Below are 225,772 nucleotides of genomic sequence, written 5' to 3' on the forward strand. Positions count from 1 at the left end.
GCCGAGGCCCACGACGGGCACGGCTACCTCATCGAATGCGTGCAGCACCTGCCGGGCCTGTTCACCGCCACCGTGCCGTGGCTGTCCGGGGCTCAGCACAAGGAACTCGCCCGGCAGTACCAGAACCGCGCCGACTGGGTCGTGCTGGTCAAGGACCGCGGCGACGGCAGCGTCACCATCGACGCCGACGGTGAGGCGGTGCACTGGTACCCGTTCACCGACGAACTCGACCGCCGCCACTTCCGGGAGGGCATCGAGACGTCCATCCGCATGCACGCCGCCGCGGGCGCGCAGCAGATTTACGCGGCGGGCCAGCCGTTCGCACCCTGGCAGCGCGGCGAGGACCTGGAGGCGTTCATCGAGAAGGTCAACCAGCTGCCGATCGGGCCCGGTGGCACCCCGGTGTTCAGCGCGCACCAGATGAGCAGCGCGCGGATGGGTGCCGACCCGCAGACGTCGGTCGCCAAGCCGTCGGGGGAGCTGCACGACACCCCGGGTGTCTGGATCGCCGACGCCAGCGCCATGCCGACCTGTTGCGGCGTGAACCCCATGATCACCGTCATGGCCGTCGCCCGCCGGACCGCCACCAACATGCTCTGACCCATCTCCCGCGCCCAGCACGGGCGCACCACCTCCCGCGAGCGGGCGTGTCTGCACGCCGACACACCGTGTCAGGCGTGCATTCCGCGCCCGCTCGCGGGCGTCGAGCGTCCCCAAAATGCCCAGCTCGGACCACCGGACGGAGGACGTCCGAAGCGACGGTGTAAGGATGGAGGGCGTGCGTGTCGCCGTCCTGTCGGTCCATACCTCGCCGCTGGCCCAACCGGGCACCGGCGATGCCGGCGGTATGAACGTGTACGTCCTGCAGAGTGCCCTCGAATTGGCGCGCCGCGGTGTCGAGGTGGAGATCTTCACCCGGGCCACGTCGTCGACCGACGCGCCGGTCGTCCGGGTGGCCCCCGGCGTCCTGGTGCGCAACATCGTCGCCGGCCCGTTCGAGGGCCTGGACAAGTACGACCTGCCGACGCAGCTGTGCGCCTTCACCGCGGGTGTCCTGCGCGTCGAGGCCAATCACGAGCCCGGCTACTACGACATCGTGCACTCGCACTACTGGCTGTCCGGCCAGGTGGGTTGGCTGGCCTCGGACCGGTGGGCGGTGCCGCTGGTGCACACCGCGCACACCTGGGCCGCGGTGAAGAACCTGTCGCTGGCCGAAGGCGATACGCCGGAGCCGGCGCTGCGCGCGGTCGGCGAGCAGCAGGTGGTCGACGCCGCCGACCGGTTCATCGTCAACACCGAAGACGAAGCGCAGCAACTGGTTTCGCTGCACCACGCGGACCCGGCCCGCATCGACGTGGCCTATCCGGGTGTCGACCTGACGACGTTCACGCCCGGAGACAAGGCCGAAGCCCGTGCGGCACTGGGGCTTTCGCCCGACGAACAGGTGGTCGCCTTCGTCGGCCGCATCCAGCCACTGAAGGCACCTGACGTGCTGTTGCGCGCGGCGGCCAAGCTGCCCGACGTGCGCGTCGTGGTCGCCGGCGGTCCGTCGGGCAGTGGCCTGGCCGTACCCGACGGCCTGGTTTCCCTCGCCGACGAGCTGGGTATCACCGACCGTGTGACATTCCTGCCGCCGCAGTCCCGTGACCAGCTGGTGAACGTGTTCCGTGCCGCGGATCTCGTTGCGGTACCGAGCTATTCGGAGTCGTTCGGCCTCGTCGCCGTCGAGGCGCAGGCCTGCGGAACGCCGGTGGTGGCCGCCGCGGTCGGCGGGCTGCCCGTCGCGGTGCGCGACGGCGTCAGCGGCGTCCTCGTGCAAGGCCACGATCCGGTCGATTGGGCCAACGCCATCGGGCGCACGCTGGAAATGGGTCCGGAATCCCTGCGCGAGGGTGCTCTGCAGCACGCTGCAACGTTCTCGTGGGCGCACACCGTGGACGCGCTGCTGGCCGGCTACACGCGCGCGATCGCCGACTACCGCGGCCGTCGTCCCCGCCGTGATGCCGCGGCCCGCCGCAGCCGCCGGTTCCTGATCCGCCGGGGCGTGCGCGCATGACGACCTCCGCCACGGTCACCCAGTTGATCGAAGAGACCCTGCGCGCACACGAACTCGACTTCTCCCACCACGACGGGGGAGTGCACGGCCGGCCCGGCATCGTCGTCGCGCTGCCCGGCGAGCGCCGGCTGACCACCAACACTCTGCTCAGCGTCGGTGAGCACGGCGTGCGCCTGGAGGCGTTCGTCTGCCGCAAGCCCGACGAGAACTTCGAGGGCGTCTACAAGTACCTGCTGCGCCGCAACCGGCGGTTGTACGGCATGGCCTACACGCTGGACAACATCGGCGACATCTACCTGGTGGGCCGGATGGCGTTGCACGCGGTGACCCCCGACGAGATCGACCGGCTGATGGGCCAGGTCATCGAGGCCGTCGACTTCGACTTCAACACGTTGCTCGAGTTGGGGTTCCGCTCGTCGATCGAGAAAGAGTGGAAGTGGCGGCTGGCCCGCGGGGAGTCGCTGAAGAACCTCAAGGCATTCGAGCACCTGCGGCCGGAGTAGGGCCGCGCGGGTCCGGCGCGTCGGGGTTGGGCGTGTCGCGCTTCTGGGGACATGTTCGATCTGAACCCGTCAACTTTCCTTGACGGTCAAGGAAAGTTGACGGGTTCCAGCGAAACATCAGCGGAGACAGAGCCCGCGGCCGCGCGTCGTACTCGTTGAGGCTGCGTCGAGGGCTCGGCTCCCTCGGCTTTTCCGCCGCCGCCGCAGTGTCAGCGCGCCTCAGCATTGGCTCCCGGGTGCGGCGAGAGCCAAAGACCCGCACGTGAGAAGATGCAGGCCATGCCGACCTTGATCCTGCTGCGTCACGGCGAGAGCCAGTGGAACGAGAAGAACCTGTTCACCGGTTGGGTCGACGTCGACCTCACCGACAAGGGCCGGGCCGAGGCCGTCCGAGGCGGAAAGCTGCTGGTCGAGCAGGGCGTGCTGCCGGACGTGCTGTACACGTCGCTGCTGCGCCGGGCGATCACCACCGCGAACCTGGCGCTGGACGCCGCCGACCGGCACTGGATTCCCGTACATCGCGACTGGCGCCTCAACGAGCGGCACTACGGCGCGCTGCAGGGCCTCGACAAGGCCGAGACGCTGGCCAAGTACGGCCAGGACCAGTTCATGTCGTGGCGCCGCAGCTACGACACCCCGCCGCCCCCGATCGAGAAGGGCAGCACCTACAGCCAGGACGGCGACCCGCGGTACGCCGGCATCGACGCACCGCTGACCGAATGCCTCGCCGACGTCGTCAAGCGGTTCGTGCCGTACTTCGAGGAGACCATCGCGCCCGACCTCAAGGCCGGTAAGACCGTCCTGATCGCCGCGCACGGCAACTCGCTGCGGGCGCTGGTGAAGTACCTCGACGGCATGTCGGACGACGAGATCACCGGTCTGAACATCCCCACGGGCATCCCGCTGAAGTACGAACTGGACGAAAATCTGAAGCCGACGGTGCCCGGCGGCGAATACCTCGACCCCGAGGCGGCCGCGGCGGGGGCTGCCGCCGTCGCCGCGCAGGGCGCCAAACAGCACTGACGCCGCGAACAGCCGGTGAACTGCGGTTAACGCCAGTGAAACACCTGGATTTGTACGTGTGACTTGTACCGATCTGGCCGCTCGCTGCTGGGATGACGTTCACCTGATGCGTACGATTTGCCCGTGAGCTTGTCGTACGTGCTGCCTCTGGTGGCCGCCACGGCGCTGCTCGCGTTGGCTCTGGGCATCGCGATCGGCATGCGGTGGGTGCCGCGGCTGAACGAGCGCCGCGAGCGCCGCACTGCCGAGCAGTCCGGGCTTACGGTGTCGGAGATGTTCGCGCACATCGTGTCCATGTCCCCGCTGGGGATGGCGGTCGTCGACACCTACCGCGACGTCGTCTACACCAACGGCCTGGCCAAGGACCTCGGCCTGGTGCGGGACCGGCTGCTCGACGACCGGGCTTGGGAGGCCGCGCAGCAGACCCTGGCCACCGGCGAGGACGTCGAGTTCGATCTCTCGCCGGCCAAACGGGCCACACCGGGCCGCTCGCGGCTGGCGGTGCGGGGCCTGGCGCGTCAGCTGACGGAAGAGGACGGCCGGTTCGCGGTGGTCTACGTCAACGACCAGTCCGAACAGGCCCGCATGGAGGCCAGCCGCCGCGACTTCGTCGCCAACGTCAGCCACGAACTCAAGACGCCCGTCGGCGCCATGGGTCTGCTGGCCGAGGCGCTGCTGGCGTCCTCGGAGGACCAGGACATGGTCAACCGGTTCGCCGAGAAGATCGTCACCGAGTCGAACCGGCTGGCCAACATGGTCGGTGAACTGATCGAGCTGTCCCGGCTGCAGGGCGCAGAGCCGCTGCCGCACCTGGACGCCGTGGACGTGGATTCTGTTGTCGCCGAGGTCGTTTCGCGCCACAAGGTGGCCGCCGACAACGCCGATATCGCGATCACCACGGACGCGCCGCGTGGTTATCAGGTGCTGGGCAGTGAGACCCTGCTGGCGACGGCGCTCGCGAACCTGGTGTCCAACGCAATCTCCTACTCGCCCAAGGGTTCCCAGGTGTCGATCAGTCGGCGCCGGTACGGCGACAATGTCGAGATCGCGGTGACCGACCGCGGCATCGGTATCGAAAAAGCCGATCAGGAACGGGTTTTCGAACGATTCTTCCGCGTCGACAAGGCGCGGTCCCGGGCCACCGGCGGCACCGGGCTTGGGTTGGCCATCGTCAAACACGTTGCGGCCAACCACAACGGAACCATCCGGCTGTGGAGTCAGCCGGGAACCGGATCGACGTTCACCTTGTCGATTCCGGCCTATCTCGACTCGGACGACGTGGATGTCGACGAGGGAGACGACCACTCATTGCCATCACAAGGAGGGCGACCAAACCAATGACCAGTGTGCTGATCGTGGAGGACGAGGAGTCCCTGGCCGATCCCTTGGCGTTCCTGTTGCGCAAAGAGGGTTTCGAGGCCACCGTCGTGACCGATGGTCCGTCGGCGTTGGCCGAATTCGACCGGGCCGGGGCCGACATCGTGCTCCTGGACCTGATGCTGCCCGGTATGAGCGGCACCGACGTCTGTAAGCAGCTGCGTTCGCGGTCCGGCGTACCGGTCATCATGGTGACCGCGCGCGACAGCGAGATCGACAAGGTCGTCGGCCTGGAACTCGGCGCCGACGATTACGTCACCAAGCCGTACTCGGCCCGCGAGCTCATCGCCCGCATCCGCGCCGTGCTGCGCCGTGGTGGCGAGTCCGACGACAACGTCGGCGCCGACGGCGTGCTGGAGGCCGGGCCGGTCCGCATGGACGTCGAGCGGCACATCGTGTCGGTCAACGGCGACGCCATCACGCTGCCGCTCAAGGAGTTCGACCTGCTCGAGTACCTGATGCGCAACAGCGGGCGGGTGCTGACGCGTGGCCAGTTGATCGACCGGGTCTGGGGTGCCGACTACGTCGGTGACACCAAGACCCTCGACGTCCACGTCAAACGGCTGCGGTCCAAGATCGAGGCCGACCCGGCCAACCCGGTGCACCTCGTCACCGTTCGCGGGCTGGGTTACAAGCTCGAGGGCTAGTTCCCCTCGCGGCTATTTCTTGGCGGCCTTCGGCGCTTTCGGGGCCTCTGCCGCCGCGGTGGCCGGGTGGACGGCGATGAGCCCCAGCCCGGTCCGCCGCTTGCACAGGGCCGCCAGCTCGGCGTAGACCTTCGCGCCGAGCAGTTCGGTCAGCTCGGGCCCGTAGGACTCCCACACGGCCCGGGCGCCGACGTGCGCTGCCGGGTCGCCCGTGCAGTACCAGACCAGGTCGTGGCCGCCCTCGCCCCAGCCGCGCCGGTCGTATTCGGTGACGACGGTCCGCAGAATCTCGGTGCCGTCCGGCCGCGTCACCCAGTCCTGCGTGCGACGGATCGGCAGCTGCCAGCAGACCTCGGGCTTCATGGTCAGCGGCTCGACCCCGAGTTTGAGGGCCTTGCTGTGCAGTGCGCAGCCGATCCCGCCGGCGAAACCCGGCCGGTTCAGGAAGATGCACGAGCCCTTGTACTTGCGAGTCCGCAGGTTGGGCTTGTCGTCGTATTCGTCCATCTCGAGGTAGCCCTTGCGGCCCAGGCCCTTCTCCCGGAACTGCCAGTCCTCGTCGGTCAGCAGCTTGACCGACTCCTCGAGCTGCGCGACGTCGTCGTCATCGGCCATGAAGGCGCCGTGGCTGCAGCAGCCGTCGTCGGGCCGTCCTTCGACGGTGCCCTGGCACGCCGGCGTCCCGAAGACACATGTCCACTTCGACAGCAGCCACGTCAGATCCGCGGCGATCAGGTGCTCCGGATTGTCAGGGTCGAAGAACTCCACCCACTCGCGGGCAAAGTCCAGTCCCACCTCGTGGGAACCGGGCTTCGAAGGCTCGCCGGCACTGTTCTGCGATGCGGTCACAGCACGCAACCGTAGACCCGTTACCGTGGTTTCCGTGCGATTGGGCGTCCTCGACGTGGGCAGTAACACCGTTCATCTGTTGGTAGTCGACGCGCGCCGTGGCGGGCACCCGACACCGATGAGTTCCACCAAGGCCTCACTGCGCCTTGCCGAGGCGATCGACGACACCGGCAAATTGACCCGCAAGGGCGCCGACAGCCTGGTCGCGACCGTCGACGAGTTCGCCAAGATCGCCACCAGCTCGGGGTGCGCGGAGTTTATGGCGTTCGCCACATCTGCGGTCCGGGATGCCACCAACTCCGAGGCGGTGCTGGCGCGGGTGCGGGCCGAGACCGGCGTCCAGCTGCAGGTCCTGTCCGGGGTCGACGAATCGCGGCTCACCTTTCTGGCCGTGCGCCGCTGGTACGGCTGGAGCGCGGGCCGCATCATCAACCTCGACATCGGCGGCGGATCGCTCGAGCTCTCGGGCGGTATCGACGAAGAACCCGACGTCGCGCTGTCGATGCCGCTGGGTGCGGGCCGTTTGACGCGCGAATGGCTGCAGGAGGATCCGCCCGGGCGGCGGCGCGTGGCGGTGCTGCGCGACTGGCTCGACAACGAGATTTCCGCCTCGGCGGCCAAGGTGCTGGCGGCCGGTACGCCGGAGCTCGCGGTCGCGACGTCGAAGACCTTCCGGTCGCTGGCCCGGCTCACCGGTGCGGCGCCGTCGGGCGCGGGACCGCGCGTGAAGCGCACGTTGACCGCCGCCGGCCTCAGACAGCTCATATCTTTCATCTCTAGGATGACCACGGCCGACAGAGCCGAACTGGAGGGGGTGAGTGCCGACCGCGCGCCACAGATCGTGGCCGGTGCGTTGGTGGCCGAGGCGACCATGCGAGCGCTGTCGCTCGACTCCGTGGACATCTGCCCGTGGGCGTTGCGGGAGGGTGTGATCCTGCGGAAACTCGACAGTGAAGCCGATGGAACCGACTTGGTGGAAACGTTCGCGGGATTGGCTCCCGCCAAAGGCGAGACACGATGACAGATTCAGACGACTTCTCGGCGACGCGACCGATCTCGGTCGCCGAGCTGCTGGCCAAGAACGGCACCATCGGTGCGCCGCCGGTCGGCGGCCGCCGGCGCCGCCGGCGGGGGAACAGCGACGCGGTGACCGTCGCCGAACTGACGGGCGAAATCCCGATCATCCGGCCGGAGACGCTGCACGCAGAGCCGGCGCAGGCCCCTGAGGCCCCGGCTCCGGAGGAAGCCGCTCCCGAGCCCGTCGCCGAACCCGAGCCCGTCGCCGAGCCGGAAGCGGAAGCCGCCGTCGAAGAGCCGCCTACCGCCGTCGAGGACGAGACGCCGTCCGCGGCCGACGAGATGGAGCCCGACGACACCGGGGTCCAGTACGTCGTCGACGAGGAGATGCTGCACACCGACATCGTCGAACCCGTGCCCGCGGACACCGCGGTGGTCGACGACTACGAGGACCACCTGCGCCGTCGTGACGCCGAGGCCGATCCGGTGGAGTTCGTGGCGCCGTCGCGCAAGCCCGCCTTCCGCTGGTCGTTCAAGCCGGTCCGCGGCGCCGAGGAGATGAGCCCCGACCCGGTCGACGAGGACCTGCCGGCCGACGCGGACATCGACGACGACCTGCTGTCGCTCACGGACGCGGAGCCCGTCGCCAAGCTCGACACCGGGGCCGTTCCCGTCGTCGAGGACGACGAGGACGTCCACGACACGGAGGCGCCGCAAGCCGCTCCCGAGGCGCCGCGGGAGCCGTCGCGTAATGGCCGCGCCGAGCGCTACGACGCCCTGTTCGGCGGCTTCGCGGCGGACGAGGACACCCGGCGCGAAGAGCTCGTCGCGGACCACGACGTGCCCGCTGCGGACGTCGACCACGACGAAGCCGACCACGAGGACGACGAGAAGTCCGGTTCCGGCCTGAAACGCGGCGCGTGGGTCGTCGGGCAGAGCCTGCTGGCGGTCGTCTTCGGCGCCGGCATGTTCTTCGCGTTCGACCAGCTGTGGCGCTGGAACCAGATCGTGGCGCTGATGCTCTCGATGCTGGTGATCCTCGGCCTGGTCGCCGGGATTCGCGTGATCCGGAAGGATCACGACCTGGCCAGTACGCTGATCGCGATTCTGGTCGGCGGTCTTGTCACGTTCGGACCCTTGGCACTGCTCTACTCAGCCTGAACCGGAGGCCTGTGCGTCCCGCCATCAAGGTAGGTCTGTCCACCGCGTCGGTCTATCCCTTGCGGACCGAGGCTGCCTTCGAGTACGCCGCCCGCCTCGGCTACGACGGTGTCGAGCTGATGGTGTGGGCCGAGCCCGTCAGCCAGGACATCGACGCCATCGAGCGGATGTCACAGCGCTGGGGGGTTCCGGTGCTCAGCGTCCACGCGCCGTGCCTGCTGATCTCGCAGCGCGTGTGGGGCTCCAACCCGATCCCGAAGCTCGAACGCAGCGTGCGGGCCGCCGAGCAGCTGGGTGCGCAGACGGTCGTCGTGCATCCGCCGTTCCGGTGGCAGCGCCGTTATGCCGAAGGTTTCTCCGACCAGGTCGCCGAGCTCGAGGCGTCGAGCGACGTCCTGGTCGCGGTCGAGAACATGTTCCCGTTCCGCACCGACCGGTTCTTCGGCACCGGCCAGCCGTCCATCGAGCGGATGCGTAAACGCGGCGGGACCCCGGGACCGGGGATCTCGGCGTTCGCGCCGTCCTACGACCCGCTGGACGGCAATCACGCCCACTACACCCTGGACCTGTCGCATTCGGCGACGGCGGGCACCGATGCCGTCGACATGGCGCGGCGCATGGGCAAGGGGCTGGTGCACCTGCATCTGTGCGACGGCAACGGCGCGTCCACCGACGAGCATCTGGTTCCCGGGCGCGGCAGCCAGCCGACGGTGCAGATCTGCCAGATGCTGGCCGCCAGTGAGTTCTCCGGACACGTCATCCTGGAGGTCACCACGTCGGCGGCACGCAACAACGCCGAGCGCGAGGCGCTGCTCGTCGAGTCGCTCGAATTCGCGCGGCGGCACCTGCTGCGCTGACCCCGCGCCGTCCTGGCATGCTGTCTCCCGTGGCGAGAATTGCGATCATCGGTGGCGGAAATATCGGCGAGGCCCTGCTGGCGGGGCTGTTGCAGTCAGGGCGGCAGGTCAAGGATCTCGTAGTCGCCGAGGCCAATTCGGCTCGTGCCGCGCAGCTCGCCGAGAAGTACTCCGTCCGGGTCACCGATGTCGCGGACGCCGCCGAGAACGCGGCCTACGTGATCGTGGCCGTCAAGCCCGACGCCGTCGAGGGCGTCGTCGAGACGCTGGCCGACGCGGCCGCGGACGCCGACAGCAGCAGCGTCGAGCAGGTCGTCGTGTCGGTGGCCGCGGGCGTCCCCACGGCCTTCTACGAAGCCAAGCTGCCGGCCGGTTCGCCGGTGGTCCGGGTCATGCCGAACACGCCGATGCTGGTCGGTGCGGGCATCACCGCGCTGTCGCGGGGCCGGTACGCGAACGACGCGCAGCTGGCCGAGGTGTCGGAGATCTTCTCCGCCGTCGGCGCGGTGCTGACGGTGCCCGAGAAGCAGATGGACGCGGTCACCGCGGTGTCCGGTTCGGGCCCTGCGTACTTCTTCCTGATGGTCGAGGCGGTCGTCGATGCGGGTGTCGCAGCGGGCCTCCCACGGCCCGTAGCAACCGAGCTGGCGGCCCAGACGATGGCCGGTGCGGCCGCCATGTTGCTCGATCGGATGACGGAATCCGGCCCTGGTTCCGCGGTCGGTCCGCTGGACACCAGCGCCGCACAATTGCGGGCTTCGGTGACCTCTCCGGGGGGCACTACCGCCGCTGGTCTGCGGGAACTCGAACGCGGTGGCCTGCGGTCTGCCGTCGCGAGTGCGGTCGAAGCCGCAAAAACACGGTCTGAGCAGCTAAGAATTACATCTGAGTAGTTCTAAGATTTCAGATTGATTACCCCACACCCGTCGCAATAACCACATTGGCCACGCTATTCTCCTTCTCGTAAGCACGCGTTGGTGCCAGCGGAGGGGAAGCCGCTGGAGCTGGCCGTGCCTGATTGATTGGGTTGCGATGACGTCTATGAACGGGCCATCGGCGCGTGACGGTGGCGATCAGCCACGAACGCAGTTCCTGACTGTTGCCGAGGTTGCGAGCCTTATGCGGGTCAGCAAGATGACGGTATACCGGCTGGTGCACAACGGAGAGCTGCCCGCGGTGCGTGTCGGCCGCTCATTTCGGGTGCACGCCAAGGCCGTGCACGACCTCCTCGAGTCGTCGTACCACGACGCGGGCTAGTCTCCGCGCGCCCGGCTGAGTGCTGCGTACCTCGGGTGCGCAGCACCGTATCCGCGACTTCGGCGTGATTTGCATCGATCAGCGCTGCAGGGCACGCCGAAATCGCTGATAGGCGGGCGTATCCAGCAGGCGTTTTCGTGGCGGGAAACCCGGCCGGGTAAAGTGGCGGGGTTGGTTTCACACCGATCTTCACGGATCGACGTCTAGTAGCGGAGACTTCAAAGTCTATGGGTTCAGTCATCAAGAAGCGGCGTAAGCGCATGTCGAAGAAGAAGCACCGCAAGCTGCTTCGTCGCACCCGGGTTCAGCGCAGAAAACTCGGTAAGTAGTTCTCAGCGCTCGTTTGCGTCGCCCACTAGGCTGACCAAATGGATGCCGACGGACGCCCCGGAAGCCGGCCCACAGCGCCGGGCGGAAGCGATTCCGGCCCGGACATCCCCGAGACCCTGCACCACCCCAAGGTGGTGCTGGTAACGGGTGCGTGCCGGTTCCTGGGCGGATATCTGACAGCCAGACTCGCTCAGAACCAGCTCATCGAGCATGTGATCGCGGTCGACGCGATCACGCCGAGCAAGGACATGTTGCGGCGTATGGGCCGCGCGGAGTTCGTCCGCGCGGACATCCGCAACCCGTTCATCGCCAAGGTGATCCGGAACGGCAACGTCGACACCGTCGTCCACGCGGCGGCGGCGTCCTACGTGCCGCAGTCCGGTCGCGCTGCGCTCAAAGAGCTCAACGTCATGGGCGCGATGCAGTTGTTCGCGGCCTGTCAGAAGGCGCCTTCGGTCCGCCGGGTGATCCTCAAGTCGACATCGGAGATCTACGGGTCCAGCCCGCGTGATCCGGTGATGTTCACCGAGGACAGCAGTGCCCGTCGCCCACCGGGGGAGGGCTTCGCCCGGGACAGCATCGACATCGAGGGCTACGCACGCGGTCTCGCGCGGCGCCGGCCCGACATCGCGGTCACGATCCTGCGGCTGGCCAACATGATCGGTCCGGCCATGGACACCGCGCTGTCGCGGTACCTGGCGGGCCCGTTGGTGCCGACCGCGTTCGGGCACGACGCCCGGTTGCAATTGCTGCACGAGCAGGACGCCCTCGGGGCGCTGGAGCGCGCCACCCTGGTGGGGCGGGCCGGCACCTTCAACATCGGGGCGTCGGGCATCATCCTGATGAGCCAGGCCATTCGCCGGTCCGGCCGCATCGGGTTGCCGCTCGCCGGCCCCACGATGTGGGTGCTCGACGCCTGGCGACGAGCGACCGCGGGCGTCGAACTGGACCGCGAACAGTCCGACTACATGCGCTATGGCCGGGTCATGGACACCACACGGATGACGAGGGAACTCGGCTATACCCCAAAGTGGACGACCATGGAGGCTTTTGACGATTACGTTTCAGGCCGCGCGCTGACGCCCATTATCGACCCAGGGTGGGTAGGCTCAGTGGAGCGTCGTGCAGTGGCCGCAGCGCAGCGGTGGGGACGCTGATTTCGCAAGTTTTTGATGGTGGGAGATATTGACGTGGCGGGCGAATCTAAAGCCAAAGTCATTCCGCTCCATTCGAATTCGACACGCGCTGCTGCGCAACGTCGGGCATCGAAGCGGGATGCAACGCTGCGACATCCTTCGCTGTTGACCGACCCCGGGACCCGCGCATCGGCTGAGCAGATTGCTGCCGTGGTCCGGGAGATCGACCAGCACCGGTTTGCCGCGGCCGGCGCTGCGGCCGACGAGGGGCCCAATGAACTGGCCCAACGCATAAGTGCCGCTTCGGATTTCATCCGTAAGCGACTGACCGGCGACTACCGTGTCGACGAATTCGGTTTTGACCAGCATCTCAACAATGCGGTCTTTCTTCCTTTGCTGCGAACACTTTTCAATTCGTGGTTCCGTGTCGAGGTATCCGGCATCGAGAATTTGCCGGACGACGGCGCAGCATTGGTCGTGGCAAACCATGCGGGCGTATTGCCGTTCGACGGATTGATGACGTCGGTCGCCGTGCACGACAAGCACCCGAAGCACCGGGACCTGCGGCTGCTGGCCGCCGACCTCGTTTTCGACCTGCCGGTGGTGGGCCAGGCCGCGCGCAAGGCCGGCCACACCATGGCCTGCACCGCCGACGCCCACCGGCTGCTCGAGGCCGGCGAGCTGACCGCCGTGTTCCCCGAGGGGTACAAGGGTCTCGGCAAGCCGTTCAAGGACCGGTACAAGCTGCAGCGGTTCGGCCGCGGCGGCTTCGTCTCGGCGGCGCTGCGCTCGGGTGCGCCCATCGTGCCGTGCTCGATCGTCGGCTCCGAGGAGATCTACCCCAAGATCGGCGACGTGAAGCTGCTGGCCCGCCTGCTCGGACTGCCGTACTTCCCGCTGACGCCGCTGTTCCCGCTCGCCGGGCCCATCGGACTCCTGCCGCTGCCGTCGAAGTGGTACATCCAGTTCGGCGAGCCCATCTCGACGGCCGACTACGACGAGTCCGCCGCCGACGATCCGATGATCACTTTCGAGCTGACCGACCAGGTGCGCGCGACCATTCAGCAGACGCTGTACCAGCTGCTCGCCAATCGCCGCGGCACGTTCCTGTAGGCGCCAGTTGTTGAGTGTGCGCTGGCGCTGATGTTTTTCGAGTGCCGCTCGGCATGGAGGCACGGTCAACTCGCTCTGCGGTGAGGGTGCGCGCCACTCGGGGCATTTCCGCCGTGTGTACAGGATCAACATCGCGGGCGTGGTCTGCCATGCTGACCCTGTAGTCAGGGTGCCGGTTACTCGACCTTTTCCGCCGTTTGTACAGGATCAACGGCAGCCGGGGTTCGGGTCTGCGGTGAGGGTGCGCGTTACTCGAGCTTTTCCGGCCTGGAAACAGGGTGAACTCACGCTGCGGTGACGGCAGTGGCTACTCCGGCGATCGGCGCAGACGCACAGTCAACTCGCCAGACAACTCGCGCGAAGGTTCAACCCTTTTGCGCGGCAACCATTTTCGCGATGGCGGCGTCGCGGGCCGCGGCGATCTGCGCGCTGACCTCGCCGGCTTCGTCGTCGTTCTGGGCCTCGCCCAGCATGGTGACGATGCTCGTCATGATCGGCTCACCGGCGTCGTCGGTGACCTCGGCGCGAATCTCGGCGATCACCGTGCCGTGCGACTCGATCACCGAGTCCAGGTACGAGTCGAACCACAGCCGGTCGCCGACCCGGATCGGGCGGTGGAAGATCAGCTTCTGGTCGCGGTGCAACACCCGCTCCAGGTTGATCGGCACGTCGAACTGGTTGAAGAGCTCGAGCTGGACCCGCCGGCCCGCGACGGCGATGAACGTCAGCGACGCGATCAGGGTGTCCGAGCCGCACTCAGCGGCCGCTTCCTCGGAGAAATGGGCCGGGTGATCGTCCTGGACCGCCTGCGCGAACTCCTTGACCTTCTCGCGGCCGACCTCGAAGTAATCCGGGTACCGGAAGTGGGTTCCGATGATGTCGTCCGCAATGCCCATGGCGCGTGAGCCTATCAGCGTTCGCGGGGCTGACCTGCGCGCTACGCCTGGGGTGTGGTGGCAGCGCGGTCCCTAGTTGCTCTTGCGCGACGCCATGGCCGCCAGCGCTCCGCCGACCGCGCCCAGGGCCAGCGCCGAGGGCACCCCGATGCGGGCGGCCTTGCGGGCGGTCCGGAAATCGCGGATCTCCCAGCCGCGTTCGCGCGCGACGTCGCGCAGCGCGGCGTCGGGGTTGATCGCGACGGCGGTGCCGACCAGCGACAGCATCGGCACGTCGTTGAAGCTGTCCGAGTAGGCGGTGCAGCGGCGCAGGTTCAGGCCCTCGCGAATGGCGAGCTGACGCACGGCGTGCGCCTTGCCGACCCCGTGCAGGATGTCGCCGACCAGCCGGCCGGTGAAGACGCCGTCGACCGACTCGGCGACGGTGCCCAGTGCGCCCGTCAGCCCCAGCTTGCGGGCGATGGTCTGCGCCAGCTCCATCGGCGTCGCGGTGACGAGCCAGACCTGCTGGCCGGCGTCGAGGTGCATCTGCGCCAGCGCCCGGGTGCCCTGCCAGATCTTGTCGGCGATGATCTCGTCGTAGATCTCGTCGCCGAGGGCTTCCAGTTCCGCGGTCTGCCGGCCCTCGATGAAGGACAGCGCCTTGCGTCGACCGGCGGCGACGTCGTCGCTGTTCTCCTTGCCGGTGACCTGAAACTTGGCCTGCGCGTAGGCGAAGCGGGCCAGGTCCGAGTATTTGAAGTAGTCGCGGGCGGCCAGGCCGCGGGCGAAGTGCACCAGCGACGAGCCGTGCACCAGCGTGTTGTCGACGTCGAAGAACGCCGCCGCGGTGAGGTCGGGCGGTGGCGGGAGCACCGGGGCGGCGGGTTCGTCGGCTCCGGAATCACGCTCGGCGGCATCGAGTTCAGCGGCGTCATCAGCTCCGGAGGGCACGGGCGTGCCCGTGGGCTCGTCGGCAGTCACGGGGCTGGATTCGGACACGGTTCAACAGTAGGTCACGCCATACTGTTGCGCGTGGATCGATCAGGGAACAGCCACCGCGTGACGTTGCTCACCCGGGCCGGCTGCAGCATGTGCGAGCGCGCGGCGGCTCAGCTGGTGGAGTTGTCCGACGAGCTCGGATTCGTCCTGACGAGCACGGACGTCGATGTCCTGGCCGCGGCGGGGGACACGGCCCTGCGCGCGGAATTCGGCGATCGGCTGCCCGTGGTGCTCCTCGATGACGTTGAGCACAGCTACTGGGAGGTCGACGAGGAGCAGCTGCGGGCCGACCTGGCAGGTTGACCGGGCGAAGCAGTCCGCTCGGCACGTGTGCCCCGGGGCCGGGCGTGCGTATAGCAAATTTGGTCGGCGGGCTGGTGAGCGGCTAGCTTTGATGGCGTTCCTGCGGCCAGAAGAGGCCCGGGAAACCTTCTTGCCCAACGGAGGTGCTACGAGGTGATGAGGCCGTGAGCGTCCTGCTGTTCGGGGTTTCACACCGCAGCGCGCCGGTTTCCGTGATCGAGCAGCTCAGCACCGACGAGGCCGAACAGGCCAAGATCATCGAGTTGCTGCTGCAGTCCTCTCTGGTCACCGAGGCCATGGTGCTCTCCACCTGTAACCGGGTCGAGGTGTACGCGGTGGTCGACGCCTTCCACGGCGGGCTCTCGGTGATCGGCTCGGTGCTCTCCGAGCGGTCCGGCATGTCGCTGCAGGATCTCACCAGGTACGCCTACGTGCGGTACGCCGAGGCGGCCGTCGAGCATCTGTTCGCCGTCGCCAGTGGCCTGGACTCGGCCGTCATCGGTGAGGCGCAGGTGCTGGGCCAGGTGCGCCGCGCCTACACGTCGGCCGAGGCGCACCAGACCGTAGGCCGGACCCTGCACGAGCTGTCGCAGCGGGCGCTGTCGGTCGGCAAGCGCGTGCATTCCGAGACCGGGATCGACGCCGCCGGTGCCTCGGTGGTGTCGGTGGCGCTCGACATGGCCAAGTCCAAGCTCACCTCGCTGACCGGGCTGAACGCCGCCGTGATCGGCGCCGGCTCCATGGGCGCCCTGGCCGCCGCGCATCTGACGCGCGCCGGGATCGCCCGCGTCGAGGTCGTGAACCGCTCGCTGCCGCGGGCCGAGCGCATGGTCGAGAACTTGAAGGCCCACGGCGTCGAAGCCGCCGCGCACACCCTGGACGACATCGCCGTCGCGCTGGGTAATGCCGACGTCGTCGTCGCGTGTACCGGCGCGGTGCGTCCGGTGGTGTCGTTGGCCGACGCGCACCGCGGACTGATGAACCGCCCGGAGCACCGCCAGCTGGTGATCTGCGACCTGGGCATGCCCCGCGACGTCGACGGCGCGATTGCTGGCCTGCCGGGCGTGCACATGATCGACATGGACCGCATCCAGCGGGAACCGTCGGCCCGGGCTGCTGCCTCGGACGCCGAAGCGGCCCGTTCGATCGTCGCCGCGGAGGTCGCCAGCTACCTGGCCGGCCAGCGGATGGCCGAGGTCACCCCGACCGTCACCGCCCTGCGCCAGCGGGCCGCGGACGTCGTCGAGGCGGAGTTGTTGCGGCTCGACAACCGGGTTCCGGGACTCGACGCCGCTCACCGGGACGAGGTCGCCAAGACCGTGCGTCGGGTGGTGGACAAGTTGCTGCACGCGCCGACGGTGCGGGTCAAGCAGCTGGCCAGCGCGCCCGGCGGTGACACCTACGCCGAGGCGCTACGGGAGCTGTTCGAGCTCGACCCGCAGGCCATCGACGCGGTGTCGGCTGGCGAACTGCCTTTGATGGCACCAGATTTGGCGGCCGGCGAGCCGCATTCCCACCACGACAAGGCTGAGTAACCCGGTTTGGTATCCACCCTCGAAAACGTTGTCCGGATCGGCACCAGGGGCAGCCTTCTGGCGACCACACAGGCCGGCACCATCCGTGACGCCCTGGTAGCTCTGGGGCAGCCCGCGGAGCTGGTCATCATCAGCACCGACGGCGACCGGTCGCAGGCGCCCGTCGCCGAGATCGGCATCGGTGTGTTCACCGCCGAACTGCGGCACGCCATGGCCGACGGCCGCATCGACGTCGCGGTGCACTCGTACAAGGATTTGCCGACGGCGCCCGACGAGCGTTTCGTCATCGCCGCCGTGCCGCCGCGCGAAGACCCGCGGGACGCTCTTGTGGCGCGCGACGGATTGGTGCTCGGAGAGTTGCCGGCGGGCTCTGTGATCGGCACGTCGAGCCCGCGACGGGCCGCACAGCTTAGAGCACTGGGTCTCGGTTTGGAAATCCGCCCCCTACGAGGCAACCTAGATACCAGGTTGAACAGGGTAAGTAGTGGTGATCTCGACGCTGTTGTCGTCGCCCGAGCGGGTCTGGCCCGTATCGGACGGCTCGATGCCGTCACCGAGAGCCTCGAGCCGGTGCAGATGTTGCCAGCGCCGGCGCAGGGCGCCCTCGCGGTCGAGTGCCGAGTGGGTGACACCGAGCTGGCGACGCTGCTGGGAAAGCTGGACGATCCCGACACGCGTGCCGCGATCACTGCCGAACGAGTCCTGTTGGCCGAACTGGAGGCGGGTTGTTCCGCGCCGGTGGGTGCGATCGCTGAAGTGGTCGAGTCCATCGACGAGGACGGCCGAGTCTTCGAAGAGCTGTCGTTGCGCGGTTGCGTGGCGGCTCTGGACGGATCCGACGTGATCCGGGCGTCCGGGATCGGGACCCCCGAACGGGCACGGGAGCTGGGGCTCTCGTTGGCCGCGGAGTTGTTCGACCTGGGTGCGCGCGACGTGTTGGATCAGCGGACTGTAGAGCGGGAGTGAGAGATGACGACCCGAGTGCGTAAGCAGCACAAGCCTGGCCGCATCACCTTTGTCGGTTCCGGCCCCGGTGACCCGGGCCTGTTGACGACGCGTGCGCGGAACGTCTTGGCGCATGCGGCGTTGGTTTTCACCGACCCTGATGTGCCCGAGGCGGTGCTGGCGCTGATCGGTACCGATCTGCCGCCGACGTCCGGGCCGCACCCGGCCGACGCCGAGCCGGCCGCCGAACCGAAGGCTGACGAGGCCGCGGCCGACAAGGCCCCGGCCGCCGCGCCCACCATGACGTTCCCGCACGGTGTCGACGTCCGTCCCGCGCTGGGCGACCCCACCGAGGTGGCCAAGCTGCTCATCGCCGAGGCGAAGACCGGCGTCGATGTGGTGCGTCTGGTCGCCGGCGACCCGCTGTCGGTCGACTCCGTCATCACCGAGGTGAACGCGCTGGCCAAGACCGCGGCGCACTTCGAGCTGGTGCCCGGCCTGCCGTCGTCGACGGCGGTGCCGACCTACGCGGGTCTGCCCGTCGGTTCGTCGCACACCGTGGCCGACGTCCGTGGTGACGTCGACTGGGCCGCGCTGGCTGCGGCTCCCGGGCCGCTGATCCTGCACGCGACGGTGTCGCACCTGCCGGACGCCGCCCGCACCCTGATCGAATACGGCCTCACCGACAGCACCCCGTGCGTCGTGACCGCCAACGGCACCACCTGCCAGCAGCGGTCCATCGAGACCACGCTGGCCGGGCTGCTGGACAAGGCCGTGCTGGAGAAGCCCGTCGGCCCTGAGCCGGTCGGTCCGCTGGCGGGCCCGCTGGTCGTGACCATCGGCAAGACCGTGGCGCACCGGGCCAAGCTGAACTGGTGGGAGAGCCGCTCGCTGTACGGCTGGACCGTGCTGGTGCCGCGCACCAAGGACCAGGCCGGCGAGATGAGCGATCGACTGGTGGGCCACGGCGCCCTGCCGATCGAGGTGCCGACCATCGCGGTCGAGCCGCCGCGCAGCCCCGCCCAGATGGAGCGTGCGGTCAAGGGTCTGGTCGACGGCCGCTTCCAGTGGGTCGTGTTCACCTCCACCAACGCGGTGCGTGCGGTGTGGGAGAAGTTCAACGAGTTCGGTCTGGACGCCCGCGCGTTCTCCGGTGTGAAGATCGCGTGTGTCGGTCAGGCCACCGCGGACAAGGTGCGCGCGTTCGGCATCAACCCCGAGCTGGTGCCCGCCGGTGAGCAGTCGTCGCTGGGCCTGCTGGACGAATTCCCGGACTACGACGACATTTTCGACCCGGTGAACCGTGTGCTGCTGCCGCGTGCCGACATCGCCACCGAGACGCTGGCCGAGGGCCTGCGCGAGCGCGGCTGGGAGATCGAGGACGTCACGGCCTACCGCACCGTCCGGGCGGCACCGCCACCGGCGCACACCCGCGAGATGATCAAGACCGGTGGTTTCGACGCCGTGTGCTTCACCTCGAGCTCCACGGTGCGCAACCTGGTCGGTATCGCCGGAAAGCCGCACGCCCGGACCATCGTCGCCTGCATCGGCCCGAAAACCGCTGAAACCGCAGCCGAATTCGGCCTGCGCGTGGACGTGCAGCCGGAGACCGCCGCCGTCGGCCCGCTGGTCGAGGCGCTGGCCGAGCACGCCGCTCGCCTGCGCGCCGAGGGTGCGTTGCCGCCTCCGCGCAAGAAGAGCCGGCGCCGCTAAACTCGATCGAAACGGCATTCCAGCAGGCGGGTACTCGCACTCTGCCTGCCGGAATGCGGTTTCGGCGAACGAGGAGGCATTCCTGTGTCCTATCCACGGCATCGGCCGCGGCGACTGCGGACCACCCCGGCATTGCGCCGTCTGGTGTCCGAAACCTCGCTGGAGCCACGGCATCTGGTGCTGCCGCTGTTCGTCGCCGACGGGCTCGCCGAGCCGCGTCCGATCAGCGCGATGCCCGGTGTCGTGCAGCACACCCGGGAGTCGCTGCGCCGCGCCGCGGCCGAAGCCGTCGAGGCCGGTGTCGGTGGGCTGATGCTGTTCGGCATCCCGTGCGACGGTGACAAGGACGCCACCGGCTCCGAGGGCGTCAACCCCGACGGCATCCTGAATGTGGCGCTGCGCGACCTGAATTCGGACCTGGGCGACGCGACGGTGCTGATGGCCGACACCTGCCTGGACGAATTCACCGATCACGGGCATTGCGGCGTGCTGGACGTGCACGGCCGCGTCGACAACGACGCCACCAACGAGCAGTACATCAAACTCGCCGTGGCGCAAGCGCATTCGGGCGCACATGTCGTCAGTCCCAGCGGCATGATGGACGGTCAGGTCGCGGCGATCCGCGACGGGCTGGACCACGCCGGGCACAGCGATGTCGCGATCCTGGCCTACGCCGCCAAATTCGCGTCGGCGTTCTACGGCCCGTTCCGCGAGGCGGTCGGCTCGAGCCTGCAGGGCGATCGTCGTACCTACCAACAGGATCCGGGCAACGCCCGCGAAGCGGTGCGCGAAATCGAGCTGGACCTCGCCGAAGGCGCCGACATGGTGATGGTCAAGCCGGCGATGAGCTACCTGGATGTGGTGCGCGCCGCTGCCGAGATTTCGCCGGTACCCGTTGCGGCGTACCAGATTTCGGGTGAGTACGCGATGATCAGCGCAGCCGCCGCCAACGGCTGGATCGACCTGCGGTCCTCGGTCCTGGAGTCGCTGGTCGGCATTCGGCGCGCCGGCGCCGACATCGTCCTCACGTACTGGGCGACGGACGTCGCGGGCTGGCTGCGGTGAACCCACTCAACCCGCACGACCCGCAGAACCCCTACCACCCGCAGTACCCGCCGCAACAGGGTCCGGGGCCCGATGGGCCCGCACCCGAGCCGCACGAGATGCCGCAGGACGTCGTCACCGGTTTCTGGCTGTGGACGGCCGCGCTGCCGCTGTCGGTGATCGGCTACGTCATCAACCTGCTGACGACGCCCGAGCGGGAGGTGTCGGGCTACGCGTACGCGGTGTCCGGCCTGATGCTGTTCATCATCGTGGTCCTGGTGGCCACGTTCCTGGTGCTGCTGCGCCAGGGCTACCGGTGGGCGCGCAGCATCCTCACCGGCGGGTCGGCGGCCACGATCCTGTACCTGACCACCAACCTGTTCGCCAACTACCACGGTGCGGCCGCGGCGCTGGGCTACGCGGTGTGCGGCATCGGCGGCGCCGTGCTGATCGGCGGCGGCGTGTACCTGCTGCACCGCCCCGATTCGAACGCCTACTTCGTCCGCTAACTTCCCGCGAGCGGCCGTGTCTGTACGGCGGCGCGCCGCGCGAAGCGTGCATTTCGGGGCCGCTCGCGGGCGCCCAGGTCGACGTGAACGCACATGTGGCCCGCTAGGCTGGCCCGGATATGACTGAGCCCACGCCCTCCGCGCCCGCCCGTCCGCAGGCCGTCACGGTCGCTTTCTGGTGCTGGGTGGTGGCCGCGGTGCTGCTGATGGTCGGCGGCATGTTGACCGCCACCGCGGAGGTGCCCGCCGCCTACCGTGGCCTGGTTCTGGGCTTCGGCGCCATCACCGCCCTCGCCGGCGCCGCCATGGCTTTTTCCGCCGGCCGGGCCCGCTCGGGGGACAACCGGTTTCGTCGGGCCGCGGTCGCGTTGTCCATGGCGATCGTGATCGTCGTCGGCCTCCTCGCACTGCTGGGAGTGGCGCAGCTGCTGTCGTTGTTGGCGCTGCTGCCGCTGATCGGCGGCACGGTCTCGATCACCCGGCCGGCGGCGCAGACGTGGTTCGACGGAAAGGCCAACGCATGACGGACGCGCCGACTGACACCGACGCCGAGCAGATTCTCTTCCACGAGGTCGGTGCCAGCTGGTGGTGGTTGGCGCTCGGTCCGTTCTCCGGTGCCTCCATCGCGGCGACGCAGCTGTGGTCGGCGCACCGGGTGGACCCGCTGGTGCCGGTGGTGTTCCTCGTCCTGGTCACCGGGTTCCTGGGGTTGCAGGTCAAGGCGGCGCGGCTGCACACCTCGGTCGAGCTGACGCCCGAGTACCTGCGGCAAGGCACCGAGTCCGTGCGGGTCGCGGACATGATCGGGATGTTCCCGGAGGCCAGAGGCGCTGACGTGCCCCGCTGGCAGTCGTACCGGGCGTTCGGGGAGCTCACGGGCGTTCCGCGCGGCCGCACCGGGATCGGCGTCAAGCTGACCGGTGAGCGCAGCGGGCAGGCCTGGGCGCGGCGCCATCGCGGGTTGCGGGGCCAGCTGGAGGCGTTGGGTGTGCGCGAACTCGGCGAGGACGACGACGAATGAGCCGCGACAAGATCATCGCGGCCGGCGCACTCGTGGCGGCGGTGCTGGCCGCCGTCGGGTCGGTCGTGAGTTGGCTGGCCGCGTCGTCGATCGCCGACGTCGCGCCGGTGATCCCCGGCGAGCCGGTGAAGACGTCGGTGCTCTACGACCCGTCGTTCATCACGTTGTCATTGTTGCTGGCGACCCTGGCCGGGGTGCTCGCCGTAGTGGGGACGGCGAGGTGGCGGCGCGCCAAGTAGTGTGTCGCCCATGTCTTTTTCGCTAGAACTGTCTGCTGACGTCTGCCAGGTCCGCGACTGGGTTCACGAGTTCGCTGCCGACGTGATCCGTCCCGCCGCAGAGGAGTGGGACGAGCGCGAAGAGACGCCGTGGCCGATCCTGCAGGAGGCGGCCAAGGTCGGCCTGTACTCCATGGAGTTCTTTGCTGCTCAGACGGCCGAGGAGACCGGGCTCGGCATGCCCGTCGCTGTCGAAGAGTTGTTCTGGGGCGACGCCGGCATCTCGATGTCGATCATGGGAACCGGTCTGGCTGCCGCGTCGCTGGCGGCCAACGGCACCATGGAACAGCTGGGTGAGTGGCTGCCCCAGATGTACGGCGACATCAACGAGCCCAAGCTCGCCGCGTTCTGTTCGTCGGAACCCGGTGCGGGATCAGATGTTTCGTCGATCATCACCCGGGCGCGGTACGACGAGGCCACCGACGAATGGGTGCTCAACGGCACCAAGACCTGGGCCTCCAACGGCGGAATCGCCAACGTGCACATCGTCGTTGCCTCGGTTTACCCGGAATTGGGATCGCGTGGCCAGGCCAGCTTCATCATCCCGCCGGGCACCAAGGGCTTCAGTCAGGGACAGAAGTTCAAGAAGCACGGCATCCGGGCGTCGCACACCGCCGAGGTCGTGCTCGACGACGTCCGCTTGCCGGGCCGCCTGATCGTCGGCGGCCGAGAGAAGTTCGAGGAGCGGGTGGCCCGCACCCGTGAGGGCAAGAGCTCAGCGGGCCAGGTCGCGATGAAGACGTTCGAGCGGACGCGGCCGACCGTCGGGGCCATGGCGCTCGGGGTGTCCCGTGCGGCGTACGAGTACGCGCTGGGATACGCGCAGGAGCGCGAGCAGTTCGGTCGCAAGATCGGCGACTTTCAGGCCGTCGCTTTCAAGCTGGCCGACATGAAGTGCCGCATCGACGCGGCGCGACTGCTGGTGTGGCGGGCTGGCTGGATGGCGCGCAACAACCTGCCGTTCGAGAACGCCGAGGGCTCGATGGCCAAGCTCGTCGCCAGCGAGACCGCGGTCTACGTGACCGACGAGGCCATCCAGATTCTGGGTGGCAACGGCTACACCCGCGACTACCCGGTGGAGCGGTGGCACCGCGACGCCAAGATCTTCACGATCTTCGAGGGCACCAGCGAGATTCAGCGGCTCGTGATGTCCCGCGCGATCACGGGGCTGCCGCTCAAATAAGTCGGCGACCGTGCTGAGGCACCTCCCGCTTGCGGGGGAGTCTGCGCGCGACACGGCGCATCCGATGTACACGAACGTCCCGCTCAGCAGGCCTGAGCGGGACGTTTTTGCACGGAGGCCACGGCGTGTCGCGCGCAGACACGCACGCTCGCGGGAAATGAGAACATGGGGGTTGTTACAGAGTGCAAAATTTGTAACACTGTTCCGCATGACCGAACTTGCGGAGCAGTCTGAGCTGGTCGATGCCCTGCCGTTGGGGCCGGACTCATTGGTGTGGAAGTACTTCGGCGACAACCGGATGTACCTGATCGGCCCGCGGCCGGCGGTGCTGCAGAACATGCTCGCCCAGCTGGGCCAGGGCGTGCTGGACCATTCGGTGTTCTTCGCGGATACCTCGGCGCGGGTCAAGCGATCGCTGCCGCCGATCTTCCGCACCGTCTACGGCACCGACGACGCCAACACCGGCACCCAGGTCCGCGACTTCCACCGCGAGATCAAGGGCGATATGCCCGACGGCAGCCGCTACCACGCGCTCGACCCGGAGACCTACTACTGGGCGCATGCGACGTTCGTCGAGCAGGTGCTGTATTTCGCGGACACCTTCGTCAAGCGGCTCACCGACGCCGAGAAGGAACAGATCTACCTGGAGTCCAAGACCTGGTACCGCCGCTACGGCGTCAGTGACCGGCCCATGCCGGCCACCTACGCCGAATTCGAGGAGTACTGGAACCGGATGATCAACGAGGTCGCGGTGCCGCACAAGACGGCCCGGTACGGCGTCGGCTATGTGACCAAAGGCTTTCCGGCGCCCAAGGCCGTCAACCCGGCGGTGTGGCGCGTCATCGCGGTGGTGTTCAACCCCGTCGCGGCGTTCCTGACCACCGGTGGGCTCCCGCCGCGGGCGCGGGACCTGCTGGAGCTGCCCTGGTCCGACCGGCAGGAACGCGCCTACCAGCTGTTCGCCGCCGCCTGGCGCACCAAGCCGGTGAACTGGGTGTGGGACCGGTTGCCGATGTCGGTGCGGTACAACAGCTTTGCGCAGAAGGGCTATGCGCGTGCCCGCTGACGCGACGGCCGCGATCCTCGACGCCGCGCTCGTCGAGTTCGAGCAGCACGGCTTCCGCCGCGTCGCCCTCGACGACGTCGCGCGCCGGGCCGGCGTCAGCCGCACCACCATCTACCGACGGTTCGCGAACCGCGACGAGCTGGTCGCCGCGGTCGTCGAGCGCGAGAACGTCGTGCTGTTCGACGACATCGCGAGTGAACTGAAAAATGCTGGGCCACAGTCGGATCTGTATGTCGAGGCATTCACGCTCTCGATCCTGCGATTCCGGCGGCACCGGGTGCTGAACCGGATGATGCTCGACGAACCCGCACTGGTCATCGAACTCATGCAGCGGCATTACGGTGCCGCGGTCGGCCGGATGGCGGCCGCGCTGCGCGTCATCTTCCCGGAGGGCTTCGCCGACCGGATCGGTGAACAGGCCGTCAACGACCTGGCCGACACCATCCTGCGCTACGCCGCGATGGTGCTGCTGTTGCCGAGCGTCGAGGCGCTCGACAGCGCCGACGAGATCCGTGCTTTCGCCGCACGGCATTTCGTGCCGAGCCTGCCGGCCGCGTTGCAAGGTCAGGCGGGCAAGCCGGTCGCGGGGTCGATGCGGTAGATCTGCACGGGTAGAGGTCCGCGCATACGTCGCCCGTCCTGGCGACAGCGTTGACAACGCCGCGGCAGCGGGCGTGTACTGGACATCGGGGGATTGATGAGGTTGGACCATGACCGTCCACGATCTCGATGATGTGATCGGCGTTTCGGCTGCCGCACGTGCGAGGCTCTGATGTCCGCGATGGTGCTGTGCTCGGCGATAAAACAGTTCCTGACCAACGGAGAGCCCGCGGCGAGTCGGGCTGCCGACGGCCGCCGGGTGACCGAAAGGATTCGCCGCCGCGCACGATTCGCCGACTGCTGCCGGGACAACCGACTAGCACACCAACGCCGGTGCGATCACGCCGAATGCGATCTGCATCGCACCGACCCTTTGGCGAGTTAGCGCGGCGCGACGGCGTACGCGCAATCGCGTCCGGACGCAACGCGATCCGGCAGCGCGAGTGTGACGATGGTGCGCAGGGTGCGCAGATACTGGCGCGCGAGCGGACCGGTCGTGTACGGCAGGCCGAAGCGGACGCATACGGCCTGGACCTGTACCGCGATCTGGGCGTAGCGGTTACTCGGCAAGTCGGGGAACAGGTGGTGCTCGATCTGGTAGCAGAGGTTTCCGCTGAGAAACGCCAGCACAGGCCCGGCGTGGAAGTTCGCGGTGCCCAACATCTGTCGTAGATACCATTCGGATTTGGTCTCGCCGTCCAAGGCGGCAGGGGTGAATTTCTGTGTGCCGTCGGCGAAATGACCGCAACAGATCACCACATAGGCCCAGACGTTGCGGGCCAGGTTGGCGACCGCATTCGCGGTGAGGGTGCGGCGCCATCGGCGAACGCTCAGCGCGGGGAAGAACAGATAGTCCTTGCCAGCCTGCCGGGCGATCTTGCGGACCAGTGCCCGGGTGAGGGCGGATTTCTCGGCGCGCGTCGCCGCGCCCCGCTGCTCGGACTCCCAGCCCTGCAGTGCGATGCCCCATTCGAACATGATGCCCAGCAAGGCATTTCGTAGCGGCTGCAGCAGATTGCCGGCGCCCCACAGCTGGTCCGGAGTGACCCGCATGATGCCGTATCCGAGGTCGTCGTCCATACCGATCACGTTGGTGAACATGTGGTGGCGGTAGTTGTGGGCGTATCGCCATTGTGAGGAGACGCCGGCCATGTCCCACTCCCAGGTGCTGGAGTGGATTTCCGGGTCGTTCATCCAATCCCATTGCCCGTGACTGATGTTGTGGCCGAGCTCCATGTTCTCGATGGTCTTGGCGGTGGCCAGTGCAACGATGCCGAGCGCACAAGCAAAGTTGCCTCGGGTGGCCGCGATGAACAGCCGGGCGGTAACCTCCAGGCAGCGCTGAAACACGATGGTGCGCTGGATATATGCCCTGTCGGCCGCGCCACGCGAATTCTCGACGTCGCGGCGGATGGCCTCCAGGGCGGTCCCGAGTGCGTCCAGGTCTGATTCGCTGAGATGGGTGTATTCGGCTACTTCGGTGATCAACATAGGGATCACCTCCGTTCTGGTGATTTATGTGGCCTCGGCTGCAGGCACACCGAATCGGTCGCCCAGGCCGCCCAGCAGGATGTCGAGTCCGCGGTCGAGTTCGGCCCGCCCGTCGTAACTGGCCCAGGTGGGTGCGAGGTCACGCAAGTGCGGAAATTGGTCGATCGGCAGCCGGTACAGCCCGAGCCGCAGCACATGATCGGTTTCCTCGGGACGTTCGACGATCTCCTGCAGTTCGGTCAGGACGTGGCCGTACAGGAATCCGAACAACGTCCGGTACATGTGGAGTGCGTCGGCTCCGCTGAACCCGGCCCTGGTCAGGAGTGCGAGCACCTCTTCGAGGTGCCGCAGGATCCCGGGGGGGCGCATCCCGAGCGGTGTGGACAGGGGGCGGGTGACCAGCAGCGGCACCACGTTGGGATGCGCGCGCGCCAATTCGCGGAAATCGTGGCCGAGTTTGCGTAACGCACCAGCCCAGCCCGTTGCCGGGGCGTCGAGCGAAAGCTGATCGAAGATCAGCTCCACGACCCCGTCCAGCACGGCCGCTTTGTTCGGCACATGGCGGTAGAGCGCCATGGGGTCACGCCCCACCACCTCTCCGAGGCGGCGCATCGACAGCGCCTCCACGCCCTCGCGGTCGATGATTTCCAGGGCACTGGTCAGGACCGCCGCACGGGTGATCGGCCGGTTGGCGCTGTCTTCTGGGGTCACGGATGAAGCACCACCCTCCGGGTAAGTTTTTCGTTCGGATATCTTCACTGTAGCCCTATCCAGTAGGTCTACGCTGTTGACATCGGTGCCAATGGGGCGTGTACTGGACCTATAGCACCGAAATGAGGTGGCGTCATGATCGTCATCGCTGGATCGGTCGTTGTGCTCATCGCGCCGGCCGTGGAGTCCGACGCGACGCACGACCCATCGCCGGTGACGCCGGGACGCATTCACGTCCCGTCCACCAAACCCTAGGAGCCGAAATGGCTACCAGCAACGCAGTTTTCCTGGCCCTCGTGGTCGTCGTGGCGCTCGCGCTCAGCGCGGCTTTCGCGTGGACGGCGGGAACCAACCGCAACCTACGTCGTGCTGCGACGCCCCTGCCTCAGCCTGCGCCGCCTGAGGTCGGCGACCACCCGCCGACAACCACCACAACGAGGCGCCGGTCCGCGCTGGACAGCTCAACGACTCAGTGGGATCGCGCCGACACCAGAGATACACCCCGAAGGGAGCGTCGCCATGACGCCACAACTGACCCGCAAGAATGACCCGAACGGCACCGTGCCCGCGCACACACCGCGCCTGCGATTGAAGTCCAAAGCGCCGCATGGTGGATACGTCGACGGGGCGTGGTGGCCGCGCAGCGATGACCTGACCCACGAGCTGCCGGATTTGTTGGCGGTGCTGTCGGTGCGGCTGGGCCGCATTGACCGCGTGTCCTATCGCCTGAACTCCTGGGCGAATGCGCCTCGCAAGCTCACCACCGGTGGCCGCGCGGTACGTCTGGACGGGTACCGGCTTCAGCCGCGCAACACCATCGAAGTTCGCGGCCTCGACGACGACCGCGATCGGCTGATACTGCTGGTGATCCCGCCGCGCACCGACCCCGGCGACGCCCACGCCACCATGATGACCGCAGCCCAATCCGGCAACGCCGGCACGGTCGACGGGCTGCTCATGATCAGCCCACGAGACCGCGCCACGCGGACGCAGGCGTCCAACGCTCAAGAGCGTTGGGAGTCAGAAGGCGGAACGACGACATCTCCGCGGTCCCAGCGGGCCCTCGCCTGACACCTGAACCATCAGTCCGTGAGCGGCGGTCGAAGGTCAGTGCGCGACGGGCTTCTCCGCGCCCACCCCGGTCAGTGACCGCACTTCCATCTCGGCGGCCAGTTCGGGATCCCCGGTGTCCGACGACGTCAGCGTGCCGATGATGCCGAGCAGGAACGCCAGCGGGATGGACACGATGCCCGGGTTGGCCAGCGGGAAGAAATCGAAGTCGGCGCCGGGGATCATCGAGGTCTTCGTGCCGGACACGGCGGGGGAGAAGACGATCAGCACGATGGTCGAGATCAGGCCGCCGTACATGCTCCACAGCGCGCCGCGGGTGTTGAACCGCCTCCAGTACAGCGAGTACAGGATGGTCGGCAGGTTGGCCGCGGCCGCCACGGCGAACGCCAGGGCCACCAGGAACGCGACGTTCTGACCGTTGGCGAGGATGCCGAGCCCGATCGCGAACACGCCCAGCACCACTGCGGTGATCCGGGAGACCCGGACCTGCTCCTCCTCGGTCACCTTGTGGGACTTGAGAACTGACGCGTAGATGTCATGCGCGAAGGATGCCGAAGCCGTGATGGTCAGGCCCGCCACGACCGCGAGGATCGTCGCGAACGCCACCGCCGAGATGACGCCCAGCAGGATCACCCCGCCGAGTTCGAATGCCAGCAGCGGCGCCGCGGAGTTCACGCCGCCGGCTGCCTTGAGGATGCGGTCCGGGCCGACGAGGGCGGCGGCGCCATAGCCGAGCACCAACGTGAACAGGTAGAAGGCGCCGATCAGCGCGATGGCCCAAACGACCGACCGCCGCGCCTCTTTCGCGGTCGGCACGGTGTAGAAGCGCATCAGCACGTGCGGCAGGCCCGCGGTGCCCAGCACCAGCGCCAGCGCCAGTGAGACGAAGTTGATCTTCGAGGTGAGCGAACCGCCGTACTGCGCGCCGGGCGCCAGGACGTCGCGGCTGGAGACGCCTTTGGTGGTGGCGTGCGAGATGGCCGACTGCGCCGAACCGAGGATGTCGGAGAAATTGAACCCGAACTTGCCGAGCACCATGACCGTCATCAGGGCGGCGCCGGTGATCAGCAGCACGGCCTTGATGATCTGCACCCACGTGGTGCCCTTCATACCGCCGACCAGCACGTAGACGATCATCAGCACGCCGACGACGGCGATGACGATCGATTGGCCGCCCCGGCTCTTCACGTCGAGCAGCAGCGCGACCAGACCGCCCGCCCCCGCCATCTGGGCCAGCAGGTAGAACAGCGACACCGTCAGCGTCGAGGTGGCTGCGGCCAACCGGACCGGCCGCTGCTTGAGCCGGAAGCTCAGCACGTCGGCCATGGTGAATCTGCCGGTGTTGCGCAGCAATTCGGCGACCAGCAGCAGCGCGACGAGCCAGGCGACCAGGAAGCCGATGGAGTACAGGAAGCCGTCATAGCCGTAGACGGCGATGGCGCCGGCGATGCCGAGGAAGCTCGCGGCCGACAGGTAATCGCCGGCGATGGCGATGCCGTTCTGCGGGCCGGAGAAGCCGCGGCCGCCGGTGAAGAACTCGTCTGCGGTGGCGTTGCGCTTGCTGGCCTTGATGACCACGACCATCGTGACCACTACGAACACGCTGAAGATGCCGATGTTGGCGACGGGATTGCCGACGGTGGCGGCGGCGAGCACGGTGGTGTTCATCATGCGCCCTCGAGTTCTTCGCGGATGGCGGCAGCGCGCGGGTCGAGCTCCCGGTTGGCGAAGCGCACGTACAGCCCGGTGATCACGAACGTCGTCAGGAACTGGCCCAGACCGATCAGCAGCCCGACGTTGATGTTGCCGAATACCCGGATGGCCATGAAGTCATGGGCGAAGGCGCCGAGCGCGACGTAGAGGCCGTACCACACCAGGAAGAACGCGGTCATCGGAAACACGAAGCGGCGCAGTCTGGTTCGCAGTTCCTGGAACTCGGGGCTGGCCTGCATGGCGAGGAACTGTTCCCCGGTGGGGGCAACCCTCTCGGGACGGTCGGTTTCGGGCACCGAGGGCACTCCTGACAATTGACTGTGAGCAGATAGCGCAGAACCTAATTGAGAGCTGGGTCACTCGCGAGCGGTATCGCGTTCTGTTCACCGAATTCGGTCCCGGCGGCGCTGCGCTACGGTCTGCCGCAGCCATATCGAGAGAAAGGCCAGAGATGACCAGCGAGCCTGCTTCGGCATTCGACGCCGGAATCACCACCCGCCGTCAGGTGATGGGCGACGAGTTCGTCGACCGCGCCCTGGCCCGCACCAGTGGCACCGAGTCGGAGCCGATCCAGCGCTTCGTCACCGAGCATGTCTGGGATGCCGTGTGGAACCGGCCGGGCCTGAGCCGTCGCGACCGCAGCCTGCTCAACCTCGGCATGCTGACGGCCCTGCGCGCCCACGAGGAGCTGGCAGGCCACATCCGGGGCGGCCTCAACAACGGCCTCACCCGTGACGAGATCGTCGAGGCGATCATCCACGCCACGGGCTACTGCGGCGCGCCCGCGGCGCTGAGCGCGATGCGCGTGGTGCAGCAGGTGCTCGACGAGACGCGGCCGGACTAAGCCCGGCGCAACAGCACGGCCTGCTCAAAAGGCAAGCGCGGAAACACTTTACGCAGCGCTCCGGTGATGAGCGGGGCGGCTTCTTCCTTGCTCACCACGCGCGGGTCGACGACGTCGTACGTCTGGCCGCGCCGGATCAGTTTGCCGCCGCCGGCCTTGGTGATGTTCTTGAGCCAGTCGCGGTCGGGGCCGTAGGTCAGCAGGACGGCGAAGCCCTCGTCGGTGGTGAACACCGTCAGCGGCGTGCGGAACGGCTTGCCGGACTTACGTCCGACGTGCTCGAGGATGCCGAACGTCGGCGCGCGGCCGGCCCACAGCCGTTGGATGGGGTTCGTGACCCGGCGGTTGAAGCGCGCGACCGACTGCGGAATCTGCATGTCCCCATCGTGCGCCATCGTGGTTGGGGTGGCCAGGGGAGCGAGTAAAGTTACCGACCGGTAGCGGCGACGACGCGGTGTCGCACACCAGCCTGTAACCCGCTGATTCATCTTCGAGGAGGATGCATGCCTGCGCCCGCCAACGCTGACGCCCGCCGGATCTATGACCTGGAGCGCAGCCGCGTATTCCACTCGTGGTCGGCCCAGGGAAAGCTCGACCCGATGGTCTTCACCGGCGCCGAGGGCAGCTACCTCATCGACGGTGACGGCAACCGTCTCCTCGATTTCTCGAGCCAGCTCGTCTACACCAACATCGGCCACCAGCACCCCAAGGTCGTCGCCGCCATCGCCGAGCAGGCCGCCAAGCTGTGCACCATCGCGCCGCAGCACGCCAACGAGGCCCGCGCCACGGCTGCCGACCTGATCTGCCAGGTCGCGCCCGAGGGCTTCAACCGGGTGTTCTTCACCAACGGCGGCGCCGACGCCGTCGAGCACGCCATCCGTATGGCCCGCGTGTACACCGGCCGCTACAAGACGCTGTCGACGTACCGCAGCTACCACGGTGGCACGGCGCTGACGGTCAACCTGACCGGCGACGTCCGCCGCTGGGGCAACGACTACGGCACCGAGGGCACCACGCACTTCTTCGGGCCCTTCCTGTACCGCAGCCAGTTCAATTCGCTGACGCAGGAGGAAGAGTCCGAGCGCGCCCTGGCTCACCTGCGGTCGGTCATCGAGTTCGAGGGCCCGTCGGCGTTCGCCGCGATCATCCTCGAGTCGGTGCCCGGCACCGTCGGCATCATGCCGCCGCCGCCCGGCTACCTGCAGGGCGTGCGCGAGCTGTGCGACCAGTACGGCATCGTGATGATCCTTGACGAGGTCATGGCCGGCTTCGGCCGCACCGGCAAGTGGTTCGCGCTGGACAACTACGGCGTCACCCCCGACCTCATCACCTTCGCCAAGGGCGTCAACTCCGGCTACGTCCCGCTCGGCGGCGTCATCGTCAGCGACAAGATCCTCGAGCGCTTCCTGGACCAGCCGTACGGCGGCGGGCTCACCTACTCGGGCCACCCGCTGGCGTGTGCGGCATCCGTCGCGACCATCACCGCGATGCACGACGAGAAGATCGTCGAGAACGCCGAAATGATCGGCACCGATGTCTTCGGTCCGGGCCTGGCGGCGCTGGCCGAGAAGCACGACATCATCGGCGACGTGCGTGGTCTGGGTGTTTTCTGGGCGGTCGAGCTGGTCAAGGACCGCGCCACCAAGGAGCCGCTGGCTCCGTACGGTGGGTCGTCGCCCGAGATGGGCGCCATCAACGCGCGGGCCAAGCAGAACGGCCTGCTGCTGTTCATGAATTACAACCGCTTCCACCTGGTGCCGCCGTGCAACATCAGCATCGACGACGCCAAGCGCGGGCTGGACATTCTGGACGATGCGCTGAGCGCCGTATAGCCATACGCTTTGGCTCATGGCCTACCTCAAGCCGCCGTGGTTCGTCGTCCATGTCTTCAACCCGATTGCGCGGCTGACCGGCATCGGCGGGAGCCAGACCCTGACGGTCACCCGCAGCTCCAACCATGTGCCGCAGCGCATCCCGGTCGTCGTACCGGAGGTGGACGGGGTGAAGTACCTGGTGTCGACGCGCGGTGAGTCGGCCTGGGTGAAGAACGTCCGGGAGAACCCGGTGGTGGCGCTCGGCAAGGCGAATTACCTGGCCAGCGAGATTCCGGTCGCGGACCGGGCGCCGATCATCGCGGCGTACCGGCCGCTGGCCGGCAAGGTCGTCGAGCAGTACTGGCGCGAGCTGCCCGACGACGCCGACCACCCGGTCTTCAAGCTGACGCCGCAGAACTAGGGCGGGTGCTGGGCCTCTCCGGACATGTTCGATCCGAAGCCGTCAGCTTTCCTTGACGTCAAGGAAAGTTGACGACTCCTGGCGAAAGGTGTCGGGGGAGAGCCCCGCGGACGTGACGGATGTGGTTCGTGAGGTGTCGCGGGCCTACCCACGGCCGGGATTGGCGCGACCTCCCGCCGCCGCGTGAGCCAGCTCCTACACCCTGTAGTTGGTCCATTCGCGCGCGGCTGGGACACTGGTGGCCATGCGCTCTACCGACGTCTCCGCGAAACTGTTCGCCGATGCGTCGACCGTGATCCCCGGCGGGGTCAACTCGCCTGTGCGGGCCTTCAGCTCGGTCGGCGGTACCCCTCGCTTCATCACCTCGGCCAACGGCTACTGGCTCACCGACGCCGACGGCAACCGGTATGTCGACCTGGTGTGCTCGTGGGGCCCGATGATCCTGGGCCACGCCCACCCCGCCGTGGTCGAGGCCGTGCAGACCACCGCGGTCAACGGCTTGTCGTTCGGCGCCCCGACGCCCGCCGAGACGGAGCTGGCGCGCGAGATCATCGACCGCGTCGCGCCCGTCGAGCGCATCCGCTTCGTGAACTCCGGCACCGAAGCCACCATGAGCGCCATCAGGCTGGCCCGCGGCTTCACCGGCCGGCCCAAGATCATCAAGTTCTCCGGCTGCTACCACGGCCACAGCGACGCGCTGCTGGCCGACGCCGGCTCCGGCGTCGCGACGCTGGGCCTGCCGTCTTCGCCGGGCGTCACCGGGGCGGCCGCCGCCGACACCATCGTGCTGCCCTACAACGACCTCGACGCAGTCCGTGAGGCGTTCGCCGCGGCCGGCAATGAGATCGCCTGCGTGATCACCGAGGCCAGCCCCGGCAACATGGGCACCGTCCCGCCGGCCGCGGGCTACAACGCCGCGCTGCGGCAGATCACCGCCGAGCACGGCGCGCTGCTCATCATCGACGAGGTGATGACGGGCTTCCGCGTGAGCCGTGGCGGCTGGTACGGCCTCGATCCGGTCGATGCCGACCTGTTCACCTTCGGCAAGGTGATGAGCGGCGGCCTGCCCGCCGCCGCGTTCGGTGGTCGCGCCGAGGTGATGGAACGGCTGGCTCCGCTCGGCCCGGTGTACCAGGCCGGGACGCTGTCCGGGAACCCGGTCGCGATGGCCGCGGGTCTGGCCACGCTGCGCGCCGCCGATGACGCCGTCTACCGCGCCCTCGACGTCAACGCCGATCGGTTGTCCGGGCTGCTGACCGAAGCGCTCACCGAAGCCTCTGTCGCGCACCGGATTTCGCGCGCGGGGAACTTCCTGACGGTGTTCTTCGGCGATGCGCCCGTCACCGACTTCGTATCGGCCAAGGCCACCGAGACCTGGCGCTACCCGGCGTTCTTCCACGCCCTGCTGGACGCCGGGGTCTACCCGCCGTGCAGTGCCTTCGAAACCTGGTTCGTCTCGGCCGCGCTCGACGACGCTGCGTTCGACCGGATCGCCGACGCGCTGCCCGCCGCCGCGCAGGCCGCCGCCCAAGCTCAGGAGCCCGCATGACCGACAAGACGATCGTGCACGTGATGCGTCACGGCGAGGTCCACAACCCCGACAAGATCCTGTACGGCCGCAAGCCTGATTTCCACCTCTCCGAGCGTGGGCAGGCGCAGGCCGCGGCGGTCGCCGGTTGGCTGGCCGAGCGCGACATCGTCTACGTCGTCGCGTCGCCGCTGGAGCGCGCGCAGGAGACCGCGACGCCCATCGCGGCCCGGCACGGCCTGCCCATCGACACCGATCCCGAGCTCATCGAGTCGACGAATGTGTTTGAGGGACAGCGGGTCTCGCCGGGTGACGGCGCGCTGCGCGACCCGCGCAATTGGTGGCATCTGCGCGACCCGAAGACCCCGTCGTGGGGCGAGCCGTACAAGCACATCGCGGCGCGCATGACGGCCGCCGTGGACCGGGCGCGGGTCAAGGGCATGGGGCACGAGGCGGTGTGCGTCAGCCATCAGCTGCCGGTGGAGACGCTGCGCCGCGCCATGCTAGGCAAGAACCTGCACCACTTCCCGACCAAGCGCATGTGCAACCTGGCGTCGGTGACGTCGTTCTACTTCCATGGCGACCAGATGGTCGGCTGGGGATACTCGGAGCTGGCCGGACAGTGACTTCGCTGGTGGCCCGCGCCGGGGCAGTGATGGCGGCCGTCCTGACGACGGCCGTGCTGCTCGTCGGCTGCTCCACCGGTGACGACGCCGTCGCGCAGGGCGGCACCTTCGAGTTCGTGGCGCCGGGCGGCAAGACCGACATCTTCTACGACCCGCCGGCGAGCCGCGGCAAGCCGGGCGCGGTCCGCGGCCCGTCGCTCACGGATCCGTCGAAAACCCTGTCCCTGGATGACTTTTCAGACCAGGTCGTGGTGATCAACGTCTGGGGTCAGTGGTGTGGCCCGTGCCGCTCGGAGATCGCCGAGCTCGAGAAGGTGTACGAGCAGACCAAGGCGCAGGGCGTCGCGTTCCTCGGCATCGACGTGCGCGACAACAACCGACAGGCCGCCGTCGACTTCGTCGTCGACCACAAGGTGACGTTCCCGTCCATCTATGACCCGGCGATGCGCACCATGATCGCGTTCGGCGGCAAGTACCCGACGACGGTCATCCCGTCGACGCTGGTGCTGGACCGTCAGCACCGGGTGGCCGCCGTGTTCCTGCGGGAACTGCTGGCCGACGACCTCAAGCCTGTCGTCGAGCGGCTTGCCAAAGAGGGCAGGGCATGACCTCCTTCGCCGAAACCGCAGCGGCCGGACCGCTTTTGGTGGCCCTCGGGGTGAGCGTGCTGGCCGGGCTGGTGTCCTTCGCCTCGCCGTGCGTGGTGCCGCTGGTGCCCGGGTACCTGTCGTATCTGGCCGCGGTGGTCGGTGTCGACGATGCGGAGGGGACGACCAAGGTCCGCACCGCCCGCTGGCGGGTGGCCGGCGCGGCGGCGTTGTTCGTCGCTGGCTTCACCGTGGTGTTCCTTCTGGGGGCGGTCGCGGTGCTCGGTCTGACCACGACCCTCATCGCCAATCAGCTTCTGCTGCAACGCATCGGCGGCGTCATCACGGTGCTGATGGGCCTGGTGTTCATCGGGCTGGTGCCCGCCCTGCAGCGTCAGGTGCGGTTCACGCCGCGCCAGGTGTCGACGGTCGTCGGCGCCCCCTTGCTGGGTGCGGTGTTCGGGCTGGGCTGGACGCCGTGCCTCGGTCCGACGCTCACTGGTGTCATCGCGGTGGCCTCGGCCAGTGACGGCGCCAGCGTCGCCCGCGGCATCGCGCTGGTGATCGCGTACTGCCTGGGTCTCGGAATTCCGTTCGTGCTGTTGGCCTTCGGGTCGGCCCGCGCCGTGCAGGGCCTGGGCTGGCTGCGCCGGCACACCCGCGCCATCCAGGTCTTCGGTGGCCTGCTGCTGATCGTCGTCGGCACCGCGCTGGTCACCGGCGTGTGGAACGACTTCACGTCCTGGGTGCGCGACGCCTTCGTCAGCAACGTGAGGCTCCCGATATGACCGACGTTTCCGCGCCCGACGCCGTGTCGGGCGGCGAGACTCGCCGCCCCGGCCCGATCTCTCGGGTGGTCGCACTGTTCCGCAACACCTGGCGGACGCTGACGTCGATGGGCACCGCCCTGGTGCTGCTGTTCCTGCTGGCCCTCGGCGCCATCCCGGGCGCGCTGCTACCGCAGCGTTCGCTCAACGCCGGAAAGGTCGACGAATACCTGGCGCAGCACCCGACGATCGGGCCGTGGCTCGACAAGGTGCAGGCCTTCTCGGTGTTCTCGAGCTTCTGGTTCACCTCGATCTACGTGCTGCTGTTCATCTCGCTCGTGGGCTGCCTGACGCCGCGCATGATCGAGCACATCCGCAGCCTGCGTGCCGTGCCGGTGCCCGCGCCGCGGAACCTGGCGCGGCTGCCCAAGCACGCCGAAGCCACCGTGCCGGGTGAGCTGGACGCCGTCGCCGACCGGATGGCGGGGCGGCTCAAGGGCTGGCGCCAGACCACCCGAACGCTCGACGACGGCACTCGCGAGATTTCGGCCGAGAAGGGCTACCTGCGCGAGTTCGGCAACATCGTCTTTCACTTCTCGCTGCTGGGCCTGCTGGTGGCCATCGCGTTCGGCAAGATGTTCGGCTACGAGGGCAACGTCATCGTCATCGCCGACGGCGGGCCGGGGTTCTGCTCGGCCTCACCGGCCGCGTTCGACTCGTTCCGCGCCGGCAACGTCGTCGACGGCACCTCGCTGCACCCCAGCTGCCTGCGGGTCCACGACTTCGACGCCCGGTACCTGCCGAGCGGGCAGGCCACGGCGTTCGCCGCGAACATCGATTACCAGGACGGCGCCGACCTGGTCAGCGGCACCTGGCGGCCGTACCGGCTGGAGGTCAACCACCCGCTGCGGATCGGCGGTGAGCGCATCTACCTGCAGGGCCACGGCTACGCGCCCACCTTCACCGTCACGTTCCCGAACGGCCAGACCCGCACCTCGACGGTGCAGTGGAAGCCCGAGAACGCGCTGACGCTGCTGTCGTCGGGCGTCGCGCGCATCGACCCGCCGGGCGGCAGCTACCCCGACGACCGCGAGCGGCGCAAGCACCAGATCGCCATCCAGGGCCTTTTCGCACCGACCGCCGAACTCGACGGCAAGCTGCTGTCCTCGAGCTTCCCGGCGATGAACGCGCCCGCCGTCGCCATCGACATCTACCGCGGCGACACCGGGCTCGACAGCGGCCGCCCGCAGTCGCTGTTCTCGCTCGACCCCCGGCTGATCGACCAGAAGCGGCTCACCAAGCAGGCCCGTGTCAACCTCAAGGCCGGCGAGCAGACCAAGCTGGACGACGGCACCGCCATCAAGTTCGACGGCGCGGTGCCGTTCATCAACGTGCAGGTGTCGCACGACCCGGCGCAGGTGTGGGTGCTGGTGTTCGCGCTGACCATGATGGCCGGCCTGTTGGTGTCGCTGGTGGTGCGCCGGCGCCGCGTTTGGATTCGGATCGTGTCGGCCGGGCCGGGTACCGTCAACGTCGAGCTCGGCGGCCTGGCCCGCACGGACAACTCGGGGTGGGGCGACGAGTTCGAAAAGCTCACAGAGCGGTTGATTGAGGACAAGCGATGAATACAGAGCACATCGACATCGACCTGGCCCGGTACTCGGACTGGGCATTCACCACGTCGGTGGTCGTGCTGGTCGGTGCGCTGCTGCTGCTCGCGGTCGAGCTGGCGTACAGCCGCGGCCGCAAGGCCGATGAGCGCTCGCGCGAAGAGCAGATGGTGGGGGCAGCGGTCCGCAGTGCTGTGGGCGCCGACAGCATGACGCCGGGCGTCGTGGTCGAGGACCCCACGCGCACCACGGACGAGCGCATCGGCCGGGTCGGTCTGGCCCTCGTGTACGTCGGCATCGCGATGCTGTTCGCGTGCATCGTGCTGCGCGGCCTGGCCACCACGCGCGTGCCGTGGGGCAACATGTACGAGTTCATCAACCTGACCAGCTTCTGCGGGTTGATCGCGGCCGCGGTCGTGCTGCGCAGGCCGCAGTTCCGCGCGCTGTGGGTGTTCGTCCTGGTGCCCGAGCTGATCCTGCTGTCGGTGTCGGGGAAGTGGCTGTACACCAACGCCGCGCCGGTGATGCCCGCGTTGCAGTCGTACTGGCTGCCCATCCACGTCTCGGTGGTCAGCCTCGGTTCCGGCGTCTTCCTGGTCGCCGGTGTCGCCAGCATCCTGTTCCTGCTGAAGATGTCGCCGCTGGCGCATCAGGACAACGGTTTCGGCCGGATGATCGAGCGCCTGCCGGATGCCCAGACCCTGGACCGCATCGCCTACCGGACCACCATCTTCGCGTTCCCGATCTTCGGGTTCGGCGTCATCTTCGGGGCAATCTGGGCCGAGGAGGCGTGGGGCCGTTACTGGGGCTGGGACCCCAAGGAGACGGTGTCGTTCGTCGCGTGGGTCGTCTACGCCGCGTACCTGCACGCCCGGTCCACCGCCGGCTGGCGTGACAAGAAGGCCGCGTGGATCAACGTCGTCGGCTTCGTCGCGATGGTGTTCAACCTGTTCTTCATCAACCTGGTGACCGTCGGCCTGCACTCGTACGCAGGGGTCGGTTGAGTTTGACCTCGTTCCGCGCCCAGGGCCGGTTCAAGGACCCGGCTGATCCCGTCGCTGTCGCCACGCCCACCGCGGCGCCGGAGGCCCGCATCGTCATCGCACATGCGGTGACACCTGTTCTGGCGCCGACACCCGCGAAGCCGCGGAGCCTGGACCCCGCCACGGTCGCGCTGCTGAGTCGCCCGAGCCGCGCACCGTCGACCGGCTGGCGCAAGGCGCTGTACTACGCGACCGGAACCCTGCTCAATCCCGGCGACAGCCCCAAGACCCTGCACCGCAACCGGTTGACCGCACAGATCAACCGACCGCTGCGGGACTGCTACCGGATCGCGGTGCTGTCCCTCAAGGGCGGCGTCGGGAAGACGACCATCACCGCGACGCTGGGGGCGACGTTCGCGTCGATCCGCGGCGACCGCGTCATCGCGGTGGATGCCAACCCGGACCGCGGCACGCTCAGCCAGAAGGTGCCGCTGGAGACGCCGGCGACGGTCCGTCATCTCCTGCGGGACGCCGAGGGCATCTCCAGCTACAGCGACGTCCGCAACTACACCTCGCGCGGTGAGAGCCAGCTCGAGGTGCTGGCGTCGGAGAGTGATCCGGCGGTGTCGGAGGCGTTCAGCTCCGAGGATTACGCCCGCACGCTGGCGGTGCTGGAGCCGTACTACCGCCTGGTGCTGACGGACTGCGGCACCGGCATGCTGCATTCGGCGATGGGCGCGGTGCTCACGCATGCCGACGTGCTGGTCGTGATCAGCTCAGGCTCGGTGGACGGGGCACGCAGCGCCGCGGCGACCCTCGACTGGCTCGATGCCCACGGTCATCAGGAGCTGGTGCGCAACGCCGTCGCGGTGGTCAACGCGGTGCGTCCGCGCTCCGGCAAGGTCGATCTGCGCAAGGTGGTCGACCATTTCGGTCGTCGGTGCCGCGCCGTGCAGGTGGTGCCGTTCGATCCGCACCTGGAGGAGGGTGCCGAGATCAGTCTGGACCGGCTCCGGCCGGACACCAGGGATGCGTTGCTGGAATTGGCCGTGGCAGTCGCCGACGGATTTCCGCTGTCACTGTAGAGAGTCGCTACGAGCCGAGCCGGCGCAGGAATTCCGGATCGTCGTCCGGGCCGATGACACGCGTGGTCGGCCGCGCGGCCGTCGCGCGAGTGGCACGCCAGCCGACGTAGGCCAACAGTGCCAGCAGCGTGATCAGGAGCAGGAACTGCACGTAAAACCTCCTTTATTCGAATATACGCGTCCGTCGGTAAACTCGTGCGGTGTCTGATGCGCCAGCTACCCCGTCCATGCCACGTTTGCTGCTCGACGTCTTTCTCTACGCGCTCGCCCGGCTGCTGCTGGTAGCGGTGATTGCCGGCGCGATCTTCGGCGTCGTCGCGTTGCTGGGTATCCGTGATTTCCCGGCCATGGTGGCGCTGCTGTTCGCGCTGGTTCTCGGCATGCCGCTGGGCATCTGGCTGTTCGCTCCGCTGCGCCGCCGGGCCACCGCCGGGATCGCCGCCGTCGACGAGCGTCGCCGCGCCGAGCGCGAGCAGTTGCAGGCTCGGCTGCACGGCGAGGATTCCGCCGGCGACTGACGCCGCCCGGGCGCTAGGGCTTGATCGCCACCAGCACCGCGGTGATCAGGGCGGACCACACCAGCATCGTCAGCCCGGTGTCCTTGAGCACGGGGATCAGCTCGCGGCCGCCGAGGCCTGAGCGCACCGGCTTGGCCGCGCGGACCGCCAGCGGCGCCGCCGCGAAGCCGACGAGGCACCACGGGGTCGCGAGCGTCAGGACCGCGGTCAGCACGAACGGCAGCAACGTCAGCACCTGGAACAGCTTTCGGGTGCGGGCATCGCCGAGCCGCACCGCCAGCGTGATCTTGCCCGACACCTGATCGGTCGGGATGTCGCGAAGGTTGTTGGCCACCAATACCGCCGACGACAGCGCCCCGACTGCGATGGCGAGGACGAGCCCGATCCAGTCGACCCGCAGGGCCTGCGTGTACTGCGTGCCGAGCACAGCGACCAGCCCGAAGAACACGAACACCGCGACCTCGCCGAGCCCGCGATAGCCGTACGGGTTGGTGCCGCCGGTGTAGAGCCAGGCGCCGGCGATGCACGCCGCGCCGACGGCGATGAGCCACGGCTGGCTGACCAGGGCCAGCGCCAGGCCGGCACCGGCGCCGATCGACAGGCTGATCACGGCCGCCGCCAGCACCGCCTGTGGGGAGGCCAACTTGGCGCCGACCAGGCGGACCGGCCCGGACCGGTCGTCATCGGTGCCGCGGATGCCGTCGGAGTAGTCGTTGGCGTAGTTGACGCCGATGATCAGCGAGATCGAAACCACAAGGGCCAGAGCCGCTTTCCACCACACCTCACCGCCGACCCACGCGGCGGCGCCGGTGCCTGCCAGCACGGGAGCGACGGCATTCGGGAGGGTGCGCGGTCGGGCGCCCTCTATCCACTGCGAAAGACTGGCCACGCGCGCAATCGTCCCACGCCCCTACACTTATCGGCATGAAGGATCGGCTCAGCAAGAACGAGATTCGCAAAGATGTCGTGCAGGAATCCGTCGAAGCCGTCGCAGGCACCGTCGGCGAGGTCATGAACATCGTCGTCACCGCCGTCAAGGACGTGGCGAGCTCCATCGGTGCCCTGGCCACCGACGCATTCGAGATCCGTGACGGCGCCCGGCGGGCCCGCGCGCAGCTGGAACAGGACGAGGCCGAGGATATCGAGGACGACGACGTGGCGGCGCCCGCGCCGACGCCCGTCACGGCCGTGACGCCGGAGACGACGGAAGCTCCCAAGACCGACGCCGAATAGTCGTTGGATGCTGGGAGTCATCGGCGGTAGCGGTTTCTACACGTTCTTCGGGGACGACGCGCGCACCGTCACCGTCGACACGCCCTACGGCGCGCCGAGCGCGCCGGTGACCATCGGGGCCGTCGGCGGACACGAGGTGGCGTTCCTGCCACGGCACGGGCTCAAGCACGAGTACTCGCCGCACACGGTGCCGTACCGGGCCAACATGTGGGCGCTGCGCAAGCTCGGGGTGCGCCGGATTTTCGCCCCGTGCGCCGTCGGCAGCCTCACCGCGGACCTCGGACCCGGTGCCGTGGTCGTGCCGGACCAGCTGGTGGACCGCACCCGCAGCCGTGAGGACACCTACTTCGACGCCGGCGGCATCCACGTCGGCTTCGCCGATCCGTACTGCCCGACGCTGCGCGCCGTCGCGGCCGAGCAACCGGGCGTCATCGACGGCGGCACCATGGTGGTCATCCAGGGGCCCCGGTTCTCCACCCGCGCCGAGAGCCAGTGGTTCGCGACCCAGGGGTTCACGCTGGTGAACATGACCGGCTACCCCGAGGCCGTGCTGGCCCGGGAACTCGAGATGTGTTATGCGGCAATCGCTTTGGTGACCGATCTGGACGCGGGCATCGAGGCCGGGGCCGGCGTCACCACCGTCGACGTGTTCGCGGAGTTCGAGCGGAACACCCCGATGTTCAAGGCCCTGGTGCAGCAGGCCCTCGCGACCGTCCCGGCCGAACGGACCTGCACTCATTGTCTGGCCCACGCCGGGGTGAAGCTGCCGTTTGAGCTGCCCTGACCGGGTCGGCTATTGACACCCGTCAAGTCGGGGTGGCAAAACTGACGGGGTGACTTCCCGCATCTGCGAACAGCTCGGCATCGACTTTCCGCTCTTCGCCTTCAGCCATTGCCGCGACGTGGTCGCCGCCGTCACCAACGCCGGTGGTTTCGGCGTGCTGGGCGCGACGGCGTACACCCCCGAGCAGCTCGACCGGGAACTCGCCTGGATCGACGATCACGTCGGCGGCCGGCCCTACGGTGCGGACATCATCGTCCCGGCGAAATTCGAGGGCAAGGGCGAGAACCTGTCCGACGGCCAGCTGGCCGACCGAATCCCTTCGGAATACCGGGAATTCGTCACCCAACTGCTGATCGACCATGGCATCGAGCCCGAGGGACGGGTCCGTACCGGCGGGTCGGTGCTGTCCGGCAACACCGGGCACGACCTGCTCGACGTGGCGTTGAGCCACCCCATCAAACTGATCGCCAATGCCCTTGGGGTGCCGCCGGATTACATGATCGAGGCGGGCCGCGAGCGGGGGATTCCGGTGGCCGCGCTGGTCGGTGCCAAGGAGCACGCCGTCAAGCAGGTGGCAGCCGGGGTCGACCTCATCGTCGCGCAGGGCACCGAGGCCGGTGGGCACTGCGGTGAGGTCTCGACGCTTGTCGTGGTACCGGAAGTGATTGAGGCCATTGATGATTCGGTTCCCGTGCTGGCGGCGGGCGGCATCGTCACCGGTCGGCAGATGGCCGCGGCGGTCGCGCTGGGCGCCGCTGGGGCCTGGACCGGTTCGGTGTGGCTGACCACCGAGGAGGCCGAGACCGCGCCGGCCACCAAGCAGAAGATGCTGGCCGCCACGTCACGTGACACCGTGCGGTCGGCGGGCCGCACCGGAAAGCCCGCACGCCAGCTGGTTTCGGATTGGACGGATGCCTGGGCGCCGAAAGACGGTGGCCGCAAGCCACTTCCGCTGCCGCTGCAGAACATGCTGAGCGAGCCGGTGATCCGGCGCATCGACCGACTGGCCGCCCAAGGGCATCCGGGCGCCCAGCAGCTGGCGACCTACTTCGTCGGCCAGGGCGTCGGCCTGATGAACAAGGTCAAGCCCGCCCGCGAGGTCGTCCGCGAGTTCATCGAGGACTACCTCGCCGCCACCGAGCGCCTGAACCGCTCGCTGCCCTAGGGATTTGTGCACGATTTTCCGCGCGAGGCGCGGAAAATCGTGCACAAATCCCCGGGTTACGGCTCGATGGCGCGGCGGCCTTCCTTGAGCTGACGGCGCTCGTCGGCGGCGTCGATGATCGTGGTGTCGGTGCCGTCGAGCGCGGTGTACGGGTCGGCGCTCCGCAGCGGCGTGGTCGGTGCGAACGTCGCGTTCATCTGCGGTGCGGCCCACTGGGGTTCGACGCGCGGGTGGACGCCCTGGCCCGCTCCGAGCGCCTGGCCCTGGTCCGCGGCGCGCGGGCCCGACGACTGCTCGTGCTCGTTCTCGGTCACCGTCGTCCGGGACGTCCGGCGCAGCGTGAAGGTGATCTCCTCGAACTCTTCGATGACCTTCTGCGCCGAGCGCAGCTGCTGCACCGACGTGTCGATGACGCGGTCCACCACCGGTGCGACGGGCGCCATCAGCGGACGCAGCAGGCGAGCGGCGACCTTGGTGAGGTCGGGCAGTTGCGGCAGCGCCAGGCCGCCGGCGGGCTGGGAGGTCGCCTGCGCCGGCAGGTTGTCGGCCGGCTGGTCGCCGATCGGGACCAGTTCGGCCGTGGCGGCCGGTTCGGCCGGCGCGTCGGCCGGTTCGGGCTCCGGCGCGGGGGCGGCGTTCAAGGAACGTCGCTGCGGGTCCGGGAACGCCATGAGTTCGTCCCAGTCCGAGTACATGGGCTGCGGCTGCGAATCGGACGGCCGCAGCACCTCGGCGGTGGGGGCCGCGAGCGCGGGCTGCGCCGGCTCACCGGTGAGGGCCAGCGGATTGAGGCCGGCCACGCGCTGGCGGTGGTATTCGCGATTGATCTCGGCGTCGGTTTCGAGCGCGAGCTTCATGGCGGCCAACTGGTGTTCGGCCTTCAGAATCTCGGCTTCGGCCCGCACCTCGGCCTGCTTGACGGCTATGGCGGTCTCGGCGCGCAGCTCGGCCCGCAGCCGGGACTCGTCGTGGCGCTCACGCAGCGTCCGGTCCTGCCGGGCGTGCAGCAGCATCGGCAGCAGGTAGAGCAGTAAGCAGACGCCGACGACGGCGATGCGCGCCACCAGCGCGGCGGGCGTCTCGATGGTGTAGCCGTTCATCGCGACCCACCGTGCGCCGAAGCCACGGTCCGCGCCGGCGCCGGCCGCGTCGCGTGCTGCCGTGACGGCGTGCTCGGCGCCGGCGATCCGCGCGTCGAGAGTAGGGGCCTGCTCGCCCCGGGCCGCCAGCGCGGCATCGAGCTCACGCTGGTCGTGCTCGAGTATGTCCTGGGTGTTCTGGGTGATCTGGCCGTCGCCGGGCACCCCGGTGACCGGCTGCTGGGCGCACGACGGCGTCGGGTGGTATTCGCAGCGGGCCACGACCTGGGCGTCGTCACGACGCTGCCGGGCGGAGTCGACGGCCGCGTCGAGCGCGCCGCGGCCGGCACGCAGCGCGTCCAGCTGGCCCTGCGCGGTGGCCACCGCGGGCGTGGCCGCGGCGCGGGCTGCGGCCTGGGCGTCCATGCGCTGGGTGATGGCATTGCTGAACAGCGTCATCGCGGCCAGTTCGCCGACCAGGAGGCCGATCGCGACGGCCAAAGCAACCCGGACGGCGGTGCCGCGGGCGCTGGCGACGGTGCTGCGGATGGCCACGACCACCAGCGCACCGAAAATCAGGGTCACGGGCAGCACGACGGCGAGTGACAGACCGGTGGACGGGGTTGCGACGGCGGCGGCCACGAGCCAGGCCAGCACGCCTCCTGACCAGGTCAGGGCGGTCACCGCAGGATGGTTGTCAGACTGTCTGTGGGCAGGCATGGAAACTCCAACTCTTCCGGTCCGCGTTCCAGGGTCCCAGAGAGCCGGGCCCGCCACCGAATCAAGCGCCGATGCTGTGACCGGCATCACGGGCCGATCAGGCGTTTTTCTGGTACTGCAGCGTCAGCGCCCGCCGGTCCAGCTTGCCGATCCCGCGGCGCGGGAGTTCGGCGACCACGTGCACCTCACGTGGGGCGGCGGTGGCGGCCAGCGTGGCGCTGACGTGTTCCCGCAGGTCAGCGATGGTGGGCGCGGCTACACCCGGATGTAGCACGACGGCGACGGCCACCCGCTGGCCCAGCCGTTCGTCGGTCACGCCGAACACGGCGCATTCGGCGATGGCCGGATGGCCGGCCAGGGCCGCCTCGACGAGCGCGGGCAGCACCTTCAGGCCACCGGTGGCGATGGCGTCGTCGATGCGGCCCAGTACCCGCAGCACGCCCGAATCATCCACTGCGCCAATGTCATCGGTGACGAACCAGCCATCCACAAACGGCGACGGGTCGACGGGGTTTCGGTAACCCGACGCCAGCGTGGGACCGCCCAACGAGATTCGGCCGGTGTCGTCGATGCGCAGCCGGATGCCGTTCAGTGGTGTGCCGTCATAGACGCAGCCGCCGCTGGTTTCGCTCATCCCGTAGGTACGGACCACGGAAATGCCTGCGGCCGTGGCTTTTTCGCCGAGCCCGGGCGGCATGGGGCCGCCGCCGATGAGGACGGCGTCCAGTTCGGCCAGCGCCTCGGTCGCGGCGGGATCGGCCAGGATCTTCGCCAGCTGTACTGAAACCAGGGACGTGTAGCGCCGGCCCGGACCCAAAGCGCGTACGGCAGAAGGTAGTTCGCCGACGTCGAAACCCGGGTCCAGGGCGACGGGCGTGCTGCCGGCGCGCAGGCTCCGCACCAGGACCTGCACTCCGGCGACGTGGTAGGCGGGCAGCGCCAGCAGCCAGCGGCCGGGGCCGCCGAGCCGGTCGTGCGTGGCGTCGGCGCTGGCGTGCAACGCCGACGCGGAAAGCAAGGCGCCCTTGGGGATTCCGGTGGAACCCGACGTCGAGACCACCAGGGCCACGTCGTCGTCGACGGACTCTCCGGCCCGCAACGTTTCCGTCAGCAACGTGGCCTGACGGTCATCGTCGGCCGGCACCGGCAGCAGCGCGCCGCGGCCGTCGAGGGCCTGGGCCAGCGCGGGGATCAAGGCGAGGGCCGCGTCGCCGGATCCGACGGCGACCGGATGCAGAACAGCTATGCCACGCCTCCGTCGCCGGGCTCGCCTTCGGCCGGGTCGCGGGGGTCGTCGAGGGGCCAGCCCTTGGCGGCCAGCCGCGCACGCACGCGCTCGACGTCCTCGCCGCGGGGGAGTTCATCGGTGATGCGCGTGATCAGTACGCCGATGTCGATGTCATCGAATTCGCCACGATTCATCAGCCCGCGTGCGACAGACTTGACCTCGTCGTTGGTCAGGCGCCGCGACAGCAGCGCCAACAGTGGCACCCGGTCGGTGGCGGGGATGCCGTCGGGATATCCGGCCTGCAGCCACGCCACGATCTTGGTGAGAAAAATGTTCATGACGTCACCTCCTCCAGGTCCGGGACGTCCAGCGTCGTCCCTATCGATTGCCGCAATCCTGCGCCCCGAAACGGTAGACGCGGGCCGCGGGCACACCGACACGGTAGTCCTCACGTCCTTGAACAGCGCGTTGGCGGTGGAACCGCGCCTCACGAGCCGATGAACACTCAGTGAACACATTGAACAGAACTGGAAAGAGCCAGGTCGTCATCAGATTTCGGGGTGGCTGTAACTCGCAAAAAACGGCGCCGTTACACCAGAATGAGCGCCATGAGCGCAGAGCTAGTCATCCTGGTGCTGTTGATCGCAACAGCACTGGCATTTGACTTCACGAATGGATTTCACGATACCGGTAATGCCATGGCGACCTCGATCGCCACAGGCGCGCTGAAGCCCAAGACCGCCGTGCTGCTGGCCGGCGTCCTGAACTTGGTCGGCGCGTTCCTGTCAGTCGAGGTCGCCGTCACCGTCACCACCTCGGTGCTGAAGATTCAGGACAGTAAGTCCGGGCACCTACTGAAGTCCATCGACGCATCGACCGGACTCACCATCATCTTCGCCGGCCTCATCGGCGGCATCCTGTGGAACCTCCTCACCTGGCTGTTCGGCATCCCTTCCAGCTCGTCGCACGCGCTCTTCGGCGGACTGATCGGTGCCGGCCTGGCCGCGCTCGGCACCGCGGGCATCAACTGGACCGGTGTCATCCAGAAGGTGCTGATCCCCGCCGTCGCCGCCCCGTTCATCGCGGGCCTCGTGGCCGCCGTCGGAACCTGGCTGGTCTACCGGATCACGCGCAACGTCATCAAGAAGCGCCGGGAAGACGGCTTCCGTTGGGGCCAGATCGCGACCGCATCGCTCGTCGCGCTGTCCCACGGCACCAACGACGCGCAGAAGACCATGGGTGTCATCGCCCTGGCCCTCATCACCACCGGCCACCTGACCGGCGACGTGAAGAAGGACGGCCTGCCGTTCTGGATCATCGCCTCCTGCGCCCTGGCCATCGGTCTGGGCACCTACATCGGCGGCTGGCGCGTCATCCGCACCCTGGGCAAGGGCCTCGTCGAGATCGAGTCCCCGCAGGGCCTGGCCGCCGAGGCGTCCTCGGCCGCGATCATCCTGAGCTCCAGCGCCGCCGGCATGGCGCTGTCGACCACCCACGTCGCCACCGGTTCGATCCTGGGCAGTGGCGTCGGCAAGCCGGGAGCCTCGGTCCGCTGGGCCGTCGCCGGACGTATGGCCATGGCCTGGCTGATCACGCTGCCGGCCGCGGCGCTGGTTGGTGCGCTGTCGTACTGGCTGTCCTACGGCCTGAAGTCCGCCACCGGTTCCGCGCTGGTCGGCGACGGCACGATCTTCGTCATCCTGGTCGCGCTGTCGGGCTTCATGTACTGGCGTGCGCAGCAGCAGAAGGTCGACCACAACAACGTCAACGCCGACTGGGACGCGTCGACCAACTCCGTGGTGCCCGCCGACGTCCGTGACGCCGCTGCCAAGTCGCCCGAATCCGCCGGCGTCTGATTCCCCGCGAACCGAACCAGAAGGAATCACTGATGAATTACGTGGAAGCCATCTTCAAGGTGCTCGTCGTGGGGCTGGTCCTCGGCGCCGGCCTGCCCGCGATCTTCGCGACTGGTCTGGTCGCCTACTCCAACGGAGCCGGCGGCGAGCACTCCGACGGGACGGTCGCGGCGCCCAACCCGGTCCTCAAGTACCTCGGTCTGGCGCTGTTCGTGTTGGTCGGAGCAGTGGTCCTGGCCGCGATCCTGTGGATCACCCGGTCGACGATCATCCACCACACCGGCGTCGACCTGTTCCCCTTTCTGAAGAAGTGAGCTGACGGCCATGACTGAATCCAACGGATTGTTCGAGAACGTCCTGAAGTGGCTGCGGGCGGGATACCCCGACGGCGTGCCGCCGAAGGACTACTACCCGGTGCTCGCGCTGCTGAAGCGGTCGCTCACGGAGGACGAGGTCGTCGAGGCGGCGCGGTCCATCCTGCGCACCAACGACGGCGAGAGCCCCGTCACCGAGGCCGAGATTCAGGCCGCGATCGCGAACGTCACCAACCAGGAACCCAGCGCTGACGACATCCACCAGGTGTCCGCGCGGCTGGCCTCGGTCGGCTGGCCGCTGGCGACGCCGGCTCGCTGACGCGCCGCAGCACACCCCACCCGCGACACCCGGAGTGCTAACTCCGGGTGTCGCGTCGTAGTGGGTGGGTGTCGGGCACCTGGACGAAGATCAAGGTGACCTGGTCGGGGTCGGTGACATGCAGTTCGTGCAGGCCCCACGGCTCCTGTTGTGCCGCACGGGAAATCGGCACCCCGCGGGCCTCGAGCTCGGCCTGCGTCTGGTAGACGTCCCGCACCTGCAGCCACAGCGCCCCCGGGAACGGCACCGTCGGGCCGTCGTCGGGACGGCCGTGGCCGGCGAGCTCGATGAGCGACTGCCCGGCGTAAAACACTGTGCCGGCACCGTATTCGCGGGCGATGGCCAGGCCGATGGCGTCGCGGTAGAAGGCCACCGACTTCGCGTAGTCGACGGGCCGGATCAGGATGCGGCTGGCGAGGATCTCCATCGCGTCACCCGATCGACTGCGCGCGTCGGCGTTTCATCATCTGGTCGACCACGCCGGGCACGAAACTGTTGAGCGCGTGCGACGTCACCGCGATCCGGGGCGCGATCCGCACCGGACGGGTCTTGGCCGCCGTGATCATCCAGTCGGCGGCCTCGTCGGCCGACAGGCCGGGCATCCCGTCGAAGGCGCGGGTCGGCGCGATCATCGGCGTCTTCACCAATGGATAGAACAGCGTCGAGGAGTGCACTCCGCTTGCGCCCCACTCGGTTTCGATCACCCGGCTCACCGCGGTCAGCGCCGATTTGGAAGCGTTGTAGACCGCGAACAGCGGCGACGACTCGTTCATGACACCCCACGTGGACACGTTGATGATGTGCCCGTCGCCGCGCTCGATCATGCCGGGGGCGAAGCCGCGGATGAGGCGCAGCGGCGAGTAGTAGTTGAGCGTCATGGTGCGTTCGACGTCGTGCCAGCGGTCCAGGGACTCGGCGAGCGGGCGGCGGATCGACCGGCCGGCGTTGTTGATCAGGATGTCGACGCCGCCCAGTTCGGCTTTCACGTCGGTGACCAGTTTGTCGATGGCGTCCATGTCGGACAGGTCGCACGGCCGCGCGATGGCGTCGCCACCGCTGTGGGTGATCCGGGCGGCCACCTTGTCCAGCAGGTCGGCCCGGCGGGCGATGATGACGACCGTCGCTCCGAGGCGCGCGAACTTGGCGGCGGCCGCCTCCCCGATGCCCGACGACGCCCCCGTCAGCACGATGCGTTTCCCGGTCAGGTCGACCTCGCCGTGGCCCGACAACCGTTCGATCAGGGGCGGCCGCATGCCGGCGAGCAGCAGGCTCTCGGCGAAGCGCTGTAGTGGACTCTTGCTCACACCCTGAGCTTAGGGCCGGGGCGTCAGCTCGCTCCGGTGACAGGCCAGGCGTTGGTGTACACGAGTTCGTCGAGCGGGCGCGCCGTCGTCCAGCCGACGATCTCGAGTTCGGGACGGTCGGGGAACTCCGGTACCGGACCGACGCACAGCACCGCAATCGGGTCGGCACCCTCGGGCATACCCAGCAGGGCGGCCAGCTCGGCCGGGTCGAACAGCGAAACCCAGCCCAGTCCAAGGCCTTCCGCGCGGGCCGCCAGCCACATGTTCTGAATGGCGCAGGACACCGACGCCAGGTCCATGTAGGGCATGGTGCGGCGGCCGAAGATGTGGCGTTCGCGATCGTCACCGAGGGCCACCACGAAGAGCTCGGCGCAGTCGCCGATGCCCTCGACCTTCAGCGCCAGGAACTCCGCCTCGCGCGGTCCGAGGGCCTCGCCGGTCTGGATGCGCTCGGCATCGACGAGCTTCTTGATCGCCGTGCGGACGGCCGGGTCGGTGATGCGCAGGAAGCGCCACGGCTGCATCAGCCCGACACTCGGCGCCGTGTGCGCGGCCTCCAGGATGCGGCGCAGAACCTCTTCGGGCACTGTGGAATTCGGTGTGAAGTGCCGCATGTCCCGACGCTCGGACATGACGCGGTAGACGGCTGCGCGTTCGGCGTCGGAGTAACTCGGCTCGCTCACCCCGGGAGGCTAACAGGGATCAGCGGGATCCGATCGCGTCTGAGTGACGACGGTGGAACCGGCGCGGTGGCTGCTCGACGGGCTTGGTTCGTTTGGGGAAGGCGAACCACGCCGCGAGCGCCACGTTGTAGCCGGTGAGGATCGCGTACAGCACGGTGTCACGCGAGTCGAAACCCAGAGGTCCCGGGCTGTGACTCGAGGTTGCCACCACACACACCGCCGTCACGATGAACCAGCCGACGGCGGCGATGCGGTTGAACAGCGCCGCGCTGCGGCCGAACGCGGCGAAGACGGTCAGCACGCCGACGACGAGCAGCAGCGAGCAGTGCAGCGGCGTCACCCGCAGCCACATGATCGGCGCCCCGGCGGCACCGAAATGCGGGTTCGCCATGGACCAGGCCAGGCCGGCGCCGCCGAAGACGCCCAGCGCGAAACCCTCGACCCCCAGCGCCCACTGGCCGATTCGCGCTCGCGTCCCGACGTCCACGCCCCAAGTGTGACGCGCGGTGCCCGCCGTCGACGCGCGCCTAAGCGGATACACAGCGCACTCATGGGAAAGCACACAGCGGGCTGTCGTCCGTATGACGGACAGGACCGTGGCAGGACCGCGGCAGGACCCCGGCGAACCTCAGAAGTAGCGCGGGAACTCGCTCCAGTCCGGGTCGCGCTTCTGCAGGAACGCGTCCCGGCCCTCGACGGCTTCGTCGGTCATGTAGGCCAGCCGGGTGGCCTCGCCGGCGAAGATCTGCTGGCCCACCAGGCCGTCGTCGAGCAGGTTGAACGCGAACTTCAGCATGCGGATGGCCTGCGGCGACTTGCCGTTGATCTCGGTGGCCCATTGCAGCGCAACGGTTTCCAGGTCCTTGTGGTCCACGACCTCGTTGACGGCGCCCATCTTGTGCATGGTCTCGGCGTCGTAGGCGCGGCCCAGGAAGAAGATCTCGCGGGCGAATTTCTGCCCGGTCTGCCGCGCCAGGTACGCGCTGCCGTAGCCGCCGTCGAAGCTGCCGACGTCGGCGTCGGTCTGCTTGAAGCGGGCGTGTTCGCGGCTGGCCAGGGTCAGGTCGCAGACCACGTGCAGGCTGTGGCCGCCGCCGGCCGCCCAGCCGTTGACGAGGCAGATCACGGGCTTGGGCATGAACCGGATGAGCCGCTGCACCTCGAGGATGTGCAGCCGCCCGGCGCGGGCCGGGTCGACGGACTCGGCGGTCTCGCCGGACGCGTACTGGTAACCGCTGCGGCCGCGGATGCGCTGGTCGCCACCGGAGCAGAACGCCCAGCCGCCGTCCTTCGGCGACGGTCCGTTGCCGGTGAGCAGGATGACGCCGACGTCGGGGCTCATCCGGGCGTGGTCGAGGGCGCGGTACAGCTCGTCGACGGTGTGCGGCCGGAAGGCGTTGCGAACCTCGGGCCGGTCGAAGGCGATCCGGACCGTCGGCTGCGGCTTACCGTCGCGCACGTGGCGGTGGTAGGTGATGTCGGTGAGTTCACCGAGGTCGGTCACCGGCTGCCAGAGCTGCGGGTCAAACGGATTGTCTGCGTTCACGCCTCGACCTTAGAGCCGACGGTGTTTGGCCCGCGCCACCCCGGGGTACTAGATCGGACACAAACAGCGGCCGTTCGCGGCCCGAATACAGGAGGACCTTGATGAAGCGGTCAGCAGGCGTGGTGGTGTCGAGTGTCATTGCCGGACTGATGCTGGTCGGATGCTCGCCGGCCGTGCAGGGCGGCGACACCAAGTGCAAGGACTTCGTCGGCGCCGACGAGAAGACGCAGAACGAAGCGGTCAACAAGATGATCAAGGACCGCAAGGGCGCCGATCCGTCGTCGCTGGAGGTGTCGGGGACGCGCGCGTCGGCGCTGGCCTGGTGTCAGACGGTCGGCCAGCAGGACGCCCCGATCAAGAACGCGCCGCACATCTAGCCGGCTACCGAGCGTGGGGGCTGACGCGGAAATTCGTCCAGAATTTCGCGTCAGCCCCCACGCTCGTCGGTGTCTAGACGGGGTCGAACCGGAACACTGCGCAGCGGCCGGCGAGCGCTTCGAATTCGTCGGGGTTGGGCCCGGTCACGAGGCCGGCGTTCTTCATGAAGCCGACGCCCGTCGGCACCAGGATCGGGAACTGCCGCAACAGCGGGCGGGCCTCTTCGGCGGGTACCTCGAACAGCCGGACCTCTTCGTGGTGCCGGCCCTGAGTGACGGTCGCGGTGGCGGCGGCACGCGCGTTGCGTACCCAGTCGGCGTTCGGGAACCCGCCCACCACGTAGCGGCGGCCGTCGACCTCGAACGGGGTGATGGGCGTCGACCGCGGTTCACCGGACTTGCGGCCGGGCACGGTCAGCACCACGGGGCCCTTGATCGGGACCACCCGCATGACCGCCATCATCACCTTGTTCATGGGCTTGAGCCACCAGGGTGGCTTGAGATTCGCGTCGCTGTCCGGGGCCATGACCCGAGGCTAGACGAGGCGCCGAAACCGCGCTGGCGTGCTATGTTCGCCCAGCTGAAGGAGGGTTTCGATGTCGAATCAGTGGCCCCCCGGGCAATTCGGGCCTGGGCAGTTCGGACCCGGCCAACCACCGGGTCAACCGTATGGGCCCAACCCGTACGGCGCTCCCGGTGTGCCGCCGAACGTGCCCTATCCGCAGTACCCGCAGCCGCAGTACCCCCAGCCCGCGGGTTACGGCGCACCCATGCCCGCCGGACCCGCCGGCCCGTCCGGCGTCACGGCGATCATCGCCGCGGTGCTCAGCATGCTCGGCGCCGTGTCGACGGCGTTCCAGGCGTTCTCCAGCTGGTACGCGGTCGCGACGCTCGGCGCGTTGACCAGTTCCTACGCGAGCGAAGTGAAATCCAGCCTGATGAGCCTGACCACCGGCATGGCGTTCGTGCAGACGGTCGTGGCGATCGCGCTGCTCGTCGGCGGCGTGCTGCTGATTCTCGGGCGTGGGGTGGGCCGCTGGATCGTCATGGGCGGTTGCACCGTCGTGGTGCTGTCGAACGTCATCGGTGTGTTCGCCGCACTCACGATCCTCAAGCGGCTCGACACGACGCTCGGTGGTGGCTACGAAGGACTGCCGGGGATGGCGGGCGTATCGGTGTTGAGCGCCGCGATACCGATCGTGTTCGCGGTCGCCACCGGCGTGCTGGCCGCGCTGAATTCGACGCAGCAGTGGTGCCGGTGGAAGAGCGGGCAGGCGGCGCCCGTCGCTCCCACCGGCTACCCGGGCTATCCGCCGCAGTACTAGCTAGACGTAGCGGTTGCGTCCGGCGAACCAGCCGGCCGTCAACTGCACCGCGTAGACGGTGAAGAACAACACGAACGGGACGTGCCAGTCGCCGGACATGTCGTGCAGCAGCCCGAACAGGAACGGGCCGGTGCTGGCGAACAGGTAGCCGAAGCCCTGCGCCATCCCCGAGAGCTGTGCGGTGTCCTCGGCGTTGCGGGCGCGCAGCGCGATGATGGTCAGCGCCAGCGAGAACGCGCTCAACCCGATGCCGATCATCGTGCTCCACAGCACCGGAGCTGCCATCGGCGCGATCAGCAGGCCGATGGTGCCGGATACACCCAGTACACCGAGGCCGACGTTCCACAGGCTCTGGTGTGTCGTGCGGGCGGCCAGCGGCGAGATCAGGAGCGCGATCGGGACGCCGATCAGGGACATCACCCCGGACATCACGCCGGCACTGGTCTTGTCCATGCCGTTGTCGATGAAAATCTGTGGGAGCCAACCCATCATGACGTAGGCCAGGAACGACTGGCTGCCCATGTAGACCGTCACGGTCCATGCGAGCGGGTTGCGCAACAGCGAGCGGCGTCTGGTGGCCTGTGCCGCGGTGGCGGCCCAGTCGGTGCGGTGGCGCCGGGCCGCGGGGACCCACAGCAGCAGCGCGGCCAGCGCGAGGGCCGACCAGATGGCCAGCGACGGACGCCAGCCGCCGACGCTCTGTTCGACGGCCGGGGTGACCGCGGCACCGAAGGCGCCGCCGGCCTGCAGTGCGCTGGTGTAGATGCCCGTCATCAGGCCGACGCGGGCGGGGAACGAACTCTTGATGACCACCGGGATCAGCACGTTCGCCAGCGCGATGCCCGACGAGGCGAGCAGGGTGGCGCCGAGCATGAGGCCGCCGTCGCCGAACGGTCGCACCATCAGTCCGACGGCCAGTGCCAGCAGTGCGAGCGTGACGGTCCGGCCCAGGCCGAGTCGTTTGGACAGCAATGGCGCGGTGGCGCCGGCGGCCGAGAAGCACAGCACGGGCAGGGTGGTCAGGATGCCGGCCCAGACCGATGACACCCCGAGTGCGGTGCGCATCTCGCCGAGCAGGGGAGCGACGCTGGTGACCGACGGCCGCAGATTCAGCGCGGTGACGACGACGGCGAGGGCCAGCAGGACGCCGCTGGCGAGACGCGTGTTCGGGCTTGCCGGGATGTCGGTGATCTCGATGGCACCATCGAGCTCGAGTGCCAATTCATCTTCGTAACGGGCGTGTGGGGTTCCGTTCACGGCAGCACTCATCCTGCTAGGATGCCATACATCCTATGATTGGTTGAAAGGATGATTGCGTGGCGCTGAACACAGCCCGCCGGGCCGGCTTGGTCGAGCAGGTCATCGAACAGCTCCGGGGCTCGGTCGCGGACGGGGAATGGCCCGTTGGACATCGCATCCCGAACGAGACCGATCTCGTCGAAGCCCTCGGGGTCGGCCGCAACACCGTGCGCGAGGCCGTGCGGGCACTGGCACACGCCGGCTTGTTCGAGGTGCGGCAGGGCGACGGCACGTACGTCCGCGCCACCAGTGAGGTGTCAGGTGCGCTGCGTCGGCTGTGCAGCGACGAGCTGCGCGATGTGCTGCAGGTGCGCCGCGGGCTGGAAGTGGAAGGCGCGCGCCTCGCCGCCACCAACCGGACCGACGACGACCTCGCCACCCTGCGCCGGCTGCTGGACGGCCGCGACGATGAGCAGCGCGCGGGTCATCACGACGAATTCGTCCACGCCGACACCGAATTCCACTGTGCCGTCATGCGCGCGTCGGGCAACACTATGCTCATCGACCTGTACCTCGGGCTCATCGAGGTCATCACCGCGAGCGTGTCCGTCATGAACGAGACGCCGGTCGAGACCGAGTTCGAGGACCATCACCGGCTGCTCGACCGCATCGTCGCCGCCGACCCGGACGGCGCGGCCGCCGCGGCAGCGGTGCTCTTCGACCGCCTCCTGGCGGGATTGCCCACCTAGCGCGAGCAATCCCCGCAAGCGGGCGGAACCCCGTGGGTGGGTTGTGCTGAGGATTGGTGCCAGTCTCGGGGAGTAATCCTCAGCGTAGTTGCATGGGTGATGCCCTGTGGCCCTCGTGGCGCAAACCATCGGGTAAACGGCGCCCGCAGTTCAAGGATCAACTGCAACAGCCGCTTAACCCTCGGATCCCAGTCACCAGGTGACTGGGATCCGAGGGTTAAGCCAGTCGAGTTCGTTCAGGCGGACATCGGCGACGGGAAGCGCAGAATCGCCCGGCAGCCCATCCACCCATGGACGCGTCGTCGGCTGACAACCGACGCGACGGCCGGTAGGCGACCCACGGAAAACGTTGGTAGAGCGCCTTTTCCGCCGGAAACGACAGTTTTACGTCTCGGTAGGGGCTAGCCGACAGAGCGTTCCGAGCCCGCCCAGAACTGCGCCCGGACAGCCTTCTTGTCGGGCTTGCCGAGGGCCGTCACCGGCACGGCGTCGGCGATGACGACCTGCTTCGGCGACTGCACCGAGCCCTTGCGTTCCTTGACCGCGGCCTGAATCTCGGCCGTCATCTTCGCGATGGCCTCCTCGGAGCGGTCGGCGTCGGGACGCAGCACGACGACGGCCGTCACCGCCTCGCCCCACTTCTCGTCCGGGGTGCCGACGACGCAGACCTGAGCGATCGAAGGATGTTCGGCGACAACGTCTTCCACCTCGCGCGGGAAGACGTTGAAGCCGCCGGTGACGATCATGTCCTTGGTCCGGTCGACGATGAACCAGAACCCGTCCTCGTCCTCGCGGGCCAGGTCGCCGGTGTGCATCCAGCCGTCCTTGAACGTGTCGGCGGTGGCCTCCGGCAGGTTCCAGTAGCCACCCGACAGCAGCGGGCCCGACACGCAGATCTCGCCGACCTCGCCCTGCTTGACGGGTTGGCCGTCGTCGCCGAGGAGCGCGGTCCGCGCGAACAGCGTCGGCCGGCCGCAGGACGTCAGCCGCTTCTCGTCGTGCTCGCCCTTGGCCAGGTAGGTGATGACCATGGGGGCCTCGGACTGGCCGTAGTACTGCGCGAAGATCGGGCCGAACCGGCGGATGGCCTCGGCGAGGCGCACCGGGTTCATGGCGGAGGCGCCGTAGTAGACGGTCTCCAGTGACGACAGGTCGCGCGTGTGCGAATCGGGGTGATCCATCAGCGCGTAGATCATCGACGGCACGAGCATCGTCGCGGTGATCTTCTGCTCCTCGATGACCCGCAGTACCTCGGCGGGGTCGAACTTCTTGAGCACGATCAGCTCGCCGCCCTTGACGATGGTCGGGGTGAAGAACGCGGCGCCGGCATGCGACAGGGGAGTGCACATCAGGAAGCGGGGATGCTCGGGCCACTCCCATTCGGCCAGCTGGATGGTCGTCATGGTGCTGATGGACTGCGTCGTGCCGATGACGCCCTTGGGCTTGCCGGTGGTGCCACCGGTGTAGGTCAGTCCGCCGACGTGATCAGGCGCCAGGTCGGCGGCCTTCAGCGGCTGTGGCTCGTACTTCGCGGCTTCGGCGGCCAGGTCGATGGCCGAGCCGATCAGCTCGTCCGGCACCGGGCCGATGGTCAGGATCTGCTTGAGCGACGGGACCTTCTCGAGCAGGCCGATGGCCCGTTCCACGAACGCCTCGGTGGGGTCGATGATCAGGGTCGTGACGCCGGCGTCGGTCAGGACGTAGGCGTGATCGTCCAGCGAGCCGAGAGGGTGTAGTGCGGTGCGCCGGTAGCCCTGGGTCTGGCTGGCGCCGATGATCATCAGCACCTCGGGCCGGTTGAGGGACAGCAGGCCGCTGCTGGCGCCCGAGCCGGCGCCGAGCGCCTCGAAGGCCTGAATGTACTGGCTGATGCGGTCGGCGAGCTGGCCGCCGGTCAGTGTGGTGTCGCCGAGGAACAGGACCGGCTTGTCTTTGTTGCGCTTGAGGGCGCCCACCGTCAAGTGCCCGGAATGCAGGGGATGGCGCAGCAGCTCGTCACTCATAACCTAAGACTAGAACGTGTTCTAGTCCGTAGGTCAAGCCCTGCGGTCTAGCATCCACCTCATGGCCAGCCCTGCCGACCTCGTCATCGCCGGAAACATCGTGACCGTCGACCCCGGCCGACCCACCGCCGAGGCGCTCGCCGTCACCGACGGCCGGATCGTGGCCATCGGATCGCGCGACGACGTGCAGCCGTGGATCGGTGCCGACACCGAGGTCCGGGAGGTCGCCGGGTGCGTACTGCCCGGGTTCGTCGAGGCGCACGGCCACCCGCTGATGGAGGCCGTGGTGCTCGGCGGCCGCATCGTCGACATCCGGCCGGTGACGATGCCGAACGCCGACGACGTCGTCGCCGCGATCCATGCCGAGGTCGCCGCCCGCGGCGCCGATGGCGCCTACCTGAACGGCTGGGACCCGCTGCTGCAACAGGGGCTGCCCGAGCTGACCCTGGCCTGGCTGAACGCGGCGGCACCCGACACCCCGCTGGTGATCGTGCACAACTCCGGACACAAGGCGTACTTCAATTCTGCCGCCGCGGCGAAATCCGGCCTGACCCGCGACACCCCGGACCCGCACGGCGCCAAGTACGGCCGCGACGCCGACGGTGAGCTCGACGGCACCGCAGTGGAGACCGCCGCCGTCTTCCCGCTCGTGACGGGCGTGATGTCGCCGACCGACTATCCGGCGTTGCTGCTCGCCGAATGCGCGCGGCTGAACCAGGCCGGTCTGACGACGTGCTCGGAGATGGCGTTCGACCCGATGTTCCGGCCGGTCCTGGAGCAGATGCGCGACAAGCTCACGGTGCGGCTGCGCACCTACGAGATGTCCACCGCGGCGCTGCACACCGACGCGTCGCCCGACAACGGCGACGACATGGTCCGGCAGGCCGGCATCAAGATCTGGGTCGACGGGTCCCCGTGGGTCGGCAACATCGACCTGACGTTCCCGTACCTGGACACCGAGGCCACCCGCACCATCGGCGTCGTGCCCGGGTCATGCGGCCACGCCAACTACACCCGCGAGCAGCTCGCCGAGATCGTCGGCACCTTCTTCCCGCAGGGCTGGCAGATGGCCTGTCACGTGCACGGCGACCACGGCGTCGACACCATCCTCGATGTGTATGAAGAAGCGCTGCAACGCTGGCCGCGCGACGATCACCGGCTGCGGCTCGAGCACGTCGGCGCCATCACGCCGGCGCAGCTGCAGCGCGCCCATGATCTCGGCGTCACGTGCAGCGTGTTCGTCGACCAGCTCCATTACTGGGGCGACGTCATCGTCGACGGTCTCTTCGGCCCGGAAAAGGGCGACGTGTGGATGCCGGCCGGGTCCGCGGTCGCGACCGGCATGCGGATCTCGCTGCACAACGACCCGCCCGTGACGCCCGAGGAGCCGCTGCGCAACATCAGCGTCGCGGCCACCCGGACCGCCCCCAGCGGACGCGTGCTGGCGCCGCAGGAACGGCTGACCGTCGACCAGGCGATCCGGGCGCAGACCATCGACGCGGCCTGGCAGCTGTTCTCCGACGACGTCATCGGTTCGCTGGAAGTCGGCAAGTACGCAGACTTGGTGGTGCTGTCCGGCGATCCGCGCACGGTGCCACCGGAAGACGTCGCTGACCTGGAAGTCCTCGCGACTTACCTGGCAGGACAACAGGTTCACGCCAAAGCCGACTGAGCGCGCGGCAGACGTGGCAGGCTCAGCACATGACTGAACTGTCGGCACCCCGATTCCTCGATGAACGTGTTGCCCACTGGGCCGCGACCAAGCCAGACGACGAAGCGATCACCTACCTGGGCCGGACCTGGACGTGGTCGCAGTGGAACGACCGGATCCGCCGCCTCGCCGGTGCGCTGCAGGCCTGGGGCATCAAACGCGGGGACGTCGTGGCGTTCCTGGACAAGAACCACCCGGCGTGTGTCGAGCTGACGCTGGCCGCGGCGTCGCTGGGCGCCGCCAACGCCATCATCAACTTCCGGCTGGCCGCCGACGAGCTGGACTTCGTGCTGAACGACTGCGGCGCAAAGGTTCTCATCGTCGGCGCCGAACTGCGGCCGTCGGTCGATGCCATCACGGACAAGCTGACGGCCGTCGAGCACATCGTCAGCGTGACCCCCGAGGGCGGCGACGGCGACGAGTACGAGGCGCTGCTCGCCGGTGCGACCGCGGTGGACCGGTCGCCCGACGTCCAGCCCGACGACGTCAGCATCATCATGTACTCCTCGGGCACGACGGGCCGCCCGAAGGGCGTCGCGCTCACGCAGGCCAACATGATCGCGCACACCATCAACGCCTTCGAGGGCTGGACGGCGGAAGCCGGTGACAAGAACCTGGTGGCGATGCCGCTGTTCCACGTCGGCGGTTCGTCCTACGTGCAGTACGGGTTGCACAACGGCGTGCCGAGCTACATGACGCGCGACGCCGACGGTGCGTCGCTCGCCGGCGGCATCCTGAACGGTGCCAACCGCACGTTCCTCGTGCCGGCGGTGCTGGCCAAGGTGCTCGAGTCCGGTCCGGACGCGGTGAAGTTGTTCAGCGCGCTGAAGACGTACGCCTACGGCGCCTCGCCGATGCCGCTGCCGCTGCTGCGCCAGGCCTTGACGGCGTGGCCCGAGACCGAGTTCATCCAGGTGTACGGCCTGACCGAGGTCTGCGGCGTCGTCAGCCGGCTGATGCCCGAGGACCACCGCGCCGACAACGAGGAGCGACTGGTCAGCGCCGGCGTGCTGATTCCACAAGCCGAGGTCCGCGTGGTGAACCCGGAGACCCTGGACGACGCGCCCGCTGGTGAACAGGGCGAATTGTGGTTCCGCACACCGACATTGATGAAGGAATACCTGAACCGGCCCGACGCGACGGCCGAGGCCATCACGGCCGACGGCTGGTTCCGCACCGGCGACATCGGCCGCGTCGACGCCGACGGCTACATCTTCGTCGAGGACCGGCTCAAGGACATGATCATCTCCGGCGGCGAGAACATCTACTCCATCGAGGTGGAGCGGGTGCTCGCCGAGCACCCGGCGGTGTCCGAGGTCGCGATCATCGGCGTGCCCGACGAGAAGTGGGGCGAGTCGGTGAAAGCCGTTGTGACGCTCGAGGGTTCGGGAGACGGGGTGTCGGATGCCGACCTCATCGCCTTCGCCCGCGAACGCCTCGCCGCCTACAAGTGTCCGAAGACCATCGACTTCGTCGACGACATGCCGCGCAACCCCACCGGCAAGATCCTCAAGAAGGAACTCCGCAAGCCGTACTGGGACGGTCGGGACCGCGCCACCGTGTGAGGCACGATGGAGGGGTGCTACCCGCTCCGCCCACACTCGACGAACTGCTCGAGCGCCTGTACGTCGTCTCACTGCCGATGCGGGTCCGGTTCCGTGGCATCGACGTTCGTGAAGTCGCGCTGATCGAAGGGCCGTGTGGCTGGGGTGAATTCGGCGCGTTCGTCGAGTACGGCGCGGCGGAGGCGGCGCACTGGCTCGCGTCCGGCATCGAGGCGGCCTACCGGCCGTCACCGGCGCCGGTGCGCGACCGCATCCCGATCAACGCCACCGTGCCCGCCGTCGACGCGGCGCGGGTGCCCGAGGTGCTGGCCCGCTTCCCGGGTGCCCGGACCGCCAAGGTAAAGGTGGCCGAACCGGGGCAGACGCTGGCCGACGATGTGGCCCGCGTCGAGGCCGTCCGTGCCCTGGTGCCGGTGGTGCGGGTGGACGCCAACGGCGGCTGGACCGTCGAGGAAGCGGCGGCGGCGGCGCGGGCCCTGACCGCATCCGGACCCCTCGAGTACCTGGAGCAGCCGTGCGCGACGGTGCCCGAACTCGCCGAACTGCGGCGCCTCGTCGACGTGCCGGTGGCGGCCGACGAGTCCATCCGCAAGGCCTCCGACCCGTTGCGCGTCGTACGCGAGCGCGCGGCTGACATCGCGGTGGTCAAGGTGGCGCCGCTGGGCGGGGTCTCCCGGTTGCTGGACGTGGCCGCGCAGATCGACATCCCGATCGTGGTGTCGAGTGCCTTGGATTCCGCGGTCGGTATGACGCGCGGGCTACTCGCCGCCGGCTGCCTGCCGACACTGCGGCATGCCTGTGGGCTGGGCACCGGAGGGTTGTTCGTCGACGACGTCGCGGACGTGGCACCGCCGGTCGACGGGTTCCTGCCCGTCGGCCCGGTGGCGCCGGACCCGGCCCGGTTGGCCGGCCTGGCGGCCGACCCCGCGCGCCGGGACTGGTGGATCGAGCGCGTCCGCGCGTGCTACCCGCTGCTGGGGTCGTTGTCCGTCAACTGAATTCGACGAGCGTCACCGGTGCGCGGAATCGCGCCAGTGCCGGCAAGCGGTAGGACTGCCGGGTGACCCACGGCACGAGCGTGCCGCGGCCGGCCGGGTAGCGCAGTTCGCGTACCGCGCGGACTCCGGGGATGACCTGCAACCGTGGGTACTGGTCGGCGGTGAACCAGAAGGGCATCGCGGGTGCGGTGTAGTTCGCACTGAGCCGGAAGCCGCGGCGCTGTGAATACGCGCTCAGGAACCGCGGCACGCTGTCAAAGGCCAACTGCCCGTGGGGAAACCGTTCGGCACAGGCGGCGATGAGGCTGAAGACGACGTCCTCGGTCAGATACTGGAACAGGCCTTCGGCGGTGATCAGCACACCGTCGGTAGCGTCGACGGCGTCCAACCAGGAGTGGTCCAGCGCGGACTGCGCGCGATGGCCCAGCCGCTCGGACGCCGGGAGCAACTGCTGCCGGAGTGCGATGATCGGCGCCAAATCGACTGACAACCAGGTCATTTCACCGTTGTCCACGCGCCAGAAGCTGGTCTGCAGACCCTCCGCCAATGCCACGACGGTCGCGCGCGGGTGGACGGCCAGATAGTCGCGGGTGACATCGTCGAACACGAGGGCCCGCAGCGCGGTGGCCTGATGGGTGCGGCCGAAATCCTGGTAGTCGTAGTCGAGGCCGTCGCGCAGCGTGATCGCCATCGGGTCGTCGATGATGCCGTCGGGGCGGGCGGCCTCGGTGGCGCGCTGGTGCAAGGTGAGGAGCGCGGTTTCGGATACGCCGTCGAGATGACGGGCGTCGATGACTGACATGGCCCCACCGTACGTCCGGCGATCACGTGGGCAGCACCGGCCCCGGGAACGGCATTTCCGGAGCATTGCGATATCCGGCTGTGGCATAGGAGATTTCGATGTGCCGGGAACTTTCTCGAAGCGCCGCCCGACTAGCTGACAGTGACCGCACCGATTTGGCTGGCGCTACCGCCGGAAGTGCATTCGGCGCTCCTGGCAGCCGGCCCGGGGCCGGGTTCGCTGCTGGCTGCCGCCGCGCAATGGCACCAGCTCAGCGTGCAGTACGGCGAGGCGGCCGCCGAGTTGTCGGCCATCCTGGCCGACGTGCATGCGGGCAGCTGGGAGGGACCTAGCGCCGTTCAATACGTCGCGGCGCACGTGCCGTATCTGGCCTGGCTGGAGGAGTCTGCCGCGGCGTCGGCCGCGACGGCGGCGCAGCACGAGACCGTGGCCGCTGCCTACGTCACCGCCGTCGCGACCATGCCGACATTGGCCGAACTGGCGGCCAATCATGTGACCAACGCCGCACTGGTGGCGACGAACTTCTTCGGTATCAACACAATTCCCATCGCGATCAACGAAGCCGACTACGCGCGCATGTGGGTGCAGGCGGCCGACACCATGATCGTCTACCAGGCGGTCAGCGAATCGGCGACGGCCGCGGTGCCGCCTCCGCAGCCGGCGCCGTCGATCGTGGCGCCCGGTGGTGAGGCCCGGCAGCCGATGCCGAACACGCCCGCCGCACCCAGCCAACCGCTGAGCGACCTCTGGAAATTCCTGTCGCAATTGGGTACGGCCGGTCAGATTGACCAGATGCTCGAGAACTTCACGCGTTTCTTCGAGCAGCTGGGCTTCAATCCCGCCACGTCCGCGGTGCTGGCCCTCGTGGCGTTGACGCTCTATGACATGCTCTGGTACCCCTACTACGCCTCCTACGGGTTGCTGCTGGCCCCGTTCTTCGCGCCGGCACTCAGTGCGCTCGCGGCGCTGGCGCTGGTGAGATCGCCGCTGCCGCCGGCCATGGACGCGGCGCCGGTGCCTGCCGAACCTGCTGTCGCCCAGCCTGTGTCCGCCGCGCCGCGCGCCCAGGGTGTGCCCGTCGTCCCCGGTATTCACGTCGGTGTGCCGCAGGCTGCCGGCCCGTCCGCGCCGGCGCCGACCACCACCGGCACCGGCGGTGCCGTACCCGCGTCCAACCTGGTCTACGCCGTGCCCGGGCTGCCGCGGCAGGGGGTGGGCCCGGGGCCGGGGTCCGGCAGCGAATCGCCCGATGTCAGCACCGATACCTTCAGTGCCGCGGCGGCCGCTCGTGCCGTGGCCGGCGTCCGTGACCGGGCCAAACGGGTGGGTCGAGCCCGGCGCGCTGCACGTGGCTATCGCGATGAGCTTCCGCAGATGAAAGCCGATCTGCCTGGTGGCGGCGACAATTCGCCGAGCGCGCCCGTCGTCACCGCCAGCGCGCGCGGTGCCGGTCCGGTGGGGTTCACCGGTGCGGTGACGACAGCGAGCACCGTGCCCACCGGAATGGTGCATCGGATGCCGGCAGATGCGGGCCCGTCGGCGCCCCTGCTTCCGGCCACCTGGGGCTCCGGGGTCGAGGACGGGTCTCAACAGCGCCCGCGCGAATTGTGAAGCGGCGCGGAACTTTTCTCGATGCTCCGACGACTACATCAGTTGAAGGCAACAACCGAACGAACTTCTGCGTTGTGGGGCAATGGATTTCGATGCCACCGCGACGCGGTGCAGCAAACTTGGGGAGGCAGCGTCGATGACGCTCAATGTGCAGGGACGAGGACTCGGAGCGCAGGTCGTCGGAATCGATCCGAACGATCTGAGCAACATCTCGACCGACGAGCTCCGCGAAATCGTCTACGAGAACAAGCTTGTCGTCCTGAAGGGGGTCAAGCCTTCGCCCGCGCAGTTCATCGAGCTCGGCCGCATTCTCGGTGAGATCGTCACGTACTACGAGCCCGTGTACCACCACAACGAGCACCCGGAGATCTTCGTCTCCTCCACGGAGGAGGGGCAGGGCGTGCCGCGCACGGGTGCGTTCTGGCACATCGATTACATGTTCATGCCGGAGCCGTTCGCGTTCTCCATGGTGATGCCGCTGACGGTGCCTGGCGCCGACCGCGGAACGTACTTCATCGATCTCAACAAGGTGTGGGAATCCCTGCCGCCGGCGCAGCAGGAGCCGGTGCGGGGCACCTTCAGCACGCATGATCCGCGGCGCCACATCAAGATTCGCCCCAGCGACGTCTACAAGCCGATCGGCGAGGTGTGGGACGAGATCAACCGCGCCACGCCACCGATCAAGTGGCCCACGGTGATCCGGCACCCGCACACCGGCCAGGAAATCCTCTACATCTGCTCCACTGGCACCAGCAAGATCGAAGACGGCGACGGCGCGGTACTGGACCCCTCGGTACTGCGGGAACTCCTCACCGCCACCGGCCAGCTCGACGCCGACTTCGCGTCACCGTTCATCCACACGCAGCACTACGAGGTCGGCGACATCATCCTGTGGGACAACAGGGCCCTGATTCACCGGGCGAAGCACGGCACCGCGACGGGCACGCTGACGACGTATCGGCTGACCATGCTCGACGGTCTGACGACGCCGGGGTTTGCGGCATGAGCGCCACCGAGCTCACCGCACCCGTTGCCGAATGGGTTGATACCGAGCAGATTCCGGAGGACCTGCTGGCCCGGGTGCTGGAGCCCTACTCCTACAAGGGCTGCCGATATCTCACGGATGCGACGTACCGGGCCACCGGCGATTCGATGTTCGCGACGGGCAACTTCAGCATCCCGGAGTCGGTGTACATCCGTAGCACCGGGCATTTCAATGCCGTCGAACTGGTGTTGTGCTTCAACCAGCTCGCCTACTCCGCGTTCGCGCCGGCCGTCCGCCACGGCGAGATCGACGGGTTCCGGGGCTGGTCGCTCGACGACTATTTCGAGAACCAGTTGTCCAGCATGCTGATCCGGTCCACCGCATCGCGCTACAAGCGGCAGATCGATGCGCGCAAGTTCTCCGCCCGGCTGACGTGCGAAGGTATCGAGGTCGTCGAACGGAGCTGGCGGTACCTGAAAGTCCCGTGCGCCATCGAGTTCCACGACGACGACGGCGGATCCGCGTTCGGCGAGTTCGAGCTCGCGGTCCTCAACATCCCGTGAGCACCGTACTGGGGCGGCTGCTCACGCAGGCGCAGCTGCAGCCGCAGGCCGTCGCGTTGCGCCGCTGCGACGGAACCAGCAGTGTCACGTACGGCCGGCTGCCCGCCGTGGTGAATCATCTGGCCGGTGAGCTGCGGGAGCACGGGGTTTCTCGCGGCGACCGGGCATTCGTGATGTCCGACAACGGTCCCGAGACCTATGTCGCGGTGCTGGCGTGTGCGCAACTCGGTGCCATCGCGGTGCTGGTGGATCGTGCTGTCCCGACCGCGACGGTTGCGCGCTTCGGTGAGATCACCGGCCCCAGTGCGGTTCTCCTGACCCCGGGAGCCGACCCGGCGGCACTGCCGGGCACGCTGAGCGCCGTCCCGGTGATCGTCGTCGACGTCACCGACGGCATCGCGGAGCACCGTGAGGCCGCGCCCGCCGTCGCACCACCGGACTTGGGCGCCGACGATCCGCTCGCGATGATCTTCACCAGCGGGACCACCGGTGAGCCGAAAGCCGTACTGCTACCCAATCGAACGTTCTTCGCCGTGGCCGACATCCTGGCGCGCGAGAACCTGACCTGGATCAGCTGGGTGGCCGGCGAAGCCACGTACTCGCCGCTGCCGGCCAGCCACATCGGCGGACTGTGGTGGATCCTGAACTGCCTGCTGCACGGCAGCGAATGTGTGACCGGCGGTGAGAATTCCACGTCGCTGGCCGAGATTCTCAACGCCAACCAGATCGCCTCGACCTGCTTGGTCCCCACCCTGCTGACGCGCCTGGTGTCAGAGGTCAAGGCCGGCGCGGCGCTGCCGCCGCTGCGGATGATCGGCTACGGCGGATCGCGCGCCATCGCGGCCGACGTGCAATTCGTCGAGGCGGCAGGCGTGCACACCGCGCAGGTTTTCGGTCTGAGCGAAACCGGTTGTACGGCCTTGTGTCTGCCGACATCGGCGGGGTCAATCGCCCGGATCGAGGCGGGCGCTGTGGGGCGGCCCTACCCCGGAGTCGAGGTCTGTCTGGCAGGCGGCGACAACGCCGAGTCGGGCACCCTGTGGATCAAGTCACCGGCAAACATGTTGGGGTACTGGAACAATCCCGAGCGCACCGGCGAGGTCCTGGTCGACGGCTGGGTGAATACCGGTGACATCTTCGAGCGCGGCGCGGACGGGTTCTTCTACATCAAGGGCCGGTCGTCGGAGATGATCATCTCCGGCGGCGTCAACGTCGCACCCGACGAGGTGGACCGCATCGCCGAGAGTGTCCCCGGCGTTGGCGCGGCGGCCTGCTTCGAGATTCCCGATCCCGAATTCGGTGCCCTGATCGGCCTGGCGGTGATCCCGTCCGGAGAACTCGACGAAGGCCAGGCCCGCAGGCTCAAGCAGGCCATCGCGGCGCGCTACCGGGCGGAGTCGGAGTCGATGGCCCGGCCGTCGACCATCACGCTGGTGCCCGAGATACCGAGGACGCAGTCCGGCAAGGTCATTCGGGCCGCACTGGCAGCGACGGTCCATGGCTGACGGGCTCCGCGACCGTGTCCTGGCCGCCGTCGCCGACGTGCTCTACATCGATGAATCCGACCTTTTCGACGGCGACGCCACCGATCTGCGCGAACTCGGGCTTGACTCGGTGCGGTTCGTCCTGCTCATGAAACGTCTTGGGGTGGACCGGGAATCGGACCTGCTGAAGCGGCTGGCGCAGGAGTTGACGATCGACGGCTGGGTCCGGGAATTGGCGGGCGTCCGTGGTGGCGTCTGACGAGGGCCGGATTCCGCTGAGTGTCTCTCAGCAGAACATCTACCACGGCGTGCTGCAGGACCCTGATCCCGCGCTGTACCTGATCGGCAAGAGTTACCGGTTCCGGCCGGTGGCGCTCGCGACATTCCTGTCCGCGCTGGAAGCGACGGTACGGGACAACCCCATTCAGCTGTGCGTGCTGGATCCGTCGACAGCCGGTGACGGGTATCCGGATCTTGTTGCCCGCCTGCAGGTTCATGACATCGTCCGGGTGCGAGTGCCGGCCGACCCCGTCGGCGATGCGTTGGAAGCGTCATGGGCGGACGGCATTCTCGAAACCCCGCTGGTGCGCTATGTCGTGCACACCGACGTCGACGGCCGGGTGGTGGGCATGGACGCGCAGACCCACCACATCCTGCTCGACGGCGCGGCCACCGCAATCATCGAAGCCGACCTGGCGCGGCATCTGGGTGACGCCGAGCAGAAGCCCAGCACCACAGCAGGTTTGGCGGCGCTCGCCGCGGCGCACCGCAGCGAACGCGGGAAAGTGGCGGAGTCGACCGAACGCCACGTCGCCGCGGTGCGTCGCGAATTGACCGAAGGCGCCCTGCACGGCAGTTCCGTGCCGGGCACTGCCGAAGCGGGGCTCGGCACCGCCGGCCGCGGCGTGCTGCGCGAATCGCGTCGAGTCGCCGGCCGGGGCTATGACGAGATCGTGGCGCTCAGCGAGGCCAGACAGGTGCCGCTGAACATCCTGGTCGCCGCCGCCGCGACGGCGGTGCACGCCGGCCTGCGCCACAGCACCGAGGCTCTCCTCGTGCACCCGGTGGACAACCGCTTCGGTGCGCCGGAGCTGAATGTCGCCACCTGCCTGGTGAACTCGGTGGCCCACCCGGTTCGGTTCGCACCCTTCGCCGCGGTCCGGGATGTCGTCACCGCGATCGACCGCGGCTACGTCAAAGCACTGCGCCGCCGATGGTTTCGGGAAGAGCGCTACCGCCGCATGCATCTGGCGATCACCCGCGGTGCACCCGTCGACGCGCTGACCGTGAACTACATGCGCGGCCGGTCCGCCCCGGAGCTGGGCCCGTACCTGTCCGAACCCCCGGTGGTCACCGATATCGGCCCGGTGGAAGGGATGACGGTTGCTTGCGTCCACGATGAAGCGCGGCGCACCATCGACTTCGCCATCTGGGCACGGCACGATCACTCCGAACCCGCCGACGTCGCCGGTCGCATCGTCGCGGCACTGCGATCGATGGATGCGCACTGGGACCTGCCGATCGCATTGACCGTCGGCGAGTGGTCAGGGCTCGGCGCCGACGGTCGGCTCGAGGCCGGCGCCGAACTGCCCGCGCAGGTGCCGGACGGTGTGCGCGCCTGGTTCCTGGACGTCGATCTCGACCAGTGCCGCGGCCCCGGCGTCGACCAGTGGATCGCCGAGATCGTCCGCCGCGGTGTCGATCCCGGCGACGTCCTGGTCTTCGTCGACGACGACTCCCAGCGCGCGGTGGAGCTGCTGATCGCGTGCCACCTGGCAGGCTGCGGCTACAGCGTCTGCGCGACGTCCGGCGACGTGGCGTCGCGAGTCAGCGCCATTGCCGAGCATTGCGGCACCGGTGCGCACGCGGTCGACCTCACCGCGCCGGTCGCTGAGGATGACGGCGCGACAAGAGAACTCGTCGACGACCGCATCGGCCGGGCCCTGCTAGACCATGGGCTGGGCTCCCGGCTCGCGTATGTGATGCCCACGTCGGGTTCGACGGGGCAGCCCAAACTTGTTCCGGTGACGCACGGTTCGCTGGCGATCTTCTGCGCCGCGGTGCGGGACGCTTACGGCTGGGGGCCGGCCGACACCATCCTGCAGTGTGCCCCGCTGACGTCGGACATCAGCGTGGAGGAGGTGTTCGGCGCCCTGTCCTGCGGCGCGCGCGTGGTCCGGTCGGCCGCGATGCGCGCCGGTGACCTGCCCGCGCTGACCCGCGATGTCGCGGCGCACATCGCCACCGTTCTCGACCTGCCCACTGCGATCTGGCATCTGCTGTGCGAGGACGACGCGGCACTGACGGCGCTGGGTGGCTCGGCGCTGCGCCAGGTGATCATCGGCGGCGAGGCTGTCCGGCCTTCCGCCGTCGACAAGTGGCGGGGTGCGGTTGCGGGCCAGGGCATCTCGCTGGTCTCGACGTACGGCCCGACCGAGACGACGGTGGTCGTCACGCAATTGCCGATCGGTGCCGGTGAACCCGCGCCGGCCACGGCCAGGCTGGGCCGCCCGCTGGTGCCGGGCTCGGTGTGCGTCGCGTTCGGGGAAGTGGTCGTTGTCGGGGAGCTGGTGTCGGCCGGTTACCTCGGGCTGGACGGCCCGAGCTTCGGCACGGTACAGACGGCCGACGGCTCCCGACATCGGGTGTTCGCCACCGGCGACCGCGTGACGACAGACGCCGCCGGTTATCCCGTGCTGGCCGGACGTCGCGACGCCGTGGTGAAGATCGCCGGTAAGCGGTTCGACATCGCCGAACTGCTGCGCCTTTTGGCGGCGGTCCCCGAGATAGCCGATGTGGCGGTGGAACTGGCGGGCAACGGCCTGGGCATCTGGTTCCAAACTCGACAGACTTGTGCGGGGAACGACGATCCGGCCGCCCGCGTCAGGATTGGGGGCCTGGCGAAAGCGCAAGGGGCACCCGCATTTCACGTCGTCGGAGTCCCGCGTATCCCACGACAGCCCAACGGGAAAGTCGACCGCGCGAAACTGGCTGTGGGGAATGAGGTTCCGCGCGCCGGCACCGAGGTGGGCCCGCGGGCAGCCGCGCTCGCCGAGATGTGGAGCCGCCGGCTCGGTCGCCCGATCGGGCCGGAAGCGTCTCTGTTGGACGAGGGCATCGGGTCGCTGGACCTGATTCGTATCCTGCCAGAGACGCGACGGTTCCTCGATTGGCAGCTGTCGATTCTCGATCTGATCGGTGCGGACTCCGCCGCCGGCATTGTCGGCCGCAGACCTGACGTCGAGACCTGGATGGACGAGGAGACCGCGGCCCAGATCGCCGACGACCTGGCGGCAGCGGGCCGGGGCTGCGCGCCGGCGACCCGCGGGCCCGTTGGCGGCGCACCGACCGTCGTGATCCTGGGTGCGTCGGGCATTCTGGGCACCGGGTTCGCGCAGGCGATCCTCGACCGCAAAGACGCCGGGCTCGACTGCCCCAACGTGGTGTTCGCCGCGAGATCGCCACTGCCCGAGCATGACCCGTGGTCGAGACTGTGCGCAGTGGGTGGGGTCGACATCGTCCGGGTACCTGAGCGTCTGGGCCCCGCGGAACTCGGTGCCCTTTTCGACGGCGTCGGCGCCCACACCGTGGTGAACTGCATCGGCAACACCAACGTGTTGGTGCCATACCGGCGGCTGCGGGCGGCCAACGTATCCGCGGTGGCGTCGATCGCCGAGGCGTGTGCGGGGCGCGGCGTCGGGTTGGTCCAGCTGTCGACTTTCGTGGTGAACGCCGACGTGACGGCGCCCCGCGTGACCGACCCCCGCCATGCGCCGTACCCCTACGCCGCGTCGAAGTCGTTGGCGGAGATGGCTGTCTCGCGCGCCGCGAGCGACCTGGACTTCTCGGTGGTGCGGCTGCCCAGGGTGCTCGGTGACGCCCGCCAACTCGCGCGGTCGTCGGACATCCTGGTCGCGATGGTCGATGCCTGCGCCGCGCTGGGGGCCTGCCCGGTGCTGCCCGTCACCGAAGAGGTCACGACCGGCGTGGCCGCCGCACACAGCATTCTCGGGCTGCTTCCCGGGCTGTCGCCTGCGGTGGGGCTGGGTCGCGGCATGACGGTACTGCGCGGCGAAAAGCTGCCCTACACAGCGTTTCTCGGCAGCCTCGGAGCTGAGGTCATCGGACTCGCGGAGTGGAAGGACCGGCTGGATCACAGTGCGTGGGCCGCCCGGAATCCGCAGCGCTGGGCGGTGCTCGACGCGTGGGTCGGGTTGGGGGCGAGGTTGCGGGGCCGCACGTATGCCGAGTACCTCGCCGAATATCCCACTGTCGACATCGATTTCGAATCCATCGCGGAGTGCATCAGCACGCCGCAGTCGCTTGACGGTGTCTTCGGCGCCGATCAGATTGTGAGGACATGACTTTGACAGATGTGACCGAACCCCGCAGCGACGCTCCGGCCACCGGAGCGATCTATCTCGACATCACCGGAATGTCGTGCGGCATGTGTTCCCGGCGCGTGCAGAAAGTTCTCAACAAGATCGACGGTGTGCACGCATCGGTCAGCTTTGCCACCAAGACCGCCACCATCGAGACCGACCGTGACATCAGCCCGGCCGAGCTGTGCGACGCCGTGGTGGCAGCGGGCTACGGCGCCGCACCGCGCGCCGGCGCGCCCGTGGTGGACAGCTCGCCGCGCGGCCCGCTGCAGCGGCTCGTCGGAGGAATCCTCGGCCGGACCTGATGCCGCTGACCGGCGTGTCCTAATTTGTGGGGTCCGTGGCGTAGACGCCATGGACCACGGCGTCGCACGATAGAGGCGTGACGCGATCTGTGGTGCTGCTCGGCTTCCGTGGGGTGCAGGCCCTCGACGTGGTCGGCCCCTTCGACGTGTTCATGGGAGCGACACTGCAACTGGCCACGATGGGGCGGGCCGACGAGGGGTACGCGCCGGTCCTGGCCGCGGCCGACGGCGGTCCCGTCACCACCTTGACCGGGCTCGAGTTCGTCGCCAAGCCGCCGCCCGACCCCAACGAGCCGATCGACACCATCGTGCTGCCCGGCGGCATGGGGGTCGACGAGGCCCGGACCAACCCGGCCGTCATCGACTGGATTCGCACCGCCGCACCACGCGCGCGCCGGATCGTCAGCGTCTGCAACGGCGCGTTCCTCGCGGCGGAGGCCGGCCTGCTCGACGGCTGCTCGGCGACCACACACTGGGCCTCGGCGGACAAGCTCGCCCGCGAATTCCCCTGCATCGCCGTCGATCCCGACCCGATCTTCGTCCGCAGCTCCGAGCAGGTGTGGACGGCGGCCGGCGTCACCGCGGGCATCGATCTGGCGCTGGCGCTCGTCGAAGACGACTACGGCACCGACGTCGCGCAGGACGTGGCCCGCTGGCTGGTGCTGTACTTGCGCCGGCCCGGTGGGCAGACGCAGTTCGCGCCGCCGGTGTGGATGCCGCGCGCCAAGCGAGAACCGATCCGCGACGTGCAGGAGCTCATCGAAGCCGAACCCGCCGGGGCGCACAGTGTTCCGGAGCTGGCACGCGCCGCCGCGATGAGCCCGCGGCACTTCACCCGCACCTTCACCGCCGAGGTGGGGGAGCCGCCGGCGGCCTACGTCGAGCGCGTCCGTACCGACGCGGCCCGTCGGCAACTCACCGAGACCGACGACACCGTCACCGCCATCGCCGCCCGCTGCGGCTTCGGCAGCGCCGAGACGCTGCGCCGCAGTTTCGTTCGGCGCGTTGGGGTTTCACCAGACCAGTACCGCAAGACGTTCGCGTAGGGAGAGATCATGCAAGTTGCCATCGTCCTGTACCCGGGGTTCACGGCCCTCGACTTCATCGGGCCGTACGAGTCGTTGCGCTGGCTGCCCGACACCGAGGTCCGTTTCGTCTGGCACGAGCCGGGCCCCATCGTCGCCGACTCCGCGGTGCTGCTGGTGGGCGCCACCCACTCGTTCGACGAGACCCCGTCGCCCGACATCATCCTGATCCCGGGCGGGTTCAGCACCCTGGAGCACGCGCGCGACGAGAAGCTGCTGGAGTGGCTGCGGCGGGCCCATGAGACCACCACGTGGACGGCGTCGGTGTGCTCGGGCTCGGTGATCCTGGGCGCCTCCGGACTGCTGAAGGGCAAGCGCGCGACGTCGCACTGGGCGGCCGTGCAGCTGCTGCGCACGTTCGGCGTCGAACCCGTCACCGACGAGCGGATCGTGCAGTCAGCCGACCGCATCGTCACCTGCGCGGGCGTCTCGGCCGGCATCGACCTCGGCCTGTGGCTGGCCGCGCAGATCGGCGGCGAGGACAAGGCCAAGGCCATCCAGCTGTCCATGGAGTACGACCCGCAACCCCCGTTCGACTCCGGGCACATGTCGAAGGCCTCGGCCGCCACCAAGGCCAGTGCGACGGCCCTCATGTCCCGCGAGCTGCTCAAGCCGACGGCACTCAAGGCCACCACGGCGCTGCTGTGGGACCAGGCCGTCAAAAAGGTCCGATCCCGCCGCTGACCGAGGGATTTGTGCACGATTTTCCGCGCCGACCGCGGAAAATCGTGCACAAATCCCGGGTCCAGTAACCTCGGCCGGGTGAATCTGGCATATGACGAGCGCGGTAATGGCGAGCCGGTGCTGTTCATCGCGGGCCGCGGCGGCGCGGGTCGCACGTGGCACCTGCACCAGGTACCGGCGTTCCAGCGGGCCGGCTTCCGCTGCATCACGTTCGACAACCGCGGTATCGGCGCGACCGAGAACGCCATCGGCTTCTCCACCGACCAGGCGGTCGCGGACACGGCGTCGTTGATCAACAAGGTCGTCGGCGGCCCGGTGCGCGTCGTCGGGGTGTCGATGGGGTCGTTCATCGCCCAGGAGCTCATGGTCGCCCGGCCCGAGCTGGTGTCGTCGGCGGTGCTGATGGCCACGCGCGGTCGCGAGGACCGGGCCCGCAAATTCTTCCGCGAGGCCGAGCGCGCGCTGCTCGCCGCCGGCATCGAGCTGCCCGCTGAGGTGGACGCGAAAAACCGTCTGCTGGAGAACTTTTCACCCAAGACCCTGAACGACGATCGCGCCGTCCAGGACTGGATCGAGATGTTCACCATGTGGCCGACGAAGCCCACCCCGGGGCTGCGGGCGCAACTGGCCGTCGCGCCCGAGACGAACCGGCTGCCGGCCTACCAGCAGATCGCGGTGCCCGTGCAGGTGATCGGGTTCGCCGACGACGTCGTGCTGCCGCCGCACCTGTCGAAAGAGGTGGCCGATGCGATCCCGCTGGGCCGCTATCTGGAAATCCCCGACGCCGGGCATCTCGGCTTCATCGAGCGTCCCGATGCGGTGAACGCCGCGATGTTGGAATTCTTCGCTGCCAACCCGACGTCGGCGGGGCTGACCGGTTAGGCACTGTGACACGCTGTAGCAATGAACCCGTCGACGATTCAGGCGCGGGTCGTCGTCGACGAACTGATTCGCGGCGGCGTCCGCGATGTGGTGCTGTGCCCCGGTTCGCGTAACGCGCCGCTGGCGTTCGCGCTGGCCGACGCCGACCGTGCCGGCCTCTTGCGGCTGCATGTCCGTATCGACGAGCGCACCGCGGGCTACCTGGCGGTCGGCCTCGCGGTGTCGGCCGGCTCGCCGGTGTGCATCGCGATGACGTCGGGCACCGCGGTGGCGAACCTCGGTCCGGCGGTGATCGAGGCCAACTACGCCCGCGTGCCGCTGATCGTGCTGAGCGCCAACCGGCCCTACGAACTGCTGGGCACCGGCGCCAACCAGACCATGGAGCAGCTCGGCTACTTCGGCAACCAGGTGCGGGCCACCATCAGCCTCGGCCTGGCCGAGCCGACGGCCGACGTCGCCGCGGCCAATGCCCAGTGGCGGTCGGCGACGTGCCGGGTCCTGGTGGCCGCCAAGGGTTCTCGCTCGGCCAACGCCGGACCCGTGCAGTTCGACATCCCGCTGCGGGAGCCGCTGGTCCCTGACTCCGAAGACGGCACGGTCGACGGCCCCGCTTATTGCCCGGAGGGACGCCCCGACGGCCGGCCGTGGACGTATACCCCGCCCGTCACATTCGACCAGCCCCTCGAGATCGACCTGACGCCCGACACCGTCGTCATCGCCGGCCACGGCGCGGGCCGCCACGAGAACCTCGCGCACCTGCCGACCGTCGCCGAACCGACCGCGCCACCGGCCGACAACCCGCTGCACCCACTGGCGTTGTCGCTGGTCAGGCCGCACCAGGTGATCATGCTGGGCCGCCCGACGTTGCATCGGCCGGTGTCGGCGCTGCTCGCCGACCCCTCGGTGCCCGTCTACGCGCTGACCACCGGCCCGCGCTGGCCCGACGTCTCCGGCAATTCGCAGGCCACCGGCACGCGGGCCATCACGTCCGGCACGCCGGATCCCTCCTGGCTCGACAAGTGCGCCAACGCCAACGCCCGCGCCGAACATGCGGTGCGCGACCAGTTGGCCGCCTACGAACTGACCACGGGCCTGCACGTCGCGGCCGCCGTCGCCGACGGCCTGCAGCCCGGCGACCAGCTGGTGCTCGGCGCCTCCAACCCGGTGCGTGACGCCGCGCTCGTCGGGCTGAACGCGCACGGCATCTCGGTGCGCTCCAACCGCGGCGTCGCCGGTATCGACGGCACGGTGTCGACGGCGATCGGCGCCGCGCTCGCCCACACGTCGGGCCGGACCGTCGCGCTCATCGGTGACCTGACCTTCGTCCACGACAGCTCGGGCCTGCTGATCGGCCCCACCGAGCCGACGCCCAAGGCGTTGACCATCGTGGTCTCCAACGACAACGGCGGCGGCATCTTCGAGTTGCTGGAACAGGGCGATCCCCGGTTCTCCGATGTGTCGTCGCGCATCTTCGGCACGCCGCACGACGTCGACGTCGCCGCCCTGTGCCGGGCGTACCACGTCGAGTGCCGGCAGGTGGAGGCCGACGGACTGGCCGCCGCGCTGCGCGAGCCGTTCGAGGGCATGCGCGTCCTGGAGGTCAAGGCCGACCGGTCCACCCTGCGGGCGCTGCACGCATCGATACGGGCGGCGATCAAGGCCGCTCCGTGATCTCCGAATCCCTGCGCTGCAGGTTGAACACGTTGTGGGACAACCTGATTCTGCGTGTCTTCGGCGACGGCAAGGAGACCCGCGCGCAGCGCGTCATCCGCCGGATCCGGATCGGCATCGTCATCATGGGCTGCCTGGTGACCCTGCAGTCGGTGCTGCTGGTGCTCGGTGCGTGGCGCAACGATCAGCAGATCGAGCACAACATGGGTACGGCGGCCGCCGAGGTGCTCTCGGCCGGTCCGCGGCGCTCCACCATCGAGTTCGTGACCCCCGACCGCGTCACCTACCGGCCCGAGCTGGGCGTGCTGTATCCGTCCGAGCTCGAGACCGGCATGCGCATCTACGTCGAGTACGACCGCAGCAATCCGGACCTGGTGCGCGTACAGAACCGCAACGCGTCGCTGGCCGTCATCCCGGCCGGCTCGATCGCGGTGGTGGGCTGGTTGGTCGCGGGCGCGCTGCTCGGCATCGTGAATCTCGTGCAGCGCCGGCTGGGTTAGGTCTGGCGGCCGGCGGTCAGCTTCGCGAGCCACCCGGTTTCCTGGATGTCCACCACGGTGTTGCCGGTGAGGTCGTAGACCGTCGGGGTGCCGGCGTCGCCGTCGCGGATTTCCTGCAGCCGGGTCTCGTTGGTGATGGTCATCTCGTCGGTGTCGACGGCGTGTTCACCGGACTGGATGGTGGTCACGGCCTCGGCGCTGACGCCCGAGTCGGTGGCCCACCCCGCCAGCTGACCGTCCGACGGTGCCGACCCGCCCGGATTCTGGTGGCCCCACAGCGTCGCGACGTACGCCTGCAGCGCCGGCGCGGACGTGCCGTGCTCGGCGGCCAGGAACATCGCGTTGGCGACCTTGGCCGAATAGCCGTACGCGGTGTCCAGGAACGTCACCGGGCGGTAGGTGACGGTCAGCAGGCCGAGGGCGATCAGGCTCTTCAGCTCCGGCCCGTCGGTGTCCTGCAGGTGGGCGCAGTGGGTGCACTGCGGCTCGGTGTACACCTCGATCTGCGCGGGGGCGTCGGGCCGGCCGGCGATGATGCCGAAGCCGTCCGCGGTGAGGGCGACACCCGGTAGATCCGGGTCGCGCAGTGCCGATCCGGTGACGGTGCGGCCGCAGCCGGTTGACGCGGTGAGAAGCGCCAGCGCGGTGGCCAGAACAAGGATCAGCCGAGGTAGACGCATGCCGACCCCTTTCTCGCCGCGGTGCGACAGACGATACCGGTGGTACCCGAGTTGTGCGTGTCTTCGCGTCGCGGATCCCTGACGGTCACCTGACGGTCAGGCTGCGCTGCCAGCCTGCAGGTGTGCGAGTTGCGATCGTGGCGGAGTCCTTTCTCCCGAATGTCAACGGCGTCACCAATTCGGTGCTCCGGGTGCTGGAGCACCTCCACCGGAACGGCCACGAGGCGCTGGTCATCGCGCCCGACACGCCTCGGGGTGAAAAGCCCGCGGACACTTTCCACGGCGATGTGCCCGTGCACCGCATCCCGTCCCGGATGTTCCCGAAGGTGACGTCGTTGCCGCTGGGGGTGCCGCGGCCGCGAATGGTGCGGGTACTGCGCGACTTTCGGCCCGACGTCGTGCACCTGGCGTCGCCGGCCCTGCTGGGCTACGGCGGCCTGCACGCCGCGCGCTTCCTCGGCATCCCGACCGTCGCGGTGTTCCAGACCGACATCGCCGGGTTCGCGCAGAGCTACGGCGTCGGCATGATGACGAAGACCGCATGGGCCTGGAACCGGCACCTGCACTCGCGTGCCGACCGGACGCTGGCGCCCTCCAGCGCGACGATGGAAGACCTTGTCACCCATCGGATTCCGCGCGTGTACAAGTGGGGTCGGGGCGTCGACGTCACCGGTTTCGCGCCGTCGGCTCGCAGTGCCGCGCTGCGCGCGCAGTGGTCGCCCGAGGGCAAGCCGGTGGTGGGCTTCGTCGGCCGGCTGGCACCGGAGAAGCACGTCGAACGGCTGGCCGCGCTGGCGGGCCGCGACGATCTGCAGCTCGTGGTGGTCGGTGAGGGTATCGATCAACTCAAGCTCGAAAAGCTCTTGCCCACAGCCGTTTTCACCGGCGCGCTGTACGGCCGGGAACTGGCCACGGCATACGCCAGCATGGACGTGTTCGTGCACCCGGGGGAGCACGAGACGTTCTGTCAGGCGGTGCAGGAAGCCATGGCGTCGGGTCTGCCGGTCATCGCGCCGGATGCCGGCGGCCCGCGTGACCTGGTGACACCCATGCACACCGGATTGCTCTTGCCGGTAGCGGATTTCGAGGGGGCGCTGCCGGCCGCGGTCGACCACCTGCTCGCTGAGCGGTCCCGCTACTCGCTCGCCGCCCGCCGCAGCGTGCTCGGCCGCACCTGGCCCGCGGTATGCGACGAACTGCTAGGGCATTACGCCGCCGTCCTCGGCGAGCGCCGCGCCCTCGCCGCCTGACGCCCTCCCGAGCGCCGCGCCGTCGCTGCTCCACTCTCCCGCGAGCGTGCGTGTTTGCCTGTGACACGCCGTATTTGGTGTGCACTGACGTGCCGCTCGTGGCTGCCGAGCGTGACGAATCTGCACGTGTCGACCGGCGTGCCGTGCGCAGACACGCACGCTCTGCAGGACTTCAGCTCACGTGGACGAGGTCGTAGATGTACGACCGATCGTCCTTGCGACTCACCCACGTACCCTCGGGCGGCAGGTAGCCGAACCCCGCGTGGTCGAACGGGCGGCTCGACACCGCGCCCAATTCGGTGCACACCACCCACCCGAAGTGCGGCAGTCGCCGGCACCAGATGTCCAGGTCGACCCGCTTGTACGACGGAAACCCGTGCGCCTCGCCGTCTTCGGCGAACTCATAGGTCAACCCGTCGTCCCGTCGGACGAATTTCAGTCCCGCCATCGGAGTTCCTTCGGTCAGCCCTGCGCCAGCTCGGACACCGGCTGCCACTCTTCCCAGGTGCGCAAACGGTTTTCGTAGTCGGTCTTGGCTATCTGCAGCGGAGCGCTACCGAAAAAGACTCGCAGCGGCGGATTTTCGGCATCGACGATCTTGAGCACCGCGGCCGCTGACGCCTCCGGATTGCCCGGCACCGCGTTGCGCTCACTGCGCCAGCGGGCGACATCCGCCCTCAGCCCGTCGTACGCCTCGAGCTCGGTTGTCCGCTTGGCCGACGCGCCGCTCCAATCCGTCGAGAATCCGCCGGGCTCGATGAGCGTGACGTGAATCCCGAACCGTTCCACCTCGGCGGCCAGCGACTGTGAGAAACCCTCGAGCGCCCACTTCGACGCGTGGTAGGCGCCGAGGCCGGCGAACGCGCTGATGCCGCCGATCGAGGACACCTGGATGATGTGCCCGCTGCCCTGCGCACGCAGGTACGGCAGTGCGGCCTGTGTGATCCACAGCGCGCCGAAGACGTTGGTTTCGATCTGATCCCGCGCCTCGGCCTCCGACAACTCCTCGATGAAGCCGAACTGGCCGTAACCCGCGTTGTTGACGATGACGTCCAACCGGCCGAAGTGCTCGTGCGCCGTCTTCACCGCGGCGAAGTCGGCATCGCGGTCGGTGACGTCGAGCGCGATCGGCAGCAGCGCGTCGCCGTACTTGGCCAGCAGGTCGTCGAGCGTCGACACGTCCCGCGCCGTCGCGGCCACCTTGTCACCGCGCTCGAGCGCCGCAGCCGTCCACTCGCGCCCGAAACCGCGCGATGTACCCGTGATGAACCAGACTTTTGTCCCCATGCGGCTTACAGCTCCCGAAGCGCCCGTTCCATTCCCGCCCCGCCGCAGACGCGGGGCTCTGGAGCAGCCGGTAGCGTCATATCCGTGAGTCGCGCGTCATTGGAGAAGGATCCGCACGAGGTTGCGTCGATGTTCGACGGCGTCGCCCGTCGCTATGACATCACCAACACCGTGCTGTCCCTGGGGCAGGACCGGTTCTGGCGGCGGCAGACGCGCGCGGCGCTGGGTATCGGCCCAGGTGACAAGGTTCTGGACCTGGCTGCCGGCACCGCGGTGTCGACCGTCGAGCTCGCGACGTCGGGCGCCTGGTGCGTGGCCTGTGATTTCTCGGTCGGCATGCTGGCCGCGGGCGCGGCCCGCAAGGTGCCGAAGGTGGCCGGTGACGCCACCCGGCTCCCGTTCGACGACGGCGTCTTCGACGCGGTGACCATCAGCTTCGGGCTGCGCAACGTCGTCGATTTCAGCGCCGGCCTGCGCGAGATGGCCCGCGTGACCCGGCCCGGCGGCCGCCTGGTGGTGTGCGAGTTCTCCACGCCGACCAACCGCCTCTTCGCGACGGCCTACAAGGAGTACCTGATGAAGGCGCTCCCGACGATGGCCACCGCGGTGTCGTCCAACCCCGAGGCCTACGTCTACCTCGCCGAGTCCATCCGGGCCTGGCCCGACCAGGACGACCTGGCCCGCAAGATCGAGGCGGCCGGCTGGTCGCAGGTGCGCTGGCGCAACCTGACCGGAGGGATCGTCGCGCTGCACGCCGCCATCAAGCCGTGAGTATTCCCGTCCTCGCGGTCGCCGGCTTCCTCGGCGCGGGCAAGACCACGCTGCTGAACCACCTGCTGCGTAACGGCCGCGGCGCGCGAATCGGCGTGCTGGTCAACGACTTCGGGTCCGTCAACATCGACGCGATGCTGGTCGCCGGTCAGGTCGACGCCATGGCGTCACTGTCCAACGGGTGCATCTGCTGCGTCGCCGAGGACGGTGAGGTGGCCGAGATGCTGGGCAAGCTGGCCGCCGTCCGCCCGGCACTGGATCTGATCGTGGTGGAGGCCAGCGGTGTCGCCGAGCCGCCCGCGGTGGCGCGCACCATCATGACGGCCGACTCCGAGGACTTCCACTACGCCGGCCTCATCCTGGTGGTCAGCGCGACCGAGCCGGAGTTCGGACACGGCCTGCCGGTCGCCGACCTCGTGGTGCTCAACCGGGCCTCCGAGGCCACCGACATCGATGACGTGCTCGCCAGGATTCGCGCGCAGAATCCGCGAGTTCCGGTGCAGCCCACCGATTTCGCGCGGATCGACCCGACGCTGCTCATCGACATCCCCGAGCGTGCCCCGCAGGCCCAGTTGTCGTTCGACGAGCTGCTGCACGACGAGCACGACCACGACCATCCCGTCTACCAGTCCGTCGAATACACCACCGGTGACGTGCTGAACCCGCGCCGGTTGCTGGCGCTGCTGCGCGACCGGCCTGAAGGCCTTTACCGGGCAAAGGGTTTCGTCGACTTCGGTGCCGGACACCGGTACCTGCTGCAGCTGGTGGGCGGCTCCCTGCGGCTGCAGAAGCGCCGCGGCACCGGCACCCAACTGGTGTGCATCGGCACCGGCATGGACACCGACGAGGTGCGGGCGGCGCTGCACGAGTGCACCACCGAACCGGCCGACGAGAACGCGATCCTCGGCGTCCACAAGTACGTGGTATGAGCCGCCGGGATCGGCGTGTTCGGCCCTGGGCGTGTCGGCTCTTCGGTCACACATTCGATCTGGAGCCGTCAACTTTCCTTGACCGTCAAGGAAAGTTGCCGCCTCCCAACCGAACATGCCAAGGGAGGGCCCCCACGGCCGCCGGATATTCTGGCCCCTCACCTGAGTTCGAGGAGATGTGTTGTTCAAGGTCAATGAGTACTTCGATGGCAAGGTCGCATCGATCGCATTCGCGCCCGCCGAGGGCCCCGCGACCGTCGGCGTCATGGCCGTCGGCGAATACGAATTCGGCACCTCGAGCCTCGAGATCATGCACGTGGTGTCCGGCGCCCTGACCGTCAAACTGCCCGGCAGCGACGAGTGGGAAACCTTCGCCGCCGGAACGCAATTCACCGTGCCCGCCGACAGCAAGTTCGGCGTCCGGGTCGAGGTCGAGACCGCCTACCTCTGCGAATACCGGTAACTTTCCGCCCACGTTGAACTTGGTCGCGACTTTTTCGGAAAGTCGCGACCAAGTTCACTTTGTGCACCAAGATGAGGCCATGCCCTATGGACGCCTCGCTGACCCTGACTGCACCATCGGCACCGACCGGCGCTCTGACCCCCGCATGGTCAAGGCCCTCGCCGCGTTCGGCATGGACGGCGTACTGCCGGCACCACCACTGACGGTCGACGCGCCACTGGCGCAGCTCGTGGAGTTCTCGAACTTCGCCGAACAGGGGACCGGCGCCGTCCTGAAGATCTTGGGAGAGCAGGTCCCGGCGCCCGAGGGCGTCACCACCACGACGACGACCATCACCGGCGTCGACGGCAATGAGATCACCCTGTTCATCAGCCGGCCCACCGACGCGACCGGCCCGTTGCCTGCGCTCGTGCACCTGCACGGCGGCGGGATGGCGATCCTCAGCGCTGCGGACATCCAGTACGTCCGGCTGCGCGAAAGCCTCGCGGCGGCAGGCCTTGTCGTCATCGGCGTCGAGTTCCGCAACTCCGGCGGCGCCCTCGGCCCGTACCCGTTCCCGGCCGGCCTCAACGACTGCGCCGCGGCCGTGCGGTGGACGGCGGCGAACAAGGCCGAGCTCGGGATCAGCCACCTCATCGTGTCGGGAGAGTCCGGCGGCGGGAACCTGACGCTGACGGTCGCGCTGAAAGCCAAGCGAGAAGGCTGGATCGGCGAGATCGCCGGCGTCTACGCCCAGTGCCCGTACATCTCCAACCGGTGGCTGGAGGAGGCCGACGACCTGCCGTCGCTGCGGGAGAACGACGGGTACTTCATCAGCTGCCTGCAACTGGCTCTGCTGGGTTCGATCTACGACCCGGACCAGCAGCACGCGCAGGACGGCACCTGCTGGGCCGGGGTGGCCACCGATGTGGATCTGGAAGGCCTTCCGCCGCACATCATTTCGGTCAACGAGCTCGACCCGCTGCGCGACGAGGGCCTGATCTACTACCGCAGGCTGGCCGCCGCCGGCGTCAGCGTCGTCGGGCGCATCGTCGCGGGCACCTGCCACGCCGGTGACATCCTGCTCGCCGGCGCCATGCCCGACGTCTTCGCCGCCACCGTCCGCGACATCGTCGGGTTCGCGCGGTCGGTCAGCTGAACGGCTTGCGCTGATCCAACCGGCGCGAACCGCGCCCGGCGCGGCGCCAGAGGCGGGCGACCATGTCGGTGTCCTCCTCGGTCACCAGGTTGCCCATGGCCCGCACCGCGACCGTCATCAGGTACTGCGACCGCATCGCGACCGGCCCCGTCAGCGGCAGGAACTTCGGCACGGTCAGCAGGATCGCCAAACGGCGGGCCACGGAGAACCCGGCGGCGTAGTGCTGCTGCAGCAGTGCGGGCCAGGCCGCGCTCAGGTCACCCGAGCCGAGTAGGTCGGCGGCCAGCCGGCCGGTCTCCAGGCCGTAGTCGATGCCCTCTCCGTTGAGCGGGTTGACGCATGCCGCCGCGTCACCGACGAGCATCCAGTTCGGTCCCGCGACCCCGGACACGGCGCCGCCCATCGGCAGCAGGGCCGACTTGGCCAGCCGCGGCTGGCCCTCGAAGCCCCATTCGTCGCGGCGCAGGTTGGTGTAGTGGGCGAGCAGCGGGCGCAGCGCGGCGTCGGCCGGACGTTTCTCGGTCGCCAGCGCACCCACGCCGATGTTCACATCGCCGTTGCCCAGCGGGAAGATCCAGCCGTACCCGGGCAGCACCTCGCCTTCGGGGGAGCGCAGCTCAAGGTGCGACGTGATCCACGGCTCGGCATGCCGTGGCGTCTCGATGTAGGCACGGATCGCCACCCCGTACACGGTTTCCTGATGCCACTCACGCCCCAGGACCCGGCCCAGCGTCGAGCGGGCACCGTCGGCGACGATGAGTTCGGTGCAGCTCACCTCTTGGCCGTCGTCGAGCGTCAGCGTGCGGACGCGGCCGGTGGCGTCGTGCGTCACGCCGACGGCCTTGACGCCCAACAGCATCTTCGCGCCGGAATCGGCCGCGACCTGACGGATCCGGTCGTCGAGCTCGGTGCGCGGCACGGCGCTGCTGGTGGCCGGGAACGATGGCCCGGGCCAGCGCACCTCGCGCTGCGCGCCGAACCCGGCCAGCCGCAGCCCGTGATGGCTGACGCGGCCCTCGAGCCACTCGCCGAGCCCCAGCTCACGCAGCTCCGCGATGGCCCGCGGTGTCAGCCCGTCACCGCAGGCCTTGTCCCGGGGAAACTGCGCGGAGTCGATCACCAGGACGTCGCGGCCCCGGCGCGCTGCCCAGGCGGCAGCGGCGGAACCTGCCGGCCCGGCTCCGACCACGACCACATCTGCGTGCACGACCATGCCGCCCAGTATGTTGGACCCATGAAGACACCAGCGACAGTGGTCGCGGGCGTGGACTTTGGTGACGCCGCCTTCGCCGCGCAGGTTCGTGACGCGGTCGCGCGTATCGAAGACCTGATGTCGACCGAGCTGGGCAAAGCCGACGAGCTGATGGCCGAGGCGGTCCAGCACCTGTTCCAGGCCGGTGGCAAGCGGTTCCGCCCGCTGTTCACCGTGCTGTCGGCGTCGCTGGGGCCGGACCCCGACAACAACGACGTCGCGATCGCCGGCGCCGTGATCGAGCTGGTGCACCTGGCGACGCTGTACCACGACGACGTCATGGACGAGGCCCAGGTGCGACGCGGCGCGGACAGCGCCAATGCCCGCTGGGGCAACAACATCGCGATCCTGGCCGGCGACTACCTGTTCGCCACCGCGTCGCGGCTGGTGTCCCGGCTGGGGCCGGACGCGGTGCGCGTCATCGCCGACACCTTCGCCCAGTTGGTGACGGGCCAGATGCGCGAGACCCGCGGCGCCCTCGAAGGTGCCGACCCCGTCGAGCACTACCTGAAGGTCGTGTACGAGAAGACGTCATGCCTGATCGAGGCGTCCGGCCGGTTCGGTGCGACCTTCTCGGGCTCCGACGAAGAGCAGATCGAGCGGCTGAGCCGGCTCGGCGGCATCGTCGGCACCATCTTCCAGATCTCGGACGACATCATCGACATCGACAGCGATCCCGATGAGTCGGGCAAGGTGCCGGGCACCGACCTGCGCGAAGGCGTGCACACCCTGCCGGTGCTATACGCGCTGCAGGAGACCGGGCCCGACGCCGACCGGCTGCGGGTGTTGCTGGCCAAGCCCATCGACAACGACGACGATCTCGCCGAGGCGCTGGCGTTGCTGCGCGCGTCGCAGGGCATGGTCGAGGCCAAGCGCACCGTGCAGCGCTTCGCTGCGGACGCGCGCGCCGAACTGGACAATCTGCCGGATCTGCCCGGCCGGGTGGCGCTGCTCAACCTGGTCGAGTACACCGCTGACCGCCACGGCTGACCTCCCGCCGGGACACCCTGGAACCAGGCACCAGTTGCCGAGCGTTCAATTCAGTGAGTTTGACTGCGCTGGAGGAGGTAGCCGATGACGTGGAATTCCCATGCGAACACCGCGAAGACGTTCGCGCTGCTCGTGGGCTTCTCGACGCTCATCGTGCTGATCGGCTCGCTGTTCGGCAAGAACATCATGTACCTGGCGGTGTTGTTCGCCATCGGCATGAACGCCTACGTCTACTTCAACAGCGCCAAGATGGCGCTGCGGGCCATGCACGCGCAGCCCGTCAGCGAGATGCAGGCGCCGGCCATGTACCGCATCGTGCGCGAGCTGGCCACGACGGCGCGGCAGCCCATGCCGCAGCTGTACATCAGCGACACCGCCGCTCCCAACGCCTTCGCCACGGGGCGTAATCCCCGCAACGCCGCGGTGTGCTGCACCACGGGAATCCTGAACCTGCTCACCGAGCGCGAGCTGCGCGCCGTGCTGGGCCATGAGCTCTCGCACGTCTACAACCGAGACATCCTGATTTCGTGCGTCGCGGGCGCCATGGCGTCGGTGGTGACGGCGTTGGTCAACGTCGCCTATTTCATCGGCATGTTCGGTGGCGACCGCGACGACCGGCCCAATCCTTTTGTCCTGCTGGTGCTTTCGATCGTCGGCCCGCTGGCCGCGACGATCATCCGGCTGGCGGTGTCGCGCTCGCGCGAGTACCAGGCCGACCAGTCGGGCGCCGAGCTGACGGGCGACCCGCTGGCGCTGGCGAGCGCGCTGCGCAAGATCAGCGCCGGCGTCCAGCAGGCCCCGCTGCCCCCTGAGCCGCAGCTGGCCGACCAGGCCCACCTGATGATCGCCAACCCGTTCCGGGCCGGCGAGAAGATCGGCAAGCTGTTCTCGACCCATCCGCCCATCGAGGACCGCATCGCGCGCCTGGAGCGCATGGCGGGGCGGTAGTTCCGCGGAGTTGCCCGCGCTTCTGCGTTGACCCTGCGTTGAGGGTCTCGGCTACTCGCACTTTTGCGCCCTGGTTGCAGGGTCAACGGCATCCGCGGCTGATTCCCCATTGACCCTGCGGTGAGGGTCTTGGTTACTCGCACTTTTGCGCCGTGGCCGCAGGGTCGACGGCACCCGCGGCTGATTCCCCATTGACCCTGCGCTGCGGGTCGTCGACTCTCGCACTTTCGCGCCCTGGTTGCAGGGTCGACGCAGGAGCGCCGAGGCCGGCCCGCGAAACTCATAGAAAGATACCCCCTGGGGGTACTTGACCAACCGTTGTGTCGCTGCGTAACGTCGTCCACGTCAGGTACCCCCAGGGGGTATGCAAAAGAGAAGGGATTCAGCGATGGCGGTGGCGGCAACCCCGAAGGCCGATTGGCATCTGCGCGGCGAGTGGTTCGATGTGTGCAGCTGCAAACTGCCCTGCCCGTGCAGCTTCGCGCAGGAGCCCACGCACGGCGACTGCCTGTTCACCCTCGTCTGGCAGGTGCACGAAGGGCATTACGGCACAACCGATCTCAGTGGCCTCGGAGTCGTGGCCCTGGGCGAGTTCGCCGGCAACATGTGGATCGGCGACCCGGACGCCACCATGAAGCTGATGTTCTACATCGACGAGAAGGCCGACGCCGATCAGCGCGCGGCGCTCGAGCGGATTTTCCGCGGCGACGAGGGTGGTTGGCCGGGGGAGTTCGGCAGCCTGATCAGCGAGCTGCGTGGCATCGAGTACGCGCCGATCAACTTCGCCGCGGCTGACGACCTCGCCTACTGGCGGGCGGAGATTCCGGGCAAGGTCGACGTTCGCGTCGACGCGCTGACGGGGCCGACGGCCGATCCGAACCGTCGCGTCACGACCGTCAACGCCCCGGGCGCGGAAGTCGGGCCGGGGCAGGTGGCGACGTGGGGCGTGGTCAAGAAGGCCGACGCCGTCGGTTTCGACTTCTCCCACGAGTACCTCGGCGCCTCCAGCAAGCACTTCCCGTTCGACTGGCGGCCCGACGGCGAACTGCCGGACGTCGAGCTCCCCTCCGGCGCGCAGGCGGCCGGCGGATGCTGCTGCAACTGACCGCGACGGCCCGGGTGTGCGCTGCACACCCGGGCCGTCATCGGCAAGGCTACTCAGCCGACCCCTTCGAGGGTCTCCACCTCGCTGGTGCCGATGGCCGAGATCGCCTCGGGTGAGCGGCGGCTCAGAAACCAGTACCACGCCAACGCGGCGGCCACCGTCGCGATGAACAGCCACGGGATGACGTTGAGCGGGTACGCCGGAACCGGATACACGTTGGCGTAGAACACATATGCCATCGACACGATGGCCACGGCAGCAGCCGGCCACACCAGCGGAACCCGGGCACCGACCCGGCGCAGGAACACCACGGCGGCGAGCGCTGCCGCCGCGTACGCCACCATGTAGCCATAGGTCCCATAGGTGTCGACCCATGTCACGACGTTCATCGGGTCCACGCCGACCAGATACATCACCACCGGCACGGCGATCACGAGCGGACCGACCGAGATCAGTGCTCGGTGTGGCGTCAGGTGCGTGGGGTGGGTCCGCCCGATCGCCGAGCCGACGACGCCCTCCTTCCCCATCACGTACAGGATTCGGCCGACGACGTTCATGGGTGCGACCACGACGGCGAAAAACGATGCGGCGACGCCGAAGTTGAGGATCGGATTGAACCACGTCGGCATGCCGACCAGGGTGGCGATGTCGTCGAGCGGCTGTGCGGATTTGCCCAGTGCCGGTCCGAGGGCCGCCACCTGCGTGTAGGCCGCGAACACGTACAGCACGCCGACGCCGGCTGCGCTCCACATGATCGCGCGCGGCACCGCGCGGTAGGGGTCCTTGGCCTCGCGGGCCAGGGCGTCCGAGCTGGAGAAGCCGACGAAACCGAGGATCGCCAGCACCATGCCCACCACGACGCCCGATGGCTGCACGCCGGTGAGCTCGAACTGAGCGGCGTCAAAGGCGCGGCCGCCCAGGTGTACCAGGGTGACGACCAGCAGCAACGTGATGATGGATACCGAAACCAGTTCCAGCACAAGGGAAACCCGCGCCGACAGCCGAATGCCGCGAATGGTGAACAGGGTCGCCAGCGCGCCGAGCACCACTGCCAGCACGATCTGTGCCGCAGTGCCGTGTACCGGGATGCCGATCTGGTTGAGCAGAGTCGCGGTGTAGGCGACCGACCCACTCAACGAGCCGGCGGCGATACCGAAGCAGCCGATCAGCAGGCTGACCCCGGTCACGTAGGCGCCGAACGGGCCCAGTGCCGTGGCCGCGTAGCTGTAGAGGGAGCCCGCCGACGAGCGGCGCTTGGCGAACTGCGAGATGCAGTAGCCGACCGACAGGATGACAACGGTCGCCAGCGCGAAGGAGGCCCAGGTGCCGTTGCCTGCCGTCGTGTAGATCGCGGCCGCGGTGAAGGCGATGACCGCACTCGGCGCGATATTCGCGATGGCCTGTGCGGCGAGTTCGCCGCCACCCATGACGCCGCGCCGCAGCCCCGCATCGCCGGTCGCGACGTCGGGGCCCGTCTGAATGTCTTCGGACACTGGGGTTCTCGTTTCTTGTCAGACGGACGGGATGAGGAGCTGGCGCAGTGCGTGGCCCGCGGCGAGATCGGCGAGGGCGGCCGCGGCTTCGTCGAGCGGGCGGCGGCCGGAGATCATCGAAGCGAGGTCGAGATTGCCCGCCATCACCTCGTCGACCAGTGCGGGAATATCGCGCTCGGGTACCGCGGAACCGTAGTTGGAACCGAGGATGCGTTGATCGCCCTCGGCGAGGCTCAGCGGGTCGAAACTCGCGCGCTCGCCCTGTGGGGGCAGGCCGACGATGACGGCGGCGCCGCCGAGGCCGAGTGCGGCGATGGCCTGTTCGGTGGTGACGATCTTGCCGATCGCGTCGAACACGTAGTCGTATCCGTCCGCGACCACGTCTCGCAGCGCCGCCACCACATCGTCGGTGTTCGACGCGTCGACCACGTCGGTGGCGCCGAGCTTGCGTGCCAGATCGAGCTTTTCGGCGACGACGTCGACCGCGACGATGCGCGCGGCACCGGCCAGGCGGGCTCCCTGCACGCAGGCCAGGCCCACGCCGCCGCAGCCGATCACTGCGACCGTCGAACCGGGTTGTACTCCAGCGGTATTGCGCACTGCGCCGACGCCGGTGGCGATCGCGCAGCCCACGATCGCGATGTCTTCCAGTGGCGCGTCCTTGCGTACCTTGACCGCACCGCTGCGCGGGACCACGACCTCTTCGGCGTAGGACGAGACGCCCAAGTAGTGGTGAATCGTGCCGCGCTCGTTGGAGAGCCGCGTAGTGCCGTCGTAAAGCGTTCCGCCGGCAGCCACGACCGACGCGACCAGCGCGCACTGTGCGGGCCGGTCCGCCTGACAGGCGCGGCATTCGCCGCAGCCGGGCACCCAGCTCAGCACGACGTGGTCGCCGGGCTCGAGATCCGTGACGCCGGAGCCGACGGCGGTGACCACTCCGGAGCCTTCGTGGCCGAGCACCACGGGGGCGGGCACCTCCCAGGCGCGCGTGGTGACGTGCAGGTCGGAGTGGCAGACGCCGGCGGCGGCGATCTTGACGCGGACCTCGCCCGGGCCGGGCGCCGCCAGGTCGACGTCTTCGATGGAGATGGCGCCGTTGCCGTCGAACACCGCGGCCCGGATCCGTATCTTGTCGTGCCGGCGGTCGGTTTCAGATGAGGACACCGCGTGCCTTTCTGTGCTTTGGGAGGCATCACCGCGTGTAGGGTTCAATCCCATAAAACGCTGAAGGTGTTTTACCCCACTAAACGAATGGCCGTCAATGGCACGGGAGGGATTGAGTGAGCGACGGCGAGGAGACCGGAATGGGCCGTGCCGGGGCGCGGCTTCGGGAGTTCCGCACCCAGCGCGGGTTGAGTCTCAGTGAGGCCGCGGCCAGGGCCGAGGTGACCAAAGGCTTTCTCAGCCTGGCCGAACGGGGCAGGACCAACGTCTCGGTCCCGGTGCTGATCCGGATCTGCGATGCCTTGGGCATCGGAATCGGCGATCTCTTCGAGTACCCGGCCGCGCCGATCGTGCGCAGCGGCGCGGGAGCGCCCTTGGAGATGGGCGGCCACGACGTCCGCGAGGAACTGCTCACCCCCAAGGCCGAGCGGTACGTCCAGGTGATGCATACCGTGATGCGACCCGGTGGCGGGTCCGGCGGAGCTTATCGGCTCGAGGCCAGAACGATTTTCGTGTACGTGCTCAAGGGTGGGCTCAGCATCACCATCGATGGGCAGACCACGGTGCTGGACACCGGCGACAGCATGACCTTCGGGGCGACCCAACTCCACGATTGGTACAACCCGACCGACGGCGACGCCGAGGTGCTGTGGACGATCGCGCCGCCGGTCGGGGCCGAGGACTTCAGCGCCGCCGTCCGCGGCGGCTGAGGGGCGCGCCCGCAGGTTCAGCCAATGCTGTGACGCGCAGACATGGCTGAGAACTCCTGCGACCCGAGATAGACCCGGAAACGACACTGCGCCCAGGGCCTGCCGCTCTCGCGGGGTACGGCCCTGGGCGCAGGATCAATCAGGTACTACTCGGCAACCTCGACCAGACGGTCCACGCTGACCGGCGTCACCCGGAGGGCGGCCGCGGTGCCGATGTCATAGAACAGCCCGATCACCTCGAGGCTGCCGGCACGGTGCCGGGCCCGCACCAGCGGGTGCGAGGCGAGGGTCTGCGCCTGCAGTGCGACGTTGACCATCGACAGCTGGTCGACGACGCCGAAACCTTCCTCGGCCGCCGCGACGGCCACGGGGTGCCGGCCTTGGTCGAAGGCGCGCAACGTCGCTTCGCCGTGCTCCAGCCAGGTGTGCAGGTGCTCGTCGTGACCCTGGTCGCCGCCCAGCAGCGCGGTCATGGCACCGCAGCTGGAGTGGCCGCACACCACGATCGACCGGACCTCCAGGACCTCGACGGCGAAGGCGATGGCCGCCTCGACCGAGGCGTCGGCGCGTCCCTCCGGGATCAGGTTGCCGACGTTGCGGACCGTCAGCAGGTCACCCGGACCACTGCTGGTGATGACGTTGGGCACGACCCGCGAGTCGACGCAGGTGATGAACAGCGTCTCCGGCTTCTGGGCGTGGGCCAAGTCCTCCATGTGCGGGCGCAGCACGGGTGCGGTGCGGCGGTGGTAGGTCTCCAGGCCCTCCATCACGGAGGAGGTCTGCGGCTGCGACTTCCACGGGACGACACCCGAACGCTTGTCGAACGGCGTGAACGTGCGGGTCGGCGGACCGGCAGTCGCGCTGTGCAGCTCGGCGGTGCCGTGCTCGTGGATTTCGACCGAGCCGCCGCCGGCGATGTGCTGGCGCTTCCACTCGTCGATGGTCTCGTGGGCGGCGTGGTCGATGAAGTCCACCGACAGCTCGACGGTGACGTTCGAACCGGTCGGCACCGCGGCCAGTGCCGAGGTCAGGCGCGGCAGCGACAGGAAGCTGACGGAGCCCTCGATCACGATGCGCCAGTCGTTGCCCGCGATGTGCTCGGTGACGATCTTGGCCCGGATCACGCGCCACACCGTCAGGGCCACCGCCAGGGCGAGGCCGATCAGCACGCCCTCGAGCAGGTTGAGGAAGACGACGCCGAGAACCGTGATCACGTAGACCGCGATATCGCCTGTGCGACGGGCGGTTTCGATGTGCGCCTTCTTGACCAGCTGGCAGCCGATGACGATCAGGAGACCGGCGAGCGCCGACGTCGGGATCAGCTGAGCCAGGCCGGCGAACGGCACCGCGAACAGCAGGATCCAGACACCGTGCAGGATGGCCGAGGCTCGGGTCTTGGCGCCGGCGGCGACGTTGGTCGAGCTGCGGACGATGACGCCGGTGACGGGCAGGCCGCCGACGGCGCCCGAGAGGGTGTTGGCCGCGCCCTGGCCGATCAGCTCACGGTCGAAGTTGGTGCGCGGGCCGTTCTGCATGCGGTCGACCGAGACGGCGGACAGCAGGCTCTCGACGCTGGCGATCAGTGCGACGGTCAGGACACCGGCGACGATGCCGCCCCAGTCACCCGTGGGCAGGGTCGGCAACGACAACGAGTCCAGCAGCGAGCCGTTGATCTGAATGCGCTTGACGTCGAACGGCAGCAGGACCGACAGCGCCGTCACACCGACGATGGCGACGAGCGGGCCGGGGATTCGGTTGATCGGTGCCGGCACCCAGCGCCACGCCACCAAGATGACGATGACGAGCATGCCGAGCAGGAACCCGGCGCCCTGGATGTTCATCAGCTGCGCCGGCAGCTCGTGGATGTTCTCCCACGCGGAGCTGTTGGACTTGCCGCCCAGCAGCACGTGCAGCTGCTGCAGTGCGATGGTGATGCCGATGCCCGCGAGCATGGCGTGCACGACGACCGGCGAGATGGCCAGCGCGGCCCGGGCCACGCGGCTCAGACCGAACAGAATCTGGAGGATGCCGGCGCCGACGGTGATGGCGCATGTCACGCCCCAGCCGAATTGGTCGATGAGTCCGGCGACGATGACGGTCAGGCCGGCGGCCGGTCCGCTCACCTGCAGCGGCGAGCCGCCGAGCGCACCGGCGACGATGCCGCCGACGATGGCGGCGATGATGCCGGCCAGGATGGGGGCGTTGGACGCGACGGCGATGCCGAGCGACAGTGGCAGTGCCACCAGGAATACGACGAGTGACGCGGGCAGGTCGTAGCGCAGTATCGCGCGTAAACCCTTTGCCGGCGGGGCGGTTTCCAGCATGCCTAGGTTTCCGTTCTCCGATTGTTGTCCGATGGACACATGTGCAGATGCGCTGCGCGAGTTTCGGTCCGCACACCCGCCGACACCGTTGTCGATTAAACATGTTGGTGCACAACATGTTTCAGAACTATTTGACGATCGCCGACGATAAGTGGCGTCAATTGCTAAGTGCGAGCGTATTTATCGCCAGACGGGGCCGCAAGGCGAGGAAGGGTTCCCATAGAGAACGCAAATCTTCTTCATGTGCCAGAGGGTTGATCGATTCGCCAACCTGGGATACCGGTTCGAATCGATTCGGTCGGTATGCTCGGGATTGGTGGTCCGACCGGTCAAATTGACTGTATTGCAACGACTCTCGTACATCACATCGGTCCACGTAAGTGACGTGAGTCATATGTAGGGACTAATATTTGAACTCGGTATGAACGCAGTGACAATTTTCTGTGTTCTCAACACAATGGAAGAATGACAACGATGTCGGTACCACCACGAGAGCGTCACCCCCGGGCCGCCGTGCTCGGCCAGCTGCCGCGCATGGAACGGGCCGACGGATCCCCCATCAGGGTGTTGCTGGTCGATGACGAGCCGGCGCTGACCAACCTGGTCAAGATGGCGCTGCACTACGAAGGCTGGGTCGTCGAGGTTGCGCACAACGGCCGCGATGCGGTCGCCAAGTTCGGCGAGATGGAACCGGACATCGTCGTGCTGGACATCATGCTGCCCGACACCGACGGCCTGCAGTTGCTCCAGCGCGTGCGTGCGGCCGAGGGCTACACCCCGACACTCTTCCTCACGGCGCGGGACTCCGTGATGGACCGCGTCACGGGACTGACCGCCGGCGCCGACGACTACATGACCAAGCCGTTCAGCCTCGAAGAGCTGGTGGCCCGGCTGCGTGGACTGCTGCGCCGGTCCAGCCAGCTCGCCCCGGAGTCCGACGAGGTGCTCAAGGTCGGCGACATGGTCCTCAACGGCGCCAGCCGCGAGGTGACCCGCGCCGGTGAGCCGATCTCCCTGACCGTCACCGAGTTCGAACTGCTCCGCTACCTGATGCGTAACCCGCGACGGGCCATCGCCCGCGCGGAGATTCTCGACCGGGTGTGGAACTACGGATTCGGCGGCAAGTCGAGCATCGTCGACCTCTACATCTCGTATCTGCGCAAGAAGATCGACACCGATCGCGAGCCGATGATCCACACGGTGCGTGGCGTGGGCTACATGCTGCGCCCCGCCGACGCGGAGGACTAACCTGCCCGAGGTGACGCGTGTGACCCGGGTACCGACTCGAGTACCTGCCCGTACCCCGGTTCGGGCGCCGTGGTGGCGTCCGCGCACCCTGCGCCGACGCCTCGTGTTCGGCGTCACGTCCCTGGTCACCGTGGTGCTGCTGGCGGTCGGGGTGCTGTCGGTGTACAGCCTGCACAGCTACGTGTCGGCGATGAGCGATGCGGAACTCGAGCGCTCGCTGGACGCCCTCGGCCACTCCTATGACCGGTTGGAGATCAAGCGCGGCGATCCGGCCCACCCGATCGACGCCGGAGAAGACGGCCTGACGGCCTTCGGCGGCCAGGCGCCCGGAAATCTCATCGCGGTGCTGCACAAGGGCGTCGTCGTGCAGTCGGCGGTGTTCCCCGACGGCGAACCGAAGCCCGTCCAGCCCGATGTCGTCAAGGCCGTCAGTGGGCAGCAGTGGACCAACCTCGGGCCGCGGACGGTGAAGCTGCCGCGACTCGGCTGGTACCGCATGGCGGGACAGGACGCCGGTGGCGGTGACGTGCTGGTCTCGGGCGTGTCCATGGAAGACGCCAACAGTGTGGTGGCGCGCAAGACCGTCGCGGTCGCGGTCATGACGCTGCTGGCCATCGCGCTGACCGCGGTCGGCACCATCGCGGTGGTGAACTATGCGCTGCGGCCGCTGAGCCGCGTGGCCTCGACGGCCGCGAAGGTGGCGACCCGCCAGTTCGGCAGCGAGGACCACCGCATCACCGAACGGGTCCGGCCGGAGGACACCGACCCGCGCACCGAGGTCGGCATCGTGGGGGACACGCTCAACAAGCTGCTGGACAACGTCGACAGCGCGCTGGCCGAGCTTGCCGCCTCGCACCGTCGCACGCGGCAGTTCCTCACCGACGCCAGCCACGAGTTGCGGACACCGCTGGCCGCCATCCGCGGCTACGCCGAACTGACCCGCCAGGACAGCGCCGCACTGCCCGAGACCACCGAATACGCGCTGGCCCGTATCGAGGCCGAGGCGCAGCGGATGTCCGGCCTCGTCGAGGACCTGCTGCTGATCTCGCGTCTCGAGGAGCATCAGGACCTCGAGACCGACGACGTCGAGCTGTGCGACGTGGTGATCAATGCCGTCAACGACGCCGCGGTGTCGTCGCCCGCGCACCGCTGGCGCTCGCGTCTGCCCGATGTGCCGGTGTGGGTCCGCGGTGACCCGGCCCGGTTGCATCAGGTGATCGGCAACCTGTTGGCCAACGCGCGTGTCCACACGCCGGCCGGAGTATCGGTCACGACCAGCCTGACACCGGGTCCCGGATATGTGGAATTGACGGTCGCCGATGACGGTCCGGGAATTCCGGAAGAATTGTTGCCGAATTTGTTCGACAGATTTGTGGTCGCCGACAAATCGCGTTCTCGCGTGCTCGGCAGCACGGGGCTGGGCCTGGCGATCGTGTCGACGATCGTCAAAGCGCACGGTGGCCGCGTGAAGGTCGAATCAAACACTGCGGGAACGGTTTTCCGGGTGCGGCTGCCGATGGACCGGGAAGTCGGGGAGTACGTGACGGTGAGTGAGTCGCACAACCCGCACGTATCTGAGTCGACTGTTTGAATTTCGCCTGAATTCGACATGATTCATGCGGATATCCGTATGGGTTCGGCCTGAGAATTCGCTTCTCTCCCTTTTTCGCGACTACCGTCGAAGTTATTGATCCAGCGCTGTCGGCGCTGGATGCGGAAAGGGAAAAACCATGAAGAATTCCACCAAGATCTCGGCCGGAACCGGAATCGTTCTGGCCCTGCTGGTCGCGGCGGCCGCCCCGGCCGCGGCGCGGCCAGTGGTGCCGCCGGCGCCGGGGGAGTCCGCCACGCAGACGATCCACCGGCTGCAGAGCGAGGGCTTCCGGGTCATCGAGTCGCGCGTCGGCAGCGGATCCATCGACGATTGCACCGTCACCGCGGTCCGGCACGGGCGCGAGCTGTCGAGCCAGGAGGGCAAGCTGCGCGGCCAGAACACCACGGTCTACGTCGACCTCGGCTGCAAGTGATTTGCGGCTGACGCTGCGAGGCGTGGTCATTGGGTTCTACGCTGAACGGGTGTTGAGCAGAATCCTGATCGGTGCGGTCGTGGCCGCCGGGGCGATCTCGTTGGTTCCGGGTGTTGCCGCGGCAGCTCCGCCGCCGGAGCCGGTGCCCCCGCCACCGGGACCCGCCGCGCCGAACCTCAACGGATTCAAGCCTGTCACCCCGTCGACCTACGCCAGTAAGGACGGCACGTTCTACATGTTCCAGGCCCCCGGCGGTCTGACGTGCATCATGCGCCGCAACGAAGGCGAGTACGGCTGTAGCGGCCCGATGCCGGGCGCCCCGGAGGGCACCAACGTGGTCGTCGGCCAGCAGGTCGGCGCGCCGGCGTTCAACACCCTGAACGGGCCGAAGTACGTCGGCGAGATGCCGGGCGCGGTGCAGACACTCCCTGGCGGTTCCCGGATCACCTACCGCAACATCACATGCGGGACCGACGGCACCATGACGGCGTGCGTCAACAGCTTCGACCAGTCCGGCTTCGTGGTCAGCCCGTCCGGCAGCTTCATCGTCAACGAGTCGAATCCGTTGCTGGACAGGCCGAAAGACCGCAACCCGTACTTCAACTGACCACCGCGTGGTCGGAGGTCAGAACCCCGCGCCGTGGACTTCGTGCCCGGGCTTCTCGAGCATGAGGCCGGCGTAGGCGTCTTCGACGGTGCAGCCGTGGTTGATCACCCGGTCCACCTCGCGGGCGATCGGCATGCTCAGCCCGTGCGTCTCGGCGAACTCCATGATCACGCTGGCGGCCTTGACGCCCTCGGCGACCTGGTTCATCGAGGCGATGATCTCGTCGACGGTCTTGCCCTGGCCCAGCTGCTCGCCGACGTGCCGGTTGCGGCTGCGTTGGCTGGTACAGGTGACGATCAGGTCGCCCATGCCGGCCAGGCCCGCGAACGTGTCACGGTTGCCGCCCATCGCCACGCCGAGCTTGGACATCTCGGCCACGGCGCGCGCCATGACCATTGCGCGGGTGTTCTCGCCGATGCCCAGGGAGTAGCCCATGCCGACGGAGATGGCGTACACGTTCTTGAGCGCCCCGGCCATCTCGACACCGATCACGTCGTCGGTGGTGTAGGTACGGAAACGCCGGGTGCGGAACAGCCCCGCGAGATTCGCGGCGAGGTGCTGGTCCGGCATCGCGAGGACCGCGGCGGCGGCGTAACCCTCGGCGACCTCGCGGGCGATGTTGGGACCGGCGAGGATACCGGCCGGGTGCCCGGGCAGTACCTCGTCGACGATCTGGCTCATGCGCATGTTGGTGCCCTGCTCCAGGCCCTTGACCAACGACACCACCGGGACCCACGGTCGCAGTTCCTTGGCCAGCTCGCCCAGCACGTTGCGGAACCCGTGCGACGGCACCCCCATCACGATGACGTCGGCGCTGTTGGCCGCCTCGGAGAAGTCGGTGGTCGCCCGCAATGATTCGGGAAGTGCCACCGCGTCGCCCAGATAGCGGCTGTTGCAATGCTTTTCGTTGATGTCGGCCGCGGTCTCCGCGGACCGTACCCACTGCAGCGTCGGGCCCCGGCGCGCGCAGATCGAGGCCACCGTGGTGCCCCAGGACCCGCCACCGAGAACGACGACGGTCGGTACGCGCTGCGCTGATGCCATGGCGACAGGTTATGTCGCGTGGGCGAGCGGAGTGACGGGATTCGAGGAGTGTCCGGTCGGTGGTGCGAATTGAAGGTTGTGTCGGTTGGTGCCCGCGAGCTGTGCGACGATCGAAGGAGCGATCGCCGAGGGGGTGCGGCAGTAGTGACGGTGACGGTGTCACGCGTGCGGGCGGCCAAGCCCGCGACGATGCTCGACGCCGCCGATGACGTACGGGCCACGTCTGCCGCGTTGGAGATCGTCATCGGCGTCGAACGCGGCCAGCTGGCCAACTTGAAAGCGAACTGGCATGGTGCGGCGGCAGATGCCGCGGCCGCCAAGGCGCGACAGCTGATCGACGACCAGGAGGCCTACCGCTCCCGGTTGGACAAGCTGGCGAAGGCACTGACCGAAGGGGGTCAGCAGCTCGGCGCGGTGCGCACGACGCTACTCGAATTGGTCGACACCGCAATGAAATTCGGTTTCGGTGTGTCCGACGACGGCGTCGTGACGCCGCAGCAGTGGCTGATCGGGCAGCTGTCGCAGCTGAAGGAATGGGCCGCGGGGATGACCACGGCGATCCAGGGCCTGCTGCAGACCTTCGACGTCGCCGATGCGGCAGCGGCCGCGGCGATCGACGCGGCCGCCACCGGCCCCAAGCCCGGCCCGCAGGTCACCGTCGACGGGCAGCCGATCCAGATTCCGTCCCCGGACACCAAGCCAGAGGACGTCGCCAAGTGGTGGAGCTCGCTGACCCCCGAACAGCGCCAGGCGTTGATCGCGCGTCACCCGCCGGAGTTGGGCAATCTCAACGGCATCGGTGCGACGGTCCGCGACCAGGTCAACCAGCAGGTCATGAATGACGACCTCAACCGTGTTCGAGATGTCGCGAACCGCAACCACGTCTCCGAGGACGACGTGCTCAAGGACCCGGCGCGCTACGGCCTCACCCAGACCGATGCCACGCGGTTCTACAACGCCAGGCGGACCAGCGAGGGGCTGGCACACCAGCGGGGCGACGACCCGAAGACGCCGCGGCCGGTCATGCTGTGGGGCTACCAGCCCGAGGCGGACAACGGCCAGGGGCGGGCGGCGATCTGCATCGGCAATCCCGACACCGCCACCAACACGACGGTGATCGTGCCCGGCACCGGCAGCAGTGTGCGTGACGGCTGGCTCGCCGACGGCCACGACGACGCGATCAAGATGTACGAGCAGGCCGCGCGGGCCGATCCCGGTCGCTCGACCGCGGTGATGATGTGGATGGGTTACGACGCGCCCGACGCTTTCTCCGACCCCCGCATCGCCAACCCCACACTGGCCCGGCAGGGCGGTGACCTGTTGGCCGCCGACGTAAACGGTTTGTCGGCAACGCATCTGGGCACGTCGCACGTGACGGTGATCGGCCACTCCTACGGGTCGACCACCGTCGCCGACGCCTGCGCGGGCAGCGGGATGAGGGCCAACGACGTCGTCCTCATCGGTAGTCCGGGAACCGATCTCGCCAAGAGCGCGGCCGACTTTCACGTCAACGGCGGCCAGGTGTACGTGGGGGCGGCGTCGACCGACCCCGTCACCTGGCTGGGTTCGCCCGGGCCCGCCGCGGCGCAGTGGATCAATTCCGAACTCGGATATCCCGTCGGGCCCGTCGCCGGTCTGGGCTCCGACCCGGCGGCAGATGGTTTCGGCGCCACCAGGTTCCGTGCCGAGGTCGCCGGGCAGGAGAGCTGGGCGTTCGGTGACCATTCGCGCTACTACGACATGGGTAGCGAGTCGCTGCGCGCGATGACCGACATCGCCAGTGGCCACTCGGAGAGACTGGCGACCGACGGGCTGCTGGCGGCCGAGCGCGACAAGCCCGTCATCTCGACCCCGGACCACATCGACCTGCCATTCGGCATCGACCTACCGGTGCCGCACGTGGACATCCCGGTTCCCGGTGTGCCCGCGATCGACGACCCGGAGGCAGACCGTCCCGGCAACACAGTGACGAGGGACCATGATTACAAGTAGTCGATGCCGCACAGTCGTTGCGGCAGCCCTGTGTTCGGTGATGTTAGGAGGATGTGGCGTGATTCCCTTGCCGCACTTCGGTTCTGGTCACAGTGCCGACAAGCAGTCCAACTCGATGACGCCCGACCAGGCCATGGCGCAGGTCGTCGGCACCGGCCGGCAGCTCCGGAAAGTGGCCCGGCTGGAAGACGTCTCGGGCGGCGGTCACTTCCAGTCCTGTGACGACGTCGGGTCGCCGCCGTACCGGGGTTACCTGGAGATGAGTTCGGTGCTGCCGCCCGGCGTCACGGCGGACGCGTACGCCCGGCAGGTCGCCGACGCCATGATCGCCGCCGGGTGGAGCGAGGGTGCTCCACCCGGAAAGACGTTGTACGGCACCGTGATCCACCAGGGTGGCGTCATGGTGGTGATGGGCGGCGTGGCGCGTGCCCCCAGCCGCCTGGCCATCACGATCTACGGCGAGTGCCGCGACATGACCAACCACCGCGACGACGGTGGCACCGTCGGCCGCGACCTCACCGACCAGTTGAACAACGACTCGTGAGCGCTACCGGTAGTTGACGAACTGCAGCGCCACGTCCAGGTCGGCGCCCTTCAGCAGGGCGATGACGGCCTGCAGGTCGTCGCGCTTCTTGCTGGACACCCGGATCTCGTCGCCCTGAATCTGCGCCTTGACGCCCTTGGGGCCCTCGTCTCGGATGATCTTGGTGATCTTCTTGGCCTGCTCGCTGCTGATGCCCTGCTGCAGCGTGCCCGACACCCGGTAGGTCTTGCCACTGGGCTGCGGATCGCCGGCGTCGAACGCCTTCATCGAGATGTCGCGCCGGACCAGCTTCTCCTTGAACACGTCGACCGCGGCCTTCACGCGCTCCTCGGTCGAGGAGACCAGTTCGATGACCTCATCGCCCTTCCAGGCGATGGTGGTGTCGGTGCCGCGGAAGTCGAAGCGGGTGGACAGTTCTTTGGCGGCCTGGTTGAGGGCGTTGTCGACCTCCTGTCGGTCGACCTTGCTGACGATGTCGAACGATGAATCCGCCATTGGATTGCCCTCCGTATCTGCGCCCCTGGTCGGGGTCCCGTTTTCGTGTTCGGTACATCTTCGTTGTACTCTGCTACTCGCGCCAAACCCGGTACCCCCGGACGGCGACAACCCGGCAGGTTGCCCGAGCGGCCAATGGGAGCGGACTGTAAATCCGTCGGCGGAAGCCTACACAGGTTCGAATCCTGTACCTGCCACACTGATCAGGCCCCCTTTCGAGGGGGCCTGACGTGTTTCTGCGGTCGATGCCCGCACACTGAGCTGACGGCGAACGAGGTATCGCGTATGCGGATCGTGTCTCCGGACTTTCCTTTCACCCGTCCACGTGTGCGCGGACTGCGAGACGCAGCGTGTCTTGTCTGTGGTTGGAAGAGCGGCGGCGTGCGTAGATGGACCCAGGAGGCCGCTCATTCGTTTTCGAGATCGCGTTGGCAGGCGTCCGACAGGATTTCGGCATGGGAACCGCAAGGGATGTCACCTGCGGCCTTGCCCATCAATTTGCGGTGGATACGGGTGGCTGTTTGCTTACGATGTCGCAGTGGCAGACCTCGACGTAGTGATTTTCACATTCACTGATACCGAGGCGACGGCAGTTGAATCACTGCTGGCTTCCTACTTCGAACCGGGTACGGATGGCTCAACTCCGTGGAAGGTGCGCTACGGCAGCCGTGTGATCACCCGCGCCCTTCCTGGCGGGAGAGTGGTTCAACTCGAGCACAGGCCTTTACGTGCGCAAGGCAATGTGACCGCTGCAGCGGAATTGGCGAGAGCCGCGTACAGCGGGCTTGGGGCGCGCGACAAATTGGCAGATTGGTACATCTTTTACGGTTGTTGTGGGGCTATCGATTCGAAATTCGTCGGCGAGGTATTTCGTGTATCGCGTGTCGCATATCTATCGCTGGGATCTGTGACGAACGGCACTGCCCCCGTTGGGGGATCAGTCGCGAGCATTCCAGCCGAGCAGGTGATGCCGGCATCGGAAGAGACAAGCTGTAACGCGGTGAATGAGTCTGTGAGGCTGAAAAACAAGTGGATCGTACGAACTGATCCGGGCGATCAGCCACCGCTAAGCTCTATCGCGCTTCCCGCTGGGTCAGTGAGCGCTGCCGGCCCTTTGATGTTTCTTGACATCAGAGAGGCATTCGTCTTGGCCACCGACAAGGTGATCAAGATTCCACCGGCGGCTGTGCCGCCCACGTCAAGCTGGAGCGATGCCAGCGGGCACGTCTATCAACAGGGCGAATGGAGTTACGGACAGGCGCTCGCACATTGCAAGGATGAGATCTCGGGCCCGATTCTGATTGACATGGAGACGTTCGGCATTGCCTCCACGATGCGTGCGATGGGTCTTGACGAGCGAGTCTTGGTTCTTCGCGTCGTGACGGACGCCTTGATCAACAAGGCCGGGCAACCAGATGGACACCAACTTGAGATGCTGCAGAAACGGTTGCCGCAGCTCGACGAGGTTTTGGCCACTATCATGGGACTTGCTGATGACGCCAAGTAGCACGCCGGGTAGGCCGCCTCGTCGGCCCTACGCCGACCACGACTATCTGCCGAGTGAGTATCTCGACCCGGTGGAGGAATGGCGCACGTTAGCTCCACTTTTGTCGATGGCGGCCGCCGATCTGAAAAATCAACTAGATCGACTCGATCGATTTTCGCTACCACTTTTGCCGGGCGGCGATTCCGATGATTCTGGTATTCGAACGAACCCAGTTACGACTGCGAAGCTGTTCCTCGATCAACTTCGCTCAGATTTTCGGCGTGTCGCTGCACCGAAGATCGACTTGTCTGTCGTCGATCGTTTACGGCAGACGAGCGAGTGGCGGCTTGCACTAGAACGCCACGAAACCCGGTACCCCGGCTCACTCGCGACGCTAGATCCCGGTTCCATAGCGATTCTCGCCGTCGGGCGCCATCTCGCGTACGAACGCGAGGACGCTGATCTTGCGGCGGAGCTGAAACCTTGGCTTGCAGCAGCAAGCGATTCGGACAGGGTGGAGTGGTTTGAGTCGACTTTGGGTCCTGTTGTTGGACCACTTGTCTTTCTCGCGCTGAGTCACACGCCTGACGCAGCGCCGGATCGACTGCCATCGTGGGCAAGCGCAGTCGGTGAGGATTGGTGCAGAGTTTTTCTAGTTGCCGGGGCCAGCGAACTACGGATGAGTCACCGCCTGCCGGTTATGCAAACGTTCAAGGAAATGACCCTGCTGGAGCTCTCGGAGTTCGTGAAGCAGTTCGAGGAGACCTTCAATGTCACCGCCGCCGCTCCGGTCGCCGTTGCCGCCGCTGGTGCTGCTCCCGCCGCCGCTGAGGCCGGCGAAGAGCAGTCCGAGTTCGACGTCATCCTCGAGGGTGCCGGCGACAAGAAGATCGGCGTCATCAAGGTCGTCCGCGAGATCGTTTCGGGCCTGGGCCTGAAGGAAGCCAAGGACCTGGTCGACGGCGCCCCCAAGCCGCTGCTGGAGAAGGTCTCGAAGGAGGCCGCTGACGATGTGAAGGCAAAGCTCGAGGCCGCCGGAGCGACGGTCGTAGTCAAGTAGCGGAACTGTCTGGTGCCCGGCGAGGTCTCGATGCGATTGCTTATGCGTTCGCGGCCAAGTCTGAGGCAGACAATTTTGCAATGAACCGCGCACTGTCCGCGCGATGTGAGTTCACGGGGGGCTTCGTCGTAGAGCTCGATCAGGAGAGCTCCGGAGTTGAGGCCGTCAGCACTTGGTTCTGCAAGGACGTGAACGCTCGACCGAATGCCAGAGTCAGAACGGGCTACTAGGTGTAGGGCGCAACTCGCCAACGGTTAGCCGGCAATCTCCCGAGGCTTTGTGAACTCGAGGCGGTCGTTAGGATCCGACGCATGGTCGAGTCGTCTTCTGATCATGCCGTCGTCCTCGACGTCGAGGGCTCCGGCGTGCAACCACCGGTCGACCCGAAGATTCGCATGCAGTTCGCCCTGCTCGAACGATTCGCCCCGCCCATCGGATCCCGGTGGGCCACCGAGCTGTGGTGTACCCCGCCGATCATCGAGCAGAGCCTGCGCATGCCGCCCGGTGTCCAGCCCGGCACACCGCTGGAAGCGCACTGGGACGGGCACCGCATCGCCGGGGAATCCTGGGGCGACGGGCCGCCGGTGTACCTCGTGCACGGCTGGGGCGGGCGCCGTCCGCACCTGGGCATGTTCATCAAACCTTTGGTGACCGCCGGCTACCGGGTGATCGCCTTCGACCTGCCCAGCCACAACGAGTCCGACCCGGGCGCGCTCGCGCCGGGACGCACCACCGCCATCGAATGTGCCGACGCCGTCGCGGCCGTCATCCGCGAGCACGGGCCGGCGCACGCGGTCGTCGCCCACTCGCTCGGCGCCAACGCGACCACCATGGCCGCCGCGGTGAACGGCGCCAAAGTCGGCCGGTTGGTGCTGCTCGCGCCGATGGGCGACTACCCGATGTACCTGGACCTGTTCGCCGCCCGCCACAACTTCGGCCCCCGGATCCGGGCGGGCCTGCAGCGCCGGCTGGTCCGCCGGATCGGGATGTCGCTGGAAGAGACCAACATGGTCAACCTCGCGGCGCGGGCAGGCCACCCGCCGCTGCTGCTCATCCACGACCCCGACGATCCCGACAGCCCGTACTCGTCGAGCGAGAAGCTCGCCGCGTCGTGGCCCGGCTCCGAGCTGCTCACCACCAAGGGCCTCGGAAAGCTGGCGCACTACCGGATGTTGCGGCATCGCCCGGCGATCAACGCCGGCATCGAGTTCATCGGCAGCCCGGCCTAGTTCGCGCAGGCCGAGCGTGGGGGATGACGCGGAGATCCGGCCGGATTTCCGCGCAAAGGCCCACGCTCGACGGTTCGGAACGCCGCTGACGGGTTAACGTCACCTGATGGACGCCGCGATCGCTGCGATCGGTCACGCACTGGCCCTGGCCGGTTCGATGACGTGGGAAATTCTCTGGGCGCTGATCCTCGGGTTCGCGCTGTCGGCGGTGGTGCAGGCCGTCGTCCGGAAATCGACGATCGTCCGCCTCCTCGGCGACGACAAGCCGAAGACCCTCGCGGTGGCCGCGGGGCTGGGCGCGGCATCGTCGTCGTGTTCGTACGCGGCAGTGGCCTTGGCGCGCTCGCTGTTTCGCAAAGGCGCCAACTTCACCGCCGCCATGGCCTTCGAGATCGGCTCCACCAACCTCGTCGTCGAACTCGGCATCATCCTGGCCCTGCTGATGGGCTGGCAGTTCACGGCCGCGGAATTCGTCGGCGGCCCGATCATGATCGTCGTCCTGGCGGTGCTGTTCCGGTTGTTCGTCCGCAGCCGCCTCATCGACGAGGCTCGCGTGCAGGCGGACCGGGGCATCGCGGGCTCGATGGAAGGCCATGCCGCCATGGACATGTCGGTGCAGGGCGAGGGTTCGTTCGCCAAGCGCCTGCTCTCGGGACCCGGCTTCACGTCTGTCTCGCACGTTTTCGTCATGGAGTGGGCGGCAATCCTGCGTGACCTGATCATCGGTCTGCTCATCGCCGGCGCCATCGCCGCGTGGGTGCCAAATGCTTTCTGGGAGAACTTCTTCCTCGCCGACGACCCGACGTGGGCGGCGATCTGGGGGCCGATCGTCGGGCCGGTCGTGGCGATCGTGTCGTTCGTCTGCTCCATCGGGAACGTGCCCCTGGCGGCGGTGCTGTGGAACGGCGGCATCAGCTTCGGCGGCGTCGTCGCATTCATCTTCGCCGACCTGCTGATCCTGCCGATCCTCAACATCTACCGGAAGTACTACGGCACCCGGATGATGCTGACGCTGCTGGCCACCTTCTACGTCTCGATGGTCGCGGCGGGCTACCTCGTCGAATTGCTCTTCGGCGCAACGGGTCTCATCCCCACGCAGCGCAACGCCATGGTGATGGAGAGCGGCATCTCATGGAACTACACGACGTGGCTCAACATCGTCTTCCTGCTGCTGGCCGCGGGGCTGGTGTTCCGCTTCGTCCGCACCGGCGGCATCCCGATGCTGCGCATGATGGGCGGCTCACCCGACACCGGACACGAGGGCAGCCACGAGCACCACGCCGGCCACGACCACCACTAGACGATCTTCAGCACGCGGGCCGTCGTCGTGTACGTGCGGGTCCAGATGTTGTAGGAGATCCCGGTGGTCAGCGCGCGGCTGCCGTCGGCCGTCAACAGCGGATTGCTGCCCACCCCGGTGAGTGCGCTGCCCACCTGTGCGCCGTTGGCGGTGTTGATGACCACGAGCTGGCTCCCGGTGCTGACGACGGCACGGGTGCCGCCGCCACTGAGGACGAGGTAGCCGTTGTCGGGCTTGAGCGTGAGGGTGCTGCCCAGCTGGAAGCCGGTGGTCGTATCGATCACCGCCACCTGCGAGGTGGGTACGCCGGTGGTGTTGAAATTGCTGCTGATGGTCATCGCCACCGCATGCCCCGTGTCGGCGCTGTACTGCACCCCGCCGTTGAGGAAACCGATGAGCGTCACGGTGTTGCCGATCTGAGCACCGGTCGTCGTGTCGAGCACCGTCAACCGCTCGCTGTTGACGCTCGTGGCCCCGTTGTAGACGGACGTGGTGATCAGCGCCCGGCTGCCGTCGACGCTGATGAGGCGCGAGCCGAATTCCTCGCCCGCGAGGTTGAGGGTGGTGCCGGTCTGGGCGCCGGTGAGGGTGTTGATCACGGCGACGTGTGTCCCGGCGTTGTCACCGGCGATGGTCACGGCGCGACCGCCATCGGGCGTCATCAGCAGCGAGTGCCAGGTGCCGGGCAGCGTCACGTCGCCGATCTGGTTGCCGGTGGCGAGGTCGACGGTCGCGAGCTCGGTGGTCGTCACCTGGGTGACCGGGTCGGTCGACGTCGCGGTGAGCACCATGCGGGTCCGGTCGGCGCTGAGCTCGCGGGCCCCGTCGCCGTCGATGACGAGACCGGTGCCGACGGGCGCACCGGTAGCGGCGTCGAGCACGGCCAGCCGGGTGGTGAACGTGTTGACCGGACCCTCGGTGCGGGCCAGGAAGACGACGCGGTTGCCCGCGGCGTTGAACACCGGTGCGCCGTACGAGATGCCCTCACCTTGGAGGCCCTGCGTGGTGCCGACCTGCGCGCCGGTCGCGACGTCGATCACCGTCGCCTGCGTGGTGTAGCCCGACGCGAAATCCCCGATCTGGTTGGTGATCGCGGCGCGGGTGCCGTCGGCGTTGAGGACCGGTGGGGCCAGCTCGTTGCCGGCGATCTCGACGGTGGTGCCGAGTTGCGTGCCCGTGGTGGTGTCGAGCACGGCCACCCGCGTGGTGTCCGGGGTCTCCCAGATCGGGCGGCTGGTGGTGATCAGGGCGCGAGTGCGATCGGCGGTCAGGACGGGTGCCTCCAGGCTGTTGCCGGTGACGGAGACCGTGGTGCCAGTCTGGGCGCCGGTGAGCGTGTCGATCACCGCGACCTGGGTGGTTCCCGAGCCATAGGTGGTGGTCAGGGCCCGGCTGCCGTCGGCGGCCAGCAGCTGCACGCCGACCGCGCCCGGGAGGGTGAGGGTCGTGCCGGTCTGCTTGCCGGTCGCGAGGTCGATGACCGCCAGCTGCGTGGCCGTGGTGCCCGCCGCGGTGATGACGGCCCGCGTGCCGTCGGCGCTGAATGTCGGTACGACGGGCTTGCCGGCGATGGACACCGTGCTGCCGACCTGCTTGCCGGTCGCGGTGTCGATCACCGCGACGCGGGTGGTGCTGGTCGTCGAGATGGGCGAGGGGCCGGTGACCACCAGCGCGCGGGTGCCGTCATTGCTCAACAGGGTCGAGCCGACACCCGAGACGCCGACGCTCCCGATCTTCGTCACCGACGTGGCGATCAGCGACGGCTGCACGAGCACGCGCACGGTGCGGTCGGTCGCGTCGGTGACGTAGACGGCGCCGCTCGGGACGACGGCGACGGCGTGACCGCCGGCGGCATCGGTGTCGAACCGGACGGTGCTGACGACGGCCGAGGTGGCGGTGTTGATCACGGAGACGGTGTCGTTGCCGTTGGCGACGTAGGCGATGCTGCCGTCGGCGCTGACGGCCACCGAGCTGGGGGCGGGTCCCACGGCGATCGCGCCGGGCAGCACGGTGTCGGTGGCGGTGTCGATGGTGGACAGCGTGCCGTTCTGGCTCGCCACATAGAGCTTGCCGCCGGTGCCAAGGGCCAGTGCGGTGGGTGCGGTGCCGAGCGCGATGCCGGTGACGCCGAGGGTGCTGGTGTCGATGACCGAGACGGTGTTGCTGCCCTGGTTGGCGACGTACACCTTGCCGGTGCCGACCGCGAGCGCCGTGGGTTGGCTGCCGACGCCGATGGTGTCGGTGACGTTGTAGGTGGTGGGGTCGACGACGGACACCGTGCCGCTGCCCTTGTTGGCGACATAGAGGCGGCCGTCGCCGCCGACCGTCAGCGCGCTGGGCGCGGTACCCACCGTGATGTCCTTCGACGACGTGCTCGGGTCGGCGTCGATCCGCTTGTATCCGACGGTGTTGATGACCGACACCGTCCCGCTGCCGCTGTTCGCGACGTACAACCGGGTGCCGTCGGGGCTCAGCGCCAGCGCGGTCGGCGCGGTACCCACCGAGATGTCCTGCGAGAACCAGCTCGGGTTGGCGTCGATCCGTTTCCCCGTGGTGGTGTTGATGACCGACACCGTGTTGCTGCCGGTGTTGGCGACGTACAGCCGGCCGTCGCCGCCCACCACCTCCGCACCGGGATTGGTGCCCACCGAAATCGACTTCGAATAGTTCAGCCAGGGTGCCGGGACGTTCGTCGTCGCGGCCGTCGGGACCGGCTGCGCGGCGGTCGCGGCGGTCGCGACCACGGGCTGCGCGGCCGTGGCGGCCACGGGCTGACTCGTCGAGGTGACCGCGGCGGGTTTCGTCGGGGCCTCGATCCGGGTGCGGGTGCCCCAGGCCGCCAGCACGGCGGCCACCGGCGCGAATCCCGGGGCGACGGGTCCACCGCTCGCCGACGAGTCGAGCGTCGCCGCCGACATGACACTGACCGCGCCGCTCGTCCCCGTCGGGGTGGCCGTGACCGACGGCGTCACGGCCGATGTCGCGACGGCCGTTGCGGCCACCGCTCGCGGTGCCGGAGCCGACGTCGTTTCCACGTCGGCCTTGAGGGCGCGCGGTGTGGGCTTCTTCGTCGATCCGGTGACGGTCTTCGCGGTCGTCTGTGTCTTCGCGGGACTGTCCGCCGCCGTCGGTGCGGGTTTGGTGGCGCGCTGCTTCTCGCTGCTCGCCTTGCCCGGCGGGCGCTTGTTCTTGCCTGCCTTCGCACCGGGTTTCGTGGTGCCGGCCGTCTCCGGCGCGGCGTTCTGTGCCGGCGCTGAGGTGGCTCCCGGATTCGCGGCATCGTCGGCCCACGCCGTGCCCGGTGTGCTCGCGATCGCGAAACCGACCCCGAGTGCCACTGCCAACCCCCCGACCCGTCCGACGTACGTGGCGTTGTTCATGGTCGGTCCTCTCGCGCGGCCCGAATGAGGGACATATGTCCCTCTAATGGGAATACCGCATGTGAGGCCGGTTGTCTGCAGTACGAACGGCTGATTTTTCCGCGGTGTGCGGTTACCGCAATCTCGCCGCGAGAATGGGCTGACCCGGGCCGCCCAGTTCATCGACGGCTGCCGGGCGCCCGGTCATCGCCATCAGCAATGCCTCGCCCGTGCCGAGCACCTCGGGTCCCGCGCCGTGCTGCCAGTCGACATCGGTGGCCCGCAGCCGCAGCCCCCGGATCCGCCGGCCTGCGCCGAGCCGCGGATTGCCCGGGATCGCGGGCAAGATGCGTTCGAGGCGCTCGGCCGGGATGGTGCGCGGATGGCCGAGCGCCCGGCGGATGTCCTGGTGATGGACGGTCCCGTCCACCAGCCCGATCATCCCGCCGAATCCGGACGTGAGTCCCTGCGGACGTAGGTGGGCCTCGAGGAAGTCCATCAATTGCGCGGGCGTGTAGGCCGCGAAGTCCCGCACACCGACCTCGTTGGCGCGCACGATCCACCCGCGGGCGAAGCGCCGCAGCAGGCCCACGACGCTGAGCTCTTCGTAGCTCACGACATGTGCGACAACGTCTTTCACCGACCATTCGGTGCACAACGTGAAAGCCTGCCAATCGGCGTCGGATAGTGTCCGCAGATAGGCGGCGAGGTCGCGACGCTCCTCGTACGCGAGGTCCATCATGGAACGCTGCGACGACATGGTCACGCCTCCGCGGCGACGATGTCGTGGTACCGATTCAGGTACAGCGGCCAGCCGGCCTCGCCGTCGACCCCGTCTGCCACCGACCGCCAGCCGGCGCCGTGGCGTTCCAGATGCCGGTGCTCCAGATCGACGCGCGTCCGCCCGTCGGCTTCGGCGGTGAACCGCACTTCGACCTCGCTGGTCTTGCCGGGGTCCGATTCGACCTGCCATGTCGGCCCGATGTCCCACGAGAACACCACGCGGCTCGGCGGCTCGTAGGCCAGCACGCGTGCCCACCGGCACGTGCTGCCGTCCGTTCCCACGTCGTAGATGTGGCCGCCCACATGTGCTTCGAACACCGTCTCGGCGATCGGGACCGCCAGCAGGTTGTGGTCGCGGGGCTTGATGGCGTCGAAGCGGCCGACGAACAATGCGAACGCCCTGTCGATCGGTGCCGCCACGACGACGCTCTTGCGGATCGGTGCCACCTCGGTCGTCATGGACCTTTCCCTTCTTCGTCGGTGAGTTGCTTGAACGCCGTCAGTGTCGTGTCCCAGAAGATGTCCAACTCGGCCCGCAGGGCCTCGAGGCCACGGGGGTCGACCTGGTAGATGCGCCGGGTGCCGACCTGGCGGTCGGTCACCAGTCCCGCGCAGCGCAGCACCTTGAGGTGCTGGGATACGGCCGGGCGGCTGACCGGCAGTCCGTCGGCCAGCTCGCCGACCGCACGCGGTCCGGCGGCCAATCGTTTGAAGATCGTCCGCCGGGTGCGGTCGGCGAGCGCACCCCATGGATCGGCTGTTTCGTAAGTAGTCACTAACGGTAAGTTTAGACTTACGGATGTCGATTGAAAAGGGTTGCAACGGCTTCGGCTGGCGTTGACCGTCAGTCGTAGATGACGGCGAGGCCCCGGCGTTGCAGGTCGGCCAGGCCGTCGCGCATCGCCTGGAGCTGCTCGGGTGAATGCCCGACCCAGTCGGTGAGCTCGCCGACGACGCGGACCGGCTCCCGGGTTCGGAAGGAGTGGGTCGGGTTGCCCGGCAGCTTCTTGTCCGTCACGTTGGGGTCGTCCTCCAGTTCACCGAGCGGCTCGACGAAGTAGATGCGGCACCGGCCATCACCGGCCGCGAGTTCGGCTCCCCATGCCGCGGCGTCCAGCGTCCGCGTGACGTAGACGTGGTTCGAGACCCGGCCCTCTTCGTAGTTCGACGCACGTCCCGGTACCAGCAGATCCCCGATCGCGAGATCGGCTCTGGTGCCGTGCAGCAGCGCGCCCGACTCGTGCAGTTCGAAAGGCTTCGGCGTGTTCGTCATGACTTCCCCCATTCGTCGTACCGTCTGGCCGGACGATTGTGCGGCACCACCGGGGCCTTGCGGCAAGCCCCGGGGTGTGCCATAAATTGAGAGTGGGAGGAACGTTCACCTGATGTTCCCCGGTCCGGTCGGCACGTGAATTGCGTTGCGCGACACGGCTTTCTCCTGACAATCACCCAGGCGGTGCATAGCCGCGATCCGCGACGAGTTCGTGCGTGAGCCGGACGAACGCGGCGGCGGCCGCGCTGTGGTAGCCGCCGTCGCGGCGCAGGATGGCGACGGTCCGGGTCGGAATGGGCGGGTCCAGCGGCACCGGCGTCAGGTGCGGGTGGTCGTGGGTGACGGCATCCGGCAGGACCGTCGCGAGCGGCGTGCGCTGCACGATCTCGGTGAGGGCCTGGACCGAGTTGGCTTCGATCATGATCCGCGGGTCCACATGGTGTGCCGCGAAATAGGTGTCGATGTGCGTCCGGGTCAGGAAGTCGCTGCTGAGCAGCGCCAGCTGGACGTCGTCCAGCGCGCGGACCGGCAAGGCGCCCGGCAGGCTGGCGGCCCGCGGGCCGCTGGTCACGAGCCCGAGGTGTTCGGTGAACAGCGCGGCGAACTCGATGCCGGGCACGGGAGCCCCCATGAACGCGATGCCGACGTCGAGATCGTCGGCGAGAAGACCCGCTTCGATGTTGTCCTGCGACATCTCGACCACGGTCAGGCTGACCCCGGGATGGCGGGCGTACAGCTCGGCGGTCAGCGGGCCGATCAGGTACGTGATGAACGTCGGGGTGATGCCCAGCCGCAAGTGCCCGCGGGAGAGGTCTTGGACGTCCTCGATGGCACGCTCGGCGGCGGCCAGTTCGCGGAGCGCGCTGCGGGCGCGCGCGGCGAACGCGGCGCCGGCATCGGTGAGCCGCACTGTCCGCCCGCTGCGGTCGAGCAGCTGCACGCCGAGCGTCGTTTCCAGCTGTTTGATCTGCTGGGAGAGCGTGGGTTGCGACACATATAGCTCCTCGGCGGCGCGGGAAAAGTTGCCGTGTTCGGCGACGGCGAGGAGATATCGCAGGTGACGGAGCTCGAGTCCAGCCATGACGCCAACAATAGATGCTGTCTATGGGAACGGTGAAAACTAGCTATTGGACGTTATACGTGCTGTTCGTACATGGTGAATGCAGCAAGAAAGGAAACACCATCATGAAGAAGAACAGCCTCGGCGCCATGACAACCGGGTTGGCCGTCGGCGCATTCGCCGCGCTCGCGATCGGACTGGCCGCCCCGGCATCGGCCGACAACGGCGGGACGGTGGCACTGCCCGGCCCGGTCCCCGTATACGCGCAGGACACCTTCATCGGCGGTGCCAACCCCTACGTCCCGTTCGGCACCAATCCGATGGTGCCGTACGGCACCTGGGCACAGCACTGACGCCCGTTCGACACATCACCCGCCACCGAAAGGAAATCCGTGATCCACGCACAGTTCGACCCGACCGCCCGTCAGCTCCTCGCCGCCGAGGCCGTCGAAGCCAAGACCCGCAAGGACCTGTCCTGGCAGCAGATCGCCGACGCCGCCGGCCTGTCCGTGGCCTTCACGACGGCCGCCGTCCTCGGTCAGCACGCGCTTCCGGAGAAGTCGGCCGAGGCCGTCGGTGACCTGCTGGGTCTGGACGATGCCGCGGTGCGGTTGCTGCAGACCATCCCGACCCGTGGCTCCGTCCCCGGTGGCGTGCCCACCGACCCGACCATCTACCGGTTCTACGAGATGCTGCAGGTCTACGGCACCACGCTCAAGGCGCTGGTCCACGAGCAGTTCGGCGACGGCATCATCTCCGCCATCAACTTCCGCCTGGATGTGAAGAAGGTTGCTGATCCCGATGGTGGCGAACGCGCGGTCATCACACTGGACGGTAAGTACCTGCCAACTGTGCCGTTCTGATTTCTGGCGCCGACTGCCCTAATATGGTGGTTGATGCCGCAATAATTTTCGCAATTGCAAATTCTCGTGGCAAACTGAACCCAGGCCGCTGACGGCCGGCTTCGAGAGGATGGATGCAGCGTGGCGACGCACCTGCGCATGGCGGCGGTGACCTGGTTGGTCGCCGCACCGGTTATCGGCGCCGGCGTGGCGGGCGCTGCACCGATCGATATGCCGCTTTCTCCGAGTGTTTCTGGTGATACAGGTGGGGCCAGTTCGGGTACGTCGCGCCCGGGCCTGCCCTCCGTCGGAGATCTGGGCAAGGCGTTCGGTGGGCTGACGACCGCCGCGACCACCGTCGGAACCGGCGCGCTCAGCGGCTTCGGTGTCACGCCGTCTCCGGGCCAGCAACTGACGCCGAAGTTCGGCGACGGCCGCAACGGCTCCAACATCTCGTCTGCGACGTCGTCCTCGAGCACGTCGGCCGGCCTGCCCTCGGGTGCGCTGAGCACAACGCAGAGCGCACCTGCCAGCGAACCCGTGAGCATTGCCGAAAGTCCCGCCGCGGTGCCGTCGGTCCAGTCGGTCTCCGTCCCGTTGGCCGCGGTGAGTGCCGCGGCCGGCCAGACCGCCCTCGTCGTGGCCGATGCGCCACTGGCGCCGGTGACGGCACTGACGGGGCCGCTGCCCGCAGCATTGGGTGAGCCGATCCGGACCGTGGCCGCGTTGCCCGGGTTTGCTGTCGCGCAAGCACTGCCGGTGGTCCAGGGGTGGGCCTCCGCGGCGGCCGAGTTGTCGTCGGCCGTCACGCCGACGACCGGCGTGCCGCGGGTCGCGTCCGTCGGCCGGGAGTTCGGGGGCCGCGTCCAGCCCCCGGCATCCAGTGGGGCGCAGACGGATTCACGTTTCGCCGGCCACTCCGGCGGCAGCGGGCAGCTGCCGGTGCGCGGGCCCGAACCGGCTGACCGGGTCTTCGCGGCCGACAACGCCATCGTCGCGGCGGCGCCGTACCGGGCCGGGTACTCCGACGACCTCCGTGCGGCCGGCCTGGGTGAGGTCGCCGCCGTCGCAGTTCCGGGTTTCACCGGCCTGTTGGTGCTGACCGGCGCCGGTGGGCTCATCGGCTTCCGGCAGGCCCGTGCCGGGCGCGCGATGCATGGCGGCACCCTCAATCGATTCGCGGCTCAGTAGGCCGCAGTCCGTCACCGTTCACGGCGCAGCGCCCACGTTGCGTCGTGAATTGCTTTGCGCTGGAATGTATTCGGCCGTGAGGGCAGCGGTGTTACCCAAACCCGTTGACAGTCAACATCTTTGGATGAATCGCCTGGTCAGCGTGGCGCCGCCCGATGGCGGTGAAATTGCCGCAAATAGGCGCCTATCACACATCGACGAACGTTTGCCAGCCGACACGCCGAAGTGGCGCTGTGGTGAAATCGAGACGAGCTCCATCCGACGTGCAAAGAGCCCGGCCGAACGCTTACTCTGATGCAGTACCTCGAGTACACCCCCACCCGACAATCCCTGGCCGACGCCGAACTTTGGAGCTGTGTTGACCTCATCCCGCCGTGTCCGTGGCGCCTGGCTGGCCGCTGCGCTGGCCGTCCTTGCCGTGCTCGGTGGGACCGTGGTGTCGTCGACGTCGCGCTGCCAGGAAGGTTGCAAGGTGGTCGCCGCATCGCGCGACCTGTCCGTGTCGCAGCCCGCCGCCCCCGAGCCCGCCGTCGTGCGCGTCTCGCCGGCCGGCGGGGCCAAGGACGTCAGCCCCGCGGCGCCCGTGAGCGTCACCGCCGCGAGCGGCACCATCACGGCCGTGTCGATGGTCAACGGCGCCGGAAAAGAGATTCCCGGGACGCTCTCACCCGACGCCAAGACCTGGACGCCCGCCGAGCAGCTGGGCTACGGCCGCAAGTACACGATGACCATCGAGGCGCGCGGCCCCTCGGGTATGCCGTCGCGGCAGACGTCGAGCTTCACCACGCTCAGCCCCTCCTACCAGACCGCGGTGTACCTCAACACCGTCTCCGGTGCGCAGCTGCAGGAAGGCGGGACCTACGGCATCGGCGTCGTGGTCACCGCGCACTTCGACGAGAAGATCGAGGACAAGGCCGCCGCGGAGCGCAACCTCGTCGTCACCACCAACCCGCCGGTTCCCGGCTCGTGGCACTGGGTCGACGACGCCAACGCCCACTGGCGTCCGGAGAAGTACTACGCGCCGAACACGACGGTCACCGTCGCGGCCAAGATCTACGGCGTCCGGCTGGGCGAGGGCACCTACGGCCAGCAGGACGAGCGGGTCTCGTTCCGGATCGGCAATGCCCACGTCTCCGTCGCCGACGACCACACCCACCAGGTCAGCGTCTTCGACAACGGCCAGCTGGTGCGCACCATGCCGACCTCGATGGGCATGGGCGGCACCGAGACGATCGGCAACACCGTCATCTCGTTCTGGACCCCGCCCGGTATCTACACCGTGATGGACAAGGCCAACCCGGTGATCATGGACTCGTCGACGTTCGGATTGCCGACCAGTAGCCGCCTCGGCTACAAGGAGACAATCCCGTGGGCGACCCGGATCAGCCATGACGGCATCTACCTGCACCAGCTGAACTCCACCATCTGGGCGCAGGGCAAACAGAACACTTCGCACGGATGCCTGAACCTCAACAGCGAGAACGCCAAGTGGTTCTACGACTTCTCGGTGCCCGGCGACGTCGTCGAGATCAAGTACACCGGCGGTGAGCCGCAGAAGCTGAGCCAGAACGGCGACTGGAGCATGCCGTGGGACCAGTGGGTCCGCGGCTCCGCCCTGCCGCCGCCGCCCGTGCCCGCCGCGCCTGTCGCCGCGCCGCTGCCGCCGCGCTAGCAACCTCGCGAAGAGGGTCGCGGCCAAGTGTGAACTATCTCACAATGGCCCCGTTTCGGGCGTAGCCTGAAGGCATCTTCGGCAAGGAGGGAGATGCGAATGAAGGGCGCGCACCATGATCCGGTGGATCATTCCCGAACCACTCAGCCGCATGCCGGTGAATCCTTCATCGACACGTTGTGGCTGCCTGGCCTGGGCCTGATCGCACTCGGCATCGTCACCATCGCCGGCTTCGTCTTCGCAACCGCGTTCGGTCACACGGGGCTCGAGCTACCGCTCGGCCTCATCGCCGGCGCGCTGGTCACCGCGGGAGCGCTGATCATCACGTTCGAGCACCTGCGGGTCAAGCGAGTCGAGGAGCGGTGGCTGGCCGACCATCCCGAACGGCGCCTGCACGCAGGCTGACCGCCCGGGGTCTAACGCGGCAGCAGCCGCAGAATCTCCGGCGTCCGCGGGTCGAGGATGTCGTCGAAGTCGTGATGCTTCTCGACGTACGCCTTGACCATCGGGCAGATCGCCACGATGCGCTTGCCCTGCTGCCGCGTGGTCGCCAACGCCTGCGCGATCAGGACGCTGGCCAGTCCGCGTCCGCCGAACGCCGGATCGATCTCGGTGTGGTAGTAAACCCGCTGCTCGCCGTGCTCGATGAAAGCGGTGAGCCCCACGGGTTTTCCGTCGACCGCGATGCTGAAACGGTCGGCTTCCTGGGTCACCTCGACAGGTTCGCCGTTCTTGTCGGTGAGCATCACTCGGGCCTTTCCTCCAGTGGGTGGTTTCCGCGGGACCAGGCGGGTGGTCGGTAGCGGGGGAGCGGGCAACCGCGCCGGCTCACCCTGATAACCGAGGACTTCGCCGAACTGTTCCGACTCGGCCTGCCACTGATTGCGGTATTCGACGATCTCTTCGTGCGTGCGCCCGACGAAGTTCCACCACATCAGCAGTTCTTCGGTGAAGGGCGTACCCCCGAGGATGACGGCGCGCGCCGGCTCGCCACCGGTGTTGACGAGGGTCAACCGCGTGGATCCGACGCCCTGATACGCCATTTCGTACGGCTGCACCGGCGTACCGGCGACGGTCAGCGCGCCCTGATCGAGCAGCACGGCGTGCTCGAAGGTGGGGTCGACGTCGAACTCGACGGTGGCGCCGGCCGGCAGATCGACCTGCGCACCGAGCAGTGGTGTGTGCGTGTGGACCGGCGACTGCTGCCCGGCCAGCGCGCCCAGGAACACCGACACCGTGGCGCCGCCGAACGAAACCGGCTGCGGCGCATAGTGGTCGAAATTGCGGGGACCATGGCGGGCGGCGTCGGGCAGCGCGACCCACAGCTGGACACCGTGCAGGATCGTAGTCGCCGGCGTGGAGACCTCGGAGTGGCAGATGCCGGCGCCGGCCGTCATCAGGTTGAGCTCACCGGGCCGCACCATCTCGTGAACGCCATGCGAATCGCGGTGCTCGATCTCGCCGCTGAACAACCAGCTGACCGTCTGCAGCCCCGTGTGCGGGTGCGGGGGAACGTCCATCCCGGCCTTGACGCGCACGTCTTCCGGACCGTAATGGTCGGCGAAACACCACGCGCCGACCAGCGAGCGGTCGCGCTGCGGCAACGTGCGACGGACCATCATCGCGCGCGGGCCGCCCAGCGGCACCTCACGCGGCTCCAGAATCTCGATGCGGTTGGGAGGCCCGGCGGCACAGTCGTATTCGACGGGGTCTGCCTCAAGATTGCTCACGATTCGCCTTCCCGGCTGCGTACCATCGTCGCGTTCGCTCAGACCATACCCGCGCCGTCCTGGCCACGATCTGAAAGTAGGCGATGGACACCACCGAACCGGGCCCCGCGCACGTGCACATCGACAAGCAGTCGCCCCACGCCTACCGGGCGCTGGTGGCGGTCGCGACCGCGGTCACCAAGACTGCCGCCGAGGCCGGGCTGCCGCCGGCGCTGGTGGAGCTGATCAACACCCGCGTCTCGCTGATCAATGGCTGCCCGTCGTGCCTGGAGATCCATCACCGCCGCGCGGTGAAGGCCGGCGTCACCGACAAACAGCTCGCGACGCTGCGCGCCTGGCGGGACACCGAGCTGTTCTCCGCGCAGGAACGCGCCGCGCTGCGGCTGGCCGAGATCACCACGACGCTGCCCGACCACGACACCGCCGAACGCGAATACGCAAGGGCACGAGCGGTACTGAACGACGACGAGATCTCCGCGGTGATCTGGGTCGCGACCGCGATCAACGCCTTCAACCGGGTGTCGATCCTGAGTCGGCACCCGGTGCGGCCCTAGGTACTGGCCCGTAGCCGGTCCCGCAGGCCCGACGCGCGCAGCGCCTGCCGCTGCACCGCGGCCCGCACCTCGTCGGCCGACCCGACGATGCGCACCTTCTTCTTCGCGCGCGTGACCGCGGTGTAGAACAGCTCGCGCGTCAGCAACCGGGAGTCGGCGGGCGGCAGGATCACCGTCACCTCGTCGGCCTGCGAGCCCTGGCTCTTGTGGATGGTCAGCGCATACATCGTCTCGACATCGGCGATCCGACTCGATGAGAACTGTTGCGTCGCAGTCGCACCCGCGATGTACACCTGAACACCGTCCGGCCCGGCGGCGACCAGGCCGGTGTCGCCGTTGTAGATGCCCAGCGCGTAGTCGTTGGCCGTCACCAGCAGCGGACGGCCGGGGTACCACGGCGACCACGTGGCCTGCCCCGTCTCGTCGGTGATCCAGCGCTCCACCTGACGATTCCAGTGCCGCACTCCGTAGGGGCCGTCGCGGTGCGCGCACAGCAGGCGGTGTTCGTCCATGGCCGCGAGACCGTCGGCCCCGGCACCCAGCAACGCGCAGGCGCGCACCTTCAGCGCGTGGCCCACCAGAACGGGGCGCAGCGCCGCGGCCGGCTCGGCATCCTCGATGAACTCGATCGCCGCATCGCCCACCCGCAGGAGGGCGAGCACCTGGTCGGCGTCACCGGACCGGATCGCTTCGGCCAGACCGCCGATCGACGCCCCGAACCGGTGCGTGGTGTGCAGTGCGGCGATCCGGATGGACGGGTGATCGGTGAGGCCGTCGACCAGATCGGCCAGCACGGCACCCGCCTGCACCGAGGTCAACTGGTCGGGGTCGCCGACCAGCAGCAGCCGGGTGTCGGGCCGAACGGCTTCGAGCAACCGGGCCATGAGTGTCAGTGACACCATCGAGGTCTCGTCGACGACGACGACGTCGTGCGGCAACCGGTTGCCGCGATGGTGCTTGAACCGCGAGGCGCTGTCGGGACGCCCGCCGAGCAACCGGTGCAGCGTGACGGCCCGCAGCCCGCTGAGCCGATCCCGGTCTGCGGTCTCGAGTTTGGCCACCTCGGCCGAGACGGCCTCCTGCAGCCGGGCGGCAGCTTTTCCCGTCGGCGCCGCGAGCGCGATCCGCAGCCGGCCCGGGTGCGCGGCCTGCGCCAGCAGCGCGAGTAGCCGCGCCACGGTCGTCGTCTTGCCCGTGCCGGGGCCACCGGTCAGCACCGTCACCGGCTGCGTCAGCGCCAGCTGTGCGGCGGCCCGCTGCTCGGCGAAACCCGGTGGTGGGAAAAGCCTTTCGAGGGCGGCGTCGCTGACCGGTTGCGACGGTTGCGCCGACAGCGCCAGCAGGTCGGCGCACACCTGCTGTTCTTCGCGCCAGTAGCGGTCCAGGTACAGCAACCGCTCGTGGTCCAGCCGGATGGCCGTGCCGGTCAACGGACTACCCGCGACGGCGGCCATCAGTTCGGCGGGCGCCGGCCACGGCAGGTCACCGCCGATGTCGTCGGCGACGGTCGTGAGGTCGACGCACACCGAGCCTTCCCGCAGCGCCCGGACCGCCAGCCCGACGGCGAGGGCGACGACGTCGCCCGTTTCCTCGGCGAGCGCGCAACACCGCTGGGCCACATGCACATCGGCGGCGTTCAGCACGCCTGCGGCGTTGAACGTCGCGAGCAGTCCGGTGGCCGCGGGCACCTGCCGCCAGTCCATGGGGTCGGGCAGCCGGTCCGGTGTTGCCTCCAGTGGTGCCGTCATGCTGCCGTCCCCCGGTCCAACAGGTCGGACAGCCGGCTCACCAGCTCGACCGGGGGCTGCCAGCTGAACACACCGCACGGGTGACCGTCGACGACGGGCGTCGCCGCGCCGCACATGCCCCGGACGAACAGATAGGCCACGCCGCCCAGATGCCGGGCCGGCTCGTAGTCGGGTAATCGCCACCGCAGGAACCGATGCAGCACAACCGAATACAGCAACGCCTGCAACGGGTAATCGGAATGCATCATGGCCTCGGCGAGCCGGGGCGCCGTGTAGTCCGCGGCAGTGTTCTCGGTGCCGAAGTCGCCCAGCCGGTTGGTCTTGTAGTCCACCACCACGTACTTGTGTCCGCTTTCGTCCGGGATGCGCAGCACCGCGTCGATGGAACCCGACAGGTAGCCGTGCAACCGCTGGTGCCCGAGCGGTTCGGCCTGCAGCCGCGCGCCGTAGGCCGACAACGGATCCGACGCCGGCAGCAGCTCGCTCACCAGCAAGCCGACATCGCCGAGCCGGATGTCCCGCGCGGCGTCGGCCCGATCCTGGCCGCCGCCCAGCGGCATCTCGAAATCCAGTTCCCGCAACCGGTCTCGCAGCCCGATCTGCCGCAGCGTCAGGCCCGGCGCCAACGGGCCGAGCGGCGTGTCGTGCATCGGCACCAGGGCCGACGCCAGTTCCGCCGTGGGCACCTCGACGTTCCACAAACCCGCCTGCTCATCGATGCGGGCCGCCAGTTCGGCCGTCAGATCTCCGGACAGCGGGTCGGCACGCTCCAGCACGGCATGCACCAACGAGCCGAAGGCGGCGCCGGCGGGCAGGTGTGCCATCGGTGACGGCAGGTCGCCGGCCAATGGCGGCGGCGCCTCGGGGACGACGTCGGCCGACTCGTCGTCCCGCAGCGCGGTGTCCGGCTCGCTGGTCACCGCCTGCCCGTCGTCGTGCACGACGCGCACCAGCGCCGAGTACGACGTCCGCCGCCAATGGGTGTCGATGCTGCGGTGGAAATGCCGCACGTCCAGGTCCACCGGGGCCTCCGGCGCCGGCGGCGACATCGGTGCTACGGGCTCGGCCGCCTCGACCACCGGACCGCCCGCGTGCTCCCACGCGGTGAAGCACGCCATCGCATCGTCGTCGGAAAGTGTCTGCGGGACAACGCAGTCCGGTACCGCGGTGGCACCGGGCCGTCGGCCCCGCAGCAGCCGCGACAGGCCACCGTTCTGTTCGTCCCGCGACGGCGCCCACCATGCCACCACCTGTGACTGGGCCCGGGTGAGGGCGACGTAGGTCAGCCGGACGTTGTCGCCGGCGGTCTCGGCCAGGCCCGCCTGCTCGGCCGCGGCCCGGTCCGTGGCGCCGGCGCCACCGACATGCAGGCACCGCGTGCCGTCGGCGTCGTGGAACCGCAGCACCGTGTCGGCCTTGACGAACCGGTTGAACCCGAACGGCAGATACACGACGGGGAACTGCAGCCCCTTGCTGCGCCACACCGTCATGATCTGCACCGCCGCGGCGTCGCTGTCCAGCCGGCGGTTGCGTTCGGCCGGGCCGCCGCGGTCCTTGATCTGCCGTCGCAGCCAATCCCGCAGGGCGGGCAGGTGATGACGCTCGCGATGGGCGGTTTCGTGCAGGAGCTGGCTGACGTGCGCCAGGTCGGTCATGTGGCGTTCGCCGCCGCGGTGTCCGAGTACCCGCTCGGGCAGGCCCAGCGACACCGCCGCCTCGAACACCGCCGCGATGCCCCGGTCCCGGGCCAGGCCGGCCCACTGCCGGATGGTGGTGGTGATCTGGTCGGTCAGCTCGTCGCCGCCGGCGGCCAGATCGGCCGCGCGGTGACCGAAGAACATGGTGGTCGCGGCGGCCCGCACCAGGCCACTGCGGTTGGGGGTGTCGAAGGCATCGAGCAGGCGCAGCCACTCCGCCGCCGCGGTCGAGGCGAACACGTCGGTGTCACCCGAGTACACCACCGGAATGCCCAAGTCCAGCAACGCATCCCGGCACGGGACGGCGTCCAGGCCGCTGTCGACGATCACCGCGATATCACCGGCGGTGAGGGGCCGGCCGTCGAACTGCGCGCCACTGGCCAGCAACACCGAGATGTCGGCGGCGAGATCCTTGGCGATATACGGCCGCAACGCCCCGATCGGGACCATGCGGCGCTGCGGCGTCCCGAACTCCGTACGCGCAACGACCCGCAGCCGGAACGGGTCGTTGCGTGGCGCTCCCGTGAGCCGGTGGCGGTCGGTACGCGCCTCGACGGGGTGCACGACGATGTCGTCGTCGCCGAGGGCCGCGCCCTTGAGCACGGTCTGCAGCCGGTCCACCAGAACCTTGTCGCTGCGCCAGTTCTCGGCCAGGGTCAGCCGCTGGTCGGCACTGCGCGCGGCATCCAGATACGTGACAATGTCGCCGCCGCGGAACGCGTAGATGGCCTGTTTGGGGTCGCCGATCAGCACGACGGCGCTGTGCCCGACGAAGGCCCGCGAGATCACCTGCCACTGCACCGGATCGGTGTCCTGGAACTCGTCGACCATGACGATCGGCCAGCGCCGCCGCATCCGGTCGCGGGCCGGCGCGTCGGGCTCCTCCAGAGCGGCGGCGAGCCGGCTCAGCAGGTCGTCGAAGCTCAGCACCCCCAGCCGGCGCTTGCGGCGTTCGAGTTCCTCGAGCACCGCCCGCGCGAACGACATGCGTTGCGCCGCAACGCTGTCGGGATCGGCGGTCTCTGGCCGCAACTGCGCGCCCGGATCGCCGACAACCCGTTTGGCCAGATCGAGCGCATCGTTGAAGCTCAGCGCGGGCTCGTCGCGCTGGTCACCGTAGGTCGTCAGGTACAGGTCCGAGACGATCTCGCCCACCAGATCGTCGAGGCTCTCCACCAGCTGGGCGCCCGAATCGGTGTCGCCGGCGATGCCGAGCGAACGCAGCACCAGCCCGCAGAACTCGTGCGTGGTGGCGATGGTCGCGGCGTCGAAATCCGACAGCGCGTCACGCAGGCGGGCGCGGCGCAGCACCAGTTCGTCGGGCGGCGCGGCCGCGAGGTGACGGATCAGGTCGTCGTCATCCTCCGACGGGTCGTCCAGCGCGGCAACGGTCTTCACCAACTGCGCCCGCACCCGTTCGCGCAGTTCCCGGGTGGCCGCCCGGCTGAAGGTGATCAGCAGCATCTGGTCCAGGGTCGCCGCGCCCTCGGCGATGTACCGCGTCACCAGGCCGGCGAGGGCATAGGTCTTGCCGGTGCCGGCGCTGGCCTCCAGCACCGTCGTCGTCTTCGGTTCCGGCAGCGGGCCGAGCAGATCGAACGCGTCCATCAGATCCGCCGTTCCGCGTCGAGCAGCGGCTGCCACAACCGGGACGCGTAGGCGCCGAGGCGCGTGGTCTCGCCGCGGACGGCAACATCGTCGGGCCGCGGCGGGTCGAGCAACACGTGCAATGGCGCGCCCGGCCCCCAGACCTCCACATATTCGGCGCCGTCCTTCTCGAACCGCCATTCCGACTCGGCGCCCCGCTCCGGCACCGGGTCGTCGAACAGGCGCGCCCGCGCCCATTCCAGCGACGTCTTCAAGGGCAGGGGCAGCGGTTCGCGGCGGCCCGCGTCGTAGATCGCGACCAGGTCCCGCAGCACCGAAAGTGGTTGCTCCGGAGGCCGATACCCCATGGCGTGCACGCCCCCGCGCGGGCCGCGCCCGATGCAGTACGCCTCCCACTCGCGCTCCGGTGCACCCGCCGCCAGCGCCACCAGGGTGACCCAGGCCTGCAGCCGATGCTTGGCGCCCAGCTTCGAATAGGTGACCGTCACGGTGCGGTCCTGCCAGAGCGGCGCGGCGGTGCCGGTGAGTCTGCGGCCCTGACCGAGGTCGACGTCGATGTCCAGCGCGCTCGCCTCGCCCCGCTGCAGCGATCGGGCCGCGGTCGCCAGTTCGAGTGCCTCACCGCGGATTTCGTTGGCCTGACGCCAGCCGAGCCGGCCCGGCGGCAGTGTGCCGCGCCGCCACTCCGCGCCGATGACGAAGTCGGGATCCCGGCCGATCTTCAGGTCGTCGAGCATGCGTTCCCCGACCGCCCACTTGCCGAGGCCGTCGATCGCGACCGGGATGGCATCGGACAATTCGTCGGCGTCCCACGGCAGCGTGTAGTCCAGCGCCCGGAAGAACCCCTTCACCGGGTTCGCGAAAAACCTCAGCAGTTCGGCGAGTTCGACATCACCGCACGGCGATTCGTCCAGCGGACCGTCGATGAGCCGCGGCTTCGGCCGGCGCTCGCCGAGGACGGCCCTCGCCCCGCGCAGCGCCGCCGGGTCGTACGTGAACGGTCGGTCGGGCACCAGCTCGTCGCGGGCGACGGTGCGGATGTCGAAGGGCTGCAACGGGTGGTCGCACACGATGCGGTCCCGGACAGGCTCGGTCGTGGTCCGGTCCAACGCGTCGAGCAGCTCCTGCACCGGAACTGCGGGTGGTCGGTGCTCACCGGAGTGCTCGTCGGTGCCGGTGTAGGTGATGACCAACGTGTCGGTGGCCGAGCAGATGGCATCGAGCAGCAATTGCCGGTCCTCCGAACGGATGTCACGCTCACCCGTGAGCGGACGACGCGCCAGGACGTCGTCACCGTCGGCGATGTTGGTGCGCGGGAAGACGCCGTCATCGAGCCCGACCAGGCACACCACGCGATGCGGTACCGAGCGCATCGGGACCATGGTGCACACCGTCAGCGTGCCGGTGCGGAAGTTGGCGCGCGTCGGGCGGCCGGCCAGCTGCCGGCGCAGCAGGGACCGGACGTCGGGCAACCGCAGCGTCGTGCCGGACCGAGAACCCGCGTGGGTCAACACTTTCGCCAGTTCGCGGTCGAGTTGCGCCTGCTGCCACTGCTCGTCGGGGCCGACGCGCGTGAGCTGCGCGATGCCGTCGCGCAGGATCTCGACCCAGCTGTCCAGCGGTTGCGCGCCGGTGAGCCGGTCGACGACACCGCACAGCCGCTGCACGTATTCCGCCAATCGGCCGGCCAATTCCACGCGGTTCGAGTCGACGTCGTCGAGCGGCAACGCGGTGCCCAGCCAGCCCTGCGAATCGTCGGACATCGCGGCGCCGACGAGCAGCCGGTCGACCCCGAACTGCCAGGTGTTCTGCGGGTACCGCTGCAGCGCGTACGGGGTGCGGTGCCCCGCGTCGAAACCCCACCGAATGCCGGCTGCGCCAACCCATTCGGTGAGGTCCACGAGGTCGTCGTCGCCCCACGCGAAGCGCCGGCGCACCGGCTCGCTGTGCGCCAGGCTCAGCACCGCACTGGCGGTGGCCCGGCCGTCGGCGATGTCGAGCAGCTCGGCCAGCACCCCGAGCAGGGGATTGGTCTGGGTCAGCGCACGGTCGGCCAACCGGACCCGCAGGCTCTGGGCCGGGTGACCGAGGTCGGCATGCTCGCCCGCCCCGAACGCCGCGGTGATCAGTGGTGCGTAAGTCTCGATGTCGGGGCACATCACCAGGATGTCGCGCGGCTGCAGGGTCTCGTCGTCGTCGAGCAGGCCCAGCAGCACATCACGCAGCACATCGATCTGCCGGGCCGCACCGTGACAGCGATGGATCTGCACGGACCGGTCGTCCTTCGCGAGCTGCCGCTGCGGGCCGGGCCGTACCTCGTCGGCCGAGATGTCGGACTGCAGCCGGCCCAGCAGCGTGTCCGCGAATCCGGTGCGGGGGTGGAACTGATCGGACTGTGCGGTGGGCAGGCCGCGTTGCAGCTCCCGTAGATCGCGGCCGAGCGTCTGCAGCAGCGGGTGGCCAACCCGCAACCGGCTGGTGTCCTGGCGCCGGAGCTCCTGGCCGCGCAGATCGGACAACGCCTGCCACAACGGGTCGCTGGGATGCGGCAGCCACAGGTGCAGATCGTGGTGGGTGGCCAACGCCCCGAGCAGTTCGAGATCTGCCGCCGGCAACCGGGTATGCCCGAACAGGGACAGCCGCGGCGGTAGTTCCGATGGTGAATCGATCAGCCGGGCAATGGTTTTCGCTTGCCGTACCGGGGGCGGATCGGCGGCGATGCGTTCCGCGGTCGCGCGCCACAGGTGCGGCTGCCAGAGCAGATCGTCGTCCAGCCGGCCGCCCGCGCCGTCGGAGCTGCCGCCCGCCAGCCAGTCGGTGAGCATCGCCGGCCGGGCTTTGGCGTAGGTGTCGAACAGGCCCGCCAGCCGCCGGGCCACCGCGTAGCGACGACCCTGCCGCAGCTGGGTCTCCTCGGGATTGCCCAGTTCGGTGTAGCCGAGGTGCGCGGCGAGGGTGCCCGCCCAGGGCTGGGCGACGCCCAGATCGTCGAGCACTTCCAGCAGCGGCCACACCAGGGCGTCGGGCTCCCACGGGGTGTCGTCCGCCGTGCCGGTGATCTCGGCGAGAAGCGATGTGGGGGAGCGGAATTCGATGCCCGCGCACACACCGTCGTTCGCCGTGCCGCGGCCGAGCGCATGTGACAGCTGCTGGCTGAGCCAGCGCTCCATGCCGCGGGCGGACACCAGGACCAGCTCGGCCGCGAACGGATCCGCCGGCGGTTCGGCGAGCAGCGCACCCAGCCCGGCGGCCAGCGCGCCGGTGTCTTCGGCTCGGTGCAGATGTAGCGCCATCGGACCACCCTAGGTCGGCGTACCGACAGCCTTGTCGATGTGTGGCGTTACCCGCCGAACTCGGCGGCCAGGCCGTCGATGCCGGCCTGGATCGCGGCCAGTCCACCGGCGCGGGCCTTGAGCTTGCTGGCCAGGTGATGCTGGGTGTGAAGCGTCGCGGCGAATCCCGCGGCCACCTCCTGGGCGCGACTCAGCACGTGCTCCTGGTCGACGATCTCGTCCACCCAGCCGGCCGCCCGCGCTTCCTCGCCGGTGAACGTCGCGGCCAGACCGACCGCGCGCTGGAAGGCCGAATTGGTCAGGCGCAGCCGGAGGATTTCGATGCACGACTGCGGCACCGTCATGCCGATGGCCACCTCGTTGGCCTGGCACCGCATCGTGGGCGAGCCGACCCGATGGTCACCCGAGCACAGCAGGAACGAGCCGCCCGCGATCGCGTGTCCGGTCGCGGCGACCACCACGGGGACCGGGAAGCGCAGCAGCCGGAGGTTGAGTTCGATGCCGCCGCGCAGCATGGCGAACCCGGCCGCCGCATCTCCCGAACCGAAAATGGCGAGGTCGAACCCGGCACTGAGGACCCGGTTGTTGCCGGCGATGACGACGGCCTTCACGCCGTCGGACTGCTCGGCCTGGTCCAGCGCGGCGTTGATGTTCTCCTGCATCGTCGGGCTCAGGACGTTGACCTTGCCGTCGTCCAGCGTGATCGTGGCAACCGCATCGGTCACGGCGTAGGTGACGGTGCTCATCGGCTCTCCCTCGGTCGGTTCCCGGGCCGGGAACGGGTGTGAGCCGATGCTAGACGTGCCGTCGGTGGCGTCCTGTCAGTGGACGGCGTTGCGGTGCCGCCCCTTCGGGCCGTCGTCGAACCACTGGATTTCCAGCTCGGTGGTCTCGTCGGCCGCGCGGCTGCGCCACCGGTCCTGCGTCTCCCGGACCGCCCGGTTCATGCGGTCGATCTCGGCGCGGAAGACGTCGGGCTGCGTCTCCTTGGAGGCGTAGTGGAAGTACGTCAGCACGCTGCGCAGCAGCTCGAGCTTCTGCTTCTCGCGCTTGGCGAGGTCGTGCGTCGTCATCAGTTCCAGCCGCTGCACCGGCTGCAGCGCGGCCCAGTCGAGCACCGCCTTCGACTCGAACTCGCGGGGCTTGCGCCCGAACCGCGACTTCTTGCCGGCCGCCGGGGCGGGCATGTCGTAGTAGGTGAGCGTCCCCTCGAACCGCGACCGGATGGACCCACCCAGCTCCTCACGGCTGATCGCCGAGTCCCAGATGGTTCGCCACTCCTGCCCCGGAGCCAGGATCGAGAGTTCGCTGGGCAGTCGCAGCTCGGTGACATCGAGCTCGCCGTCGTGGTCGGAATCCTCATAGATGGCGACCGTCGGGTGATTCGTGAACTCGAACGAGATGTTGTGCGCCGCGGTCTGCCCGAAGTTGCGGACCACCAGCTCGATCAGATGCCAGTCCGACGCGTGCGGCTCCATGAACATGGTCACCTGCGGGCGCACCTGATCCTGCTTGAGCTGGCGATTCTTCGACAGCTGACGGTTCACCGCGATCAGTACGACGACGCCGAACGCCAGTGCGGCCCACGCCGCGATGGCCAGCCAGCTGCCTGATCCCAGGCCTGTCAGGTCGTCCCAGCGTTGAGATATCCAGTCCACCGCGCCATCCAGTCGTCAAGTCTCATCGGTTTTATCCGACACTGAGACTAATATTCGCTGGTTGACTTGTACAACGGAGAGCGAAAGGTAGCTACGCCGCTAGCCGCCCATGAGCATGCGCCACTGGTCCAAGTCGCGCGCCCGGTAGACGTAATTGGTGCGACGGACGTCGTCGAGCGGCGCGCTGGGTTCGGCCGAATACCAGTGCCCCGGGAAGACCGTCGGATCGCCGGGCAGGGCGGCCAGCGCCTGCAGGCTGCGGAACATGTCGTCGACGTTCCCGCCCGGGAAATCGGTGCGGCCGCAGCCCTCCAGGAACAGCGTGTCGCCGGCCACCAACCGGCCGTCGAGCAGGAAGCACTGGCTGCCGGGGGTGTGTCCGGGGGTGTGCAGCAGCTCGATCGGCACGGCCCCGACCTGCACGACGTCGCCGTGCTGGTGGGACGTCAGCTCCGACGGCGCGATGCCGGTGACCCGGGACACCCAGTCCGCCTCGTGGGCGTTGACGTGCACCGGCACGCTGACCCGCTCCAGCAGTTCGGCCAGGCCTTTGAGCTCGAAGCCCATCATCGAGCCGCCGACGTGATCGGGGTGGTGGTGGGTGACGAGCACGCCCGACAGGTGCATGCCGTCGCCCTCGAGGACGTCGACCAGATCGCCCGCGGCGTAGGCCGGGTCGACCACCACGCAGTCGCCGGTCTCCCGGTCGCCGATGAGGTAGGCGAAGTTGCGCATCTGCGCCGCGATGGGATCGGTCGCCGCGAAGTCGCGGCCGGCGAGCAACTGGCGGAAATACAGGCGGTCATCAGGCATGCCGACAGCCTAGGAGGGCGGCCTCGGCGTTGACTCTGCGACCAGGTGCCGACCTACTCGGCCTTGTGCGCCCAGGATGCAGTGTCAGCCGTGGTGTGGTCGCCGTTTGTGTTGAGTCTGTAACCACGCGCCGACCTACTCGGCCTTTTGCGCCCAGGACGCAGGGTGAACGGGGTTTGGGGGAACAACCGGGCCGACCGGGGCCCACGGCAGCCTCCGAACGGGCCGAAATAGTGTGGTTGAGCTGCCGTTTTGGCAGGTGAAACTGCGAGACGGTAACCTCTTTAAGGCCCACGGGGCAGACGGTCGTAACCGACAGTTCGAAACCGAGGGTCAGGCCCCCTTAGCTCAGTCGGCAGAGCGTTTCCATGGTAAGGAAAAGGTCAACGGTTCGATTCCGTTAGGGGGCTCGGTGGACATATGGCGAGCGGAGCGACGGAAGTAATAATCCGCCGCTGCGCCGCCTGTGTCTGTCGGGGCGGTGTAGCTCAGCTGGTTAGAGCGCACGACTCATAATCGTGAGGTCGGGAGATCGAGCCTCCCCACCGCTACCAGCACAACAGAGATTCGAAGCGAAAGAGGCGAAGACGTGGCGTCGAGTACCGACGTACGGCCGAAGATCACCTTGGCCTGCGAGGTGTGCAAGCACCGTAACTACATCACCAAGAAGAACCGTCGCAACGACCCGGATCGTCTTGAGATCAAGAAGTTCTGCCCGAACTGCGGTACGCACCAGCCGCACAAAGAGTCGCGTTAGCCACTCACCGTGGGTCTGGCGGACATTGTCGGTTTCCACTACCGGCATCCCGAGAGCTATGAGGTCGGGCGCGAGAAGATCCGTGAGCACGCGATTGCCGTTCAGAACGTCGACGCGTCCTTTCACACGGAGTCGGCCGCGGCCGAGCTCGGTCACGACGCGCTGCTGGCACCGCTGACGTTCATCAGCATCTTCGGTTACCAGGCGCAGCTCGCGATGTTCGGCGCCGCTGGCATCTCCGTCTCGGACGCCCAGATCGTCCATGTGGATCAGTCGCTGAAGTTTCTGCAACCCATCAAGGCCGGCGACACGCTGTACTGCGACGTGTACGTCGACTCCTTCCGGCGGGCGCACGGCACCGACATTGTCGTGAACAAGAACATCATCACGAACGACCGTGGTGAGGTCGTGCAGGTGGCCTACACGACCTTGGCTGGTCGCTCGGGTGACGAGGACGGACAGGGAGGATTCTCAGATGGCACTTCGTGAGTTCAGTTCGGTAAAGGTCGGCGACGAGCTGCCCGAGACGACCATCAAGCTGACCCGTCAGGACCTGGTCAACTACGCCGGTGTCTCCGGCGACCTGAACCCCATCCACTGGGACGACGAGATCGCCAAGCAGGTCGGTCTGGACACCGCCATCGCCCACGGCATGCTGACCATGGGTCTCGGCGGCGGCTTCATCACCAACTGGGTCGGTGACCCGGGTGCCGTCACTGAGTACAACGTCCGCTTCACCTCGGTGGTCCCGGTTCCCAACGACGGCATCGGCGCCGAGCTGGTCTTCACCGGCCGCGTGAAGTCGGTCGACGAGGAATCCAAGTCGGTCACCATCGCGCTTTCTGCCACCACCGGCGGCAAGAAGATCTTCGGCCGCGCCGTCGCAACCGCGAAGTTGGCGTAGTCATGCCCTTGAACCCCGACATCCTCGGGATGGTCCACAAGTACCCCCAGGTGTTCACCGTGGGGCGCGAGCAGGTCCGGCAGTACGCCAAGGCCGTCAAGTCGGATCACCCCGTTTCGATGGACGAAGCCGCCGCGGCCGAGCTGGGCCACGACGCCCTGGTCGCCGGGCCGACGTTCGTGTCGATCGTCGCGCTGCTGGTCCAGCAGGACTTCTTCCGTGTCGTCGATGTCGGCATGGAGACCATGCAGATCATCCAGGTCGACCAGAAATTCGTGTACCACCGCCCGATCAAGGTCGGTGACCGGTTGCACGCGACCGTCGAGATCGTCTCCGTCGAGCACCGGTTCGGCGCCGACATCGTGATGACCCGCAACACCCTCACCGATGACGACGGTGGCGTCATCATGGAAGCCTTCACCACGCTGATGGGTCACGAGGGCGACAACTCGGTGTCGGTGCGCTACGACCGCGAAACGGGCCAGGTTTTGCGTTCGGCCGCCGGAGCGGATTAGTAACTCAGACTGGGGCCGTTGTACACTCGGTCCTCGGGGATCCACCCTTTTCAGCGCGCTGTCCGTCGGTTACACATCGACCGATCGGGGAGCGCGCGAATTGTGTGAGGACCCAACCGGAAGCGCCGACTGCGTCGGTGCTGAAGGGGCGTAGCTCAATTGGCAGAGCAGCGGTCTCCAAAACCGCAGGTTGCAGGTTCAAGTCCTGTCGCCCCTGCTCAACTGAATACCGATGTGGACACTGGAAATGTGACCACCTGGAACAGACGAAAGGCATGCGGTGAGCGACGAGCGCGATAGTGCCGGCTCCGCAGGCGCCGGTACTGATGCGGGCACCGACGCGGGCGAAAGCGAGTCGCAGGGCCAGACCGCAGTTGTGACGCGCCCCGCGCGTCCGACCGGAAAGCGGGCCCGGCGGGCCGTCGAGGTCGACGAGTCCGAAGCGGACATCGAGACCGGCGATGCGGACTCCGACGCCGAGGACAGCGCGGCCGACGCCGGCAAGAAGTCCAAGCCGAAGAAGGCTGAAAAGTCCAAGAAGACGGGCCCCACTCGGAACCCGTTCGTGTTCGTCTGGAACTACCTCAAGCAGGTCGTCGCCGAGCTGCGCAAGGTCATCTGGCCGAACCGCAAGCAGATGGTCGCCTACACGACCGTTGTGCTGGTGTTCCTAGTCTTCATGGTGGCGCTGATCGGTGGGGTCGATTTCGGTCTCGCCAAGCTCGTCATGTGGGTGTTCGGCTGACGCCGAGCGCCCGCCGGGACGAGCTCAAGAACGTAAGAGAGGACTGACTACCGTGACTTTCGATGGCGAGACACCTTCGGACGAGTCCGACGTGACCGCCGAGGCAGTCGAGTCGGTGGAGACCTTCGAAGAAGCTGCCGAGACCGTGGACGCTTCCGATTCTTCGGACAACGACACTGCCGACGCCGCTGACGCACCCGAGGCGACCGACGTCGTCGTCGACGAGACCGTGGAAGCCGCCGCCGAGGAGCCCGAGGACGAGGATCCCGCGGTCGCGCTGAAGAAGCAGCTGCGCCGTCAGGCAGGCGAGTGGTACGTCATCCACTCGTACGCCGGTTACGAGAACAAGGTGAAGGCCAACCTCGAGACCCGCGTGCAGAACCTGGACGTCGGCGACTACATCTTCCAGGTCGAGGTACCGACCGAAGAGGTCACCGAGATCAAGAACGGCCAGCGCAAGCAGGTCAACCGCAAGGTGCTGCCGGGCTACATCCTGGTCCGCATGGACCTGAACGACGAGTCGTGGGGCGCCGTGCGCAACACCCCGGGTGTGACCGGGTTCGTCGGCGCGACCTCGAAGCCGTCGGCGCTGTCGCTCGACGACGTCGTGAAGTTCCTGCTGCCGCAGGGCGCCGCGAAGAAGCCCGCCAAGGCGACCGCGGCCGCCGCCGCGTCGGGTGCCGACAGCGAAGCCACCTTGGCGCGTCCGGAAATCCTGGTCGACTTCGAGGTCGGCGAGTCGGTCACCGTCATGGACGGCCCGTTCGCCACGCTGCCCGCGTCGATCAGCGAGGTCAACGCCGAACAGCAGAAGCTCAAGGTGCTGGTGTCCATCTTCGGACGCGAGACACCGGTCGAATTGACCTTCACGCAGGTCAGCAAGATTTAATCGCGAGCCTCGGCTCTCGGTTAGCAGGAACGTAGTCGCGCCGCGACTACCTAGAAAGGAACACCACACCAATGGCCCCGAAGAAGAAGAAGGTCGTCGGGCTGATCAAGCTTCAGATCCAGGCCGGCGCGGCCAACCCCGCCCCGCCCGTGGGTCCGGCGCTCGGCCAGCACGGCGTCAACATCATGGAGTTCTGCAAGGCGTACAACGCCGCGACAGAAAGCCAGCGCGGAAACGTCATCCCCGTCGAGATCAGCGTCTACGAGGACCGTACGTTCACGTTCGTCCTGAAGACCCCGCCGGCCGCCCGGCTGCTGCTCAAGGCTGCGGGTATCCAGAAGGGTTCGTCCGAGCCGCACAAGACCAAGGTCGCCAAGATCAGCTGGGACCAGGTCCGCGAGATCGCCGAGACCAAGAAGGAAGATCTCAACGCGAACGACATCGACGCCGCTGCCAAGATCATCGCCGGCACCGCGCGCTCGATGGGCATCACCGTCGAGTAGTTCGACCCGTACACGTCGAATACTCGACCTAAGCAATACGTGGAAGAGCCCGCTTCGGCTCGCTAACCACAACCTCTGAACTGGAGATTCACATGAGCAAGAACAGCAAGGCATACCGCGAAGCTGCCGAGAAGGTGGACCGCGACAACCTGTACACCCCGCTCCAGGCCGTCAAGCTGGCCAAGGAGACGTCCTCGAAGAAGCAGGATGCGACCGTCGAGGTTGCGATCCGGCTGGGTGTCGATCCTCGTAAGGCAGACCAGATGGTGCGTGGCACCGTCAACCTGCCGCACGGCACCGGTAAGACCGCCCGCGTAGTGGTGTTCGCGGTTGGTGAGAAGGCCGAGGCCGCTGCGGCCGCCGGCGCCGATGCCGTCGGTAGCGATGACCTGATCGAGCGTATCCAGGGTGGGTGGACCGACTTCGACGCCGCGATCGCGACGCCGGACCAGATGGCCAAGGTCGGTAAGATCGCCCGCGTCCTCGGCCCGCGTGGTCTGATGCCGAACCCGAAGACCGGCACGGTCACCCCGGACGTGGCCAAGGCCGTGTCCGACATCAAGGGCGGCAAGATCAACTTCCGCGTCGACAAGCAGGCCAACCTGCACCTGATCATCGGCAAGGCGTCGTTCGACGAGGTCAAGCTGGCCGAGAACTACGGTGCCGCGCTGGACGAGGTGCTGCGCGCCAAGCCGTCGTCGTCGAAGGGCCGTTACCTGAAGAAGGTCACCGTCTCGACGACCACCGGCCCGGGCATCCCGGTCGACCCGGCCGTCACCCGGAACTTCACCGAAGAGGCCTAGGCCGAATCCGCTTTCACAACGGACCCCCGCACGACTTCGGTCGTGCGGGGGTCCGTTTGTCTCAGACGTACCAGTGGATGGTGTGCAGTCCGCGGTACACGCGCCCGAAGAACTGCGTGTGCCGTCGGCGGAAGGTGTCGATGGCCGATGACGGCACACCTACGCCGGCGGCCGCCCGCAGCACGATCTGATCCCGAACTCCCATGTGCGCCTTCTCGATCAGCCGGATCACCGCATCCGCGGTGAAGTGGATACGGTCCACTGCGCGCCAGAGCCCGGGAAGCGGGGCCGGGCGTTGTTGCATCCAGCCGGTGATGCGTTGGCGAAAGACCGGTTGGGGCATGGAGATTCCGTTCTGTTCAGTCGGTTGCGGAGCGGGTATCGCCGCGGTCATGCCGCCGTGCTGTGGTCGGTCGGCAGCGACGCGGCAGCGGCGTCGACGAATGCGCGGAGGGCGCGTCCCATGTCGGTTATCGCGGCCCGGGCATCGGGCAGGATGTCGGCCCCGGCGTGGAAGACGTGCAACGCGCGATCCCAGATCTGCACGGTGCAGGGCACGGTCGCCTCTCGGCAGCACTGGGCCAGTTGTTCGGCGTCGGCCAGGAAAACCTCGGTCGAGCCCACCTGGATGAAAACCGGTGGTAGCCCGGTGAAGTCGTGATTCACCGGCGACCATCGCGGATCCAGATCGCCGCCGGCCGCGAAACCGATCGACGCCGGGACCGACAGCGCGAAGGCCGACAGCACGGCGTCCGTCCGATCGTTGGCGTGGGCCAGCCTGCGTGCCGGGTCGAGATCGGCCCACGGCGCGATGGCGCCGATACCGCCGGGCATCGGCAGTCCGCGCTCACGTGCGGCCAGCGCGGCGGCGAAGGTCAGGCCGCCGCCCGCGGAATCGCCTGCGAACACGATCTTTTCGGGTGCAAAGCCCCGTTCGAGCAGGTACTCGTAGGCGTGGAGCGCGTCGGCGACGGTGTCCGTGATGTGGGCTGCCGGCAGCTGCCGGTAGTCGACGTTGAGCAGCGGGATGCCCGCGGCGCGGGTGACGCGGCCGGCGATCCGGCGATGACTGTGCAGTCCACCAGCCACAAAACCACCGCCGTGGAAGTAGAGGATCGCACCGCCGGTGACCTCATCGGGGCCCGCGATCGTCTTGTGCCACAGCCATTCCGCGCGGAATCCGGCGAAGCGCAGCGCGCGGCGGCGGGTGCCGCGCGGCGCCCGCAGCGGGACGGTGACCAGCTCGGCGAGGTTGGCGATGCGGAACGCGGGAGTGCCGCGCAAGGGACCGCGGTAACCCAACATCGCAATCGCGTCGAGCGCAGGGCGAATTGTTCTGCGGCCCAACGCATCGGCGATCCGCAACGCCACGCTCGCTCGGCTGGGCAATTCGATGGTGACGGAGTCGACGACGCTCATGCCCGGACTTCCTCGATCGTGGCCGGGATTTCGTAGCGGTAGTCGTCGAGCGGGAATTTGCGGTTGCCGCGGCTCGCCTCGAAGAACCCGGAGGGCCGGATGTAGGTGGTGTCGCCCTGCGAATTGCGGTAGTAGGTCGGCACATGCCCGTTGAGGTCGGCCAGGTAATAGCGCAACAGCTCGGCACGTTGGTAGGTCGCGCGGTGGTAGGCGTCGGCGGCTTCGCGACGGACCTCGCAGACCTGCGCCTCGCGCCGGCGCGTCTCGGTGATGGCGCGGATGGCATGATCTGCGGTCATTTCCACAAAGGCGTGCCAGCCCGACCCGGTCCACGAGTACGGGCCGCACAGCGTCCACCGGTTGGGCAACCCGGGCACCGAGACGCTCTCGTACGCCTGCAGCCCTTCCTCGTTGTAGAACTTGGCGAGGTCGAAACCGGCCCGGCCCACGACGGTTCCCGGGCGATACGTCTCCGGGTCGGAGAACACCTCGTAGCCGGTGGCCAGGATCAGCACATCCAGCTTGTGGAGCATTCCGTCGCGGGTCCGGACGCCGGTCGGCGTGATCTTCTCGATGGGATCGGTCACCAGCGATACGTTGGCGCGGTTGTAGGCCTGCAGGTATCCGTTGGACATCGTCGGCCGTTTGGCGAGCAGACCGAAGTTCGGCGTCAGCTTCGCACTGGTCTCCGGGTCGTGCACCGTTCTGGCCACGAATCTGCGGTAGCCGCGGATACACAGTGCGTCGGCTCTGTCCAGCGTCGAACGCGAGGTCCGCAGTGCGCCACGGAGAATCAGGTCGACCACGACCAGCACGCCGCCGTGGATCGTGGCCTGCACACCGGGGATCGCCAGCAGCTTCTTCATCGCCGCGGGTACGCGGAAGTCCGGCTTGGGAATGGACCAGACCGGGGTGCGCTGGAACACCGTCAGATGGCCGACCTCCGGTGCGATCGCCGGAATGATCTGCACCGCACTGGCTCCCGTGCCGATGATGCCGACGGCCTTACCGGTCATGTCGTAGTCGTGGTCCCAGTCCGTCGGCCGCTGTACCTTGCCTTTGAAGGATTTAGCACCGGCGATCCCGACGTCCTCCTTGGGCCGGACGAACGCGCCCACCGCGCTGATCAGGAACCGCGCGGTGACGACGGAGCCGTCGGCGGCATGCAGCTTCCAGAAGCAGCCAGCGTCGTCCCACTCCTCCCGCTCGATGTCGGTGTTGAACCGGATACGGTCGTACAGCCCGTATTTTCGGGCGACATCGACGTGGTACTGCTTGACCTCCGCGCCTTTGGCGAAGAAACGCTCCCAGTTGGCGTTGCGGGCGAACGAGTACTGATACGCGATGGTCGGGATGTCCACGCCGAGACCGGGGTAGTGGTTCTCGTGCCAGCTGCCGCCCACATCGTCGGCGCGCTCGAGGATGACGAAGTCGTCGATGCCGGCCGTGCGGAGCTTGACCCCCGCGGCAATGCCGCCGGGCCCGGCGCCGATGACGGCAACCTCGAATTGTGGCGTCGTACTCATGCGCTCACACCCTCGGGCACGTGCACCGTGTTGCGGGTGAACCGGTAGTCCGACAGCGGGAAATGCTGGTTCGCCCACCGCATCTCCAGAACAGTGGTCGGGCGGAACGCCGCGGCGTCACCGTGATGATTGAGGTAGTAGGTGTTGGAGCCGCCGCACGCCGAGGTCATCAGCGGAGTCCCGGCGACGCGCTTCTGCATGTCCGCGAAGAAGCGGTCGTGCGGCTCCTGCTTGACCTCCACACGGGTGGCTCCACGCTGCCGCGCCTCGGTGATCACGCGCACGGCGTGGTCCCCGGTCGACTCGATCAACACCAGATACGAGCCCGGTGCATAGGCGTACGGCCCGATGACGAGGAAGGCGTTGGGGAACTTCGGCGCCGAGACGCCCTGGTACGCCTGGTAGCGGTTGGCTTCCCAGAACTCGTTGAGATCGATGCCGCCGCGGCCCAGGGTCGGGAACGGCGGCGTGCTGCCCTTGGCCATGACCTTGAATCCGGTGGCGCACACCAACACATCGATGTCGTGCGCGGCGCCGCCCTCGGTCACCACCGCGTCCGGGATGACCTTTTCGATAGGGTCGGTCACCAGATCGACGTGCGGCAGGTTGTAGGTCTTGAAGTACTCGTTGTGCATCGATGGCCGCTTGCAGCCCAGCAGGTACTTCGGGGTGAGCTTCTCCCGCGTCACCGGATCCTTGACCTGCGTGCGCATCCAGAGTTTCAGCGCGGCTTCCGCACCGCGGATGAGCGGCTTCATACGCCGCCCGTGCAGCATGCCGGCGCCGACACCGACTTCGACACCCACCATGCCGATCGCGCGCAACGGCGCGCGCAGTATCGGGGTGCCCAGCACCGCCCTGGTGACCGGGCCGGTGTGCCAATCCGGCTTGGGCGCGACCCAGATCGGGGTGCGCTGGAACACCGTGAGGTGGGCGGCGACTTTGGCGACCTCCGGAATCAGTTGCAGCGCACTGGCACCCGTGCCGATGACGCCGACCCGCTTACCGCGCAGATCGACGCTGTGATCCCAGGCGGCGGTGTGCAGCACCGTCCCGCCGAAGCTGTCGATGCCCGCGATATCCGGGAGGTTCGGTACCTCGAGGCCGCCGATGCCCGCGATGATGAACCGGGCCGTCACCTCGCCGGTGTCGGTACTGACGTGCCAGATGTCGTTCGCCTCGTCGAACCGGCAGCCGGTGACCGTGGTGTTCAGGCGCAGCTTGGGCCGCAGCCCGTGGGCATCCACGACCTCCTCGGCGTACGCCTGAATTTCGTGACCCGGTGCGAAAAGCCGCGACCAGTCGCCCTTTTGGTGATAGCTGAACTGATAGATGAACGACGGAATGTCGACCGCGACGCCGGGGTAGTGGTTGGCGTTCCACGTCCCGCCCACCTTGTCCCATTTGTCGAGGATGACGAAGTTCTCGATGCCGGCCTGCCGGAGCCGGACGCCGGCGTTGATGCCGCCGAAGCCCGCACCGATGACGACGACCTCGAACTCGGGGGTCTCGCTGGATGTCATTGTCATATCTCCTATTTCCCGGTCAGCCGGGCGAGTGCCTTACCGACGACCGGGATCACGGATTCGATGCGGTCGAACGACGCGCGCGCGAGAATTTCGCGCGTGAGGCTGGGGGAGAGCCGGAACAGCCCGTACAGCAGCCAGGCTTCCGGTGCGACCGGCACGATCGCCGAATTCCACCGCACGGCCCGTTCGATCGCCCGGGCCACCTTCTGCGGTGAGGTGTAGGCGTATCGCTGCATACCGCCCGCGCTCTCACGCCACGCCGCCTGCTGCGCCGCGGTGAGCCCGGCCCGTTCACCGTTGGCGAGCAGGTTGGTGCGGATCGCGCCCGGGCAGATCGCGGTGACGCCGATCCCTTTGCCGCGCAACTCCACCCGGAGCGACTGAGAGGCCATCAGGACCGCCGACTTCGCGACGCCGTATGCCGGCTCGAGCCTGGACGGGAAGTACGCGGCCGCCGACGACAGATTCACGATGTGGCCGCGAATCCCGTCGTCGATCATCTGTTGCGCGAAGACCCGCGATCCGTAGATGACGCTCATCAGGTTGATGTCGATCTCGCGCTGCCATTGCGCGGCGCTCATCTCGACGAACCCGCCGAGGTCCATGACGCCCGCGTTGTTGATCAGCACGTGGGGCGCGCCGAAGTGGGCAAACATCCACTCGCCGAAGGCCTCCCACTCGTCTTCGGCGGCCACGTCCAGCCGGTAGGCGACGGCTTGGCCGCCCGCGCCGACGATCTGCTCGACCGTTTCCTTCGCGGCCGGCATGTCGATGTCGGCGACGACCACCCGACCGCCCTTGGCGGCGAACAGCTTTGCCGTCTCGCGACCGATGCCGGCCCCCGCGCCGGTGACGATGACGTTCTTCATCGCTTACCTCCGAAGATCTTGCCGGACAGGGCCACTGCTTTGTCGGCGATCGACATCGTGAACAGTCCCAAGAATCCGCGCGCCGCACTCGGTGACAGCCGGTACAGATACCAGCCGGCCCAGGCCTCGATGCCAACAGGGACGGTCGAGAGGTTCCAGCGCACGGCGCGTTCGATCGCGCCGGCCACTCGGTCGGGGGACCGGCCGATGTAACGGTGACCGGCGGCGAGTTTCGCCGCCCAGTCCGAACTGTCGCTGTCGTCGACTCCGCCGCGAGTCCCATTGGCGGCCAGGCTGGTTCGGATCAACCCAGGACAGATCGCGCTGACGCCGATGCCCTTGTCGCCGAACTCCGCGCGTAGCGCCTGGGTGCCGAACCACGCACCGGCCTTGGCGACGACGTACGAGGGGGCGATGGGCGTCGGCATGAAGGCGCCGACCGAACACACGTTGACGATGTGGCCGCGCACGCCCGCGTCGGTCATGCGCTGCACGAACAACCGCGATCCCACCAGCGGGCTCATCATGTTGATCTGGATCATCCGCCGCCAGTCCGCATTGGACTGCTCCAGGAACCCGCCTCCGATGAGGATGCCGGCGTTGTTGACGACGACATCGGGCACGCCGTGTTCGGCGCACACCCGGTCGGTGAAGTCCTCCCAGTCGGTGAGGTCGGCGACGTCGAGTCGCCGGAACACCGCGCGGCCGCCTGCATCCTGGATGAGGTCGACCGTTTCCTTGCCGGTCTGCTCGTTGATGTCGGCCACCACGACCTCGGAGCCGTTGCGGGCGAACCGCAAGGCCGTCGCACGTCCGATGCCGCTGCCGGCGCCCGTCACCACTGTCACCGCCATGGTCGACAGCCTTCGGCGGTGCTGGTCGTGCGGTGTGTATCGGTCATTTCGACTCCTTGGGTCGATCGCAATGAAAAGAATTGAGCGGTAATCAATTTCGCGGGGCGGGACGCGTCGCCGGGCCTGCGTCGTGCTCATCGCGGGCATGGGCATGGCGCCGCCGTCTGGCTGTCCGCCGTGGAGCCGATGTCACATTTCGGATAGTAGCCCTATTCGGATATTGGGGCAATATCAAATTTCCGGCGGGCCGACGCGGTAGTCTGGCCTCTCGTCGGCGATGGTTGGCGGACCTGCGGAGGACACTGTGGCGGCTCGGAAAGTGTTGACACGCGCGGAGAGTCAGGCACAAACGCGCCAGGATGTGCTCGACTCGGAGGCGCGGCTGTTCTATGCGAACGGGTATCACGGCACCTCCATCGCAGCCATCGCGGCCGACGCCGGCCGCACCATCGGTGCCGTCTACGGCAACTTCGCGGGCAAAGAGGCGCTCTGCCTCGAAGTCCTCCGCACGAGGTACCTCGCGGAAACCACCAAGCTGCTGGAAATGCTTGTCGGCGAGTCGGATTCGGTGGATGACAGGTTCGGGGTGCTGGCGATCTGGTGGTCGCGGTTGTCGTCGGACATCCCGCTCACGGTGCTCGGCTCGGAGTACCTGTTGAGCACTTTGGGGGACCCCGAGCAGACTGCCGGGACCATGGAAACCATCAATCGGTTCCGGGAGTCGGTCCGGGTGATGATCGAGGACCTGATACCCGAGGGCGTCGATCCCGCCGACCCGCGGTTGGATCAGGCGATCGACGCCATCGTGGCGACCGGAAGCGGATTGGCGATATCGCAGGCCATCGGGATGGCCGACGCCGACCAGAGTGCGGCGCTGTTGGTGACCACGCTGCGGATGTGGATGGACCGGTTGGCCACACCGCAGGCGGCAGATGATCGGCCCGACAAGTCCGCGCCGACGAAGAATCGGCGGGCCGGTGCCAAGAACACCAGAAAGCCGGTGTCGCCCGTGCGCTGAGCCCGCCGACCGCCTTGGCGCGCCGCGACTTCCGGTGATCCCGTGGTTGTCCGGTGCCGGGATCTGGCAACCTCGACACATGTTCGTGCGAACACTCGTCGCCTTGGGCGCGCTGTTGTCGGTCGGGAATTTCGGGCCGGACCTCGGCGCGGCCTCGGCAGCACCACAGCCCGCCCCGCCGCCGGTGTCACCGCAGGCCGCCGCGGCCGGACTGATCGACGTCCGGACCGTCGTCCCCGACGCGGTGATCGACCTGCGCTACGCCACCCAGAACAACTTCGTCGGCGTCGCGCTGTATCCGGCCGATGCCCGGTGCCTGATCCACGAGTCCATGGCGCCGGGGCTGGCCACCGCCGCCCGGATTCTGCGCGCGCACGGCGAGGTGCTGACGTTCTGGGACTGCTACCGCCCGCATGACGTGCAGGTGCGGATGTTCCAGGCCGTGCCGGACCCGAACTGGGTCGCCAAACCCAGCCAGTTCGCGCGCAGCCACGAGTCCGGCCTGTCGGTGGACGTGACGATCACCGGCGTCGACATGGGTACCGATTTCGACGATTTCACGCCGCGCGCGACGGCCTACGCGACCGCGGGAGTCACCCCAGCGCAGCAGGCCAACCGCGCGCGGCTGCGCGACGCCATGGTCGCCGGCGGGCTGACCGTCTACCCGGGGGAGTGGTGGCACTTCAACGGGCCGGGCGCATCGGAGCCGCGCCCGATCCTCGACGTGCCGGTGAACTGAGTCAGCCGGCGACCAACTGCGCCAGTAGGGCCCGGTGGTCGGAACCGGGCACCTGCAGCGTCCGCAGCGAGGTGGCCACGTACCCGCGCGTCAGGATGTGGTCGACGGCGAAAACCGGTGGCGCGACGATGTCGGACGGATGCGTGCGCACCACGCCGGCACCGGCCTGCGCGCCGGCGTCCTGATAGCCCTGCCGCAGCAGCCGGCGGAACTCGCGCATGTCCGGCGTCGCGTTGAGGTCGCCGGCCAGCAGCACCGGGCCGGTGCTTGCCCGGGCCGCCGTCAGCAACGTGCCGGCCAGTCGCGCGAGGTCGTCGCGCCAGCCCTGTAGCGGGTCGGGCCAGGGCGCGGACAGGTGGACGGTCAGCACCCGGGTGGGGGCCGGCGCCTCGGGCAGGTGGACGTCGGCGGCCAGCATTCCCAGCCAGAATCCGTCGTCGATGCGGACGTCACTGATCGGGTGGCGGCTCCACAGACCGACGCCACCGGGCTCGTCCATCTCGCGCAGCGCCCGGTGCGGGAACAGCCGGTCCAGCCCCGCGGCCTCCAGCCGGGCCAACGCGGCGGGCGTGAGTTCTTGCAGCGCAACGACATCCGCGCCCTCCTCGGCGTACCGGACGACGGCTTCGGCGTCGGCCCGTCCGTAGCGCAGATTGGCCGACAGGAACCGCAGTGCGGGGCCCGCCGGCGCCTGCGCACGTCGGAACAGGGGCAGTTGTACGACGGCCGCGGCGACGGTGGTCGCAACCGCGGCCGCTGTCAGCGGCCAGCTTCCCGCGACACCGAACAGGACGGCGGCAACCGGGGCGCCGATGAGCGCATAGGGGGCGCCGGCGGCCAGCGCCAACAACGTCCGGTTGACGATCGGAATCCACCGCACCGCGAGTCCGGCCACGGCTGCGCACAGCGAGATGGCGCCGGCGTACGTCAGAACTGAATGCCACGTCGCGATGATCTGTCTCCGCTCTTCTCGTATCGGCCGCGCCGGCTCGCGTCGAGCTGTTCCGAAAAATGTACCGGACGTATGTTCTGCTTCGTATCGGTGACTTTGGCAACGGTAATTCGTATTTGCTGTGACATGTAATTACGTGTGCTATACAATGCGTCATTGTCGATTTATTGGAAAATTCTGTCAGGAGTCTATCAGCGGGCTGTGAATGGAGAATAGCTTTCCACCTGGTTATTGACCATAGGTATGTTTATGTCTCTGACGGTTCTGCAGATTTGTTGCCGCCAATGGCGGTAATGTCTCCGCCATTCATTGACGGCCTAGCGACAATTCGCTGGCCTGTCGTTCGGGGTGAGGAGGCTGGCATGTATTGGTCGCTGCGCGGATTGGTCCGTGCCTGTGCGCTTCGCGGCATTATCGCGATACTCCCGATCGCGCTGATCTGCGCGTACGCGCCGCCGTCGAGCGGGCCGTCGAATCTGACCGCCCAGATCGAGAACACCGCGGAAATCGTGTCGTCGCCGTCGACCATCGGGATCGCGGACTCAGGGTTGTACGGGCAGACCCAGGCGCAGATCGACCAGACACTCGACACCCTGCAGTCCATCGGGGTTCAGGACATTCGGGTCTTCGTGCCGTGGATTTTCGTCGAACCTGCGCAGGGCACCTACAACTGGTCCTACATGGACATGGTCATGCAGGCCGCGGCGGACCGGAACATGGGCGTCATGGTGGAGATCGCCAGCACGCCGACATGGGCGGGCTCCTCGACGTCCATCACGGGTGCCGGCACACCGGACCCCGCCACGTACGCGTCATTCGCGACCGAGGTGGCCAAGCGGTACGGCTCGATCATCTCGGCATACGAGATCTGGAACGAGCCGAACTACGTGCTGTCCTCGGACCCCATCGACGCAACCGCCTATGCGGCGCTGCTCAAGGCGGCCTACCCGGCGATCAAGGCGGTCGACCCGACCGCCACCGTGGTCGCCGGTGCGCTCGGCAGCGTCATCAGCTTCGGCAGCATCACGCTGGATCCGGTGACGTTCGTCAAGGAGATGCTGGCTGCCGGCGCCTCCGGCTACTTCGACGCGTTGTCGTTCCATCCGTATCAGGAGTCGCTGCCCTTCTCGTCGGGCTCCGGCGTCGCGAATTCCCCACTGACACAACTGAATGCGATCTATCAGCTCCTGCAGCAGTACGGCGACGGCAACCTCAAGATCTGGATCAGCGAGTTCGGCGCATCGACCAACGACGTCAGCGAGCAGACCCAGGCCGACCTGATCAAGAATCTGCTCGACACTTGGCAGACCCTCGCCTATGCCGGGCCGGTGTTCATCTACACGGCGCAGGACGGCGTCGCCGGTGCCGATGGGTTCGGCATCTACAACGCCGACTGGACGCCGAAGCTGGCCGTCGCCGTCATCGAAGCGGCGATCAAGGAGTACGCCAGCAGTGCGGCCGGCGGCGTCGGCTCGACGGTCGGTGGCATCGTCTCCGGGGTCACGGCGATCGCCCAGTCATTGGCGAGCCTGCTGAATTCGATCAGTCTGGCGATCCAGGGCGAGTTCCAGCAGTTGGGCAAGGCCATCAACGCCTGGGTCACGGCGGTCAGCTCGCACCTCAGCGGAGTCTTGCCGACCGCCACGCCGTTGGCTGCGAAGGCATCCGCCACTGCAACCGCTGCCACGGCGTCCGTTGCGACGACGGCCGCGGCCGCGGAATCCGGGACGACCGAATCCACGGAAACCGCATCGACGGCAACCAAGGTGAAGAAGCGCGCCAAGGGGACCGGCGCGGACGCCGCGTCGACGGCGTCCGACAGCACGGCGGCGTCGGATGCCGCGGCGGGCAAGACGTCGGATACCAAGGCGGAGGGCAAGGCCTCGGACACCGACGCGGACGGCAAGACGTCGGACACCACTGCGGCGGCGGACTCGTCCGGCAAGACGTCGGGCAAGCCCCGCAAGGATGACGGATCGACCTCGCACCCGAAGGACACGGGCGGCAAGACCGCCAAGTCGGACCAGGCCGCCAAGTCGGACCCGGCCGCCAAGTCGGACAAGTCAGACCAGGCCGCCAAGTTGGACAAGCCGGACAAGTCAGGCACCGCGGCGTCCGACGGGACCCCGCCCGTCGTCGAGAAGCGCTCGCACCGTCACAGTGACGCAGGTGCGAAGTCGTCGTCCGACAACTGATCCCGAAACGAGTAGCGCCCCCGACCTCGGGTCGGGGGCGCTACTTGTCGAAGATGCCTACGCGGCTTCCTCTTCCTTGGTGTAGGTGACAAGGCTGACGTCGAGGCACTCGTCGAGGAAGTAGTACTGGCAACCGGTCAGATACTTCATGTAGCGGTCGTAGTTCACCTGGCCGGAGATCGCGATCGCCTCGTCCTTATGGTGCTCGAGGTTGGCCGCCCAGACCCCGAGCGTCTTGATGTAGTGGTTACGCAGCGACAGCGGCTCCGGAACGTTGAAGCCGGCTTTTTCGCCATGATCGATCATCATCTGCGTGGTGGGCAGGCGACCGCCCGGGAAAATGTCTGTGGCCATGAACTTGATGAACCGCGCCATCTCGAACGACACCTTCTTGCCGCGGGCGGACATGTCGAACGGGTGGTAGCTCACACTGCTCTGGATGGTCATGCGGCCGTCGGCGGGCATGATCTCGTAGCAGTTCTTGAAGAAGTCGTCATAGCGCTCGAAGCCGAAGTGCTCGAAGGCCTCGATCGACACGATGCGATCCACCGGCTCGTGGAACTCTTCCCAGCCCTGCAGCAGCACCCGGTGCGAACGGTCCGACTCGGTGTTGCTCAGCAGTTCCGTGCAGAACGCCTGCTGGTTCTTGCTCAGCGTCAGGCCGATGACGTTGACGTCGTACTTCTCCATGGCGCGCTGCATCGTCAGGCCCCAGCCGCAGCCGATCTCGAGCAGCGTCATGCCGGGCTTGAGGTCCAGCCGTTCGAGATGCTGGTCGACGTTGGCGAGCTGCGCCTGTTCCATCGTGACGGTAGGTCCGGTGAAGTAGGCGCAGCTGTACTTGCGGGAGTTGTCCTGGAACAGCCCGAAGAAATCGTCAGACAGGTCGTAGTGGGCCTGGATGTCCTCGAAATGCGGCCGCATGTCCTTGGCCCCAGTCGAATCCTGAATCATCTTTAACACCTAACTTGACCTTCCTCACTCACTGGTGATGACGGTCACTAAATCACAATCGTGACCGCACAATACCTGGCCCCCAACCAATTCCTTGACGTTGGTGTAACGCGCCGTCACGGTCAGTCGAGACAGCAAACGTAACCGCCTTCAGGCCGGAAGCCGCGTTCATTCCCCCAGCGTGGCGGCGGCTGTGACCGGACTGATACGTCTATTGGATTTCGGCAAATGTGGTTGCCAGTTCACCGGCGATGTCGTCCCAGAGCGGCTCGGGCAGGTCGTGACCCATGCCGTCGAACAACACCAACCGAGCGCGCCGGATCGCTTTGGCCACTGCTCGACCACCGCTCGGTCGCATCAGTTTATCGGCCCGACCATGGATGACGACTGTCGGGACGGTGATCATCTCGTCGTAGTGCCGCAGGCTGCCGCTGCCCAGGATGGCCCCGAAGTGCCGGGCGACGCCGACGGGGTAGTACGAGCGGTCGTAGCTTTCGGCGGCGTCGGCCTGGGCCTGGTCGAGCGGCGTCGGGTAGCCGGGGCTGCCGATGATGCGGCCGACGTTGACGGCGTTGGCGATGACGCCGGCGCGCGACGTGTCCTGCGGCCGCGTCGTGATGGCCTTGAGTTGCTTCGGGCCGGGCGGCGGCAGCAGCGGCTGGTTGTTACTGGAGAAGATGACGCCGAGCGTCTTGGTCCGGTGCTGGTAGCGGGCCGCGAAGACCTGCGCGATCATGCCGCCCATCGACCCGCCGACGATGTGTGCCTGCTCGATCTCCAGGTGATCCAGCAGCGCCGCGGCGTCGTCGGCCATGTCCTCCAGCGTGTAGACCGCCTCGCTGCGCAGACCGGCGTACGACCGCAGCATCCGGGGCAGCAGCGCGGAACCGGAGCGCCTGCCCTCGATCTTGGTCGACAGGCCCACGTCGCGGTTGTCGAACCGGATGACACGGTAACCCTTCTCGACGAGCTTGTCGCAGAACCCTTTTCGCCACAACAGCAGCTGCGCCCCGAGGCCCATGATGAGCAGCACCGCCGGATGGTCCGGATTGCCCATGTCCTCGTAGGCGATCTCCAGGTCGCCCGAGCGGGCGAATCCGGTCCGGACGTCGGTGTCGGTGTCTCGTTCGGGCTGCATGTCTACTCGTATCTCAGCTGGCGCTGTTCGATGGTCGGATTCGGGCTCGGCTTCCGGTTTACTCCGCGGATTGCCCGTCGGCGTTCTTGTGGTCGCGGCTGATGTCCACCATGAAGTTGGCGAAGTAGCCCTTCAGCTGCGGGTCGCTCATCATCTGCCACCGCGGCGCCAGCAGCTTCATGTACCGCTCGACGTAGAGGAACTGCTTGCCGATCAGGACCAGCTCGCGCGGCAGCTTGACGTCGTATGCGTCGGCGAGGGTGGACAGTTGCTTGCCGATCTCGGCGTACGACAGGTCGCCCAGCGACTTCATGGTCAGCGGCGTGGTGAATGCCTCCAGGTCCTTGGCCGCCTGGCCTTCCGGCTTGACCGTGCCGACGGCGCCCATCATGACGACGATCCGGCCGGCCGCGGCGTGGTCCTTCGAGACCAGCAGGGCGTACACGAGTTCGCGCAGCAGCCACCGGGTCCGCGGGTCGATGCGGCCCATGATGCCGAAGTCGAAGAAGACGATCTTGCCGTCCTTGTCGACGTGGAGGTTGCCGGCGTGCAGGTCGCCGTGGAACAGGCCGTGCTTGAGACCGCCCTCGAACACGCTGAACACCAGGGCTTTGACCAGCTCCTCGCCGTCGAACCCGGCCTTGCGGATGGCGGCGGCGTCGTCGATGCGGATGCCCTCGACGCGTTCCATGGTCAGTACGCGCTCGCTGGTCAGGTCCCAGTAGACCTGGGCCACCCGGATGTTCTGGCCCAGCGGCGAGGCGTGCATGTGCGCCACCCAGGCGTCCATGGACTGCGCCTCGAGCCGGAAGTCGAGTTCCTCGGCGAGGTTGTCGGCGAAGTCGGCGACCACGTCCTGCGCCGACAGCCGCTGGCCCAGCTTGGCCAGTTCGGCGATCTGCGCGCCGCGCTTGAGAATCTGCAGATCGGCGGCCACGCGGCGGCGGATGCCCGGGCGCTGGATCTTGACGACGACCTCTTCGCCGGAGTGCAGCGTCGCGTAGTGCACCTGGGCGATGGACGCGGAGGCGAAGGGCTCGTCGTCGAAGGTGGCGAAGAGGTCGGCAGGATCGCCACCGAGTTCTTCGCGCAGCAGCTTGTGGACCTGGCCCTTGTCGGCGGGCGGGACCCGGTCCAGCAGGCTGCGGAACTCGCGGCTCAGGGGCTCACCGAAAGCGCCGGGGCTGGACGCGATGATCTGGCCGAGTTTGACGTACGTCGGGCCCAGGTCGGAGAACGTTTTCGGGACCTGTTTGAGCACCTTGTGCTGCAAGCTGCCCTTGGAGAAGGCATTGCCGACGATCCGTACGCCGGTCCGGGCGAGCTGCCAGCCGGTGGCCCCGATGCGGGCGGCTTCGACGGGCAGCGGCACCCGGTCCAGCCTGGCACCTTCACGGTGCGGTGTCTTCCGCGGAGAACTCATTGGTGAAGTGTCTCAAAACCCCGGGTACCGCCAAAAAGGTGTGTCTCGCGTCACGCCGTTTTGCCGGCGCGGATCAGACGAAGACGCTCTCGATGTCGGCGCGGCTGCGCACCGGGTCACTGCCGGGCACGTACGCCGGGACGGTGTGCGGCGCCAGCTCGGGGTCGACGCCGCCTTGGACGCGGGCCTTGGCCTGACGGAATTCCGGGAACGGTCCGGCGGCGGTGTGCAGGCCGTTGATGACCGACCACACGACGGCGCGGCGGGCGGCACGCTCGACCGGGTTGGGATCGGTGTGCCCGAGCAACTGCTTGGCCCATTTCGGCATGGTGTCCCGCACGGCCCAGTCGACGGCGCTCTGCGGCATCGGCAGGTTCGGGCCGGTGGCCATGGCAGCGCCGTGCGTCAGTGCCAGCTTGGGCAGATAGGACTTCAGGCAGTCCAGGGTCTCGGCCTTGGTGGTGGGCAGGTCGGTACCGCCGAGGGCGTGCCCGACGCGGATGAACTCGCCGTAGTAGCGGTCAAGTTTCTTGCCGCGCAACGGATTCGGGTGGTACAGCTCGTGCGCGGTGGCCAGGCCCCACACGACCGTCGCGTAGTTCCAGCGCAGCCAGTCGGGGTCGTCGGCGTCGTAGGCCGCGCCGTCCGGGCGGACGCCCTTGATGGTGTGGTGCATGGCGCGCACGGTCCGGGCCAGGTTCTCGGCGGTCTCGGTGCTGCCGTACGCGGTGCCGATGAAGAACGCGATGGAGTGGCCCAGCCGGACAGCTGCGCCCTTGGGGTCGACGACCGGAATGGCCTCACCGTTCTCGTCGCGCTTGACGAGGCGCGAGTGGTGCATGCCCATCCAGTAGATGGACGGGTCGAGGCGCTCGATGAACGCGGCGCACTGCAGGCCGAAGACCAGAGCCTCGGTGTGCGAGTGCACATGCCAGACGGCGCTGCCGGGGCCGAACCAGCCCGGGTCTCCCGCGGGACCCGCGAACTCCATGCCACGGAAATAGTTCCGCCGGATGGTCTGGTCGAACCGGTGCTGAAGCTGGTGCTCGATGAACTGGTGCGGCAGGTACACGTCAACCCTTTCTGGTCACGGTCGTAACCAGAATAGTATTTGGTGACGGGTGTGACCAGACCTAGGCTGTAGGAATGTCGACACCGACCAGATGGGCGGGGATTCCGCTCGATGACCGCCGTGCCGAGCGGCGCGGTCTGCTGGTCGACGCGGCGTTCGAGTTGTTCGGCTCCGGCGGCGAGACGGCGCTGTCGGTCCGTTCGGTGTGCCGCGAGTGCGGGCTCAACACCCGGTACTTCTACGAGAGCTTCGACGGCATCGACGATCTGCTGGGTGCCGTCTACGACAAGGTCAGCGTCGAACTGGCCAACGTGGTCGACGCCGCGATCACCATCGCGGGCGACTCGGTGCGGGACCGGACCCGCGCGGGCATCGCCGCGGTACTGGGCTTCGGTTCCGCCGATCCGCGGCGCGGCCGGGTGCTGTTCACCGAGGCCCGCGCCAATCCCGTGCTGGCCGCGCGCCGCGCCGTCACACAGGACCTGCTGCTCGACGCCGTCCTCGCCGAGGGCGGCCGGCTGCACCCCGGTTCGGATCCCGTCGCCGCGCGCGTCGGGGCGGCCATGTACACCGGGGCCATGGCCGAGCTGGCTCAGCAGTGGCTGTCCGGTTCACTGGGTTCGGACCTGGACGCGGTGGTCGACGCGGCGCTGGCACTGGTGCTGCGCCGAGAGTGACGAAATGGCTGCCCGGGTTGTCCGCGAGCAGCCATTCCGCCGATCTCGAGAGCGCTACTGAGCGGCCGGCCGCCAGCGCTTGATGAACTCCGTCTCCGGCCATTCCTCCTCGGCGGCCAGCAGCTCGTACATGGTGGCGCGGTCGATGGATTCGCGGATGATGTCGGCGTGCCCGGCGTGCCGCGACAGCTCCTCGATGATGTGCATCCCGACCCAGCGCACCGTCCAGTGGTCGATGTCGGCCGGGAACCACGGCACGTCGTGCGGGATCGGCACCAGGGTGTCGAGGTCGAGCTCGGCGAACGCCTTCAAGGTGGCGGCGTTCTGCTCGCGCAGGGCGGCCAGCAGGTCGCCGAGCTTCTCGTCGTCGCGCATGGTGAGCTGGTCCTCATGCTCGGCCATCTGCTCGGCCATCGGTCGCGTGTCCCGCGGCGGGAAGTCGGGGGCGGTCACCGCGCGCTTGACCCAGCCCTCCTGAACGGCGGTGACGTGTTTGATGAGGCCGCCGACCGACAGTGCGCTGACCGATCGGGTGGAGCGGGCCTGCTCGTCGGTGAGGCCGTGGGCGACGGCCGCGAACGCGTCCTGCTGGCAGGCCAGGAAGTTGATGAGGGTCTGACGCTCGTCACCGGCGGGGGCGGGCATTCCGGGCATGCTCAGTTCTCCTTCTGGGTGTGGGTGTAAAGGTCACGGATGCAGGCGATTTCCGCTCCGTGATGAATGACTTCGCGATTGATGTGCAGCACGAGGGTGGCCATTGAGAAGTCGGCGTAGGGGCCTTCGGCCGGTCCGCACGGCCGGGCGAGGGCGGCGGCGTCGAGCCCGCGGACTCCGGTGATCCAGTTCGCGTAAGCGGCGTCGAGCTGCTCCAGTGCGGTGCGGGCGTCGCGGGCGTACGGCCACGACTGGTAGTCGGCCGGTGGTCCGCCGAAATGGGAGTGGTTCCGCATCGCCAGGACGCCGACGATGACGTGCGCCAGCCGCCAGGCGATCGTCGTGAACGGCTCGGGTTGTGGTGGCGGATAGCTGAAGTCGATGGATCCGTCGGGGTGCAGGGTCCAGCAGCCGGGCACCGGCTCCCAGAAGTATTCGTCGTCGGTCAGTCCCTCGAGCCGGGGGCGCAGCTGGTGTTGCCAGTGCCAGTCGAGTTGGTCGGCCAGTTCTTCGGTCCGTTCTTCGGTCACATGATGAGCCTGACATCTAATTAGGACTATTTCTGTCCTATGAATGCGGCAGAGTGTTGTCATGTCCGAAACGACGAGCCGCGTGCTGCAACTGCTGGGCCTGCTGCAGGCGCGCCGGGTGTGGACGGGGCAGGAGCTGGCCGACCGGCTCGGCGTCACTGGGCGCAGCGTGCGCCGCGACATCGAGCGGCTGCGCGACCTCGGCTATCCGGTGCACGCCAGCAAGGGTCGCGACGGCGGTTATCAATTGGGTGCGGGTGCCGCGCTGCCGCCGCTGCTGCTCGATCCCGAGGAGGCCGTCGCGATGGCGGTGTGTCTGCGGCTGGCGGCTGGCGGCAGCGTCGCGGGCGTCGGGGAGTCGGCGCTGCGGGCCCTGTCCAAACTCGACCAGGTGATGCCGGCGCGGCTTCGGTCGCAGGTGTCCGCCGTGCACGACGCGACGGTGACGCTGACCGGCGGCGGCTCGGTCGAAACGGTATCGCCCGACGACCTGATGATGCTGGCCCGCGCCTGCCGCGACCACGAACACGTCCGGCTCGGCTACACCGACATCCGCGGCAACAGCACCGAGCGGCGGCTGGAGCCCTACCAACTCGTCACCACCGGGCGCCGTTGGTACCTGCTGGCGTACGACCGCGACAAGCAGGACTGGCGGACGCTGCGGCTGGACCGGATGGTCGACGTCAAGGCCGCGGGGACGACGTTCGCGCCGCGCCCGGCGCCCGATCCGGCGGAGTTCGTGCGCCAGGCCATCACGGCGTCGCCGTATCGCTACGTCGCGCGGGTCCGGTATGAGGCAGCCGAAAGTCAACTGGCGCAGATGTTTTCCGCGTCGTCGGCGCAGATCGAGGCGGACGGTCCGGACCGCTGCATCGTGACCGCCGGCGGCGACGATCCCGAGCGCATCGTGTTGCATCTGGCGATGCCGGGGTACCGGTTCGAGGTCCTCGAACCGCCGGAGGTGATCGCCGCGGCCGCGGTGGTCGCCGACCGGTTGCGTGCCGCAATGCCTCCCGAGTAGCGGCGCTGCGCCGTATGGTGCAGGAGTGTCGACGGGACGACTCCTGCAGGTGACGGCGGTAGTTTCCACCGAGTTGTTCGTCGGGCCGGCCGATGAACCGCTGCAGATCGTGCGGCTGGACTACACGGACTGCGCGGACGCCGCCGAGGTCCGGGTCGCCGGCGACGGGATCAGCGGCCAGGCGGTGGCACAGCCCGGCGCCGGCACCCTGGAGATTCCGGTGGCGGTGCGTGGCGGCCGACCGGACCAGGTCCGGGCCGCGCATCTCGAGATCGGGGGTGAGCAGACGCCGTTCGAGTTCGTCGTCGCCGAGCCCGGCTGGACCATGCACATGATCAGCCACTTCCACTACGACCCGGTGTGGTGGAACACCCAGGCCGCCTACACCAGCGTCTGGACCGAGGACCCACCTGGCCGGTGCCGGCAGACGAACGGCTTCGAGCTGGTCACGGCGCACCTCGAAATGGCAAGGCGGGAACCCGAATACAAGTTCGTGCTGGCCGAGGTCGACTACCTCAAGCCCTACTGGGACACCCATCCCGAGCAGCGCGCCCAGCTGCGGGCGCTGCTTGCCGAGGGCCGGATCGAAATCATGGGCGGCACCTACAACGAGCCGAACACCAACCTGACCAGTCCCGAGACGGCGATCCGGAACTTCGTGCACGGCATCGGTTTTCAGCGCGACGTGATGGGCGCCGCTCCGGCGACGGCCTGGCAGCTGGACGTGTTCGGCCACGACCCGCAGTTCCCGGGGATGGCCGCCGACGCCGGTCTGACCTCCAGCTCGTGGGCCCGCGGTCCACATCACCAGTGGGGCCCGATGCACCGCGACGGCGACCCCGAGCGCATGCAGTTCGCGAGTGAATTCGACTGGATCGCACCCTCGGGCCGCGGGCTGCTGACCCACTACATGCCCGCGCATTACGCGGCCGGCTGGTGGATGGACTCGTCGGCGTCGTTGCAGGAGGCCGAGGACGCCACCTACGCCACGTTCGCCAAGCTGAAAAAGGTTGCGCTGACCCGTAATGTGCTCCTGCCGGTCGGTACCGACTACACCCCGCCGAACAAGTGGGTCACCGAGATTCACCGTGACTGGGCGGCCCGTTACACCTGGCCCCGCTTCGTGTGTGCGCTGCCGCGGGAGTTCTTCGCCGCGGTGCGTGCGGAACTCGAGGCCGGTGGCACCCAGCCGTCGCCGCAGACGCGGGACATGAACCCGATCTACACCGGCAAGGACGTGTCGTACATCGACACCAAGCAGGCCAACCGGGCCGCCGAGAACGTCGTGCTGGAAGCCGAACGGTTCGCGGTGTTCGCCGGACTGCTGACCGGCGCCACGTATCCGCAAGCGGCGCTGGCCAAGGCCTGGGTGCAACTGGCCTACGGCGCTCACCACGATGCCATCACCGGATCGGAATCCGACCAGGTGTACCTGGACCTGCTCACCGGCTGGCGCGACGCCTGGGAACTCGGCCGGACCGCCCGCGACAACGCGTTGGCGCTGCTGTCGCGGGCTGTCGACGGTGACATCGTGGTGTGGAACCCGTTGGCGCACAGCCGGACCGACATCGTCACCGTCCACCTTGACGAACCGCTGGACGGGCCGCTGCTCGACGCGGACGGCGCGCCGGTCCCGGTCCTGATCGAAGACGACGGCCACACCGTCACCTGGGCGGCCCACGACGTGCCGTCGCTCGGGTGGCGGGGATACACGCTCGGCGATGCCGCGGCGCAGTCCGAGTCCACCTCTTGGGAACCGTTGCCCGGCACCACCATCGGCAGCGATCGATACCGCTGCACCGTCGACCCCGACCGCGGTGGCGCGGTGTCGTCGCTGGTGCGCGAAGGCGTCGAGCTGATCGATGCGGGCCGGTTCGGCAACGAGATCGCCGTCTACGACGAGCATTCCGCGCATCCGACCGAACATGAAGGGCCCTGGCACCTGCTGCCCAAGGGGCCGGTGGTGGGCTCCGCCGAACGCGCCGCCCAGTCGGTGCAGGCCTACCGCAGCGCGCTGGGGGAGCGGCTGGTGGTCACCGGGCGCATCGGCGACGTGCTGCGGTACACCCAGACCATCACGCTGTGGCAAGGCGTGGACCGCGTGGACTGCCGCACCGTGATCGACGAATTCACCGGCGCCGACAAGCTGTTGCGGCTGCGCTGGCCCTGCTCGGTGCCGGGCGCGATGCCGGTCAGTGAGGTCGGCGACGCGGTGATCGGCCGGGGTTTCGGGCTGCTGCACCAACGGGATTCGCGCCATGCGGTCGACACCGCGGAGCACCCCTACACCTTGGACAACCCTGCCTACGGGTGGTTCGGGCTGTCCTCGGCGGTGCGGGTCCGGGTCCGCGACGCGCACGGTGAGAGTATGCGGGCGGTGTCGGTCGCCGAGGTGGTGGCGCCGAACGCGGCGGATCCGGACGCACCGACCCGCGACCTGATGGTCGCGCTGGTGCGGTCCGGGGTGACGGCCACCTGCAGCAGTGCCGACAAGCCGCGCTACGGCGACCTCGCCGTCGACTCCAACCTGCCCGACGCCCGCATCGCGCTCGGCGGGCCCGACGAGAATGCTTTCACCGCAGCGGTATTGGCGGCCGCCGAACCCCGCTACGGCGCCGAACTGCAGCGGCGCCTGACGGCCGGGAGCGCCCGGCTCTGGGTGCCCGCCGATGCCGACCTGGTGCAGCGCTGGATACCCGGCGCCGACCTGACCGGCGTGCGGGCGCTACCGGTGTTGATCGTCGCCGGACCCGGTGCCGTCGATGAGCTGATCGACGCCATCGCCACCACCGAGATCGCCGTCGAACAGGAGGCCGCGGCCGGCATCGGGCCCTTCGAGGCCCGCAGTGTGGCGGTGCTGAACCGCGGCGTGCCGGGTTTCGCCGTTGAACCGGACGGCGTCCTGCACACCTCATTGATGCGGTCGTGCACCGGCTGGCCGTCGGGCACCTGGATCGACCCGCCGCGCCGCACCGCACCCGACGGCTCGAACTTCCAGCTCCAGCACTGGACCCACACCTTCGACTACGCCATCGCGGCCGGCGACGGTGACTGGCGCGCCGCGGGCATCCCGGGCCGCAGCGCCGAATACTCCCAGCCACTGCTCGCGGTGCACACCGACCATCCCGCGGTGGCCGGCGGATTACCGTGCACCGGTTCGCTGTTGGGCGTCGAACCCGCGTCCGAGGTGACGCTGGCCGCTCTGAAGGCCACCGGCAACCCCATCGCCGCGGGCCGCAGCGCGCCCGTCGACCCGAGCTCGGGCATCACCCTGCGCCTGGTCCAGACATCGGGACGGCCGACCGAGGTCAACGTCACCTCGGGCCTGCGGCACCTCGAGGACGTCGAACGGCTGGACCTCCTCGAACAACCGATTGCCGGCAGAAAAGACCTGCGGCTGCACGGTTTCGAGATCGCCACCGTGCGGGCCCGGCTCGACCTGCCGCATGTGCTCAACGGCGACCACGCCACCCTGGCGCCGGATGCCGAAGTCGCGCAACCGGTTTACGCCCGGTACTGGCTGCACAACCGCGGCCCGGCACCGCTGGGCGGACTGCCCGCGGTGGCTCACGTGCACCCCACCGAACTGGCCGGCACACCGGGCGCGCCAGTGCAGGTGCGCGTCACTGCCGCCAGCGATTGCACCGACGCCACGCTCCACGGCCGGGTCCGCGTGCTGTGTCCCGACGGCTGGTCGGCCACCCCGGACGAGCTGCCCTTCGTGCTGCCGCCGGGCGGCTATCTGGAAACCGAAGTGCAGCTGGAACTTCCGGCCGACGTCCCCGCCGGCCGGTATCCGGTGCGGGTCGAGTTGGCGGTCACCGGCGGCGACAAGCACCACCAGATTCCCGCCGCGTGGCGGCAGATGGTCGAGGACGTCTGCGTCGTCACCGTCGGCGAACCCGGCGACGCCCCGCTGCTGCGGCTGGTCGAGGAGCCGCAACCCGTCGACGTGGTCGCCGGTGCCCACGCCGACCTGAGCGTCGTCGTCGGCTCGGCCGCAGGGGCGCCCTTGAGTCTGGAGGCGCACCTGATCAGCCCGTGGGGGACCTGGGAATGGTTGGGGCCGGCCGTGCTCGGTGCCGACGTCCCCGCCGGCGGCACCGTCGCGTTCGATTTCGATGTCGCCGCACCGTCGTGGGTCGAGCCCGGGCAGTGGTGGGCACTGATCCGGATCGCTGCGGCGGGCCGCGTGCTCTACACGCCGGCGGTATCGGTGCGCGTCCGATGAACTGCGTCGCCACCGTCGCCGGGCGCGAGATTCCCGTCACCGCCCTCGATGAGCGCGAATCACGTTTGCGGGCAGGCGCATTGGCGCCGTCGCTTCCGGCGCCCGGGACCAGCGAAGGACGGCAGCTGCGGCGCTGGCTGGCCCAGTTGCTCGTCACCGACGAGGTGGTGCGCGTGGCGGCCGGCGAACTCGGGGTCACCGACAGCGGCGCGCCCGCCGAAACCGACCTGCTGCCCGACGCCGCCGCTCGCATGGAGCTCGGCAGTATCGCCGCGGCCGCGCTCGAACAGCCGCTGGCGCGGGCGCTGTTCGTCCGGGTGACCGCCGAGGTGCGGATCCCCGACGCGGACGTCGAGAGCTACCACGCCCGCAACCCGCTGCGGTTCGCGCCGCCCGTGCCCGGACCCGACGGCTGGTCCACCGCGCCGACCGTCGACCCCGAGCTGGATGAGGTGCGGCCGCAGGTCATCGCACACCTGCTGGGTTCGGCGCGCCGGCGGGTCTTCCGGCACTGGCTCGACGCCCGCCGCGCCGAGTCGGTGCACCTGGCGCCCGGCTACGAACATCCCGGCGACCCGCGTCAGCCCGACCACGTCCACCGGCACTGAAAGCGCATGATGTCCGACCTGATCCTCGCCCTCGACATCGGCGGCACCAAGATCGCCGCGGCCCTCGTCGACGCCGACGGTGTGCTCGTGCACCGTGAGCAGCTCCCCACCCCGCACGCGCACAGCGAGCAGGTGTGGGCGACGGTCGACGTGTTGCTCGGGAAAGCACTCGCCGCCGCGGGCGGGCGGCCGGTGCGCGGCGTGGGCGTCGGCTGCGCCGGTCCCATCGATGTGGTGGCGGGTACGGTCAGTCCGCTCAATGTCGTTGTCTGGCGCGAGTTTCCGTTGGTCCGACAGCTCGCCGAGCGCACCGGACTGCCGGTTCGGCTGGCCGGCGACGTCGTGTGCCTGGCCATGGGCGAGCACTGGCGCGGGGCCGGTCAGGAGGCGCAATTCCTGCTCGGCATGGTGGTGTCGACCGGTATCGGCGGCGGCCTCGTGCAGGGCGGTGCGCCGTACCTCGGCCGCACCGGCAATGCCGGACACATCGGCCACGTCGTCGTCGAACCCGACGGTCCGCGGTGCGCGTGCGGCGGGCAGGGCTGCGTGGAGGCGGTGGCCTCGGGTCCACACCTGGTGCGGTGGGCGCACGAGCACGGCTGGGACGCCCCGCCGGACGCCGACGCGAAGGCGCTGGCCGAGGCTGCCCGCTGCGGGAATCCGGTTGCGGTGCAGGCATTCTCGCGTGGCGCTGAAGCGATCGCCGTCGCCATCGTCTCGGCCGCGGCCGTCTGCGATCTCGACCTGGTGGTGATCGGCGGCGGCGTGGCGAACGCGGGGGAGGTGTTGTTCGGGCCGCTGCGGGCGGCGCTGCCGCGCTACGCGGGGCTCAGCTTCCTGCGCGGCCTGCGCGTGGTGCCCGCCGAACTCGGCGGCGACGCCGGACTCGTCGGCGCGGCTGCGCTCTTCCGTCCCTGAGAAGCGGCCCGTTCCATGTGCTTTCGGCCCCAGTCGCACAGCGCCCACAACACCGGGCCCAGTGTCTTGCCGTACTCCGAGATCGAATAGTGCACGCAGGGCGGCACCGTGCCGGCGTCGTGGCGGTCGATGATGCCGTCGGCCACGAGCTCGTGCAGGTGCCGGATGAGCATGCGCTCGGTGATCTCGGGAATGCTGCGCCGGAGCTCGGCGGTGCGCATCGGTCCGTCCGTGAGCCGCCACAGAATGGTGCCTTTCCAGCGCCCGTCGACCACCGACAGGGCGGCGTCGATCGGGCACTCACCGATTTCCTTCTTCGACACCGCCATGATGTGCTCCCGTCACTCCTGCACTGACTAATTTGTCAGTACCTTGTTATTTGTCAGTGTAGTGACCAGGCTCGATGTCATGGAGCACATCGCGCAGGTTCTCACCGTGATCGTCGTCGGCACGCTCGTCGGCGTGGAGTTCGGCGTTGCCGCGTTCACCAATCCGATCTTCGAACGATTGCCCGACGACGCCTACCGCCAGGCGCGCGCGACCGGCAGCCGGATCCTCGGGACGGTGATGCCGTTCTGGTACGCCGCCGCGGCCGCGCTGCTGGTGGGGAATGCGGTGTTCGACCCGACGCCGCTGCCCATCGCCGCGGTGGTGCTGATGGCGGTGGTGATGGTCCTGACGCTGACCGCCCTGGTTCCGATCAACAACCGCGTCGCGGCGTGGGCGGGTGCCGGCGCTGACGAGGCGCCGACCAGCCGGGAATTGGCACACCGCTGGGACCGGCTGCACTGGGTGCGGGTGGCGCTCCTGCTCGTGGCGTTTGTCCTGGTAGTGCTTGCCGGGACGGCGAAGCTGTGAACCGCCTGGGAGGGTAGCTCACCAACTTAGGCAAGACTTAGCTAAGTTGATCTTGATGAACGGTCGGCGGACATCGTGCCGATCGACAGCGGAATCAGACTTAGTGAGGTATTGGCATGCGCGTCGTCTTCTTCGGTTATCAGACGTGGGGGGTCAAGACGCTGCAGGCGCTGATCGATCTGGGACACGACGTGCCGATGGTCGTCACGCACCCGACCAGCACCGAGTCGTACAAGGCGATCTTCTCGGACTCGGTCGAGGAACTCGCCCAGGCGCACGACATCCCGGTCCACCTGACCATGCGCGCCGACCACGAGACCATCGACCTCGTCAAGCGCTCCGAACCCGACGTCATCGTCGTCAACAGCTGGTACACGCGGATGACGGACGAGCTCTACGACCTGCCGCCGCACGGCACCCTGAACCTGCACGACTCCCTGCTGCCGAAGGGCACCGGCTTCTCGCCGGTCATCTGGTCGCTGATCAGCGGCCAATCGCACATCGGCCTGACCATCCATCGCATGAATGCCGAGCTCGACGCCGGCGACATCCTGGTCCAGCGTTCGCTGTCCATCGGACCCGACGACACCGGCACGGAACTGGTGATGCGCGGCATCGACCTGATCCCCGGTGCGCTCGACGAGGCGCTGACCGCGCTGGAAGCGGGCACCGCACAGTGGCGGCCGCAGGACAAGGCCGAGCGGACCTACTTCCACAAGCGCTCCGAACGCGACAGCCTCATCGACTGGAGCTGGCCGGCAGAGGATCTGGAGCGCCTCGTCCGCGCGCTGTCGGACCCCTACCCGCGCGCGTTCACCTTCTACCGCGGTGAGCGCATCGAGGTGCTCGAGTCCAAGGTGTCCGACATCCGCTACGGCGGCACCCCCGGCCGGGTGATCGTGCAGGAGGGCGGCGGCGCGGTGGTGTGCGGCGCGCATGCCCACCGCGGCGGGAACCTCGGCCTGGTCATCACCCGGCTCCGCACGGCCGACGGGGTGGAACACGGGGGAGCGGAGTTCTTCCGCCGCGGCGGTTACCTCACCACCGGGGTCTGAACCGGTGCCGCTGCTGACATACATCGCGACGCCGTCGTGGCTCATGTCCGTCCGGCGCCGGCTGCTTGCGCTGATTCCGGTCCGGTTCCTGCGGCATGTCCTCTATCTCTTGATGATCCGCAAGCGGGGCAACTTCGATGAGCCGACGACCTTCAACGAGAAGGTCAACTGGCGCATCTTCCACGATCGGCGGGACCGGATCGTCAAGGCCTGCGACAAGATGTGGATGAAGGAGATGGCCCGCGCGGCGTACCCCGGCGCCGATCTCCGGATTCCCGCCACGTACTGGTCCGGCACCGACCTGCGCGACGCGCCGGACCTGGCGTCGCTCCCGTCCTGGGTGCTCAAACCCAATGCCAGCAGCGGCCAGGCGCTGTTCGGTCCTGATCCGCACACCGATCTGGACCGCCTGCGGGACCAGACCAGAAGCTGGTTCCAGGAGACGCCGCTCGAGCTCGGCGAGTGGGGTTACAGCGAAGCGCGGCCGTTGTTGCTGCTCGAGGAGCGCATCCCGACGCCGGACGGCGAAGCGCCCGTCGACTACAAGTTCTTCGTCTTCGACGGCCGCGTCGAGCTGATCCAGGTGAACCGCGGCCGGTTCGGAGACAAGCAGACCACCACCTTTCTGGACGCCGACTGGCGTCAGCTGCCGGTGCGCTGGCGCATTCACCCGGTCGCACCCGAGGAACGGCCCGTCGAGCTGGACAAGATGCTGGAGATCGCGAGGGTCCTGGGCGCCGACTGGGACTTCATCCGCGTCGACCTCTATGCCGTCGACGGCGACGTGTGGTTCGGCGAGTACACCCCGTACCCGGGCACCGGCATGCTGCGCTACGAGCCCATGAGCTTCGACCTCGAGCAGGGCCGGCAGTGGCAGTTGCCGGCGCCGGATGCGGTGCGCCGCGGGCAGCCGTAGCCCGCGGCACCGCCGTTTTGGCTGATCGGCAGGTCGTCGGCTACTCTGGTCCAGTTCCACCGAAGACCGTCGGTCACCGATGAGCCGCTTGCGCGAAGAGTAAGTAGCTCGGCAATCGGTTGAAGGTTCCGGATTTTCCGGGCGGCCCACGCAGGAGGACGAGGTTTTCAGAGTTTTGATTCTGCGCGCCCCGACCTTTCTGTGTCGGGGCGCTTTGCATTTTCCGGACCGAATCCCCGGCAGTCTCCAGTGGGCCGATGAATACACCACAAGGAGGCATGTATGGCCACGGCTGAAAAAGCCACTGCGGTCGCTGACATCGCCGAACAGTTCAAGGCCTCGACGGCCACTGTCGTGACCGAGTACCGCGGTCTGACGGTTGCCAATCTCGCCGAGCTGCGTCGTTCCCTTGGTGCTTCCGCGACCTACACCGTCGCCAAGAACACCCTGGTCAAGCGCGCCGCCTCGGAGGCCGGGATCGAAGGCCTCGACGACCTGTTCGCAGGTCCGACCGCCATCGCGTTCATCACCGGCGAGCCGGTCGATGCCGCGAAGGCACTCAAGAAGTTCGCGAAGGATCACAAGCAGCTCGTCATCAAGGGCGGCTACATGGACGGCGCTGCGCTGTCCGTGGCCCAGGTCGAGAAGATCGCCGACCTCGAGTCGCGCGAAGTGCTGCTGTCCAAGCTGGCCGGCGCCATGAAGGCAAAGCAGTCTCAGACCGCCGCGCTGTTCGCTGCGCCCGCGTCTCAGATCGCCCGCCTGGCGGCCGCTCTGCAGGACAAGAAGGCCGCCTCAGAAAACTGAGGCTCGGCTTCAACCGAAACCCCACCACCAAAGAAGTAATAAGGAAGGACCATTCACATGGCCAAGCTGTCCACCGAAGAACTGCTCGACGCGTTCAAGGAAATGACCCTGCTGGAGCTCTCGGAGTTCGTGAAGCAGTTCGAGGAGACCTTCGACGTCACCGCCGCCGCTCCGGTCGCCGTTGCCGCCGCTGGTGCCGCTCCCGCCGCCGCTGAGGCCGGCGAAGAGCAGTCCGAGTTCGACGTCATCCTCGAGGGTGCCGGCGACAAGAAGATCGGCGTCATCAAGGTCGTCCGCGAGATCGTTTCGGGCCTGGGCCTGAAGGAAGCCAAGGACCTGGTCGACGGCGCTCCCAAGCCGCTGCTGGAGAAGGTCTCGAAGGAGGCCGCCGAGGACGCCAAGGCCAAGCTCGAGGCCGCCGGCGCTTCGGTGTCCGTCAAGTAAGTTCGCCAGAACTGACGTTTTCCCCCCGGAGTCCCTTGTGGACTCCGGGGGATTTCGCTTTTCAGGGGATATAAATCGGGGCATTTCGGACCATCCGGGGGACGATGGGGTAGTTGGCTCCGCATCCATCGGAGTGACTTTGTGGCGGGCCGTCCGATAGTTGGAACAAGGTGCAACAGGCCGCGATCGATGCGCTACAGTGACTCAAGCCACAGGCAGGGCAGCAAATGGCGCGCGAGCGCTGGCGGAAGGGATCTCACATGGGCGTCCAAATCGACGTAACGGGACTGAGCAAGTCCTTTGGGTCGTCGAAGATTTGGGAAGACGTCACTTTGACCATTCCCGCCGGTGAGGTCAGCGTCATGCTGGGTCCGTCCGGTACCGGTAAGTCCGTGTTCCTGAAGTCCCTGATCGGCCTGCTGCGCCCCGAGCGCGGCTCGATCGTCATCGACGGCACCAACATCATCGAGTGCTCGGCCAAGGAGTTGTACGAGATCCGCACCCTGTTCGGTGTGCTGTTCCAGGACGGCGCGCTGTTCGGCTCGATGAACATCTACGACAACACGGCCTTCCCGCTGCGTGAGCACACCAAGAAGTCCGAGTCCGAGATCCGCAAGATCGTCATGGAGAAGCTGGACGTCGTGGGTATGCCCAACGACGGTCACAAGTTCCCGGGCGAAATCTCCGGTGGTATGCGCAAGCGTGCCGGCCTGGCCCGCGCCCTCGTGCTGGACCCCAAGATCATCCTGGTCGACGAGCCGGACTCCGGTCTGGACCCGGTCCGTACCGCCTACCTGTCGCAGCTGCTGATCGACATCAACGCCCAGATCGACGCGACGGTGCTGATCGTTACCCACAACATCAACATCGTGCGTACGGTGCCGGACAACATCGGCATGCTCTACCGCAAGCACCTGGTCATGTTCGGTCCCCGCGAGGTGCTGCTGACCAGTGAGGAGCCCGCGGTCAAGCAGTTCCTCAACGGTCGTCGTATCGGCCCGATCGGTATGTCCGAGGAGAAGGACGCCGCGACCGCTGCCGCCGAGCAGGCCGCGATCGACGCCGGTCACTCCGACGGTGGTGTCGAGGAGATCGAGGGTGTGCCGCCGCAGATCGAGGTCACCCCGGGCATGCCCGTCCGGCAGGCCGTCGCCCGCCGTCAGGCGCGCGTGCGTTCGATCCTGCACACCCTGCCGCCCGCCGCGCAGGCCGCCATCCTCGAAGACCTCAACAAGAACGGCCGCGGTGCTGACGACCCGGTGACCGCCCAGATTCCGCGGGCCTGATCCGCAGAACGTCGAAAATCGCGCCCGGGCTGGAATCCAGCCCGGGCGCGATTTTGTCTCGGTGAGGGTGCACTCAGACGGCGAAACTCCGCTCGGCGGGCGCTGCGGGCACGCTCGAGGCGTTGCGGAGGGGTGGACGGACCGTGATCTTGGTCACGCCTGATCTGCCGGCCGTGCCCTGTGAGTGGCGCCGGCGGACCTGCTGCGTCACGATGAAAGCGCCCCGGTTCGCCATTTGCCGGCAAAACTCCACACCAAACACCGTGGCAAGTCTTGACTGATGCCCGCAAACGGGCCAATCTGTTGGGCAGCATGTATTCGAGAGTTGTGTTGATGGGTTCAGACGCCAGCCAGCGTTATCCGTTGAAACTCTCCCCAAACATGCCGTGGTTGAGGAATGCGCCGTCCTACGCTAATGTTGGACGTTGCGCTGGCTGCATCCTGCCCACCTCACCCGCACCTGACACCTTCTAGCCTGAGCGTTGCTCAGTGATCTAGACGCGTGCCCTGTGTCCTGTAAGGCCCGGACTGTGAGAACGCCAGCCGGACCGACGCAGATAGAGCGGCAATTCGGACCGGTTTCGACCGGCACCGGAATGGTCGCATCAGGTGCTGGAAGGACGCATCTTGGCAGTCTCTCGCGAGAGCAAGTCAGTAGATTCCAACAACTCCGTCCCAGGAGCGCCGAACCGAGTCTCGTTCGCCAAGCTGCGCGAACCACTTGAGGTTCCGGGCCTGCTCGACGTACAGACGGATTCCTTCGAGTGGCTGATCGGCTCGGACCGCTGGCGCTCGAAGGCAGTCGACCGCGGCGACATCAACCCGGTTGGCGGCCTCGAAGAGGTCCTCGCCGAGCTGTCGCCGATCGAGGACTTCGCCGGCACCCTGTCGCTGAGCTTCTCCGACCCGCGCTTCGACGAGGTCAAGGCCCCGGTCGACGAGTGCAAGGAAAAGGACCAGACGTACGCGGCCCCGCTGTTCGTCACGGCTGAGTTCATCAACAACACCACCGGCGAGATCAAGAGCCAGACGGTCTTCATGGGTGACTTCCCGATGATGACCGAAAAGGGCACCTTCATCATCAACGGCACCGAGCGCGTCGTCGTGTCGCAGCTCGTCCGTTCGCCCGGTGTGTACTTCGACGAGTCCATCGACAAGGCCACCGAGAAGACCCTGCACAGCGTCAAGGTCATCCCGGGCCGTGGCGCCTGGCTGGAGTTCGACGTCGACAAGCGGGACACCGTCGGTGTCCGCATCGACCGCAAGCGCCGCCAGCCCGTCACCGTGCTGCTGAAGGCCCTCGGCTGGACCAACGAGCAGATCCGCGAGCGCTTCGGCTTCTCCGAGATCATGATGGGCACCCTCGAGAAGGACCCGACCGCCGGTCCCGACGAGGCCCTGCTGGACATCTACCGGAAGCTGCGCCCGGGCGAGCCGCCGACCAAGGAGTCGGCGCAGACCCTGCTGGAGAACCTGTTCTTCAAGGAGAAGCGCTACGACCTGGCTCGCGTCGGCCGGTACAAGGTCAACAAGAAGCTGGGCCTGCACGACGGCAACCCGGCCCAGGTGACCGCGACGACGCTGACCGAAGAGGACATCGTCGCCACCATCGAGTACCTGGTGCGCCTGCACGACGGTGACAAGACCATGACCGCCCCCGGCGGCGTGGAGGTCCCCGTCGAGGTCGACGACATCGACCACTTCGGCAACCGTCGTCTGCGCACCGTGGGCGAGCTGATCCAGAACCAGATCCGGGTCGGCCTGTCGCGTATGGAGCGTGTCGTCCGCGAGCGCATGACCACGCAGGACGTCGAGGCGATCACCCCGCAGACCCTGATCAACATCCGTCCCGTCGTGGCGGCGATCAAGGAGTTCTTCGGTACGTCGCAGCTGTCGCAGTTCATGGACCAGAACAACCCGCTGTCGGGTCTGACCCACAAGCGTCGTCTGTCGGCGCTGGGCCCTGGTGGTCTGTCCCGTGAGCGCGCCGGCCTCGAGGTCCGCGACGTCCACTCGTCGCACTACGGCCGCATGTGCCCGATCGAGACCCCTGAAGGCCCGAACATCGGTCTGATCGGCTCGCTGTCGGTGTACGCGCGGGTGAACCCGTTCGGCTTCATCGAGACGCCGTACCGCAAGGTCGTCGACGGCATCGTCACCGATCAGATCGACTACCTGACCGCCGACGAGGAGGACCGCCACGTCGTGGCGCAGGCCAACTCGCCGCTGGACGCGAACGGCCACTTCACCGAGGAGAAGATCCTCGTCCGTCGTAAGGGCGGCGAGGTCGAGTTCGTCTCGGCGAACGACGTCGACTACATGGACGTCTCGCCGCGCCAGATGGTGTCGGTCGCGACCGCGATGATCCCGTTCCTGGAGCACGACGACGCCAACCGCGCCCTGATGGGTGCGAACATGCAGCGTCAGGCGGTTCCGCTGGTGCGCAGCGAGGCCCCGCTGGTCGGTACCGGCATGGAGCTGCGTGCCGCCATCGACGCCGGTGACGTCGTCGTCGCCGACAAGTCGGGTGTCATCGAAGAGGTCTCCGCCGACTACGTCACCGTCATGGCTGACGACGGCTCGCGGCACACCTACCGGATGCGCAAGTTCAACCGCTCGAACCACGGCACGTGCGCCAACCAGCGCCCGATCGTGGACTCGGGTCAGCGTGTCGAGGCCGGCCAGGTCATCGCCGACGGCCCCTGCACCGAGAACGGTGAAATGGCCCTCGGTAAGAACCTGCTCGTGGCGGTCATGCCGTGGGAAGGCCACAACTACGAGGACGCCATCATCCTGAGCCAGCGGCTCGTGGAGCAGGACGTGCTCACCTCGATCCACATCGAGGAGCACGAGATCGATGCCCGCGACACCAAGCTGGGCGCCGAGGAGATCACCCGGGACATCCCGAACGTCTCCGACGAGGTGCTGGCTGACCTCGACGAGCGCGGCATCGTCCGCATCGGCGCCGAGGTCCGCGACGGCGACATCCTGGTCGGCAAGGTCACCCCGAAGGGTGAGACCGAGCTGACCCCGGAAGAGCGCCTGCTGCGTGCCATCTTCGGTGAGAAGGCCCGTGAGGTCCGCGACACCTCGCTGAAGGTGCCGCACGGTGAGTCCGGCAAGGTCATCGGCGTCCGCGTGTTCTCGCGCGAGGACGACGACGATCTGCCCGCCGGTGTCAACGAGCTGGTCCGCGTCTACGTGGCCCAGAAGCGCAAGATCTCCGACGGTGACAAGCTCGCCGGCCGCCACGGCAACAAGGGCGTCATCGGCAAGATCCTCCCGCAGGAGGACATGCCGTTCATGCCTGATGGCACCCCGGTGGACATCATCCTGAACACCCACGGTGTGCCGCGTCGTATGAACATCGGCCAGATCCTGGAAACCCACCTCGGGTGGGTCGCCAAGGCCGGCTGGAACATCGAGGGCGAGCCGGAGTGGGCAGCGAACCTGCCCGAGGGCATGCGCAGCGCCCCGCGCGACAGCATCGTCGCCACCCCGGTGTTCGACGGTGCCCGCGAGAACGAGCTGCAGGGCCTCCTGGGCGCGACGCTGCCGAACCGCGACGGTGAGGTCATGGTCGACGCCGACGGCAAGTCGCAGCTGTTCGACGGTCGTTCGGGTGAGCCGTTCCCGTACCCGGTCACGGTCGGCTACATGTACATCCTGAAGCTGCACCACCTGGTGGACGACAAGATTCACGCGCGTTCGACCGGTCCGTACTCGATGATCACCCAGCAGCCGCTCGGTGGTAAGGCGCAGTTCGGTGGCCAGCGGTTCGGTGAGATGGAGTGCTGGGCCATGCAGGCCTACGGCGCGGCGTACACGCTGCAGGAGCTGCTGACCATCAAGTCCGACGACACCGTCGGTCGCGTGAAGGTCTACGAGGCGATCGTCAAGGGCGAGAACATCCCCGAGCCGGGCATCCCGGAGTCGTTCAAGGTTCTGCTCAAGGAACTCCAGTCGCTGTGCCTCAACGTCGAGGTGCTGTCTTCGGACGGCGCTGCGATCGAGATGCGCGACAGCGACGACGAGGACCTGGAGCGCACCGCCGCGAACCTCGGTATCAACCTGTCGCGGAACGAGTCCGCGTCTGTTGAAGACCTCGCCTAAACCGTCCGCCCGTAGTCAGCTTTTTCTGATTCATACACCCGCAAGGGGAAAGGGAGTTACGTGCTAGACGTCAACTTCTTCGATGAACTCCGCATCGGCCTGGCCACCGCGGAAGACATCCGTAATTGGTCGTACGGCGAGGTCAAGAAGCCGGAGACCATCAACTACCGCACGCTCAAGCCCGAAAAGGACGGCCTGTTCTGCGAGAAGATCTTCGGACCGACTCGCGACTGGGAGTGCTACTGCGGTAAGTACAAGCGCGTCCGCTTCAAGGGCATCGTCTGCGAGCGCTGTGGCGTCGAGGTGACTCGCGCCAAGGTGCGTCGTGAGCGCATGGGCCACATCGAGCTGGCCGCGCCGGTCACCCACATCTGGTACTTCAAGGGCGTTCCGTCGCGCTTGGGCTACCTGCTGGACCTGGCCCCGAAGGATCTGGAAAAGATCATCTACTTCGCGGCCTACGTCATCACCTCGGTCGACACCGAGATGCGGCACAACGAGCTGTCGACGCTCGAGGCCGAGATGGTCGTCGAGAAGAAGGCCGTTGAAGATCAACGGGACCTCGATCTCGCCGAGCGCGCGCAGAAGCTCGAGCAGGACCTGGCCGAGCTGGAGAAGGAAGGCGCCAAGTCCGACGTCCGCCGCAAGGTGCGCGACGGTGGCGAGCGCGAGATGCGTCAGCTCCGCGACCGGGCCCAGCGTGAGCTGGACCGGCTCGACGAGATCTGGACCACCTTCACCAAGCTGGCCCCGAAGCAGCTCATCGTCGATGAGGTGCTGTACCGCGAGCTGCAGGACCGCTACGGCGAGTACTTCACCGGTGCCATGGGTGCCGAGTCGATCAAGAAGCTCATCGAGACCTTCGACATCGACGCCGAGGCCGAGTCGCTGCGCGACACCATCAAGAACGGCAAGGGCCAGAAGAAGCTGCGCGCCCTCAAGCGTCTGAAGGTCGTCGCCGCATTCCAGCAGTCCGGTAACTCGCCCATGGGCATGGTGCTCGACGCCGTTCCGGTGATCCCGCCGGAGCTGCGCCCGATGGTTCAGCTGGACGGTGGCCGCTTCGCGACCTCCGACCTGAACGACCTGTACCGCCGCGTCATCAACCGCAACAACCGGTTGAAGCGACTGATCGACCTCGGTGCGCCCGAGATCATCGTCAACAACGAGAAGCGCATGCTGCAGGAGTCTGTGGACGCGCTGTTCGACAACGGCCGTCGTGGCCGGCCGGTCACCGGTCCGGGCAACCGTCCGCTCAAGTCGCTGTCCGACCTGCTCAAGGGCAAGCAGGGCCGCTTCCGTCAGAACCTGCTGGGTAAGCGCGTCGACTACTCGGGCCGTTCGGTCATCGTCGTCGGCCCGCAGCTCAAGCTGCACCAGTGTGGTCTGCCGAAGCTGATGGCCCTCGAGCTGTTCAAGCCGTTCGTGATGAAGCGTCTGGTCGACCTGAACCACGCGCAGAACATCAAGAGCGCCAAGCGCATGGTCGAGCGTCAGCGTCCCCAGGTGTGGGATGTCCTCGAAGAGGTCATCGCCGAGCACCCGGTGCTGCTGAACCGTGCACCTACGCTGCACCGCCTGGGTATCCAGGCCTTCGAGCCGCAGCTGGTGGAAGGCAAGGCCATCCAGCTGCACCCGCTGGTGTGTGAGGCGTTCAACGCCGACTTCGACGGTGACCAGATGGCCGTGCACCTCCCGCTGTCGGCGGAGGCGCAGGCCGAGGCGCGCATCCTGATGCTGTCGTCGAACAACATCCTGTCGCCGGCGTCGGGCCGCCCGCTCGCCATGCCGCGTCTGGACATGGTGACCGGTCTGTTCTTCCTGACCACGCAGATCGACGGTGACCTCGGCGAGTTCACGCCGGCCACCAAGGATCAGCCGGAGACCGGCGTCTACAGCAGCCCGGCCGAGGCCATCATGGCCATGGACCGTGGTGCGCTGTCGGTGCGCGCGAAGATCAAGGTCCGCCTGACGCACCTGCGTCCGCCGGCCGAGATCGAGCAGCAGCTGTTCGAGAACGGCTGGAAGCCGGGCGACGCGTGGACCGCGGAGACCACCCTGGGGCGCGTGCTCTTCAACGAGCTGCTGCCGAAGGGCTACCCGTTCGTCGACAAGCAGATGCACAAGAAGGTCCAGGCGGCGATCATCAACGATCTCGCCGAGCGCTACCCGATGATCGTCGTGGCGCAGACCGTCGACAAGCTGAAGGATGCCGGTTTCCACTGGGCGACCCGCTCGGGCGTGACGGTCTCGATGGCCGACGTTCTGGTGCCGCCGCAGAAGCAGGAAATCCTGGAGCGCTACGAGGGCCAGGCCGACGCGATCGAGAAGAAGTACCAGCGCGGTGGTCTGAACCATGAGGAGCGCAACGAGTCGCTGGTCAAGATCTGGCAGCAGGCCACGGAAGAGGTCGGTAAGGCTCTGGAGGACTACTACCCGGCGGACAACCCGATCATCACGATCGTGAAGTCGGGCGCCACGGGTAACCTCACCCAGACCCGCACCCTGGCCGGCATGAAGGGTCTGGTGACGAACCCGAAGGGTGAGTTCATCCCGCGGCCCATCAAGTCGTCCTTCCGCGAGGGCCTGACGGTGTTGGAGTACTTCATCAACACCCACGGTGCTCGTAAGGGTCTGGCCGATACCGCTCTGCGTACCGCCGACTCGGGCTACCTGACCCGTCGTCTGGTCGACGTGTCGCAGGACGTCATCGTCCGCGAGACCGACTGTGAGACCGAGCGCGGCGTCATCGTCACGCTGGCCGAGGTCCAGGCCGACGGTTCGCTGGTGCGCGATGCGCACGTCGAGACGTCCGCCTACGCGCGGACCCTGGCCACCGATGCGGTCGACGCGAACGGCAACGTCGTCGTCGAGCGTGGCCACGATCTCGGTGACCCCGCGATCGAGGCCCTTCTGGCTGCGGGTATCTCGACGGTCAAGGTGCGTTCGGTGCTGACCTGTGCCACTGGCACAGGCGTGTGTGCCAAGTGCTACGGCCGCTCGATGGCCACCGGCAAGCTGGTCGACATCGGCGAGGCCGTCGGTATCGTCGCCGCCCAGTCCATCGGTGAGCCCGGTACCCAGCTGACGATGCGTACCTTCCACCAGGGTGGTGTTACCGGTGGCGCCGACATCGTCGGTGGTCTGCCGCGCGTCCAGGAGCTGTTCGAGGCCCGCGTGCCCCGCAACGTCGCTCCGATCGCCGATGTGGCCGGCCGGGTGCAGCTGGAAGAGGACGACAAGTTCTACAAGATCACCATCGTTCCCGACGATGGTGGCGAGGAAGTCGTCTACGACAAGCTGCCGCGTCGTAACCGTCGCCTGCGCGTCTTCAAGCACGACGACGGCACCGAGCGCCTGCTGGCCGATGGTGACCACGTCGAGGTCGGCCAGCAGCTCATGGAGGGTTCGGCGAACCCCCACGAGGTGCTCCGCGTCCAGGGCCCCCGCGAGGTGCAGATTCACCTCGTCAAGGAGGTCCAGGAGGTCTACCGCGCACAGGGTGTGTCGATCCACGACAAGCACATCGAGGTCATCGTTCGCCAGATGCTGCGTCGCGTGACGATCATCGACTCGGGCTCGACGGAGTTCCTGCCCGGTTCGCTGACCGAGCGCAGCGAGTTCGAGACCGAGAACCGTCGCGTCGTGGCCGAGGGTGGCGAGCCCGCGGCCGGACGTCCGGTGCTGATGGGTATCACGAAGGCATCGCTGGCCACGGACTCGTGGCTGTCGGCGGCGTCGTTCCAGGAGACCACTCGCGTGCTGACCGATGCGGCGATCAACTGCCGTAGCGACAAGCTGCAGGGTCTGAAGGAGAACGTGATCATCGGTAAGTTGATCCCGGCTGGTACGGGCATCAACCGGTACCGCAACATCCAGGTCCAGCCGACCGAGGAAGCCCGCGCTGCGGCGTACACGATCCCGTCCTACGAGGATCAGTACTACAGCCCGGACTTCGGCCAGGCCACTGGTGCTGCCGTGCCGCTGGACGACTACGGCTACAGCGACTACCGCTAGTCAGTCAAGGAGAAGGCCCTCGCGCTCTGCGCGGGGGCCTTTTTCATTTTCGTGTGTCCTGGTCTCCGAACGACGTGTCAGGATCGTTCCGGGGGAGGATCACATGCGAACACGCACCATCACGGCGGTCAGTGCTGCCGTCTTCATCGTCGCGACCAGCGCGGGCTGTCAATCCGGCGACGCCGGCAGCCCGGCCACAACGTCGACCACAACGTCGACCTCAGCGTCGACCGCGCCACCGCCGCCACTGCCACCACCACCGGCCGGACCCCTGGTGCAGGTACCGCAGCTCAAGGGGCTCATGCCGGACCCCGGCCAGGTGAGCGCGGCCGTCAACGTCCCGAACCTCGGGATCAGCGAGAGCCACGACTCGCTTGACCTGCTGCCCGACGACTACGCCTCGGACATGACCTGCGTGAGTGCGCTCTCCGATGCCGCCATCCAGCCGTACTCGGAGACGCCCGTCGTGCTGGTCCGCACCCAGGACTACGCGCCGGCCGACGGCTCGGGTACCTTCCTGGCCACCGTCTCTGCCGTCCTCTATGAGACGGCGCAGGACGCGCAGGATCTGGTGACGTCGACGGTCAACGCGTGGCATGGGTGTGCCGGCAAGCAGATCCAGGTCAAGATGGCCACACCCGCGACCTTCACCGTCGGTACGGCATCGGTCGCCGGTGGCGTCAACACCGTCGTCAACAACCGCACCGCACCGCCGGGACCCGGCTGGGCCTGCGGGCGGGGCATCACGGCCCGGAACAACGTCGTGATCGATCTGACGGTGTGCGGCAGTGATCCCGCCGCCGTCGGTGCCGGGGCCACGGCATTGGTCAACCAGATCGTCGCGAAGGTGCCGGCATGACGAATTCTCTGTGCCTGAAGCTTTGGCCAGCAACGGTTTTCGCTGCGGCCGCACTACTGTCGTCGTGCACCTCTGCTGTCGACGGCAGTCCCACTGCCGCGCCGCAGACCGTCACATCGTCGGCGCCGAGTCCGACGGCAGCACCACCGCCCGGGGCCGATCTGCAGCCCCTGGTCCTGCCGACCGACGAACTACGCCGGATCATGAACGACCCAACGATGGTCAAGATCTCCACCTGGCGCCGCGGCAGCGACGGCCTCAGCGTCGTTTTCACGCCCCCGCAGTGCAGCGTCGTCGCGACACCGGGTATGCGGGCGGCCCTCGATGCCAGCGGCAACACCGGGGTCTACTACGTGAGCTACACCAGCACCGCGTCGGTGATGGTGCAGGTGACCCAGGGCGTCGTCGGTTTCGCCGACCCGGCCGCCGCGCGTGCCATGATCGCGGCGCAGCAGCCGGTCTGGCAGCAGTGCGCCAACATCGACGTCGGGATAACGATCGGTGACCAGAGCGGTACCCAACACGACAATGCGCTGCAGGCGGGCGGAGATTCGTTGTCGTTGTCGTACGCGTTCGGGCCCATGCAGTGCATGCGCACGCTGGCTGCCAAGAACGCGGTCGTCGTCGACAACGTGGTGTGTTCGCCGGATCCGGCAGGTCCAGCGACTGCCATCTTGAACGGCATCCTGGACAAGGTGCACTGAGGTTGCTCAGCGGGCGAGTTGGTTCACCGCGCCCGCGAACACCCAAGGCAGGGCGGCTGCGGCCGGGACGATGCGGGACCGGACCACCGGCACCGAGCCGGCCCGCACCAGCGCCTCGGTCAGCAGCCGGTAGCGCCGGGTCAGGTTGCGCCAGCGGCGGTCGTACTCGTCGACCCGGTCGCGGACGACGCAGTCGACCAGTGCCTCGGCCGCGCTGAACGCCAACCCGAGGCCTTCGCCGGTTAACGCGTCGACGTAGCCCGCGGCGTCGCCGACCAGCAGCACCCGGCCGGCGACGCGCGCCCGTACCTGCTGCCGCAACGGCCCGGCCGCCAGGTCGGGACCGAACTCGTGTCCCTCGACCCGTTGACGCAGCTCGTCGAACACCGCGAACTTCGAATCGAAGCCGCCGCGGCCGGCGGACAGGATCGCGATGCCGACGCAGTCGTCGGCCACCGGCGTCACGTACGCCTCGGCCTCACGGCTCCAATGCACTTCGACGTTGTCGGTCCACGGCGTCATCTGGATGTGCCGCCGGATACCCCAGCGGCGCGGGCCGTCAGCCGGTCGCGCCAGCCCGAGGTCGCGGCGGATCGCCGAGTGCAGGCCGTCCGCCGCCGCCAGATAGCGGGCACGCATCCCCGCCGCCCGCACGCCGTCCGCGTCCTGCGTGATCTCGGCGGCCGCCGCCTGCACGACCTTGACCCCGGCGGCCCGGGCGGCGTCGGACATCGCCGCGTGCAGCGTCGTGCGGCGCACCCCGCGGCCGACACCGTCACGGAACGGAGCCTCGACCCTTGTCGCGCCCGCGTGATAGCTGATGCCGCGCAGCGTCCGGCCCGGTGCCGTCACGCCCAGCCGGTCCAGCTGGGCGAGCGAGTGCGGCAGCAGGCCTTCGCCGCAGGCCTTGTCCAGCGTGCCCGGCCGCCGCTCGACAACGACCGCCTCCAGACCCGCGCGGGCCGCGCACAGCGACGTCGCCAACCCTGCCGGACCACCGCCGATCACGAGGAGGTCGATCACGACAGGCTCGCCAGCGCGGTGTTCTCGACGCGCAGCCGGGTGCGCAATAGCAGTGCGTTGAGCACCGTGAACACCGCGGCCGTCAGCCAGGCGGTGTGGACCAGCGGCAGTGCGAATCCCTCGACCACCACGGCCACGTAGTTGGGGTGCGACAGCCACCGGTACGGACCGCTGACGACCCGCGACGCGCCCGGCACGACGACGACGCGGGTGTTCCACTGCGGGCCGAGCGTGGCGATGCACCACCACCGCAGGGCCTGCGAGGCCAGCACCGCGGCGAGCATCGGCCAGCCGAGTGCGGGGAGGAACGGGCGGTCGAGCAGCACGGGTTCGAGCACGCACCCCACGAGCAACCCGACGTGCAACACCACCATGACCGGGTAGTGGCCGAAGCCGTACTCGGTGCCGCCACGTGCCAGTGACCACGCCAGGTTGCGCTTGGAGACGACGAGCTCGACGAGCCGCTCGGCAGCGACGGCCGCGATCAGCGCCAGGTACCAGGCCACCGGATCAGCGCCACCGCAGCAGGACCAGTTCGGAGCAGAACCCCGGTCCCATCGCCATCATCAGGCCGAGGCTGCCCGGGGGCGGACGCTTGGCGATGGTGTCGTGCAGCACGTGCAACACCGACGCCGACGACAGGTTGCCGACCTCGGCGAGCGATCGCCACGTCAGTTCGAGGGCGTCGTCGGGCAGGCCCAGTGTCGCGGTGATCGCCTCGATCACCTTGGGCCCGCCGGGGTGGCTGACCCAGGTGCTGATATCGGCGGTCTCGAGGCCATGCGCGGCAAGGAAATTCGTGACGTCGTCGCCGAGGTACGTCTCGACGACCTTCGGCACATCGGGTGACAGGACGAGGCGGAAGCCACTCGAATCGATGTCCCAGCCCATCGTCCGTTCCGAGTCGGGATAGAGGTGGCTACGGGAATCGAGCACCTCGGGTCCTGCCGTGTCGACGGTCTCGGCGCGCCGGTCTCCGACCATGACGACGGCGCCCGCACCGTCACCGAACAGGCTGGAACCGACGACGGTCGCCATCGACGGTTCGGTCTTCGGCATCAGGGAGCACAGCTCGACCGCCAGCAGCACCGCGACGCCGTCGGGTGCGCCGCGCAGGTAGTCGTCGACCCGCGCGACGCCGGCGGCACCGGCGACGCACCCCAGCCCGAACAACGGCACCCGCCGCACGTCGGGCCGCAGCCCGATGCGGCCCGCGATCCGGGCATCCAGCGTCGGCACCGCCACCCCGGTGACGGTGGTGGTGTAGATGACGTCGACGTCGGCGGGCTCCAGCCCGGCATCGTCGAGCGCCCCGCGGATCGCGGCGCAGCCGAGGGCCACGGCGTGTTCGATGAAGACGTCGTTGGCGCGGCCGAAGTCCGTCAGATCCGGATAGTCCGCCAGCGGCAGCACCATGTGGCGGGTCTCGACCCGCGCGCTGCGGTGCAGTTTGCGGATGGCGTCCTCGTGCTCGGCGTAACCGGGGAGCTCCAGCAGCGCATCGGTGATTTGTTCCTGGGTATAGCGGTGGGGCGGCAGTTCGCTACGGACACTTGCGATTACGCTCATCATCCCTCCTCTACCCAGACCACGAGATCCAGGTCGGATCGGTTCACATGCACCACGCAACTAGGCTGGGCCACATGCTGATTGGTTCGCACGTCGACAACACCGATCCTCTGGCCGCGGCCGCCGCCGACGGTGCCGATGTGGTGCAGTTCTTCCTCGGCAACCCGCAGAGCTGGAAGAAACCCGCGCCGCGCGAGGACGCCGAGATCCTGCGCGCCGCGACGGTGCCGCTGTACGTCCACGCGCCGTACCTGATCAACGTCGCATCGGCCAACAACAAGGTGCGCATCCCGTCGCGCAAGATCCTCCAGGACACGTGCGATGCCGCGTCCGAGATCGGCGCGACGGCCGTGATCGTGCACGGCGGACACGCCGACGACAACGACATGGACGCCGGCTTCGAGCGGTGGGTGAAGGCGCTCGACGCCCTCAAGACCGACATGCCCGTGTACCTCGAGAACACCGCCGGCGGCGATCACGCCATGGCGCGGCACTTCGACACCATCGCGCGGCTGTGGGACCGCATCGGCGACAAGGGCATCGGTTTCTGCCTGGACACCTGCCATGCGTGGGCGGCGGGGGAGGCGCTGGTCGACGCGGTGGAGCGCATCAAGTCGATCACCGGGCGCATCGATCTGGTGCACTGCAACGACTCCCGTGACGCCGCCGGTTCCGGGGCCGACCGGCACGCGAACTTCGGTTCGGGCCAGATCGACCCGCAGTTGCTGGCAGCGGTGGTCCGCGCTGCGGACGCTCCCGTCATCTGCGAGACGTCCGAGGACGGCCGCAAGGACGACATCGCGTTCCTCCGCGAGAACGTTTAGTCAGCACCGACAATTGTGATAAACCCGTCGGGTGCAAGACGCCAACACTGAGGTAACAGAGACACCCGACGCCGGTTACGAGCGTGGCCTGTCCGCCAGAACCGTGCAGATGATCGCGATCGGCGGGGCCATCGGTACCGGCCTGTTCTACGGCGCCGGCGGGGCCATCGAGAAGGCCGGTCCGGCGCTGATCCTGGCGTACCTCACGGCGGGCCTGGCCGTGTTCGTCATCATGCGCGCGCTCGGTGAGCTGCTGGTCTACCGCCCGGTGTCGGGCAGCATCTCGGAATACGCCGAGGAGTTCATGGGCCGGTTCGCCGGGTTCGCGAACGGCTGGACGTACTGGGCGGTGTGGGCCACGACGTGCATGGCCGAGATCACGGTCGCCGGCAAGTACGTGCAGTACTGGCCATGGGGGCACGACATCCCGCAGTGGGTGACGGCGCTGGTCGTCCTGCTGGTGTTGTTCGTGGCCAACCTGATCTCGGTGAAGATCTTCGGTGAGGCCGAGTTCTGGTTCTCGATGATCAAGGTGACCGCGATCATCGGCATGATCATCATCGGCATCGGTGTGCTGCTGCCGATCGCCGGCTTCGGCCCGGCCACCGGCCCGAGCCTGAACAACCTGTGGAACGACGGCGGCTTCTTCCCGACCGGGTTCAGCTCGGCGTTGCTGAGCCTGCAGATCGTGGTGTTCGCCTACGTCGGCGTCGAGCTCGTCGGTGTCACCGCGGGCGAGGCCGAGAACCCGAAGGTGACGCTGCGCAAGGCGATCAACACGCTGCCCTTCCGCATCGGCCTGTTCTACGTCGGCGCCCTGATCGTCATCCTGTCGATCCAGGGCTGGCGGCACTACCACGCCGGCCAGAGCCCGTTCGTCGCGGTGTTCCAGTACCTGAACATCCCCGCCGCCGCGGGCATCGTGAACTTCATCCTGCTGACGGCGGCGCTGTCGTCGTGCAACTCGGGCATCTATTCGACGGGCCGCATGGTGCGCAGTCTCGCCCAGCGTGGCGATGCGCCCGCCGGTCTGCAGTCGCTGAGCAGCCGGCACGTACCGATGCTCGCCATCTGCTTCTCGGCCCTCACCATGGGCGTCGGCGTCCTGGTGAACTACCTGTCGCCGGACAAGGCGTTCGCCTACATCACCTCGGTGTCGACCATCGGCATCATCTTCGTGTGGGGCTCGATCCTGGTGTCGCACTTCATCTATCGCCAGCGGGTGGCCGCCGGCGTGCTGCCGGCGTCGGACTACCGCCTGCCGGGCGCGCCCTACACGACGTTCCTGGCGCTCGGGTTCCTGGCGCTCGTCGTCGTGCTGCTGTTCTTCACCGACGACGGACGCACGGCGATCCTCGTGGGTGCCATCTGGTTCGTCATCGTGACGCTGGGTTACTTCGTGCACCGCGGCGACCGTGCCACCGAGGTCGTGACGCGGCACTAGCAAATCGCAGCCCCGACGCGGCACCGCCTACGGCTGCAACGACAGCCAGGTGCCGTGGTCGGCGATGCGCAGGGCGGCGGTGATACCGGCGTCGTCGAAGGCGCGTGCGATGTCGTCGCGGCCTTCGGTGAAGTGTGCCCAACCGTCGTAGTGAACAGGGATGTTGACCGGGGCGCCCAGAACCGCGGCGGCGGCCGCGGTTCGGATGCTGTCGAGACTGACCGGTCGATGCCGGAACTTTCCGGGCACGCGGGCGGCGCCGGCGTGCAGGATGGCTGCGTCGATGGTGCCGACGCGACGGGCGATCTCGGCGACAGTGCGAAGGGAGGCGTTGTCGCCGCTGATGTAGACGGTGGGCACCGTGCTGCCGGAAAGCACGAACCCGATGACTTCGCAGTTGACGTACCCGTCGGGGTCCCGGTCACCGTCTTCGGGCCCGTGGACGGCAGGGACGGCGGTGACGTTGAACTCGCCGGTGTCGGGCCGGGTGAGGGTGTAGGTGCTCCACGGTCGCAATCCGACGGCTGGGCTGCCGAGGCGTCTGGCTGCGCCCATGGTGGTGAGCAGCAACGGCGCGTTCTTGGCGAAGGCGCGGCCGCGCTCGTCGAAGTTGTCAGCGTGGTTGTCGTGGCTGACGAGGACGACGTCGACGGTGCCGATTTGTTCCTCGGTGACGGCCGGGCCTTGGGTTTTCGTCAAGTACCCCTGTGGCCCGGGGGCGTCGAAGGTCGGGTCGCTGACGATGCGTAGTCCGCCGAGATCGAGCACGGTGGTCGGGCCGCCGACAACCAATGCAGCACAACCTTGTTGGGCCAGAGGCATGGTGGGGCTCCTGGGAGTTGCGTGTCTGCTGACCGCCGGCACTCATCGGTCAGCTTCGTCGCGAGTGTAATGAGATTTTTTCACTTGATGGCCCGACCGCGTTCGGCCATTCATATATACAGTTCTTGTGCGACTGTCGTAAAAGTGTAATAGTGGGGATATGGCTGATACGCACGTCGTCACCAATCAGGTTCCGCCCCTGGAGAACTACAACCCCGCCACCTTCCCGGCACTCGCCGAGGCCCTGATCCGCGAGGGCGGGGAGTGGGGCGTCGACGAGGTGCACGCCGTCGGCGAACTCGGCGGCAGCCGCAAAGCGCAGCGCTGGGGTGAACTCGCGGACCGCAACGTCCCGATCCTGCACACGCACGACCGCTACGGGCACCGCGTCGACGAGGTCGAATACGACCCCGCCTACCACCAGCTGATGAACGCCGCGGTGACGCACGGCCTGCACGGCGCACCGTGGGCCGACGACCGTCCCGGTGCGCACGTCGTCCGCGCGGCGAAGATGTCGGCCTGGACCCCGGAGCCGGGCCACGTCTGCCCGATCTCGATGACCTACGCCGTCGTCCCGGCGCTGCGGTTCAACCCCGAGCTGTCCAAGGTCTACGAACCGCTGCTGACCAGCCGGGTCTACGACCCCGAGCTGAAAGTGCCTGCCACCAAAGCCGGTATCACCGCCGGCATGTCGATGACCGAGAAGCAGGGCGGCTCCGACGTCCGCGCCGGCACCACGCAGGCCACCCCCAACGGCGACGGCAGCTACTCGCTGCGCGGCCACAAATGGTTCACCTCGGCGCCGATGGGCGACATGTTCCTCGTCCTCGCGCAGGCGCCGGGCGGACTGTCGTGCTTCTTCCTGCCCCGCGTGCTGCCCGACGGCACCCGCAACCGCATGTTCATCCAGCGGCTCAAGGACAAGCTCGGCAACCACGCCAACGCCTCCAGCGAGATCGAGTACGACGGCGCCACCGTCTGGCTGGTCGGTGAGGAGGGCCGCGGCGTGCCGACCATCATCGAGATGGTCAACCTGACCCGCCTGGACTGCACGCTCGGCAGCGCCACGAGTATGCGCACCGGCCTGACGCAGGCCGTGCACCACGCCCAGCACCGCAAGGCCTTCGGGGCGTACCTGATCGACCAGCCGCTCATGCGCAACGTGTTGGCCGACATGGCCGTCGAGGCCGAGGCCGCCACCATGCTGGCGATGCGCATGGCCGGCGCCACCGACCGCGCCGTCCGCGGCGACGAACGCGAATCCCTGTTCCGCCGAATCGGTCTGGCCGCGGCCAAGTACTGGGTGTGCAAGCGCGCGACGCCGCACGCGGCAGAGGCGATGGAGTGCTTCGGCGGCAACGGCTACGCCGAGGAATCCGGCATGCCGCGGCTGTACCGCGAAGCCCCGCTGATGGGCATCTGGGAAGGTTCGGGCAATGTCAGCGCGCTCGACACGCTGCGGGCCATGGCGACAAAGCCCGAGTGCATCGAGGTGCTGTTCGACGAGTTGGCGCAGGCACAGGACCCCCGTCTGGACGCCCACGTCAACGCGCTCAAGGCACAGCTCACCGATCCGGCGACCCTCGAATACCGCGGACGCAAGGTGGCCGAGGACATTTCGCTGGCCCTGCAGGGCGCGCTGCTGGTGCGCCACGGTCACCCCGCGGTGGCCGAGGCATTCCTCGTCAGCCGCCTCGACCGCCAGTGGGGCGGCGCGTTCGGCACGCTGCCGACCGGCCTCGACCTCGCGCCCATCATCGAACGCGCCCTCGTCAAGGGCTGATTTCAACTGCCGAGCAGGCGCAAAACTGTCCCGATATCCCCGTTTGGGACAGTTTTACGCCTGCCCGCGGGAAGGCTGAGCTGGTGGATTTCGACAACCTGAAGACCATGACCTACGAGGTCGCCGATCGCATCGCCCGGATCACGTTCAACCGGCCGGAGAAGGGCAACTCGATCGTCGCGGACACCCCGCTGGAGCTGGCCGCGTGCGTCGAACGGGCCGACCTCGATCCGAACGTGCACGTGATCCTGGTGTCCGGCCGGGGTGAAGGCTTCTGTGCCGGTTTCGATTTGAGCGCGTACGCCGACGGCACGGGAGCCGCCGGCGGCGCCGAGCATCAGGGCACGGTGCTCGACGGCAAGACGCAGGCCGTCAACCACCTGCCGAACCAGCCCTGGGACCCGATGATCGACTACCAGATGATGAGCCGGTTCGTCCGTGGCTTCTCCAGCCTGATGCACTGCGACAAACCGACCGTGGTGAAGATTCACGGCTACTGCGTGGCCGGCGGCACGGACATCGCGCTGCACGCCGACCAGGTGATCGCGGCGTCCGACGCCAAGATCGGCTACCCGCCCATGCGCGTCTGGGGTGTGCCGGCGGCCGGGTTGTGGGCGCATCGCCTGGGTGACCAGCGCGCGAAACGTCTGCTGTTCACGGGGGATTGCATCACCGGCGCGCAGGCGGCCGAATGGGGTTTGGCGGTCGAGGCCCCCGAGCCCGAGGACCTGGATGAACGCACCGAGCGGCTCGTCGCCCGGATCGCGGCGATGCCCGTCAACCAGCTGATCATGGCGAAGCTGGCGTGCAACACGTCGCTGCTGCAGCAGGGGATCGCGACCAGCCGCATGGTCAGCACGGTGTTCGACGGCATCGCCCGCCACACGCCCGAGGGGCACGCGTTCGTCGCCGACGCCGTCGAGCACGGGTTCCGGCAGGCGGTGCGGCACCGCGATGATCCGTTCGGTGACGCGGGCCGGGTTGCCTCCGGGGTCTGACGGCCATGGCTGATCTGAAGCGGATGACCGCCCGGTCGGTGGTGCTCAGCGTGCTGCTGGGTGCCCACCCGGCGTGGGCGTCCGCGGCCGAGTTGGTCCGGCTCACTTCGGATTTCGACATCAAGGAGCAGACGCTGCGGGTGGCGCTGACGCGGATGGTCAGCGCCGGCGACCTGGTGCGCTCGGCCGACGGCTACCGGCTCGCCGACCGCCTGCTGGCCCGGCAACGCCGGCAGGATGCCGCCATCGACCCGAAAACCAAGCCCTGGCGAGGTGACTGGACGACGGTCGTCATCACCACCATCGGGGCCGATGCCCGGACCCGGGCGGACCTGCGAAACGACCTGCTGCAGAACAGGTTCGGAGAGCTCCGCGAGGGTCTGTGGCTGCGGCCGGCCAATCTGGCCGGTGAGTTGCCGGAGGAGATCACGGCGAACGCCCGGGTCCTGACCAGTCGGGACGACGACCCCGCCGGCCTGGCCGCCGTCCTGTGGGACCTGCCCGCCTGGGCCGCGACCGCCCGCCAACTGCTCGACGAGATCGCCTCGGCCGCCGACGTTCCCGGCCGGTTCGTGGCGGCGGCCGCCATCGTCCGGCACCTGTTGGCCGACCCCGTGCTACCTGCCGAACTGCTCCCGGCCGACTGGCCCGGCGAGCACCTACGGCAGGCCTATGCAGACTTCGCCGCCGAACTGGTGGCGCGGCGCGACGAACCGATGGAGGCATGATGACCGAACCCGTGCGTGTCGAGAAGAACGGACCGGTGACGACGGTCATCATCGACCGGCCCCAGGCCCGCAACGCCGTCAACGGACCGACGGCAGCAGCGCTGTACCAGGCGTTCGACGAGTTCGACCGCGACGACTCGGCCGCCGTGGCCGTGTTGTGGGGCGACCACGGAACCTTCTGCGCCGGAGCGGATCTCAAGGCGTTCGGCACCCCGGAGATGAATCAGACGCACCGCACGGGCCCGGGGCCGATGGGCCCGAGCCGGATGATGCTGTCCAAACCGGTGATCGCCGCGGTCAGCGGCTACGCCGTCGCCGGCGGGCTCGAGCTCGCGGTGTGGTGCGACCTGCGGGTCGTCGAGGAGGACGCGACGTTCGGCGTGTTCTGCCGGCGCTGGGGTGTCCCGCTCATCGACGGTGGCACGGTCCGGTTGCCGCGGCTGATCGGACATAGCCGCGCGATGGACCTGATCCTCACCGGCCGGTCCGTCGATGCTGCCGAGGCGCTGCAGATCGGCCTGGCCAACCGCGTCGTGCCGCACGGGCAGGCCCGCGCGAAGGCCGAAGAACTGGCGCACCAGCTGGCGGCGCTGCCGCAGTTGTGTCTGCGCGCCGACCGGATGTCCGCGCTGCGGCAGTGGGGCGAATCCGAGGAATCCGCAATGGAATTCGAGTTCGCCAGCCTGGCGCAGGTGGCCGAGGAGTCGCTCGCGGGCGCGCAGCGGTTCGCCGGGGGAGCGGGCCGGCACGGCGCTCAGGCGTGAGCGCTAACCCTTGGTGACGGTGTTGCCGGTGCCGGTGTTGGAAACCTTCGGCGAGCCGTCCTTGTAGGTGACGGTGGCGTGCATGCCGACGACGTCGAGCTCCTGGTCGACCTTGTCGAACGTCACCTTGTTGTCGGTGCCGCCGATGTTCGCCTTCGCACAGGTGCCCTTGACGGTCAGCGTGTTGTTGGCGCCGCCCACGGTCAGCGATTTGCCGGTGCCGCAATCGATTTCCCGGGTGGTGCCGACGGCGCTGTAGTTGATGGTGTTGCCCACCTCGACCTGCGCCGTCGTCGGCGCAGCCGAGGTGCCTGCCGTAGACGAACTGCTGCCCCCGGTCTTGTTGTCCTGCGATCCGCAGCCGGTCAGCAGTAGAGCGGCCGCGGCGGCGACGCCCGCCGCCATCGCGATTCGGTTGGGGTTCATACGGTGTCCCTCCCTGTCGGCGTTGTCGGCACCTGGTGCGGGCCTGGTCAGGGAATCTTGGCGAGTCGATTACCCAAACCGAGTTGGCGCCCGACGTCGATGAGTGCCGGATCCCCATTGTGGAATATGACCGTCTGATTGAAGCCGTAGGCGGTGACGTCGTTGACGATCGTGTCGGCGATGACGGTGTTCGACGAGCCCTGCACGGTGACGGCCCAGCAGGTGCCGAACGCGGTGATGGTGTTGCCGCTGCCGTTGACGAGCAGGGTGCCGTTGTGGCAGTCGAGGGTCTGGGTGATGCCCGTGCCGACGATGTGGGTGTCATCGTTGATCGCGGCGGCGTTCGGTGCACCGACCGTGAACGGGACCGTCAGCAGCCCGGCAAGCAATGCGGTTCCCCATGCTTTGCGACTCACGATGGTTCCCTTCGTTCTGGTCCGCGATGATGTGCACCGGGGTGCGGTATCTGGGAGCCTACGTTGCGAGGCACGTGCTGCGGAGTGGGTTCGTCCGTTCTGTGGGACTCGCCATGAGACGCGGTTACAAGATTCGCCCAAATGGCGACGTATCTGCAGCGTCCAGAGGTTAGAGTCATTAGTTAACCGACCGCGCCGCGGTCCGTGGAATCACGATAGAACACCGGAGGAACGGGCAGATGGCACCTCGGCCAGAGTCGCAAGCGGTTGGGGATGCCCGACCGGCTGCGCCGGCGCGGTCGCGGGCGACGGCGCGTGCCACCAAGCTCAGCCGGGACTCGATCGTCAGCGCCGCGCTGACCTTCCTCGACCGCGAGGGCTGGGACGCGCTGACCATCAATGCGCTGGCCAATCAGCTCGGCACCAAGGGCCCGTCGCTGTACAACCACGTGCAGAGCCTCGATGACCTGCGCCGCACCGTCCGGATGCGCGTCATCGACGACATCATCGGCATGCTCAACACGGTCGGCGAGGGCCGCAGCCGCGACGACGCGGTCATGGCCATGGCCAGTGCCTATCGCAGCTACGCCCATCACCATCCGGGCCGGTACTCGGCCTTCACGCGGATGCCGCTGGGTGGCGACGATCCCGAGTACACGGCCGCGACGCACGCGGCGGCCGGGCCTGTGATCGCGGTCCTGGCGTCGTACGGGCTCGACGGTGAGAACGCCTTCTACGCCGCCCTGGAGTTCTGGTCGGCCCTACACGGTTTCGTTTTGCTGGAGATGACGGGCGTGATGGACGGCGTCGACACCGACGCGGTGTTCACCGACATGGTGGTACGGCTGGCACGAGGGATGAACGAGCGCGACTCGGCTTGAGCGGGGGAGCGTCTGATGTCTGACGAGCACAGCGGCTGGCAGCCGCCCCAGCCACCGCAACAGCCCCAGCCACCGGCGGGCTGGGTGCCACCGGGAATGCCACCCGCATGGCCGCCGCCCGTGGCCGCGCAGTCCGGTGTGCCCCGCTGGCTGGTCGCCCTGGTCTTGGCGGTGCTGATCCTGAGCTATGGCGCGACGGTCTTCGTGACCAGGGACATCTGGCGCGCAGGCAAGCCTCGCCCGGTGGTCCACGCCGCGGTCGAGATTCAGGCGCCACCCGGAACGGCGCCGGATGCCCTCGCGCAGACCCGCAAGGTCGTCGAATCCCGGATCAACCACCTCGGTGGACGCGACGTGTCCGTCGAGCTGGACGGAAAGACTCTCGAGGTCACCGCCACCGACGTCACCGAGGCGCAGCTGCGCGGCGTCACCGCCGTCGGCCGCCTCCATATAAGGCCCGTCCTCCACACGATTGCGGCGCAACCAGACGGGACCACCGCACCTCGGGCTCCGCAGGTGGCCGACAGCCAGCGCATCGCCGATGAAAAGGCGCTGCGGCAGAGCACCCAGCCGCAGATCAGGTGTTGTCGCTGCAGTTCCAGGCCACGCGCTGTGGTCAGCCCGACGCGCTCGCCGACCACGACGACCCGACGCTGCCGCTCGTCACCTGCTCCGACGACGGCAAGCAGGTGTATCTGCTGGACAAGTCGATCATCAGCGGCGACCAGATCAAGGACGCCTCGGCGCGGCAGGGCGGGCAGCGCGGCGACTACGTCGTCTTCGTCACCTTCGACGACAAGGCGGCCGACGTCTGGTCGAGGTTCACCGCGGCCAACACCGGTATCCGGACCGCGTTCACGGTCGACACCCAGGTCGTCAGTGCACCGGCGCTGCTGGAACCCATCACGACGGGGCGCACCCAGATCCACGGGCAGTTCACCGCTGATTCGGCGAAGTCGTTCGCCGCGGTGGTGGTGGGCGGGCCACTGCCGCTGCCGATCTCGGTGCAGTCGGTGCGGGCGGATCAGATCGCGCCGTCGTTCTGGTCGGTACCACGCATCGCGGTTCTCGGCGGCGGGGTCGTGGTGATCTTCACCCTCATCATCGGAGTGGTTCTGATGGCCCGATGGGGGCCGCGCCAGCGGTAAGGTATTGATCACGCTCCCGGCTCTACCGCTCTGACCTGCGGTTTGAGCCCTCTGTCCGGGTTTGGATCGTGGCGGTCCGTACTGGTATCGTGGTGGTTCGTGCCTGGCCGACTTGGGCGCTTGCATTCATTGTGTTTGTAGGCATGCCTGCACGCCGGGCCAATTCGCATGTCCGTGGTGCACCGAAAGGTCTGTGCCTAGCCTCGTGCGACACGCCCGGACGCGGGGTATGCGATCGGACGAAAACCGCAGTACAGAGACTTAAACCGCAGTACGAACGCAACAGAGAAAGCCGATAGATGCCAACCATCAACCAGCTGGTCCGCAAGGGTCGCCACGACAAGACCGCCAAGGTCAAGACCGCGGCGCTCAAGGGCAGTCCGCAGCGTCGTGGTGTGTGCACCCGCGTGTACACCACCACCCCCAAGAAGCCGAACTCGGCGCTGCGCAAGGTCGCCCGCGTGAAGCTGACGAGCCAGGTTGAGGTCACGGCCTACATCCCGGGTGAAGGCCACAACCTGCAGGAGCACTCGATGGTGCTCGTGCGTGGCGGTCGTGTGAAGGACCTCCCCGGTGTGCGTTACAAGATCATCCGCGGCTCGCTGGACACCCAGGGTGTCAAGAACCGCAAGCAGGCACGCAGCCGTTACGGCGCCAAGAAGGAGAAGAGCTAATGCCACGCAAGGGTCCCGCGCCGAAGCGGCCGCTGGTCAACGACCCGGTCTACGGTTCGCAGCTGGTCACCCAGCTCGTCAACAAGGTGCTGCTGGACGGCAAGAAGTCGCTGGCCGAGCGCATCGTCTACGGCGCCCTTGAGCAGGCTCGTGAGAAGACCGGCACCGACCCCGTCGTGACGCTGAAGCGCGCCATGGACAACGTCAAGCCGTCCCTCGAGGTCCGCAGCCGCCGCGTCGGTGGCGCGACCTACCAGGTGCCGGTCGAGGTTCGTCCGGACCGTTCGACCACGCTGGCGCTGCGCTGGCTGGTCAGCTTCTCGAAGGCTCGCCGCGAGAAGACCATGGTCGAGCGCCTGGCCAACGAAATCCTGGATGCCAGCAACGGCCTGGGTGCCGCCGTCAAGCGACGCGAGGACACCCACAAGATGGCCGAGGCGAACCGGGCCTTCGCGCACTACCGCTGGTGACTCAATCGCCGGCCGCCAATGTCGGCGGCCGGCGCATCTGATTCACAACTGACCGCCCTCCCCGGGCGACGCGGATTTACTTAAAGCAACTGAAAGAGTGGGAATCTAGCCGTGGCACAGGACGTGCTGACCGACCTGAACAAGGTCCGCAACATCGGCATCATGGCGCACATCGACGCCGGCAAGACGACGACGACGGAGCGCATCCTCTTCTACACCGGTATCTCGTACAAGATCGGTGAGGTCCATGACGGCGCGGCCACCATGGACTGGATGGAGCAGGAGCAGGAGCGTGGTATCACCATCACCTCCGCTGCCACCACCTGTTTCTGGAACGACAACCAGATCAACATCATCGACACCCCGGGCCACGTCGACTTCACCGTCGAGGTGGAGCGTTCGCTGCGCGTGCTCGACGGTGCCGTCGCCGTCTTCGACGGCAAAGAGGGCGTGGAGCCGCAGTCCGAGCAGGTGTGGCGCCAGGCCGACAAGTACGACGTGCCGCGCATCTGCTTCGTCAACAAGATGGACAAGCTGGGCGCCGACTTCTACTTCTCGGTCCAGACCATGAAGGACCGCCTCGGCGCGAACGTCATTCCGATCCAGCTGCCGATCGGCTCCGAAGGTGACTTCGAGGGCGTCGTCGACCTGGTCGAGATGAAGGCCAAGGTCTGGCGCGGCGAGACCAAGCTCGGCGAGAAGTACGACGTCGTCGACATCCCGGCCGACCTTCAGGAGAAGGCCGAGGAGTACCGCACCGCCATGATCGAGGCGGTCGCCGAGACCGACGAGGCGCTGCTGGAGAAGTACCTGGGCGGCGAAGAGCTGACCATCGAGGAGATCAAGGGCGGTCTGCGCAAGCTCACCGTCACCAGCGCCGCGTACCCGGTGCTGTGCGGTTCCGCGTTCAAGAACAAGGGTGTGCAGCCCATGCTCGACGCGGTCATCGACTACCTCCCGACCCCGCTGGACGTCCCGGCCGCCGAAGGCCACGTCCCGGGCAAGGAAGACGAGATCATCTCGCGCAAGCCGTCGGCCGACGAGCCGTTCTCGGGCCTGGCGTTCAAGGTCGCCACGCACCCGTTCTTCGGCAAGCTGACCTACGTCCGCGTCTACTCGGGCAAGGTCGACTCCGGTGCCCAGGTCATCAACTCGACCAAGGGCAAGAAGGAGCGTCTGGGCAAGCTGTTCCAGATGCACTCCAACAAGGAGAACCCGGTCGAGTCGGCTGCCGCCGGTCACATCTACGCGGTCATCGGCCTCAAGGACACCACCACCGGTGACACCCTGTGCGACCCGAGCAACCAGATCGTCCTGGAGTCCATGACCTTCCCGGACCCGGTTATCGAGGTGGCCATCGAGCCCAAGACCAAGAGCGACCAGGAGAAGCTGGGCACGGCGATCCAGAAGCTCGCCGAAGAAGACCCGACCTTCAAGGTGCACCTGGACCAGGAGACCGGCCAGACCGTCATCGGCGGTATGGGCGAGCTCCACCTGGACATCCTGGTGGACCGCATGCGTCGCGAGTTCAAGGTCGAGGCCAACGTCGGTAAGCCGCAGGTCGCCTACCGCGAGACCATCCGCAAGGCCGTGCAGAACGTGGAGTTCACCCACAAGAAGCAGACCGGTGGATCGGGCCAGTTCGCGAAGGTCATCATCAACGTCGAGCCTTTCGTCGGCGAAGACGGTGCGACCTACGAATTCGAGAACAAGGTCACCGGTGGCCGCATCCCGCGTGAGTACATCCCGTCGGTGGATGCCGGTGCGCAGGACGCCATGCAGTACGGCATCTTGGCCGGCTACCCGCTGGTCAACCTCAAGGTGACGCTGCTCGACGGCGCCTACCACGACGTCGACTCGTCGGAAATGGCCTTCAAGGTCGCCGGTTCGCAGGCACTGAAGAAGGCTGCGTCTGCCGCGCAGCCGGTCATCCTGGAACCGATCATGGCCGTCGAGGTCACCACGCCCGAGGACTACATGGGCGACGTGATCGGCGACCTGAACTCCCGCCGTGGCCAGATCCAGGCCATGGAGGAGCGCAGCGGTGCGCGTGTCGTCAAGGCACAGGTTCCGCTGTCCGAAATGTTCGGCTACGTCGGCGACCTCCGGTCGAAGACCCAGGGCCGGGCGAACTACTCCATGGTGTTCGACTCGTACGCCGAAGTTCCGGCGAACGTGTCGAAGGAGATCATCGCCAAGGCGACGGGCCAGTAGTCTCTGACCCGTTCTGCTGCGGCAGACCACACAACTGAACACATCAACACTGCTTAACCAAAGCACCAACAAGTCCAGGAGGACACAGAAGTGGCGAAGGCGAAGTTCGAGCGGACGAAGCCGCACGTCAACATCGGGACCATCGGTCACGTTGACCACGGCAAGACCACGCTGACTGCAGCAATCACCAAGGTTCTGCACGACAAGTACCCCGATTTGAACGAATCGCGCGCATTCGACCAGATCGACAACGCGCCCGAGGAGCGTCAGCGCGGTATCACCATCAACATCTCGCATGTTGAGTACCAGACCGACAAGCGCCACTACGCCCACGTGGACGCCCCCGGTCACGCTGACTACATCAAGAACATGATCACCGGTGCCGCCCAGATGGACGGCGCAATCCTCGTGGTCGCCGCCACCGACGGCCCGATGCCGCAGACCCGTGAGCACGTGCTGCTCGCCCGCCAGGTCGGCGTGCCCTACATCCTCGTCGCGCTGAACAAGTCCGACATGGTTGAGGACGAGGAGCTCCTGGAGCTCGTCGAGATGGAGGTCCGCGAACTGCTGGCCGCTCAGGACTTCGACGAGGACGCCCCCGTGGTCCGCGTCTCGGCGCTGAAGGCGCTCGAGGGCGACGCCACCTGGGTGAAGTCGGTCGAGGAGCTCATGGAGGCCGTCGACGAGTCCATCCCGGACCCGGTTCGCGAGACCGACAAGCCGTTCCTGATGCCCGTTGAGGACGTCTTCACCATCACCGGTCGTGGCACCGTGGTGACCGGCCGTGTCGAGCGTGGCGTGATCAACGTCAACGAAGAGGTCGAGATCGTCGGCATCCGTCCGACCACGACCAAGACCACCGTCACCGGTGTCGAGATGTTCCGCAAGCTGCTCGACCAGGGCCAGGCCGGCGACAACGTCGGTCTGCTGGTTCGTGGTATCAAGCGCGAAGAGGTCGAGCGTGGCCAGGTCGTCGTGAAGCCCGGCACCACCACCCCGCACACCGAGTTCGAGGGCAGCGTCTACATCCTGTCCAAGGACGAGGGTGGCCGCCACACGCCGTTCTTCAACAACTACCGTCCGCAGTTCTACTTCCGTACCACGGACGTGACCGGCGTGGTTACCCTGCCCGAGGGCACCGAGATGGTCATGCCCGGTGACAACACCGACATCTCCGTCGTGCTGATCCAGCCGGTCGCCATGGACGAGGGCCTGCGTTTCGCCATCCGTGAGGGCGGTCGTACCGTCGGCGCGGGTCGCGTTACCAAGATCATCAAGTGATCTAGTTTTTCCAAGCGGAGCGCCGCTCACCCGAAAGGGTGGGCGGCGCTTTGTTTTGCGGTGAGAAAGAGGTGTCGACGCAGTGCTTTTACCGGCAGGATGGCAGGATCGTTCGCGATGGAGGGGAACACGATGAGGGGTGGCCTGTCGTGCGGGTGAACGTGCGGGCATTCACCGACACCGGGTTGCGGCGCAAGCGCAACGAAGACGCGGTGATGGTCGGCGGCTGGGTCAGCCAGACGCACAACGGTGTCCTGGTGGAGATGCGGATGCAGCCGGGCTCCCCGTTCGTCTGCGCGGTGTGCGACGGGATGGGCGGGCACGTCGGCGGCGACGTGGCGAGCCGGACGGCGCTGAGCATGATCGCGACGATGTCGCCGGGCTGGACCGGTGGCGACGACATCACGTCGTCGCTGTCGTACGTCAGCGACTGGCTGTACGACATGGGCCGTGACACCGAACTGGCCGGGATGGGTACCACCATCGCCGGTGTCTGCCTCACCGCCGACGAGGTGATCGTCTTCAATGTCGGGGACAGCCGGGTGTATTCGGTTTCGGGCGAGACGCTGACCCAGGTGTCGGTCGACGACGCCGTCCTCGACGCGTCGGGCCGGCCGACCAACATCATCACCCAGTCGCTCGGGCAGGGCGTGCCCATCGCTGCGCACCTGACCGCGACGCCGCTGCAGCCCGGGAGCTACCTGATGTGCTCTGACGGTGTGCACGGGCAGATGGAGCATCACGATCTGCAGGCGGCCACGGCGTGCAACGACCGGGGCGACGGTTCGGCCATCATCATCGGGACGGCGCGGGCCAACGGCGCCGCCGACAATTTCTCGTTCGTCCTGTTGGACGTCCTCGGCGACTGAGCCGCACTAGAGTCTCTCGCATCGGTTCAGCTGATCAAGGAGCGTGGCTGACATGTTGGTGCGTTACCTCAAAGCTCAGGTCATGGTCCTGCTGTGCGGCGGGCTGGTGGGCCCCATCTTCCTGGCGGTGTACTTCTACACCGGCCAGGACGAGTTGATGAAGTGGATGTTCTGGACGGGCCTGCTGGTCACGGCGATCGACGTACTGGTCGCGCTGGGGCTGGCCGGCTTCGGTCAGATGCGGTCGGCGGAGCGCGAGGAACTCGAGGCCAGCGGGATACTGGGGCTGGCCGAGGTCACCGGGATCGGGGAGACCGGTACCCGGGTCAACGACCAGCCACTGGTGAAGCTGAATCTGCACATCACGGGGCCGCAGCTGGCTCCGTTCGACGCGCAGGACAAGGTGCTGGCCTCGGTGAGCCGGTTGCCGATGATCACGGCCCGCAAGCTCGTCGTGATGGTCAACCCGGCGACCAACAAGTTCCACATCGACTGGGAGCGCAGCGCACTGGTGTCGGGCATGATGCCGGTCCGGCTGACCTCGGAGCAGGACGGCCGCACCTACGACCTGACCGGACGCTCTGGCCCGATCATGGACATCCTGCAGATTCTCAAGTCGAACGGGGTGGCGCTCAGCGGGATCGCCGACCTGCGGTCGAATCCGGTTGTGCGGCAACAGGTGATGGACGTGGTCCGGCGGGCCACGGCCGCCGAGCGCGCCCCGGCCCCGGCGCCGGCTGCGATGGCGCCGCCCGTCGCGCCACCGGCGCCGTCGACAGCGCAGCGGCTGCAGGAGATCGAGACGCTGCGCGCCATGGGCACCATCAGCGAGGCCGAGTACACCGCCAAGCGCGCCCAGATCATCGCCGAGTTGTAGCCGACGCGACCGCCTTTCGGGAGCCACTAGAACGCGTTCTAGTTTGGCTGCTAGCGTGGCGGTTGATTCCGGCGAGAAGCGATGAAGGGACTGGCAATGACGGCAGGCGGAGCACTCGAAGGCAAGGTGGCATTCATTACCGGGGCTGCCCGCGGGCAGGGCCGGGCGCATGCCATCCGGCTGGCGCGCGAGGGTGCCGACATCATCGCCATCGACATCTGTGGTCCCGTCTCGGACACCATCACCTACCCGATGCCGACGTCGGAGGATCTGGCCGAGACCGCCCGCCTCGTCGAGGCCGAAGGTCGCAAGGTCCTGGCCCGCGAGGTCGACATCCGCGACCTGGCCGCCCAGAAGCAGGTCGTCGCCGACGCCGTCGAGCAGTTCGGCCGGCTCGACATCCTCGTCGCCAACGCGGGTGTCCTGAGCTGGGGCCGGCTGTTCGAGATGGACGAAGACCAGTGGGACAGCGTCGTCGACGTCAACCTGTCCGGCACCTGGCGCACCATCCGGGCCGTCGTCCCGGCGATGATCGAGGCCGGCAACGGCGGATCGATCATCATCGTCAGCTCGTCGGCGGGCCTCAAGGCGACGCCGGGCAACGGCCACTACGCGGCCTCGAAGTTCGGTCTCGTCGGTCTGACCAACGCCCTGGCACTCGAGGTGGGCGAGTTCGGCATCCGGGTCAACTCGATTCACCCCTACTCGATCATGACGCCGATGATCGAGCCCGAGGCCATGGGCGCGATCTTCGCCAAGTTCCCGACCTACCTGCACAGCTTCGCGCCGATGCCGTACAAGCCCGTCGCGCATGACGGCAAGGCTGGGCTGCAGGAGTTCATGACGCCCGAAGAGGTCACCGACGTGGTGACCTGGCTGGCCGGCCCGGGCTCCGGGACCATCTCCGGTTCCCAGATCGCCGTCGACCGCGGCGTCATGAAGTACTGAGTTACGCCGCGACCTGCCCGACCAGTACGTCCGCGAATTCCGTTGCGCCGGCTGACACCCTGACCGCCGGCCGGCCGCAACCGGGTGCCGTCGTGCGCCGCAGTGCGGATTTGCCGTCGACGTCCACCGAGACGTCGCCGGCCTTGGTGATGGTGACATCGATTGTGTGCCAGTCGTTGTCGGGCGGTGCCGGGATCGGGCCCGAATCCGTGTCGGCAGGCCCGTCGACGGTGGCGAGCCCGACGGCGTAGCCGCCCGCCGCACTGCGGACGCGTCCGGTGAAGCGCAGCGAGCACGCCGGATCGCCGGGCTGGAGCAGTCCCGACCAGGCGGTCGTCGGGTTGGCGTGCGGGTCGAGGCGTACTGCCCGGCCGTTGTTGGTGAACGTGGTGTCGATGCCGCCGACGCGGGTCCAGGCGGTGAAGTCCGTCGGCACCGGTGGGTGCGTCGGCACGATGGTCAGGCCGTTGAACGACGTCGGCGTCGTGCTCGGTGCCGCCGCGTCGTCGCGCAGGGACTTCGTGGCGACCACCGTGCCGCCCGCCGCCAGGGCGACGACGGCGAGCACCGCACCGCCGATGATCCACCATTTCCGTTTTCCGGACCGCTGCGGCGGGCCTGGTTCTGTTGGGGCGTAACGGTATTGGTCGTCAACCCAGAGAGCCCATCCCGGTGGTGGCGGCGGCCACGAGGGATCCGGCTGCCAGTCCGGGCCCGGCCGCCAGTCAGGTGGAAACGGCGGCCAGTCGGGTGGCGGATTGAAGCGCATCCTATGGGTCTACCACCGCACACCCGGCGGTCCGGCCAGCACCTCGGCGAATCGGTCCATCGCCCAATCGATTTCGGACCGGGTGATCACCAGCGGCGGGGCGAACCGCAGGGTCGGTCCGTGGGTGTCCTTGGTCAGCACGCCGCGCTCGGCCAGTCGCAGGCTGACCTCCCGGCCGGTGCCGACGGCCGGATCGAGGTCGACGCCCGCCCACAGGCCCAGCCCGCGAACGGCCGTCACGCCGTGTCCGATCATCGCCGCCAGGCGGGCGTGCAGGTGCCGGCCGAGTTCGGTTGCCCTGGATTGGAATTCGCCACGCTGCAGCATGCCGACCACCGTGGTGCCGATGGCTGCGGCCAGCGGATTGCCGCCGAACGTCGAACCGTGCTCACCGGGGTGCAGCACGCCGAGCACGTCTTTGTCGGCCACCACTGCGGACAGCGGCACGACGCCGCCGCCCAGCGCCTTGCCCAGTACGTAGACGTCGGGCACCACGCCCCAGTGGTCGCACGCGAAGGTGCGGCCGGTACGGGCGAGGCCGGACTGGATTTCGTCGGCGATCATCAGGACGTGGCGTTCGGTGCACAGCGCGCGCACGCGGGGCAGATAGTCATCGGGCGGCACGATGATCCCGGCCTCGCCCTGGATCGGCTCGATCAGTACCGCAGCGGTGTCGTCATCGACGGCGGCTGCGAGCGCGTCGGCGTCCCCGAACGGCACCGACCGGAAACCCGGTGTGTACGGGCCGAAACCGCGCCGCGCCGTGTCGTCGTCGGAGAAGCTGATGATCGTCGTCGTGCGGCCGTGGAAGTTGCCCCGTGCCACGACGATGTTGGGCGCCGACACTCCTTTGACGTCCCGACTCCACTTGCGCGCGACTTTGACCGCGCTCTCCACGGCCTCGGCGCCGCTGTTCATCGGCAGCACCAGATCCTTGCCGCACAAATGGGCCAGGGCGGCGCAGAACGGGCCGAGGCGGTCGGAGTGGAAGGCACGGCTGACGAGCGTCACGGCGTCCAGCTGGGCGTGTGCGGTCGCCAGGATCTCGGGATTGCGGTGGCCGAAATTGACCGCCGAATACGCCGCCAGACAGTCCAGGTAGCTGCGTCCTTCCGGATCGGTGATCCACACCCCGTCGGCGGACGCCGCGACGACCGGCAGCGGGGCGTAGTTGTGCGCGGCGTAGCGGTCGTCGAGGGCGATCAGCTGAGCCGTGCTTTCCGGTGTTCCCGCAACGGCTTTCAGCATGACGTCGGGTACACCTCCAGGGTGCAGCACTTCACCGACCCGCCGCCCTTGAGCAACTCGGACAGGTCGACACCGACCGGCCGGAATCCGGCGTCGGCGAGCTGCGCGGCGAAGCCGGTGGCCGCGGCCGGATGTACGACGTTCAGTCCGTCGGACACCGCGTTCAGGCCGAGCACGTGGGCGTCGGCATCGGAAACCTCGATGGCGCCCGGAAACATCTTGCGCAGCAACGCCACCGACGTGGCGCCGAAGGCCGGGGGATAGAACGCGATGGTCTCGTCGTCGAGTACCGCCAGTGCGGTGTCGAGGTGGTAGAAGCGGGGGTTGACGAGCTGCAGGCTGACCAGAGGCAGCCCGGACAGCTTGGCCACCTCGTCGTGCGACTGGCGGTCGGTACGGAATCCGTAGCCGGCCAGGATCTTCGACCCGATGATCAGCAGGTCGCCCTGCCCCTCGTTGGTGTGCTCGGTGTACAGCGGGCAGTAGCCGTGGTCCATCATCCATCCGGCATAGGCCACCGATTCGCCGGCCCGCTGCGGGTAGGCGAATCGCGCGATGATGGCGACCTTCTCGAACCCGTCGTCGAGCACCAGTCCGCCGTTGGCGGCGTACACCATGTCGGGTAGTCCCGGAATCGGGTCGACCAGTTCGACGGTGTGGCCGAGGCTGCGGTACGTGCGGACCAGATGCTCCCACTGTCGCACCGCCAGCGCCGTGTCCACGGGGGTGGAGGTGTCCATCCACGGGTTGATCGCATATTCGACGGCGAAATGCGTCGGCCGGGTCATCACATAGTGCCGGGGGCGGGCCACCCGGTCCGGTCGCCAACCTGAATTTGGTGTCGCCATCTTGACGACATCAGTAATCGTCATAATTCGATGGTAGGAGCACTTCGTTACGCAAGCAATCGATGCTTGTTGCGCATTTGTAACGGATCTATTGTGTGATCACTCGCGATTCAACAATCTATTGCGTGAGGGAGGTGTGCGGCCGGTGGAAAGCGTCGACGAGACCGACGAGCGCATCCTGGCCGAGTTGGCGGACAACGCGCGCGCCACGTTCGCCGAGATCGGTGAACGGGTGGGCCTGTCGGCGCCCGCCGTCAAACGCCGGGTCGACCGGCTGCTGGCCACCGGCGTAATCCGCGGCTTCACGACGGTCGTCGACCGGAACGTGATCGGTTGGGGGACAGAGGCATACGTTCAGGTGTACTGCCACGGCACCATCACGCCGGCGCAGCTGCGGGAGGCCTGGGAGGGCATTCCCGAGGTGGTCTCGGCCGCCACGGTGACCGGCACGTCCGACGCGATCCTGCATCTCATGACGCGGGACATGCGGCATCTGGAGGCGGTGCTGGAGCGGATCCGGGGCAGTGCGGCGATCGAACGCAGCGAGAGCATCGTCGTGCTGTCGAACATCGTCGAGCGTCGGGTCGGTGGCTGGAGCCAGGCCTGAGCCCCTGCCGGAATGCTGAGCAGGTAAGCGCAGGGTGGCCTACCTCGCACCGGCCGCATCGTGTAAGAAAGCCGACGTGACTACAAACGGAGGCATCGTCATTGTCGGTGGCGGTCTGGCCGCTGCACGTACCGCTGAGCAGCTGCGCAAAGCGGAGTACGCCGGGCCGATCACACTGATCAGCGACGAGGTCCATCTGCCGTACGACCGGCCGCCGCTGTCCAAGGACGTGCTGCGCGCCGAGGTCGACGACACGACGCTCAAGCCCGCCGAGTTCTACGCCGAGAACGACATCACGCTGCTGCTGGGTTCGGGTGCGGTCAAGCTGGACACCGAGGCCCAGACGGTGACGCGCGCCAACGGCGACGTCGTCGCGTACGACGAGCTGGTCATCGCCACGGGTCTGGTGCCCCGCACCATCCCGTCGCTGCCCGCCCTCGACGGCATCCGGGTGCTGCGCACCTACGACGAGTCACTTGCGCTGCGCGAGCACGCCGGTTCGGCCAAGCGCGCCGTGGTGATCGGCGCCGGGTTCATCGGCTGCGAGGTGGCGGCGAGCCTGCGCAAGATGGGTGTCGAGGTGACGATCGTCGAGCCGCAGCCCACGCCGCTGGCGTCGGTGCTCGGCACCGAGATCGGTGAACTGGTGGCACGGCTGCACCGCGCCGAGGGTGTCGACGTGCGGTGCGGCGTCGGGGTCACCGGCGTGACGGGCACCGGTCACGTCGAGAAGGTGCAACTGGCCGACGGCACCGAACTGGACGCCGACGTCGTCGTCGTCGGCATCGGGTCGCGGCCGTCCACGGACTGGCTCGAAGGCAGCGGCATCGCTGTCGACAACGGCGTCGTGTGCGACGCCGCCGGCCGCACGAGTGCGCCGAACGTGTGGGCCATCGGTGACGTCGCCTCCTGGCGCGACGCGGCGGGACACCAAGTGCGCGTGGAACATTGGAGCAACGTGGCCGAGCAGGCGCGGGTGATCGTGCCGGCGATGCTGGGCCAGGATGCCACCGCCGCCGTCGTGGTGCCCTACTTCTGGAGCGACCAGTACGACGTCAAGATCCAGTGCCTGGGTGAGCCCAAGGCCGGCGACACCGTACACATCGTCGAGGACGACGGCCGCAAGTTCCTGGCGTTCTACGAGCGCGACGGCGCGGTCAGCGGCGTGGTCGGTGGTGGCATGCCGGGCAAGGTGATGAAGAACCGCGCCAAGGTCGCGGCCGCCGTCCCCATCGCCGACGTCCTCTAGCGAGACGTCCTCTAGCGATTTGTGCACGATTTTCCGCGCGGGGCGCGGAAAATCGTGCACAAGTCCCTCAGAAGGCGCCGAGGTAGAACCGGGCGCCCTGGTCGTCGGTGCACTCCGCTGACATGCCGTACGGCTGCCGGGACGGTTCGTCGATGACGGTGCCTCCGGCCTCGCGGACCCGCGCCACCGCGGCCTCGATGTCGGTCACCGTCCACATCGGGACGGCGACGGTCTGTGCGGCGCCGCCGGCCGCGCCGGACATGGGGTGGCAACCCTGCACTGCCCAGCCGTCCTCGATGCGCCCCGGTTCGAACGTCCAACCCAGCACCTCGCCGTAGAAGTCCCTGAACGCGGCCGAGTCGGTCACGTAGTACGTCATATACGAAAGTTCGCCTGGCCCTGCGCCGTTCAGCTCCGGCCGGGTAATGCCGGGCACCGGCTGGAACACCGCGAAGTCGGTGCCGAGTGCATCGGTGGCGTCGAGCGTCGCGCCCCACTCGTGCTGCTCGGGCGTGCCGACCTGACCGCCGGCGGCCAGGATCGCCTGCCGCGCCGCGTCGAGATCGCGCACCGCGTAGCAGCAGAACACCGTCTGCGGGCCGGTGGTCTCGAAGATGCCGGTGTGCATGCGGTTGCTCGTCACCTTGCGGGTGTCGGGGTCGTAGTCCCAGCCGAGCACGTGCCCGTAGAACGCGGCGGCCCGTTGGGCGTCCGGCGTCTGCACCGAGATGTAGCCGATGTCGCCGTGCTGGATCGGGACAGTGACGGGGACCGGTCCGGTGAGCATCCAGCGGTGCCCGAACGGGTCGATCACCACCGCGGTCCGCGAGCCGTGGGCGTCGTAGGGCTCGCGCTGCACCTGCGCGCCGTGTTGCCGGGCCTGCGCGAGCGCGGCGTCGGTGTCCGGCACATTGACCATCAGGCTCACCGAAACAGACTGTGCTGCTGGTGCTTTCAGGCCGAGCTCGGGGAACTCGTCGGCCAGGTACAGCACACCACCGGCCAGTGTCAGCTCGGCGTGCCCGATCCGGCCGTCGTCCATGACGATCGGTTCGCCGACGACGACGGCACCCAGCGCGTCGACGTACCAGGCGAGCGCGGCCCGCGCGTCGGCCACGGCGAGATAGGGCAGGGCCGCGGGCCGGGGCACCTCGACCGGGGCGGCGGCAGGTGCGTTCAGATCGGCGATGGCGGTGTCGGTTCCACTCATGACAACTCCTTTCGGGAGGGTGACGGCGGCTTCCAGGCGTGCCCGCAACCGGGCCGCGAAGGCCGGGTCCGGTGGCACGGGGCTTTCACCGCCGGCCAGGACCGTCAGTGGGTCGTGACTGTTGTGCATGGTCATGACGCACCTCCGTCCTGGTATTCGGTGTCCTGGTATTCGCTCCTGAATGCCCGCTTGGCCCGCACCAGCAGGGCCTCGGTGGCGTGCACGGTTCGTCCGATCAATTCGGCGCATTCGGGCACGGGGCGGTCATCCAGATATCGCAGTGTCAGCACCATGCGGTGCTGTTCGGGCAACCGGGCCAGCGCGGCCTCGGCGACGATGCGGTCCAGCTCGGCGTCCCAGTCGTCGAACGGCTCTGTGGGCTCGGGTGTTTCGGGTACGGGGACGGTGAAGCGGTCGTGCCTGCGCCGGTAGTGGTCGGCCAGCTTGTGCCGGGCCACCCCGATCAACCAGGGCACCGAGATCGCCGGTGGCGAATCCCGGCGGGCGGCGTCCATCGCCGCCAGAAATGTCTCCGACGTCAGGTCTTCCGCGGTGCCCCGGTCACCGCAGCGCCGCACGAAGTACCCGTAGACCACGGGCAGCGCCGTGTCGTACAGCGCCAGCAGCGTCTGCGGAGCATCACCGTCTGATTCGCCCCTCACACCCTTATCGTCGCGCCGGGCGCTCATTTTCCGACGCCCCAACCGCAACTTCTTGTGATTTGTGCACGGTTTTCCGCGCTGACCGCGGAAAACCGTGCACAAATCACACGGCGCGGATGCCGTCGCGGACGATGTCGAAGGCCTCGCCCAGCGCGTCGGGGAGCGAGACGGTCTCGTCGGCGAGCCACTGTTCGTAGGCGGTCAGCGCCACCCCGAGCACCGTCCACGCCACCGTCTGCGGCACCAGTGCCGTCGGCTTGGTGTCCAGCCGGCGCGCGACGAATGCCGCGATGACGCCGCGCCAGCCCGCGTACATCGTCATCGAGTAGGCCTGCAGCGCGTCGGTCTGCAGGATCACCTGCATCCGGCGCCGGTGCCGGGGTGTCTCGGATTCGTCAAAGCTGTTGAATTCCAACAATGCCGAGCGCAGGGCGGCGTCCAGCGGAACGTCGTGGGGGACGGCGTTCAGCAGGTCCCGCAGGTTGGTCAGACTCGCGTCGAAATCGGCCCAGGGGATGGCATTCTTCGACGAGAAGTACCGGAACAGGGTGCGCCGGGAGATGCCGGCGGCGTGGGCGACGTCGTCGACGCTGACGTCGTCGAAGCCGCGGGTCGCGAACAGCTCGAGGGCCACATGGGTGATGTGGTCGCGCGTGGTGGAACGGCGACGGCCCACGCGGCCGTGCGTTGGGGCGGCCCCGCCATCGTGCACGGGACGCTCGGTTTCGGTCCTCATCAGACCCGCCCTTCCTTTTCGGCACTCGATGCCATATTCTTGCGACTTGGATCACAGTTGTCGAGTCCCGACAACTGCCACGGTAGCGAAAGGGGCGATCCATGGACTCGAATCAGCAGGCTAATTCCGACACCGAACTGGTCACCGAGACTCTGGTCGAAGAGGTCTCGATCGACGGTATGTGCGGGGTCTACTGACCGTGTCTGCACCAGCCGCGGCCCGGACCGGGCCCGAGGCGGCCTTCGATCCTGACCGCGGCTGGCGGCTGCACCACCAGGTCGCCGTCCGTCCGGAACCGTTCGGCGCCCTCCTGTATCACTTTGGTACGCGCAAACTTTCGTTCCTGAAGAATCGCACCATCGTCGAGATCGTCAACTCCCTCGGCGACCATCCGGACGTGCGCAGCGCCTGCCGCGCCGCCGGTATCGACGATGCCCAGCAGGGGCCGTATCTGCACGCGTTCGGCGTGCTGGTCCAGTCCAAGATGCTGATCCCGGCAGACCAGAACAGCCCCGAAGGATCCACCGCTTCATGACCGCTACGGCACCCGTGCCCCGGCTGATCGAGCAGTTCGAGCACGGCCTCGACGCGCCCATCTGCCTCACCTGGGAACTGACCTACGCCTGCAACCTGTCCTGCGTGCACTGCCTGTCGTCGTCGGGCAAGCGCGACCCGCGCGAGCTGAGCACCCAGCAGTGCAAGGACATCATCGATGAGCTCGAGCGCATGCAGGTGTTCTACGTGAACATCGGCGGCGGCGAGCCGACCGTGCGGTCTGACTTCTGGGAGCTCGTCGACTACGCCACCGAGCACCACGTCGGCGTCAAGTTCTCCACCAACGGGGTGCGCATCGACGAGGCGGTCGCGGCCAAGCTGGCCGCGAGTGACTATGTGGACGTTCAGATTTCGCTCGACGGCGCCACCGCGGAGATCAACGACGCGGTGCGCGGCCCGGGCTCGTTCGCCATGGCCATCCGGGCCCTGGATAACTTGAAGAACGCCGGTTTCAAGGACGCCAAGATCTCGGTCGTCGTCACCCGGCACAACGTCGACCAGCTCGACGATTTCAAGGCCCTGGCCGACAACTACGGCGCCACCCTGCGCATCACCCGGCTGCGCCCCTCGGGTCGCGGCGCCGACGTGTGGGACGACCTGCACCCCACCGCCGAGCAGCAGGTGCAGCTCTACAACTGGCTGGTCGCCAAGGGCGAGCGGGTGCTCACGGGTGACTCGTTCTTCCACCTGTCGGGCCTCGGTGAGCCCGGTGCGCTGGCCGGCCTGAACCTGTGCGGCGCCGGCCGCGTCGTGTGCCTCATCGACCCCGTGGGTGACGTGTACGCCTGCCCCTTCGCCATCCACGAGCGCTTCCTGGCCGGAAACATCCTCAGCGACAACGGATTCCAGGACGTCTGGCAGAACGCCCCGCTGTTCCGCGAGCTTCGGGAACCGCAGTCGGCCGGCGCCTGCAGCAGCTGCGACCACTACGACAGCTGCCGCGGCGGCTGCATGGCGGCCAAGTTCTTCACCGGCCTGCCCATGGACGGCCCGGACCCCGAGTGCGTGCAGGGCTACGGCGAGCCCGCCCTGGCGCTCGATCGCGAGAAGCCCAAGTCGCATATCGACCACTCCCGAGGCGGCGTCGCTGATCCTTCCCGTCGCTCCGCTCGCCCCGCCAAGGGCCCCATACCTCTCAAGCTGCTGGCCATGCCGGCCAAGGCTCCCCAGAAATTCTGTAACGAAAGTCCTGTTTAGATCATGGCCCGTGATACCTGGTTCGAAACCGTCGCGATCGCGCAGGAGCGCGCGAAGAAGCGGCTCCCCAAGTCCGCCTACTCCTCGCTGATCTCGGCGAGCGAGAAGGGCCTGACGGTTGCCGACAACGTCGCGGCGTTCGGTGAGCTCGGCTTCGCGCCGCACGTCATCGGCGCGCTGGACAAGCGTGAGATGTCCACAACGGTTATGGGTCAAGAGATTTCACTGCCCGTGATTATTTCTCCGACCGGTGTGCAGGCGATCCACCCCGACGGTGAGGTCGCCGTCGCGCGCGCCGCCGCGGCCCGCGGCACCGCGATGGGGCTGTCGTCGTTCGCGAGCAAGCCGATGGAAGAGGTCATCGCGGCCAACCCCAAGACGTTCTTCCAGATCTACTGGCTCGGCAGCCGCGACGACATCGCGGCCCGGGCGGAGCGGGCCCGCGCGGCCGGCGCGAAGGGCCTGATCGTCACCACCGACTGGAGCTTCAGCCACGGCCGGGACTGGGGCAGCCCCAAGATCCCGGAAAAGATGGACATCAAGACCATCATCAAGATGAGCCCGGAGGTCATCACCAAGCCGCGCTACATGTGGACCTGGGGCAAGACACTGCGTCCGCCGGAGTTGTGTGTGCCGAACCAGGCCATCAACGGCCAGGCCGCGCCGCCGTTCTTCCACGCCTACGGCGAATGGATGGGTACGCCGGCGCCGACCTGGGAGGACATCGCCTGGCTGCGCGAGCTGTGGGGCGGCCCGTTCATGCTCAAGGGCGTCATGCGCATCGACGACGCCAAACGTGCTGTGGATGCCGGTGTTTCGGCCATCTCGGTGTCCAACCACGGCGGTAACAACCTGGACAGCACCCCGGCGTCGATCCGGGCGCTGCCCGCCATCGCCGAGGCCGTCGGCGACCAGGTCGAGGTTTTGCTGGACGGCGGTATCCGCCGCGGCAGTGACGTGGTCAAGGCGCTGGCGCTGGGTGCCCGTGCGGTCATGCTCGGCCGGGCCTACCTGTGGGGGCTGGCGGCCGAGGGACAGGCCGGTGTCGAGAACGTGCTCGACATCATGCACGGCGGTATCGACTCGGCGCTGCGTGGTCTGGGCAAGGGCTCGATTCACGACCTCGGGCCCGACGACATCCTGGTGCCGGAGGGCTTCACCCGGCGGCTGGGCGGCTGAGCCGACGGGCGGTCCGGCGGGATTCGACGGGTCCGCTGATACGCGCGGTGCTGACGTGGCTGACGTGATGGTCGCCGGGGTCTTGACAACCGCGGCGATTTGACCATTCGCTACGAATTGTTGCGTATACGGCAACAATTGGCGCACAGCGGGCAAATTCGGCTTACCATCGGCGGGTGCCTTTTCCCAGCGAGCTCGGGAACTCGACGTCGAGGCAGTTGCAATCCCTGCGGCCTTCGTTGATCGTCCCGATTGGTTCCACCGAGCAGCATGGGCCGCACCTGCCGCTGGATACCGATACCCGGATCGCCGAGGCGGTGTCGCGGTCCGTGGCCGCGCGGTTGTGTGAGGCTGCGGAATCAGATCAGGCCGACGGCGTCGCTCAGCCGGCGTGGTTGGTCGCGTCTGCCATCAGCTACGGGGCGAGCGGTGAGCACGAGAGCTTTCCCGGCACCATCTCGATCGGCCTGGCCGCGCTGGAGCATTTGCTGGTCGAGTTCGGGCGGTCGGCCTGTAACTGGGCCGGCCGGGTCGTGTTCGTCAACGGCCACGGCGGCAACGTGGCGGCGCTGACGGCGGCGACCACGCTGCTGCGGGCCGAGGGGCGCGATGTGGCCTGGTGCCCGTGCGCGGCCGCTGGTGCGGACGCCCACGCGGGCCATACCGAAACGTCTGTACTGCTGCACCTTTCACCGGCCGACGTCTGGGTCGAGGAAAGCGTCGTCGGCAACACCGCGCCGTTGCCGGAGCTGCTGCCGGCATTGCGCCGCGGCGGGGTGGCGGCGGTCAGCGCGGTCGGGGTGCTGGGCGATCCGACGACTGCCACCGCCCTCGACGGGTCCCGTATCTTTGCAGAAATGGTCGAAGGCTCCGTGCGCCGGATCAGCGCATGGCAGCCGAGCTCTGGGGGGATGCTCGCGTGACGGGGGTGGGACAGTGACTGGGCCGCGGCTGCCTGACGGTTTTGCCGTCCAAGTGGATCGCCGAGTCAAGGTGCTGGGTGAGGGCGCCGCGCTGCTCGGTGGCTCACCGACGCGACTGCTGAAGCTGGCGCCGGCGGCGCAGACGATGCTCGATCGCGGCCGCCTCGAGGTCCACGACGCGCAGAGCGCGCAGCTGGCCCGCACGCTGCTCGACGCCACGGTGGCCCACCCACGACCGGCGACCGGGCCGTCGCACCTCGACGTGACCGTCGTGATTCCGGTACGTGACAACGCCGTTGGCGTCGCCCGCCTGGTGCGGTCCCTGCGCGGCATGCGCGTCGTCGTGGTCGACGACGGCTCGGTGGTGCCGCTGCAGGCCGCGGACTTCTGCGACCTGGCCGGGCATTGCGACGTGCGGGTGCTCCGGCATGACGTCAGCCGGGGACCGGCCGCGGCCCGCAACACCGGGCTGGCCGCCTGCGAGACCGACTTCGTGGCGTTCCTGGACTCCGACGTGGTGCCACGTCGCGGGTGGCTGGAAGCGCTGCTGGGGCACTTTTGCGACCCGGCCGTCGCGTTGGTCGCGCCGCGCATCGTCGGCCTGCACGAGCCCGACAATCTGATCGCGCGCTACGAGGCCGTGCGGTCGTCGCTCGACCTCGGCATGCGGGAAGCCCCGGTGGTGCCGTACGGCATGGTGGCCTACGTGCCGAGCGCGGCCATCATCTGCCGGCGCGCGGCGCTGGACCAGGTGGGCGGTTTCGACGAGTCGCTGCAGTCCGGCGAGGACGTGGACCTGTGCTGGCGGTTCATCGAGGCCGGGGCCCGGCTGCGGTACGAGCCGATCGCGCTGGTCGGGCACGATCACCGCACCGCACTGCGAGAGTGGTTCGCCCGCAAGGCCTTTTACGGTTCCTCGGCCGCACCGCTGTCGGTCCGGCACCCCGGCAAGACGGCGCCGCTGGTCATTTCCGGCTCGACACTGGTGGTCTGGGTGCTGCTGGCCATGGGGTCCGGCGTGGGTTACCTGGCCTCGACGATCGCCGCCGCGATCACCGGCCGGCGCATCGCCAACTCGTTGCGGTCGGTCGACACCGAACCCCGGGAAGTCGCCGCCGTCGCCGCGCAGGGGCTGTGGGCCGCGGCCCTGCAACTCGCCGCCGCGCTGTGCCGGCACTACTGGCCGGTGGCTCTCGTGCTGGCGGTGTGTTTCCGGCGCTGGCGTCAAGTGGTGCTGATCGCCGCGATCGTCGACGGCGTCGTCGACTGGGCGCGTCGCCACCACACGGTCGACGACAACACCCAGCGCGTGGGCCTGCTGGCCTACCTGCTGCTCAAGCGTCTCGATGACATCGCCTACGGTCTCGGGCTGTGGGGCGGCGTGGTGCGCGAGCGGCATCTGGGTGCGCTCAAGCCGCAGATCCGTACTTGAGCTCACGTCGCGATGACGTCCTGATCGTCGGGGCCGGCAGCGCCGGCTGCGTTCTGGCCGAGCGTCTTTCGGCCGATCCCGCATGTCGGGTGACGCTGCTGGAGACCGGCGGCACGATCCGTCCGGAGCCGGGCTGGGTGCTGCCCATCGGCGTCGACAGCGCCGTGGCCCGACAGCACCGCACGACGCTGACGCAGAATCCGGTGCGGTCTGTGGACATCGTGCGCGGACGGGTGCTGGGCGGGTCCGGGGCGATCAACGGCGGCTATTTCTGCCGGGCCTGGCCCGCGGATTTCGCGGCCTGGGCGGTGCCGGGCTGGTCCTGGTCCGACGTCCTACCGCACTATCGCGCCATCGAGACGGACCACGACTTCGGCGACGGCGCCGAGCACGGTGCGACCGGCCCGGTACCGGTGCGTCGTATCAGCGAATTCGCAGCGTCCTCACAGGCTTTCCGCGACGCGGCGGGCGTCCGGTACCCCTGGATCGACGATCTCAACGCCGCGGCCGGGGTCCGGCCGGGACTCGGTGCGGTGCCGCTCAACATCGATGACACCGGGCATCGGCACGGTCCGGGCGAGGTCTACCTGACGGCCGCGCGCGGCCGGGACAACCTGGCGGTGCTCGCCGGTACCCGTGCGCTGCGGGTGCTGTTCGACGGTGACCGCGCGGTGGGCGTCAAGTGTCTCGGTCCCGAGGGTGTGACGGACCGGTATGCCGACCGGATCGTGTTGTGCGCCGGGGCAATTGAATCGGCGCATCTGCTGATGCTGTCCGGGATCGGCCCGGCCGCGCAGTTGCGGCGCGTCGGCGTGCCGGTGGTGGCGGACCTGCCGGTGGGGGTCGCGTGCGCCGATCATCCGGAGTGGGTGGTGCCGACCACCTGGCCCGCCGAGCTCGGGCGCCCGCCGCTCGAATTGCTGCTCACCACCGACGAATTGGAGATCCGGCCGTACACCTGGGGTTTCGCGGCCATGACCGGCGGGGTCACCGATGGTGCGGACCCGGTGCACCTCGGCATCTCCCTGATGCGGCCGCGCGCGCAGGGCCGGGTCCTGCTCGTGTCGGACGATCCCGACGTGCGTCCCACCATCGAACACCGCTACGACGTCGACCCGGCCGATACCGCCGCGCTACACGTCGGTCACGAACTGTGTCGCGACCTGTTCGGTGACGCCGTCGCCGGCGGCGAGCCCGCGTGGTCCACCGCGCAGCATCTGTCGGCCACGGCGCCGATGGGCGCCGACGGCGACGAACGCGCCGTACTCGATCCGCAGTGCCGGGTGCGCGGCGTCGAAGGGTTGTGGGTGGCTGACGGCGCCGCGCTGCCCGGCATCACCGGCCGGGGCCCGCACGCGACCATCGTCATGCTGGCGCACCGGGCCGCGCAGTTCATCGCGTCGTAGGAGCGTGGGTCGGTAACGGTTCGGCTGGGGTGTTGCGCGAGCGTGCGGTCAGATCACGAATTCGTGGGCAGAGGTGATCTGGTTGCACAGTCGGCCGCTAGGGGCTGGGCACTTGACAAGCAAATGCCTTGTTGGCGTTGACTGTGCACTGGCGCAGGAAAAGCTCGAGTACCGAACTGCGTAGACGCACAGTCAATTGTGTTGCCGACCCACGCTCTTGGCCGCTGAGTGGCCACCTGGCGCAGGCGAATCGCGAAAATGCTTGTGCTGATTAGTCGTTGGGTGGTGTGCGTTCGCGGCCGGGCGCCCAGAACGCGATCAGTACGCCCGCGACCGCGGTGATCGACGCCAGCACCACGAGCGATGTCTGCATCGCGTGGAGGAACGCCACGCGGGCCACCGTCACGAGCTGACCGCCGATCGGGCCCAGATGGGGCGCGGCGGCCACCGCACCGGCCAGCGAGCCGCGTGCGGCGTCTTGCATCGGAGCCGGAAAACCGGCGATGGCGGGCCCGATGTGCTTGCTGTATCCGGCCGCCAGGAGGGAGCCGGTCAGTGCGATGCCGAGGGCTGCGCCGACCTCGCGGGTGGTGTCATTGACTGCCGAAGCCACTCCCTGCTTGGCGTCCGGCACCGACGTCATGATCGCCGAAGTCGTTGGCGCGGTGAAGATTCCGACTCCGGTGCTCACCACCAGCAGCGGCCAGGCCAGGGCCCAGTACGACGAGTCGATGCGCACCAGGCACAGGGACAGCAGGCCGGCGGACAGCAGCCCAAGGCCCATGAGCACCACGACGCGCAAGCCCAGCTTCGGCAGATACCACGACGACAACGGGGACAGGATGAGCATCGGCACCGCCAGCGGGGACAGGGCCAGTGCGGTTCCCAGCGGGCTGTAGCCCATGACCAGTTGCATGAATTGCATCGCCAGGTAGAAGAAGCCGAACATCACCATGAACAGCACCGTGATGGCCGCGGCTCCGGTGCCGAACTGGCGATCGAGGAACAACCGGACATCCAGCAGCGGGTACCGGGCCCGTAGCTCGATGATCGCGAAGAGCCCTGCCAGGATCAGGCCACCGGCGATACCACCCAGCACCACCGGATGTGTCCAGCCGCGATCGGGCGCCGCCAGGATGCCGTACACCAGCGCGGCGACGGCCGCGGCGATGACGACCGCGCCGGCGACGTCCAAGGTGCGGGCTTCCGCGTCGCGCGAACTCGTGATGGTCGTGGCCATGACAATGAGGACCAGCCCGGCACCGGCGAACGCCCAGAAGATCGACTGCCAGGGCCAGAAGTGCAGCAGCACACCGGATCCCAGCATGCCGAACACACCACCGCAGCCGGCCATGCCGGCCCAGATGCCCACCGCCTTGGTGCGCTGGTCCGCCGGGTACGACGCCGTTATCAGGGACAGCGTCGCCGGCATGATGAATGCGGCACCGACGCCGGCGACCGCGCGTGCGCCGATGATGTGCAGGGGATCGGTGCTCAGTGCCGGAACAATCGAGGCCACCGCAAAGACGGCCAGGCCGAACAGCAGGGCGCCGCGCCGGCCGTAGCGGTCGCCGATGGCGCCGGCGGGCAGCAGCAGGCAGGCCAGCGTCAGCGTGTAGCTGTCGATGATCCAGGTCAGCTGGGTCTGGTTCGCCGAGGTGGCCATGGCGATGTCGCCGAGCGCGGTGTTGAGCGCCACCATCGACGAAATCACCACCAGCACACCGCAACACGCCACGAGAAGGGTCCAGGTGCGGTTGCGTGAGATGGGTGGAGTGGCCGTAGGCTGCGTGGAATCGGCCAGGGGGCTCGCCACGCTCGCCTTGTCGGCCATGCGGCCACCTTCCGGTAGTTTCAAGACTGATGATCTTCAAACGAGACTAACAGTCTTGTTTGTCGGCCGAAAGGTGAATGGAGTTGTCCAGCGAACATGGTGACCCCAGGCCGGCCCGGTCGCGGGCGCGGCTTCTCGAGGCGGCGACCGCCCTGCTGCGCTCCGGCGGTCCCAGTGCCGTGACCGTCGACGCGGTGATCCGCGCGTCCAATGTGGCCAGGGCGACCCTCTACCGGCACTACGCCAGCGGAAATGACTTGCTGGCAGCGGCATTTCACGCGCTCATTCCGCCGGCTCCCGTGCCGCCCGCCGAGGGCGACCTGCGCGAGCAGTTGATCGCGCTCGTGCGCGCGCAGGCGGAACTGATCGCCGAGGCGCCGGTCAGCCTGGCGGCCATGTCGTGGCTGACGCTCGGTGGCAACCTCGAACACCTGCCGTGGGGCGCGGCGGGGACCGAGAGCATCGAGGTCCGTAACCTTCGGGAACGGGTGGCCGAGCAGTACGCCGCCCCGTTCGAGGCAGTGCTGTCCAGTCCCGAGGCCGTCGCCGAATTGGGCGACGTCGACCGGGTCCGCGCCGCGGCGTTGTTACTCGGCCCGATCGTGCTGGGCAAGCTCAGCACGTTGCCCGACTTCGATTACCGCGAGATCGCCGTCGCCGCCGTCGACGGATTCCTCGCGACTCATCGCGTCAGCGCAGCGAATACCGGATCGGCAGGTGCTTGAAACCGCCGACGAACGTCGTCGCGGAAAGCTCCGGGGCTCCGGCCAATTCGATCGAGTCCAGCCGGGGCAGTAGTTCGGAGAACAGACTGTTCATCTCCATGCGCGCCAGTGCGGCACCCAGACAGAAGTGCACGCCGTAGCCGAACGCCAGGTGCTTGTTCGGCTCGCGTGCGACGTCGAACCGGAACGGATCGGCGAACACCTCTTCGTCGCGGTTACCGGAAACGTAAGCGAGATAAACGGATTCGCCCTCCGCGATCGGCACGCCACGCACGACGGTGTCGGCGGTGGCGGTACGCATGAATTCCTTCACCGGCGTGCTCCACCGGATCATCTCCTCGACGGCCGTGGGCATCAGGTCGGGGTTCGCCTTCAGGCGTGCCAACTCGCCGGGATTCTGGATCAGCGCGTGCAGCCCACCCGAGATGGCGTCCTTGGTGGTGTCGTGGCCGGCGCTGGCCACGATCACGTAGTAGGACGCGGTGTCCATGTCGCTGAGCGGTTCGCCGTCGATGCGGCCGTTCGCGATCGCGGACGCCAGGTCATCGGTCGGGTTGGCCCGCCGGGATGCGGTCAGCGCGGCGAAGTACTGGAAGAAGTCGAGCAGCACGGCGAACAGCTCTTCCGGCGACTGGCCGCGTGAGTACTCTTCGTCGTCGCCGCCGAACATCTCCTGGGTCAGGGTGTGCATGCGGTCGTAGTCCTCCTCGGGGAGGCCGAGCAGCGACATGATCACGTACAGCGGGAACTGGATGGCGATCTCCTCGACGAAGTCGCACTCGGGTCCGGCATCGCGCATCCGGTCGACGTACCGCTTGGCGAGCTCGTCCACCCGGACCTTGAGATCGCGCATGGCCTTCGGGCGGAACCAATCGGCACCGATGGCGCGGATCTTCCTGTGGTGCGGGTCGTCCATGTGGATCAAGGTGCGCAGCCCGATACCGGCCTCAGCCTGGGCCTTCAGCAGATCCTCTGCGTCGGCCTTCATGAGCAGTGGGCGGGGCTCGCTGATGAAGAGGTTGTTGTCCCGTTCGATGGCCATGATGTCGGCGTGTTTGGTGATCGCCCAGAACGGCCGGTACGGCGGATTGTCAACCCAGGCAACGGGATTGGTGGCGCGGAGGTGGGTCAGTGCGGTGTGCAACCGATCGTCGTCGGCGTAGGCGGAGGGGTCGGCGAGGACCTTGGCGGCCTCGTCGGTGGTGGGTGCAGTCATTGAACTCCTCACACGAACGCGAACTTGACAGCTGTCAAGTGGAGTGTAGGTCGTTCGATGTCCGATGGGGAGGGGGTCGCGCGAAATATTTCCGAGCTGCAATCGGCGGGCGTTCAGTACGCTGGGTGGTCGTGTCGTCCGCCCATCCGCCCCGACTGCTGCAGCGCGCTGCGGCAGTGGCTGCCGCGGTGCTGCTGGTCGCGGGCTGTGGGCTGGACTCGCACAGTGAAGGCGCGACGGCCGTCGCGCCTGATGCGGTGACCGCCGATCCGGCGCTGGTGCACACCGCATCGGGGACGGTCCGCGGGGCGGTCAATCCGGACCTGCGGTTCTTCGGTGGAATTCCTTATGCCGCACCGCCATTGGGACCACTCCGCTTCCGGCCGCCGGCTCCCGCGCTCGCCTGGGATGGTGCGCGCGACGCCGCGAAACCGGGCGCCCGATGCATCCAGGACCCCAAGGGTGACCTCGAGATGGGCCGCAACACCAGCGAGGATTGTCTGACGCTCAATGTCTGGACCCCGCCGGTGCGGGCCTCCGGCGAACGGCGACCGGTGCTGGTGTGGCTGCACGGTGGCGGGTTCATCAACGGTTCCAGCAATATCTACAACTCGACGCGGCTGACCACACGCGGCGACGTCGTGGTGGTGACCGTCAACTACCGACTCGGCGCACTGGGCTTTCTGGCTCATCCCGCTTTGGGTGCCGGCCCCGACGTCGGCAACTACGGGTTGGCCGATCAGCAGGCGGCGCTGCGCTGGGTGCGTGACAACATTGCCGCGTTCGGCGGCGACCCCGGCAAGGTGACCATCGCGGGCGAATCCGCCGGCGGGATGTCGGTGTGCGACCACCTCGTCGCTCCCGACTCGGCCGGTCTCTTCCGCGGCGCCATCATCGCGAGCGGACCGTGCCAGGCGCAGGGCGCGCTACCGGAAGCCACCCGGGCGAGCCTCGCGTATGCGAAAGCCGCGGGGTGCGGCGAACCGGCGGACGCGGCGGATTGCCTGCGCAGCCTGCCGGTCGACAAACTACGAAAACCGGTGTGGTTCTACGGAATCGGCGAGAACATGCTCAGCGGGCCCGTCTCCGGGACGACGCTGCTGCCGGTCGATCCTATGCGGGCCATCAGCGACGGCGCCGCGGCCCGGGTGCCGGTGATGATCGGTACCACCCGCGACGAGTTCACCCTCTTCGTGGCGCTGCAGTACCTGCGCGCGGGCAAGCGGTTCCACGCCGATGGATACCCGCACCTACTGGAGTCGACGTTCGGCGCCGACGCCGGCGCCGTGGCGGAGCACTACCCGCTGGACCGCTACGGGGGCAGCGCCGCGGTCGCCTATTCGACAGCAGTCACCGACGCGGCGTTCGCGTGCGTGGCGGACCGCATCGGCGACGCGCTGGCCGCCGATGCGCCGGTGTACGGCTATGAGTTCGCCGACCCGACACCACCGACGCCGGATCCCTTGCGCCACTTGCCTTTCCCCGTCGGTGCCAGCCACTCGCTGGACCTGCGCTACATCTTCAACATGGGTGGAGCGCCGCCGCCGACGCCGCCGCAGATCGCGCTCTCGGATCAGATGATCGACTACTGGAGCTCTTTCGTCCGCGATGGCCACCCCAGTGCGGAAGGTGCGCCGGACTGGCCGCAGCTGGCCGGCGGCGACCACGACCCGCGAATGTCGCTGCGTCCCGACGGAAGTCGATTGGTCACCGATTACGACCAGGTGCACCAATGTGCGTTCTGGGGGACTCTGCAGCACTGACTGCTACGTCGGAACGTGGGGGATTCCGGTGACGTCAGCGGCGTGTCATCTCGGCAGGTCGCACGCTCGGCGCACGAAAAATGGCTTGCCCGTCCAGGTGTGCGTCCACTTCGATGGGGCGGCATGACGCTTCCCGATGCCGACCGATTCGCCCGTGAGTGGTGCGCGGCCTGGAACGCACACGACGTCGAGGCGGTCCTGGCGCACTTTCACGACGACGTCGTCTTCACCTCGCCCGTCGCGGCGCGCGTGGTGCCCGAATCCGGGGGAGTGGTGCGGGGCAAGGGCGCGCTCCGCCGGTACTGGACCACCGCGCTGGCCGCGGTGCCGGAGCTGCACTTCGAGATCGTGGCCACCTATATCGGGACGCAGGCGCTCGTCATCAACTACCGCAACCACCGCGGCCAGCTCGTCAACGAGGTGCTGATCTTCGACGGTGACCTGGTGCGCGAAGGCCACGGCACGTATCTCGATTAAGCGGGGGTCACCCACGTCGTGATGTCGGCGTGCACGACCTCTTCGCCCCGGGCGTCGACCACGGAGACCGATACGACGACGTCGGTGCCTTTGGTCAGCGTCTCGAAGTCAGGGACGTCGACCCGTGCGTGCGCCCGCAGTGAGGTGGTGGCCTTGGCCAGGTATCGCACGTTCATGGCTTTGGGGATCCAGCGGTGGCTCGTCGGCACTGTTGCTTCCATCGCCATGCCCATGGCGGCCTCGGCGGCGTTGCATGAGGCGATGGCGTGCACGGTGTGCAGATGGTTGTAGACGAAGAACCACTTCGGCACCGCCACCTCGGCGTAGCCCGGCTCCATCGTCACCACCCGGGGTAGGACCGACGCGAAGTACGGCACCCGCACCATCGCGGCCGCCGAGAACATCAGACTGCCGCCGGGCCGTCCGGAGAGCTGCTTCCAGGCGCGGTACGTGGGGCTCAGTGTCGACATGCCTCGATCTTACTCGAAAGTAAGTTAGGTGCCGTCGCCAATTCTGCGTCGGCGGCCCGGTCCACTCGCCCTTCTGTAGCACCAGTTCAGAGTCAACGGGAGGACCGGCCGGGCGTGCGTTGAGGCTGTATCCAGGGCGCTCCTCACTCGCACTTTTGCGCCACCAGTACAGGGTCAACGACTGGCGTCGCTGCCTACGCGTTGACCCTGTACCTGGGGCGCACCCCACTCGCACGTTTGCGCCACCGCCGCACGGTCAACCCGACGTCTGCGTCCACTCGCCAACCAGGGCGCGATCCACTCGAACGTCAGCGTCGTCACCGCAGATTCAAGGCAAATTCACGGCAGAATGAACCCGAGATCACCGCAGGACCGGCCGCAGAACCCGGGCGCGCCGGATGGCTCCGCAGCGGATTTGGAGCGAGCCCGGATCTGGGGCATACTGTTCGGGTTGCCTTGCGCCGGGTTCGCCCGCTGCGGGCATACGACCGGCGCCCATCACGGGCGCATCCGGTCCCAGCATCGCCCGAGATGGAATTTCCAGCGCGGACGACTGTGCGCAAAGGCGACACGCCCGAGCGCGGGGGTCGGTGAACCACAGAAACGTAAAGAGCGGCGGCATAGCCAGCGCGCGTCATCGGGTGTCCCGGGGCGTGCGTATTGAAGACCAGGCCCGAGCACGGGCCCGTGAAAGTTAGGTAGGAGAAGCGTGGCGGGACAGAAGATCCGCATCAGGCTCAAGGCCTACGACCACGAGGCGATTGACGCCTCGGCGCGCAAGATCGTTGAGACGGTCACCCGTACAGGGGCAAGCGTGGTCGGCCCGGTGCCGCTGCCGACCGAGAAGAACGTGTACTGCGTTATCCGGTCTCCCCATAAGTACAAGGACTCGCGGGAGCATTTCGAAATGCGTACCCACAAGCGCCTTATCGACATCCTCGACCCCACGCCGAAGACGGTTGACGCCTTGATGCGCATCGATCTGCCGGCGAGCGTCGACGTCAACATCCAGTAGGAGACCCAGAAAAATGGCACGCAAAGGCATTTTGGGCACCAAGCTGGGCATGACGCAGGTGTTCGACGAGAACAACAAAGTCGTCCCGGTCACGGTCGTGAAGGCCGGCCCCAACGTGGTGACCCGTATCCGCACCCCCGAGCGCGACGGCTACAGCGCCGTGCAGCTCGCCTATGGCGAGATCAGCCCGCGCAAGGTGAACAAGCCGGTCACCGGTCAGTTCGCCGCTGCAGGCGTCAACCCGCGTCGGCACCTGGCCGAGCTTCGTCTTGACGACGAGGCCGCGGTCGCCGAGTACGAGGTCGGTCAGGAACTGACCGCCGAGATCTTCGCCGACGGCGCGTACGTCGACGTGACCGGCACCAGCAAGGGCAAGGGCTTCGCCGGCACCATGAAGCGCCACGGCTTCAAGGGTCAGGGCGCCGCTCACGGTGCCCAGGCTGTGCACCGTCGTCCCGGTTCGATCGGTGGCTGCGCCACCCCGGGCCGTGTCTTCAAGGGCACCCGCATGTCCGGCCGTATGGGTAGCGACCGCGTCACCACCCAGAACCTGAAGGTTCACAAGGTCGACGCCGAGAACGGTGTGTTGCTCATCAAGGGCGCCATCCCGGGCCGCAACGGTGGACTGGTGGTTGTCCGCACCGCAGTTAAGCGAGGCGAGAAGTAATGACTCTCAAGATTGACGTCAAGACCCCGGACGGCAAGAAGGACGGCTCTGTCGAGCTGCCCGCCGCGCTGTTCGACGTCGAGCCCAACATCGCGCTGATGCACCAGGTGGTGACGGCCCAGCTGGCCGCCGCTCGCCAGGGCACCCACGCCACCAAGACCCGGGCCATGGTGTCCGGTGGTGGCAAGAAGCCGTACCGCCAGAAGGGCACCGGCCGCGCCCGTCAGGGTTCGACCCGCGCCCCGCAGTTCACCGGTGGTGGCACCGTCCACGGCCCGCAGCCGCGTGACTACAGCCAGCGGACCCCGAAGAAGATGATCGCTGCTGCCCTGCGCAGCGCGCTGTCGGACCGGGCTCGCAACGAGCGCATCCACGCGATCACCGAGCTGGTGGCCGGTCAGAACCCGTCGACCAAGAGCGCCAAGTCGTTCCTGTCGTCGCTGACCGACAACAAGAAGGTGCTCGTCGTGATCGGCCGCAGCGATGTGGTCGGCGCCAAGAGCGTCCGCAACCTGCCTGGCGTCCACGTGATTTCGCCGGATCAGCTGAACACCTACGACGTGCTCAACGCCGACGACCTGGTGTTCTCGGTGGAGGCGCTCAACGCCTACATCACCGCCAACACGAAAGAGGAGGTGTCGGCCTGATGGCTACCGTGACTGATCCTCGCGACATCATCCTGGCCCCGGTCATCTCGGAGAAGTCCTACGGACTCATCGAGGACAACACGTACACGTTCATCGTGGCGCCGGAGTCCAACAAGACGCAGATCAAGATCGCTATCGAGAAGATCTTCGACGTGAAGGTCGACTCGGTGAACACCGCGAACCGGAAGGGCAAGCGCAAGCGCACCCGCACCGGTTACGGCCGGCGCAAGAGCACCAAGCGCGCGATCGTGACCCTGTCCGCCGGCAGCAAGCCGATCGAACTGTTCGGAGCTCCGGCCTGATCGGCCGGGAGTTAAGGGATTAACTGATAATGGGAATTCGCAAGTACAAGCCGACGACCCCGGGTCGTCGCGGTTCGAGCGTCTCCGACTTCGCCGAGATCACTCGTTCGACTCCGGAGAAGTCGCTGATCCGCCCGCTGCACAGCACCGGTGGTCGCAACGCGCACGGCCGCATCACCACTCGTCACAAGGGTGGCGGCCACAAGCGTGCCTACCGCGTCATCGACTTCCGTCGCCATGACAAGGACGGCATCAACGCCAAGGTCGCGCACATCGAGTACGACCCCAACCGCACCGCGAACATCGCACTGCTGCACTTCGTGGACGGCGAGAAGCGCTACATCCTCGCCCCCAAGGACCTGAAGCAGGGCGACACCATCGAGCAGGGCCCCAACGCTGACATCAAGCCGGGCAACAACCTGCCGATGCGCAACATCCCCGCCGGTACGGTCATCCACGCTGTGGAGCTGCGTCCGGGCGGCGGTGCCAAGCTGGCCCGCTCGGCCGGTGTCAGCATCCAGCTGCTCGGTAAGGAAGGCGCCTACGCCACGCTGCGTATGCCGTCCGGTGAAATCCGTCGCGTCGACGTGCGCTGCCGCGCCACCGTCGGCGAGGTCGGCAACGCCGAGCAGGCGAACATCAACTGGGGTAAGGCCGGCCGTATGCGGTGGAAGGGCAAGCGCCCGACCGTCCGTGGTGTCGTGATGAACCCGGTTGACCACCCGCACGGTGGTGGTGAGGGTAAGACCTCCGGTGGTCGCCACCCGGTCAGCCCGTGGGGCAAGCCCGAGGGCCGCACCCGCAAGCCCAACAAGCCGAGCGACAAGCTCATCGTCCGCCGCCGGCGCACCGGCAAGAACAAGCGCTAGGCCGGAAAGGAATAGACGATGCCTCGTAGCCTCAAAAAGGGTCCGTTCGTCGACGACCATCTGTTGAAGAAGGTCGACGCACAGAACGAGAAGAACACCAAGCAGGTCATCAAGACCTGGTCCCGTCGGTCGACCATCATCCCCGACTTCATCGGTCACACCTTCGCCGTCCACGACGGTCGGAAGCACGTGCCGGTGTTCGTCAGCGAAGCGATGGTTGGGCACAAGCTCGGCGAGTTCGCCCCGACGCGGACCTTCAAGGGTCACATCAAGGACGACCGGAAGAGCAAGCGCCGCTAATGACTACCGTTACTGAATACCCGTCCGCGAGCGCCAAGGCGCGCTTCGTGCGTGTGTCGGCGAGCAAGGCCCGCCGGGTCATCGACCTGGTCCGTGGCAAGAGCGTCGAAGAGGCGCTCGACATCCTGCGGTGGGCACCGCAGGCTGCCAGCGAGCCGGTCGCCAAGGTGATCGCCAGCGCTGCTGCCAACGCACAGAACAACGAGGGCCTGGACCCGACGACCCTCGTGGTCGCCACGGTCTTCGCCGACGAGGGCCCGACTGCCAAGCGCATCCGGCCGCGCGCCCAGGGGCGTGCGTACCGAATCCGCAAGCGCACCAGCCACATCACCGTGGTGGTCGAGAGCCGTCCCGCCAAGGAAGGGCGCGGCAAGGGCTCCGCATCAGCCACGGCCGGTGCCGCGCGCGCTCGTCGTGCGCAGGGCAGCAAGGCCGCCGCTGCCAAGACCGAGACGAAGGGAGGCTCGGAGTAGTGGGCCAGAAAATCAACCCGCACGGCTTCCGCCTCGGTATCACCACCGAATGGAAGTCCCGTTGGTACGCCGACAAGCAGTACGCGGACTACGTCAAGGAAGACGTCGCCATCCGCAAGCTGCTGGCCACCGGCCTGGAGCGCGCCGGCATCGCCGACGTGCAGATCGAGCGCACGCGTGACCGCGTCCGGGTGGACATCCACACCGCACGTCCGGGCATCGTCATCGGTCGCCGTGGCACCGAGGCCGACCGCATCCGCGCCGACCTGGAGAAGCTGACCGGCAAGCAGGTTCAGCTGAACATCCTCGAGGTCAAGAGCCCCGAGGGCGTCGCCCAGCTGGTGGCGCAGGGCGTTGCCGAGCAGCTGAGCAACCGTGTCGCGTTCCGTCGCGCCATGCGCAAGGCCATCCAGTCGGCCATGCGTCAGCCGAACGTCAAGGGCATCCGGGTGCAGTGCTCGGGCCGCCTCGGCGGTGCTGAGATGAGCCGCTCGGAGTTCTACCGCGAAGGTCGCGTGCCGCTTCACACGCTGCGCGCCGACATCGATTACGGCCTGTACGAGGCCAAGACCACATTCGGCCGTATCGGCGTGAAGGTGTGGATCTACAAGGGCGACATCGTCGGTGGCAAGCGTGAGCTCGCCGCTGCCGCTCCCGCCGCCGACCGTCCCCGTCGGGATCGTCCGTCCGGTACCCGTCCGCGTCGCAGCGGTTCGTCGGGCACCACGGCGACCAGCACCGAGGCCGGCCGCGCAGTGGATGTTGCCGTTGAGACCCCCGCCGGCGATGCGCCGACGGAAGCAACGGAGAGCTAAGCATGCTGATTCCCCGCAAGGTCAAGCACCGCAAGCAGCACCACCCTGAGCAGCGCGGTATCGCCAGCGGCGGCACCTCGGTCAGCTTCGGTGACTACGGCATCCAGGCCCTGGGCCACGCCTACATCACCAACCGGCAGATCGAGTCCGCTCGTATCGCCATCAACCGGCACATCAAGCGTGGCGGCAAGGTCTGGATCAATATCTTCCCGGACCGCCCGCTGACCAAGAAGCCTGCCGAAACCCGCATGGGTTCCGGTAAGGGTTCACCGGAGTGGTGGGTCGCCAACGTCAAGCCGGGTCGCGTGCTCTTCGAGCTCAGCTACCCCGACGAGAAGATCGCCCGGGAGGCGCTCACCCGCGCCATCCACAAGCTGCCGATCAAGGCACGCATCGTGACTCGAGAGGAGCAGTTCTGATGGCAGTTGGAGTTACGCCTGGTGAACTGCGTGAGCTCACCGAGGAAGAGCTGACCACGCGTCTGCGCGAGTCGAAGGAAGAGCTGTTCAACCTTCGCTTCCAGATGGCCACCGGTCAGCTGTCGAACAACCGCCGGCTGCGCACCGTGCGGCAGGAGATCGCGCGGGTCTACACGGTCCTGCGTGAACGCGAGTTGGGCCTGGCGTCCGGGCCGGTTGGTAAGGATTAGTCATGGCAGAAACTAAAGGCCCCAAGCACACGCCGGCCACCGAGACCGAGCGCGGTAGCCGCAAGACCGCCATCGGCTACGTGGTGTCGGACAAGATGGAAAAGACCATCGTGGTCGAGCTGGAGTCCCGCAAGAGCCACCCGCTCTACGGGAAGATCATCCGGACCACCACCAAGGTCAAGGCGCACGACGAGAACGGCGACGCCGGTATCGGCGACCGCGTCTCGCTGATGGAGACCCGTCCGCTGTCGGCCACCAAGCGCTGGCGTCTGGTCGAGGTGCTCGAGAAGGCCAAGTAGGCTTTCGACAGACATGGAACTGCCCCTCTCCTTCGGGAGAGGGGCAGTTTTGTATTGAGCGGAAATTTCTGCTGCCGCACCCAATCCGGATCGGCGCCGGCTCCGAATACGGGGCATGCACACACTCGTCCTCATCGGATTCCTCGGCGGACTGATCACCGGCATCTCGCCGTGCATCCTGCCGGTTCTGCCCGTGGTCCTGTTCTCCGGCGCCGGCCGCCGGCCCTACCTGGTGATCGCCGGACTGGTCCTGAGTTTCAGCGCGGTGACCCTCGTCGGGACCGCCGTGCTGCAGCAGTTGCATCTGCCACCCGACATCATCCGCTGGGTCGGCCTGCTGGTGCTCGCGGCCATCGGCGTCGGCCTGATCTTCCCGCGCGTCGAGCGCCTACTCGAAGCGCCGTTCGCGCGCCTGCCGCAACGCGACATTGCCGGCGGCCGTAGGGGTTTCGGCCTCGGCCTGGCCTTGGGTGTGCTCTACGCGCCATGCGCGGGACCCGTGCTGGCGGCGATCGTGGTGGCCGGGGCGACCGGCCGCATCGGGCTGGACACCATCGCGCTGACCGCCTCGTTCGCAGTGGGCACCGCACTGCCATTGTTGTTTTTCGCCGTGGGCGGGCAACGAGTCGCCGAGCGGGTCAAGGCATTTCAGCAGCGACAGCGGCAGGTCCGGGTGGCGGCCGGCGTGGTCATGCTGGTCGCCGCGGTGGCGTTGGCGCTGAATCTGCCCGCCACGGTGCAACGGAAGATTCCTGACTACACCGCGACGTTGCAGGCGCGCATCGCACCGTCGGGAGTCGGTTTGTCGAATTGTGCGGAGGGTGCGAGCGTCTTGCAGGACTGCGGGACGGCCCCGGACATCGTCGGCATCGACAGTTGGTTCAACACTCCCGGCGATGCACCGCTCGACCTGAAAGCCTTGCGCGGCAAGGTGGTTCTTGTCGACTTCTGGACCTATACGTGCATCAACTGCCAGCGCGCGATCGAGCATGTCACCGGTTGGTATGAGCGCTACAAGGACCAGGGTTTCACCGTGATCGGCGTGCACACGCCGGAGTACCAGTTCGAGCATGACCGTGCCGGCGTCGTCAAGGGTGCTGCCGACCTGCACATCACGTACCCGGTGGCCCTGGACAACTCGTATGACACCTGGCACAACTACCAGAACCAGTATTGGCCGGCGAGTTACCTGATCGATGCTGCGGGCGTGGTCCGCCACCTCAAGTTCGGTGAGGGCGACTACGACGTGACCGAGGGCATGATCCGGGAGCTGCTGGCGCAGGCGAAGCGCTGACGGGTGCGGTTAGGCTGCTCGACGATGGCCGCATCGTCTGAGCATGCCCCCGATCTCGGTGCCTTGTTGCACCGTCTCGCCGACGGGGATGACGACGCGTTCGCGTCGTTCTACGACGCGACCTGTGCCCGGGTCTTCGGCCTGATCTTGCGGGTCCTGCGGGACCCCGGCTACAGCGAGGAGACGACGCAGGAGGTGTACGCGCAGGTGTGGCGCTCGGCTTCCGCCTATGACCCTGTCGAGGGTTCGGCGCTGGCCTGGCTGATGACGTTGGCGCATCGCCGGGCGGTCGATCGGGTGCGTGCGGAGGTCGCGAGCAGTCGGCGTGAATGGGACTACGCCACAACGCATCTCGATCGATCATCGGACGTGGTGGCCGAGGCGGCGGTGCGGGGCGACGATCGCCGCCGGGTGGTGGGCTGCCTCGGCACGCTCACCGGCGCACAGCGTGAGGCGATCGAGTTGGCCTATTACGGCGGCCTGACCTATGTGCAGGTCTCCGAGCGGCTGTCCACGAGTCTCGGCACGGTGAAATCGCGGATGCGCGAGGCGCTGCGCAAGCTCCGTGATTGTCTGGGGGAGTCATGAGCGATCCGTCGGAATTCGAACTGCTGGAGCTGGCCGTGCCGTACGCGCTCGACGCTGTCTCCGACGTGGAGCGCGCCGACATAGAGCGGCAGTTGGCAGCGGCGCCCGGGCCGGTTGTGGCGGCATTCCGGGCTCAGGTGGCCGAGGCTCGGGAGACTCTCGGGACACTGTCGGACGCCACGGCTGTGGCGCCACCGGCGGCGCTGCGCGATCGGGTCGTGCGCGGCAATCGGCAAGTGGTCCGCGAACATCGTTGGCGCAAAGCGGTTCTGGCGGCGGCCGCGGTACTTGCCGTCGGCGGCGCGTTCACGGCGGGCTGGATGTTGCGCCCGCCGCCCGCCCCGCCGGTCGCCGAAAGGGTGATGACGGCGCCGGACGTTCGCACGGTCTCCACCGCCCTGCGCTCCGGTGGCACCGCGACCGTCGTGTACTCGCGGGCGCGCGGTGACGGCATGGTGATGTTCGACGGTGCTGCGCTGCCCCCGCCGGGCATGGCCTACCAGGTGTGGCTGATGAAGGACGGCGTTCCGGTGCAGACGGGGTCGCCGATCCGGGACACGCGCACGGTCATGGTTTCGGACATCGGGCGGGCCACGGCGCTGGGTCTGACGGTCGAACCCGTGGGCCGCACCGGAGACTCGCCGCCGGGTGACATGGTGGGGCGGGTAATGCTGCCGTAGCGCAGGTGCGCGTCGCGAACGTCAATATCCGGGGCGCGGCTCAGCTCCCGGGTGTAATCTCCGGGCGGATCGCCGGGATCGGCGAAGACTGACCGGGACGAGGCGTCATGGCAACTGAATTCCAGGGCAAGATCAAACTCGACATCCGCGACTCGGAGCCCGACTGGACTCCCTACGCGGCGCCGGTCGCACCGGCCGGTGCACCGAACGTGCTCTACCTCGTGTGGGACGACACCGGCATCGCCACCTGGGACTGCTTCGGCGGCCTCGTCGACATGCCGGCCATGCGACGCATCGCCGACCGCGGCGTGCGGCTGTCCCAGTTCCACACCACTGCGCTGTGTTCGCCGACCCGGGCCTCGCTGCTCACCGGGCGTAACGCCACCTCGGTGGGTATGGCGACCATCGAGGAGTTCACCGATGGGTTCCCGAACTGCCACGGCCGCATACCTTTTGAGACGGCACTGCTGTCCGAGGTACTGGCCGAACGAGGCTGGAACACCTACTGCGTGGGCAAGTGGCACCTGACGCCGCTGGAGGAGTCGAACCTCGCGTCGACCAAGCGCCACTGGCCGCTGTCGCGCGGCTTCGAACGCTTCTACGGCTTCATGGGCGGCGAGACCGACCAGTGGTACCCGGAGCTGGTGTACGACAACCACCCCGTGGCCCCGCCGGCCACGCCGGAGGAGGGTTACCACCTGTCAAAAGACCTGGCGGACAAGACCATCGAGTTCATCCGGGACGCCAAGGTCATCGCGCCGGACAAGCCCTGGTTCTCGTATGTCTGCCCCGGGGCCGGGCACGCGCCGCACCACGTGTTCAAAGAATGGGCCGACAAGTACGCCGGGACGTTCGACATGGGTTACGAG

The 225,772-nt window shown here is 67.9% G+C and carries 227 protein-coding genes, 4 tRNA genes and 2 pseudogenes (2 of these 233 running past the window's edge); 159 read left to right on the plus strand and 74 right to left on the minus strand.

Annotated features, from left to right (window positions below; all coding sequences use genetic code 11):
• From H289_RS0112755 to regX, 6 genes are all read left to right on the plus strand, one after another.
• Positions 1 to 600 carry the 3' portion of a GMC family oxidoreductase gene (locus H289_RS0112755; RefSeq protein ID WP_020101185.1) on the plus strand. Its footprint begins 1,347 nt before the window's first position, so 600 of the gene's 1,947 nt are visible here — the last part of the coding sequence; the start codon falls outside the window, past its left edge; it ends in the stop codon at positions 598 to 600.
• Between the two features lie 169 nt (positions 601 to 769).
• The gene (mshA, locus tag H289_RS0112760) at positions 770 to 2,056 is read left to right on the plus strand and encodes a D-inositol-3-phosphate glycosyltransferase (RefSeq protein WP_020101186.1); all 1,287 of its coding nucleotides are present in this window, start codon (positions 770 to 772) and stop codon (positions 2,054 to 2,056) included.
• Positions 2,053 to 2,559, plus strand: coding sequence for a type III secretion system chaperone family protein (locus H289_RS0112765; protein ID WP_020101187.1), 507 nt, complete (start codon positions 2,053 to 2,055; stop codon positions 2,557 to 2,559). Before mshA ends, H289_RS0112765 begins: the two co-directional genes overlap by 4 nt.
• Positions 2,560 to 2,829: 270 nt before the next feature.
• Positions 2,830 to 3,582 carry a phosphoglyceromutase gene (locus H289_RS0112770; RefSeq protein ID WP_020101188.1) on the plus strand — a complete coding sequence of 251 codons (753 nt, stop codon included), beginning with the start codon at positions 2,830 to 2,832 and terminating at the stop codon, positions 3,580 to 3,582.
• A 123-nt stretch (positions 3,583 to 3,705) separates the two neighbouring features.
• On the plus strand, positions 3,706 to 4,923 hold the full coding sequence (locus tag H289_RS0112775; protein WP_020101189.1) for a sensor histidine kinase: 1,218 nt from the start codon (positions 3,706 to 3,708) through the stop codon (positions 4,921 to 4,923).
• Positions 4,920 to 5,606, plus strand: a complete 687-nt coding sequence (gene regX / locus H289_RS0112780; protein WP_020101190.1) for a two-component sensory transduction protein RegX — start codon at positions 4,920 to 4,922, stop codon at positions 5,604 to 5,606. The genes H289_RS0112775 and regX overlap by 4 nt, the downstream gene beginning before the upstream one ends.
• A 12-nt stretch (positions 5,607 to 5,618) precedes the next feature.
• Here regX and H289_RS0112785 read toward each other — a convergent pair whose 3' ends face one another.
• A complete protein-coding gene (locus tag H289_RS0112785) occupies positions 5,619 to 6,455 on the minus strand; it encodes a DUF3109 family protein (RefSeq protein WP_051128478.1) in 837 nt (278 codons plus the stop codon).
• A gap of 34 nt (positions 6,456 to 6,489) precedes the next feature.
• On the opposite strand from H289_RS0112785, the gene H289_RS0112790 reads away from it, so the two are divergent.
• The 8 genes from H289_RS0112790 (at position 6,490) to H289_RS0112820 (ending at position 13,326) form a co-directional block, all read left to right on the plus strand.
• Complete coding sequence (locus H289_RS0112790) at positions 6,490 to 7,476, plus strand: Ppx/GppA family phosphatase (protein ID WP_029105158.1); 987 nt, start codon at positions 6,490 to 6,492, stop codon at positions 7,474 to 7,476.
• Entirely contained in the window at positions 7,473 to 8,633 is a 1,161-nt protein-coding gene (locus H289_RS0112795; protein WP_020101193.1) for an Rv0497 family membrane protein, read from the plus strand. Before H289_RS0112790 ends, H289_RS0112795 begins: the two co-directional genes overlap by 4 nt.
• An 11-nt stretch (positions 8,634 to 8,644) precedes the next feature.
• Positions 8,645 to 9,490, plus strand: a complete 846-nt coding sequence (locus H289_RS0112800) for a sugar phosphate isomerase/epimerase family protein (protein ID WP_020101194.1) — start codon at positions 8,645 to 8,647, stop codon at positions 9,488 to 9,490.
• Positions 9,491 to 9,519: 29 nt separating this feature from the next.
• On the plus strand, positions 9,520 to 10,383 hold the full coding sequence (gene proC, locus H289_RS0112805; protein ID WP_177127405.1) for a pyrroline-5-carboxylate reductase: 864 nt from the start codon (positions 9,520 to 9,522) through the stop codon (positions 10,381 to 10,383).
• Between the two features lie 139 nt (positions 10,384 to 10,522).
• Positions 10,523 to 10,747: a cell division/environmental response transcriptional regulator gene (locus tag H289_RS0112810; protein ID WP_029105159.1), complete on the plus strand. Its 225-nt coding sequence runs from the start codon at positions 10,523 to 10,525 to the stop codon at positions 10,745 to 10,747.
• Positions 10,748 to 10,974: 227 nt separating this feature from the next.
• Complete coding sequence (locus H289_RS32400) at positions 10,975 to 11,076, plus strand: 30S ribosomal protein bS22 (protein WP_003402602.1); 102 nt, start codon at positions 10,975 to 10,977, stop codon at positions 11,074 to 11,076.
• A 39-nt stretch (positions 11,077 to 11,115) separates the two neighbouring features.
• Positions 11,116 to 12,234, plus strand: a complete 1,119-nt coding sequence (locus tag H289_RS0112815) for an SDR family oxidoreductase (protein ID WP_020101197.1) — start codon at positions 11,116 to 11,118, stop codon at positions 12,232 to 12,234.
• A 15-nt stretch (positions 12,235 to 12,249) separates the two neighbouring features.
• A complete protein-coding gene (locus tag H289_RS0112820) occupies positions 12,250 to 13,326 on the plus strand; it encodes a lysophospholipid acyltransferase family protein (RefSeq protein ID WP_502685701.1) in 1,077 nt (358 codons plus the stop codon).
• Positions 13,327 to 13,691: 365 nt separating this feature from the next.
• Here H289_RS0112820 and H289_RS0112825 read toward each other — a convergent pair whose 3' ends face one another.
• Together H289_RS0112825 and H289_RS0112830 are read right to left on the minus strand one after the other, a co-directional pair.
• On the minus strand, positions 13,692 to 14,222 hold the full coding sequence (locus tag H289_RS0112825; RefSeq protein WP_020101199.1) for an FAS1-like dehydratase domain-containing protein: 531 nt from the start codon (positions 14,220 to 14,222) through the stop codon (positions 13,692 to 13,694).
• A gap of 72 nt (positions 14,223 to 14,294) precedes the next feature.
• Entirely contained in the window at positions 14,295 to 15,203 is a 909-nt protein-coding gene (locus tag H289_RS0112830) for an HAD family hydrolase (RefSeq protein WP_020101200.1), read from the minus strand.
• A 33-nt stretch (positions 15,204 to 15,236) separates the two neighbouring features.
• On the opposite strand from H289_RS0112830, the gene H289_RS0112835 reads away from it, so the two are divergent.
• The 12 genes from H289_RS0112835 (at position 15,237) to H289_RS0112890 (ending at position 25,401) form a co-directional block, all read left to right on the plus strand.
• Complete coding sequence (locus tag H289_RS0112835) at positions 15,237 to 15,506, plus strand: glutaredoxin family protein (protein WP_036420486.1); 270 nt, start codon at positions 15,237 to 15,239, stop codon at positions 15,504 to 15,506.
• Positions 15,507 to 15,670: 164 nt separating this feature from the next.
• Positions 15,671 to 17,041 (plus strand): glutamyl-tRNA reductase, encoded by a 1,371-nt coding sequence (locus tag H289_RS0112840; RefSeq protein WP_020101202.1) that lies wholly within the window; start codon positions 15,671 to 15,673, stop codon positions 17,039 to 17,041.
• A 6-nt stretch (positions 17,042 to 17,047) separates the two neighbouring features.
• Complete coding sequence (gene hemC / locus H289_RS0112845) at positions 17,048 to 18,007, plus strand: hydroxymethylbilane synthase (RefSeq protein WP_020101203.1); 960 nt, start codon at positions 17,048 to 17,050, stop codon at positions 18,005 to 18,007.
• 3 nt (positions 18,008 to 18,010) lie between these two features.
• Positions 18,011 to 19,699 (plus strand): bifunctional uroporphyrinogen-III C-methyltransferase/uroporphyrinogen-III synthase, encoded by a 1,689-nt coding sequence (locus H289_RS0112850; protein WP_020101204.1) that lies wholly within the window; start codon positions 18,011 to 18,013, stop codon positions 19,697 to 19,699.
• A gap of 84 nt (positions 19,700 to 19,783) precedes the next feature.
• Positions 19,784 to 20,764 (plus strand): porphobilinogen synthase, encoded by a 981-nt coding sequence (hemB, locus tag H289_RS0112855; RefSeq protein ID WP_073695371.1) that lies wholly within the window; start codon positions 19,784 to 19,786, stop codon positions 20,762 to 20,764.
• A complete protein-coding gene (locus H289_RS0112860) occupies positions 20,761 to 21,252 on the plus strand; it encodes a hypothetical protein (protein WP_020101206.1) in 492 nt (163 codons plus the stop codon). The genes hemB and H289_RS0112860 overlap by 4 nt, the downstream gene beginning before the upstream one ends.
• A gap of 119 nt (positions 21,253 to 21,371) precedes the next feature.
• Positions 21,372 to 21,776 carry a hypothetical protein gene (locus H289_RS0112865; protein WP_020101207.1) on the plus strand — a complete coding sequence of 135 codons (405 nt, stop codon included), beginning with the start codon at positions 21,372 to 21,374 and terminating at the stop codon, positions 21,774 to 21,776.
• On the plus strand, positions 21,773 to 22,273 hold the full coding sequence (mce1N, locus tag H289_RS0112870; protein ID WP_020101208.1) for a transport-regulating membrane protein Mce1N: 501 nt from the start codon (positions 21,773 to 21,775) through the stop codon (positions 22,271 to 22,273). Before H289_RS0112865 ends, mce1N begins: the two co-directional genes overlap by 4 nt.
• A complete protein-coding gene (locus H289_RS0112875) occupies positions 22,270 to 22,512 on the plus strand; it encodes a hypothetical protein (RefSeq protein WP_020101209.1) in 243 nt (80 codons plus the stop codon). The genes mce1N and H289_RS0112875 overlap by 4 nt, the downstream gene beginning before the upstream one ends.
• 10 nt (positions 22,513 to 22,522) lie before the next feature.
• Positions 22,523 to 23,734, plus strand: a complete 1,212-nt coding sequence (locus tag H289_RS0112880; protein WP_020101210.1) for an acyl-CoA dehydrogenase family protein — start codon at positions 22,523 to 22,525, stop codon at positions 23,732 to 23,734.
• A gap of 208 nt (positions 23,735 to 23,942) precedes the next feature.
• A complete protein-coding gene (locus H289_RS0112885; RefSeq protein WP_020101211.1) occupies positions 23,943 to 24,800 on the plus strand; it encodes an oxygenase MpaB family protein in 858 nt (285 codons plus the stop codon).
• Positions 24,784 to 25,401, plus strand: coding sequence for a TetR/AcrR family transcriptional regulator (locus tag H289_RS0112890; protein WP_020101212.1), 618 nt, complete (start codon positions 24,784 to 24,786; stop codon positions 25,399 to 25,401). Before H289_RS0112885 ends, H289_RS0112890 begins: the two co-directional genes overlap by 17 nt.
• Positions 25,402 to 25,781: 380 nt before the next feature.
• On the opposite strand, the gene H289_RS0112895 is transcribed toward H289_RS0112890, so the two are convergent.
• Together H289_RS0112895 and H289_RS0112900 are read right to left on the minus strand one after the other, a co-directional pair.
• Positions 25,782 to 26,891: a fatty acid desaturase family protein gene (locus H289_RS0112895; RefSeq protein ID WP_020101213.1), complete on the minus strand. Its 1,110-nt coding sequence runs from the start codon at positions 26,889 to 26,891 to the stop codon at positions 25,782 to 25,784.
• 24 nt (positions 26,892 to 26,915) lie between these two features.
• Entirely contained in the window at positions 26,916 to 27,602 is a 687-nt protein-coding gene (locus H289_RS0112900; protein ID WP_020101214.1) for a TetR/AcrR family transcriptional regulator, read from the minus strand.
• A gap of 519 nt (positions 27,603 to 28,121) precedes the next feature.
• Here H289_RS0112900 and H289_RS30440 point away from each other — a divergent pair.
• Positions 28,122 to 28,673 carry a DUF5994 family protein gene (locus H289_RS30440; protein WP_020101216.1) on the plus strand — a complete coding sequence of 184 codons (552 nt, stop codon included), beginning with the start codon at positions 28,122 to 28,124 and terminating at the stop codon, positions 28,671 to 28,673.
• A gap of 36 nt (positions 28,674 to 28,709) precedes the next feature.
• Here the strand turns inward: H289_RS30440 and H289_RS0112915 are convergent, their stop codons facing one another.
• Entirely contained in the window at positions 28,710 to 30,341 is a 1,632-nt protein-coding gene (locus H289_RS0112915; protein ID WP_020101217.1) for a monocarboxylic acid transporter, read from the minus strand.
• Positions 30,341 to 30,682: a DUF485 domain-containing protein gene (locus H289_RS0112920; RefSeq protein ID WP_020101218.1), complete on the minus strand. Its 342-nt coding sequence runs from the start codon at positions 30,680 to 30,682 to the stop codon at positions 30,341 to 30,343. Before H289_RS0112920 ends, H289_RS0112915 begins: the two co-directional genes overlap by 1 nt.
• A gap of 155 nt (positions 30,683 to 30,837) precedes the next feature.
• Here H289_RS0112920 and H289_RS0112925 point away from each other — a divergent pair, with 155 nt between their 5' ends.
• Positions 30,838 to 31,230, plus strand: a complete 393-nt coding sequence (locus tag H289_RS0112925) for a carboxymuconolactone decarboxylase family protein (protein ID WP_020101219.1) — start codon at positions 30,838 to 30,840, stop codon at positions 31,228 to 31,230.
• Here the strand turns inward: H289_RS0112925 and H289_RS0112930 are convergent.
• Positions 31,227 to 31,607 (minus strand): nitroreductase family deazaflavin-dependent oxidoreductase, encoded by a 381-nt coding sequence (locus tag H289_RS0112930; RefSeq protein WP_029105164.1) that lies wholly within the window; start codon positions 31,605 to 31,607, stop codon positions 31,227 to 31,229. The two genes, H289_RS0112925 and H289_RS0112930, sit on opposite strands and share 4 nt — an antisense overlap.
• A gap of 126 nt (positions 31,608 to 31,733) precedes the next feature.
• Here H289_RS0112930 and H289_RS0112935 point away from each other — a divergent pair, with 126 nt between their 5' ends.
• The 9 genes from H289_RS0112935 to H289_RS30445 all read left to right on the plus strand — a co-directional run bounded on the left by H289_RS0112935 (position 31,734) and on the right by H289_RS30445 (position 40,651).
• Entirely contained in the window at positions 31,734 to 33,062 is a 1,329-nt protein-coding gene (locus tag H289_RS0112935) for an aspartate aminotransferase family protein (protein ID WP_020101221.1), read from the plus strand.
• Between the two features lie 16 nt (positions 33,063 to 33,078).
• Positions 33,079 to 33,465: a pyridoxamine 5'-phosphate oxidase family protein gene (locus H289_RS0112940; RefSeq protein ID WP_020101222.1), complete on the plus strand. Its 387-nt coding sequence runs from the start codon at positions 33,079 to 33,081 to the stop codon at positions 33,463 to 33,465.
• 244 nt (positions 33,466 to 33,709) lie between these two features.
• Positions 33,710 to 35,014 carry a glutamate-1-semialdehyde 2,1-aminomutase gene (hemL, locus tag H289_RS0112945; protein ID WP_020101223.1) on the plus strand — a complete coding sequence of 435 codons (1,305 nt, stop codon included), beginning with the start codon at positions 33,710 to 33,712 and terminating at the stop codon, positions 35,012 to 35,014.
• A complete protein-coding gene (locus H289_RS0112950; RefSeq protein ID WP_020101224.1) occupies positions 35,011 to 35,619 on the plus strand; it encodes a histidine phosphatase family protein in 609 nt (202 codons plus the stop codon). Before hemL ends, H289_RS0112950 begins: the two co-directional genes overlap by 4 nt.
• Before the next feature lie 29 nt (positions 35,620 to 35,648).
• A complete protein-coding gene (locus tag H289_RS0112955; protein WP_036420539.1) occupies positions 35,649 to 36,227 on the plus strand; it encodes a TlpA disulfide reductase family protein in 579 nt (192 codons plus the stop codon).
• A complete protein-coding gene (locus H289_RS0112960) occupies positions 36,224 to 36,994 on the plus strand; it encodes a cytochrome c biogenesis CcdA family protein (RefSeq protein WP_020101226.1) in 771 nt (256 codons plus the stop codon). Before H289_RS0112955 ends, H289_RS0112960 begins: the two co-directional genes overlap by 4 nt.
• A 107-nt stretch (positions 36,995 to 37,101) precedes the next feature.
• Positions 37,102 to 38,598: a cytochrome c biogenesis protein ResB gene (locus tag H289_RS0112965; RefSeq protein ID WP_051128491.1), complete on the plus strand. Its 1,497-nt coding sequence runs from the start codon at positions 37,102 to 37,104 to the stop codon at positions 38,596 to 38,598.
• Positions 38,595 to 39,587 carry a c-type cytochrome biogenesis protein CcsB gene (gene ccsB, locus H289_RS0112970; RefSeq protein ID WP_020101228.1) on the plus strand — a complete coding sequence of 331 codons (993 nt, stop codon included), beginning with the start codon at positions 38,595 to 38,597 and terminating at the stop codon, positions 39,585 to 39,587. The genes H289_RS0112965 and ccsB overlap by 4 nt, the downstream gene beginning before the upstream one ends.
• Positions 39,584 to 40,651, plus strand: coding sequence for a nucleotide-binding protein (locus tag H289_RS30445; RefSeq protein WP_141772269.1), 1,068 nt, complete (start codon positions 39,584 to 39,586; stop codon positions 40,649 to 40,651). Before ccsB ends, H289_RS30445 begins: the two co-directional genes overlap by 4 nt.
• Before the next feature lie 7 nt (positions 40,652 to 40,658).
• Here the strand turns inward: H289_RS30445 and H289_RS33415 are convergent, their stop codons facing one another.
• Entirely contained in the window at positions 40,659 to 40,802 is a 144-nt protein-coding gene (locus H289_RS33415) for a hypothetical protein (RefSeq protein ID WP_020101230.1), read from the minus strand.
• Positions 40,803 to 40,878: 76 nt separating this feature from the next.
• Between H289_RS33415 and H289_RS0112985 the strand changes: the two genes are divergently transcribed.
• Entirely contained in the window at positions 40,879 to 41,169 is a 291-nt protein-coding gene (locus tag H289_RS0112985) for a DUF4229 domain-containing protein (protein ID WP_020101231.1), read from the plus strand.
• A 13-nt stretch (positions 41,170 to 41,182) separates the two neighbouring features.
• Here the strand turns inward: H289_RS0112985 and H289_RS0112990 are convergent, their stop codons facing one another.
• A complete protein-coding gene (locus H289_RS0112990) occupies positions 41,183 to 42,058 on the minus strand; it encodes a 1,4-dihydroxy-2-naphthoate polyprenyltransferase (RefSeq protein ID WP_029105166.1) in 876 nt (291 codons plus the stop codon).
• A 35-nt stretch (positions 42,059 to 42,093) separates the two neighbouring features.
• Here H289_RS0112990 and H289_RS30450 point away from each other — a divergent pair, with 35 nt between their 5' ends.
• Genes H289_RS30450 through H289_RS0113005 form a run of 3 tightly spaced genes read left to right on the plus strand, consistent with a single transcriptional unit; the run spans position 42,094 to position 44,351 of the window.
• Positions 42,094 to 42,402, plus strand: coding sequence for a hypothetical protein (locus tag H289_RS30450; RefSeq protein WP_020101233.1), 309 nt, complete (start codon positions 42,094 to 42,096; stop codon positions 42,400 to 42,402).
• 7 nt (positions 42,403 to 42,409) lie between these two features.
• Positions 42,410 to 43,186, plus strand: a complete 777-nt coding sequence (locus tag H289_RS0113000) for an S-methyl-5'-thioadenosine phosphorylase (protein ID WP_020101234.1) — start codon at positions 42,410 to 42,412, stop codon at positions 43,184 to 43,186.
• Positions 43,187 to 43,235: 49 nt separating this feature from the next.
• On the plus strand, positions 43,236 to 44,351 hold the full coding sequence (locus H289_RS0113005; RefSeq protein ID WP_020101235.1) for an NAD(P)H-dependent flavin oxidoreductase: 1,116 nt from the start codon (positions 43,236 to 43,238) through the stop codon (positions 44,349 to 44,351).
• Between the two features lie 56 nt (positions 44,352 to 44,407).
• Here H289_RS0113005 and H289_RS30455 read toward each other — a convergent pair whose 3' ends face one another.
• From H289_RS30455 to H289_RS0113020, 3 genes are all read right to left on the minus strand, one after another.
• On the minus strand, positions 44,408 to 46,114 hold the full coding sequence (locus H289_RS30455) for a DUF4407 domain-containing protein (RefSeq protein ID WP_020101236.1): 1,707 nt from the start codon (positions 46,112 to 46,114) through the stop codon (positions 44,408 to 44,410).
• 133 nt (positions 46,115 to 46,247) lie between these two features.
• A complete protein-coding gene (menE, locus tag H289_RS0113015) occupies positions 46,248 to 47,345 on the minus strand; it encodes an o-succinylbenzoate--CoA ligase (RefSeq protein ID WP_020101237.1) in 1,098 nt (365 codons plus the stop codon).
• Between the two features lie 47 nt (positions 47,346 to 47,392).
• Positions 47,393 to 47,716, minus strand: coding sequence for a DUF3349 domain-containing protein (locus H289_RS0113020; protein WP_020101238.1), 324 nt, complete (start codon positions 47,714 to 47,716; stop codon positions 47,393 to 47,395).
• A 270-nt stretch (positions 47,717 to 47,986) separates the two neighbouring features.
• Between H289_RS0113020 and H289_RS0113025 the strand changes: the two genes are divergently transcribed.
• Genes H289_RS0113025 through H289_RS0113035 form a run of 3 tightly spaced genes read left to right on the plus strand, consistent with a single transcriptional unit; the run spans position 47,987 to position 49,867 of the window.
• A complete protein-coding gene (locus H289_RS0113025) occupies positions 47,987 to 49,234 on the plus strand; it encodes an inorganic phosphate transporter (RefSeq protein WP_029105168.1) in 1,248 nt (415 codons plus the stop codon).
• A gap of 32 nt (positions 49,235 to 49,266) precedes the next feature.
• The gene (locus H289_RS0113030) at positions 49,267 to 49,548 is read left to right on the plus strand and encodes a hypothetical protein (RefSeq protein ID WP_020101240.1); all 282 of its coding nucleotides are present in this window, start codon (positions 49,267 to 49,269) and stop codon (positions 49,546 to 49,548) included.
• Positions 49,549 to 49,558: 10 nt separating this feature from the next.
• Entirely contained in the window at positions 49,559 to 49,867 is a 309-nt protein-coding gene (locus H289_RS0113035) for a DUF3349 domain-containing protein (protein ID WP_020101241.1), read from the plus strand.
• 37 nt (positions 49,868 to 49,904) lie between these two features.
• Here the strand turns inward: H289_RS0113035 and H289_RS0113040 are convergent, their stop codons facing one another.
• The 5 genes from H289_RS0113040 to H289_RS0113060 form a co-directional block, all read right to left on the minus strand.
• A complete protein-coding gene (locus H289_RS0113040) occupies positions 49,905 to 50,294 on the minus strand; it encodes a VOC family protein (protein ID WP_020101242.1) in 390 nt (129 codons plus the stop codon).
• Positions 50,295 to 50,298: 4 nt separating this feature from the next.
• Complete coding sequence (locus H289_RS0113045) at positions 50,299 to 51,171, minus strand: SDR family oxidoreductase (RefSeq protein ID WP_020101243.1); 873 nt, start codon at positions 51,169 to 51,171, stop codon at positions 50,299 to 50,301.
• Positions 51,172 to 51,194: 23 nt separating this feature from the next.
• Positions 51,195 to 51,854 carry a 5,6-dimethylbenzimidazole synthase gene (bluB, locus tag H289_RS0113050; protein ID WP_020101244.1) on the minus strand — a complete coding sequence of 220 codons (660 nt, stop codon included), beginning with the start codon at positions 51,852 to 51,854 and terminating at the stop codon, positions 51,195 to 51,197.
• 19 nt (positions 51,855 to 51,873) lie between these two features.
• Positions 51,874 to 52,341: a hypothetical protein gene (locus tag H289_RS0113055; RefSeq protein ID WP_020101245.1), complete on the minus strand. Its 468-nt coding sequence runs from the start codon at positions 52,339 to 52,341 to the stop codon at positions 51,874 to 51,876.
• Between the two features lie 141 nt (positions 52,342 to 52,482).
• On the minus strand, positions 52,483 to 53,400 hold the full coding sequence (locus H289_RS0113060) for a 1,4-dihydroxy-2-naphthoyl-CoA synthase (protein ID WP_020101246.1): 918 nt from the start codon (positions 53,398 to 53,400) through the stop codon (positions 52,483 to 52,485).
• Positions 53,401 to 53,501: 101 nt separating this feature from the next.
• On the opposite strand from H289_RS0113060, the gene H289_RS0113065 reads away from it, so the two are divergent.
• Positions 53,502 to 53,777, plus strand: a complete 276-nt coding sequence (locus H289_RS0113065; RefSeq protein WP_029105169.1) for a hypothetical protein — start codon at positions 53,502 to 53,504, stop codon at positions 53,775 to 53,777.
• 73 nt (positions 53,778 to 53,850) lie between these two features.
• Here H289_RS0113065 and H289_RS0113070 read toward each other — a convergent pair whose 3' ends face one another.
• Positions 53,851 to 54,303 carry a nitroreductase family deazaflavin-dependent oxidoreductase gene (locus H289_RS0113070; RefSeq protein ID WP_020101248.1) on the minus strand — a complete coding sequence of 151 codons (453 nt, stop codon included), beginning with the start codon at positions 54,301 to 54,303 and terminating at the stop codon, positions 53,851 to 53,853.
• 70 nt (positions 54,304 to 54,373) lie between these two features.
• Here H289_RS0113070 and H289_RS0113075 point away from each other — a divergent pair, with 70 nt between their 5' ends.
• On the plus strand, positions 54,374 to 55,102 hold the full coding sequence (locus H289_RS0113075) for a hypothetical protein (RefSeq protein ID WP_141772267.1): 729 nt from the start codon (positions 54,374 to 54,376) through the stop codon (positions 55,100 to 55,102).
• On the opposite strand, the gene H289_RS0113080 is transcribed toward H289_RS0113075, so the two are convergent.
• Positions 55,103 to 56,371, minus strand: coding sequence for a CynX/NimT family MFS transporter (locus tag H289_RS0113080; RefSeq protein ID WP_020101250.1), 1,269 nt, complete (start codon positions 56,369 to 56,371; stop codon positions 55,103 to 55,105).
• A 47-nt stretch (positions 56,372 to 56,418) separates the two neighbouring features.
• Here H289_RS0113080 and H289_RS0113085 point away from each other — a divergent pair, with 47 nt between their 5' ends.
• Positions 56,419 to 57,090: a FadR/GntR family transcriptional regulator gene (locus H289_RS0113085; RefSeq protein ID WP_020101251.1), complete on the plus strand. Its 672-nt coding sequence runs from the start codon at positions 56,419 to 56,421 to the stop codon at positions 57,088 to 57,090.
• Between the two features lie 401 nt (positions 57,091 to 57,491).
• Here the strand turns inward: H289_RS0113085 and fadD8 are convergent, their stop codons facing one another.
• A complete protein-coding gene (gene fadD8, locus H289_RS0113090) occupies positions 57,492 to 59,093 on the minus strand; it encodes a fatty-acid--CoA ligase FadD8 (RefSeq protein ID WP_020101252.1) in 1,602 nt (533 codons plus the stop codon).
• A 61-nt stretch (positions 59,094 to 59,154) separates the two neighbouring features.
• Here fadD8 and H289_RS0113095 point away from each other — a divergent pair, with 61 nt between their 5' ends.
• From H289_RS0113095 to H289_RS0113105, 3 genes are read left to right on the plus strand one after another with little or no spacing between them, the layout of a single operon-like run.
• Positions 59,155 to 60,765 (plus strand): amidohydrolase, encoded by a 1,611-nt coding sequence (locus H289_RS0113095; RefSeq protein ID WP_020101253.1) that lies wholly within the window; start codon positions 59,155 to 59,157, stop codon positions 60,763 to 60,765.
• A 29-nt stretch (positions 60,766 to 60,794) separates the two neighbouring features.
• Positions 60,795 to 62,369, plus strand: coding sequence for a long-chain-fatty-acid--CoA ligase (locus H289_RS0113100; RefSeq protein ID WP_020101254.1), 1,575 nt, complete (start codon positions 60,795 to 60,797; stop codon positions 62,367 to 62,369).
• A 14-nt stretch (positions 62,370 to 62,383) separates the two neighbouring features.
• Positions 62,384 to 63,367: an o-succinylbenzoate synthase gene (locus H289_RS0113105; RefSeq protein WP_020101255.1), complete on the plus strand. Its 984-nt coding sequence runs from the start codon at positions 62,384 to 62,386 to the stop codon at positions 63,365 to 63,367.
• Here the strand turns inward: H289_RS0113105 and H289_RS0113110 are convergent.
• Entirely contained in the window at positions 63,360 to 64,169 is an 810-nt protein-coding gene (locus tag H289_RS0113110; protein ID WP_020101256.1) for a class I SAM-dependent methyltransferase, read from the minus strand. The genes H289_RS0113105 and H289_RS0113110 overlap by 8 nt on opposite strands.
• A 141-nt stretch (positions 64,170 to 64,310) precedes the next feature.
• On the opposite strand from H289_RS0113110, the gene H289_RS0113115 reads away from it, so the two are divergent.
• The 12 genes from H289_RS0113115 (at position 64,311) to H289_RS0113170 (ending at position 78,321) form a co-directional block, all read left to right on the plus strand.
• A complete protein-coding gene (locus tag H289_RS0113115; protein ID WP_020101257.1) occupies positions 64,311 to 65,780 on the plus strand; it encodes a PPE family protein in 1,470 nt (489 codons plus the stop codon).
• 136 nt (positions 65,781 to 65,916) lie between these two features.
• Positions 65,917 to 66,786, plus strand: a complete 870-nt coding sequence (gene scoE, locus H289_RS0113120; protein ID WP_029105170.1) for a (3R)-3-[(carboxymethyl)amino]fatty acid oxygenase/decarboxylase — start codon at positions 65,917 to 65,919, stop codon at positions 66,784 to 66,786.
• Complete coding sequence (locus H289_RS0113125; protein WP_020101259.1) at positions 66,783 to 67,328, plus strand: FcoT family thioesterase; 546 nt, start codon at positions 66,783 to 66,785, stop codon at positions 67,326 to 67,328. Before scoE ends, H289_RS0113125 begins: the two co-directional genes overlap by 4 nt.
• Positions 67,325 to 68,833 (plus strand): fatty acid--CoA ligase FadD10, encoded by a 1,509-nt coding sequence (gene fadD10, locus H289_RS0113130; protein WP_020101260.1) that lies wholly within the window; start codon positions 67,325 to 67,327, stop codon positions 68,831 to 68,833. Before H289_RS0113125 ends, fadD10 begins: the two co-directional genes overlap by 4 nt.
• The gene (gene mmaB / locus H289_RS0113135) at positions 68,826 to 69,071 is read left to right on the plus strand and encodes an acyl carrier protein MmaB (RefSeq protein ID WP_020101261.1); all 246 of its coding nucleotides are present in this window, start codon (positions 68,826 to 68,828) and stop codon (positions 69,069 to 69,071) included. Before fadD10 ends, mmaB begins: the two co-directional genes overlap by 8 nt.
• Positions 69,058 to 73,176, plus strand: coding sequence for an AMP-binding protein (locus tag H289_RS0113140; protein ID WP_020101262.1), 4,119 nt, complete (start codon positions 69,058 to 69,060; stop codon positions 73,174 to 73,176). The genes mmaB and H289_RS0113140 overlap by 14 nt, the downstream gene beginning before the upstream one ends.
• On the plus strand, positions 73,173 to 73,499 hold the full coding sequence (locus H289_RS0113145) for a heavy-metal-associated domain-containing protein (RefSeq protein WP_081633401.1): 327 nt from the start codon (positions 73,173 to 73,175) through the stop codon (positions 73,497 to 73,499). Before H289_RS0113140 ends, H289_RS0113145 begins: the two co-directional genes overlap by 4 nt.
• Before the next feature lie 77 nt (positions 73,500 to 73,576).
• On the plus strand, positions 73,577 to 74,545 hold the full coding sequence (locus H289_RS0113150) for a GlxA family transcriptional regulator (protein WP_029105174.1): 969 nt from the start codon (positions 73,577 to 73,579) through the stop codon (positions 74,543 to 74,545).
• A gap of 9 nt (positions 74,546 to 74,554) precedes the next feature.
• Positions 74,555 to 75,268, plus strand: a complete 714-nt coding sequence (locus H289_RS0113155) for a DJ-1/PfpI family protein (protein WP_020101265.1) — start codon at positions 74,555 to 74,557, stop codon at positions 75,266 to 75,268.
• A 78-nt stretch (positions 75,269 to 75,346) separates the two neighbouring features.
• Entirely contained in the window at positions 75,347 to 76,150 is an 804-nt protein-coding gene (locus H289_RS0113160; RefSeq protein ID WP_020101266.1) for an alpha/beta fold hydrolase, read from the plus strand.
• Between the two features lie 21 nt (positions 76,151 to 76,171).
• Positions 76,172 to 77,821: a 2-succinyl-5-enolpyruvyl-6-hydroxy-3-cyclohexene-1-carboxylic-acid synthase gene (gene menD, locus H289_RS0113165; RefSeq protein ID WP_020101267.1), complete on the plus strand. Its 1,650-nt coding sequence runs from the start codon at positions 76,172 to 76,174 to the stop codon at positions 77,819 to 77,821.
• Positions 77,818 to 78,321, plus strand: coding sequence for a DUF3592 domain-containing protein (locus H289_RS0113170; protein WP_020101268.1), 504 nt, complete (start codon positions 77,818 to 77,820; stop codon positions 78,319 to 78,321). The genes menD and H289_RS0113170 overlap by 4 nt, the downstream gene beginning before the upstream one ends.
• Here the strand turns inward: H289_RS0113170 and H289_RS0113175 are convergent.
• A complete protein-coding gene (locus tag H289_RS0113175) occupies positions 78,318 to 79,001 on the minus strand; it encodes a DsbA family protein (protein WP_020101269.1) in 684 nt (227 codons plus the stop codon). The genes H289_RS0113170 and H289_RS0113175 overlap by 4 nt on opposite strands.
• 122 nt (positions 79,002 to 79,123) lie before the next feature.
• Here H289_RS0113175 and H289_RS0113180 point away from each other — a divergent pair, with 122 nt between their 5' ends.
• Entirely contained in the window at positions 79,124 to 80,251 is a 1,128-nt protein-coding gene (locus tag H289_RS0113180) for a glycosyltransferase family 4 protein (RefSeq protein WP_029105176.1), read from the plus strand.
• Positions 80,252 to 80,423: 172 nt separating this feature from the next.
• Here H289_RS0113180 and H289_RS0113185 read toward each other — a convergent pair whose 3' ends face one another.
• Both H289_RS0113185 and H289_RS0113190 read right to left on the minus strand, forming a co-directional pair.
• Positions 80,424 to 80,699, minus strand: coding sequence for a hypothetical protein (locus tag H289_RS0113185; RefSeq protein WP_020101271.1), 276 nt, complete (start codon positions 80,697 to 80,699; stop codon positions 80,424 to 80,426).
• Positions 80,700 to 80,713: 14 nt separating this feature from the next.
• Entirely contained in the window at positions 80,714 to 81,538 is an 825-nt protein-coding gene (locus H289_RS0113190; protein ID WP_020101272.1) for an SDR family oxidoreductase, read from the minus strand.
• 84 nt (positions 81,539 to 81,622) lie between these two features.
• On the opposite strand from H289_RS0113190, the gene H289_RS0113195 reads away from it, so the two are divergent.
• The 4 genes from H289_RS0113195 to H289_RS0113210 all read left to right on the plus strand — a co-directional run bounded on the left by H289_RS0113195 (position 81,623) and on the right by H289_RS0113210 (position 84,839).
• Positions 81,623 to 82,309: a demethylmenaquinone methyltransferase gene (locus H289_RS0113195; protein ID WP_029105178.1), complete on the plus strand. Its 687-nt coding sequence runs from the start codon at positions 81,623 to 81,625 to the stop codon at positions 82,307 to 82,309.
• Positions 82,306 to 83,238: a CobW family GTP-binding protein gene (locus H289_RS0113200; RefSeq protein WP_020101274.1), complete on the plus strand. Its 933-nt coding sequence runs from the start codon at positions 82,306 to 82,308 to the stop codon at positions 83,236 to 83,238. Before H289_RS0113195 ends, H289_RS0113200 begins: the two co-directional genes overlap by 4 nt.
• A gap of 178 nt (positions 83,239 to 83,416) precedes the next feature.
• Entirely contained in the window at positions 83,417 to 83,701 is a 285-nt protein-coding gene (gene ppnP, locus H289_RS0113205) for a pyrimidine/purine nucleoside phosphorylase (RefSeq protein ID WP_020101275.1), read from the plus strand.
• A gap of 79 nt (positions 83,702 to 83,780) precedes the next feature.
• Positions 83,781 to 84,839, plus strand: a complete 1,059-nt coding sequence (locus tag H289_RS0113210; protein ID WP_029105180.1) for an alpha/beta hydrolase — start codon at positions 83,781 to 83,783, stop codon at positions 84,837 to 84,839.
• Here H289_RS0113210 and menJ read toward each other — a convergent pair.
• On the minus strand, positions 84,832 to 86,052 hold the full coding sequence (gene menJ / locus H289_RS0113215) for a menaquinone reductase MenJ (RefSeq protein ID WP_020101277.1): 1,221 nt from the start codon (positions 86,050 to 86,052) through the stop codon (positions 84,832 to 84,834). The two genes, H289_RS0113210 and menJ, sit on opposite strands and share 8 nt — an antisense overlap.
• Before the next feature lie 21 nt (positions 86,053 to 86,073).
• On the opposite strand from menJ, the gene grcC1 reads away from it, so the two are divergent.
• The 3 genes from grcC1 to H289_RS0113230 all read left to right on the plus strand — a co-directional run bounded on the left by grcC1 (position 86,074) and on the right by H289_RS0113230 (position 89,134).
• Positions 86,074 to 87,081 (plus strand): nonaprenyl/(2E,6E)-farnesyl/geranylgeranyl diphosphat synthase, encoded by a 1,008-nt coding sequence (grcC1, locus tag H289_RS0113220; RefSeq protein WP_029105181.1) that lies wholly within the window; start codon positions 86,074 to 86,076, stop codon positions 87,079 to 87,081.
• An 84-nt stretch (positions 87,082 to 87,165) separates the two neighbouring features.
• Positions 87,166 to 88,029, plus strand: a complete 864-nt coding sequence (gene htpX, locus H289_RS0113225; RefSeq protein ID WP_020101279.1) for a zinc metalloprotease HtpX — start codon at positions 87,166 to 87,168, stop codon at positions 88,027 to 88,029.
• 388 nt (positions 88,030 to 88,417) lie between these two features.
• A complete protein-coding gene (locus H289_RS0113230) occupies positions 88,418 to 89,134 on the plus strand; it encodes a DUF1326 domain-containing protein (RefSeq protein ID WP_020101280.1) in 717 nt (238 codons plus the stop codon).
• A gap of 53 nt (positions 89,135 to 89,187) precedes the next feature.
• Here H289_RS0113230 and H289_RS0113235 read toward each other — a convergent pair whose 3' ends face one another.
• Together H289_RS0113235 and H289_RS0113240 are read right to left on the minus strand one after the other, a co-directional pair.
• The gene (locus tag H289_RS0113235; RefSeq protein WP_020101281.1) at positions 89,188 to 90,627 is read right to left on the minus strand and encodes an APC family permease; all 1,440 of its coding nucleotides are present in this window, start codon (positions 90,625 to 90,627) and stop codon (positions 89,188 to 89,190) included.
• 18 nt (positions 90,628 to 90,645) lie between these two features.
• Positions 90,646 to 91,791, minus strand: coding sequence for a Zn-dependent alcohol dehydrogenase (locus H289_RS0113240; RefSeq protein ID WP_081633402.1), 1,146 nt, complete (start codon positions 91,789 to 91,791; stop codon positions 90,646 to 90,648).
• A 116-nt stretch (positions 91,792 to 91,907) separates the two neighbouring features.
• Between H289_RS0113240 and H289_RS0113245 the strand changes: the two genes are divergently transcribed.
• Complete coding sequence (locus H289_RS0113245; RefSeq protein WP_020101283.1) at positions 91,908 to 92,501, plus strand: helix-turn-helix domain-containing protein; 594 nt, start codon at positions 91,908 to 91,910, stop codon at positions 92,499 to 92,501.
• 146 nt (positions 92,502 to 92,647) lie between these two features.
• Here the strand turns inward: H289_RS0113245 and H289_RS0113250 are convergent, their stop codons facing one another.
• Positions 92,648 to 94,825, minus strand: coding sequence for a SulP family inorganic anion transporter (locus H289_RS0113250; protein WP_020101284.1), 2,178 nt, complete (start codon positions 94,823 to 94,825; stop codon positions 92,648 to 92,650).
• A 465-nt stretch (positions 94,826 to 95,290) separates the two neighbouring features.
• On the opposite strand from H289_RS0113250, the gene H289_RS0113255 reads away from it, so the two are divergent.
• The 4 genes from H289_RS0113255 to H289_RS0113270 all read left to right on the plus strand — a co-directional run bounded on the left by H289_RS0113255 (position 95,291) and on the right by H289_RS0113270 (position 98,707).
• On the plus strand, positions 95,291 to 96,073 hold the full coding sequence (locus tag H289_RS0113255; RefSeq protein ID WP_029105185.1) for a response regulator transcription factor: 783 nt from the start codon (positions 95,291 to 95,293) through the stop codon (positions 96,071 to 96,073).
• Between the two features lie 19 nt (positions 96,074 to 96,092).
• On the plus strand, positions 96,093 to 97,664 hold the full coding sequence (locus H289_RS30460) for a sensor histidine kinase (RefSeq protein WP_051128479.1): 1,572 nt from the start codon (positions 96,093 to 96,095) through the stop codon (positions 97,662 to 97,664).
• Between the two features lie 139 nt (positions 97,665 to 97,803).
• On the plus strand, positions 97,804 to 98,100 hold the full coding sequence (locus tag H289_RS30465; protein WP_020101287.1) for a hypothetical protein: 297 nt from the start codon (positions 97,804 to 97,806) through the stop codon (positions 98,098 to 98,100).
• 49 nt (positions 98,101 to 98,149) lie between these two features.
• On the plus strand, positions 98,150 to 98,707 hold the full coding sequence (locus tag H289_RS0113270) for a hypothetical protein (RefSeq protein ID WP_155944126.1): 558 nt from the start codon (positions 98,150 to 98,152) through the stop codon (positions 98,705 to 98,707).
• Between the two features lie 18 nt (positions 98,708 to 98,725).
• Here H289_RS0113270 and H289_RS0113275 read toward each other — a convergent pair whose 3' ends face one another.
• The gene (locus H289_RS0113275) at positions 98,726 to 99,751 is read right to left on the minus strand and encodes an NAD(P)H-dependent glycerol-3-phosphate dehydrogenase (RefSeq protein ID WP_020101289.1); all 1,026 of its coding nucleotides are present in this window, start codon (positions 99,749 to 99,751) and stop codon (positions 98,726 to 98,728) included.
• A 144-nt stretch (positions 99,752 to 99,895) separates the two neighbouring features.
• Between H289_RS0113275 and H289_RS0113280 the strand changes: the two genes are divergently transcribed.
• Positions 99,896 to 101,743: an alpha/beta hydrolase gene (locus H289_RS0113280; protein ID WP_020101290.1), complete on the plus strand. Its 1,848-nt coding sequence runs from the start codon at positions 99,896 to 99,898 to the stop codon at positions 101,741 to 101,743.
• A gap of 58 nt (positions 101,744 to 101,801) precedes the next feature.
• Entirely contained in the window at positions 101,802 to 102,287 is a 486-nt protein-coding gene (locus H289_RS0113285; RefSeq protein WP_020101291.1) for a lipoprotein LppJ family protein, read from the plus strand.
• A gap of 3 nt (positions 102,288 to 102,290) precedes the next feature.
• On the opposite strand, the gene H289_RS0113290 is transcribed toward H289_RS0113285, so the two are convergent.
• Positions 102,291 to 102,782 carry a YajQ family cyclic di-GMP-binding protein gene (locus H289_RS0113290; RefSeq protein WP_020101292.1) on the minus strand — a complete coding sequence of 164 codons (492 nt, stop codon included), beginning with the start codon at positions 102,780 to 102,782 and terminating at the stop codon, positions 102,291 to 102,293.
• A 114-nt stretch (positions 102,783 to 102,896) separates the two neighbouring features.
• Between H289_RS0113290 and H289_RS0113295 the strand changes: the two genes are divergently transcribed.
• The 5 genes from H289_RS0113295 (at position 102,897) to H289_RS0113315 (ending at position 107,857) form a co-directional block, all read left to right on the plus strand.
• Positions 102,897 to 102,979, plus strand: a tRNA-Tyr gene (locus H289_RS0113295).
• 341 nt (positions 102,980 to 103,320) lie between these two features.
• On the plus strand, positions 103,321 to 104,289 hold the full coding sequence (locus H289_RS33010) for a hypothetical protein (protein ID WP_155944127.1): 969 nt from the start codon (positions 103,321 to 103,323) through the stop codon (positions 104,287 to 104,289).
• Between the two features lie 658 nt (positions 104,290 to 104,947).
• The gene (rplL, locus tag H289_RS0113305) at positions 104,948 to 105,328 is read left to right on the plus strand and encodes a 50S ribosomal protein L7/L12 (protein ID WP_036420492.1); all 381 of its coding nucleotides are present in this window, start codon (positions 104,948 to 104,950) and stop codon (positions 105,326 to 105,328) included.
• Positions 105,329 to 105,639: 311 nt separating this feature from the next.
• Positions 105,640 to 106,557 (plus strand): alpha/beta fold hydrolase, encoded by a 918-nt coding sequence (locus H289_RS0113310; protein ID WP_020101295.1) that lies wholly within the window; start codon positions 105,640 to 105,642, stop codon positions 106,555 to 106,557.
• Positions 106,558 to 106,663: 106 nt separating this feature from the next.
• Positions 106,664 to 107,857 carry a permease gene (locus tag H289_RS0113315; protein WP_020101296.1) on the plus strand — a complete coding sequence of 398 codons (1,194 nt, stop codon included), beginning with the start codon at positions 106,664 to 106,666 and terminating at the stop codon, positions 107,855 to 107,857.
• On the opposite strand, the gene H289_RS31835 is transcribed toward H289_RS0113315, so the two are convergent.
• The 6 genes from H289_RS31835 to cynR all read right to left on the minus strand — a co-directional run bounded on the left by H289_RS31835 (position 107,854) and on the right by cynR (position 114,353).
• The gene (locus tag H289_RS31835) at positions 107,854 to 111,237 is read right to left on the minus strand and encodes an SMP-30/gluconolactonase/LRE family protein (RefSeq protein WP_155944128.1); all 3,384 of its coding nucleotides are present in this window, start codon (positions 111,235 to 111,237) and stop codon (positions 107,854 to 107,856) included. The genes H289_RS0113315 and H289_RS31835 overlap by 4 nt on opposite strands.
• A 112-nt stretch (positions 111,238 to 111,349) precedes the next feature.
• A complete protein-coding gene (locus H289_RS0113330) occupies positions 111,350 to 111,976 on the minus strand; it encodes a maleylpyruvate isomerase family mycothiol-dependent enzyme (RefSeq protein WP_029105188.1) in 627 nt (208 codons plus the stop codon).
• Between the two features lie 2 nt (positions 111,977 to 111,978).
• The gene (locus H289_RS0113335; RefSeq protein ID WP_020101300.1) at positions 111,979 to 112,458 is read right to left on the minus strand and encodes an SRPBCC family protein; all 480 of its coding nucleotides are present in this window, start codon (positions 112,456 to 112,458) and stop codon (positions 111,979 to 111,981) included.
• Entirely contained in the window at positions 112,455 to 112,775 is a 321-nt protein-coding gene (locus H289_RS0113340) for an ArsR/SmtB family transcription factor (protein ID WP_020101301.1), read from the minus strand. The genes H289_RS0113335 and H289_RS0113340 overlap by 4 nt, the downstream gene beginning before the upstream one ends.
• A 68-nt stretch (positions 112,776 to 112,843) precedes the next feature.
• The gene (gene arr, locus H289_RS0113345) at positions 112,844 to 113,284 is read right to left on the minus strand and encodes an NAD(+)--rifampin ADP-ribosyltransferase (protein ID WP_502685702.1); all 441 of its coding nucleotides are present in this window, start codon (positions 113,282 to 113,284) and stop codon (positions 112,844 to 112,846) included.
• Between the two features lie 160 nt (positions 113,285 to 113,444).
• Complete coding sequence (gene cynR, locus H289_RS0113350) at positions 113,445 to 114,353, minus strand: transcriptional regulator CynR (protein ID WP_020101303.1); 909 nt, start codon at positions 114,351 to 114,353, stop codon at positions 113,445 to 113,447.
• Between the two features lie 104 nt (positions 114,354 to 114,457).
• Between cynR and H289_RS0113355 the strand changes: the two genes are divergently transcribed.
• From H289_RS0113355 to usfY, 5 genes are all read left to right on the plus strand, one after another.
• The gene (locus tag H289_RS0113355) at positions 114,458 to 114,685 is read left to right on the plus strand and encodes a hypothetical protein (protein WP_225433721.1); all 228 of its coding nucleotides are present in this window, start codon (positions 114,458 to 114,460) and stop codon (positions 114,683 to 114,685) included.
• Between the two features lie 39 nt (positions 114,686 to 114,724).
• The gene (cynS, locus tag H289_RS0113360; RefSeq protein ID WP_020101305.1) at positions 114,725 to 115,195 is read left to right on the plus strand and encodes a cyanase; all 471 of its coding nucleotides are present in this window, start codon (positions 114,725 to 114,727) and stop codon (positions 115,193 to 115,195) included.
• Positions 115,196 to 115,315: 120 nt separating this feature from the next.
• The gene (locus tag H289_RS30475; protein WP_020101306.1) at positions 115,316 to 116,365 is read left to right on the plus strand and encodes a hypothetical protein; all 1,050 of its coding nucleotides are present in this window, start codon (positions 115,316 to 115,318) and stop codon (positions 116,363 to 116,365) included.
• Positions 116,366 to 116,720: 355 nt separating this feature from the next.
• Positions 116,721 to 118,037 carry a L,D-transpeptidase gene (locus tag H289_RS0113370; RefSeq protein ID WP_020101307.1) on the plus strand — a complete coding sequence of 439 codons (1,317 nt, stop codon included), beginning with the start codon at positions 116,721 to 116,723 and terminating at the stop codon, positions 118,035 to 118,037.
• Positions 118,038 to 118,136: 99 nt separating this feature from the next.
• Positions 118,137 to 118,442: a protein UsfY gene (gene usfY / locus H289_RS0113375; protein WP_020101308.1), complete on the plus strand. Its 306-nt coding sequence runs from the start codon at positions 118,137 to 118,139 to the stop codon at positions 118,440 to 118,442.
• Between the two features lie 11 nt (positions 118,443 to 118,453).
• On the opposite strand, the gene H289_RS33670 is transcribed toward usfY, so the two are convergent.
• Both H289_RS33670 and H289_RS0113380 read right to left on the minus strand, forming a co-directional pair.
• Positions 118,454 to 118,783, minus strand: a complete 330-nt coding sequence (locus tag H289_RS33670; protein WP_231388019.1) for a GNAT family N-acetyltransferase — start codon at positions 118,781 to 118,783, stop codon at positions 118,454 to 118,456.
• An 18-nt stretch (positions 118,784 to 118,801) separates the two neighbouring features.
• Positions 118,802 to 119,767 (minus strand): annotated as a pseudogene (locus tag H289_RS0113380) (pirin family protein); the annotation flags it as partial.
• Positions 119,768 to 119,850: 83 nt separating this feature from the next.
• On the opposite strand from H289_RS0113380, the gene H289_RS0113385 reads away from it, so the two are divergent.
• Complete coding sequence (locus H289_RS0113385) at positions 119,851 to 120,321, plus strand: carboxymuconolactone decarboxylase family protein (RefSeq protein WP_020101310.1); 471 nt, start codon at positions 119,851 to 119,853, stop codon at positions 120,319 to 120,321.
• On the opposite strand, the gene recD is transcribed toward H289_RS0113385, so the two are convergent.
• The 6 genes from recD to H289_RS0113415 all read right to left on the minus strand — a co-directional run bounded on the left by recD (position 120,318) and on the right by H289_RS0113415 (position 131,138).
• Entirely contained in the window at positions 120,318 to 122,024 is a 1,707-nt protein-coding gene (gene recD / locus H289_RS0113390) for an exodeoxyribonuclease V subunit alpha (RefSeq protein WP_036420548.1), read from the minus strand. The genes H289_RS0113385 and recD overlap by 4 nt on opposite strands.
• Positions 122,025 to 122,065: 41 nt before the next feature.
• On the minus strand, positions 122,066 to 125,374 hold the full coding sequence (locus H289_RS0113395) for a UvrD-helicase domain-containing protein (RefSeq protein ID WP_020101312.1): 3,309 nt from the start codon (positions 125,372 to 125,374) through the stop codon (positions 122,066 to 122,068).
• A complete protein-coding gene (recC, locus tag H289_RS0113400; protein WP_020101313.1) occupies positions 125,374 to 128,667 on the minus strand; it encodes an exodeoxyribonuclease V subunit gamma in 3,294 nt (1,097 codons plus the stop codon). The genes H289_RS0113395 and recC overlap by 1 nt, the downstream gene beginning before the upstream one ends.
• 47 nt (positions 128,668 to 128,714) lie before the next feature.
• Positions 128,715 to 129,413, minus strand: coding sequence for a crotonase/enoyl-CoA hydratase family protein (locus H289_RS0113405; RefSeq protein WP_020101314.1), 699 nt, complete (start codon positions 129,411 to 129,413; stop codon positions 128,715 to 128,717).
• A 75-nt stretch (positions 129,414 to 129,488) separates the two neighbouring features.
• Complete coding sequence (locus H289_RS0113410; protein ID WP_020101315.1) at positions 129,489 to 130,325, minus strand: DUF8453 domain-containing protein; 837 nt, start codon at positions 130,323 to 130,325, stop codon at positions 129,489 to 129,491.
• 99 nt (positions 130,326 to 130,424) lie between these two features.
• Positions 130,425 to 131,138 (minus strand): MBL fold metallo-hydrolase, encoded by a 714-nt coding sequence (locus tag H289_RS0113415; RefSeq protein WP_020101316.1) that lies wholly within the window; start codon positions 131,136 to 131,138, stop codon positions 130,425 to 130,427.
• A 337-nt stretch (positions 131,139 to 131,475) separates the two neighbouring features.
• Here H289_RS0113415 and H289_RS0113420 point away from each other — a divergent pair.
• The 11 genes from H289_RS0113420 (at position 131,476) to rplA (ending at position 136,254) form a co-directional block, all read left to right on the plus strand.
• A tRNA-Thr gene (locus tag H289_RS0113420) sits at positions 131,476 to 131,548 on the plus strand.
• Between the two features lie 67 nt (positions 131,549 to 131,615).
• Positions 131,616 to 131,692, plus strand: a tRNA-Met gene (locus H289_RS0113425).
• Between the two features lie 35 nt (positions 131,693 to 131,727).
• Positions 131,728 to 131,895 (plus strand): 50S ribosomal protein L33, encoded by a 168-nt coding sequence (rpmG, locus tag H289_RS0113430; protein ID WP_003881823.1) that lies wholly within the window; start codon positions 131,728 to 131,730, stop codon positions 131,893 to 131,895.
• Positions 131,896 to 131,904: 9 nt separating this feature from the next.
• Complete coding sequence (gene hadA, locus H289_RS0113435; RefSeq protein ID WP_020101317.1) at positions 131,905 to 132,384, plus strand: (3R)-hydroxyacyl-ACP dehydratase subunit HadA; 480 nt, start codon at positions 131,905 to 131,907, stop codon at positions 132,382 to 132,384.
• Positions 132,371 to 132,799, plus strand: coding sequence for a (3R)-hydroxyacyl-ACP dehydratase subunit HadB (gene hadB, locus H289_RS0113440; RefSeq protein ID WP_020101318.1), 429 nt, complete (start codon positions 132,371 to 132,373; stop codon positions 132,797 to 132,799). Before hadA ends, hadB begins: the two co-directional genes overlap by 14 nt.
• A gap of 2 nt (positions 132,800 to 132,801) precedes the next feature.
• Positions 132,802 to 133,314, plus strand: coding sequence for a (3R)-hydroxyacyl-ACP dehydratase subunit HadC (gene hadC / locus H289_RS0113445; RefSeq protein ID WP_020101319.1), 513 nt, complete (start codon positions 132,802 to 132,804; stop codon positions 133,312 to 133,314).
• A 144-nt stretch (positions 133,315 to 133,458) separates the two neighbouring features.
• Positions 133,459 to 133,531, plus strand: a tRNA-Trp gene (locus H289_RS0113450).
• A 63-nt stretch (positions 133,532 to 133,594) separates the two neighbouring features.
• Positions 133,595 to 134,059, plus strand: a complete 465-nt coding sequence (gene secE, locus H289_RS0113455) for a preprotein translocase subunit SecE (protein ID WP_020101320.1) — start codon at positions 133,595 to 133,597, stop codon at positions 134,057 to 134,059.
• 145 nt (positions 134,060 to 134,204) lie between these two features.
• Complete coding sequence (nusG, locus tag H289_RS0113460) at positions 134,205 to 134,948, plus strand: transcription termination/antitermination protein NusG (RefSeq protein ID WP_502685704.1); 744 nt, start codon at positions 134,205 to 134,207, stop codon at positions 134,946 to 134,948.
• Between the two features lie 71 nt (positions 134,949 to 135,019).
• Positions 135,020 to 135,451, plus strand: a complete 432-nt coding sequence (rplK, locus tag H289_RS0113465; RefSeq protein ID WP_020101322.1) for a 50S ribosomal protein L11 — start codon at positions 135,020 to 135,022, stop codon at positions 135,449 to 135,451.
• Positions 135,452 to 135,543: 92 nt separating this feature from the next.
• On the plus strand, positions 135,544 to 136,254 hold the full coding sequence (gene rplA / locus H289_RS0113470; RefSeq protein WP_020101323.1) for a 50S ribosomal protein L1: 711 nt from the start codon (positions 135,544 to 135,546) through the stop codon (positions 136,252 to 136,254).
• Positions 136,255 to 136,315: 61 nt separating this feature from the next.
• Here the strand turns inward: rplA and H289_RS0113475 are convergent, their stop codons facing one another.
• Genes H289_RS0113475 through H289_RS0113500 form a run of 6 tightly spaced genes read right to left on the minus strand, consistent with a single transcriptional unit; the run spans position 136,316 to position 142,451 of the window.
• Positions 136,316 to 136,597, minus strand: a complete 282-nt coding sequence (locus H289_RS0113475; RefSeq protein WP_138158528.1) for a hypothetical protein — start codon at positions 136,595 to 136,597, stop codon at positions 136,316 to 136,318.
• 47 nt (positions 136,598 to 136,644) lie between these two features.
• Positions 136,645 to 137,673, minus strand: coding sequence for an alpha/beta hydrolase (locus tag H289_RS0113480; RefSeq protein WP_020101325.1), 1,029 nt, complete (start codon positions 137,671 to 137,673; stop codon positions 136,645 to 136,647).
• Positions 137,670 to 139,199 carry a flavin-containing monooxygenase gene (locus H289_RS0113485; protein WP_020101326.1) on the minus strand — a complete coding sequence of 510 codons (1,530 nt, stop codon included), beginning with the start codon at positions 139,197 to 139,199 and terminating at the stop codon, positions 137,670 to 137,672. The genes H289_RS0113480 and H289_RS0113485 overlap by 4 nt, the downstream gene beginning before the upstream one ends.
• Positions 139,196 to 140,722, minus strand: coding sequence for a flavin-containing monooxygenase (locus H289_RS0113490; protein ID WP_020101327.1), 1,527 nt, complete (start codon positions 140,720 to 140,722; stop codon positions 139,196 to 139,198). The genes H289_RS0113485 and H289_RS0113490 overlap by 4 nt, the downstream gene beginning before the upstream one ends.
• A gap of 11 nt (positions 140,723 to 140,733) precedes the next feature.
• Positions 140,734 to 141,597 (minus strand): SDR family NAD(P)-dependent oxidoreductase, encoded by an 864-nt coding sequence (locus tag H289_RS0113495; protein WP_020101328.1) that lies wholly within the window; start codon positions 141,595 to 141,597, stop codon positions 140,734 to 140,736.
• A complete protein-coding gene (locus H289_RS0113500; RefSeq protein ID WP_020101329.1) occupies positions 141,594 to 142,451 on the minus strand; it encodes an SDR family NAD(P)-dependent oxidoreductase in 858 nt (285 codons plus the stop codon). Before H289_RS0113500 ends, H289_RS0113495 begins: the two co-directional genes overlap by 4 nt.
• A gap of 361 nt (positions 142,452 to 142,812) precedes the next feature.
• Between H289_RS0113500 and H289_RS30480 the strand changes: the two genes are divergently transcribed.
• Entirely contained in the window at positions 142,813 to 143,469 is a 657-nt protein-coding gene (locus H289_RS30480; protein WP_020101330.1) for a TetR/AcrR family transcriptional regulator, read from the plus strand.
• Between the two features lie 79 nt (positions 143,470 to 143,548).
• A complete protein-coding gene (locus H289_RS0113510) occupies positions 143,549 to 144,208 on the plus strand; it encodes a M15 family metallopeptidase (protein WP_020101331.1) in 660 nt (219 codons plus the stop codon).
• A 1-nt stretch (position 144,209) separates the two neighbouring features.
• On the opposite strand, the gene H289_RS0113515 is transcribed toward H289_RS0113510, so the two are convergent.
• Positions 144,210 to 145,103 (minus strand): endonuclease/exonuclease/phosphatase family protein, encoded by an 894-nt coding sequence (locus tag H289_RS0113515; RefSeq protein WP_020101332.1) that lies wholly within the window; start codon positions 145,101 to 145,103, stop codon positions 144,210 to 144,212.
• A 419-nt stretch (positions 145,104 to 145,522) separates the two neighbouring features.
• Here H289_RS0113515 and H289_RS31840 point away from each other — a divergent pair, with 419 nt between their 5' ends.
• Complete coding sequence (locus tag H289_RS31840) at positions 145,523 to 147,355, plus strand: cellulase family glycosylhydrolase (RefSeq protein ID WP_020101333.1); 1,833 nt, start codon at positions 145,523 to 145,525, stop codon at positions 147,353 to 147,355.
• A 57-nt stretch (positions 147,356 to 147,412) separates the two neighbouring features.
• Here the strand turns inward: H289_RS31840 and H289_RS0113525 are convergent, their stop codons facing one another.
• From H289_RS0113525 to H289_RS0113540, 4 genes are all read right to left on the minus strand, one after another.
• Complete coding sequence (locus H289_RS0113525) at positions 147,413 to 148,309, minus strand: cyclopropane mycolic acid synthase family methyltransferase (RefSeq protein WP_029105190.1); 897 nt, start codon at positions 148,307 to 148,309, stop codon at positions 147,413 to 147,415.
• Positions 148,310 to 148,520: 211 nt separating this feature from the next.
• Positions 148,521 to 149,447, minus strand: a complete 927-nt coding sequence (locus tag H289_RS0113530; protein WP_020101335.1) for an alpha/beta fold hydrolase — start codon at positions 149,445 to 149,447, stop codon at positions 148,521 to 148,523.
• Between the two features lie 58 nt (positions 149,448 to 149,505).
• Positions 149,506 to 150,870, minus strand: a complete 1,365-nt coding sequence (locus H289_RS0113535) for an ABC1 kinase family protein (RefSeq protein ID WP_020101336.1) — start codon at positions 150,868 to 150,870, stop codon at positions 149,506 to 149,508.
• Positions 150,871 to 150,943: 73 nt separating this feature from the next.
• A complete protein-coding gene (locus H289_RS0113540; RefSeq protein ID WP_020101337.1) occupies positions 150,944 to 151,942 on the minus strand; it encodes an oxygenase MpaB family protein in 999 nt (332 codons plus the stop codon).
• A 74-nt stretch (positions 151,943 to 152,016) separates the two neighbouring features.
• Here H289_RS0113540 and H289_RS0113545 point away from each other — a divergent pair, with 74 nt between their 5' ends.
• Positions 152,017 to 152,619 carry a TetR/AcrR family transcriptional regulator gene (locus H289_RS0113545; protein WP_020101338.1) on the plus strand — a complete coding sequence of 201 codons (603 nt, stop codon included), beginning with the start codon at positions 152,017 to 152,019 and terminating at the stop codon, positions 152,617 to 152,619.
• 54 nt (positions 152,620 to 152,673) lie between these two features.
• Here the strand turns inward: H289_RS0113545 and H289_RS0113550 are convergent, their stop codons facing one another.
• Together H289_RS0113550 and H289_RS0113555 are read right to left on the minus strand one after the other, a co-directional pair.
• Positions 152,674 to 153,273, minus strand: coding sequence for a DinB family protein (locus H289_RS0113550; protein ID WP_029105191.1), 600 nt, complete (start codon positions 153,271 to 153,273; stop codon positions 152,674 to 152,676).
• A gap of 2 nt (positions 153,274 to 153,275) precedes the next feature.
• On the minus strand, positions 153,276 to 153,803 hold the full coding sequence (locus H289_RS0113555; RefSeq protein ID WP_020101340.1) for a DinB family protein: 528 nt from the start codon (positions 153,801 to 153,803) through the stop codon (positions 153,276 to 153,278).
• Positions 153,804 to 153,864: 61 nt separating this feature from the next.
• On the opposite strand from H289_RS0113555, the gene H289_RS0113560 reads away from it, so the two are divergent.
• From H289_RS0113560 to H289_RS0113575, 4 genes are read left to right on the plus strand one after another with little or no spacing between them, the layout of a single operon-like run.
• Entirely contained in the window at positions 153,865 to 154,824 is a 960-nt protein-coding gene (locus H289_RS0113560) for a helix-turn-helix transcriptional regulator (RefSeq protein ID WP_020101341.1), read from the plus strand.
• A gap of 43 nt (positions 154,825 to 154,867) precedes the next feature.
• Positions 154,868 to 159,055, plus strand: coding sequence for a glycoside hydrolase family 38 N-terminal domain-containing protein (locus H289_RS0113565; RefSeq protein WP_029105192.1), 4,188 nt, complete (start codon positions 154,868 to 154,870; stop codon positions 159,053 to 159,055).
• Complete coding sequence (locus tag H289_RS0113570) at positions 159,052 to 159,663, plus strand: DUF7158 domain-containing protein (protein ID WP_020101343.1); 612 nt, start codon at positions 159,052 to 159,054, stop codon at positions 159,661 to 159,663. The genes H289_RS0113565 and H289_RS0113570 overlap by 4 nt, the downstream gene beginning before the upstream one ends.
• 9 nt (positions 159,664 to 159,672) lie before the next feature.
• Complete coding sequence (locus H289_RS0113575; protein ID WP_029105194.1) at positions 159,673 to 160,581, plus strand: ROK family protein; 909 nt, start codon at positions 159,673 to 159,675, stop codon at positions 160,579 to 160,581.
• On the opposite strand, the gene H289_RS32410 is transcribed toward H289_RS0113575, so the two are convergent.
• Positions 160,482 to 160,910 carry a winged helix-turn-helix transcriptional regulator gene (locus H289_RS32410; RefSeq protein ID WP_081633407.1) on the minus strand — a complete coding sequence of 143 codons (429 nt, stop codon included), beginning with the start codon at positions 160,908 to 160,910 and terminating at the stop codon, positions 160,482 to 160,484. The two genes, H289_RS0113575 and H289_RS32410, sit on opposite strands and share 100 nt — an antisense overlap.
• 79 nt (positions 160,911 to 160,989) lie before the next feature.
• On the opposite strand from H289_RS32410, the gene H289_RS0113585 reads away from it, so the two are divergent.
• The 10 genes from H289_RS0113585 (at position 160,990) to H289_RS0113635 (ending at position 175,640) form a co-directional block, all read left to right on the plus strand.
• Complete coding sequence (locus H289_RS0113585; RefSeq protein WP_020101346.1) at positions 160,990 to 161,439, plus strand: anthrone oxygenase family protein; 450 nt, start codon at positions 160,990 to 160,992, stop codon at positions 161,437 to 161,439.
• Positions 161,440 to 161,555: 116 nt separating this feature from the next.
• Entirely contained in the window at positions 161,556 to 162,494 is a 939-nt protein-coding gene (locus H289_RS0113590; RefSeq protein ID WP_020101347.1) for a methionyl-tRNA formyltransferase, read from the plus strand.
• A gap of 4 nt (positions 162,495 to 162,498) precedes the next feature.
• A complete protein-coding gene (locus H289_RS0113595) occupies positions 162,499 to 163,410 on the plus strand; it encodes an ATP-grasp fold amidoligase family protein (protein ID WP_020101348.1) in 912 nt (303 codons plus the stop codon).
• 282 nt (positions 163,411 to 163,692) lie between these two features.
• The gene (rplJ, locus tag H289_RS0113600) at positions 163,693 to 164,217 is read left to right on the plus strand and encodes a 50S ribosomal protein L10 (protein ID WP_020101349.1); all 525 of its coding nucleotides are present in this window, start codon (positions 163,693 to 163,695) and stop codon (positions 164,215 to 164,217) included.
• A 57-nt stretch (positions 164,218 to 164,274) separates the two neighbouring features.
• Complete coding sequence (rplL, locus tag H289_RS0113605; RefSeq protein ID WP_020101350.1) at positions 164,275 to 164,661, plus strand: 50S ribosomal protein L7/L12; 387 nt, start codon at positions 164,275 to 164,277, stop codon at positions 164,659 to 164,661.
• Between the two features lie 260 nt (positions 164,662 to 164,921).
• Complete coding sequence (locus H289_RS30490; RefSeq protein WP_051128481.1) at positions 164,922 to 165,947, plus strand: ABC transporter ATP-binding protein; 1,026 nt, start codon at positions 164,922 to 164,924, stop codon at positions 165,945 to 165,947.
• A 627-nt stretch (positions 165,948 to 166,574) separates the two neighbouring features.
• Positions 166,575 to 170,060, plus strand: a complete 3,486-nt coding sequence (gene rpoB, locus H289_RS0113620; RefSeq protein WP_502685703.1) for a DNA-directed RNA polymerase subunit beta — start codon at positions 166,575 to 166,577, stop codon at positions 170,058 to 170,060.
• Positions 170,061 to 170,120: 60 nt separating this feature from the next.
• The gene (locus H289_RS0113625; protein ID WP_020101354.1) at positions 170,121 to 174,077 is read left to right on the plus strand and encodes a DNA-directed RNA polymerase subunit beta'; all 3,957 of its coding nucleotides are present in this window, start codon (positions 170,121 to 170,123) and stop codon (positions 174,075 to 174,077) included.
• 103 nt (positions 174,078 to 174,180) lie between these two features.
• Positions 174,181 to 174,936 carry a sensor domain-containing protein gene (locus tag H289_RS0113630; RefSeq protein ID WP_020101355.1) on the plus strand — a complete coding sequence of 252 codons (756 nt, stop codon included), beginning with the start codon at positions 174,181 to 174,183 and terminating at the stop codon, positions 174,934 to 174,936.
• Positions 174,933 to 175,640 (plus strand): sensor domain-containing protein, encoded by a 708-nt coding sequence (locus H289_RS0113635; RefSeq protein WP_020101356.1) that lies wholly within the window; start codon positions 174,933 to 174,935, stop codon positions 175,638 to 175,640. The genes H289_RS0113630 and H289_RS0113635 overlap by 4 nt, the downstream gene beginning before the upstream one ends.
• Before the next feature lie 6 nt (positions 175,641 to 175,646).
• Here the strand turns inward: H289_RS0113635 and H289_RS0113640 are convergent, their stop codons facing one another.
• The 3 genes from H289_RS0113640 to H289_RS0113650 are packed head-to-tail and all read right to left on the minus strand — an operon-like array spanning position 175,647 to position 178,232.
• On the minus strand, positions 175,647 to 176,663 hold the full coding sequence (locus H289_RS0113640) for an NAD(P)/FAD-dependent oxidoreductase (protein WP_020101357.1): 1,017 nt from the start codon (positions 176,661 to 176,663) through the stop codon (positions 175,647 to 175,649).
• The gene (locus H289_RS0113645; RefSeq protein ID WP_020101358.1) at positions 176,660 to 177,169 is read right to left on the minus strand and encodes an isoprenylcysteine carboxyl methyltransferase family protein; all 510 of its coding nucleotides are present in this window, start codon (positions 177,167 to 177,169) and stop codon (positions 176,660 to 176,662) included. The genes H289_RS0113640 and H289_RS0113645 overlap by 4 nt, the downstream gene beginning before the upstream one ends.
• A 4-nt stretch (positions 177,170 to 177,173) precedes the next feature.
• Positions 177,174 to 178,232 carry a type III polyketide synthase gene (locus H289_RS0113650; protein ID WP_029105195.1) on the minus strand — a complete coding sequence of 353 codons (1,059 nt, stop codon included), beginning with the start codon at positions 178,230 to 178,232 and terminating at the stop codon, positions 177,174 to 177,176.
• A gap of 74 nt (positions 178,233 to 178,306) precedes the next feature.
• Here H289_RS0113650 and H289_RS0113655 point away from each other — a divergent pair, with 74 nt between their 5' ends.
• Both H289_RS0113655 and H289_RS0113660 read left to right on the plus strand, forming a co-directional pair.
• Positions 178,307 to 179,056, plus strand: coding sequence for a deoxyribonuclease IV (locus H289_RS0113655; protein WP_020101360.1), 750 nt, complete (start codon positions 178,307 to 178,309; stop codon positions 179,054 to 179,056).
• A gap of 31 nt (positions 179,057 to 179,087) precedes the next feature.
• Positions 179,088 to 180,500 carry an amino acid permease gene (locus H289_RS0113660; RefSeq protein ID WP_020101361.1) on the plus strand — a complete coding sequence of 471 codons (1,413 nt, stop codon included), beginning with the start codon at positions 179,088 to 179,090 and terminating at the stop codon, positions 180,498 to 180,500.
• Positions 180,501 to 180,527: 27 nt separating this feature from the next.
• Here H289_RS0113660 and H289_RS0113665 read toward each other — a convergent pair whose 3' ends face one another.
• Positions 180,528 to 181,322, minus strand: a complete 795-nt coding sequence (locus tag H289_RS0113665; RefSeq protein ID WP_029105196.1) for an MBL fold metallo-hydrolase — start codon at positions 181,320 to 181,322, stop codon at positions 180,528 to 180,530.
• A gap of 160 nt (positions 181,323 to 181,482) precedes the next feature.
• Between H289_RS0113665 and H289_RS0113670 the strand changes: the two genes are divergently transcribed.
• From H289_RS0113670 to H289_RS0113685, 4 genes are all read left to right on the plus strand, one after another.
• The gene (locus H289_RS0113670) at positions 181,483 to 183,105 is read left to right on the plus strand and encodes an acyl-CoA dehydrogenase family protein (RefSeq protein ID WP_020101363.1); all 1,623 of its coding nucleotides are present in this window, start codon (positions 181,483 to 181,485) and stop codon (positions 183,103 to 183,105) included.
• Between the two features lie 80 nt (positions 183,106 to 183,185).
• A complete protein-coding gene (locus H289_RS0113675; RefSeq protein ID WP_036420552.1) occupies positions 183,186 to 184,103 on the plus strand; it encodes a crotonase/enoyl-CoA hydratase family protein in 918 nt (305 codons plus the stop codon).
• 14 nt (positions 184,104 to 184,117) lie between these two features.
• Positions 184,118 to 184,831, plus strand: a complete 714-nt coding sequence (locus H289_RS0113680; RefSeq protein WP_171024525.1) for a PaaX family transcriptional regulator C-terminal domain-containing protein — start codon at positions 184,118 to 184,120, stop codon at positions 184,829 to 184,831.
• Positions 184,831 to 185,595: a crotonase/enoyl-CoA hydratase family protein gene (locus H289_RS0113685; RefSeq protein ID WP_020101366.1), complete on the plus strand. Its 765-nt coding sequence runs from the start codon at positions 184,831 to 184,833 to the stop codon at positions 185,593 to 185,595. Before H289_RS0113680 ends, H289_RS0113685 begins: the two co-directional genes overlap by 1 nt.
• Before the next feature lie 3 nt (positions 185,596 to 185,598).
• Here the strand turns inward: H289_RS0113685 and H289_RS0113690 are convergent, their stop codons facing one another.
• On the minus strand, positions 185,599 to 186,021 hold the full coding sequence (locus H289_RS0113690) for a DUF3060 domain-containing protein (protein ID WP_020101367.1): 423 nt from the start codon (positions 186,019 to 186,021) through the stop codon (positions 185,599 to 185,601).
• A 47-nt stretch (positions 186,022 to 186,068) separates the two neighbouring features.
• On the minus strand, positions 186,069 to 186,437 hold the full coding sequence (locus tag H289_RS0113695; protein ID WP_051128482.1) for a DUF3060 domain-containing protein: 369 nt from the start codon (positions 186,435 to 186,437) through the stop codon (positions 186,069 to 186,071).
• A 239-nt stretch (positions 186,438 to 186,676) separates the two neighbouring features.
• Between H289_RS0113695 and H289_RS0113700 the strand changes: the two genes are divergently transcribed.
• From H289_RS0113700 to H289_RS0113740, 9 genes are all read left to right on the plus strand, one after another.
• Entirely contained in the window at positions 186,677 to 187,318 is a 642-nt protein-coding gene (locus tag H289_RS0113700) for a TetR/AcrR family transcriptional regulator (RefSeq protein WP_020101369.1), read from the plus strand.
• A gap of 581 nt (positions 187,319 to 187,899) precedes the next feature.
• A complete protein-coding gene (locus tag H289_RS0113705) occupies positions 187,900 to 188,466 on the plus strand; it encodes a SecDF P1 head subdomain-containing protein (protein WP_020101370.1) in 567 nt (188 codons plus the stop codon).
• Positions 188,467 to 188,765: 299 nt separating this feature from the next.
• Positions 188,766 to 189,140, plus strand: a complete 375-nt coding sequence (gene rpsL, locus H289_RS0113710; protein ID WP_020101371.1) for a 30S ribosomal protein S12 — start codon at positions 188,766 to 188,768, stop codon at positions 189,138 to 189,140.
• Positions 189,140 to 189,610 carry a 30S ribosomal protein S7 gene (gene rpsG, locus H289_RS0113715; protein ID WP_020101372.1) on the plus strand — a complete coding sequence of 157 codons (471 nt, stop codon included), beginning with the start codon at positions 189,140 to 189,142 and terminating at the stop codon, positions 189,608 to 189,610. Before rpsL ends, rpsG begins: the two co-directional genes overlap by 1 nt.
• 111 nt (positions 189,611 to 189,721) lie before the next feature.
• Positions 189,722 to 191,824 (plus strand): elongation factor G, encoded by a 2,103-nt coding sequence (gene fusA, locus H289_RS0113720; RefSeq protein ID WP_020101373.1) that lies wholly within the window; start codon positions 189,722 to 189,724, stop codon positions 191,822 to 191,824.
• Positions 191,825 to 191,914: 90 nt separating this feature from the next.
• Complete coding sequence (tuf, locus tag H289_RS0113725; RefSeq protein ID WP_020101374.1) at positions 191,915 to 193,105, plus strand: elongation factor Tu; 1,191 nt, start codon at positions 191,915 to 191,917, stop codon at positions 193,103 to 193,105.
• Between the two features lie 149 nt (positions 193,106 to 193,254).
• Positions 193,255 to 193,974 (plus strand): PP2C family protein-serine/threonine phosphatase, encoded by a 720-nt coding sequence (locus H289_RS0113730; protein WP_020101375.1) that lies wholly within the window; start codon positions 193,255 to 193,257, stop codon positions 193,972 to 193,974.
• Positions 193,975 to 194,026: 52 nt separating this feature from the next.
• On the plus strand, positions 194,027 to 194,851 hold the full coding sequence (locus tag H289_RS0113735) for an SHOCT domain-containing protein (RefSeq protein WP_020101376.1): 825 nt from the start codon (positions 194,027 to 194,029) through the stop codon (positions 194,849 to 194,851).
• A 96-nt stretch (positions 194,852 to 194,947) separates the two neighbouring features.
• Positions 194,948 to 195,799: a mycofactocin-coupled SDR family oxidoreductase gene (locus tag H289_RS0113740; protein ID WP_029105197.1), complete on the plus strand. Its 852-nt coding sequence runs from the start codon at positions 194,948 to 194,950 to the stop codon at positions 195,797 to 195,799.
• Position 195,800: 1 nt separating this feature from the next.
• Here the strand turns inward: H289_RS0113740 and H289_RS0113745 are convergent, their stop codons facing one another.
• The 3 genes from H289_RS0113745 to ddaH are packed head-to-tail and all read right to left on the minus strand — an operon-like array spanning position 195,801 to position 198,688.
• Positions 195,801 to 196,568 (minus strand): hypothetical protein, encoded by a 768-nt coding sequence (locus tag H289_RS0113745; RefSeq protein WP_155944130.1) that lies wholly within the window; start codon positions 196,566 to 196,568, stop codon positions 195,801 to 195,803.
• Positions 196,569 to 196,577: 9 nt separating this feature from the next.
• Positions 196,578 to 197,816, minus strand: a complete 1,239-nt coding sequence (gene rocD / locus H289_RS0113750) for an ornithine--oxo-acid transaminase (protein WP_020101379.1) — start codon at positions 197,814 to 197,816, stop codon at positions 196,578 to 196,580.
• On the minus strand, positions 197,810 to 198,688 hold the full coding sequence (ddaH, locus tag H289_RS0113755) for a dimethylargininase (RefSeq protein ID WP_081633408.1): 879 nt from the start codon (positions 198,686 to 198,688) through the stop codon (positions 197,810 to 197,812). Before ddaH ends, rocD begins: the two co-directional genes overlap by 7 nt.
• Positions 198,689 to 198,809: 121 nt before the next feature.
• Here ddaH and H289_RS0113760 point away from each other — a divergent pair, with 121 nt between their 5' ends.
• Together H289_RS0113760 and H289_RS0113765 are read left to right on the plus strand one after the other, a co-directional pair.
• Positions 198,810 to 199,271, plus strand: coding sequence for an Rv2324 family transcriptional regulator (locus tag H289_RS0113760; protein ID WP_029105198.1), 462 nt, complete (start codon positions 198,810 to 198,812; stop codon positions 199,269 to 199,271).
• Positions 199,272 to 199,347: 76 nt separating this feature from the next.
• The gene (locus H289_RS0113765) at positions 199,348 to 200,520 is read left to right on the plus strand and encodes an NAD(P)/FAD-dependent oxidoreductase (protein WP_029105199.1); all 1,173 of its coding nucleotides are present in this window, start codon (positions 199,348 to 199,350) and stop codon (positions 200,518 to 200,520) included.
• A 67-nt stretch (positions 200,521 to 200,587) separates the two neighbouring features.
• Here H289_RS0113765 and H289_RS0113770 read toward each other — a convergent pair whose 3' ends face one another.
• From H289_RS0113770 to mftR, 3 genes are all read right to left on the minus strand, one after another.
• Entirely contained in the window at positions 200,588 to 201,859 is a 1,272-nt protein-coding gene (locus H289_RS0113770) for a VOC family protein (RefSeq protein ID WP_029105200.1), read from the minus strand.
• A 2-nt stretch (positions 201,860 to 201,861) separates the two neighbouring features.
• Positions 201,862 to 202,419 carry an RNA polymerase sigma factor gene (locus H289_RS0113775; protein WP_020101384.1) on the minus strand — a complete coding sequence of 186 codons (558 nt, stop codon included), beginning with the start codon at positions 202,417 to 202,419 and terminating at the stop codon, positions 201,862 to 201,864.
• A gap of 76 nt (positions 202,420 to 202,495) precedes the next feature.
• Positions 202,496 to 203,128 (minus strand): mycofactocin system transcriptional regulator MftR, encoded by a 633-nt coding sequence (gene mftR, locus H289_RS0113780; RefSeq protein WP_020101385.1) that lies wholly within the window; start codon positions 203,126 to 203,128, stop codon positions 202,496 to 202,498.
• 101 nt (positions 203,129 to 203,229) lie between these two features.
• On the opposite strand from mftR, the gene mftA reads away from it, so the two are divergent.
• The 7 genes from mftA to mftG all read left to right on the plus strand — a co-directional run bounded on the left by mftA (position 203,230) and on the right by mftG (position 209,820).
• Positions 203,230 to 203,325, plus strand: coding sequence for a mycofactocin precursor MftA (gene mftA / locus H289_RS32415; protein WP_020101386.1), 96 nt, complete (start codon positions 203,230 to 203,232; stop codon positions 203,323 to 203,325).
• Positions 203,326 to 203,327: 2 nt separating this feature from the next.
• Entirely contained in the window at positions 203,328 to 203,663 is a 336-nt protein-coding gene (mftB, locus tag H289_RS0113790) for a mycofactocin biosynthesis chaperone MftB (RefSeq protein WP_020101387.1), read from the plus strand.
• Positions 203,660 to 204,880, plus strand: coding sequence for a mycofactocin radical SAM maturase (gene mftC / locus H289_RS0113795; protein WP_020101388.1), 1,221 nt, complete (start codon positions 203,660 to 203,662; stop codon positions 204,878 to 204,880). The genes mftB and mftC overlap by 4 nt, the downstream gene beginning before the upstream one ends.
• 3 nt (positions 204,881 to 204,883) lie before the next feature.
• A complete protein-coding gene (mftD, locus tag H289_RS0113800; RefSeq protein ID WP_020101389.1) occupies positions 204,884 to 206,059 on the plus strand; it encodes a pre-mycofactocin synthase MftD in 1,176 nt (391 codons plus the stop codon).
• A gap of 137 nt (positions 206,060 to 206,196) precedes the next feature.
• Entirely contained in the window at positions 206,197 to 206,982 is a 786-nt protein-coding gene (gene mftE, locus H289_RS0113805) for a mycofactocin biosynthesis peptidyl-dipeptidase MftE (protein ID WP_090562695.1), read from the plus strand.
• Between the two features lie 13 nt (positions 206,983 to 206,995).
• Entirely contained in the window at positions 206,996 to 208,414 is a 1,419-nt protein-coding gene (gene mftF, locus H289_RS0113810; protein WP_029105204.1) for a mycofactocin biosynthesis glycosyltransferase MftF, read from the plus strand.
• Positions 208,411 to 209,820, plus strand: coding sequence for a mycofactocin dehydrogenase MftG (mftG, locus tag H289_RS0113815; protein ID WP_029105205.1), 1,410 nt, complete (start codon positions 208,411 to 208,413; stop codon positions 209,818 to 209,820). Before mftF ends, mftG begins: the two co-directional genes overlap by 4 nt.
• Positions 209,821 to 210,091: 271 nt before the next feature.
• Here the strand turns inward: mftG and H289_RS0113820 are convergent, their stop codons facing one another.
• Positions 210,092 to 211,654 carry an MFS transporter gene (locus tag H289_RS0113820; protein WP_020101393.1) on the minus strand — a complete coding sequence of 521 codons (1,563 nt, stop codon included), beginning with the start codon at positions 211,652 to 211,654 and terminating at the stop codon, positions 210,092 to 210,094.
• A gap of 77 nt (positions 211,655 to 211,731) precedes the next feature.
• Between H289_RS0113820 and H289_RS0113825 the strand changes: the two genes are divergently transcribed.
• The gene (locus tag H289_RS0113825) at positions 211,732 to 212,379 is read left to right on the plus strand and encodes a TetR/AcrR family transcriptional regulator (protein ID WP_020101394.1); all 648 of its coding nucleotides are present in this window, start codon (positions 211,732 to 211,734) and stop codon (positions 212,377 to 212,379) included.
• Here H289_RS0113825 and H289_RS0113830 read toward each other — a convergent pair.
• Positions 212,345 to 213,595 (minus strand): cytochrome P450, encoded by a 1,251-nt coding sequence (locus H289_RS0113830; protein ID WP_020101395.1) that lies wholly within the window; start codon positions 213,593 to 213,595, stop codon positions 212,345 to 212,347. The two genes, H289_RS0113825 and H289_RS0113830, sit on opposite strands and share 35 nt — an antisense overlap.
• Positions 213,596 to 213,720: 125 nt before the next feature.
• Between H289_RS0113830 and H289_RS0113835 the strand changes: the two genes are divergently transcribed.
• On the plus strand, positions 213,721 to 215,358 hold the full coding sequence (locus H289_RS0113835) for a carboxylesterase family protein (protein ID WP_020101396.1): 1,638 nt from the start codon (positions 213,721 to 213,723) through the stop codon (positions 215,356 to 215,358).
• Between the two features lie 123 nt (positions 215,359 to 215,481).
• Positions 215,482 to 215,835 carry a nuclear transport factor 2 family protein gene (locus H289_RS0113840; protein WP_020101397.1) on the plus strand — a complete coding sequence of 118 codons (354 nt, stop codon included), beginning with the start codon at positions 215,482 to 215,484 and terminating at the stop codon, positions 215,833 to 215,835.
• On the opposite strand, the gene H289_RS0113845 is transcribed toward H289_RS0113840, so the two are convergent.
• Complete coding sequence (locus H289_RS0113845) at positions 215,832 to 216,305, minus strand: hotdog fold domain-containing protein (RefSeq protein WP_020101398.1); 474 nt, start codon at positions 216,303 to 216,305, stop codon at positions 215,832 to 215,834. The genes H289_RS0113840 and H289_RS0113845 overlap by 4 nt on opposite strands.
• Before the next feature lie 709 nt (positions 216,306 to 217,014).
• On the opposite strand from H289_RS0113845, the gene rpsJ reads away from it, so the two are divergent.
• The 15 genes and pseudogenes from rpsJ to H289_RS0113920 form a co-directional block, all read left to right on the plus strand.
• Positions 217,015 to 217,320: a 30S ribosomal protein S10 gene (rpsJ, locus tag H289_RS0113850; protein ID WP_003883485.1), complete on the plus strand. Its 306-nt coding sequence runs from the start codon at positions 217,015 to 217,017 to the stop codon at positions 217,318 to 217,320.
• A 13-nt stretch (positions 217,321 to 217,333) separates the two neighbouring features.
• Positions 217,334 to 217,987, plus strand: a complete 654-nt coding sequence (rplC, locus tag H289_RS0113855) for a 50S ribosomal protein L3 (protein WP_020101399.1) — start codon at positions 217,334 to 217,336, stop codon at positions 217,985 to 217,987.
• The gene (rplD, locus tag H289_RS0113860; protein WP_020101400.1) at positions 217,987 to 218,634 is read left to right on the plus strand and encodes a 50S ribosomal protein L4; all 648 of its coding nucleotides are present in this window, start codon (positions 217,987 to 217,989) and stop codon (positions 218,632 to 218,634) included. Before rplC ends, rplD begins: the two co-directional genes overlap by 1 nt.
• Positions 218,634 to 218,936 (plus strand): 50S ribosomal protein L23, encoded by a 303-nt coding sequence (gene rplW, locus H289_RS0113865; RefSeq protein ID WP_020101401.1) that lies wholly within the window; start codon positions 218,634 to 218,636, stop codon positions 218,934 to 218,936. The genes rplD and rplW overlap by 1 nt, the downstream gene beginning before the upstream one ends.
• Positions 218,937 to 218,965: 29 nt before the next feature.
• Positions 218,966 to 219,805, plus strand: coding sequence for a 50S ribosomal protein L2 (gene rplB, locus H289_RS0113870; RefSeq protein WP_020101402.1), 840 nt, complete (start codon positions 218,966 to 218,968; stop codon positions 219,803 to 219,805).
• An 18-nt stretch (positions 219,806 to 219,823) separates the two neighbouring features.
• Positions 219,824 to 220,105 carry a 30S ribosomal protein S19 gene (gene rpsS / locus H289_RS0113875; protein WP_020101403.1) on the plus strand — a complete coding sequence of 94 codons (282 nt, stop codon included), beginning with the start codon at positions 219,824 to 219,826 and terminating at the stop codon, positions 220,103 to 220,105.
• A complete protein-coding gene (gene rplV / locus H289_RS0113880) occupies positions 220,105 to 220,578 on the plus strand; it encodes a 50S ribosomal protein L22 (protein ID WP_020101404.1) in 474 nt (157 codons plus the stop codon). The genes rpsS and rplV overlap by 1 nt, the downstream gene beginning before the upstream one ends.
• Positions 220,578 to 221,393, plus strand: a complete 816-nt coding sequence (gene rpsC / locus H289_RS0113885) for a 30S ribosomal protein S3 (protein ID WP_020101405.1) — start codon at positions 220,578 to 220,580, stop codon at positions 221,391 to 221,393. Before rplV ends, rpsC begins: the two co-directional genes overlap by 1 nt.
• Positions 221,394 to 221,395: 2 nt before the next feature.
• Positions 221,396 to 221,812, plus strand: coding sequence for a 50S ribosomal protein L16 (gene rplP / locus H289_RS0113890; protein ID WP_020101406.1), 417 nt, complete (start codon positions 221,396 to 221,398; stop codon positions 221,810 to 221,812).
• Entirely contained in the window at positions 221,812 to 222,042 is a 231-nt protein-coding gene (gene rpmC, locus H289_RS0113895; RefSeq protein WP_020101407.1) for a 50S ribosomal protein L29, read from the plus strand. The genes rplP and rpmC overlap by 1 nt, the downstream gene beginning before the upstream one ends.
• Before the next feature lie 2 nt (positions 222,043 to 222,044).
• Positions 222,045 to 222,341 carry a 30S ribosomal protein S17 gene (gene rpsQ / locus H289_RS0113900; RefSeq protein WP_020101408.1) on the plus strand — a complete coding sequence of 99 codons (297 nt, stop codon included), beginning with the start codon at positions 222,045 to 222,047 and terminating at the stop codon, positions 222,339 to 222,341.
• A gap of 115 nt (positions 222,342 to 222,456) precedes the next feature.
• A pseudogene (locus H289_RS30495) lies at positions 222,457 to 223,629 on the plus strand (cytochrome c biogenesis protein/redoxin); the annotation flags it as partial.
• A gap of 30 nt (positions 223,630 to 223,659) precedes the next feature.
• Positions 223,660 to 224,223, plus strand: coding sequence for an ECF RNA polymerase sigma factor SigK (gene sigK, locus H289_RS0113910; RefSeq protein WP_020101410.1), 564 nt, complete (start codon positions 223,660 to 223,662; stop codon positions 224,221 to 224,223).
• Positions 224,220 to 224,903, plus strand: a complete 684-nt coding sequence (locus H289_RS30500; RefSeq protein ID WP_020101411.1) for an anti-sigma factor — start codon at positions 224,220 to 224,222, stop codon at positions 224,901 to 224,903. The genes sigK and H289_RS30500 overlap by 4 nt, the downstream gene beginning before the upstream one ends.
• Positions 224,904 to 225,010: 107 nt before the next feature.
• Positions 225,011 to 225,772 carry the 5' end (the start) of an arylsulfatase gene (locus H289_RS0113920; RefSeq protein WP_020101412.1) on the plus strand. 1,590 nt of this gene lie beyond the right edge of the window, so 762 of the gene's 2,352 nt are visible here — the first part of the coding sequence; it begins with the start codon at positions 225,011 to 225,013; its stop codon lies beyond the right edge, outside the window.

The sequence above is a fragment of the Mycobacterium sp. 360MFTsu5.1 genome (genome assembly GCF_000383495.1).
GTDB classification, from domain to species: domain Bacteria; phylum Actinomycetota; class Actinomycetes; order Mycobacteriales; family Mycobacteriaceae; genus Mycobacterium; species Mycobacterium mucogenicum_B.

What these genes read in the sequence shown, in the direction of transcription:
- H289_RS0112815 (WP_020101197.1), top strand. Translation starts at nt 11,116, where the DNA reads ATGGATGCCGACGGACGCCCCGGAAGCCGGCCCACAGCGCCGGGCGGA.
- rpsS (WP_020101403.1), top strand. Translation starts at nt 219,824, where the DNA reads ATGCCTCGTAGCCTCAAAAAGGGTCCGTTCGTCGACGACCATCTGTTG.
- H289_RS0113480 (WP_020101325.1), bottom strand. Translation starts at nt 137,673, where the DNA reads ATGAGCGTCGTCGACTCCGTCACCATCGAATTGCCCAGCCGAGCGAGC.
- H289_RS30450 (WP_020101233.1), top strand. Translation starts at nt 42,094, where the DNA reads ATGAAGGATCGGCTCAGCAAGAACGAGATTCGCAAAGATGTCGTGCAG.
- H289_RS0113570 (WP_020101343.1), top strand. Translation starts at nt 159,052, where the DNA reads ATGAACTGCGTCGCCACCGTCGCCGGGCGCGAGATTCCCGTCACCGCC.
- H289_RS0113830 (WP_020101395.1), bottom strand. Translation starts at nt 213,595, where the DNA reads ATGACTGCACCCACCACCGACGAGGCCGCCAAGGTCCTCGCCGACCCC.
- H289_RS0113210 (WP_029105180.1), top strand. Translation starts at nt 83,781, where the DNA reads ATGCCCTATGGACGCCTCGCTGACCCTGACTGCACCATCGGCACCGAC.
- H289_RS32400 (WP_003402602.1), top strand. Translation starts at nt 10,975, where the DNA reads ATGGGTTCAGTCATCAAGAAGCGGCGTAAGCGCATGTCGAAGAAGAAG.
- H289_RS0113290 (WP_020101292.1), bottom strand. Translation starts at nt 102,782, where the DNA reads ATGGCGGATTCATCGTTCGACATCGTCAGCAAGGTCGACCGACAGGAG.
- menD (WP_020101267.1), top strand. Translation starts at nt 76,172, where the DNA reads ATGAACCCGTCGACGATTCAGGCGCGGGTCGTCGTCGACGAACTGATT.
- rplD (WP_020101400.1), top strand. Translation starts at nt 217,987, where the DNA reads ATGACTCTCAAGATTGACGTCAAGACCCCGGACGGCAAGAAGGACGGC.
- H289_RS0113485 (WP_020101326.1), bottom strand. Translation starts at nt 139,199, where the DNA reads ATGAGTACGACGCCACAATTCGAGGTTGCCGTCATCGGCGCCGGGCCC.
- H289_RS0113775 (WP_020101384.1), bottom strand. Translation starts at nt 202,419, where the DNA reads ATGAGCGCCCGGCGCGACGATAAGGGTGTGAGGGGCGAATCAGACGGT.
- H289_RS0113020 (WP_020101238.1), bottom strand. Translation starts at nt 47,716, where the DNA reads ATGAACATTTTTCTCACCAAGATCGTGGCGTGGCTGCAGGCCGGATAT.
- hadC (WP_020101319.1), top strand. Translation starts at nt 132,802, where the DNA reads ATGCCCTTGAACCCCGACATCCTCGGGATGGTCCACAAGTACCCCCAG.
- grcC1 (WP_029105181.1), top strand. Translation starts at nt 86,074, where the DNA reads ATGAAGACACCAGCGACAGTGGTCGCGGGCGTGGACTTTGGTGACGCC.
- H289_RS0113630 (WP_020101355.1), top strand. Translation starts at nt 174,181, where the DNA reads ATGCGAACACGCACCATCACGGCGGTCAGTGCTGCCGTCTTCATCGTC.
- fadD8 (WP_020101252.1), bottom strand. Translation starts at nt 59,093, where the DNA reads ATGAGTGACGAGCTGCTGCGCCATCCCCTGCATTCCGGGCACTTGACG.
- H289_RS33670 (WP_231388019.1), bottom strand. Translation starts at nt 118,783, where the DNA reads ATGCTCACCGACAAGAACGGCGAACCTGTCGAGGTGACCCAGGAAGCC.
- rplJ (WP_020101349.1), top strand. Translation starts at nt 163,693, where the DNA reads ATGGCCACGGCTGAAAAAGCCACTGCGGTCGCTGACATCGCCGAACAG.
- H289_RS0113100 (WP_020101254.1), top strand. Translation starts at nt 60,795, where the DNA reads ATGACTGAACTGTCGGCACCCCGATTCCTCGATGAACGTGTTGCCCAC.
- rplV (WP_020101404.1), top strand. Translation starts at nt 220,105, where the DNA reads ATGACTACCGTTACTGAATACCCGTCCGCGAGCGCCAAGGCGCGCTTC.
- rplL (WP_036420492.1), top strand. Translation starts at nt 104,948, where the DNA reads ATGAGTCACCGCCTGCCGGTTATGCAAACGTTCAAGGAAATGACCCTG.
- rplB (WP_020101402.1), top strand. Translation starts at nt 218,966, where the DNA reads ATGGGAATTCGCAAGTACAAGCCGACGACCCCGGGTCGTCGCGGTTCG.
- rocD (WP_020101379.1), bottom strand. Translation starts at nt 197,816, where the DNA reads ATGCTGAAAGCCGTTGCGGGAACACCGGAAAGCACGGCTCAGCTGATC.
- rplL (WP_020101350.1), top strand. Translation starts at nt 164,275, where the DNA reads ATGGCCAAGCTGTCCACCGAAGAACTGCTCGACGCGTTCAAGGAAATG.
- rplP (WP_020101406.1), top strand. Translation starts at nt 221,396, where the DNA reads ATGCTGATTCCCCGCAAGGTCAAGCACCGCAAGCAGCACCACCCTGAG.
- ddaH (WP_081633408.1), bottom strand. Translation starts at nt 198,688, where the DNA reads ATGACGATTACTGATGTCGTCAAGATGGCGACACCAAATTCAGGTTGG.
- H289_RS0112875 (WP_020101209.1), top strand. Translation starts at nt 22,270, where the DNA reads ATGAGCCGCGACAAGATCATCGCGGCCGGCGCACTCGTGGCGGCGGTG.
- rpsL (WP_020101371.1), top strand. Translation starts at nt 188,766, where the DNA reads ATGCCAACCATCAACCAGCTGGTCCGCAAGGGTCGCCACGACAAGACC.
- H289_RS0112950 (WP_020101224.1), top strand. Translation starts at nt 35,011, where the DNA reads ATGACCGACAAGACGATCGTGCACGTGATGCGTCACGGCGAGGTCCAC.
- rplK (WP_020101322.1), top strand. Translation starts at nt 135,020, where the DNA reads ATGGCCCCGAAGAAGAAGAAGGTCGTCGGGCTGATCAAGCTTCAGATC.
- mftR (WP_020101385.1), bottom strand. Translation starts at nt 203,128, where the DNA reads ATGAGGACCGAAACCGAGCGTCCCGTGCACGATGGCGGGGCCGCCCCA.
- H289_RS0112820 (WP_502685701.1), top strand. Translation starts at nt 12,250, where the DNA reads ATGGTGGGAGATATTGACGTGGCGGGCGAATCTAAAGCCAAAGTCATT.
- H289_RS0112770 (WP_020101188.1), top strand. Translation starts at nt 2,830, where the DNA reads ATGCAGGCCATGCCGACCTTGATCCTGCTGCGTCACGGCGAGAGCCAG.
- menJ (WP_020101277.1), bottom strand. Translation starts at nt 86,052, where the DNA reads ATGGTCGTGCACGCAGATGTGGTCGTGGTCGGAGCCGGGCCGGCAGGT.
- H289_RS30500 (WP_020101411.1), top strand. Translation starts at nt 224,220, where the DNA reads ATGAGCGATCCGTCGGAATTCGAACTGCTGGAGCTGGCCGTGCCGTAC.
- H289_RS0113475 (WP_138158528.1), bottom strand. Translation starts at nt 136,597, where the DNA reads ATGCCCCAACCGGTCTTTCGCCAACGCATCACCGGCTGGATGCAACAA.
- H289_RS0112960 (WP_020101226.1), top strand. Translation starts at nt 36,224, where the DNA reads ATGACCTCCTTCGCCGAAACCGCAGCGGCCGGACCGCTTTTGGTGGCC.
- H289_RS0113825 (WP_020101394.1), top strand. Translation starts at nt 211,732, where the DNA reads ATGGAGTTGTCCAGCGAACATGGTGACCCCAGGCCGGCCCGGTCGCGG.
- H289_RS0113405 (WP_020101314.1), bottom strand. Translation starts at nt 129,413, where the DNA reads ATGAGCACCGTCACCTACGCCGTGACCGATGCGGTTGCCACGATCACG.
- H289_RS0113500 (WP_020101329.1), bottom strand. Translation starts at nt 142,451, where the DNA reads ATGGCGGTGACAGTGGTGACGGGCGCCGGCAGCGGCATCGGACGTGCG.
- H289_RS0113275 (WP_020101289.1), bottom strand. Translation starts at nt 99,751, where the DNA reads ATGGCATCAGCGCAGCGCGTACCGACCGTCGTCGTTCTCGGTGGCGGG.
- H289_RS0113155 (WP_020101265.1), top strand. Translation starts at nt 74,555, where the DNA reads ATGCAAGTTGCCATCGTCCTGTACCCGGGGTTCACGGCCCTCGACTTC.
- H289_RS0113550 (WP_029105191.1), bottom strand. Translation starts at nt 153,273, where the DNA reads ATGCCCGGAATGCCCGCCCCCGCCGGTGACGAGCGTCAGACCCTCATC.
- H289_RS0113185 (WP_020101271.1), bottom strand. Translation starts at nt 80,699, where the DNA reads ATGGCGGGACTGAAATTCGTCCGACGGGACGACGGGTTGACCTATGAG.
- H289_RS30440 (WP_020101216.1), top strand. Translation starts at nt 28,122, where the DNA reads ATGACGCCACAACTGACCCGCAAGAATGACCCGAACGGCACCGTGCCC.
- H289_RS0113665 (WP_029105196.1), bottom strand. Translation starts at nt 181,322, where the DNA reads ATGCCTCTGGCCCAACAAGGTTGTGCTGCATTGGTTGTCGGCGGCCCG.
- H289_RS0113095 (WP_020101253.1), top strand. Translation starts at nt 59,155, where the DNA reads ATGGCCAGCCCTGCCGACCTCGTCATCGCCGGAAACATCGTGACCGTC.
- H289_RS0112885 (WP_020101211.1), top strand. Translation starts at nt 23,943, where the DNA reads ATGACCGAACTTGCGGAGCAGTCTGAGCTGGTCGATGCCCTGCCGTTG.
- H289_RS0113575 (WP_029105194.1), top strand. Translation starts at nt 159,673, where the DNA reads ATGTCCGACCTGATCCTCGCCCTCGACATCGGCGGCACCAAGATCGCC.
- H289_RS0113840 (WP_020101397.1), top strand. Translation starts at nt 215,482, where the DNA reads ATGACGCTTCCCGATGCCGACCGATTCGCCCGTGAGTGGTGCGCGGCC.
- H289_RS0113495 (WP_020101328.1), bottom strand. Translation starts at nt 141,597, where the DNA reads ATGAAGAACGTCATCGTCACCGGCGCGGGGGCCGGCATCGGTCGCGAG.
- H289_RS0113530 (WP_020101335.1), bottom strand. Translation starts at nt 149,447, where the DNA reads ATGCAGCCCGAACGAGACACCGACACCGACGTCCGGACCGGATTCGCC.
- H289_RS0113685 (WP_020101366.1), top strand. Translation starts at nt 184,831, where the DNA reads ATGACCGAACCCGTGCGTGTCGAGAAGAACGGACCGGTGACGACGGTC.
- H289_RS0113700 (WP_020101369.1), top strand. Translation starts at nt 186,677, where the DNA reads ATGGCACCTCGGCCAGAGTCGCAAGCGGTTGGGGATGCCCGACCGGCT.
- H289_RS0112895 (WP_020101213.1), bottom strand. Translation starts at nt 26,891, where the DNA reads ATGTTGATCACCGAAGTAGCCGAATACACCCATCTCAGCGAATCAGAC.
- hemL (WP_020101223.1), top strand. Translation starts at nt 33,710, where the DNA reads ATGCGCTCTACCGACGTCTCCGCGAAACTGTTCGCCGATGCGTCGACC.
- cynR (WP_020101303.1), bottom strand. Translation starts at nt 114,353, where the DNA reads ATGGCTGGACTCGAGCTCCGTCACCTGCGATATCTCCTCGCCGTCGCC.
- H289_RS0113025 (WP_029105168.1), top strand. Translation starts at nt 47,987, where the DNA reads ATGAGCGCAGAGCTAGTCATCCTGGTGCTGTTGATCGCAACAGCACTG.
- usfY (WP_020101308.1), top strand. Translation starts at nt 118,137, where the DNA reads ATGAAGGGCGCGCACCATGATCCGGTGGATCATTCCCGAACCACTCAG.
- H289_RS0113190 (WP_020101272.1), bottom strand. Translation starts at nt 81,538, where the DNA reads ATGGGGACAAAAGTCTGGTTCATCACGGGTACATCGCGCGGTTTCGGG.
- H289_RS0113035 (WP_020101241.1), top strand. Translation starts at nt 49,559, where the DNA reads ATGACTGAATCCAACGGATTGTTCGAGAACGTCCTGAAGTGGCTGCGG.
- htpX (WP_020101279.1), top strand. Translation starts at nt 87,166, where the DNA reads ATGACGTGGAATTCCCATGCGAACACCGCGAAGACGTTCGCGCTGCTC.
- H289_RS0113415 (WP_020101316.1), bottom strand. Translation starts at nt 131,138, where the DNA reads ATGCCTGATGACCGCCTGTATTTCCGCCAGTTGCTCGCCGGCCGCGAC.
- H289_RS0113330 (WP_029105188.1), bottom strand. Translation starts at nt 111,976, where the DNA reads ATGTCGTCGCAGCGTTCCATGATGGACCTCGCGTACGAGGAGCGTCGC.
- H289_RS0112915 (WP_020101217.1), bottom strand. Translation starts at nt 30,341, where the DNA reads ATGAACACCACCGTGCTCGCCGCCGCCACCGTCGGCAATCCCGTCGCC.
- mce1N (WP_020101208.1), top strand. Translation starts at nt 21,773, where the DNA reads ATGACGGACGCGCCGACTGACACCGACGCCGAGCAGATTCTCTTCCAC.
- hadB (WP_020101318.1), top strand. Translation starts at nt 132,371, where the DNA reads ATGGCACTTCGTGAGTTCAGTTCGGTAAAGGTCGGCGACGAGCTGCCC.
- H289_RS0113740 (WP_029105197.1), top strand. Translation starts at nt 194,948, where the DNA reads ATGACGGCAGGCGGAGCACTCGAAGGCAAGGTGGCATTCATTACCGGG.
- H289_RS0113335 (WP_020101300.1), bottom strand. Translation starts at nt 112,458, where the DNA reads ATGACGACCGAGGTGGCACCGATCCGCAAGAGCGTCGTCGTGGCGGCA.
- H289_RS0113145 (WP_081633401.1), top strand. Translation starts at nt 73,173, where the DNA reads ATGACTTTGACAGATGTGACCGAACCCCGCAGCGACGCTCCGGCCACC.
- H289_RS0113545 (WP_020101338.1), top strand. Translation starts at nt 152,017, where the DNA reads ATGTCGACACCGACCAGATGGGCGGGGATTCCGCTCGATGACCGCCGT.
- H289_RS0113080 (WP_020101250.1), bottom strand. Translation starts at nt 56,371, where the DNA reads ATGAGTGCTGCCGTGAACGGAACCCCACACGCCCGTTACGAAGATGAA.
- mshA (WP_020101186.1), top strand. Translation starts at nt 770, where the DNA reads ATGGAGGGCGTGCGTGTCGCCGTCCTGTCGGTCCATACCTCGCCGCTG.
- H289_RS0112940 (WP_020101222.1), top strand. Translation starts at nt 33,079, where the DNA reads ATGGCCTACCTCAAGCCGCCGTGGTTCGTCGTCCATGTCTTCAACCCG.
- H289_RS0113310 (WP_020101295.1), top strand. Translation starts at nt 105,640, where the DNA reads ATGGTCGAGTCGTCTTCTGATCATGCCGTCGTCCTCGACGTCGAGGGC.
- H289_RS0112985 (WP_020101231.1), top strand. Translation starts at nt 40,879, where the DNA reads ATGCCACGTTTGCTGCTCGACGTCTTTCTCTACGCGCTCGCCCGGCTG.
- H289_RS0113070 (WP_020101248.1), bottom strand. Translation starts at nt 54,303, where the DNA reads ATGGCCCCGGACAGCGACGCGAATCTCAAGCCACCCTGGTGGCTCAAG.
- H289_RS0113110 (WP_020101256.1), bottom strand. Translation starts at nt 64,169, where the DNA reads ATGTCAGTCATCGACGCCCGTCATCTCGACGGCGTATCCGAAACCGCG.
- mmaB (WP_020101261.1), top strand. Translation starts at nt 68,826, where the DNA reads ATGGCTGACGGGCTCCGCGACCGTGTCCTGGCCGCCGTCGCCGACGTG.
- H289_RS0112825 (WP_020101199.1), bottom strand. Translation starts at nt 14,222, where the DNA reads ATGGGCATTGCGGACGACATCATCGGAACCCACTTCCGGTACCCGGAT.
- rpsQ (WP_020101408.1), top strand. Translation starts at nt 222,045, where the DNA reads ATGGCAGAAACTAAAGGCCCCAAGCACACGCCGGCCACCGAGACCGAG.
- H289_RS0113845 (WP_020101398.1), bottom strand. Translation starts at nt 216,305, where the DNA reads ATGTCGACACTGAGCCCCACGTACCGCGCCTGGAAGCAGCTCTCCGGA.
- H289_RS0113175 (WP_020101269.1), bottom strand. Translation starts at nt 79,001, where the DNA reads ATGCGTCTACCTCGGCTGATCCTTGTTCTGGCCACCGCGCTGGCGCTT.
- H289_RS0113490 (WP_020101327.1), bottom strand. Translation starts at nt 140,722, where the DNA reads ATGACATCCAGCGAGACCCCCGAGTTCGAGGTCGTCGTCATCGGTGCG.
- ccsB (WP_020101228.1), top strand. Translation starts at nt 38,595, where the DNA reads ATGAATACAGAGCACATCGACATCGACCTGGCCCGGTACTCGGACTGG.
- recD (WP_036420548.1), bottom strand. Translation starts at nt 122,024, where the DNA reads ATGGACTGGCGGCAGGTGCCCGCGGCCACCGGACTGCTCGCGACGTTC.
- H289_RS0112880 (WP_020101210.1), top strand. Translation starts at nt 22,523, where the DNA reads ATGTCTTTTTCGCTAGAACTGTCTGCTGACGTCTGCCAGGTCCGCGAC.
- H289_RS0113655 (WP_020101360.1), top strand. Translation starts at nt 178,307, where the DNA reads ATGCTGATTGGTTCGCACGTCGACAACACCGATCCTCTGGCCGCGGCC.
- H289_RS0113590 (WP_020101347.1), top strand. Translation starts at nt 161,556, where the DNA reads ATGCGCGTCGTCTTCTTCGGTTATCAGACGTGGGGGGTCAAGACGCTG.
- recC (WP_020101313.1), bottom strand. Translation starts at nt 128,667, where the DNA reads ATGGCGCTACATCTGCACCGAGCCGAAGACACCGGCGCGCTGGCCGCC.
- rpmC (WP_020101407.1), top strand. Translation starts at nt 221,812, where the DNA reads ATGGCAGTTGGAGTTACGCCTGGTGAACTGCGTGAGCTCACCGAGGAA.
- sigK (WP_020101410.1), top strand. Translation starts at nt 223,660, where the DNA reads ATGGCCGCATCGTCTGAGCATGCCCCCGATCTCGGTGCCTTGTTGCAC.
- H289_RS0112810 (WP_029105159.1), top strand. Translation starts at nt 10,523, where the DNA reads ATGACGTCTATGAACGGGCCATCGGCGCGTGACGGTGGCGATCAGCCA.
- H289_RS0112865 (WP_020101207.1), top strand. Translation starts at nt 21,372, where the DNA reads ATGACTGAGCCCACGCCCTCCGCGCCCGCCCGTCCGCAGGCCGTCACG.
- H289_RS0113065 (WP_029105169.1), top strand. Translation starts at nt 53,502, where the DNA reads ATGAAGCGGTCAGCAGGCGTGGTGGTGTCGAGTGTCATTGCCGGACTG.
- H289_RS0113255 (WP_029105185.1), top strand. Translation starts at nt 95,291, where the DNA reads ATGACAACGATGTCGGTACCACCACGAGAGCGTCACCCCCGGGCCGCC.
- mftC (WP_020101388.1), top strand. Translation starts at nt 203,660, where the DNA reads ATGACCGCTACGGCACCCGTGCCCCGGCTGATCGAGCAGTTCGAGCAC.
- H289_RS0113315 (WP_020101296.1), top strand. Translation starts at nt 106,664, where the DNA reads ATGGACGCCGCGATCGCTGCGATCGGTCACGCACTGGCCCTGGCCGGT.
- H289_RS0113385 (WP_020101310.1), top strand. Translation starts at nt 119,851, where the DNA reads ATGGACACCACCGAACCGGGCCCCGCGCACGTGCACATCGACAAGCAG.
- H289_RS32410 (WP_081633407.1), bottom strand. Translation starts at nt 160,910, where the DNA reads ATGGCGGTGTCGAAGAAGGAAATCGGTGAGTGCCCGATCGACGCCGCC.
- H289_RS0113690 (WP_020101367.1), bottom strand. Translation starts at nt 186,021, where the DNA reads ATGAACCCCAACCGAATCGCGATGGCGGCGGGCGTCGCCGCCGCGGCC.
- H289_RS0113075 (WP_141772267.1), top strand. Translation starts at nt 54,374, where the DNA reads ATGTCGAATCAGTGGCCCCCCGGGCAATTCGGGCCTGGGCAGTTCGGA.
- H289_RS31835 (WP_155944128.1), bottom strand. Translation starts at nt 111,237, where the DNA reads ATGAACAACGCCACGTACGTCGGACGGGTCGGGGGGTTGGCAGTGGCA.
- regX (WP_020101190.1), top strand. Translation starts at nt 4,920, where the DNA reads ATGACCAGTGTGCTGATCGTGGAGGACGAGGAGTCCCTGGCCGATCCC.
- H289_RS0113585 (WP_020101346.1), top strand. Translation starts at nt 160,990, where the DNA reads ATGGAGCACATCGCGCAGGTTCTCACCGTGATCGTCGTCGGCACGCTC.
- H289_RS0112965 (WP_051128491.1), top strand. Translation starts at nt 37,102, where the DNA reads ATGGGCACCGCCCTGGTGCTGCTGTTCCTGCTGGCCCTCGGCGCCATC.
- H289_RS0113670 (WP_020101363.1), top strand. Translation starts at nt 181,483, where the DNA reads ATGGCTGATACGCACGTCGTCACCAATCAGGTTCCGCCCCTGGAGAAC.
- H289_RS0113735 (WP_020101376.1), top strand. Translation starts at nt 194,027, where the DNA reads ATGTTGGTGCGTTACCTCAAAGCTCAGGTCATGGTCCTGCTGTGCGGC.
- H289_RS0113535 (WP_020101336.1), bottom strand. Translation starts at nt 150,870, where the DNA reads ATGAGTTCTCCGCGGAAGACACCGCACCGTGAAGGTGCCAGGCTGGAC.
- H289_RS0113040 (WP_020101242.1), bottom strand. Translation starts at nt 50,294, where the DNA reads ATGGAGATCCTCGCCAGCCGCATCCTGATCCGGCCCGTCGACTACGCG.
- H289_RS0113820 (WP_020101393.1), bottom strand. Translation starts at nt 211,654, where the DNA reads ATGGCCGACAAGGCGAGCGTGGCGAGCCCCCTGGCCGATTCCACGCAG.
- H289_RS0112765 (WP_020101187.1), top strand. Translation starts at nt 2,053, where the DNA reads ATGACGACCTCCGCCACGGTCACCCAGTTGATCGAAGAGACCCTGCGC.
- H289_RS0113650 (WP_029105195.1), bottom strand. Translation starts at nt 178,232, where the DNA reads ATGAGCGTAATCGCAAGTGTCCGTAGCGAACTGCCGCCCCACCGCTAT.
- H289_RS0113770 (WP_029105200.1), bottom strand. Translation starts at nt 201,859, where the DNA reads ATGCACAACAGTCACGACCCACTGACGGTCCTGGCCGGCGGTGAAAGC.
- mftA (WP_020101386.1), top strand. Translation starts at nt 203,230, where the DNA reads ATGGACTCGAATCAGCAGGCTAATTCCGACACCGAACTGGTCACCGAG.
- H289_RS30465 (WP_020101287.1), top strand. Translation starts at nt 97,804, where the DNA reads ATGAAGAATTCCACCAAGATCTCGGCCGGAACCGGAATCGTTCTGGCC.
- rpsG (WP_020101372.1), top strand. Translation starts at nt 189,140, where the DNA reads ATGCCACGCAAGGGTCCCGCGCCGAAGCGGCCGCTGGTCAACGACCCG.
- H289_RS0113250 (WP_020101284.1), bottom strand. Translation starts at nt 94,825, where the DNA reads ATGCTGGAAACCGCCCCGCCGGCAAAGGGTTTACGCGCGATACTGCGC.
- H289_RS0112930 (WP_029105164.1), bottom strand. Translation starts at nt 31,607, where the DNA reads ATGCAGATTCCGCAGTCGGTCGCGCGCTTCAACCGCCGGGTCACGAAC.
- H289_RS0112955 (WP_036420539.1), top strand. Translation starts at nt 35,649, where the DNA reads ATGGCGGCCGTCCTGACGACGGCCGTGCTGCTCGTCGGCTGCTCCACC.
- H289_RS0113635 (WP_020101356.1), top strand. Translation starts at nt 174,933, where the DNA reads ATGACGAATTCTCTGTGCCTGAAGCTTTGGCCAGCAACGGTTTTCGCT.
- H289_RS0113230 (WP_020101280.1), top strand. Translation starts at nt 88,418, where the DNA reads ATGGCGGTGGCGGCAACCCCGAAGGCCGATTGGCATCTGCGCGGCGAG.
- arr (WP_502685702.1), bottom strand. Translation starts at nt 113,284, where the DNA reads ATGGGGGAAGTCATGACGAACACGCCGAAGCCTTTCGAACTGCACGAG.
- H289_RS0113745 (WP_155944130.1), bottom strand. Translation starts at nt 196,568, where the DNA reads ATGCGCTTCAATCCGCCACCCGACTGGCCGCCGTTTCCACCTGACTGG.
- H289_RS0113355 (WP_225433721.1), top strand. Translation starts at nt 114,458, where the DNA reads ATGAAGAAGAACAGCCTCGGCGCCATGACAACCGGGTTGGCCGTCGGC.
- scoE (WP_029105170.1), top strand. Translation starts at nt 65,917, where the DNA reads ATGACGCTCAATGTGCAGGGACGAGGACTCGGAGCGCAGGTCGTCGGA.
- H289_RS31840 (WP_020101333.1), top strand. Translation starts at nt 145,523, where the DNA reads ATGTATTGGTCGCTGCGCGGATTGGTCCGTGCCTGTGCGCTTCGCGGC.
- H289_RS0112890 (WP_020101212.1), top strand. Translation starts at nt 24,784, where the DNA reads ATGCGCGTGCCCGCTGACGCGACGGCCGCGATCCTCGACGCCGCGCTC.
- H289_RS0113000 (WP_020101234.1), top strand. Translation starts at nt 42,410, where the DNA reads ATGCTGGGAGTCATCGGCGGTAGCGGTTTCTACACGTTCTTCGGGGAC.
- H289_RS0112925 (WP_020101219.1), top strand. Translation starts at nt 30,838, where the DNA reads ATGACCAGCGAGCCTGCTTCGGCATTCGACGCCGGAATCACCACCCGC.
- H289_RS0113525 (WP_029105190.1), bottom strand. Translation starts at nt 148,309, where the DNA reads ATGATTCAGGATTCGACTGGGGCCAAGGACATGCGGCCGCATTTCGAG.
- H289_RS0112795 (WP_020101193.1), top strand. Translation starts at nt 7,473, where the DNA reads ATGACAGATTCAGACGACTTCTCGGCGACGCGACCGATCTCGGTCGCC.
- H289_RS0113395 (WP_020101312.1), bottom strand. Translation starts at nt 125,374, where the DNA reads ATGGACGCGTTCGATCTGCTCGGCCCGCTGCCGGAACCGAAGACGACG.
- H289_RS0112935 (WP_020101221.1), top strand. Translation starts at nt 31,734, where the DNA reads ATGCCTGCGCCCGCCAACGCTGACGCCCGCCGGATCTATGACCTGGAG.
- H289_RS30490 (WP_051128481.1), top strand. Translation starts at nt 164,922, where the DNA reads ATGGGCGTCCAAATCGACGTAACGGGACTGAGCAAGTCCTTTGGGTCG.
- rplW (WP_020101401.1), top strand. Translation starts at nt 218,634, where the DNA reads ATGGCTACCGTGACTGATCCTCGCGACATCATCCTGGCCCCGGTCATC.
- H289_RS0113030 (WP_020101240.1), top strand. Translation starts at nt 49,267, where the DNA reads ATGAATTACGTGGAAGCCATCTTCAAGGTGCTCGTCGTGGGGCTGGTC.
- H289_RS0113560 (WP_020101341.1), top strand. Translation starts at nt 153,865, where the DNA reads ATGTCCGAAACGACGAGCCGCGTGCTGCAACTGCTGGGCCTGCTGCAG.
- H289_RS0113125 (WP_020101259.1), top strand. Translation starts at nt 66,783, where the DNA reads ATGAGCGCCACCGAGCTCACCGCACCCGTTGCCGAATGGGTTGATACC.
- rplC (WP_020101399.1), top strand. Translation starts at nt 217,334, where the DNA reads ATGGCACGCAAAGGCATTTTGGGCACCAAGCTGGGCATGACGCAGGTG.
- mftD (WP_020101389.1), top strand. Translation starts at nt 204,884, where the DNA reads ATGGCCCGTGATACCTGGTTCGAAACCGTCGCGATCGCGCAGGAGCGC.
- H289_RS0113510 (WP_020101331.1), top strand. Translation starts at nt 143,549, where the DNA reads ATGTTCGTGCGAACACTCGTCGCCTTGGGCGCGCTGTTGTCGGTCGGG.
- H289_RS0112850 (WP_020101204.1), top strand. Translation starts at nt 18,011, where the DNA reads ATGACGACCCGAGTGCGTAAGCAGCACAAGCCTGGCCGCATCACCTTT.
- rplA (WP_020101323.1), top strand. Translation starts at nt 135,544, where the DNA reads ATGAGCAAGAACAGCAAGGCATACCGCGAAGCTGCCGAGAAGGTGGAC.